The organism is Microvirga sp. VF16, from assembly GCF_016864375.1.
GTDB lineage: Bacteria > Pseudomonadota > Alphaproteobacteria > Rhizobiales > Beijerinckiaceae > Microvirga.
Genome location: NZ_CP069354.1, coordinates 4,204,989 through 4,429,628, shown reverse-complemented (window position 1 = coordinate 4,429,628; position 224,640 = coordinate 4,204,989). Strand labels below are relative to the sequence as shown.

Sequence of the window (224,640 nt, the reverse complement as noted above, 5' to 3'; positions counted from 1 at the left end):
CCTTCAGGCCGAGCGCCGGAACATAGCCCTTCGGGTTGATGGTGGCGAAGCTCGCACCGGTCTCGGTGGTGCGACTGGCGAGATCGACCTTCTCGAGGGTGAGCGGAATGCCGGCCTCGCGGGCCACGATGTGGGGCGCGAGCGAGCAGGCGCCGGGATAGTAGTAAAGCTTCATGATAATATCCTTGTTGGTGGATCAGGCTGCAGTCTTGAGTCTTTTTCCATGCAAGTGCATGGATATTTGACGCAGGTGCATGGGCCTGTCAACTTCAATGCAATTGCATTGAATCCAACAAGGGTTTGCCCGGATGCAAGAACCGTCTGCTGCCGTCATCAAGGCCTGGGGACGCCTGATCCGCGCCGAGCGCGTCGTGGTCGGGCGCATTGAGGCAGAGCTGAAAAATGCCGGCTTGCCATCGCTGCACTGGTACGACGTGCTGCTCGAGCTCAAACGCGGACCGGACGGGCGGCTCACGCCGAGGGAGATCGAGGAGGCGGGGCTGTTCGAGCAGTACAATCTCTCGCGGCTGCTCGATCGGATGGAGACCGAGGGCCTTGTCCACCGCATTCCCTTTCCCGGGGACAAGAGACGCCAGCTGATCGAGATCACCGATAAGGGCAGGGCGCTGCAGGAGCGCATGTGGCAGGTCTATGGAGCCGCCATCAACCGATTCATTGGGGCGAAGCTCGGGGAGAAGGAAGCAGGCCAGCTGTCTACCCTGCTGCTCAAGCTGGTTCAGGAGTGAGGACTGCAGTGGCGACATCGCCACATTTCGGAAAACGATCTGCCCCGATCCGCGTTCATGTGTATACGGCTAAGAATTGCGTAGCTGAGCGAGGGCTATACCGTGAGAGCAGGGCGATCAATCTTGTCGATATGGAGAAACCTGCCGCAGGCCCTCGTGATCGTACAGCTTGCTTTATCCGGCCTTTGGCTGACGACCATGGCTCCCGCCTATGCCGCATCCGAACCCAGGCCAAGCTCCGCGTCGATCCGCACGCCTGATTTCGACGAGAGCGTCCAATGGTACCAGGACAAGCTGGCCTTCCGGCTCCTCGGCAGCCAGAGTCTCGTTCCCGGGCGGCGGGCCGTGCTGGAGCGGAGCGGATTCCTGCTCGAGATCAACGAGACCGATCACATCCTGTCGTCGGAGCCCGACACCACGGCGGCGGTTCAGGTCACGAAGGTTCCTGTCGTCAGCGTGCTCGTGCCGGATGTGGATCAGGAAGTAGCCCGCCTGCGCCGCATGGGCGTCGATGTCCTCCAGCCTCCGGAGGACGATCTGGACGGAACCTACCGGACAGCTCAGATCAAGGACAATGGACGCCACAGGATCGAGCTGCGCGAGCCTCTCGACGATCCGGCGCGTTTCAATCCGATGGGGCGCTGAGACGGTCACGCTTTTTTCGCCCCGATGGGAATAAAGCTTCCTGACGCGTGTCTCTGAGATCATGGTCATCATCGACCTCAGGAGGATATCCATGAAGCTGTTTCTGCGTCCGGCCATCCTGGCAGGGACCCTCGTTGCCGCATCCGTCGCACTCGCGCAAACCGCAGCTCCCGCGAAGGTGGCGGATACGAGCAAGGGCAAGGCCCTCGTCGATGCCAAGGGCATGACCCTCTACACCTTCGACCGCGACACGACCGGCAAGTCCGCCTGCAACGGCCAATGCGCCCAGAACTGGCCGCCCCTCATGGCGGCGGCGGGCGCTGCAGCATCGGGCGACTGGAGCGTCGTGACCCGCGACGACGGCGCCAAGCAATGGGCCTACAAGGGAAAGCCGCTCTATCTCTGGGTCAAGGATACCAAGCCGGGCGAGGTCACCGGCGATGGCGTCAACAATGTCTGGCATATCGCCGCGCCTTGATACTTGCAGGACGAGCAGGTTCATCGTTGAATGATGCTGCCAACTGAGAATTGACCTTGGACGAGATCGCTTCCCTTCTCGAGCCGCAGATTCCAGGCTTGCGCCGCTATGCCTGGGCTCTCCTGCGCGACTGCGAGGCAGCGGACGATCTCGTCCAGGATACCCTGGAGCGTGCGATCAGCCGTTGGAACCAGCGGCGCGAGGGCGATCTGAGAGCTTGGCTCTTCACCATTCAGCGCAACCTGTTCATCAACGGCGTACGCCAGCGCAAGGCGCGCGGCACGCGCGTGGGAGAGGAGGTTCTCAACGATGTTCAGGCGCCCGAGATGAGCCCCGAGAGTCATGCCGGCCTGCACGATGTTCTGAAGGGACTCGATGCCTTGCCGGAGGAGCAACGCTCCATTCTGCTGCTGGTCGGCGTCGAGGACCTGTCCTACGAACAGGCCGCGCAGGTACTGGACATCCCGGTCGGTACGGTGATGTCGCGCCTAAGTCGGGCGCGGGCGCGTCTGAGAGAGTTCATGGAGACCGGACGCGGCGCCGTCTTGAGGAGAGTGAAGTGACGGGCGAGCGACCCATCGGAGAAGACGATCTGCAGGCCCTGGTCGATGGCCGGCTCTCATCCTCGCGGCGTGATGCGGTGAAGGCTTATCTCGCCGATCATCCGGAAACGGCCGAACAGGTGGAGCGCGAGATCGAGCACCGCGAGGCGCTGCGCACGCGGCTGGCCTTCAAGGCTCAGGAGCCCATTCCCTCACGCTTGCGCATTACCAATCTCGTTGCCGCACGACGCCGCTCTCCGCTGGTTCGCCCTGCCACTTTCGCCGCCGCATTGGCATGGCTTACGATCGGCGGAATCCTTGGCGCTTGGGGCGGGGTCTGGTGGACCTCCCGTGCGTATATGCAGGCGGCGGCTCTGACCGTTGCCGACAACGCCATTGCGGCGCATCGCATCTATGTCGGCGAGCGATTGCATCCGGTGGAAGTTCCCGCCGATCAGGAAGCGCATCTCGTACAATGGCTGTCGCGTCGTGTGGGCAAGCAGCTGATAGCGCCGAACCTGAATGCCCAAGGCTACCGCCTCATCGGCGGGCGACTGCTTCCCGACAGCGGCGAGGCGGCAGCGCAATTCATGTATGAGAATGTAGGCGGCAACCGCCTTACGCTCTATGCGCGCTCGGGAGGAAACGAGGCGCAGACATCCTTCCGCTTCGAGGAGCAGGATGGTGTGTCCGCATTCTCCTGGATCGACAAGGGATTGTCTTACGTGGTCTCGGCCAAGGCAGATCGTGCTCAGCTCCTGCCGATTGCCGAAGCGATCTACAAGCAGTTCGAAGCGACAAGCGACCCCGCGAAGGGCCGCTTGTAGCATCCATTGTGATGTTTAGGCGAAGATGGCGGGATCGGGCCCCACACGACCGGAGGCATCATCGAGGCCTTCAATCACGCGCATGTCGTCCGCATCGAGCTTGAAGTCGAACAGGTCGATGTTCTCGCGCATGCGGGAGGGCGTCGCGGATTTGGGAATGACGACGAGGCCGTTGTCGAGGTGCCACCGCAGAATGACCTGAGCCGGCGTCTTGCCGTATTTGCCGCCGATGGCGGCGAGGGTCTCGTCAGCCACGAGGGTGCCCTGTCCGAGCGGGCTCCAGGATTCCGTGACGATCCCGTTCTTGGCATGGAGCGCGCGCAGTTCCTTCTGCTGGAAGCGGGGGTGCAGCTCGATCTGGTTGACCGAAGGCGTCACGCCCGACTCGTCGATCAGCCGCTGCAGATGCTGCGTCATGAAGTTGGATACGCCGATGGACTTCGCGCGCCCATCTTGCTTCAGCTTGATCAGCGCGCGCCACGTATCGCGATAGGCCTCGCTGCCGGCAACGGGCCAGTGGATGAGATAGAGATCCACGGTATCGAGCGCGAGACGGGCCAGGCTCTCATCGAAGGCACGCAGGGTTTCGTCATAGCCATGTCGATCGTTCCAGACCTTCGTGGTGATGAAGAGTTCCTCACGCGAAACGGGCGCTGCCTTGATGGCCTCTCCCACGCCTTCTTCGTTGCCGTAGATGGCCGCTGTATCGATGGAGCGGTAGCCGGCCTTGATGGCCTCGCCGACCACAGTCTTGGCTTCCTCGTTCGAGACCCGCCAGACGCCATAGCCGACTTGCGGCATGGCGTTTCCATCGTTCAGGCGGACGGTAGGGATGGTCGACATGGACTGCTCCATTGATAGTGAGGCAGGAAGGTAGAGCTCATTCGAACTAAGCAAATAGTGATCGCCTCGGGCGAACGCCATGCCGGAACCGGCATGGCCACCCTGCGTTGCAATTCCGGCACACCATTCTCTTGGCGCAGGAGCTCTCCTTGTCCATTCCAGAAGCGCGGAAGGGCACGCCCGACCCGACCCTCGACCAGGCTGAGTTCCGAAAACGGTTTCTCCAACAATTCCAGGATCCTGCCTTCGAGCCGCTGACCGTCGAGCTTCAGCGGGTCGCCGATGCGGCCTGGGATGCCTATAACCATCACCGGAAAAGCCCCAGGACCCGCAAGGCGGGACCCGGCTTTGCCGACCCCGAGTATGATCTCGCCGTCGATTGGATCGCCGCGAAGGAAGCGGTCGATCTCGCGCAGAAGCGGCATGAGGATCCGAACGGTCCCGCTCGCTTTCTCGTGATCGCAGCCTCCTCCCGCAGCGAGCATACCTGCCCTGGCGAGATGTCCAAGAGCTACCGCCTCGTGGAGATCGCCCGTCAGGTTCTCGCGAGCGCCGGAAGCACCGAGGTCGACATCCTCGAGTTGAGCCGTCTCGCCGCCGAGTACGGCCGTCACATCCACCCCTGCAAGGCCTGCTTCTCGACGGCGGCGGCTTTGTGCCACTGGCCCTGCTCCTGCTATCCCAACTACTCTCTCGGCCAGACGCAGGACTGGATGAACGAGATCTATCCTCGCTGGGTCGAGGCCCATGGGGTAATGATCGTCACGCCCGTCAATTGGTATCAGGTCTCATCTCCTTTGAAGCTGATGATGGATCGGCTCGTCTGCGCCGATGGCGGCAATCCGGATCCGACCTCGACGCAAGGCAAGAAAACGGATCTTGCGAAGGAGCTTGAACTGAAGGGCTGGGACTATCCCAAGCACCTGGAAGGCAGGCTCTTTTCTGTCATCGTGCACGGCGACACCGAAGGCGCTGGCGGCGTTCGCCGGAGTCTGTCGGATTGGCTGCGCGCCATGGATCTTGTGGCCGCCGGAGGAGCCGCGGAGCTCGACCGCTATATCGGCTACTGGAAGCCCTATGCGACCAGCCATGAGGAGCTCGATCAGGATCAGGCCGTGCAGGAGGAGGTGCGCAACGCCGCCTGGACGTTGATGGAGGCGGTGAAGGCGAAGCGCGCCGGAAAGCTTGTCACCGCCGGACAGGATCTGAAGGAGCCGCGACAGAAATAGTGCATGGTGCGAGCACTATCGCATCGTGCGGACCCGGGGGGCCGCGCCAGCGAAAAGTGGACCCGGTTTTCCGCGCCCAACGATGCTCTAACGCGCGCGTGAGGTGCACTTCAGACGATGTAGAAATCCGCCGCCGTCAGTTTCAGGTTCTTGCTCATCGCGGCGAACTTGATTGGCGCAGTGCTCCCGGTGCCGTCGGAATCGTAGAACAGGCTGCCGGTCTTCTTGTCGTAGACGATCCGGTCCTTCGAATCCTTGGCGGCACTTCCCGTCGTGAAGACGGATTGGCTCATCTTGCCCTTTCGGATCCCTTTGAAGACGGCATCCTCGAGATAGATCAGGTCACTCACAACGTTGAAATCGGTGATCCAATCGATGTCGCCGGCGGATGGATCGTCGGACAGAGGAGCGTTGAAGTAGAAGGAGTCCTGGCCCGAACCACCCGAAAGCCTGTCATTGCCAGCGCCGCCATAGAGCTTATCGTCGCCCGCGCTGCCTCGGAGCGTGTCATTTCCGAAGTCGCCCTTGAGAGTGTTTCTCGCATTGTTGCCGATCAGCGTATCGGAGCCGGTACCGCCGGTGGCATTCTCGATCGTGACATTGGGGCCGATATAGACGGTGCTTCGAGACGACGTTCCATCGCCGAAATTGATCGCATCGCTGACGGAACTGTACCATCCCTCCCGTAGATCGATCATGCTGTCGACCGAGCCTCTATAGACCACCGTATCGGTTCCGCTCGCATCGTAGATGGTCTGCCAGTATTTCTGGCCTTCCCAGAACGTATAGGTCGAATTGCCCGCATTCGTCTTCGTGTCGCGGCCATAGAGATGCTGGATCGCCAGGAGGTCGAGATACATCGGTGTGGTCGGATAGAAATCCGCCGATGCGGAGCGCGACCATGGCGTGGCTGAATAGCTCATGATCGTCATGAAATAATTGTCGTATTGCGCCGGCAGCACATTGCCGTTGTAGCCCGAGGTCTCGAAGGGATGCTTCAGGCCGAGAGCATGGCCGATCTCATGGAGAAGCGTCAGATAAGCAAAGGTGCCCGGCCTGTGAGCATCATTGCCGGACCGGTTCCAACTGTTGACCTGCAGCCAGATATCGCCGGCATTGGGTGCATCGGAGGGCAGATAGGCATGACCGTCGCTGTTCGCAGAGCCTCGGGAGGACTTGGCTAAGCGGATTTCGCCCACGGTCGTCTGATTGTCGGCAATACGAGAAGCCGTCAGCCCCGATACTGACATCCAAGCGTTCATCGCCCTGGTGGCACCTTGGATCTCGGTCTCGCTGAGGACGTACCAGTCATACTGCTCGCCCCAGGATGAATAGGAATTGGCAAACCAGGCGGTTCCCTGCGGCACGCTCCAGGTGATATGCGTGCCCACCCCTTTCGAAGGCGATCCCCATTTGTAGCCGTAGATCAGTCCAGTGGCGAGGCCCGCAGAGATCGACGAGACGCGACTGGCATCGAGATGGTTATCGCTTGGACTTGCCATGATCGCCCCCAGCTTCGGCAATGATAAGCGTTGTTTGCGGCACTATACCCTCAAGCTTTATCGACGCAACTTGGGCTCTGTTCTTAAGGAATGCGGTGCGGTGAGGAGAGCGGTCTCCTCCATTGACAGGGAAGCGGTGATGCCAGGAGCCCTGTTCCGGTCGTGGTCGGCTCCGCATATTACGGCAGAATTGCTGTCGTAAATCCGGGATTCCAGCACGAAATGACCAATATATCTCTGCATCAACTACCCGAACTAGTAGTATAATGATGATGAATGCCGGGATAAGATCGCTACACACAATGTAAAGAATGATCTGTTGTTTACGTTGCGTCAGGAGAAGGGGATCGTCTTTGTAGGGGAGTCTCATGCAGAATGCTTTGCTCTCTGAGCAGCAGCACATCGGCAGCGGTTTCGCAGGTTTGAACGATCAGAACTACCGCACGCTGATGGAGCTTTGCCCCGATGCCCTGATTGTTCATGACGGTCACATGATCGTCTTCGCCAATCTCGCGATGGCTCATCTCGTCAGAGCAGATTCTGTCAACGACATCATCGGCTGCCCCGTTCTGGAATTCGTGGCCGAGCCATCCCAAGATCTCGTGAAAGAGCGCATTCGCCAGGTGCAGCAGACCGGCTATGCGCCCCTGGTCGATGAGACATGGCGGCGTCTCGATGGGACCGAGGTTCAGGTGGAGGTCGCGGCACGGCATATGTCATGGGTTGCTCCGAAGGCCGCGATGGTCATCGTGCGCGACGTGACCGAGCGCCGCCGTCTGGAAGCGGAGCGCGAGACGCTTCTGGCGGAAAAAGAACTGCTGATGCGCGAGGTGCATCACCGGGTAGCCAACAGTCTGCAGCTCGTGCGCAGCATGCTGAACCTGCAGGCTCGCGGGTCCTGCAATGAGGCCGTGAAAATTCAGCTCAGCGAAGCCTCGGCGCGGATCGGAACGATCGGCATTCTTCATTCGCGCCTGCAACAGGACAGTTCCGTTGTGGAAGGGGAGGTGCAGCCTTACATCGAAGGGGTCATGACCGACCTGCGCACTTCGCTCGGTGAGACCTACCAGCGGCCGATCATCCTGGACCCGGGAGAAATGCCTCCTCTGACGTTGAAGGCGGATCTGCTGGTTGCCCTCGGTCTCATCACCACGGAGGCCGTCACGAACTCGATCAAATACGGCTCGGGGCGCATCCGGGTTCGGCTCGCGAAGAGCGATGCCCATGTGGAAATCAGCATCGAGGATGAGGGCACAGGATTCCCGAAGGATTTCGATCTCGCGCAGGATAGACGCGGCCTCGGCATGCGCATGATTGCAACACTCGCCAAGTCACGGGGTGGAAACGTGACATTCGGACAATGCGGGGGAGGGAACGGCGCCGCATCGAGCCGTATTGCGGCGACGCTCCCTTTGTAGCGACCGACGTACAGCTTTCGCGTTGTCCGGATAATAAAAAGCCGGCCCGAGGGACCGGCTTTCTTCATGACGGTTGGCAGGGAACTTACCAGCTCGTCAGAACGGAGCCTTTGAACTTCTCCTCGATGAACTGCTTCACCTCTGGAGTGTGGTAGGACTCGACGAGGGCCTTCACCCACGGCTTGTTCTTGTCCTCGCTGCGCACGGCGATGAGGTTCACGTATGGACCCTTCGGGTTCTCGCGGGCAATCGGATCCTTCACCGGATCGAGGCCGCCCGATGTCGCGTAGTTGGTGTTGATGATGGCGGCATCCACGTCGGCGAGCACGCGCGGACCCTGGGCGGCTTCGATCTCGACGAATTTCAGCTTCTTGGGATTGTCCGTCACGTCGAGGGGAGTCGGCTTGTAGCCCACGCCGTCCTTCAGCTTGATCAGGCCCTTGTCCTGCAGAAGGATGAGGGCGCGACCGCCATTCGTTGGATCGTTCGGGATCGAAATCGTGGCGCCGTTCGGTAGCGCGTCGAGGCTCTTGTGCTTCTTGGAATAGATGCCGATCGGGAAGTTCACGGTGAGCGCCACGCTCTCGATCTTGAAGCCGCGGTCGGCCACCTGATTGTCGAGATAGGGCTGATTCTGGAACGAGTTCGCCTCGATGTCGCCGCCGGCCAGAGCGGTGTTCGGCACGACGTAATCGGAGAACTCGACGATCTTGATGTCGAGGCCCTTCTTGGCGGCAATCGGCTTCACGGCTTCGAGGATCTGCGCATGCGGGCCGGGCGTGGCGCCGATGCGGACGGTCTGCGTCTGCTGTGCGAGAGCGGGAAGGGCGGCGAAAGAGAGGAAGGCGGCGAGGCCCAGTTTCTTCAGCGACATTTTTGTACTCCTTGTGCGATACTTTTATGCGTGATCAGGCGTGGCGGATGCGTTTGTTGAGATGCCGGGCGAGACGGTCGCCGATGCTCTGCACCGCCTGGACGAGGACGATGAGCACGACCACCACGGCGAGCATCATTTCGGGCATGAAGCGCTGGTAGCCGTAGCGGATGCCGAGATCGCCGAGGCCGCCGCCGCCGACCGCGCCCACCATGGCCGAGAAGCCGAGAAGCGACACGACCGCGAGCGTGAGGCCGAGCACGATGCCGGGAAGCGCTTCCGGGATCAGCACCTTGCGCACGATTTGGAGCGGCGTTGCACCGAAGGCGCGCGCGGCTTCGATCAGACCCTGGTCCACTTCACGGATCGCGCCTTCAATGAGACGCGCGATGAAGGGCGTCGCGGCAATGGTCAGCGGCACCATCGCGGCATTCGTGCCGATGGAGGTGCCGGCGATCAGGCGCGTGAAGGGGATGATCGCAACGACGAGGATAATGAAGGGTGTCGAGCGCGTCGCATTGACGACAACGCCAAGCATGCGGTTGATCCACGGAGCGGCAAACAGCTCACCCTTGCCGGAGGTGGCGAGAAATACGCCGAGCGGCAGGCCGAAGATTGTGGCGAGCAGGGCCGAGACGGCGACCATGTAGAGCGTTTCGCCGGTGGAATTGGCGATGAGGTTAATCATCTCAGGCGACATGGCCGAGAACCTCCGTATCGAGACCGTGCTTGTTCAGGAAATCGAGGGTGGTAGCGAGCGAGGCTTCCGGGACGCCGACCACGAGAGTGCCGAAGGGGCGACCTGCGATTTCATCCACCGAGCCGGACAGGATGTTCGTCTCGATGTTGAGATCGCGGGCAAGCCGCGCGAGAACCGGGTCCGTCGCATGCGGGCCGCGGAAGCCGATGCGGATCACCGCCTGGCTTCCGGGCGTCGCCTCGGCTTTAAGCCTGCTCTGCACATAGGGCGGCAACGCGCGGCCCGACTCGTCGGCGAGGAAGGAGCGGGTCACCTCGTGCTGCGGCCGGGTGAAGACCTCGAACACGTCGCCCTGCTCGACAATGCGTCCGCCTTCGATCACCGCGACCTCTCGGGCGATGTTGCGGATCACCGCCATCTCGTGGGTGATGAGCAGGATGGTAAGGCCAAGCTCGTCGTTGATGCGGCCGAGCAGGTCAAGGATCGAGCGGGTGGTTTCCGGATCGAGGGCCGAGGTCGCCTCGTCCGACAGGAGAACCTTGGGCTTGGTGGCGAGCGCGCGGGCAATGCCAACGCGCTGCTTCTGGCCGCCGGAGAGCTCGGATGGATAGCGGTTGCGCTTGTCGGTCAAACCGACGAGAGCCAGCAACTCCTCGACGCGGGTTTTGATTTCGGCCTTGTCATAGCCTGCCACCTCGAGCGGCAGGGCGATGTTCTGAGCCGCCGTGCGCGAGGAGAGCAGGTTGAAGTGCTGGAAGATCATGCCGATGGAGCGGCGGGCGTGGCGAAGGGCTGCTTCGGGAAGGGCCGCGATATCGGCACCGTCCACGATCACCTTGCCGGAGGAAGGCTTTTCCAGGCCGTTCACGAGGCGGATCAGGGTGGACTTGCCCGCACCCGAGCGACCGATCACGCCGAGGATCGAGCCCTGAGGAACGGCGAGGTTGATCTCCTGCAGCGCCGTGACAGGCTGGCCGTCACGGCCGGGGAAGGTCTTCGACACCTTCTCCAGGCGCACGATGGACTCCGCCGGCACAAGGCGCTGGGCGTGCTGGTCGCCGAGATATCCAAGATGGGCGTTCATGAGGTCGCCTTTTCAGTGACGTCGGGGATGTCGATATGACACATGAAACATCCCGTTCTCTAAGTCAACCTTTTCGTTCGTTAAACAAAACAATCTGTTTTGACGAACGTTCCGAGGCTTCTAGCGAGCTGTCGCTATTCTCACAAGACTGCTATCGCTTCTAACTGGAGGAAGTTCCTCCTTTCTTTCGCCACAAGCGCCATTGATCCGGCTGCTTCGAGTTTCAAAGAGCCGGGCCGGGACCTCGGCAGGAGATGTGTATGATCAAGGCGAGCATCGCGCTGGCACTCGTAGGTCTGGGTGTTCTGGCAGCCTCCCTGGGGGGAGCGGTTGCGGTTCCCTTCTACCTGCCTCTTTCAACCCTGGCCTTGGCCGGGATCGTGTTCGTCGGAAGGGACATCCCCAAGTTCCTGCGCATTTTCGTCGTGATGCTGTCGGCGACGCATCTTGTGCTTGTGGCTCTGATCCTCGGCGCTGTCGCGGGCGCAATCACGGGCGATTACACGGGATACGTCCCGCCGCCCTCCGCCGCGCTCGGTGCCACGGCCTTCGGGGCGATCATCTACGGCCTGTCCTACGTCCCCGTCGTCCGCACCATCTGCCGGATCACGGACCGCTATCTCGACTCCCAGGCCGACAGCGTCATCCGCGTCCCCTTCATCGGTCTCGTGCGGGCGCGTGAAGGTGTCATTGGCACCTGGATGATCGGCATCCTCATCGCGATCAATCTTGCCCAGGTCGCCCTCAACGTGCGCCTCAGCTTCTTTTCGCGCGATATGTTCAACGCGCTTGAAGCCAAGGATGCTGCGGCATTCTGGTATCAGCTCTTCGTCATCTTCACGCCTCTGGCCGCCGTGTTCGTGTCCATCGCCCTGACCGAGGTGCTGCTGCAGAACGTGCTCACCATCCGCTGGCGCGCCTTTCTCAACACCTATTACGTGCGCGAGTGGCTCGGCGACGGGACACATTACCGGATGCAGATCATGGGCCGGGGCGCGGACAACCCGGACCAGCGTATCTCGGAAGACCTGCGCAAGTTCGTCGAAAGCACCTATTCCCTGTCCGTCGGCCTGATGAACCAGGCCGCGACGCTTGTGTCCTTCGTGGCCATTCTCTGGACCATTTCGGCCGGCTTCACTTTTCCGGGGACGAGCTGGGAGGTGCCTGGCCTGCTGGTCTGGGTCTGCGCGGGTTATGCCATTCTCGGCACATGGGTCACGCACCTGATCGGTCGTCCCCTGATCGCCCTGAACTTCGAGCAGGAGCGGGTCGAGGCGAATTACCGCTTCTCGCTAGCGCGCCTGCGTGAATACACGGAGCAGGTCGCGCTTCTCGGCGGCGAGAGGGCCGAGCGGGAGAGCCTCGGGCGGCGGTTCGGACAGGTCGTCGACAACTACATGCGGATCGTCTTCCGCCTCATCAAGCTCAACACCTTCACCTCGGCCTATTTCCAGGCCAACGTGGTGGTGCCCTATATCCTGACCGCGCCTTACTACTTCATCGGCAAGATCACCCTTGGACAGATGCAGCAGGTGGTCGGTGCGTTTTCCCGGGTGGAGTCGGCGCTCACCTATTTCATCACGATCTATACGACGCTTGCCGACTATAAGGCAGTGCTCGACCGTCTCACCACGTTCGAGGGTGCGATTGCCTCCGCTCAGCGCGTCGGCGGCGAGAGCAAGTTGGCAATCGCCCCGAAGGCGAGCCAAGAGCTGCGCCTGGAAGATCTGGACGTGCGCCTGCCTGACGGCAGCGCTCTCTTGCACACGGACGAGCTTGCCTTTCGTCCGGGCGAACGCACCCTGATGACCGGGCCGTCGGGCTCGGGCAAATCGACCCTCTTCCGTGCCATCGCGGGCATCTGGCCCTTCGGTGAGGGACAGATCTTCGTGCCGGAGGGGCAGAGCATGATGCTCCTGCCGCAGCGTCCCTACATCCCCATCGGAACCCTGCGAGATGCCGTGACCTATCCAGGCAAGGTCGATGCCTACACGGATGCCGAGATGGCGGAGGCGCTTCGCATCGCCAAGCTCCCGCAGATCGCGGATCGGCTCGACGAGGAGCGGGCCTGGGGGCAGACCCTGTCACTCGGCGAGCAGCAGCGCCTCGCGGTTGCCCGCGCGCTCCTCGCCAAGCCCGACTGGCTGTTCCTGGACGAGGCGACGGCCGCGCTCGATGAGCCGACGGAAGAGGAGATCTACCGCATCATCAAGGAGAAGCTGCCGAACACGACGGTCGTCTCCATCGGTCACCGCTCGACGCTCGCCGCCTATCACGACCGGCGCATCGACATGAAGAAGATCGAAGGCGGCCTGTCGACGCCCGTCGACATGCGTGAGGCCGAGCCTGCGGAATAGTCCAACGCGTCATCCCGGACGGCGAAGCCGATCCGGGATCGCATGCAGAATGAGGCATCCAAACCTCGACATTGTCATTCCCGCGAAGGCGGGAATCCATAAACACGACGTCTCAGGAGAGGGCGAACAAGCGTCTTACCTCAATCTGAATTGTCAGCGGTTATGGATCCCGGGCTCCGCTGCGCGGCCCCGGGATGACAGTGCTTTACTCGTCGAACGATCCCGGATCTCCGCTCCGCGTCGTCCGGGATGACGCTTTCCCTTCATGCGTAACGAAAAAGGCCGGCTTTCGCCGGCCTTTTCATTCGATCTCAGAGAAAACTTAAAGCGAGCGCTCCAGGATCAGCTGGCCGCCGTTCTGGGTCTGGATGATCAGGTTGCGGCCCTGGATGTCCCACTTGCCCGAGGAGCGGAGCGCCACGAGGAAGGCCTGCTCGAGGGCCATGGTGTTCTTGTCGCAGCTCTTCTTCGTCAAGGCGAAGGGGCCAACGGCCAGGCCTTGCTCGCGCAGGGGATAGGCTGCGGTGGCATAGGTGTTGCAGCCGCTGAAACCCGTGGCCCGGAGCTGGTCGTTGAGCTTGAAGCTTGGACGCTCGCCGGTGAAAGGCTTGCCGTTCAGGCTGACAGCCACCCAAGAGGAGTTCAGCGGGAAGATCTTGCCTCCCTCGCCCGGCTGCGGGACCTTGGTATCCGCCTGGCGGGTCGGGCCGGCGGGCCGGCCGAGCGTCGCGGCCGTCTGGGCATGAGCCACGGAGACGGTGGCAAGAGCCGCCAGGAGTGTCGCAAGTCGAAGGGCGTTCATCGGAACCTCTTCATCGGAAAAACGCAGGGACCATAAGGGGCCTTGAGCCTTCAGGCAACGCCCAAGGTGATGTTGTCTTATGTCTCAGGTAACAGATCACACAAAACCTGAAGCCTCGGTGAAAGAGGCGTAAGGATCTAGCTAGCCGATCCGCCGCAGGAGCCGCTCTGTGAGCGCGTTGGTGGGTCGGAACAGGTAGTCGAAAGCCCGGACCGAAATGTCCTGCGCGCCGATGCCCTGCAGGGCCGCCACGATCTCGAACACCTTTGTCCCGCGACAATGCAGGACGACCTCACGGCCGAGGGCATTGCCGTAGGGGAGAGCGGCCCCGTGGTCCTTCGCCAGGGACACGAGCGCTGAGGCTCGGGCCGGATCGAGCGCCGCGCGGACCTCGCGGCTGGTGCGTGCCTCTTCCTCGGCGGCGATGCGGGTGAGCACGGCAGTCGCGGCATTGCGGGCCCGGTCCGACCAGGGAGCGCGGGCGGAGGCGACGAGATTGGCCTCTGAGCGCAGCATCACGCCGTCATCGAGGATTTTTAAGGCATTTGCAGCCAGCGTCGCGCCGGTTGTGGTGATATCAACGATCAGTTCGGCCGAGCCCGCGCCCGGCGCGCCCTCGGTGGCGCCCAGGCTCTCGACGATCCGGTAATCCGCCACGCCCTTCTCGGCAAAGAAACGGCGGGTCAGATTCACATATTTCGTGGCGACCCGCATCTTGGTGCCGTGGCGCGCGCGAAGATCGGCCGCGACCTCGTCGAGATCGGCCATGTTACGCACGTCGATCCAGGCTTGCGGCACGGCGACGACCACATTGGCATGGCCGAAGCCGAGCGGGGTGAGCATTTCCACCGCCTCGTCGGCATCGGCGATCTGCTCGCGGATCAGGTCCTCGCCGGTAATGCCGAGATGGGCCGTACCTGAGGCAAGCTGGCTCACGATCTCGGAGGCCGAGAGGAACGCAACCTCCACATCCGGAACGCCGGCAAGCGTGCCGCGATAATCGCGTGCCCCGCGGGATTGGGTGAAGACAAGGCCGGCGCGGGCGAAGAACGCGGCCGCGTTCTCCTGCAGGCGTCCCTTGGAGGGAACGGCCAGGATGAGAGGGGAATCGGTCATCAGAGCCTCCCCACGATGCGGTCGAGCCAGAAGGAGCAGCCGACCGCCGGGATCGGGGCTTCGGCACCGAGATGCTCGAGCAGGCGGTCGTAGCGGCCGCCGCCCACGACCGGCTTGCCGTCGCCCCGGCGCGGGTCCTGCACCTCGAAGATGAAACCCGTGTAGTAGTCGAGATTGCGGGCGAAGGTGGCGGAGAAGGAGAAGCTGCCCACGTCGAGCCCGCGCGCGGCCATGAAGCCCGTGCGCTCCTCGAAGGCGGCCAGCGCCCCATTGAGATCGAGCCCTGCATCCTTGGCCAGGGTCCGGATCGCATGGCCTGCCTGGTCAGGGTCGCCGGCGATGGTGAGATAGCGCTCCAGCACCTGCCGCGCCTCGTCGGGCAGGCCGGTGCGGTTTGCGGCGCGGGCCAGGAAACGTTCGGCGATCTCGCCGGCGCTGCGTCCGCCGACGCGGGCGATGCCCGCGATCGAGAGGATGTCTTCAACGAAAGCCTTGGCCGCCTGAGGCGCCTGGCCTTCGATGGCGCCGAGCAGGCCGGCATGCTCCTGGGCACCCGGTCCGTCCTGCTCGGCGAGGCTTGCTAGCCCCTGTCCCGAGACGATGGCGCGGATCACGCGCCGTTTGGCCGCGGGCGCGATCCCGAGGGCGTCGATCAGGGCATGGAGAAGCCCCATGTCGCCGAGCCGCACGATGGGGGCCGGGCCACCGAACTGCTTCAAGCCGTCCAGGGCGAGGGCGAGAATCTCGGCGTCCACCGCCGAGACGTCGAGGCGCCCGATGGATTCCAGGCCGGCCTGGAGAAACTCGCCGCTTTCGCCGGCCCGCATGCGGAAGACCGGCCCGCCATAGGAATAGCCGGAGGGCTGCGCGCCATGGCGGGCGAGGTGCCGGAGGCAGACGGGGATCGTGTATTCGGGCCGCAGGCATAGCTCCGTGCCCGCGGCATCCTGCGTCACGAACATGCGCCGCCGGATATCCTCGCCCGAGAGGTCGATGAACACGTCCGCGGGCTGCAGCACCGGCGGCTCGATCCGCGCATAGCCCTCGCGCTCGAACAGCGCGATCAGCGCAACAATGGCATCCGTCTCCGTCACTGGCCTTGCCCAATCCTTGTGTCGGCATGCTCTCTAGCAATGCTGAGGCACGAAGGCGATTGTTTTTGACGGGAAGGGTGAATGGGCCTGAGGTAAGGTGGTCATCCCGGACGAAGCGCAGCGAAGATCCGGGATCGGGTGACGAGAGAGGCGCTTCATACCTCCCCCGGGCGGGAGAGGTCGTGCCGGGGGCGCGGGGGGCTACGCTCCGTGGTCGGCTCCGTAACCCCTCATCCTGCCCTCTCCCTCAGGGAGAGGGGATTCGAGCCTAATCCTATGCCCGATCCCGGATCGCCTGCGGCGTCCGGGATGACGATGGTCGGCCGGAGAATTACGCCTTCTCGGCGGTGTCGCTCTTCGCGCTCTTGGCCTTGGTCGTCTTGCGCTTGCTGTGATCGCTTGAACGGTTGACGTATTTGACCTTCTTGGGCTCCGACTTGGCGCTCTTCTCGGCTCCGCTATCCTCGCCGACAAGGCTGGCGGGCAGGAAGTGGCGGGCGGCTTCGGTCACGACATTGGCGACGGCGCCAGCGGCGGTCTGGGTCAGTTCAACGCTCTGCGCACCTGCATTGGCTGCCGCAGAGCCGGCCTTCTTCGCCGTGCGGGTCTTGGTGAGGGCGGCTGCGGCGGCGATCAGGGCGTCTGCGAGAATCTCGCGGCCGAGATCAGAATTGATCAGATCCATCAGGCCGGATTTCTTCACGGACTTCGCCAGCTTCCCGCCGGCACCCTTGCCAGAGCTCTTCTTCGATTTCGCAGTACTCTTCTTATCCTTGTCCTTCGCCATATTCATCTCCTGATGGTCAAGCTTGATGGACAACCCCTATGAAACCATAGGGGTTCCCAAAAGGCCAAGGTTATCCGAAATGGCGGGCCAGAACCTCGCGCACGGCCTTGACGAGATCCGCTTCTGACACGGAGAACTGCGCCGGGCGGGCCGCCTTCCACTCCTCGTTGGAGGCGATGGCCCCTGCTGCCTTGGCGCCTTCAATCAGGTCCTTGATCTCGACTTCGCCGCGCTCGCGCTCGTTCGAGCCCTGGATGACCACGCAGGGGCTCTGGCGCCGGTCGGCATATTTCATCTGCGCCTTCATGCCAGACGAGCCGAGATAGAGCTCGGCGCGGATGCCGGCCTGGCGCAGGGTCGAGACCATGCGCTGGTAGGCGGCGATCTGGTCCTTGTCCATCACCAGCACGACCACCGGTCCGGGCTTCTCGGCACCGGACACGATGGGGCTCTTGACCATCTGCAGGGCCGAGAGAAGGCGCGACACGCCGATGGAGAAGCCGGTCGCCGGAACGGGCTCAGAGCGGAAACGGCCCACGAGGCCGTCATACCGCCCGCCGCCGCCGACCGAGCCGAAGCGGACGGGGCGGCCGTCCTCGTCCTGGACCTGGAAGGTCAGCTCGGCCTCATAGACGGGGCCGGTATAGTATTCGAGGCCGCGCACCACGGAGGGGTCGATGATCACACGGTCGCTGTAGCCTGCAGCCTCAACTAATTCAGCAATTGTCCTAAGCTCTTGCACCCCTTTCAAGCCAATCTGGGATGATGAAACTGCGTCCTCGAAATTCGCGAGCGTCACGGTATTAGCATTTTGGGTGCTCTTAGAGCCTGAACCCTGTTCACCCCAGCCCGTAAAATTGATCACTCTGTTGATGGCATCTGGAGGTAGGCCTGCCCCCTTTGTGAAGTCACCACTCTCATCCCTGCGACCTTCTCCTAAGAGCTGCATCACGGCATCAGCCCCGAGGCGATCGAGCTTGTCGATGGCGCGTAGTACCGAGAGTCGCTGTCCAGCCTTGTCCTCGCCGCCGAGGCCGATGGCCTCCATTAGTCCGTCGAGAACCTTGCGGTTGTTGATCTTGATGATGAAGTCGCCGCGCTTGAGGCCGAGCCTCTCCATCGTATCGGCGGCCATCATGCACATCTCTGCATCCGCCGCGACTGAGGCCGCGCCCACCGTGTCGGCGTCGAACTGCATGAACTGGCGGAAGCGGCCAGGGCCCGGCTTCTCGTTACGGAACACCCAGCCGACTCGGTAGCTGCGATAGGGCTTGGGCAGGGCATCGAAGTTCTCGGCCACGTAGCGGGCAAGCGGCGCCGTCAGGTCGTAGCGGAGCGACAGCCATTGCTCGTCGTCGTCCTGGAACGAGAACACGCCCTCGTTGGGACGGTCCTGGTCGGGCAGGAACTTGCCCAGCGAGTCGGTGTACTCGACGAAGGGCGTCTCGACGCCCTCGAAGCCGTAGAGCTCATAAGAATCGCGGATCGCCGCGAGCATGCGCTCGGTGGCGGCGAGATCGGCAGGGGTGCGGTCGGCAAAGCCGCGCGGGGCGCGGGCCTTGATCTTGTCGGCCTTGGACATGGTTTTTACAGCAGCCGTTGGATTGGAAAACGTGCTGCGGTCCTACTCCCTGCCGCCAGGAGGGGCAAGGTGGTGTAGCGATTTCCGCAACATCAACCGTCATCCCGGACGAAGCGTAGCGGAGATCCGGGATCGCGGGACGCGTACGGCGCTTGAACCCTCCTCCCCCTTGTGGGGAGGAGGTGGAGGTGGGAGTGTGAGCGACAGCCTATCAAGGGCAGGCGCTACACCCCCACCCTGGCCCTCCCCATAAGGGGGAGGAAAACATGAGTTTCATTCTACGCACGATCCCGGATCGGCTTGCGCCGTCCGGGATGACAGTGCTGGAAATGAGCCTTACGCCACCGCCTTGATCACCTTGGTCAGCTTGTCGACGATTTCGCCGATCTGCTCTTCGGTGACAATCAGCGGCGGGGAGAGGGCGATGGTGTCGCCGGTGATGCGCATCATCAGGCCGTATTCCTGGAAGGCGCGATCCATGGCCTCGAAGGCGCGCTTGCCGACGGCGTCGGGGCGCGAGGCGAGGTCGATGGCGCCGACAAGGCCGATGGTGCGGATGTCGAGCACGTTCGGCAGGCCCTTCAGCGAATGGATCGCATCGGCCCAGATCGGCTCCAGGGTCTTGGCCCGCTCGAACAGCTTCTCGTCCCGGTAGATGTCCTGGGTCGCGAGTGCCGCCGCGCAGGCGAGCGGATGGGCGGAATAGGTGTAGCCGTGGAACAGCTCGATCACGTGCTCCGGACCCCTCATGAAGGCATCGTAGATCCCCTGACGCACCATCACGCCGCCCATCGGCACGGTGCCGGAACTCACGCCCTTGGCAAAGGTGATCATGTCCGGAACGACGCCATAGCGCTCGGCGGCGAAGGCCGTGCCGAGACGGCCGAAGCCCGTGATGACCTCGTCGAAGATGAGCAGCAGGCCATGCTTGTCGCAGATCTCGCGCAGACGCTTGAGATAACCCTTCGGCGGCGGCAGCACGCCGGTCGAGCCCGCCATCGGCTCGACGATCACGGCCGCGATGGTCGAGGCGTCATGGAGTGCCACGATACGCTCCAGATCGTCGGCGAGATGAGCGCCCCATTCCGGTTCGCCGCGGGAGAAGGCCTGTTCGTCGCGGTTATAGGTGTGGGGCAGGTGGTCGACGCCCGCCAGCAGCGTGCCGAAGAACTGGCGATTCTTGACGATGCCGCCGACCGAGATGCCGCCGAAGCCGACGCCGTGATAGCCGCGCTCGCGGCCGATGAGGCGCGTCTTGCTGCCCTGGCCCTTCGCGTTCCAATAGGCGAGGGCGATCTTGAGCGCCGTATCCACCGCCTCGGAGCCCGAGTTGCAGAAGAAGACGTGGTTGAGGTCGCCCGGCGCGAGTTGAGCGAGACGCGAGGCGAGGGCGAAGCCGCCCGCATGGCCGTACTGGAAGGCCGGCGAGTAGTCGAGTTCCTGCGCCTGGGCCTGGATGGCGGCGGTGATCTCGTCGCGGTTATGGCCGGCATTGCAGCACCAGAGGCCGGCGGCACCGTCGATCACCTCGCGACCATCCGGAGTGTAGTAGTACATGCCCTTGGCGCGGGCGATCATCCGGGGGCGCTGCTTGAAGGAACGGTTGGCCGTGAACGGAAGCCACCAGGCCTCCAGGTCGTTGGGCGCAATGAGGTCGTTGGCGGCTCTGGATGTCTGGGCAGTCATCATGTTCCCCGAAAGTGGCTGGCGATAGGGAACCTAAAGCATCGGACCCAAAAGTGGAAACCACTTTTGGGATCAATCCGATGCGTAGTCGCTTAAGTAGCGCATCGTTGGAGGCGGAAAACCGGGACCACTTTTCGCACGATGCGCCCCGTTTTCCGGTGTCGCAAAAGGAACTTTGGGGAAAGCCATGAGCCGGGCGCAACCCACGCCCTTAGCCGGTCATGGCGCGGGCCTCATAGCCGGCCGCATCGAGGGCACGCGCTACTTCGACGCTCTGGGCGCATGTCGTAACGTGAACGCGACCATGTTCCAGATCCACCTCGACCTTGGCACCAGGGTCGAGGCGCTGAATGGCCTTGGTGACCGAAGTGACACAACCCTGGCAGGTCATGCCATCGACCTGCATCAGCAGATCCTTGCGGGTCTCTTCCATCAATAACCTCTTTGAAATCTTGCCTTTATTCTGCGCAGGCAACGCAGAACTGCGAAAAAATGTCCATTACGGGAATGCGAAACTTGCCCGGCGAATCGCCCTGATTCATTGTCTGTTAACACACTGATTCGCGCAGATGCGCCGAGCCAGGGGAGCGGGGGCACCCATGGTCACCAACAAGAACAAAATTCCGGCCCTGCGGGACCGGAAGGCGGCTTTGCTCGCCTTCATGCCGGCCTTTCTCATGGCCGCGGCTTCGGCCTATGTACCGATGGAGGCGGGTCTCGTCCTGCCGGTTCTCGGCTTCACGATCATGGCTGTCTTCTTCGGTCTCGTCGTCCTGTGGTGGCAGACCGAGACGGAGCGGCAGACCCTGGCCATGCAGCTTGCGGGTCTTGAGCAGGAAGAGCGGGTTCCGACGGCTCCGCTAGTTCTCCGTCCGCCCGTCATTGTTGGCAGCCCGTTGAGTGTTCTGCGCGAGCTGGCAGTTTCCGCCAGTGCGCAGGAGGTTGGCGCGGAGATCGTCCTGGCCCCGACCGAGCGGGTCCAGCCGGCTCGCTTTCCCGAACCTTCGCTGTTGCCCTCCATGCGCCGGTCGTCGGCCGAAGAGGTCAGCCGCATGAGGCTGGTCACCCAGGCCTTTGAGGCTGATCGGATCGAGTTGCACCTGCAGCCCGTGGTTTCGCTGCCGCAAGGAAAGATTCGTTTCTACGAGGCACTGGCCCGGTTGCGCCTTGCGGACGAAACGCTGCTCAGCCCGTCCGAATTCCTGCCCATCCTCGAATGTTCGGGCCGCGCGTCGGATTTCGATCGCCGGGTGCTGATCCGCTCCATGGCTATCGCCCGCCATCTCGTCGCCCGCGGCAGCGAGGCCATCGTGAGCGTGAATCTCACGGCCCATTCCATTGCCGAGCCCGGCTTCCTATGGTCGCTGGCCGGCCTGTTCGACACCAGCCCCGATCTTCTCGGTAAGATCGTCCTGGAAATGACCCAGCACAGCTGGCGCCACCTCGATGCGGATCACAGGGCGGCGCTCGCAACATTGCGTGAGCGGGGCGTGCCGTTCTCCCTCGACCGCGCCGCGGATCTCCGGTTCGATCCCGAGGCGTTGGCCGATCTCGGTGTCCGGTTCATGAAGTTACCGGCCGATCTCTTGATCTCAGTGGCCGAGCAGTCGGATGGTAGGTATGCCGGGCCGGAGCTCGACGTGCGCGATTTCGCCTCGGCCCTGCGCCGCCAGGGCATCCGGCTCATCGCCGAGCGGGTGGAGGAAGATGAAATGGTGCCCAAGCTCTGCGATCTCGGCGTGCCGCTGGCGCAAGGCTTTGTCTTTGCGGCCCCACGCCCGATCAAGCCGGAGATTGCCGGTGAACAGACGGCTTCGCGGCCTTTCGGCCTGGAGGACGCTCCGACCCTTCTGCGGCGCGCCGGTTGACTTGAGCGGCGCAAGGGCCTACCCGCCCGGGTTCATTAAAAGTGAGAACCCATGACCGTTTTGTCCCGCCCTGCTCACGTCGAGGGCCTGCAATCTCTCGCCGAACGCTATGATCTTGTCCTCTGCGACGTCTGGGGCGTGCTGCACAACGGTGTCAAGGCCTACGAGGCGGCAAGCGACGCGCTCAAGCGCTTCCGCGCGAAAGGCGGGCGGGTGGTCCTCGTCTCCAACGCGCCGCGCCCCGGCGCTTCCGTGGGAACGCAGCTCGACGGCTTCGGCGTGCCTCGCACGGCCTATGATGCCATCGTCACATCCGGCGATCTGACGCGACTCTCTATCGAGGAACGCATTGCCAAGATCGTCCACCATATCGGGCCGCCTCGCGACATGCCGATCTATAACGGTCTCGATGTCCGTTTCGGCTCCATCGACGAGGCCGACTACGTGGTCTGCTCCGGTTTCGACAACGATGAAGAGGAGACGGTCGGGGATTATCGGGCTCGGCTCGAAGCCATGCGCCGGCGCGATCTGCTGATGGTCTGTGCCAATCCCGATCTCATCGTCGAGCGCGGCCACATGATCCTCCCCTGCGCGGGAACGATTGCGCTCGCCTATGAGGAGATGGGCGGTAATGTCTTTTACGCCGGAAAGCCCCATGGTCCCGTCTATGATCGGGCTCTCGCGGTCGCAGCCGGGTTGAGTGGCAGGACCATCGCGAAGGAGCGCGTACTCGCAATCGGCGATGCGATCCGCACCGATATCGCCGGCGCTGTCGGCTTCGGCATCGACTCCCTGATGATCGCGCGCGGCATCCATGCGGAGGAGCTGGGTCTTCACGAAGGGGACTTGGTGTCGGATCACGTGCAGGATTGGGTGGACCGGCAGCCGGCGCAGCCGACCGCCTTCACGGAAGTGCTGTCCTGGTAAGGCCCTCCTGGGATTCGGTGTGTCATCCCCGGCGAACGAAGTGAGGGAAGGGGATCCACCCCCACGCTCAGCGCCATGGATTCCCTTCCCCTCCGATGGCTTCGCCATTTTCGGCCGGGAACGACGGGGGTGGCCTCGCGCTCTCTCTTGACCCAGGGGCCGGATTTCGACAGGGTCGCGCCCGCACCGATATCTGCCAGATGAGTTCCGAGATTCCTCCCCTGACGCCCCCCACGTTCGCGATCTGCCGCGATGGCGAGCCCGTACCCAAGCGCCTCAAGGGAGCCATGGCGGCCATCGGCAATTTCGATGGTGTGCATCGCGGACACCAGCACCTTCTGAACATGGTTCGGACTTCCGGGAAGCCGGCAGCAGTCGTCACCTTCGAGCCGCATCCGCGCACCTTCTTCCAGCCTGATCGTCCGCTGTTTCGCCTGACGCCCGAACCCGTGAAGCTCAAGATCTTCGCGCGTCTCGGTCTCGATGGCGTCTTCCAACGGCGCTTCAACGGGAGTCTTGCGGCCCTGACGGCAGCGGATTTCGTCAATCTGCTGGCGCAGGAGATGCAGCTCTCAGGCGTGGTGATCGGTCACGATTTCCATTTCGGCCGTGCCCGTGAGGGTAATCCCGCGCGCATGGTGGAGCTCTGCCGGACGAAGGGGCTCGAATGCGTCATTGCACCAGCCATCGTCGAGGGAACGGAGCCCGTTTCCTCCAGCGCTATTCGCGCCGCTCTGGAGGCAGGCGATATCGCCACGGCCAACCGGCTCCTCGGCTATCGCTGGTTCGTCCAGGCGGAGGTGCGTCACGGCGACAAGCGCGGCCGGGTGCTCGGCTATCCCACAGCCAATATGCGCCTGCCGGACGATTGCCGTCTTCAGCATGGCATTTACGCGGTCAGGGCTTCGGTGGCCGGCAGTCCGGTTGACGGCGTCGCGAGCTTCGGCCGCAGACCGACCTTCGACAACGGCGCTCCGCTGCTCGAGGTGCATCTTTTCGACTTTGCCGGGGATCTCTACGGGCAGGTTCTGGATGTAGAATTCGTCGGCTGGATCCGTGGCGAGGAGCGCTTCGATGGCATCGAGGCGCTGATCGCCCAGATGGACCGGGACTCGGTCGAGGCGAAGCGGATGCTTCGCGAGGACAAGACGATTTCGATGATTGCGTAGCTGTTGTCATCCCGGACGGCGAAGCCATCCGGGATCGTGTGACGACAATGGCGCTTGAACCTCAACACTGTCATTCCCGCGAAGGCGGGAATCCATAAACGTTGACGGCGCCGAACTGGTTGAAGGTTGTGGTTATGGATCCCGGGCTCCGCTGCGCGGCCCCGGGATGACAGTGTCAAGCTGGTTTAGGCGATCCCGGATCGCCTCTGGCGTCCAGGTTGGCGATGTCTCACACCGCCGCCTTCAGCGCCTGTGCCGCCACGGCGTAGCCACCCATGGCGCCGTCGACGAAATGGATATGGTCGGGTCGGGTAGCAGAGGGCACGAAGCAGGTCATAAGGGCGGCGTCTTGCCGGTGCAGCCCGGAACGGGCGATCCCTTTCTTCTCTGCGTCCTGTAGCAACGCCTCAAGGCGATCGGCGAGGGTGGGCGTACAATCCAGCGTCATGCGCAGGCCGTCGTCGAATTTGCGGAAATCCGTGTTCTCGACGAGCTGGTGCCGGTAGCGAGCCGGATCGAACCGGCCGACCGTCAGGCCGAACCGGAAGATCAGGAAGGCGACCAGACGCATGAACACCATCTCCGCGAGCTTCCTGAAACCCGGTCCGTCTTTTCCGTAGGTTTTGGCCTCGATGGCGAAGCCCTTGAACGGTGTGGGCACGGGCGGCCCGTCATCAGGGAAGGGGCGCCCGGCTTCCGGACCTTCAGCCAAGTCCAGCACCTGCCCGACGAGGGCATTGAAAGTTTCTGCGCTCGCTCTCGGATCCGGCAGGATGATCAGGGACAGGACGACTCCCCGCTGCGGTATGATTTCATCGAAGCGGCAGGTGAGGCCTGTCAGGTCGGGCAGGGTGCCCGGCGCGGCCGGCGGGATGGCGAAGGCTCCCTCCTTCATCCGTCTCTCGGCATAGGCAAGGCCGCCGCCGGAGAACATGGCGTAGGATACGTCCGGCGAGGCCGCGAAGCGGGCGATGCGCACGTCATGGCCCTTGGCGCGGATTTCTGAAACCGGGACGATGGCGATGCGCAGCTCGAAATCGAATGAATCCCTGACCCAGGCCGCCACAGCAGCAAGGACCTCCTGAGCGAGGCCGGATTGCGAGGCGGGCAGGGCGAAGCTCGCCCCGTCCCCACCGAACACGAAGGGAAACTCGCTCGTGCCGAGCTTGTTGGAGACCGCCGCGATGACGGAGGCGGCGGCCGTGTTGACCTCCTTGTAGCGTCCGGCCGCGATGGCTGCGGTCGAGCGCACGATGTCGCTGAGGCCCAGCACCCAATCGTCCGGAACAGGCATGTAGAGCCCGGGATCGGTCAGCTGGGAGAAATGGTCGAAGACGGGCAGGCGCGCATAGAAATCCGCACCTTCCCTGTTGCTTATCCCCTGTAGGCCGGCCTCCATGGTCCGGCTCAGCCTGCGACTTCGCCTTCCGGTGCTCCTCGGCCCAGTTCGTCCGGCAGCGGATCGCCTTCGGCGACGAAACGCATGGAGACGGAGTTCATGCAATAACGCTCGCCTGTGGGAGGCGGACCATCGTTGAACACGTGGCCGAGATGGCCCTCGCAGCGGGCGCAGCGGATCTCGGTGCGGATCATGCCGTAGCTGGTATCGCGCACGAAGGCGATATGATCGCGATCGATCGGATCGAAGAAGCTCGGCCAGCCGGTGCCGGATTCGAACTTGGTGCCCGCGTTGAACAGGGGCAGCCCGCAGAGGCGGCAGCAATAGGTGCCCTTCTCCTTGGCTTCGTTGAAGATGCCGCAGAAGGGCCGCTCCGTGCCGTGCTCCAGAAGAACCCGGCGCTCCTCGTCGTCGAGATTGGCCACGAGGGCGTGCAATTGCTCGGAGGTGGGCGGGGCGAGGTCGAAACCGGCTTTCGAGCGCCGCTCGGCTGTGGTGGTCGAGTCTGCCATAGGTCAATCCTTCCTGCCCGTCGCATTGCTTGGGAGACTATAAGGCTGCTTTCTGCCCTTAAATAGGGAGCCGCCCCGGCAATCACCACGCTTTATTATCCGGCCCGGCGCTGCTAAAAGGCTCACCATGCCCATGGTTTCTCAGGATCTGCTGGCGGCCCGCATAGGCGCTGCGCGAATTATCGGCCCGGCTTTCGCATGATCTGCGAAGGTCCGGGATCTTTGCCGTTCGCCCTGAGAGCAGCCTGATGCGCCCGCCGGATCGCGGGCCACACAAGACCGATTGACCGTTATGACCGATAAGCCTGAAAGCGCCGCCCGCGACTATTCCGAAACCCTGTTCCTGCCCCAGACCGAGTTCCCCATGCGGGCCGGCCTGCCGCAGCGGGAGCCGCTTCTCCTGCAGCGCTGGAACGAGCACAAGCTCTACGAGCGCCTGCGCGAAGTCCAGAAGGGCCGTCCGCGCTTCGTGCTGCACGACGGCCCTCCCTATGCCAACGGCAACATCCATATCGGGCACGCCCTCAACAAGATCTTGAAGGACATGGTGGTCCGCTCGCAGGGCATGCTCGGCTTCGATTCCAACTACGTGCCGGGCTGGGACTGCCACGGCCTGCCAATCGAGTGGAAGATCGAGGAAGAGTATCGCGCCAAGGGCAAGAACAAGGACGATGTGAACACCGTCGAGTTCCGCCGCGAGTGCCGCGCCTTCGCCGAGAAGTGGATCGACGTGCAGCGCGAGGAGTTCAAGCGCCTCGGCGTCGAGGGCGACTGGACGAACCCGTATCAGACCATGTCCTATGACGCGGAAGCACAGATCGCCCGCGAGATCATGAAGTTCGCGGTGAGCGACCAGCTCTATCGCGGCTCGAAGCCGGTGATGTGGTCCTCCGTCGAAAAGACCGCGCTCGCCGAGGCCGAGGTCGAGTATCACGAGAAGACCTCCACCACGATCTGGGTGAAGTTCAAGATCACCAACACGCTGGATGGCGATCTCGATGGCGCGTCCGTGGTCATCTGGACGACGACTCCCTGGACGATCCCGGCCAACCGCGCCATCGCCTATGGCGAGCATGTCGCCTACGGCCTCTACAAGGTCACGGAAGCAGCCGAGGACAACTGGGCCAAGGTCGGCGACCGCTTCGTCCTTGCCGACAAGCTCGCAGCCGAGGTGTTCGCGGCCGCGCGTGTCGCCGAATACGAGCGCGTGAAGGACGTGCTGCCGGTGATGCTCGAGCGCTGCGCGCATCCATTCCGCGGACTCGAAGGTGCGAACGGATACTGGGATTTCGGCGTGCCAGTGCTACCGGCCGATTACGTGACCGACGATGCGGGCACGGGCTTTGTGCACACGGCTCCCGGCCACGGCGCGGACGACTACAACACCTACGTGAAGCATCGCGACGTGTTCGCCGCCTGCGGCACGAAGGAAGTGCCGCACACGGTCTCGCCGGATTCGTCCTACTTCCCGGACGTGCCGTTCTTCGCGGGCGAGCGCATCTATGACGACAAGGGTAAGGATGCGGGCGCCAACGAGGCGGTGATCAAGAAGCTCGTCGAGGTCGGTGCGCTGATCGCGCGCGGGCGTCTGAAGCACCAGTATCCGCATTCCTGGCGCTCGAAAGGTCCGCTGATCTTCCGCAACACGCCGCAATGGTTCATCTCGATGGACAAGCCGCTCGATGACAAGGGCGACACCCTGCGTCAGCGCGCGCTTCATGGCATCAAGACCGTCGAGTGGGTGCCGGAGACGGGCGAGAACCGCATCACCGGCATGATCGAGAACCGGCCCGACTGGGTCGTCTCGCGTCAGCGCGCCTGGGGCGTACCGATCGCCGTCTTCGTGAAGAAGGGCTCTAACGAAATCCTCAAGGACGAACGCGTCAACGACGCCATCGCGGAGGCCTTCGAGAAGGAGGGCGCCGACGCGTGGTATGCGGATGACGGATCGCGCTTCCTCAAAGCGGGTGGCTACGACCTTAACGATTTCGACAAGGTCAACGACATCCTCGACGTGTGGTTCGATTCCGGCTGCACACATGCCTTCGCGCTCGAAAAGCGCGAGGACCTGAAGGTCACGCGCAAGGTGGATGGCGGGCCCGATCAGGTCATGTATCTCGAAGGCTCGGACCAGCATCGCGGCTGGTTCCACTCCTCGCTGCTCGAAAGCTGCGGCACGCGCGGCCGCGCTCCTTACGACATCGTTCTGACCCACGGCTTCGTCCTCGACGAGAAGGGGCAGAAGATGTCGAAGTCGCTCGGCAACGTGGTCGCGCCGCAGAAGGTGATCCAGGATTCCGGCGCCGACATCCTGCGCCTCTGGGTGGCGGCCTCCGATTACTCGGACGATTTGCGCATCGGCCCGGAGATCCTCAAAACCTTCGTCGAAACTTATCGCAAGCTGCGCAACACGATCCGCTGGATGCTGGGTTCGCTGGCGCATTTCCGCGATGCCGACAAGGTCGCCGTGAGCGAGATGCCGGAGCTGGAACGCTTCGTGCTGCATCGCCTCGCCGAGCTCGACGGCGAGATGCGCGAAGCCTACAGCACCTTCGACTACAAGCGGGTGATCGCGCTCCTGAACTCGTTCATGACCACGGATCTGTCGGCCTTCTATTTCGACATCCGCAAGGACTCGCTCTATTGCGATCCGATCTCGGGCAAGGTGCGCAAGAGCGCGCTCACCGTGATCGACGAGACCTTCCGCTGCGTGGCGACCTGGATCGCGCCGATCCTGGCCTTCACGGCGGAAGAGGCATGGCTTGCACGCTATCCGGAAGCCGAGTCTGTGCATCTCGAAACCTTCCCGCAGATGCCGGCTGAATGGCGCGATGATGCGCTTGCCGAACGGTGGGCGAAGATCCGCCGCGTGCGCCGTGTCGTTACCGGCGCGCTGGAGATCGAGCGCGCGCAGAAGCGCATCGGTGCCAGCCTCGAGGCAGCACCTGTGGTGCACATCGCCGATGAGAACCTGTTCAAGGCCGTGCAGGGTCTCGACCTCGCCGAGATCTGCATCACGTCCGGCATCCAGGTCCTGCAGGGCGAAGGCCCGGCCGAGGCCTTCCGTCTCGAAGATGTGAAGGGCGTTGCCGTCGTGCCGGCTCTGGCTCAAGGCCGCAAATGCGCCCGCTCCTGGAGGGTCACGCCCGAGGTTGGCACCGATTCCGACTATCCGGACGTGACGCCGCGCGATGCAGCGGCCCTGCGTGAATGGGACCAGCTGAGGGCGGCGGCGGAATGAGCAAGTCCGAGGATACCGGCGCTCCGCTTGCCGATGCAGGCTTGACGTCTCAACCCGGCTCGCCGCGTCCGCGCGCAGCGAGCCGTCCGCGAGCCTCGAAAGGTTCGGGCAGGGCACGCGGGGCCCAAAAGGGCCTGTCCGTTGCTGCGATCCTGGGCTTCTCGACTGCCCTGGTTACCTTGATCCTCGATCAGGTCACGAAGATCTATACCCTGTTCGTCTTCGACCTGCCGGTGAAGGAGCCTGTGGAGTTCGCCCCGTTCGTCAATCTGATTGTGGTCTGGAACCGGGGCATTTCGTACGGCCTGTTCCAGCAGAATTCGGAGATCGGCCGCTGGGGGCTGATTATTCTCTCGATCCTGGCCGCGATCGGCCTGTCCGTCTGGATCCGCCGCACCACGGCCAAGCTTCTCGCCGTCTCCCTCGGCCTCATCGTGGGCGGGGCAATCGGCAATGTCATCGACCGGCTGGCCTATGGGGCCGTGTTCGATTTCATTCAGATCCATTTCGGGTCCTGGTCCTGGTACGTCTTCAACGTGGCGGACGCAGCCATCGTTGCGGGGGTGGTCGGTTTGCTTTATGACTCCTTCGTCCTTGAAGGGCGGCGGGCAAAATAACGATATTTTATGGCGCCTGCTGCCATATGTTCGCCAGAATGAGCGATCAGGCCTTCCGGCCACAACGAGAAACAATGGTGGGTTGCCATGAAGGGATTGCAGATCATAGCCCGTGCGGGGGCCCTGGCGCTTCTGATCGCCGCCACCGGAGCTTCGGCCCAAGAAGGTGAGGCCGTGAAGAGTATCCTCGGCGCCATCGGCATCATTCCCAAGGAAAAGGCGCCCATCACCTACAACGAGCGCGCTCCGCTCGTGCTTCCGCCCAAGATGGATCTGCCGGCTCCGGCTCCGGGTGGTGGCGCCGAGGCGCGCAACGGCAACTGGCCCAAGGATCCGGACGTGGCCGCCCGCCGCAAGGCCGCTGCCGAGGCCCGCACGCCCTATACCAGCTCCGAGTATTACAAGAACACGGAAGGCAAGCGCCTCTCCATTGAGGAGATGCGTGCCGGACGTAATCCCAACGCTTCAACCAGTCCGAACTACCCCGTCGGCCGGCAGGCCGATATCAGCCGCATGACTCCTGACGAACTGCGCGCCTTTGCCAAGGACGACAAGCCGGAACTGCAGGGTAACGGCATCGATCGCCGTTATCTCAGCGATCCTCCGGGCGATCTGCTCAAGGCCCAGGGTGGCGGCAAGCTCAAGGCCTCGGCCGATCCGATCCCGCAAGGCGATCCCGACAGCCCGTCGGCCTATCTCCGCCAGCAGCAGAGCAGGCAGTAAGCTTTGTCTCTCCATTCTTTCTTCAGGCGAACGGGTCCCCCCGCTTCGCCTGAAAACGTTATGGGGGTATCGAAATGCCAAGCCTGTTTCCATCTACTTCGCAATGGAACGCCGCACAGAAAAGATCCGCGGCCTCGCTTGCATAGCCTCCTAATTTGACTATCCCGTAGGAAACATCCTGCGAAACGATTTGATGTCGGCAAGGTTGAAACATCATGGACACCGCCTCAAAGCCTCTTCTTCGTGCCGATGCCGCCTCCTTCGGGCGGACGGAAGGCAGTGGTCCGAACCTGTCTTCGTTCACGCTCGATAACGGCCTCGATGTCGTCGTTATTCCGGATCGCCGCGTTCCCGTTGTCACGCATATGATCTGGTATCGCAACGGGTCGGCGGATGATCCGCTCGGGCAGTCAGGCATCGCGCATTTCCTCGAGCATTTGATGTTCAAGGGCACGGAAAAGCATCCGGCGGGCGAATTCTCAAAGGTCGTCTCCGGGCTCGGCGGCCAGGAGAATGCCTTCACCTCCTTCGACTACACGGCCTATTTCCAGCGTGTCGCCCGCGAACACCTCAAGACCATGATGGAGTTCGAGGCGGATCGGATGACGAACCTCCTCCTGGAAGAATCCGTCATCGGCCCAGAGCGCGACGTGGTGCTGGAAGAGCGTCGCATGCGCGTCGAAACCGATCCGTCGGCACAGCTCTCGGAAGCGATGGCGGCCTCGCTTTTCGTGCATCACCCTTACGGCATTCCGATCATCGGCTGGATGCACGAGATCGAGACACTCAATCGCGACAACGCACTCGACTACTATCGTCGCTTCTATACGCCCGAGAACGGCATTCTGGTTGTCGCCGGCGATGTCGGCGAGGATGAGGTACGCCGTCTCGCCGATGCCACCTATGGCCGCATCGCGCCGCAGGGCAAGCGTCCGGTGCGCTTACGTCCCCGTGAGCCGGAGCCCGTCGCGGCTCGCCACATCACCGTGGCCGATCCGAAGGTCGAGCAGCCGACCATGCAGCGGCTTTATCTCGTGCCGTCCTGCCGCACGGCGTCCCAGCGCGATTGCTATTCGCTGGAGCTGCTCGCCGAGGTGATCGGCGGCGGTCCTACGTCTTACCTCTATCGCAAGCTCGTGATGGAGCGCGGCATCGCCGTGAATGCTGGAGCCTGGTACATGTCCTCCGCCATGGAGGACACGCGCTTCTGCGTTTATGCGGTTCCGGCCGAGGGCGTATCGCTGCAGGCGCTCGAAGAGGCCGTCGATCAGGTGCTCAAGACGATTCCCGCCGAGGCGCTGGACGCGGATTCCATCGAGCGCGCCAAGACGCGCCTCGTCGCCGAGACGATCTATTCCACCGACAGCCAGTCCTCGCTCGCCCGCATCTACGGCTCGGCGCTCGCCATCGGCGAGACCATCGAGGAGGTCGGTCGCTGGCCGGTCGAGATCGAGGCCGTCATGAAGGACGATCTCGCCTCTGCCGCCGAGCGCTATCTCATCCCCCGCCGTTCCGTGACGGGCTATCTGCAGAAATCCGCTTCTTAAGCGCCTGCATAAGAACCGAGGTAACAATGACAGCTTCTGTCGAAACCATGTCCTCGTCTCCGACCACGGTGAAGGCGCTAACCTCAGCCAGTGGCGTCGAGGCCTGGCATGTCGAATCCGATGTGGTCCCGCTGATCGCCGTCTCCTTCATTTTCGAAGGCGGTTCGGCCCACGATCCGGTGCACAAGCCTGGCGTGGCGCAGATGCTTGCACGCCTGCTCGACGAAGGTGCGGGCGAATACGATTCCGATGCATTCCAGGAGCGCCTGGCGGCGCGCGCCATCGAGTTGTCCTTCAACGCGGGCAACGATGCTCTCGGCGGCTCCCTGAAGACGCTGGTCAAGCATGCGGACGAAGCCTTCGAGCTCCTGCGCCTCGCGCTGGCCGAGCCGCGCTTCGATCAGGATTCCATCGAGCGCGTGCGCGCCCAGACCATCGCGGGCCTGAAGTACCAGCAGAACGATCCCGGCGTGATGGCGACGCGCCGCTTCTTCGAGGAAGGCTTTGCCGGCCACCCCTATGGCCGCCCGACCTCCGGTACCCCTGAGAGCGTCGCGGCGATCACGCGGGACGATCTCGTCGCCATGCATAAAGCGATCATTTCTCGCGGCCGCGTGAAGATCGCCGTCGTCGGCGCGATCAGCAGCGACAATCTTTCAGCTCTGCTCGACAAGGTGTTCGGCTCTCTGCCGGAAGCCAAGCCGCTCAGCATCATCGAGCCCGCGACGCTGCAAAAGCTTGGTTCACGCATCGTGGTCGATCTCGATGTACCGCAATCCGTGATCCGCTTCGGCATGAACGGCATCGCGTGGCGCGATCCGGGCTTCATTCCGGCTTACGTGCTCAATCACATCCTCGGCGGAGGCGCCTTCACCTCGCGCCTGTTCCAGGAAGTGCGCGAGAAGCGCGGCCTTGCCTACAGCGTCGGCACTTCGCTGGTAAGCTATCGCTCGGCGAGCATGACCTGGGGCTACACCGCTACCAAGAACGAGCGTGTGGTCGAGGCCCTCGATGTCATCGCCGACGAGATGGCGAAGCTGACGAGCGAAGGCCCATCCGACGACGAGTTGCAGAAGGCGAAGGACTACCTCATCGGCTCTTATGCGCTCGGCTTTGATACCTCGACCAAGATCGCCCACACGTTGGCGCAGATCGCCTTCGAGGGGCTGGGCATCGACTACATCGCCCGTCGCAACGCCTTGGTCTCTGCCGTGACGCAGGCTGACATCCGCAATGCCGCCGAGCGTATCTTCGGTAATGGCAAGATGCTGACCGTGATTGCGGGACGCCCGACGGGGCTTTGATCCGGCTTTCAATCCGGATGGCCAACATATCCTGAGGGCGGAGATTCAGGTTCGAAGCCGCGACCCTAGCCGCGCGTCCCTCTCTGCCCTAATCTTCCGCTCCCACTTTGAACGAGTCGGAGTAAGCTTATGGCCCTGCAGCAATCGATCGATCTTGCCCTTGAAGCCAATATCGGGGGAGGCGGTCTGCCGCAGGCGGCGCTCGACGAGGCGCTGAAGTCCGTCGGCGATGCCATGAAGCGCTTGGCCGAGGACGATGCCTCGGGCCGGCTGCCGCTACTCCACATGCCTCGCACCACCGACGACCTTGCGATCATCCACAAGGCAGCTGCCTTTCTGCGCGACGATGCGACGGATGTGGTTATTCTTGGTGTGGGCGGATCGAGCCTCGGCGGGCAGACTCTGGCGCAGCTGAAGGATTATGCGGTGCCGGGCACCGGCCGTTTCACCGAGAGCCCGCGCATCCACTTCCTCGACAATCTCGACCCGATCACCTTCGACCGCGTCCTGCACAAGCTGCCGCTCTCCTCGACCAAGTTCGTGGCAATCTCGAAATCCGGCGGCACGGGCGAGACCCTGATGCAGACCATTGCCGTGCTCACAGCCCTGGAGAAGGCGGGCCTGCGCTCCCATCCCAACGATCTGTTCCTCGGTCTGTCCGAGCCGCGCAAGGACGGCAGCAAGAATGCCCTGCGCGATCTCCTGGAGCCCGAAGGCGTGCGCTTCCTGGAGCATCACACCGGCATTGGCGGGCGCTATTCGGTGCTGACTAATGTGGGTCTTTTGCCGGCCGCCGTGCTCGGTCTCGACATCGAGGCCATCCGGCAAGGTGCGGCGGACGCCTACGAGCCCTTCCGCAAGGGTGCTGCAGCCAAGGACGCACCAGCCGCCCTGGGTGCTGCGCTCAATGTCGCGGCGGCAAAGGCCGGCAAGGGCATCGCAGTCGCCATGGCCTATGCGGATCGGTTGGAGCGCTTCACCCGCTGGTGGGTGCAGCTCTGGGCCGAGAGCGTGGGCAAGGACGGTAAGGGCACGCAGCCCGTCGCCGCCATCGGCCCCGTAGACCAGCACAGCCAGCAGCAGCTTTATCTCGCGGGCCCCAACGACAAGCTCTTCACCGTGCTGACCACCGGCGTTGCCGGAAAGGGCCCTGTCATGAATGAGGCGCTGGCCAAGCGCGCCGGCCAGCCGGGCTTTGCGGGCAAGACCATCGGTGACCTCGTGGCTGCTCAGGGCCGGGCCATGGCTGATACCTTCGCCAAGAACAGCCGCCCGACCCGTCAGATCCATATCGAGACCCTGAACGAGCGGGCTCTGGGCGAGCTTCTCATGCATTTCATGCTGGAGACGATCCTGGCCGGCTACGCCACGGGCGTCGACCCGTTCGATCAGCCCGCCGTGGAAGAAGCCAAGATCCTGGCGAAGGAATATCTGGCGCAGGGGTGAAGTCTCTAGACGTCATCTCGGAAACCGCAAGACGATCCGGGATCGCGAAATCCGGTCCGTCACTGTCATCCCGGGACCGCGCAGCGGAGCCCGGGATCCATAAACGCTGACGCTCCGGAGCAAGCGAAGGGGAGGCCGCTGCACCTTTCTCCCACCGTCGTGGTTATGGATCCCCGCCTGCGCGGGGATGACGGTGTCGAGGTTCCAGTGCTTTATTCTGCCGACGATCCCGGATCGCCCGAGGCGTCCGGGACGGCATCCCAACTGAGCAGGGGAATAACGTCGCGCGTTCTGGTTTCCGCCGCCTTCAGCCCCTATCTTCTTCTCTCCGAATCTGAAGGTCCGACACCCTCATGCATGTTCGCCGCCTCGATCCTATCCTCGTCGACCGCATCGCTGCGGGCGAGGTCGTCGAGCGCCCGGCGGCGGCGGTGAAGGAACTGGTCGAGAATGCTGTCGATGCGGGTGCCTCCTCCATCGAGATCGCGGTCGAGGCCGGTGGGCGGCGCCTGATCCGCATCGTCGACGACGGTCGCGGCATGACGCCGGAGGATCTGGAACTCGCGGTCGAGCGACACGCCACCTCGAAGCTTCCCGACGGCGATCTGTTCTCGATCAACACGCTGGGTTTTCGCGGTGAGGCCCTGCCATCCATCGGCGCGGTCGCGCGCCTGTCCATCGTCACCCGCACGGCAGAGGCCGCGACCGGCTCGTGCATCGTCGTCGAAGCCGGCGTCAAAGGCCCGGTGCGTCCGGCGCCTGCACCGAAGGGCACCCGTGTCGAGGTGACGGATCTCTTTGCCGCCACGCCCGCGCGTCTGAAATTTTTGAAGAGCGACCGCTCGGAAGCACAGGCCGTGACTGAGATCGTCAAGCGGCTGGCCATTGCACATCCGACTATTCGTTTCACTTTGTCAGGCGAGCACATCACCGCCTTCACCTATCCGCCGGAGGAGCCCGGCGAGCATGGTTTCCTGCGCCGCCTTTCGCGGGTGCTGGGGGCGGAATTCCATGAGAACGCCATGTCCATCGGCGTCGAGCGGGAGGGCGTGCGGCTCACCGGTTTCGCGAGCCTGCCGACTTATCATCGCGGCACCGGAACCTCGATCCATTTTGTAGTCAATGGACGGCCCGTGCGCGACAAGCTGCTGCTCGGCGCCGTGCGCGGCGCCTATGCCGATGTGATGGCGTCCGACCGGCATCCGGTGCTTGCCATCATGATCGATCTCGATCCGCGCGCGGTGGATGTGAACGTGCACCCCGCCAAAACGGAAGTGCGCTTTCGCGATCCCGCTTTCGTGCGCGGCTTCGTGGTGGGTGCGCTGAAGGAAGCGATCACCCGCTATGCCTTCCGCGCCTCGTCGACCGGCGGTACGCGCACGCTGGAAAGCCTGCGTCCGCAAGGAGCGTTGCTGTCGCGCCCGGCCTATCCGCACCGCACGCATGCGATCCGCCCGACCAGCGCCTTCGCCAACTGGCAGGCACCGCTCGATGCGCCGGAGCGATCCTACGCGCCGGCCTCCGGCCTTGCCGAGCGACAGGCGCCTCTTCCCGATCTCGCGGCGCCCTCGGCCGACAGCCGCGCGACGCTGCATGAGATCGAGCCGGAAACGGAAGAGGCGCCTCTCGGTGCCGCGCGCGCGCAGCTGCATGGCACCTATATCGTCGCACAGACGCAGGACGGCATCGTTATCGTCGATCAGCATGCGGCCCATGAGCGCCTCGTCTATGAGCGCCTGAAGCGCGAGCGGGCATCATCCGGCATTGCGCGGCAATTGCTGCTGATCCCCGAGGTAGTCGATCTCGATCCCGTCGACGCGGACCGCGTGCTGGCGGAAGCTTCTTCGCTGGAAAGCCTTGGCCTCGTCGTCGAGCCCTTCGGCCACGGTGCGCTGCTCGTGCGCGAGGTGCCATCGGCGCTTGCTGGCGGTGGTATCAAGGCGCTAGTGCAAGATGTGGCCGATGCTCTGGCCGAGTGGGGGCAGGGGGCCGCAAGTCCTCTGGAAGAGCGTCTCGACTCCGTGCTCTCGCGCATGTCCTGCCACGGCTCCATCCGCGCCGGACGGCGCATGCGGCCCGAAGAGATGAACGCTCTGTTGCGCGAGATGGAAGCGACACCGCTTTCCGGCCAGTGCAATCATGGTCGGCCCACTTACGTGGAGCTTAAGCTGACAGATATCGAGCGCCTGTTCGGGCGGCGGTGAAAGGCGAACTGGATCCATGCTCATGCGGATCTCTGGTTCCGTACTATGCTCTAGCAAACTAGACCCAGGTCGATATCACCAACAGAAGGCGTCTTCATCCATATCGCAGGCAGTGCACTTCTTCTCCGCGATATCGTAGTAGGCCAGAGGGTCTTTCAGCTGCCGTTGGCACCTTCGGTCGTATGTATCGGAATAGGTGCAGACAAAGGGAAGATTGTCGCTGGGTTTGAAACCGCTCGGCCTTAGCTTCCCACCGACCCGCGTGCAATCGGATTGCTTCCTGATCGCCTGCTCGGCTCCGGATGACGCGGTTACGGGGGCAAGCTGCAAGACTCCAAGGGCGGCGAAGAGAAGCAAAATCTTTCGAAGACAAGACATTTTATTTTCCCCCTTGGCCTTAAGCAAAAAGCAATCATGGTAATGTAATTTCGTCAACTATCTTTGCTTTTCAGGTCCATTGGGCCGCCGCTGCGTGAGGTCGCGGCGCGTCGTTCGGAACAGGAAGAACGGGTCCACTTCTCAGTACGGTGCGCTAATTGACTTTCACTGGGCGTTGCTCCCGGGCCGTGCTGTCTGTCTTTTTCTCGGGGCCTGTGCCGATGCGCTTCGGCTATTGCAGACAGCGGGGCCGGAACTCAGACCAACCCCTGAAAGCAGGAGAATGGCGATGAAGATCTCGACGATGGTTGGTGTATCTCTCCTCGGCGCCGCGCTGGCGGTTGGCGGCGCAGCAGCCCAAGGCAAGAAGTGGGAAACCGTCAAGATTGCCACGGAAGGTGCTTATGAGCCGTGGAACTTCACGGGCGCGGGCGGCAAGCTCGAAGGCTTCGAGATCGATCTCGCCAACGATCTGTGCGCCCGCATGAAGGTGAAGTGCGAGATCGTGGCTCAGGACTGGGATGGCATCATCCCGGCGCTCACTGCCAAGAAATATGATGCCATCATGGCCGGCATGAGCATCACCGACGAGCGCAAGAAGACCATCGACTTCGCCGGTCCATACGCCGCCGGTCCCAACGGCTTCCTCGTCCCCAAGGATTCGCCCCTCGCCAAGATGCCGGGCACGGGCCAAGCCTTCAATCTGTCGACCCAGCAGGCCGCCGCCGAGAAGGCGATCGCCGACCTGAAGCCACTCCTGAAGGGCAAGACCATCGGCGTGCAGACCTCGACGATCCATTCGAACTTTGCGGACAAGTACCTCAAGGATGTCGCCGAAATTCGCGAATACAAGACGACGGAGCAGCATGATCTCGATCTCGCGGCTGGGCGCATCGATGCGGTTCTTGCGGATGCGACGGCGTTGAGCGGAACCCTGCGCAAGCCCGAGTTCAAGGACTTCGTGCTTGTCGGTCCTTCGATCACTGGCGGCCTGCTCGGCCCCGGCGTCGGCACCGGTCTGCGCAAGGAAGACACCGACCTGAAGGCCATGTTCAACGACGCGATTGCGGCCGCCATCGCGGATGGGACCGTCAAGAAGCTGTCCGAGAAGTGGTTCAAGATCGACATCACGCCGGTCACTTGAACGGCATCGCAAGCAACTGATCGTCAGCGGACGGTCAGTTGCTGTCGTGAATCGCCGGCTCGATACGAGAGCGCAGCAAACTCACCCGCCGGGACGATGCGAACGGCGATCGATCAGACGGTGGTGCGATAGAGCTTGAGGTTCTTGCGCGCCGGAGTTGCCGCAAGATGGGCCGGCATGGCGGCCTGGGCGAGGCAATCCTCGAACTGCAGTAATTCGGGCACAGGCATGGCCGGGGCCGAGTCTGTCTCCTCGGCGCTGAACGCCACGCCTGCGAAATCGCCATGGCGCCAGCATACCCGTGCGCGGCGAACCTGCAGGTCGTGGGCTGCAATATACAGCTCGAAGCTTTCCGGCAGGTCCATGTGCCGCTTGACCGCGATCTTGGCCCCGCCGGTCGAGATATCCTTCACCGTGCAAGAGATCATCGCCTCAGGACCCAGCATGATCTGTGCCGGGTGATGCGTGGGAAAACGCCTGGCTTGCCGACGATTGTCGCTGGTGGTGACGGAAACCATGGGGATGACCTTAGGTCAGATGGCACTCAAGCTTGGCATTAACCACTTGTTAACCGACTTCTCAAGTCCCTCCGAAGGAGTATTCGCCTAAAAGCTAAGGCTTTTCCCGTGATTTACCGGGAAGGGCCCTTCCGCTCCGCCGAGGCGGCCCAGATGTTCAGGTTGCCCTCGCCGGCGAAGTGGTCGATCTCGGCGAGTTCCTCGGCCGTGAAAGACAGGTTCTTGAGCGCGCCGACGCAGTCGACGACCTGCTCGGGGCGGCTCGCGCCGATGAGCGCCGAAGTAACGCCTCCGCCGCGCAGAACCCAGGCCAGGGCCATTTGGGCCAGGGTCTGGCCGCGCCGCTCGGCGATGCCGTTGAGGCTGCGGATGCGGGTGATATTCTCCTCGCTGAGGAAGCTCGTGCGCAGGGACTTGCCCTGGGCCGCACGGCTCTCGCCAGGAATGCCGTCGAGATACTTCGTCGTCAGCATGCCCTGCGCCAGGGGTGAGAACACGATGGAGCCGAGGCCGAGATCCTCAAGGGTATCGAGCAGCCCGTCCTCCTCGACCCAGCGGTTGAGCATGGAATAGCTCGGCTGGTGGATGATGCAGGGCGTCTTCAGCTCGCGCAGGATGGCCAGCGCCTCGCGGGTGCGCTGGCTGTTATAGGAGGAGAGGCCGACATAGAGCGCCTTGCCCTGCCGCACGGCGGAGTCCAGCGCCATCATGGTCTCTTCCAGCGGCGTGTTCGGATCGAAGCGGTGGGAATAGAAGATGTCGACATAATTGAGCCCCATCCGCTTGAGGCTCTGGTCGAGGCTGGAGAGGAGGTATTTGCGGCTGCCCCATTCGCCATATGGGCCCGGCCACATGCGGTAGCCGGCCTTGGTGGAGATCACCAGCTCGTCGCGCAGGCCGTGGAAATCGTTGCGCAGGATCTCCCCAAACAATGTTTCAGCCGAGCCGGGAGGAGGGCCGTAATTGTTGGCGAGATCGAAATGGGTGATGCCAAGATCGAAGGCCGTCCGGCAGATGTCTCGCGCGGTCGCCGCCGACTTGTCCTCGCCGAAATTGTGCCAGAGCCCGAGCGAGATCGCCGGCAGCAGCAATCCGCTGTGGCCGCATCGGTTGTAGATCATCTCGTCATAGCGGTTCTCAGCGGGCAGGTAGGCCATCTTTTCCTCCGGAGATTATTGTCGGCGCTGGATGCGCGGCCAAATCCAGTCCATCAAGCAAAGCGCGTAATGACGCTGATGCCAAGACCCTCGAACCGGTCCATGGCCATGAGAGCGACGGGCGCCTCGTCAAGGCTGATATGCTTACCGACGAGCCTTTGCGGCGCGAGCTTTCCGGTGCGGATCATCGCCATCATGTCCTGGTAGCGGAAGGCCTGCATGCCGTGGCTGCCGTAGATTTCCAGCTCATGCGCGATGATCTGTGCCATCGGCACCTGTGCGCGGGCATGCTCGCCCACCATCAGGCCGACCTGTATATGACGCCCGCGGCGGCGCAAATTCGCGATGGAGTTGAAGCAGGTCGCAGGATGGCCGAGCGCATCGATGGAGACATGCGCGCCGCCTTTGGTGATCTCCTTCACCGCACCGACCACATCGGCAGCGTCGCGTGCATTGACCGTCGCCACGGCGCCCATCGCTTTCGCGAATGCGAGCTTCTCGTCGGTGAGATCGATGGCGATCACATTCGCGCCCATGGCGCTTGCGATCATGATCGCGGACAATCCCACACCGCCGCAGCCATGCACAGCCACCCATTCGCCGGGCTTCACACGGCCCTGGTCGACGATGGCGCGGAACGAGGTGACAAAGCGGCAGCCGAGGCTCGCGGCGGTGGCGAAGTCGAGTTCGTCGGGAAGCGCAACGAGATTGGTGTCCGCGTAATCGACCGCCACATATTCCGCGAAAGATCCCCAGGCTGTGAATCCAGGTTGGAACTGCTGCTCGCAGACCTGATGGTTGCCGGAATGGCATTCATGGCAATGCCCGCAGCCGCCGACGAACGGCACCGTGACGCGATCGCCCTTCTTCCAGCGCGTCACCTGTTTTCCGGTTGCGAGAACCGTGCCCGCGAGCTCATGCCCCGGTACATGCGGCAGGACCACATCGGGGTCATGTCCCATCCAGCCATGCCAATCGCTCCGGCACAGGCCCGTCGCCTCGACCTTGATCACGACACCTTCCGCGGAAGGCGAGGGATCGGGCACGTTCTGCACCCGCGGCGGCTGACCGAACTGTTCGAAGAGAACCGCTTTCATGGGAGTCTACCTTCAGGACCGACAGGGAAGGGGCGGTATAGCGGGCGGGTGAGGTTGGGGCAAATTCCGAAGTCATCCATCTGCGATGACTGACTGATATTTTATTGCTATGCTTTCTTCATGAAGCAGATCTACGCTTTCTTTTTGATGCTCGCTATCACCGTCATAGGCGCCTCTCCGGCTTTCGCGCATCGTCCCTACTTCACACAAGTCGAGAAAATTCGTCTTCCCGGCGGTGAAATGGGAGAAGCGCGACTTCTGAACGGAGATGGAATTTTAGGTCCTGATCCAGTCCGCGTCGTTCTTGTCGATGGTCAGGGTCGATTACTGGCGCGAAGTCATAAGTCCCGTTCGATGGCCCTCGCGTGTCGGGAAGAGGGACAATGTCTCATCTTCGATTTCTCGACCGGGAAGATACTTGATCCTGATCCCTCGTCTTTTCAGCGAGGACCGATTGTACCAAGCCTTTCAGATGACGAACGCGAAGGTTTGTGGGGATTGGAGGATGGATCCGAGGACTGGGGATTCACGGATCGGGATCCAAGTTTCGGAGAAATGGTTCTGGGTTATAGAATAATCGTATCGAGCAAACTGCCAGAAATAATAGTTAATGCGATCACTGGTGCTTTGTGCGCACTACTAGCAGCGGCCGCCTTTATCATCGCACGACAGATAAGAACGCGCTACTTTGAGACCTTTATGGCTGCATTCGCAATCCTGCTGATCTTTGGGATGGGGCTGTTCCTTACTCTCATATCAGGCTTCTTCAGCCTGATGGGAGGACTAACTCTTGGCCCGTGGCTTGCTTCGCTTTGCCTAGGAGGAGGTTTGTTCGGCGTTGGTGTCCTGATCCGGAAGCGAAGCCAAACACAAGCTGCGCCAGAGTAAGTGGCCCTACCCCGCGAACCGCCCGAACACCACCTTGGTTTCCCCATAGTCCCGCCGCTCGATCTCGTCGAAACCCTCCGGCAATGTGACCTCGACGTCTTGCGCCTCTTCCACGATCACGAGGGCATCGGGCGTGAGCCAGCCGCCTTCGACGCATGAGCGTAGGGCTTTGGGGGCGAGGTCCTTGCCATAGGGAGGATCGCAGAACACGACGGAGAAGGGGGCGTTCGGCGCGGCGTCTCCCATGCGAGTGGCGTCGCGGCGGAAGAGGCGGGTGGCGCCGCCGGCGCCGAGGGCTTCCACGTTCTCGCGGATGATGCCGCGGGATTGCGCGCCGTCGTCGACGAAGAGCGCGAAGGCGGCGCCGCGCGAAAGAGCTTCCAATCCCAAGGCGCCGGTGCCGGCGAAGAGATCGAGCACGCGCGCTCCCTCGATGGGATCGTCATAGCCATGCTGGAGGATATTGAAGAGCGTCTCGCGCAGGCGATCCGAGGTCGGACGGATCGCGTCCGAGCTTGGCCCCTTGAGCGAGCGGCCGCGCCAGCGCCCGCCCACGATTCTCATGGATTAGCTCCTATCAACGGCGGCCGCGCGGGCCGCCCTTGGAACCGCCTTTGAAGCCTCCCTTCGAGGCTCCGCCCTTGGAGGCACCCCTGGGACCACCCTTGAAACCGCTGCCCTTCGGGCCACCGCGGGACGGACCATCGCCGCGTGGGGGGCCGCGACGGGGACGCTCATCGCCGCCACGGGCCCGGAAGGGGCGATCCCCTTGTGACTTGCGTGGGCGGTCGTCGCCTCCTTCGCGGGAGCGGAAAGGACGGTCTCCCTGGGGCTTGCGCGGGCGATCCTCGCCTTCTCCGCTACGAGCGCGGAACGGCCTGTCACCGGTCGCGCGACGCGGGCGCTCGTCATCACGGCGCGGACGTTCTCCGCCCTCGCGGCCATGGCGGGCCGGAGCCGTATCGCGATCATCACGACGGCGCGGACGATCCTCGCCACTAGCAGCGCCACGGCGCCCGCGTGGTGCAGGCGCTTCTTCTTCCTGGGGCTGGCGCACAAGGCGCTCCACCACGACCTTGCGACCCTCGCTCGACGAGATCGCGCCGACGCGCTCGCGCTGGCGTTCCCCGCTCGCCACACGCGCTTCCTTCGGATCGGTACCGCGGCGGGGAGACCTGCGGCGCGGCGCATCCTCATCGGTCTCTCCGGCGCGCCACACGCTCGTCTTCACATCGAGACGCGAGGGACGCTTCTTGGGCTCTTCCTCATCGCGCTCGAAGCGGTCGCCGCCACGGCTGCGGAACGGCTTATCGTCATCGCCACGGCGGTGGCGCGGGCGGTCCCCATCACGGTCGCGGCCGAAGCGCGAGGGGCGCTCTTCGCGCTCGTCGCGATCCTGCTTCTTCGATGAGCCGAAGGGCGCGATGGGCTCGCGCACCGGACTCTCGAAATCGACGCCGGCTTCGAGCGCGAGCGCTTCGCCGAGCTGATCCTTCAGCACCTTGGTGCGCACTTCTTCCACGAGGCCGACTTCGAGGTCGCCGAGCTGGAACGGGCCGAATGACATGCGGATCAGGCGGTTCACCTGCAGGCCCATGTGCTCGAGGATGCGCTTGATCTCGCGGTTCTTGCCTTCGCGCAGACCCATGGTGATCCAGGCATTGTCGCCCTGCAGCCGGTCGAGGCGCGCCTCGATGGGACCGTAATCGATGCCGTCGATGCTGATGCCGTCGCGTAGCTTGTCGAGATCGGCCTGGTTCACCTCGCCATGGGCGCGGACTTTATAGCGGCGCAGCCAGCCGGTATCCGGATGAGCGATGACGCGGGCAAGCCCGCCGTCGTTGGTGAGCAGCAGCAGACCTTCCGTATTGATGTCGAGCCGGCCCACGGCCACCACGCGCGGCAGGTCCTCGGGCAGGCTCTCGAACACGGTGGGGCGTCCCTCCGGGTCCTTGGCGGTGGTTACGAGGCCGCGTGGCTTGTGGAAGAGCCACAGGCGCGTGCGTTCCTTGGCGGGCAGAGGCTCGCCATCCACGGTGATCGTGTCGGCCGCCGTCACATTGACAGCGGGGCTCTCCAGCACCTTGCCGTTGAGGGTCACGCGGCCTTCCGCGATCAGCACCTCCGCATCGCGGCGGGAAGCAATCCCCGCACGGGCGATGACCTTGGCGATCCGGTCCTCGGCGGGCTCCTGCAGCTCGGCCTGGACTTCGGGGCGCTCCTCGCGGGCGCGGCGCGGACGGTCCTCGGTCGTGCGGTCGAAGCGGCGCGGGCGCTCGTCGCCCGGGCGGCCACGGAACGGCTTGTCGCCTGTGCTGCGGGCGCGGAATGGCTTATCGCCACCCTCGCCGCGGGGGCGGAAGGATTTCTTTTCACTACCCTCGAAGCGGCGAGGGCGCTCATCCTTGTCCCGGCTGCGGAAGGGGCGCTCGCCACCTTCTCCGCGCGGGCGGAACGGCTTATCACCATCGCGGCTACGGAAAGGCCGGTCGCCTGCCTCACGCGGCTTGCGCGGGCGGTCGTCGTCGCCCCGGGCGCGGAAGGGGCGCTCGCTGCCCTCGCGGGATTTGCGGATGGGCCTGTCACCAGAGGTGCGGCCACGGTCGGAGCGTCCGGAGGAACGGCCCCTACGATTATCGTCGTTGCTGTCGGTCATGGGAGCCTGATAGCAGAGGAGTGTCAGAGAAGCGAGGATTAAGGAACGAACCGATTGACGGATAACGCCGATTACGAGCCGCTTGATCCGGGCGGGCTGGATCCCATGAGCGTGGCCTTCGACGAGGCCCGCGCCGCCGCCGCGCGCGGGGAGGTGCCGGTCGGCGCCGCCATTGTCAAGGACGGGCAAGTCGTCGCTTCTGCGGGCAATTGCCCGCGCGAGCTGCGTGATCCCTCCGCCCATGCCGAGATGCTCGCCATCCGCCTTGCCTGCGAGGCTTTGGACGACGAACGTCTCTCCGGCTGCGATCTCTACGTGACGCTGGAGCCCTGCACCATGTGCGCGGCGGCGATTTCCTTCGCCCGCATCCGGCGGGTCTATTACGCAGCCTATGACCCGAAAGGCGGTGCGGTCGACAACGGTGTGCGCTTCTTCGACCAGCCCACCTGCCACCACGCTCCCGAGGTTTATGGCGGCATTCGCGAGAGCGAGGCGGCAGCGCTGCTGAAGGAGTTTTTCGGAGAGCGGCGGTAAGGAATTCCGTCATCTCGGACAGGGCGCAGCCCGGGGATGACGCTTATGATTGCAAAAACGCCTGCAGCGCCTCCAGTGTCGCGCTCGGGTTTTCTTCCGCTACGAAGTGCCCCGACGTGACGCCGATTCCGGTTGCCTTGGGGGCGAAGCTCTGGTGCCAGACCTCGAGCGGCTGCTTGCGGTCGCCGACCGGTCCGCTGACGAGATAATAATCGCTCCAGATCACATAGGTCGGGCACAGGATCGTCTTGCCGGCAGCAAGATCCGCCTCATCGGCCTCGATGTCGCGGGTGGCCCCGGCCCGATAATCCTCGCAGAAGGCATGGATACGGCTCGGTTCGTTGCAGCTCTGCCAGTAGGAGTGGAGCGCGCGGTAATCGAAGGCGCTGAGATCGCCGGCTGCCGACCATTGCCGCATCAGGCCTTCGAAATAGGGGATAGGATCGCGCCCGATCTCTTCTTCCGGTTTCGGATAGGGCTGCGAAAGATAGCCCCAGTGAACCTCCGGGATCTTTCCCGATTTCATCTGCTCCCACACGTGGTAGGTCGGCAGGATGTCGAGAAGGGCGAGGCGCTCCACCCGACCGGGATGGTCGAGGGCGAGCCGGTAACCGACCCGCGCGCCGCGATCATGTCCGGCGACGGCAAATTGCACATGGCCGAGCGCTTCCATGACCTGGATCACGTCACGGCCCATGGCGCGTTTGGAATAAGTCTCGTGCTTTGGATCGCCCTCGAGCGCCGTGGACCAGCCATAGCCGCGCAGATCCATGCACACGACCTTGTGGGTTTCTGCGAGCGTCGGTGCAAGGTGGTGCCACATGGCGTGGGTTTGCGGAAAACCATGCAGCAGGACCAATGGCGGTCCATCGCCTTTCGAACGGGCAAAGATGCGTCCGACCTCGGTGTCGATCCAGTGGCTTTCGAAATCGGGAAAGAGATCGTCGCTCATGGACGGCCGCTCGCTGGTTGTAGAAAGGACACCTCAAGAAGGTAGAGCATTTCTTCCCAAAGTGGATCAGGCCCTTTAGGAAAATGCGGTGCAACTCAAACGAGAAATTTCTTCCGTTACGTCATCACTCGATGGAAGTATGCGATGCTCAACTCCGCTCGCGCTCCACCGCACGCCAGCCGATATCCTTCCGGCAGAAGCCCTCCGGCCAGTCGATCCTGGCAACAGCCTCATAGGCCTTCCTTTGCGCCTCGGAGATCGTGCGTCCCAAGGCCGTGACATTGAGCACGCGTCCGCCATTGGCAACGATCCTGTCGCCGTCCTGTTTCGTGCCGGCGTGGAAGACGATGACATCGTCCAGCGCTTCGGCCCTGTCGATGCCTTTGATCTCGGATCCCTTCTCGACTGATCCCGGATAACCCTTCGCGGCCATGACGACGGTGAGGGCCGCCTGTTCCGACCATTGCAAGGAGATGCTGTTCAGAACACCGTCGCAGGCGGCAAGCAGCGCCGTCACGAGGTCGGATTTCAGACGCGGCAGAAGAACTTGCGTTTCCGGATCGCCGAGGCGGGCATTGTATTCGATGAGCTGCGGCCCGTCCTTGGTGAGCATCAGTCCTGCATAGAGGATGCCCGTATAAGGCGTGTTGCGCGCCCTCATGCCGGCGAGCGTCGGCTCGATGATCTCCCGCATGGCGCGGGCCTGGAGGTCGGGCGTCATCACGGCGGCGGGGGAATAGGCGCCCATGCCGCCTGTGTTCGGGCCCTTGTCGCCGTCGAACACGCGCTTGTGGTCCTGCGCCGTGCCGAAGGGGATCGCATGCGTACCGTCGCAGAGGGCAAAGAAGCTCGCCTCTTCGCCCTCAAGAAAGGCCTCGATCACCACCTCGGCCCCGGCCGTGCCGAGACCGCCGCCGATCATCATGTCGATGGCAGCCTCCGCTTCCTCGAAGGAGGTGGCGACCACCACGCCCTTGCCGGCGGCAAGACCATCCGCCTTGACGACGATCGGCACGCCGTAATTGCGCACGTAGGTTTTGGCCGCTTCCGCGTCGGTGAAGCGGCGGTAGGCGGCGGTCGGAATGCTGAACTCGGCGCAGAGATCCTTGGTGAAGGCTTTGGAGCCTTCGAGCTGGGCGGCTGCCTTGCTCGGCCCAAAGGCCTTGATCCCCGCAGCCGTGAGATCGTCCACGAGGCCTGCGACCAGCGGTGCCTCCGGCCCGACCACGACGAAATCGACCTTCATCACCCGGCACAGATCGATCACCGCCCGATGATCAGCAACATCGAGCGCCACATTGGTGCCGTGCTGCGCCGTGCCCGGATTACCGGGAGCGATGAGAAGCTGATCGCACAGGGCACTCGCCGAGAGGCTGCGCGCCAGAGCATGTTCCCGTCCGCCGGATCCGATGAGAAGAATGTTCATGGCAAAGCCTCCCTGTGCTGCCTGGGCTCTTAGCGGCTATGAGCTTTTGCGCCTACCGGAAAATTGAGCGGAACGCGTTCCCCGGGAGCCGCGGCGAAATGCACAGGGGATAGCTTGCCGAACTTGCCGCCTGTTGCGCCGCCGCCCTTGGCAGGCTGTGGCTGAGCGGATTAGGTTCACCTCATGTTCGCAGAAAAAGCCCCCTCGAATGCTCCCGAATGGTCGGTGTCCGATCTCGCGGGCGCTCTCAAGCGTACCCTGGAGGATGCGTTCGGTCATGTGCGCCTGCGCGGCGAGGTGTCGGGCTATCGCGGGCCTCATTCGTCGGGGCACGCCTATTTTTCCCTGAAGGACCAGAATGCCCGCATCGATGCGGTGATCTGGAAAGGGGCCTTCGCCAAGCTCAAGATCCGCCCCGAGGAGGGGATGGAGGTCATCGCCACCGGGCGCATCACCACCTTCCCGGGCTCGTCCAAATACCAGATCGTCATCGATACGCTCGAGCCTGCCGGCATCGGGGCGCTCATGGCGCTGCTCGAGGAGCGCCGCCGCAAGCTCAATGCGGAGGGGCTGTTCGCCCAGGAGCGCAAGCGGCCTCTGCCCTTCCTGCCCCAGGTCATCGGCGTCGTCACCTCGCCGACCGGAGCCGTGATCCGCGACATTCTCCACCGGCTGGAGGATCGTTTCCCGCGCCGGGTGCTGGTGTGGCCCGTGCGCGTGCAGGGCGAGACCTGTGCGGCGGAGGTCGCTGCCGCCATCCGGGGCTTCAATGCGCTGGAGCCCAGCGGGAGGATCCCGCGTCCGGATGTGCTCATCGTCGCCCGCGGTGGCGGCTCCATCGAGGATCTGTGGGGCTTCAACGAGGAGATCGTGGTGCGGGCTGCCGCCGAGAGCGTGATCCCGCTCGTCTCGGCGGTCGGGCATGAGACCGACACGACGCTCATCGATTATGCTTCCGACCGGCGGGCCCCCACGCCCACGGGCGCCGCCGAGATGGTGGTGCCGGTGCGAGTCGAGCTCATGGCGGCCGTCAACGATCTCTCTCGCCGCCATATGGAAGCCACCCTTCGCCTCGTGGAGCGCCGCCGGTCTGACCTGCGCGCCACGGCCCGCGCCCTGCCGAGCCCGGAGGCCTTGTTCTCGCCTAAGCGACAGCGCCTCGATCTTGCCGCCACCAAGCTTTATCCGGCGCTCGCCCGCAATGCCCGTGGCCATGAGGAGCGGTTGCTCAAGGTGGCGCGCCAACTCGCCCACGTGTCGCCGGTGGCGAATGTCGCCCGCATGCGCGCAAGGCTCGATGCGGTGGGGCCGCGGCCCTACAATGCGGTCTGCCGTTCTGTCCTGCTGCGCGAGGAGAGCCTGAAGCAGATCGGTCGCCGGCTGGTGGTGTCACGCGAGACGCTGCTGCGTGCCGAGCGGACGCGCATTGCTCAAGGACATGAACTCACGAAGCGCGTGGCCGAGCGTCTTGTGCCGGCGCTGCAGGGTCAGCTCGCCCGCAAGGCCGACAGGCTGGATGCGGTAGCCAAGCTCTTCGACAGCCTGAACTACAAATCCGTCCTCAAGCGTGGCTTCGCTCTCGTCCGCGATGCGGATGGGCAACCGCTCAACTCGGCCGAGGCGGTGCTCGATGGCCAAGCCCTCGTGCTCGAGTTCGCCGATGGCAAGGCGGATGCGACCGGTGGACGGATCGGGACGCGGCCCAGGGTGGCCAAGCCGAAGCTTGTGGCGGCGGAAGAGCAGGGTGCCTTGTTTTGATTGAGGATTGGAAATCCTCATCTAGCCGGCTTATGTGAAGGGCAGGGCAACGCATTCATTGATGTCATCTATGTTGAACAAGATCGATCGCAGCGGCGGCGAAGCCGTCGTGCAATATCTCGACAGCAATCTCCGGGTCGTGAAGCCCGGGGCTTATGTGCGCTGCGCCGTCACCGGCGTCGAGATTCCGCTTGACGAGTTGAAATACTGGAGCGTCGAAAGGCAGGAGGCCTATGCCTCGCCCGAGGCGGTGATGATGCGCATTACGGGACAGAGCGTACCCGGAAAGTAAGGTCCTTGTTCAGGCGACGCGCAGTCGCCTTTCGTTGATGCGGCGCAGGAGCAGGTTGCGTAAGCCCGCCTCGTTCTCGATCCGAAGTCGCACGGGCAACACCGTCAGGTCCGGCCAGGGCTGCGCATCCTCCACCGCTGCGACCCGTGCAAGATCCTTTTCCGTCGTCACAGCCAGAAGCCCGTGTGTCTCGGCTTCCTGTCGCAAGGTCGTGAGCTCGGCGGTCTTGTAGCGATGGTGGTCGGGGAAAGCGTGTGTCGCTTCGATGACGGCGCCACAGGCGCGCAGGCTGTCGAAGAATTTTTCCGGCCGTCCGATGCCGGCGAAGGCCAGGACCTTCTTGCCATCGAGGGCTTTCGCGGCCTCCACGGGCGGTTCCAGCCTGGCCTCGAACACACGCTTGCCGTGCCGTGCTGCTTCCTCGGCCATCTGCCGTCCCGGTTCGCCGTTACCGATGACGATCACCGCATCGACGGTCGGCCATTGTGCCTCCATGGGGGCTCGCAAGGGACCTGCCGGCAAGGACAGCCTATTGCCGATCCCGGTTATCCCATCCACGACAGCAATGGCGCAATCCTTGATCAACGAAGGATTCTGAAGGCCGTCATCCATGATGACGATGGTGGATCCCATCTCGTAGGCCAGTCGCGCTCCGGCCGGACGGTCGCGGGAGACGATGGTCCGAGCCGTTTTCGAGAGGAGGATGGGCTCGTCGCCCACATCGAAGGCCGTGTGCTTCGACCGCACCTGCACCGGGCCGCGCAGGCGGCCGCCATAGCCTCGCGACAGGAAGGCCGGGCTCTCACCCGCCGCCTCGAGCATTTTGGCGACGGCCAGAGCGGTCGGCGTCTTGCCGGCGCCGCCCACGGTGAAATTGCCGATGCAGATGATGGGAAGGTCTGCCTTCTCGCCCTGCCGCCGCATCCGTTGCGCGGCGATGGAGGTGTAGAGGATGCCGGCCGGACGCAGCAGGCTCGCCTGCAGCGACGGCGAAGGCTCCCACCAGAAGCGCGGCGCGCGCATCAGCGGCGCGCTCCCAGTTTCGCCTGCACGATGAAGGGCTCGACCGATTGCATGGTGCGGTCTACGGCGCCTCCCAGCGCCTGCACCGCCTCTCCCGCCTTGCGGGCCATGTCGCGGGTGAGAGCTGCGTTGTTCAGCAATTCATTGACCGCGCGCGCCAGGGTAGCGCTGTCCTTCACCATCACGGCACCGCGCGACCGGTCGAGAGCATCGTAGATCTCGGTCGCGGTATGGACGTGCGGTCCATGCAGGATGGCGGCTCCGAGCTTGGCCGGCTCGATGGGGTTATGACCTCCGATCGCGACGAGCGTGCCGCCCATCAGGACGATGGGGGAAAGGCGGTAGAACAGGCCCATCTCGCCCACGGTGTCGACCACATAGATGTCAGTCGCCCGGTCCGGATGGATGCCCTCGGAGCGGCGGCTGGCACGCAGGCCGGCCTGCCCGGCAAGGGCAGCGACCTCCGGCCCGCGGTGCGGATGCCGGGGGGCTATGATGGTGAGCAGATGAGGGTAACGCTTTATCAGGGCGCGATGCACGGCGATGATCGCGCTCTCCTCGCCGGGATGGGTGCTGGCGGCAAGCCAGACCGGGCGCCCCGCGATCAGTCCCGAGAGATGCGCCACCACCCGTGGATCGGCCGGTGGGGGAGCCGCGTCGAACTTGATGTTGCCTGTCACAATCACCCGAGGGGCACCAAGCCGCGCCAGCCGCTCGGCATCCTCCGAGGTTTGCGCGAGGCAGAGGGCGAAACGTTCGAGAAGGCCCCTGATGATCCCCGGCATCTTCTGCCAGCGCTGATACGAGCGATCTGACATGCGGCCATTGACCATGACCAGCGGGATGTCGCGTTCGGCCAATGCCATGATGGTGTTCGGCCAGATCTCCGATTCCGCGATGAGGGCCAAATCAGGCTGCCAGTGCTCAAGGAAGCGCTTTATATAACGTGGCACATCGAGTGGGACAAACTGATGGACTGCGCCGGGAGGCAGCCGGCGGGCGATCAGAGAGGCGGACGTCTTCGTGCCCGACGTCACCAGGACCGCGAGGCCGCGCTGAGTCATGCGCTCCACCACCGGCAGCAGGGACAGGGTCTCGCCGATGCTGGCGCCATGGACCCAGATCAGGTGGCCCTTGGGCCGCTGCCGGCTCGGATAGCCCTGCCGCTCGCCGAGACGGGTTTTGTCCTCGCGCCCCTTGTGCTGGCGCCAGTAGAGAAGGCCGAGCACGGCCGGCTCCAGCACGGACACAACCGTGCGATAAGTCTTGAAGATGATTGGGAAGCTCATGCCCGGGAGCCTCCCATGAGCACGGGACTGGGCTTGGCGCCGGGATCCCTCGATCCGACCAGAGCATAGGCCCGCTCGTGCACCCGGTCGAGTTCCCGCTCGACGGTCTTCCTCAAGGATTCCAGGATCGAGTCGTCCGCTTCGCGAGGCACATGGATCGGCACGCCGAGGACCATCGCCCCACGGCCGAAAGGCAGCCCGATGCTGGCCTTGTCCCAGCTGTCGAAGTCGATTCGGCGGTTCGTGACCACGGCAACGGGCACGATGGGCCGGCCGGACAGCTGAGCCAGGGTGACGATGCCCTGGCCGCAGATCCGCGAAATCTTCGGGATGTCGGCGGTCATCACCACCATCTCGCCATCGCTCAAGGCCCGCAGCATGGCCCGCATGGCCTGGGCGCCGCCCTTCTTGCGGATGTCGCGGCCGCGCGCACCGGAGCCGCGAATGGCCCGCACCCCCAGATGGCGTAGCGCGATGGCATTGAACTCTCCGTCGCCCGAGCGCGAGACAAGGCTTGCGGCCCGATCCTGCGGTCTCTTGGCGAAATGGATCATGAAATGCTGCCCGTGCCACATGGCGGCAATCACCGGCATCTCGATCCGCTCATAGGCATCCGCCGGTTCCACGATGAACCGGTTCGTGCGCTGCACGAATTTGAGATAGCCCGCGACAAGAAAGCCCAGGGTTTCCTGGACCGCTCGCGATCGGGTGATGCGCTTGATGAGACCCATCGTGACTTAAAGAATCAGCCGTTCTGCGGATCCAGCAGGCGGTGAAGGTGGACGATGAAATAGCGCATCTGCGCATTGTCCACGGTGGCCTGAGCCTTGCCCTTCCAGGCCGCATGGGCGCTGGCATAGTTCGGGAAGATTCCGACGATATCGAGCTTGGAAAGATCCTTGAAATCGACGGATTCGAGGCTGCTAAGCTCGCCGCCGAAAACCAGATGAAGGAGTTGCTTGCCAGGCGTATCGGTCATGATGATAGGGCTCTTCTGAAGAGGGTTGGAAAGGTCGGTGCTGATGCGAGCCAACTGTGTTCAGGCTCTCATGGCTCCAATAGCACGAGGATGCAACCGTGACGCAACGGCAATCATCTCATCATGGGACGGTTGTGGTTTGTTGTAAGCCGGGGTCGAACCGTCGAGCCCGGTCAGGCGGCCGCCCGCCTCGTGCAGAATGAGGTCGGCAGCGGCGATGTCCCAATCCTGGGAATGGGCAGAGACGAGGCCGATATCGATGGAGCCTTCCGCCACTCGCGCTAGTCTGAGCGCCAGGGATGGCACCTTGGGCAGGCGCTCGACCGGACCCATGTGGCGCTCGAGCCGGTCGATGAGAGGCTTGGGACCCGCAACCCGGGCGTGAGGGACATCTTCGGCCTCGGATACCTGCAGTCTTTCGCCGTTGCACCAGGCGCCTTCACCGATTCTTGCTTCATAAAGTCGCTCGTGGATCGGGGCATGAAGGATGCCGAGAACAGGCCTTCCGCCCTTCACCAGTGCAATGGAAATCGCCCAGTCCGGATGGCCCGAGGCAAAGGCTCGGGTGCCGTCGATGGGGTCGACGATCCAGACATAGCTCTGTTCAAGCCGTGATGGATCGTCCGCCGTCTCCTCGGAGAGCCAGCCGGCTTGCGGAAACAAGGCGGAGAGATGGCTTTTCAGGAAGATGTCGAGGGCGATATCCGCCTCCGTCACAGGGGAGCTATGCCCTTTGTACCAGAGCTTGGCTGCCGTCTGCGCTCCGGCGCGGAAATAGGGCAGGGCCAATTCTCCTGCTCGGCGAGCGGCATCACGCACGGCAGGGGCGAGGGCGGCGACTGGGGCGGATGAAGGTGACAGCATTGAATGTGAGATGGGGGCCATTGGGAGGAGATACCATATCCCTCAGGCCTAAACCTCGTTTTATGAAAGGCCGGCCTTTCTAGATGAAGCAATCGAGCGCCATGGCCGCAAACAGGATCAGGCCCGCATCCCGATTCGAGCGGAAAAGACGCAGCGCTCCGGCGCCGTCTGCCCGGTCGATGCGTGCCACCTGCCAGCCCAGGTGAAGGGCAAAGAGGCCCAAGCCCACAAAGGATGGCAAGTCTGCCCCTGCCAGAACCAGAGATGCCGTAATGAAGACGATGGTAAGGGCGTAGCAGATGCCGACTCCGACCCTCACGTTCTCGCCGAAGAAACGGGCCGAGGATTTGATCCCGGCGATCTCGTCATCCTCGATATCCTGCAGGGCATAGATCGTGTCGTAGCCCACCACCCAGGCGATGCTGCCGAGATAGAGAAGGATGGCGGCCCAGCTCAAAGACCCGAAGGCGGCTGCCCAGCCCATCAGGGCCCCCCAGGCGAAGGCGAGGCCGAGCACGATCTGCGGCATCCAGAAGAAGCGCTTCATGAAGGGATAGAGCGCAACGACGCCCAGCGAGGCGAAGCCAGTTGCGATCGCGAAGGCGTTGAACTGGAGCAGGACCAGAAGACCGACCACACCCTGGAGCGTGAGAAAGGCCAGAGCTCCTTTCAGCGTGACCTGGCCTGAGGGCAGGGGGCGCTGCCGGGTGCGCTCGACGCGGGTGTCGAGGTCCCGATCGACGATGTCGTTATAGGTGCATCCGGCCCCGCGCATGGCCACGGCGCCGACCAGGAAGAGAAGGCAATGAACAGGGTTCGGCCAGGGCTGTCCCGCTGCAATGGCGGCGAGCGCCGCCGACCACCAACAGGGCAGCAGGAGCAGCCACCAGCCGATGGGTCGCTCAATACGGGCGAGGCGCAGGTAAGGATTGAGACCGGCCGGCGCCCATCGCTCAGCCCAATGGCCCTTGACGGCATCGGGCAGAGACGGCGCTGCAGGACGCTCCATCGCTCAAATGGCCTGGCTTAGAGGGCGCCCTTCGGAACGCTCAGGGTGCCGGTCAAACCTCCGCCCATCTTGCCGGCTGGGCCGCCCTGCTGAGCCTGCTGCTTAGCGCGCTTCTCCATTTCGGCCATCTTCGCGGCCGCGCCGCAGGCCTGGCCCTTGAACTGCTGGGAACGCTTGTGGTCTTCAGCAAAGCTCTCGACCAGCTGATCGGGAACCTGGCACCAATCCTTGTTGTCGGTCATCCACTTCTGACCGGCCGAGCCGTTCGTCACGAGCTTGGTGAAGATGGCGCAGGCCGCACGTGGGTCGATCTGCTTGTTCTTGCCGCCATTGGTGAGCTTGTTGACCTGCTGGATCAGGCCTTGCCGCTCCTGCAGAATCTTCTGTCCTTCCTGGCAGGCGCTCGACTGCGCAAAGGCAGGAGCCGTCACGAAAATGCCCGCGATGGCAAACGCAGCCAGGATGTGCGAACGGATATGCGTCATGCCCAAATTCCCTCATAAAGCACGCGACGTCTCGCGCGCCTGCGTTCTGTTAACAGGTTCAGAGCCTTGAGGCCAAGAGGCGAATAGTCGCCTTAAGCATAAGCTGTGCCTTATCGCACCTGAATTTCACGTGACCAAGATGGCCGACCCTCTCCCTCGGAGCGGAGGAACTTGTTACAGGGGAGGCCATTCAGAAGGTTGCCATGGCCGAATACGACTTCAACGCTCCCCGCCTCTTCGTCGATGCGCCCCTCCAGGCTGGAACCAGGATCGTCCTCGACCGAGGACAGGCCAATTACCTGCTGAATGTCCTGCGCCTGAAGGCAGGGGAGTCCGTGCTGATCTTCAACGGGCGGGACGGCGAGTGGCGGGCCGAGATCTCGGTCGAAGGGCGCAAGGCCGCCGATCTCGTCTGCGTGGAGCGGACCCGCGAGCAGACAGCCGCGCCCGACATCGTCTATGCTTTTGCGCCGCTCAAGCATGCCCGCCTCGACTATATGGTTCAGAAGGCAGTGGAGATGGGGGCGGGCGTTCTCCAGCCCATCCTGACGCGCCGGACCCAGGCCTCCCGGGTCAACCTCGAGCGCATGCGCAGCAACGCCATAGAGGCCGCCGAGCAATGCGGGATCCTGTCGATCCCGGAGGTGCGCGAAGAAGAGAATTTGGAGCGTTTTCTCAAGGGCTTGGAGAAAGATCGCTTGGTCGTTTTCTGCGACGAGAATGCGCCCGTTTCTAACCCGGTGAAGGCTCTGGCCGAGCTTGGGAACAAACAAGCTGGTCTGGCCGTTATCGTGGGCCCCGAAGGGGGGTTCACCGATCAGGAGAGAGCGCTTGTCGCTGCCCGCGAAGGATGTGTTTGCGTATCGTTGGGTCCGCGAATCCTGCGAGCTGACACAGCCGCTGTGGCCGCGCTGGCGGTCGTTCAGTCCGTGCTCGGCGATTGGAACTGACCTCAGCGCCCGACAGCGACTTAAGCCGATCCACCATTAGCTTCAAAAGCTTAGCAGTTTCGCGTCGATTCGCCCCATTCTGGCCCCATTGAGCCGGAGTTTGGGCCCGGTCGCTGCAGGCCGGTCCGCATGTGCGAAGGGTCATTTCTGAATAAGAAAAGGACAGGGAAATGAGCTGGGACTTCAAGTTCGGCATCGAGGAAGAGTACTTCGTCAACGATGCGCTGAAACGGGATATCGCCAAGGGGAAAATCAAGGAATTCTTTGCCGCCTGCCGGGACAAGGTTTCAGGCGATATCCAGCCCGAAATGCTCGAGCCGCAGATCGAGATCGCGAGCAAGCCGGCAGTTGAATTCTCCGACGCCCGTGCGCAGCTCGCCGAGCTGCGCTCTTCGGTGGGAGCCGTCGCGCGCGACTACGACCTGTCGATCATGGCCTCGGGCACCCATCCGCTCGCCGTTTGGTCGCGCGTGCGTCCCACGGCGCAGCCGCGCTACGGCAAGGTCATGCACGATCTGCAGATGCTGGGCAGCCGCAATGTGCTGTGCGGCATGCATGTCCATGTGGAGGTGCCGGATCTCGACATGCGTGTCGACATCATGAACCGGATCCAGCCCTATCTGCCGCTGCTGCTCGCACTCTCGACCTCCTCACCCTTCTGGCAGGCGCAGCGCACGGGTCTTCTCGGTTATCGCCTTGCGGCTTATCGCGAGCTGCCGCGTACCGGCTTCCCCGATCTGTTTGAGAGCGCGCAGGATTATCAGCGCTACATCGACACCCTCGTGGCCGCCCGCGCCATCGAGAATTCGAGCTATGTCTGGTGGGTGATCAGGCCATCGCTGAAGCATCCGACCCTTGAGCTGCGCGTGGCCGATAGCTGCACCCGGCTCGACGACACCATCGCAATCGCAGCCCTTTATCGCTGCCTCGTCCGCCGCCTCAGCCTGGACACCACGCTCAATGCCGGGCAGACCGGCGCATCGCGTGCCATCAACGATGAGAATGGCTGGCGAGCGCAGCGTTACGGCATCCATGGCAGCTTCGTCGACGAGAAGACGCGCACCGCCAAGCCGGTGCGGGAACTCCTCGCCGAGACCCTGGATCTCGTCGCAGACGACGCCAAGGTCCTCGGCTGCCAGCGGGAGCTGGATCTGGCCCGTTGGATCGTGGCCCGCGGCACCAGTGCCGATCAGCAGCTGACGCTCTATACTGAAGCGGTCGGCCGCGGCCTGCCGAACCGGGATGCCCTGGCCGGCGTGGTCGACTGGCTCAGTGCGGAGACGATGGGAGAAACGGCGATCCGGCACTGAAGGAAGGTGGCAACGCCCCACCGTTTTGTAGCTTCGTCCTCATTGCGCCTTGGCCTTAAGCCCCTTATTGAGTCCCGACCCTGAGTCAGCGCGCCTTGAACGCGCTTTTTGATGAGGTGATGCATGGCGCGGGACGTATCCGATACGACCCCCATCGGTGCACGGTCGGAGCTCGTGGATTGGATCGCCTCCGGCGAGAAGCCGCGCGAGACTTGGCGGCTCGGCACCGAACACGAGAAGATTCCGTTCTACAAGGCTGATGCCTCGCCCGTTCCCTACGACGGGGGCAGGGGCATTCGTGCGCTCCTGGAGGGATTACAGGAGCGCACCGGCTGGGCGCCGATCATGGAGGGCGACCATCCCATCGGTCTTGCCGACGAGACCGGTGGCGCGGCGATTTCGCTCGAACCAGGCGGACAGTTCGAGCTCTCGGGCGCACCGCTCAAGACGCTGCACGAGACCGCTCGCGAGACGGCGCAGCACCTCGCTGATGCAAAGGCGGTTGGCGAAAAGCTCGGGCTCGGCTTCCTCACGCTCGGCATGAGCCCGCTCTGGACGCGGGCCGAGACGCCCGTGATGCCGAAGGCGCGGTATCGCATCATGACGAACTACATGCCGAAGGTCGGCTCGCTCGGTCTCGACATGATGTACCGCACGTCGACCGTGCAGGTGAACATGGATTACGGGTCCGAGGCCGACATGGTGAAGAAACTGCGCGTGTCTCTCGCGTTGCAGCCGGTCGCCACTGCGATCTTCGCCAACTCGCCCTTCACCGAAGGCAGGCCCAACGGCTATCTCTCCATGCGCTCGGAGATCTGGCGCGACACGGATCGCGACCGCACGGGCATGATGGCTTTCGCCTTCGAGGATGGTTTCGGCTACGAGCGTTATGTGGACTGGGTGCTCGACGTACCGATGTATTTCGTCAAGCGCGACGCGACCTATCATGACGTGGCAGGCTCCTCCTTCCGCGACCTCTTTGCCGGCAGGCATCCTCGATTGCCGGGTGAGCGCGCCACGCGCTCGGATTGGGCGAACCACGTTTCCACCGTCTTTCCGGAAGTGCGCCTGAAGCGCTATCTCGAAATGCGCGGCGCGGATGTGGGCAATCTCGAACACATCGTCGCCCTCTCCGCGTTCTGGACCGGATTGCTCTATGACGAGACAGCGCTCGATGGAGCCTGGGAGCTCGTCAAGAACTGGAGCGCCGAACAGCGCGAGCAGCTGCGCGCCGACGTGCCGAAGCAGGCGCTCAAGGCCGGCATCGCAGGCCGTTCCGTGCAGGATATCGCTCGCGATGTGCTGGCCCTCTCGCGGGCCGGTCTCGCGCGCCGTGCGTATCGCGACGAGACAGGCCGCGATGAGACGGTGCATCTCGCCTATGCGGAGGAGATCGTCGCCTCAGGCCGGACACCTGCAGAGCGTTTGCTGGAACTCTATCACGGGCGATGGAACGGCTCGGTGATGCCCGCTTTCGAGGAGTACGCGTTCTGAATCCCGGCCGCCTGGGCGGGATCTGTTCCGGCTCAGGCAGCTTTCGCGGCCGCAACCCGGTTGCGGCCGCCCTGTTTCGCCCGATAAAGGGCTGCATCGGCGAGCGTGATCAGGCTCTCCGGGCCGTTGCGGGATCGGTCCAAGCTGGGAACGCAGGTTGCGCTGCCGATGCTGACGGTCAGGGTGCGCGAGGGAATGTTGGCTTCGTGCTGCACGCAGAGCGCTTCAACTTTCGCGCGGATGTTCTCGGCTACGGCCGCCGCGCCGACCTCGTCGAGATCCGGCAGAAGAATTACAAGCTCCTCGCCGCCATAGCGCGCCACCAGATCGCCCGGTCTGCGGGCCGCGCTCGCAATCGTCTTGGCGATGGTACGCAGGCATTCGTCGCCGGCCTGATGCCCATAGATGTCGTTGTAAGCCTTGAACTGATCCACGTCGACGAGGAGCAGGGAAACCGGTGATTTCTCCCGAGAAGCCCGGAGCCATTCCGTCTCGAGCTGCTTGTCGAACAGGCGCCGGTTGGCGAGACCCGTCAGGCCATCGGTGACGGCGAGCACCGAGAGTTCGGCCTCCGCTTCCTCACGACGGCGCAACTCCGCCGACAGGATCCAGCCCAGAGCGGCGATCGTGGCGACGAGCAGGCTCATGACCACTGTGCGGAAGACAAATTCCCTATTCCAATCCGCCAGTGTTTCGTCTCGGCCTACGGATGCAAGAACACCGATGGGAAATATGTGATTGCGATGGTAGCCGCCCATACGTGCAACCTGGTCGACGGGGGAGAGGTATTCGTAGGAACCCGAGCCTCTTCCGCTCTGGTAGCTTGGTTCATTCGAGATATCGGCCCCGATAGCGCGCTCGATGTAAGGGTAGCGTGACAGGAGTGTCCCATTCTTGTGAATGAGCGTGATGCTGCCCTGGGTTCCAACATCGAAGCGGCCAAAGAAATTGGCGAAATAGCGAGGCGGGATGCTGGCCTGAGCGACACCGCCGAAACTTCCGTCCGGCTTGTCGATGCGGCGGGAGAGGGTGAGAACCCAATCGCCGCCCAGCGGATCTCGGATCAGGGGGCCGAAAAACCAGTCGCCGCTGGGGGATGTTCTATGGTGTTGGAAGAAAGCCAGGTCCTTGGCGTTCACCTTGCCTCGGTGGCCGGGCAGGGAACTCGTCAGGAGAAATCCATCCTCTTCATAGACCGAGATGGACTTTATGCGCTGCAGGGATTGCACCCGCTCGACGAGGAAGGCGTCGAGTCGTCTCGCAGCGTCGGGGACAATGCCGCCCATCTCGACCCTGTCCACCACATCCACCAGAAGAGCGTCCGCCACCTCGAAGGTATCTTCCGCATGCTGGACGAGCGATTTCGCCAGGTTCAGCGTTTCGGCGTTGATCCTGGCGATTTCCTGCTTCCGCTCGCTCCAGTCACGCCAGCCCCCCAGGCCGAGGATGACGAGGCAGACCACGACGACGAAGGCCTTGAGCCCTCGGGCCGCGGATTTCGGCCTGATGTGAGCGAATGCAGTCATGACCCCCCAACCATAACTGCCGGGGCTAGCCTGAGGCTAACTTCAGGCCAAGGATTCCGGATACGATCAACCCGATGCAGGTGAGGCGCATCGCGGTTGCCGGTTCGCTGAAGAGATAAATTCCCAAGAGAGCCGTACCGACCGTGCCGATCCCGGTCCAGACCGCATATCCCGTTCCCACGGGCAAGGTTTTCAGAGCCAGGCCAAGCAGCACGACGCTGACGATCATGCTCACGGCGGTCAGAAGCGAAGGAATGGGGCGGGTGAAACCGTCGGTGTATTTCAGGCCTATTGCCCAGCCGATCTCGAACAAGCCGGCAAGACCGAGCCAAGTCCATGCCATGACAGGACCTCCGTCATTGGCAGGGCCGTCCCTACCGGTTGTCATGAAGGCGCGAGGTCGTCCTCACCCCTCTGAATATAGAGGGGGCGGAAAAGCTTCTCAATATGCGGCAGGCGCGGCCAAAAGTCTGTTTGTCGGCTTAGTTACCGGCTTCTTCCGAGGGCTGGCCGGAGCGCCCCAGCGACGCGAGGGGATTGAAGGGGGCGTAGATCTGGTGCTTCCACCCGTCGCCGCAATTGATGCAGATCGACCGCATCATGTGATTGCTCTGCTCAAGCCGCTTGAGCAGCTTCTGCTGCCGCTCCGTGGCTTCGTTGGCCTGTGCCTCGTAGCCGGACGGCCGGACGGTCAGCTGGAGAGCCTTACCCTCCGGGGTTCCTTGAGCGAAACCCGGGCTGGCAAGGAGAAGGAAGCTGACGGTCAAGGCGAAGCGGGGCATCAAGGATCCTGTGGCTGATTTGGGCTTTCCCCGACTGGACTCCAGGAGACAGTGTTTCGTCAAGGCTTGACAGCCCGGCTGGGACCTTTGGCAGCGGCAGATTTTTTGCCTGCCGCTGCGGCGCTGGCACATCGTGCGAAAAATGGACCCGGTTTTCCATCCGATCCATTCAGAACCGAATGCTCAGGCTGCCGCGCAGGGTGTGTTCCTGGTCCCGTTGCCCGATGGCCCCGTCATACATGAGGCCGATGGTCACCTTTTCGCTGACCTGCCAGTTCACGCCTGCTTCCACCACGAGGCTGTCGCGGTCGATGGGGGCACCAACCACGAGGAATGGGGCTGGGAAGCCGTTGACCGTGAAGCGCGCCTCGGGCGCCACGTCCCCGAAGGCATGGCGCCAGCCGAGCATGCCCTTGAAGGTGATGAGACCGGCCTCGGTCGGCATCGATGCGACGAGGCGGGCGCCGAGGGTGGAGTAGGTGGTGTCGAACGAGGCGACCTCGCCGGTCGCCTGGAACGGCGAGGCGTTCTCCACTACGTCGTGGCCGCTCACATGCACATGAGCCAGCCCGACGAAAGGCTCCAGGGTGACACGCTCCGAGAGCAGGAACGTGTAGCCGATTTCTCCGAAGACCTGGAGTGAATCGGCCGACGTGTTCGTATCGCCGCCGCGGAAGCGTCCGGAGACGAAGCCGCGGGAGAGGTCGATCTCGTGATGGCCATAGGCCACGCCACCGCGAAGATTCCAGGCTCCGAAGGCGGCCGAGCCATAGGCGCCGATGTGGAAGCTGTCGATGTCGCCGGATGCGGCCACCGCATCGATGTCGAAGGAGGTCGCCAGATAGCCGGCCGCGATGCCGAGGCGATAGGGCGTGCCGAGGCCGCCATCGACGCCGACCACGATGCCGCCCGTGTTCCGCTCCATGGCCGCTGAGGTCGGCGTGGCATCGGTGCGCCCGATGGAGCCGAGGACCTTGCCCCAGATCCCCCAACCGGTTCCTTGAGTGGAGGGAGCCGCCTCGACGGGGGCCGCCGCTGTGCGACGTGCCGGATGATCCGCCGCGGATGACACAGGCACTGAATCGATTGCCACGAAGGAGGGCATGGCGCCCATGGCATCGGAGGACGAGCAGCGCAGACGGCAGAGGATCGCGGCCCGGAACAGATTCTCGTGATGCAGGATCGTGACCGGTGGCGTGGTCTCGGGTTGCAGGGGAGGCACAGGTCTCGGCCTCGGATCCGTTCCAGGATCTATCGGATCCTGATCCGGATCTGTTCCCGGAAAGATAGGCAGCAATTCGAGATAGACGTTGTTGCTGTCCTTGGTCAGGATCGGCTGGAAGAAGATCAGATCGTCCACATCACTGAACTGGCCGGTCACGCCCCGCTGAGCGGTCAGGATGGTCCAGCGGCCTGGCGCATAGGTGGCCTGCTCTGGGTGGACCTCGACCGTACCGCCACGAATGGTCGCTTGCCCCCCGGCGACGATCCGGTCGCTCTCGAACCTGTTGTTGAGATCGACCCGATACGTGGTGCCGGCGGCGATGTTCACATCGCCCCTGACGTTGAGGGTCCGTATGTCTCCGACACCTGCGCGGTTCGAGGCTCCGTCGATGCCGGGAGAGAGAATGCTGCCCGAGAGCGCATCGATGCTGCCGACGGTGCCTGTGCCGCCGAGAGTGGCGCCGCGATACACCGTCATGTCCGAGCCGCCCATGCTTCCGGTTACCAGGAGCATGCCCTCGCGCACAGCCCAGGGCATGGTGCCGTTGTTGTCGTTCTCCGTGGTCCAGATGGAGGTTCCGACCTTTTCGAACTGCTCGAACGAGCGGTATTTGGCGCTCGTGCCGATCTCGCGAACGTCAAACGTGGCGCTTGTCGAGCCCCCGAGCTTGAACGTATCCGTGCCGGCCCCGGCATTGACGAAGCCCTGGATGTTCGAGCTTGCTCCGATGAGGAAGGAATCGTTGCCGCTTCCAAGATCGACGGCGGCACCGCCAGCCATATGGGTTTGGATCAGTCCGAAATTCTCGATCGCTTCCGAACCGAAGCGACCGCGGATCGCCACCTCGTCGCGGCCGATGATGCTGCCGCCTTCCCGGTTGATGACGCTGTTGGTCTGGCCCGCATTGCTGATGATGTAGAGCCCTTCGCCTTCGCTCCCTGTGCCTTGCACGGTGCCGCGATTCTCCACCCGATTCCCGTTGCCTTCCACCTTGATGCCGCGCCCTTCGAGGCCTGAGGCGGTGATCGTTCCGTCATTCGTAATCGTGCCGTCGTTCCCGATCAGACGGATGCCGTCAGCGGTATAGCCGCTCGTGGTGATCGTGCCGCTGTTGGTGATTGTGGCGTTCAAGGCGGGGTTCGTCGTGCCGCCCCCATCGGCGCGGATGCCTTCACCGCCGGCACCCGTGGTACGGATCGCGCCTGTGTTCACGAAGCTGTTGTTGTTGCCTTCCGCGATTAGGCCGCGGGCGGAGGAGCCCGATGTTTCGATGGTGCCGCTGTTGCGGAGAATGTTGTTGTGGCCGCGCGCGATCAGCGCTTCCGACGAAGTCCCCTGTGTCGAGACATTTCCGTTGTTGACGAGCGTGTTCCTGCTGCCGGTTGCCTCCAGCCCATCGACGGAGTTCTGCCGCGTCGAGACCGAGCCGTTATTGGTGAGGGTGCTTCCGTCATCTTCGGCATAGATCGCGTTATAGGCTTGATCCGCATTGCCGCCGGTCACGGTGATTGTGGCGCCGTTTGCGATTGTGACGCTGCTGTTGCCCTCCACACGGATCGCCGCACCGCTCGTCTGCATGGTGGTGCCCGCTTGGACGTCGACCGAGGATGGCGTGTTTTCCCACGCCCAGTAGTGATTGGTCGTCGATCCTGAGCAGACCACTCGCGTCTGACCGCCGGAGACGCTCGACGTGCAATCCGCATGGGCGGTGCCGAGAAGAGAGATAGTGGCGGCAATCGCGAGAGCCGGGATGGCGAAGGTCGATGGGAACCGAAACGATAGGATCCGCAGATGACCCGTGCGACTGCCGGGGCTGTCCGGCTGAACCGCAATAAAACCGTTCTTGAAATGATTGCTATGCATGGCGCTTCCTCCCTGTTTGAAACAGGATAACGTTTCGAATTAGGAAGGACGGGCGGGCAGGCTACTCTACGTTTGGAGGGGAAATGGCAAAGCAAAGAAGAAATATTTTGCTCGACATGCCCTTGATAACGAAAGGACGAGTCTTATTCACGCGTCAGCCTATACTTGCCTTAGTCAAGTATAGGCTGCTTCTTCTTGCTGAAGAGAGGTGCGAATAGGCCGGGCTGGAATGAAAACAGCGCCAGGAAGGCTCATGCCTTCCCGGCCCTGCTTGTGTTTCAATAAACTTAAGGTCAGATCTGCCGGACGGCGCCTTTGGCGGCGCTGGTCGCCAGCATGGCGTATGCCTTGAGGGCTGCCGAGATCTTGCGCTTGCGCGGTGCGGCGGGCTGCCAGCCCTTGGCCTGCTGCTCGGCGCGGCGGCACTCCAACTCGGCCTCGGCCACGGCGAGGTGGATGCGGCGGTTCGGGATGTCGATCTCGATCCGGTCGCCGTCCTGGACGAGGCCGATGGTGCCTCCCTCGGCCGCTTCCGGCGAGACGTGGCCGATGGAGAGACCCGAGGTGCCGCCGGAGAAGCGTCCGTCGGTGATGAGGGCGCAGGCCTTTCCGAGACCCTTCGACTTCAGGTAGCTGGTCGGATAGAGCATCTCCTGCATGCCAGGCCCACCGCGCGGTCCCTCGTAGCGGATGACGACCACGTCGCCGGCCTTGACCTTGCCGTTGAGGATGCCGCTGACGGCGTCGTCCTGGCTCTCGAAGACGATGGCCGGGCCGGAGAAGACCAGGATGCTTTCGTCCACACCGGCGGTCTTCACGATGCAGCCGTCGAGCGCGAGATTGCCGGAGAGCACGGCGAGGCCGCCATCCTTCGAGAAGGCATGCTCCGCGTCGCGGATCGTGCCGGCGGCGCGGTCCATGTCGACGCTGTCGTAGCGGCTCGCCTGGCTGAAGGCTTCTTGCGTCGGCACGCCGCCGGGGGCCGCGCTGAAGAACTCATGCACGGCATGGGAGTTGGTGCGCCGCACGTCCCAGCGGTCGAGCGCCGTCTTCATGGTCTCGGCATGGACAGTCGGCACCGAGGTGTCGAGAAGGCCCGCACGGTCGAGCTCACCGAGGATGCCCATGATGCCGCCGGCGCGGTGCACGTCTTCCATGTGCACGTTGGCGACGGCCGGCGCGACCTTGCAGAGCACAGGCACGCGGCGCGACAGGCGGTCGATATCGGCCATGGTGAAGTTGACTCCCGCCTCATGTGCCGCGGCCAAGAGATGCAGCACCGTGTTGCTCGAGCCGCCCATGGCGATGTCGAGGGTCATGGCGTTCTCGAAGGCCGCGAAGGAGGCGATGGAACGCGGCAGAACGGTCTCGTCGTCCTGCTCGTAATAGCGGCGGGCGAGATCGACGATGAGGTGGCCGGCTTCCACGAAGAGGCGGCGGCGGTCGGCATGGGTGGCGAGCGTCGAGCCATTGCCGGGGAGCGACAGGCCCAACGCCTCGGTGAGGCAGTTCATGGAATTGGCCGTGAACATGCCCGAGCATGAGCCGCAGGTCGGGCAGGCGGAACGCTCGATGACCTTGATGTCCTCGTCCGCAATCTTGTCGTCGGCGGCGGCCACCATGGCGTCCACGAGGTCGAGCTTCTTGGTCACGCCGTTGAGCACGACCTTGCCCGCTTCCATCGGCCCGCCCGAGACGAAGACCACGGGGATGTTGAGGCGCATGGCGGCCATCAGCATGCCGGGGGTGATCTTGTCGCAGTTGGAGATGCACACCATCGCATCCGCGCAATGGGCGTTGACCATGTACTCGACGGAATCCGCAATCAGCTCCCGCGAGGGCAGGGAATAGAGCATGCCGTCATGGCCCATGGCGATGCCATCATCCACCGCGATGGTGTTGAACTCCTTGGCGACGCCGCCCGCCTTCTCGATCTCCCGCGCCACCAATTGGCCCAGATCCTTGAGGTGGACATGGCCCGGCACGAACTGGGTGAAAGAGTTCACGACGGCGATGATCGGCTTGCCGAAATCGGAATCCTTCATGCCCGTGGCGCGCCAGAGGCCGCGAGCGCCGGCCATGTTGCGGCCGTGGGTGGTGGTGCGAGAACGATAGGCTGGCATGGTTTCCCCTTGAACTTTGGGGCTTTGTTCAACTGAAATTGCGCGAGTTGCAAGAAAATTTGCCATTCCTTGTGGTCGCGCCTGCTTTGCCGCAATGGAATTGCTGATAAACGGGCTCGACGCGACCAGCCCTGAAGACAGGAATGCCATGGACCATCCGCCTCATGACCAAGCCCTCCGGCGAACCGTTGCCATCGTGGCGGTCCTGAACCTGGGCTATTTCGGGATCGAGTTCGCGGTCGCGCTCGCCATCGGTTCGGTGTCGCTCTTCGCCGACAGCGTCGATTTCCTGGAGGATGCCTCGATCAACCTCCTCATTCTCGCGGCTCTCGGCTGGGGACCGAGGATGCGGGCGCGGGTCGGGATGGTACTGGCGGGGATCATCCTCGTACCGGGCCTTGCCACCCTCTGGACAGCCTGGGAGAAGTTCTGGGAACCGGTCGCGCCCGATCCGGTGCCGCTGACGCTCGCCGGGGCAGGGGCCTTGATCGTCAACCTCACCTGCGCCTTTCTTCTCGCCCGTTACCGCCACCACAGCGGCAGCTTGACGAAGGCGGCCTTCCTGTCCGCCCGCAACGATGCCATCGCCAATGTCGCCATCGTTGGAGCGGGACTGGTCACGGCCGCCACGCTCTCGGCCTGGCCGGACCTGATCGTCGGCCTTGCCATAGCGGCGATGAATGCCGATGCCGCGCGCGAGGTCTGGGAGGCAGCGCGCGAGGAGCACAGGGCTGAAACGTCTGAAGCCTGAAGAACGTTGTCCTGCTCAAGACATCCCGAACGAGGCAGGACCGCGACATGCTCACCAAAGCCGAATTGGATGCCCCGGCCCATCTGCAATACGAACTGATCGGCACGGCCGGCCAGGGCCAACCGAGTGACGTAAGGGAATTTACCACCCTCCGCGAGGCCGTTCACTGGGCCATGAACAATGAGCCGCCCGCCGGCATGGAGACGGTCATCCGGGCCGCCTCCGGCGCCGTGCTGGGCCCGCGCCATCTGGAAGAGATCTGGTCGAGTCTGCAGGGACCGTAGGGTCCGTCTTCGACGATCACGGCGGGAGGCCGGCATCCTCCAGTCGCCGCCGCAATTGCTGGCGCAGTGCCGGGTCGCGATAACGCTCCTGGAACAGAAATCGGGACACGGTCAGGCTCGGCTTGCTCGCAATGGCCTCCTTCACGAGTGGGGCCGCATCGTCCGGCCTGCCGAGCGCCATCAGAGCGGCTGCGCGGTAGAGGCGGGAGCGGAAGGTCTGGAAGACGAGCCTGCCTAGGGCGGCGAGCGCCTCGTCGTAGCTCCCCAGCGAGTAATGGGCGATGCCGCGCTCTTCAATGCACCACACGGGAAGGAGCGGATCGAGGGCCTCAGCTTCGTCGAGCAGCTTTAAAGATACCTCGGCCTCGCCGATGAAGGTCGAGACGGCAGCGCAGCGCGCCTTGATATAGGCGTCCGACGGGTTCAACTCCATGGCGCGTCGCATCAGCGTCCCCGCATGATCGAAATCGCCCTTGAGGAGTTCGAAGAAGGAGGCGATCCGGTTTGCTTCGGCGTCGCAGGGATCCAGTTCGAGAGCGTGACGGATATCGGGCTCGCTTTCGGGAAAGCTGAACTCCGGAAGATCCGATGCGGCGCAGACCCGCCAAGCATAGGCAGCCGCGTAATTCGGATCGAGTTCGATGGCCCGGGTGAACCATTTCACCGCCTCGCGGGAATACTCCTCGAGCACACCGCCGAGCCGATGACAGTCGATCCCACGCAGCAGACACTCGAAGGCCGTCATGTTCTCGGGCAGCTTGCGCCGGGCCGTGATCATGCTCGCATCTTCCATGCGCCCGAACACCGTTGCCGCAATCGTCGCCACCGTCTTGTCGACCCAATCCAGAAGCTCGGAAAAAGGTCGGGCGATCTTGTCGCTCCACACCACCGAGCCGCCTTCGGTCTCCGTGAGCGTGAGATTGATCCGGATCTGGTCGGCGATCTTCCTGACCTGACCTTCCAGAACATAGCGGACACCGAGAAGTTCGCCGACCCTGACAGGGTCCAATCCGTTCCCGCTGATGGCAAAACTCGCACTGCGCGAGCTGACGAACAGACGCCGGAAGCGTGCGAGTTCGACGATCAGCTCATCCGTCAGGCCCTCGGCGAGAAAGAGCTGGTCCTCGTCCCCGCCCATGACGCGGAAGGGCATGACTGCGATGGAGCAGGGTCGTTTCTCACTGGCCGCCTGTACGCGGGTCGGCGCCGATTGCAGGCGGAACCGGTTGACCTCGTCCCGCAGCCGGTAGATACGGATCGGTTCGGACAGATTCTTGAGATGTCGCTCGCCCAGATCGTCGAAGGCGAAGGGGGAGTTCCGGCGGATGTTGTCGAAGAACACGCCGCTGACACAGATGGTGTCCGATTCCGCGTCCTGCTGAATGCGCGCCGCGACATTCACTCCGTCGCCGATCAGATCCTCGCCATGGATGACCACATCGGCGAGGTGGAGACCGAACCTCAGGTGCAGCGGGTCGCCCTCGGAGACGGAGCTGCCGGCGAGCGAGTTCCGGATCTCGGACGCGCAGCGCAGGGCGTTGATCGGGCTGGAGAACTCGGCAAGCCATGAATCGCCGGAGGAGTTGAATACCCTGCCGTCGAGGCAGGACACCTTCTCCCGGACGAGCTCATGGCAGCCAGATAGACGGTCGGCCATCTGCTCTTCGGCGGCCTCCATCAGGGAGGAATATCCGACGATATCTGCCACCATGATCGCGGTCAGTCGGCGCTGCATGCCAGGTTTCCCGTGTGAGGCAGTGCGAGACTAAAGCGTGCTGCTAGCAGACCAGTTTACGCTGCGATGGCCGGAAGTGCGAGCTTAGATCCATCCCAGGCTCAACGCGGCCACGGCCAGATACCGGCCTGTCTTGGCGAGTGTCACGAGCGGAACGAAGACCCGCAGGGGCTCGCGCATCACGCCCGCCACGATGGTGAACGGATCGCCGATGATCGGCAGCCAGCTCAACAGCAGCGTCCAGCGGCCATATCGATGATACCAAGCCTCGGCCTTTACCATCTGCTTGCGCTTGACCGGAAACCAGCGTCGATCCTCGAAGTGGGCTAAGAAGCGGCCCAGGAACCAGTTCACGATGGAGCCGAGGATGTTGCCGACGCTCGCCACAAGAATGAGGACCCACCACGTGTAATGCTCGGCCACCAGCATGGCGAAGAGCACGGCTTCAGACTGAAAGGGGAAGACGGTGGCCGAGAGAAAGGCAGCGGCGAACAGGGCTCCGTATTCGGCAAGATGCGGCATGAGGCGAGGATCACGCGAGACAGAAGGCAGGTGGAGTTGAGGCTTCGCACGAAGCCTGAATGAAGTGGTCCTTATCACGGTTTTGGGATATTGCCGAGTTGACCTGCCTCGCAGCAGGTCAACCATCGACTCTCATGCGCCTTCGCGGGCATGCCTCATCGATTTAGGATGTCACATGCGTTCGCTGAACGTGCCGTGCTGAGCCCGCGGATTGAGGCGTGCGAAGTCATCGCCTTTCACATGAACCAGCGTGGCGTGATCGCCGCCTTCGAAGTAAATGTCCGGCTGCCGTTCCATGCTGTTCTCGACGATGACATCGAGGCCATAGCACGTACCGACGGGCGGAATGGCGCCGCGATCGCAGTCGCGGAACACCTCGACGATTTCCTCCTCGGAGGCGAGGCGCAGTTCCTGGCCCAGCTCCATCTTGAGATCGGACAGACGTAAGTGGTGCGATGCCGGCAGGACAGCGAGCATATAGTTCTGTCCGTCGCTGAGCATGATGCCCTTTGCCAGCCGGTCGCCCGGCACATGCCCTGCATGAGCCGTGCCCAGCGATGTCATCGCCGGTTCGTGCGGGATCAGATCGTAGCTGATGCCCTGATCCGACATGTAGCGTTGAAGGGTGGGTGCAATCGTCATGACAACCTCCTATGAGACGAGGACTCTCGCATGCCTGGAGGGCGGCTTAACTGACACACCGTCGCTTCGGGATGCGCAGTTGCTTGGTAACCCTCCGATCGTACACCCCGGACGGATTGGCTTCAATCGAGGGGTTGAGCCGAAATCATACTTTAGACCGGCCCCGCTTGAGCGCTACGTAGTTTGGTCCAGCTATGTCTGTACATAAATAAAATGTTATGTCATTAATAAACGATCCTCACGAATGGCCAAGTTTCGGCCACGCAAACTGTATTGGTTGTTCGATCCATGAGCTTCGGGTTTTCAGGTCCTACCACTCTCAATATTGTCGGCACTGCCGCCAACGATGTTCTGACACTGACAGCTTCCGTGGGCGTCTCCCAATGGATCGGGACCATTGACGGAGGCGCGGGAAACGATACGCTTCATCTGCGGTCCGACTCCTATTCAGGATATTTTGATCTGTCGGATCTTACTATCCTGTCCGATGTCGAGATCATTCGCGCTACGTCGAACTACGATACGATCTGGCTTCGTGACGATCATCTGCGGGATGTCGTTACGATTGACGGAGGCGCCGGTTCGTCCGACGATTCCCTTCTGCTGGAAGGAACCAATTTCGATCTCCGCGCGAAGACGATCCTGAATTTCGCCCGTATCAATCTGCTGTCGGACAACTCCGTCGTGATGCTTGCCGACAAGGCCACAGCTTTCAAGATCAAGGGCTTCGGGCAGAACGACCACCTCATTATGAACGGTGTGTCATTGAGTTCGGAAGAGCGCCAAGCTCTCCATGCCAGTGGCATCGACAAGATTACCTATGCCGACGGCGCGGTGAGCATCAACGAAGCTCCCGTCATTGCCAACCTGAACAGATCGTCCGTGCGTACCGTTCCGGGCCAATCCGTATTGCTTGATCCGGGCGCGGATGCCGTGATCACCGATGACGACGGAGTGATCAGCTCCCTGTCGGCTCGGATTGAGGGGTCGAAGCTCCCGACCGAGAGCATCGGAATCGACACGACAGGTGCGGTACGCCTGTCGGACGGCCTTTTTGCCGGAAGCAAGATCAGCGTCGACGGAACCGAGATTGGAGAGATCTACAGCGCTCTCGGCGAGGATTTGTCGGTGGCGCTGACGAGCGGGGCGACGCCGGAATTGGTCAACAAGCTCGTCCGGGCCATCACCTATGTGAACATCAACGCCGATCCGACACTCGCAGTGCATCGCAAGGTCATCGTCACCGCATCCGACGACGGCATGCGGAAGGGCGTCGCTACGATCGACGTCACCGTTGCTACGGCGAACGTGATGGTCCTGACCTCGGGCCTCGATGCATTGAGCGGAACGGCCGCCGATGAGATTTTCGTTGCGGACTTGAACGGTCTCGGGCCCGGCGACGTTCTCGATGGTGCCGCCGGATTCGATACGCTCAGGTTCTCCGTACCGAATGCACAGCCCTAGGATCGTGCCAAATACGATTTTACCAAGCTCGGCGCCTTTATCGGCATCGAGAAGGTGCAGGGGAGCGATGCCGAGGAAATCTTCGAGTTCAATGCGCAGACGCTCTCCACGGTCACAACCTTGGATGGCGGCAAGCCTGGCTTCTCTATCATAGGCGACACTTTGCGCCTTCACGGGCCAAGTCTCGACCTGCGGGGAAAGGCGATCTCCAATATCGAGACGATTTCTTTCGCCGATGATGCCGCCACTCTTCTGATCAGCGACGCGAAGCTCGCGACCTTTATCAGTGGTCAGGACGGAAAGAACATATGGGTCATCATCGAGGGAAAGACTTTCACAGACCTGCAAAGGCATGAACTCCAATCGAATGGTGTCAAGAAGATCACCGACGCCAGCGGCACTTACACTTCATCGGGATACCGTCCGCCGGAAGTCCCTGGAACGACTATCGACGGTTCAGGAAGCTCGGAACTCATGGTTGGTGAGTCAGGAGCGGATACGATCAAGGGCGCCGGCGGCCACGACAAGATCTATGGCGGCAACGGCCACGACATGCTGTCCGGCGACAGCGGCAACGACAGAATCCGAGGGGAGCTTGGCAAGGATGTCCTGAAAGGCGGCGCAGGCCGCGATGCCTTCATATTCGACACCAAGCCGAACAAGAAATCGAACCTCGACAAGATCCTTGACTTCAAGGTCAAGGACGACAGCATCTGGCTCGACAATGCCGTGTTCACCAAGCTCGGTACAAAGGGAATCGAGGTGAAGCCCGTACAGCTGTTGAAGGATGTCTTCGTCGTGGGCTCGAAGGCCAAGGACAAGAACGACTACATCATCTACGACAAGAGGAAGGGCGTGCTCTATTACGACGCCGACGGCTCAGGAAAAGGCAAGGCGGCGGAGATCGCCACGCTGTCCAAGAATCTGAAGATGACCGAGAAGGACTTCTTCGTCATCTGACCGGGGGTGGGTTCCCGGCGGAGACGCCTTGCAAGTTTCTTGGCGATCCCTTAGCCACGGCTATGACAAGCCTGCCTGGTCAGGCCCACTCTGGCAGGAACGCGTCCCTTGAGTCCATTCGATGTTGTAGTGATCGGCGCTGGGGCCGCCGGGATGATGTGTGCGGTGGAGGCCGGCAAGCGCGGGCGTTCCGTGCTCGTCCTCGACCATGCCGCCAAGCCCGGCGAAAAGATCCGCATCTCCGGTGGCGGGCGCTGCAACTTCACCAATCTCAACGCTGCGCCGGCCAACTTCATCTCGCAGAATCCAAGCTTCGCCATTTCGGCCCTGCGCCGCTACACGCAACGCGACTTCGTCGCGCTCGTGGAGCGCTACGGCATCGCCTATCATGAGAAGACCCTGGGCCAGCTCTTCTGCGACGGCTCGTCGAGGCAAATCATCGATCTATTGCTGAACGAGATGCGGCAAGCCGATGTGGAGCTTCGCCTGTCCACCTCCGTCGCGAGCGTGGAGAGGGCGCCGGAAGGATTTTCGCTGCGGCTCTCGCAGGGCGCGGTGCAGTGCCGATCCGTCGTGGTGGCGACAGGCGGAAAATCCATTCCGAAGATGGGTGCCACCGGCTTCGGTTACGATCTCGCGCAGCAATTCGGCTTGAAGATCGTCGAGACAAGGCCGGCACTTGTTCCGCTCACGCTGGAACCGACCATGCTGGAACGCCTCACGCCTCTGGCGGGCGTGTCGGTCGATGCGGTGGCGAGCTGCCGGAAGACGAGTTTTGCGGAGGCGATGCTCTTCACCCATCGCGGCTTGAGCGGTCCCTCGATCCTGCAGATCTCCTCCTATTGGCGCGAAGGCGACGAGATCGTGCTCTCCATGTTGCCGGGCGTGAATCTCTTCGAGGAGCTACGCGCCGCCCGCGCGCAGAACGGGCGGCAGGCACTCCAAACGGCTCTGTCCGCCTTCCTGCCCAAGCGTCTGGCGCAACTGATCGCCGAGACGGAGAGGGGGCCAGCCAATCTCGCCGATTATTCCGACAAGAGGCTTCATGCCATCGACGAAGCCGTGAACCGCTGGCGCTTCAAGCCAGCCGGATCAGAGGGCTATCGCACGGCAGAAGTAACGCTCGGCGGCGTCGACACCCGCGAACTCGACTCCCGGACGATGGAGGCCAAGGCGGTACCCGGCCTCTACTTCATCGGCGAGGTGGTGGATGTCACGGGCTGGCTCGGCGGATACAACTTTCAGTGGGCTTGGTCATCCGGCTGGTGTGCCGGGCAGGCGGTCTGACAGTGCCAGCAACAGCGCGATTTTACCGCTTCATAAGGACCGCGCTTCCAGGGAGGCCGGTGCGCCAGGACACTGGAACGAGCCGTCGCGGAGAGATTCAATCTTAAGGCTATTGAATTCTCCAATTATTGTAACAATATTTAGTTTCAATAATAAGATCCGTTAAGGACACGCTCCACCAAAGGGGCCTAGAGAGGGACTTAACATGAAGATTCTCTATGTCCTGCCACTCCTGCTGGCATCGGGACTTTACGCAGCTGCAGAAGCGAATGCCGCCACACTCGATAACGGTCGCGGCCTGAATGGCCGAGGCCTCAACGGACTCGTTCTCAACGGTACGGTCCATGAGAGTGCGGCCGCAGGCCAGGCGATCACCGTCATCCTGAAGGATGGCGGGCGCGTGACCCTTCAGTAAGCTTCAGTGGCGGACCCTTGCCTTTCAGGCAAGGGTCCAAGGCCGGTTCGCCATGTCGACATTTGCGAATGCCCTTGCTCTCGGGGGGCTGCTTTCCCTGGTCTTGCCTATCCCTGTTCAGGCCCTGAATGGCCGCCTGGAGGCGGATCGGGGCGAATTCCGGCTGCGGCTCGATGACGGGCGCGTGCTCGAGCGGCAAGCCCTGATTGGCACCCGTGTTGTCATTCGGAGCGGCACACAGGACGTGACGCTGCTGATTGACGCGGTCGAGGAAGAGAACTCAACGTCTGGCAAGCCGATCGTGCTCTACCGGCTTCTCATCGACAGCCCAGAGGGGCAGAGATGGCATGACGCATGCGAACCCGATACGCGTGGAAGACGGTTGGGCCTGCCTCTGCTGAAGGAAACCGGAATCGCCATCACCTGTACGAGTGGAGCGGAGGGCAAATGCATCCTCATGGGCTATCGGCCTTGGGAGGCTAGTGCCAATGCACCGATGCGCGATCTTCATGCCGCCTGCATTCATCTGGTGCGCGCCGATTATGGCGGCGACGATCATGCGACGACCCGTGATGGCACGGTGATCGATGTCTATGACCGGTTCGGCATCCAGAAACCTGAGACCACCGATTCCATGCCTTTCGAGGCGGCCTGGGGAAAGCACGGCGCGGTCTGCGTTGCCCATCCGCGTATCGCGCAGAATGTGACGCTGGACGACTTGGCGAAAGCCTATCCGCGGCTTCGCGACACGCTCGGGTCTGAAGCCTGTACAGAGGAAGCCATGCGTGGGCATCCCGAGGTCCTTCTGTTCAACCGTTCGGCTCCGACTGCGCCCTGAAGGGGCCACTCCTGTGCCTCCCGCCACGGGTGTGATATGTTTTCAAGCCCAAGGTCTCATCATGGGGAGGGATTCATGCAATCGGGCATGGTCCTCATCTGGATCGGCGCACTGCTTATCGTGGCAGGGATCGTGCTCGCGGCTGGTCAGGTCCTCTGGAAGGGACGCCTGAGCGAGCCGCATCGCATGGGCCCGACGGGTTCTGGCACAACGCTGGAACCACGGGAGAGAGTGCGCGCCCTGCATCCCAAACACCATTGGCCCAGCATCCTCCTGGTCGCACTGGGCATCATCCTCATGCTGGCTGAAACGGCGATCTGACAGGCGCGAGGATTGTTTCCAAACCGCCTCGCAGCAGCCCGAAAGTGGTAGAGCGGGGAGATTTTCGCCCTCGGGCGCTTGCGTATGGCCGCGGTTCGGGCAACGATCCGCGCATGAAGCCGCTCTCGATCCTCTTGGCTGCCGGCCTTCTCCTGATGCCTGCTTCGGTCGGCGCCTCTCCCATGCTGCTTGTGGATGCGTCCTCCGGCGACATTCTCGCCGCTCAAGAAGCGACCCGCTCCTGGCATCCGGCATCGCTCACCAAGATGATGACGACGCATCTGGCGCTTATGGCTGTCAGGTCGGGCCGCGTCAGCATGGACACGTCCATTGTCCTGAGCCCGAAGGCGGCCGCTCAGGCTCCGACGAAGCTCGGGGTGCCACCGGGCGCGTCTCTCCGGCTGGAGGATGCGCTCACCGTTATCATGGTCAAGAGCGCCAACGACGTATCAGTCGCGATTGCGGAAGCCATCGGAGGCAGCGAGGAGGCCTTCGTCGCGGCGATGAACGCTGAGGCGAAACGCCTCGGAATGACCGGGACCCGGTTCGTCAATCCGACCGGCCTGCATGATGACCGGCAGGTGACCAATGCACGGGACATGGCCGTGCTCATGCTGGTGCTCCTGAGCTACCATGCCGATTACATGGATCTTCTCAGGACGCCGTCCATAACGGTCAACGGTCGGTTGCTCAAGAACACCAACAAGCTGGTCGAGGATTACGCCGGCCTCGAGGCTTCGAAGACTGGCTATGTCTGCGCCTCTGGCTTCAATGTGGCCGTCTCGGCCCTTCGCGGGAGCCGACGGGTCATCGGCGTGGTCCTCGGGTCGCCCAGTGCGGCGACACGGACACTGGTCATGCGCGAGCTTCTCAACACCGGTCTGGCCGAGGGGAAAAGCCCCGTTGGCAATCTGCGCACGACGAAGGCCGCAGCACCTGCGCCTGCTGCGGACCTGCGTCGTCTCAAATGCGGCCGACAGGATCCGGCACGATTGGAAGCCAAGGCCGCTGGAAGCGTTGCGAAGCGGACGGAGGTTCAGCCGCTTCAGCGATGACGAAAGGCAAGACTCGAACTTCCAGCCACGCTTCGGCACATGCATGCGCAAGACAAATAATCCGGTCGCTACAATCGTAGCCGGAATTCACGGATGCCGCGCGATCGCCAGATCCTGAACAGGCAAGTCACATGTTCAAGCGAATGCTGAACCTGTCAGCAAGCAACGGCTCCCTGTTGGCGTCAGGCCGTCAACGGCAATACAGGTTGCCGTAAGCATCCCGATAGGTGCCATAGGGGCATTGGGTGCGCGGGGCGGTTGCCGCGCCGACGATCGCGCCGCCGGCCGCACCGACGGCCGCTCCGGCCAAGGCTCCGCTCGCCCGTCCCGTTGCCGCGCCGCCGACGGCAGCACCGGCGAGACCGCCAACAGCGGCGCCGCCAACTGCGCGTTCTCCTGGCGTGGTGCAGGCGGTGGCGGAAAGCATGAGCGCACCCGCCGCGATGGCTGTCATGATTGTCCTCATTGCACTTTCCCTCCTGAGTTCCGGCTCTCGATCCGGTGACGGAATAAGCTCGGATATAGCCTCACCCGACATTCCGAATTTGGCTATTCGGGAAATCCCTGGATTCTCGTGGTGCAAAGCCTGACCTAAGGCTGCAACGTCGCCCTCCCAGGAGGTCTCCCCCACAATGGCCAAGAATTCATGGCTGCCACGAATGATGCTACGAAGCATATCAAGGTGGAATTTTCAGCCTTACCTCATGATAATCCTGATCCCGCCTCGGGGTTGCACCTGATGGACGTGTCAGGAACTCGCACTACTCTCCGGAGGCTGGCGCTACGGAGGAGGCATCTCATGGCCGAACTGGTGGTCGTTGGATTCGACAACCCAAACGATGCAGACCGCGTTCTGACCGAGCTGACGCGTATGCAAAAGGAATATCTTATCGATCTGGAAGATGCTGTCGTTGCGATCCGGGGATCAGACGGCGCCGTGCGCATCAAGCAGAGCACGAATCTCGTGAAACTCGGAGCAACCTCCGGCGGCCTGTCCGGTGCGCTGTGGGGCAGCCTCATCGGATTGCTGTTCCTCAATCCGCTCGCCGGTCTTGCCATCGGCGGCGCAGTCGGCGCAGGCTCGGGAGCCTTGTCGGGCAGCATGATCGACTACGGCATCAACGACGACTTCATCAAATCCATCGGTGACACTCTCCAGCCCGATACATCCGCCCTGTTCCTGCTGATCCGTAAATCGCAGCCCGAGAAGGTGCTGGCCGAGCTTTCGGGGTTCAAGGGGCGCATCATCCGTTCCTCTCTGTCGCCGGAACAGGAAGCCAAGCTTCAGGCTGCGCTGTCGAAGGCGCACGCGCCGAGTCCGAGTGAAGGTGTGGCGGCTGCGGGCTCGATAGCGGCAGGGGCGCCGTAGACAGATCCGGAAGTTTAAAGCGATACGAACATGCTCTTTCCGTACCCCTGCCAGGGCATCGGAAAGATGGAGATGGGCTGTCTTAGGCCTCTCTCCATGTCACTTGCATGAACGTGCTCGGGCCCTTCTTGTTTGCGCTCCTCTGTGCTTGGAGTAGCATGACTTACGGTCCTTATTGCCCGCAGACATCGAATGTCGTCCGGGCAATCAGGAACCGATGCGAAGGTTGAGGTGGAGGGAGGGCGCGATGGCCATATCGTTGGACGCAGCGGCGGAAGTGTTCCGCGAAGCGATGCGGGACGCCGTGAAGCGTTATTCGCTGTGGTATCTCGTTGAGGGGTTGCTTCTCGTTGCCGCCGGCTTCCTTGCGATTATCTATCCGATTTTCTCGTCGACAGCGGTTGTCGTTCTGCTCGGCTGGCTGCTGGTGATCAGCGGCCTGCTGCAGGGACTCAGTCTCATCAGTGCACGGCATGTGCCGCATTTCTGGCTGCAGCTGATCTCCATCTGCCTTGCTATGCTGATCGGCTTCCTGTTCCTACGCGACCCGGCACAGGGAATGGTGACGATCACGCTCCTCCTCATCGTCTTCTTCATGATGGAGGGTATTTCCAAGGTCGTGTTCGCATTGACGATCCGGCCGTTCCCCCATTGGGGATGGGTGCTGGCAAGCGGCTTGGTCGGTATCGTGCTTTCCCTTATCCTGTGGGTCAATCTGCCGGTGACGTCAGTCTGGCTTTTAGGATTTCTGCTTGGGTTAAATCTGATCAGCGTCGGCTCGGCGATTGGCTATCTCGCTTGGCAGGTGCGGACGAGCTGAAGGAGCGGATCAGAACCGCCAGATCAATGGCACCAGGAAGACCGATACGACGAAGAACCAGATGAGCAGGGGCAGTCCCAGCTTCCAGTAATCGCCGAACGCATAGCCTCCCGGCCCCATGACCATCAGGTTCGTCGGGGTTGCGATGGGAGTCAGGAAGGCACCGGCCGCGGCAACTGCGGTGCTCATCAGAACGGGACGAGGCGAGATGCCCATGCTTGTCGCGGCTGCAACTCCGATGGGAATGACGATCAGCGCGGTCGCCGTATTGCTGATGAGCTGTCCCATGATGGCGGTCAGCACGAAAAGGCCAGCGAGCAGGGCCAAGGGGCCAGCATTGCCGATCATGGAGACGAGGCCCTCGGCCATGAACTGGGCTGCTCCCGTCTCCACCATCGCGATCGACAACGGCATCAGCGCGCCAACCAGGATCACCGTCGTCCAGTCGATGGCGCGATAGGATTGCTCGACAGTCAGGATCCGCGAAAGGATGATGGCGCCGGCAGCGAGAAGGCCCGCGACGGCGGGCGGTATGAAGCCGGTTGCGAGCAGTATGACCATGCCGAACAGGATGGCGATGGCTTGGTAGGCCCCAGGTCCAAGGGGCACGGCCTGGCGCCGCACCAGTTCGGGCGAGTTCACCACCAGCACGTCCGGATCGCTGAGATGGACGTCGAGAGCCTTCCAGGTGCCCTGAAGCAGCATCGTGTCACCGGCATGGAGGGTGATGCCGCCACGACCGGGATTTGGCTTTCCAGTGTCGATTTCGGCTCCCGCGCGCTGCACGGCGAGAACGATGAGGTCGCCACTGTCGGTGACCATGCCCGGAAACACGGTGTGACCGATGAGGCCCGAGCGTGGCGGGATCACCACTTCCGCGAGGCCGGACTGGCGGTTGAACAAGGTCTCTTCACCCTGACCCACGGTCAACTCATCGCGAAACGAGAGATGCATCTGCGCAGCGAGGGCCGCGGCGGCTTCGGCATTCCCACGCACGAGCATATGGTCTCCTTCCCTCACGGGTCGGCGAAGCGGAGCGGCGCTCTCCCCGTCCTGGACAGCGACGAGTTGCATACCGGAAAAGGCCGAGAGATCGATGTCCGACTGAGAGAGGCCGACAAAAGGCGAGGTTGCGCGCACGCGCATTCGGAGGATGCCGTCAGCGAGACCATATTGCTCGACCAGTGTCTTGGCATGACGGCTGAGATCGGCCGGCATCTTGGCGCCGTTGCGCTGGGGCAGAAGCCGTTCGCCGAAGAGGATGATGATGGCCATCGTGCCGGCGAGCAGGGGAACGCCGACGAGGGCGAATTCGAAAAAACCGAATTCACCGACGCCAGCCTCGAGCGCCGCCTCCGAGACGAGAACGTTCACCGGCGTGCCGGTCAGCGCAAGCATCGATCCCGCATGGGCGGAGAAGACGAGCGGCATCAGGAGCTGCGACGATTTCCGCTTGAGGCGCACCGCCATGACGACCACGACCGGCAGCAGAGCGGCGACTGCGCCGTTGACGCTGATCAAGGCGGTCAGCACGGCGACGAGGCTCATGGTAAGAAGGAGGAGGCGCGTCCGGCTCTCGCTGCCGGCGCCGCGGATCAGAAGCTGGCCCGCCCAGGCCGTGACCCCCGTCGTCTCGAGGCCCGCGCTGACAATGAAGAGACAGGCGATGAAGATGACGGCGGGATCGCCGAAACCGCCCAGTGCCTGTCCCAGAGTGAGAACCTGCGTCATCCATAGCGCCAATGCTGTCGCCATGGCGACGATGACGACCGGCAGCTTGTTCCAGATGAACAGGGCGACGGCGGCGGCGATGATGACGGCGATATACGCTAAGGGACTCAATCGCTCATCTCCTCATTAGGCCGTCCGGAGGTACCGCTGGAAAACACGAAACGGATATGGCGCCGAAGCATGGGCCGACGATTCATGTCTGGAGCGATTGGAGCGATGTCGACACTCACCTAGTCCTCGATCGTGGCTAACAGCAGCGCGAGGCGGCATCCCGTCGCGAATTCCGGCAGGTTCACGTATTCCTTGATAGTGTGAATCTCTGCCTGGCCGGCGCCGATGGTGACGGTGGGGACGCCGTGCTTGTCGAGCCAATTGGCATCGAGGCCGCCATTCGAGAACAGGTAGTTGGGCTTGAGACCGAGCATGGTCATCGCCTTGGTGGCGCGCCGCACCACAGGGGCGCTCTCATCCAGATTGAACGGCGGATAGGACGGCTTGTGCGTGAAAGCCACCCCGGCCATGTCGCCCTCATGGTCCTTCACCGCTTCCCGGGCCTTCTGGAAGGCCCCTTCGAATCCTTTCGCGATGGCCGTGGCAAAGGCGGATGTCGGGCTTCTGGCTTCTCCTTTGATGTAAACGTAGTCGGTCACGACATTCGTCGCATCGCCTGCGGCCTTGCCATCCTTGCCGCCGAAGATTCCGACATTGCTCGTCCCCTTGCCGTCGGTCTTCACCACCTTGCCGAACCACCCTTCGCGCTTCGCCTCGGTCAGGGCGACGGCGCCGACCAGCGTCGCGGAGATGCCCTTTTCGGGCGCCACACCCGCATGCGAGGCCTTGCCTTTGATCTCGACCTCCCAGTTCTCCTGGCCGACCGCACCGACAATCAGATCGGACGGGTCCTGGCCATCGACGTTGATGCACATCACCGCGGCGCCGAGATCGGCAGGATCGAGCTCGCGCGCACCGTGCAGGCCGCTTTCCTCACGCACCGTGAAGAGCAGCGTAATCGGCGGGTGCGGTAGGTTGTGCTTCAGGAGCGTCTCAGCAAGGACGACGAGGATCGCACATCCGGTGCGGTTGTCGCCACCGAGAGCGGTGGTGCCGTCTGAGACGATGCGGTCGCCTTCACGCCGTGGCTTGGCACCGGCGCAGAGAGGAACCGTGTCGAGATGGGTCGAAAACAGCAGATGCGGGCCGGGCCGGGTTCCAGGCAGATCGACGATCAGGTTTCCCGTTTCCGTCGGGACGGGAATGCGCTTGTTGACTTCATCGAAGCGGATCGCAGAAGCCGGCACGCCTGCCTTCTTGAGCGCATCGGAGACGGCCGCAGCGATCTTGGCTTCCTGCCCGGTCACGCCTTCAACGGACAGAAACCGCATCAGGTGATCTTCCGCGGCGGCGATATCGAGGGGAATTGCAGAGCTGCTCATCGTCTCATTCCGTTGCTTGCGGTTGCCTCATCCCGGCATGGGCGGACGACCTTTGGCATCAGCTCACAGCCCCCAGGGGAGCCCGAGCATCTGCCAGATGGCGAAGAGGGCGGTCCAGAGAATGAAGATCCACACGACGTAGGGGAGCATCAGCGACACGACGGTGCCGACGCCCGCGGACCGGTCGTATTTCTGCGCGAACCCGACAACGAGCGCGAAATAGGCGTTCAGAGGCGTGATCGCATTCATCGGCGAGTCACCGACGCGATAGGCCGCGAGCACAGCCTCTGGCTCAACTCCGAGCTTCATGAGCAACGGCACGAAGACCGGGGCGAAAATCGCCCATTTGGCAATTGCGCCGGTCAGCAGCAGGTCGATGATCGCGACGACGACGATGAAGCCGAGCAGCAGCGGCAGTGCGCCGATATTGGCTGCCTGCAAAGCGCCCGACAGGCTGAGCGCCATCACTGTGCCCATGTTGGTATAGGTGAAATAGGCGACGAACTGGCTCAGGACGAAAAACAGGAAGATCGTACCGCCCAGACTCGTGACCGACTTCTCGATCGCGGCGATCACCTCGGTCAGTGTCCTGAGAGTGCCGGCGCCGATGCCGTAGGCCCAGCCCGTGACGAGGAACATCAGCATGATCAGTGCAATCAGCCCATTCATGAAGGGCGAGTTGCCGATGAGCTCACTGGTCTCGGGATTCCGCAGCGGTGCACCCGAGGGAATGGTGAGGAGGCAGAAGACCGCGATCAGCCCGAGCATCCCAATGCCGGCGAAACGCAGGCCGCGCGACTCTTGCTCTGAAAGTTCGGCGCTCTGCTCCGTCGTGGTTCCATCCGCTGCCAGATTCGGATCGTATGTCCCCAGGCGCGGTGCGATCATGCGGTCGGTAATGAAGGCGATGATAACGGTGAGGAACAGCACTGAGGCGATTGAGAACCATAGATTCGAGGCGAGGCCGATGGAGCGGTTGGGATCGACAAGATGGGCCGCGTCATTGGTGAATTCGACGAGAACAGCGTCGAGAGGCTTGATCAGCATGTTGACGGTAAAAGCGGCTGCCACGGCCGCGAAACCAAGCGCGAGGCCGGCTAGAGGATGCCGTCCGACGGCCAGATAGGCTATGCCTGCGAGCGGAATCAGGACCAGATAGCCAGCGTCGGCCGCGATGCTGGAGAGGATTCCGACGAAGGATAGAATATAAGTCAGCGCCCAGTCCGGCGATACGATGACGAGCTTGCGGATCAGCGCGGTAACCAGACCGGACTCTTCTGCCACTCCGGCGCCGATCATGGCGACAATCATGAGTCCGACCGCCGTGAAGCTCATGAAGTTCGGGATCAGCGACGAATACATGAAGCGGATGCCGTCCGTGGTCAGCAGACTGCGTATGCCCGTGGTAGCGGTCTCGACCTGATGCGTGTCCGGGTTGATGCGTTCGAAGGAGATGGTCGCTCCGAACAGGCTGAGCACTGCCGAGAGCACGATGACGATGCCGATGAGGATCAGAAAAATGACCACAGGATGGGGAACCATGTTCCCCACGCGTTCGACACCGTCGAGAAACCGCTGCATGACGGTTTTCGACGCCACTTCCGTGCTGCTCGTCATATCCAGCCCTTGAGCCGACAGAGCTCCACTACAGGAGAAAGACACACAGCTACTTTAACTGGCCGGTTGCCAGCAATAATCGGCACCGGTGAACCTACTTCAGTTGTCTTTCGCAAACGGCTTGGAATTCTAAAATGGGAACAAGGATCATATAAGGAGAAAACATAGTCTCCCAGGGGAAAAACCCTCATGCGGATCGTTAAGTGTGCGGATTATGGTCTCTTTTCTATGTCTTGACAAGGAATTAATCTTGAGTTGCTGATGGGATCAGATCGTCTTCCGACCTGCGATCGGGAGCCAGGACCTGTCATTCTTTGACGTCGACGCAGGGCCGATGGCGACAGGTGGCAACCGATCGAGCCGCTGTTCTCAGATGCCAAAGCAATCGGGAGAGACGACGTGGATCGGCCTCAAGCTCCCTTGGAAGAAGCGCATCGCGTACCCTCTGACTTTGGCCTGACGCATTGGGCTTTGATCACGCTCGTGATCCTGGCTTTTCTTGGCGCGATCTATGTCGCCGAGGGGGTGATCGCTCCGGTTGCCTTCGCGCTGTTCCTGATCGCCGTCGTCTGGCCGCTGCAATTCCGTCTCCAGACCTACGTTCCTCGCCTCATCGCCTTGGCGATCAGTGTTCTGGTGCTCGTGATGGCGTTCAGCGGCTTTGCCTGGCTCACCGTCTGGGCCTTCGGTCGCGTCGGGCGTTGGATCCTCATCAACATGAGCCGGTTCCAAGCGCTATACAATCAATTGGCGCTCTGGCTCGAGGAGCAGGGGATTGCTGTGGCGAGCCTCTGGGCTGATCACTTCAACATCAGCTGGATCGTAGGCCTTATGCAGAAGCTCACCGGCCAGGTGAACACGACCTTGAGCTTCTGGCTCGTCGTTCTCGTTTACGTCATCCTCGGATTGCTCGAGGTGGAGGGAACAGCCAGGAAGATCGAAACTCTGCCGAACCATCGTATCGCGCGGGTCTTGCTCGCTGGAAGCAAGGAGACGGCGGTGAAGATCAGGCACTACATGGTGGTGCGAACTCTGATGAGCATTCTCACCGGCGCACTCGTCTGGGCCTTCGCCGTGGTCTTCGGCCTGCCGCTGGCGCAGGAATGGGGCGTCATTGCCTTCACGTTGAACTACATTCCGTTCATCGGCCCTTTCATCGCGACTCTGTTTCCGACTCTGCTCGCGATGGTCGAATTCGACACGTGGCAGGCGGTCATCGTGGTTTTCGCCTGCCTGAATGTGATTCAGTTCGTGGTTGGAAGCTATATCGAGCCGCGACTGTCCGGCAGTGTGCTCGCCATGTCGCCCTTTGTCGTGCTGTTCTCGATCTTTCTCTGGACGTTCCTATGGGGCTTGCCGGGAACCTTTATCGGTCTCCCGATCACGATTGCCGTTCTCACCTTCTGTGCTCAGGATCCATCGACGCGATGGGTGGCGATCCAGCTCGGTCCACCGGAGGAGGAGGACCAGCCGATTCCTGACCATTCTCATCCGGAAGGTTGACCTTCACGCGCTCGGGTGCCGCGAGCTTCAACTCGCCGCCACCGACCGCGAGGGTATGAACGAAGAAGGAAACGCTGCCACTCTGTACCGGGTTCATCACGGGAGAGGAGGCGGAGACGATCCGAACGCCTCCGCATTGCCCGATCCATTCGGTATGCCGGTGGCCGTGGAACACCACCAGCCTTTCGGCGAAGGGACGGAGCTGCCTGACGAACCAGGAGCCGTTGATGAGAGCCGTCCCAACGCGCTCTGAGAATGCCTTCGCCGGCGTCGGATATTCCACGAGATGGTGGTGGAGTGCGACGATCCAGCCGGCATGCGGATATCGCTCCATAGCCGAGATAAGGTCCTGCGCCTGAAGCACAGATATGATGCCAAGGGCATTCGTGAAGGAAAAATGCGCCTCGGCGTTCGAGTTGAGAAGCACCGCGCCGATCCCGTCATCTGTCTTCGGTGGAAGGATCAGGGGGAACACATCGTCCCAGATCTGAGCCAGCCGTAGAGATTGGCGGATTCCTCCTGTATCGGCAAAGGCCTCGATGTCGTCTCTGTAGGGCGCCAGCCTTTCCGTGAGCGTGGGGCCGAGGCGTCCGGCCTCGGAATCGAAGCAGAAGATTCTGTCTCCATGCAGAGCCTCGATGGCGGAGAGAGTGCGCAATTGGCGAAGGCGTTTCCCGGGACTTGTCGGCAGCTCGAGTCGGGCGGGATTGGCGCGGTCGACGACATTCACGTCATGGTTTCCGGGAAGGATCAGTGTGCGCTCGGCAAGTCCAGGATAGACCGCGACGATGTCCATGAACTCCGCCCATTCCGCCGACCGGCCGGCATCCGTCATGTCGCCGGTGATCAAGACAAGGTCCAGAGGATGTTCTGTGTGCAATGCCTCCAGCCGATCGAAGACACGGCGCATTCTCTCGTTGCCCTGAGGTCCTATCCGGCCGCTTTCGATCCGGAAGCCGTATTGCTCTCCAACTGCATGGAGATCGGACAGATGTGCGACGCGCCAGGATCGAGCCTCCGATGGCATATCGGAAAAGACCATGAGATCGGCTGGCCGTCCCAGCGCAGCATCGGCAATCGCCCACACCAGGGCAGCTCCCATGACATAGCATCCGACGATGACCACGGCATTGGCGAGGGCAGGGACGATCAGCTGGTGCGGTGTCAGGACGTCTCCCGCTTCACCGACCCAGCGCGACGCGGGCCATGCAAGGGTGACGAACCAAAAGGACAAGGCGCTCACCAGGATGCCGCCCCCGACTGCCGCGATGGCATAAAGATGTGTGTGCCGACGGGGCCTGAGATCCGGACCGAGCTTGCCGATGATGTGCCGCAACCCTTCCCGAAACAGCGCGTAGATGGGCTGAACGGCCAGTGCATTGAGGGACCAGAAGCTCTGTTCGGCCGCGCGCAACACAGGCTTGCCGCCGATCCACGCCAGAATGAGGAGGCCACCGAGGATCAGCAGGGACCAGAAGCCCGCCAACGCAGTCGCGACCTGCGCAGATATTGTGGTCGCCCAGCCCAGAATGACCAACGGCGCAAGCCCGAGGAGGATGGCAGGAAGACCGATCAGCATGATCCAGGCGAGAAAGAGCTTCGGAAGGCTGATTTCCGCGAGAAGCCGTCCGCCGATGGCAACAAGGGATCGGCTGTTGGTGCTCGCGATGTCATCCTCAGCATCGCCAAGGCGCGGATCGATCAGCATGGGCTTCCACAGATGCGTTCGTGGCACTGAAGTCGGCTCCTGCATGTTCTCCCACCTGCCAAGCGCTGCCGCGGCGGTCCGAGCTGCCGCGAGATCAAGTGTGCATTCCCGTTCCCTTAAGAGTTGAAACGGCATAGAGCGGCATGCGCTCACTCAATCCCTTGAGTGCAAAATCGCCTCTTTCCTCCAGCGGCAGATCGGATCCGGCGACAAGATCACGTACCGTCCGCGAGACCAGAACGTTGCCGCCATCTGCCTGGGAGGCGATCCGGGCCGCGATGTGAACCGCAATGCCGCCGATGTCGTCGCCCTTCATCTCGATCTCGCCGGTATGGACGCCACATCGGACATTTAGGCTCAAGGGATACAGCGCATCGATGATCGCGCTCGCACATCGCACGGCGCGAGCGGGACCGTCGAAGGTCGCCAGAAACCCATCGCCGAGCGTCTTGATCTCCCGTCCTCGATAACGGTCGATGGCGTTGCGGACGATCCGGTCGTGTTCGCTAAGGAGCGCGCGCCAGTCGCGGTCGCCCATTGCTTCTGCTTTCCCGGTGGAATCCACGATGTCCGTAAACAAAACGGTAGCCAGCACGCGGTCCGGTTCGCTCGCGCTATGCATGCCGGTGAGGAACTCCTCGATTTCGTCGGCTAGCGGATTCACGTTTCCAGCCCACATCACATGATCGATGCCGGGAAACTCGACATATTGCGCTCCTGCGATGTTGGCTGCGAGATAGCGGCCTCCCTCCACATTGACCCGTGTATCGCCCGCGCGATGCAGGACGAGCGTTGGCACGCGGATCACCGGCAGGATATGACGCACGTCAATCTGGCTGTTCATCCGCATGAGCGTGATGACGGCCGAGGGGCTGGCGCCCAACCGCTCGAAGCGGGCCCACCATTGCTTGAAGCGCTCGTCCGTCATCTTCGTCGGTGCGAAGGTGCTGAGACTTTCACCCTGCCCCCAGGACTGGTCGATCTTCGCCAGCAACTGCTCGAAACGTTCGGGCGGCAGCACCCATGTATGGAAATCAGCATAGGTGCCATAGAGGATCAGGGCCTGTGTCCGTTCAGGATAGGTTGCCGCAAAAAGCATGCTCATTGCACCTCCCTCGGAGATGCCGAAGAGAGCGGCTCTCTTGCTGCCCACGGCGTCCATGACAGCGCGCACGTCGTCCATGCGCTCTTCGAGCGTCGGCAGGTTCCCGAGACGGTCCGAGAGCCCGGTGCCACGCTTGTCAAAGAGGATGAGACGGCTGAAGGCACTCAGGCGGGAGAGGAAGTGAGCCATGTTCGGCTCCTCCCAGTAAAGATCGAGATTGGAGATGAAGCCTGGGACGAAGACCAGATCGAGCGGCCCCTGGCCGACCACCTGATAGGCGATCCGAAGGTCGCCGCTTCTGGCGTAGTGCGTGTCGACCGGCATGTCCTGGCTCCGAAACTGGCTGTCCAACGCGATCGTCGGAAGCAGGGGCATTCAGGTGGAGTCCGATGCTCCAGAGCAGAGACAAATGCTCTGCTCCGTGCCGCGTCATGTCAAATCGAAAAGCCTGAGAAACAAGATCATCCAGGATAAGCAATAATGTTCCATCGTCCCCCGGCGCGCTTGATGGGGTGGCGAATGGGGATGGCTGTCTTCTTCAAGCCGCCGACGATCTGCTGGGTGGGAGGGATTCCAGCGCGCCCGCCTCGTCGATACGCCGCACGAGATCGTCCACTTCCTCTTCCGTCTGATAGATGCCGAAGCCGAGGCGCAGGCGTTGGCCACGCACGTCGGTCACGGCGCGCAATTCCGCGAGGTCGCGATAGATCGCCTGCGCCTCCGGCGTCTGGAAGGTGAGGAAATTACCGCGCCGCATCTCGTCGGCCGGCACCACGAGCGAGGCGTGGTCGAACAGGGCTGAATCGCCGACGCGACGCAGGAAGTGCTGCTGCAGCGCCTTGGCGTGTGCATGAATGATGCCGGGCGTGATGCCCTCGTCCGCGAGCCAGCGCATCACTGCGTTGAAGCGATAGAGACCCGAGGGATCGAAAGTCGCGCCCATGAAACGCCAAGCATCGTCGCTGTAGCCGACCTGTCCGTTCTGCGCATTGGTGAGGTTGCCGAAGGCCGCGTACCAGCCGGTGTCTCGCGGGCGCAGGCCCCATCCAGGCGGGCAGTGCATGAAGCATGCTCCTTCGCCTGCCATCGCATATTTGTAGCCGCCGGCGATGTAGAATACGCGTTCCGCAATGCTGCCGAGATCCGTCGGCCGCGCCATGAAACCATGATAACCGTCGATCACGATCATCGCGCCATCGCAGGCGCATTCCGCTAGCCGGCGCCCATCCGGTGCGAACCCTGAATTGAAGAAGACCTGGCTGACGAAAACGAGATCGTAGCCTTCCTGCGCAGCCGTGAAGAAGCGGTCCTCGAAAGTTGTGAAGGGTTCGGAGGGCACGCGCGTGACGTCAACGATCCGTTCTTCCTCCAAACGCGCGATCTGGCGCGTGAAGGAATGAAATTCTCCGTCCGAAGTGAGAATGCGGATTGGGCGATCCGCGGGGAAGCATGAGAGAATGCGCTTCAGGAATTCATGGGTGTTCGGCGCAACCGCGATAGTCGAGGGGGCGGGCAGATTGAGGTGCCCGGCCACATGGCCGCGAAACTCTTCCAAAACAGGACCTAGAACATGCTCCCATTTGTCGTCGATGAGACGGGCGGCATCGTCCCAGGCCTGGAGCTGCGCGTCTCGCGTCACATCCGGCCAGGGATGATGGCTGTGGGCTGCAAAGTGCAGGCGGTCCGGCTCGGTGTTGAGGAAGCGGAAGAAATGCGAGCGAAGATCAAGCATAGCGCATCTGCTCCATCAAAGCTTGCCGCGCACGGACCAGAGTTCGGGAAAGAAGTAGCGCTCGAGCGCCTTGCGCAGATAGGTCACACCGGAACTGCCGCCCGTGCCGCTGCGCATGCCGATGATGCGCTCCACCGTCTTCATGTGCCGAAAGCGCCATTGCTGGAAAGCATCCTCGAGATCGACGAGTTCCTCGGCGAGTTCGTAGAGATCGAAATGCTCACCCGCATGGCGGTAGATTTCTTCCCAGATGGCTTCGACGCCTGGATGGGCTGTGTAAGGCTGCGTCACGTCGCGGTCGAGGACCTCCGCAGGAATCGCATAGCCGCGCCGTGCTAGGAGGCGTAAGGACTCGTCATAGAGGCTCGGCGAGCGATAGGCCGCATCGAGCTGCTCCGCAAGGTCGCTCCGGTGGCGGTGCGGCGCCATCTTGATCGGATCTTTGGCACCGAGCTTGAACTCCACGAGGCGGTATTGCCAGGACTGGAAGCCGGAGGATTTGCCGAGCGCCGGCCGGAAGCTCAGGTAATCGGAGGGTGTCATGGTCGAGAGCACTGTCCAGGCCTGAATCAGCTGCTCCTGAATCCGGTTGATGCGCGCGGTGCATTTGAAGGCGGGCTGCAGTTCATCGGCCCGGATATGGGCCAGCGCCGTATCGAGCTCCCGGTTCAGGAGCTTCAGCCAGAGCTCCATCACCTGATGGATGGTGATGAAGAGGAGTTCGTCGTGCTCGGCCGTCAGGGGGATCTGCGCGGAGAGGAGTGTGTCGAGCTGGAGATAGTCCCCATAGCTCATGCCTTCTGAAAAATCGGTGTGAATCCCGTCTGTCGCTGCGGACAAATCCATCTCCCTGATCTGCCTCCGCTTCCTCGCGGATTGTCGTGTTATTACCTTGGTTACCCTAGAAGGGTTCAACGAAAGTAGGACATCCCGAGAGGCTTGTCACGTCAGGTAAGCCGGATTTGGCTTTCGCATTCTGAGAGGGTAGGTTGCCGCCCCATATGACCCGTCCTGGAGACACTTTCGCATGACCGACGCGCTTCCCGACCGCCTGTCCTCAAACCCGAACAGCCCCTATTACAACGAGGAGTTGCTCGCAAAAGGGGTGGGTATCCGTTTCAACGGGGCCGAGAAGACCAACGTGGACGAGTATTGTGTCAGCGAGGGATGGATCCGCGTGACCGCGGGCAATGCCAAGGATCGCTTCGGCAATCCCATGACCATCAAGCTCAAGGGCAAGGTCGAGCCATTTCTGCAGGTCGGGGAATAATATCTTATGGTCTGATAGAGGACTGGACGCGCAGACGAGCGCAGGCCAAGATCCAAGATGAGCTTGTCAATCGGGGAGGGGTCCTCGGGAAAGGCTTGTCCTGGATGGCCGGTGGCTGGCGGCGAACGATACTGGTGGTGGCAGGCTGGCTCCTCACTGCGCCGGCCTCGGCCCATAGCTGGTATCCGACCTGGTGCTGCGACGATCATGATTGCCGCGAGCTGATCGAGGCCATGGGCGAAACCGTGACCGAGACGGCGGAAGGCTGGAGGCTCTGGGACGGGCGCCTCATCGGGCGAGACTACGCCAAGATGTCTCCGGATACGAAATTCCACATCTGCGAGGAGCCGACGACGAGGGCGATCATCTGCTTCTTCGCTCCACAGGGATCGTCGTGACGTCTTTGGCCGGAGAGACCGAATCTTCCAAAAAGAAAGCGCCCGCTTTTCAGGGGCGCTTAAGGTCCGACCCGTAGGGGCAAATATGAAGGTCGGTGGCCCTATCTATTTGTGGAGTAATTTGGCCAAATTGTGACGGTTCGTGACGCCAATGAGGCGTGTCAATAGAATAGCCGCGATATTCTGACGCCACTGAAGAGTTAATTGCAAACTATTGGGGCTTGATACGGCGTAATATATGATTTATGTCGAGCCAGCCGTAGGGGCAAATACGGTTTTAAGGGTCGCGAACACGGTCGTTTAATGACTGGGCGCGGCCCTTTTCTCTATATGGCTATCTTTTCTCTTTATTGCTAGTGTCGACTACCTCTGAGAATAAGATCCGTTACTTGGCCTTGCTGCGCACGGCTTGCAGCCGCTCCATCGTCGCCTTGATCTCTTCCGCTGCTTTCAGCCCACGGATGCCGATCACCCCGCGATCGATGCTCCGCCCGTTCTCGTCCTTCCGTCCGTTGAAGAAGATGTCACGTTGCTCTTTGGACATCTTGAGAACGGTGCGCGCCTCTGTCTCGATCCGCCATTCCTCGGACCAGGTGCTGACGGATTGGCCGGTGAATTCGGAGGTGGCTTTGGTGTCGCGGGAATAGGTCATGTCGATGGTTATGACACGCAGCCATGAACAAAGGCTTTCGTCCCGGCCACTGATCATCGCGTCAATGCACGAACCTTTGCGACCGGCTCATTCCGTCAGACGCGAAAGCACCTGGTGCGCCGCCTTTACCCGCGCCTCGTTGGGATAGCCCTTGTTCGCCAGCATGACGATGCCGATTTTCTTCTCGGGAATGAAGGCGACATAGGCTCCGAAGCCGCTGGTCGATCCGGTCTTGTTGATGATCACGTCTCGCCGCGGCGCCATGGGCGGATCGATCACGGTTGCCGGATGCACTTTCTGGTTCATCGTGTTGCCAGCGATGATCTGAGGCAGCGCGACCGGATAGGGATATTGCTCCCAGATGAGGCCCTGGATCAGTTCTCCTGAGCGGAAATATCCGATATGCGTCGCGTCGACGGCGCGGGCAATCTTCGTCGGCATGGAGCCGATGCCCATATTCACCTCGAGAAAGCGGATCATGTCGACGGCGTTCGACTTCACGCCATAGGCTTCATTCGCGAGCAGGGCTTGAGAGACGCGGATGGACTTGCCGTCGCGGTTGTAACCCCAGGCATATGACTTCATCTCTGCTGCTGGAATGTCGATATAGGTTCGCCGCAAGCCGAGTTCGTGAAACAGGCGCTCCGCCAGAGTTTCGAAGCTTACGCCCATCGCTCCTGCCGTGACGATGCCAAGAAGACCGATGCTCGGGTTGGCATAGCTGCGATAGGTGCCAGGAGCGTGTTGGGGCTTCCACGCGCGATAATAGGCGATGAGCTGCTTTTGGTCCTTCACGTTCCCGGGCAATTGGAGCGGGAAGCCGCCAGTGGTATGCGTCGCGAGATCGCGCAGCCGCACCTTGTCGAGAGCGCTTCCTTTCAACTCGGGCATGTGTCGGCTGACAGCATCGTTCAGCGACAGCTTGCCTTCGGTCTCGGCATAGGTCGCCAAAGTCGCGGTAAAGGTCTTGCTGATCGACCCCAGCTCGAAGAGCGTATCGCGCGTGACCGGAACCTGTGGATTCTTCGACGCCACGCCATATTCGATGAAATGACGTTGTCCGTCGATTGTCACGGCGACTGCCAGTCCGGGAATTCCATATTGGTCGATCACCGGCTTCATCGCTTCATCGACAGCCTGCCGCACCTTTGCGGCCTGGTCGGAACCTGCGGCGGATGCATGGGACATGCCGAAGGTGAAAGCGAGAAGAGCGGCTGCAAGCCTGTGATGAAGTCGCGACAGCAAAAACATCTCCTTATCGGTTCAGGGACAGCCGATGATGGCAGTGGCCTCGCGAAACTAGGTTATGCCCAGGGTATGGCATCAAGGGATGAAGAGATGCTTACATTTGCACGGGCGCGACAGTGAGGTCGATTGAGTGTTGCGATAGGCCCAGTTGTGAGTACATGCATCCAGTGGTGTAGTGGCCAATGAAGGCGCCCGTTGGACTTGGAGTTCAACTCTTTCAACAAAGACCTGCCCATCCCGCCACAAAGTCTTTACTTTGCGACCAACATCTTGAGACTTCTATCGAAACCCTCCTGGAGCCTGACCATGCGCTATGTGACAATCGCTTCGCTTCTGATCCTCGGCTCAACGACCCAAGCCGTGGGCCAAACTGGTCCTGCGCCGTCGAATGACGCCGTGGTCGCGAGCCGAACTGAGATGCGCGAACTGATCGAGGCAATGCAGGCGACGGCAAAAGCATCCCGCGAGAATGTCGATTATGCCCGCGTCGTCCCGGACCTGCTTTATCAGATCCTGACGAAGCTCGATAAGATCGAGGACAAGCTCGACAAGGTCGAAACGACCCTCAAAGCGACCCAGGCCTCCGCATCCAAGAAGCGATAGACCGTCTCTGCATCATTCCACTAGGGGCGCAGTCTGACTGGCTGCTCCTGCCCCTTGCACGCTCACGCCCGCCCGAGCGGCCCATCGATGATCACGTGGGGGCACAGGCGCGAGCATTGCTCGATCCGGCCTTCCACCTTGTAGATGTTCTGGAGCAGGGTAGGGGTGATGACCGTCTCCACTGGGCCGCAGGTCACCATGGTGCCGGCGTCGATCACCATCACCCGGTCGGCCACGCGCAGAACCTGGTTGAGGTCGTGGATGGCGAGGATGACGCAGATTCCGCGATTCTTTGCGAGGGAGCGGATCAGGGCCAGCACCTCGACCTGCCGGTGCAGGTCGAGCGCGCTTGTCGGCTCGTCGAGCAGCAGGATTTTGGGATCGCGCACCAGCACCTGGGCGAGCGAGACCAGTTGCCGTTGTCCGCCGCTGAGTTCGTGCAGGCCCTTGAAGGCGATGGGCTCGATCTGCAGGCTGTGGAGGGCGCGATCGACCTCTTCGAGATCTTCGTCGGTGACCTTGCGTGCCGTGCCCTGCTTGCGGGCGAGCAGAATCGACTCGTAGACGGTCAGCACCGTATTTACGGAAGTGTCCTGCGGCATGTAGCAGACATGGCTCGGGCCGGGCCGAAGCGCCGCGTCGTCGATGCGGATGTTGCCAGGGCCGTCGAGCAGGCCGGCGATGCGCCGGAACAGGCTCGACTTGCCGGCAGCGTTCGGCCCGATGACTGCGGTGACCTCGCCGCCCTTCAGCACCGGCGTGGTGACGCCGGAGAGAACCTCCTGCTTGCCATAGCGAACGCCGACATCGGTGAGTTGCAGGGTCGCTACCATGAGCGCCTCCGGCTGGACATGATCAGGCTGAACAGGAAAGGCACACCGACCAGCGCCGTGATGATGCCGATGGGAAAGATCGTTCCCGGCACGATGGATTTGCTGACGACCGATGTGAGCGACAGGGTCGCAGCACCCGACAGAACGGAGGCCGGCAGGAAATAGCGCTGATCCTCGCCTACCAGCATGCGCGCGATATGCGGACCGACCAGGCCGATAAAGCCAATGGTGCCCACAAAAGCGACAGGCACAGCGGCAAGCAGGCTGATGATCATCATTGTCTCGAGCCGCAGCCAGCGCACGTTGATGCCAAAGCTCGCCGCCTTGTCCTCGCCGAGGCGAAGGGCGGTGAGCGCCCAGGCGCGACGGATGAAAAGGGGAAGGGAAACAGCAAGCACGATCATGGTGATCGCAAGCTTCGGCCATGTGGCGCGGGTCAGGCTGCCCATGGTCCAGAACACCACGGCAGCGAGCGCCTGCTCGGAGGCGAGATACTGTACCAGCGCAAGGAGTGCGTTGAAGGTGAAGACGAGGGTGATGCCGAGGAGCACGATGGTCTCGACGGTGACGCCGCGCTTCTGGCTCATGAAATGGATGAAGAGGGCGGCCGCCAGGGCCATGAGCAGGGCATTGATCGACACGATGTAATCGATGGCCCACGGAAGAAAGCCGACGCCGAAGACGAGGGCGACCGATGCGCCGAAGCTCGCTGCCGCCGAGATGCCGAGCGTGAAGGGGCTGGCGAGCGGATTGTTGAGGATAGTCTGCATCTGCGCGCCCGCTGCGGAGAGCGCAGCACCCACCACGACCGCCATGAGCGCCACGGGCATGCGGATGTCCCAGATCACCACGCTGATCTGCAGCGAGACATCGGGCGAACCCATCAGCGCCAGCACGACTTCGCGCATGGAGTAGCGGGCCGGCCCCAATCCGAGATCCGCGATCACGGAGAGGACCAGAACGAGACTCAGCGCAAGAAGCACGAGCTTCTTGCGCTGGACGAGGACGCGGTAAGCTCCGCGTCCCTTAGGCATGGCGATGGCGGGCGAGTGGGCCAAGGACCTATTCCTTGTCGGTGAGGGAGACCCAGTAGCCGGTCTTGTACGGAACCGGCAGGAAGCGATCATAGAGTGTCTTCATGGTCTGCTCAGGGTCCACGTCCTTGAACAGATCCGGGTGCAGCCACTTGGCCATCTCCTGGATGGCGACGAACTGGTAGGGGCTGTTGTAGAACTGGTGCCAGATCGCGTGGACCTTGTTGTCCTTCACGGCCTTCACACCAGTGTAGGCGGGACGCTTCATCAGCGCGGCGAGCTTCTCTCGCGCCTTCGCCTTGTCCGCGCCGGAGCCGACGCCGACCCAGGCGCCGCCGGGAACATAGAGTTCCCAGTTCGAGCCCGTGACGATCACCTGATCCGGATTGGACGCTATGATCTGCTCGGGATTCACGACACCGAAGGTGCCGGGAATGATCTTGGCGGCGAGGTTCTGGCCACCTGCGACTTCCACAAACTTGCCGAAATTCTCATTGCCGAAGGACATGCAGCAATCGTCGGAATAACCGCCTGCACGCTCCACCATCACCACCGGCTTCGCCGGGTTGGCCTTGGCGAGGCGTTCGGTCACGAGATCAATCTGCTGCTTGCGGAAGGCGATGAACTCCTCTGCGCGCGCCTCCTTGCCGAACAGCTTGCCGATCAGGCGCATGCTCGCATCGGTGTTCTCGAATGGCTTCTCGCGGAAATCCACGAACACGACCGGGATGTTGATCTTGGCGAGCTTCTCGATGAGCTTGGCGTCGTCGGTCGCCGTCTTCGCTTCGATGTTGAGGAGAATCACGTCGGGCTTGAGCGAGACGGCCTGCTCGACGTCGAAGGTGCCCTCCTTGAAACCGCCGAAGGTCGGGATCTTGTCGATCTGCGGATACTTGGCGAGATAATCCTTGTAGCCGTCGAGATCGGCCTTCTGCAGATCGTCGCGCCAGCCGACCACGCGCTTGAAGGGCTGATCCGTGTCGAGGGTGGCGACAAAATACATCTGCCGCCCCTCTCCGAGGATTACTTTCTCAACAGGCGCTTTCACCTCGACTTGGCGACCAGTAATGTCGGTCACCGTGATCTTGTCGGCCGCATGGGAGGGAACGGGCAGGAGCCCGACGAGCGCCATTGCGGCGCCGAAAGCCAGTTTGGAGAGTTGCATAACGCGCCTCGCATCTAGGGAAAGCGTGCCTTCCCTATGTCTCCAATAGTTGCCACGCAAGGAATATCTTTTAGAATTACTATAATGAGGATCAGTATTGGCATAGTTTATAATAATTCTATTCTATAGTTTATAAGAATTATAATTTGACGGCTCGCCGATTTGTGCCTAGAGCAACGCCGAAAATCACCTGCATTCACGGTCCTTCGATGAACTCGAACTACACTCTCCGGGATGAGATCCGCGACTACTGGTCTTTGCGTGCGCCGACCTTCGACGAGCAGGTCGGGCACGAGATATTCACGGAGGCGGAGCGGCAGGCGTGGCGGGATCTTTTTCTGCGCCATCTCGGGACGGGTGAGGGCCGCAGAGCGCTCGACCTCGCCAGCGGCACGGGTGTCATTTCCCATCTGCTGCACGGTCTCGGCTTCGACGTCACGGGAATCGACTGGTCGGAGGCGATGCTGAACCAGGCGCGAACCAAGGCGGCCAAGCGCGGTGCCGATATCCGCTTCGTCATGGGTGATGCGGAGCGCACCCTGGAAAAGCCGGATAGCTACGACGTGCTCGTCACGCGCCATCTGGTGTGGACGCTGGTCGATCCGAAGGCGGCCTTCCGCGAATGGCATTCGTTGCTCAAGCCGGGCGGGCGGCTTCTCATCGTCGATGGCGACTTCGTATCGGACACGCTGGTCAAGCGCATGATCCGGTTCGTCGAGAAGCTGGTGCCGGGCCTCGCCGGAAATCCACATGCGCCCAATGCCATGCGCGAAACCCATGAGCGGATCCTGAGTCGTGTCTACTTTTCCAAGGGAGCGCGGGCGCAGGAGGTGGCGGGGCTGCTGCGCGAAGCAGGCTTTGCGCAAATCGTCATCGACCGTGACCTCAAACCAATCCATCGTGCGCAGGCGAAGAACCTGCCGCTGCTCAAGGGGCTCGAGCGTGCAACGCAACACCGCTACGCGGTTCTGGCGGTAAAAGCCTCCACCTGAAAAGCCATGGTCTCGCGGGCCGGATCGTGCTCTCCTGATGCTCCCGCTATGAAGAGCGCATCGGGAGAAGGCATATGGAACAGGGCCTGATCAAGCTTTTCGTCATCTATGCTGCGCTGACAGGCGGGATTGCGTTCGGCGCGCGTGCGCAGCAGAGCCCCGATGGTGATGTCGCCACGCCGGAAGGCCTGCCGGCCATCGGTAAATGGATGCTGACCGCGAAAGGAGTGCCCTCCGACTGGCTCGGCGAGATCTATGAGGGCAAGAACCTGCGCGAGCCGATCAACGTCATCATCATCGATCAGGGTGCCTCATCCGCCGATGACGCGAAGACGAGGCTGCTGACCGCCGCCGCCCGTGCCGGATACCCCATCCGATTCGGTCATTCGACAGGTTACCAGGGCTCGATAGCCGGGCGGCTTTATCCGCAGCTGCCGCAGGGCAGGGATGATGCCTTCTCGAACGATCTCTTCGAGGTCAGCAACAATCACGGCCGCATCTTCGGCCCACATGAATTCGAGCAGGGCTATCTCTTCACCGCAGCCTTCAGCCGCGAGGAGATCGATCCGTTCCGCGATCCGCCACATAGCTATGGTTCGTTCAACAGGGCACGGGACGACTTCACGCAGCGTCTCGATCGGCATACCGACTACGAGGTGAGCCGCTTCGTCGATCTCGGCAACGCGCTGATCGGCAATCCCAAGCTCACGACCGGCGATCACGATGGGATTGCCGTCGTCGTGCGTGTCGGGCCTTGATGTGCAATGTTCCAACGCGAGCATCCAACATCCTCCCCGTCATCACCGGCCCTGTACCGGTGATCTCGATGGGGCGAGGCGCGGCGTTTCACATGATCGGGATGGCCGGGGCTGATCCCCGGATCAAGTCCGCGGACTGCCATGACGTGGAGGGTGTCATCCCCGGCGAGCCGCAGGCGAGGGAAGGGGATCTACGCACACGTTGAGCGCCATGGATTCCCTTCCCTTCCGATGGCTGCGCCATTTCCGGCCGGGAATGACATCGATGCAGAAGCTCACAAGGAAGGCTAACCCGCCAGGAATCCCGCGAGCGCCCTTGGATCCACGTTGCCGCCGCTGATGATGATGCCGACGCGTTTGCCCTTGCAGGGCACGACGCCGTGGACAGCGGCTGCAGCCGCGAGGCAACCGGTGGGCTCGACCACGATCTTCATGCGCTCGACGAAGAAACGCATAGCGTCCACCAATTGCGCATCCGACACAGTGAGGATGTCGTCCACGAGGGCGCGCATGATGGGAAAGGTCTTGTTGCCCACATAGGTCGTCTGCGCGCCGTCGGCGATGGTGGCGGGCACGGGAATCTTGACGATGGAGCCCGTGCGGAAGGATTGCTGCGCATCGTTGCCGGCCTCCGGCTCGACGCCGTATATCCGGCAATCGGGTGCGAGCGCCTTGGAGGCGAGGGCCGAACCGGCGAGCAATCCGCCGCCGCCGACGCAGACGAGCAGCATGTCGAGCGGGCCGACCTCCTCGATCAGCTCTTTCGTCGCAGTGCCCTGGCCGGCGATTACGTCTTCGTGGTCGTAGGGCGGGATGAGCGTCAGGCCGCGTTCCTGCGAAAGCTTGCGCCCGATGGCCTCGCGATCTTCCTTGTAGCGGTCGTAGAGCACCACCTCGCCGCCATAGCCCTTGGTGGCGGCGACCTTCATGGCCGGCGCGTCCTGGGGCATGATGATGACGGTCGGCACCTTCTGCAACTGCCCGGCATAGGCGATGGCTTGGGCATGGTTGCCAGAGGAGAACGCGACAACCCCGCGCTCCCTCGCGTCGGGAGACAGCCGTGCGATGGCGTTGTACGCGCCGCGGAACTTGAACGCGCCGCCACGCTGGAAATTCTCAGCCTTGAAGAACAGCCTGCCGCCGGTGCGCTCATCGGCGGTGCGGGACGTGAGAACCGGTGTTCGATGGGCCACCCCGTTGATGCGCCACGCCGCTGTGACGACGTCGTCATAGGTCGGCAGGTTCACCGAGGCCGGGGCCACGGGCTCGAAGTTTTGCGGGGTCTGCACGTTCATCGGTCACTCACGCTCTTTTTCGAAGCTTCGGGTAACCCTCGCACCCCCAACCGCGCAAGGCACTGCTTCATTTTTGTCCATACCAAGTGTGCACAATCCTTGTCACCTTTGGGGCTTTTTTTAGAGCCGGGAGGTCTTTTGGATTAGGTTGGGCCAAAGACCATCGCCAACGGAACAGCCCATCCGCTCCGGCCGTTCATGCATATCAAGGCATGACAGGAGGCCTCCGATGGAATTGTGGCAGATGGTGGTAGCGGATCACGCGAATATCGAAGAGCTCTGCCGCGAGGTTTTGCGCGCTACGGGCAGCGGACCGAACAGCCGTGCCGAACTCTTCACCGACCTCCAGGACGAACTGGAGCGCCATATTGCAGCGCAGCAGAACGTGCTCTATCCGGCCCTGTCCGGGCACGAACGCACGGCGGCCTATCTGGCCGATCTTCAGGGCAAGCAGGATGAGATCCTGCGCGAGCTCGATCGGCTCGCCGCCCGCCCCGACAAGAACAGCGCCGATTGGGCGGCGGATTTCAAGGATCTCACCGGCTCGATCCGGCATGCCTTCACGCTCGAGGAAAACGGCGTGATGATCGTCGCCCGCAGCGCTTTCTCGCCGGAAGAGCTCAAACATTTGTGGCGCCGCTACGAGCGCGAGCGCATTGCGTCCTATGAGGCGGAGCGCTGGCATATGCCGCAAGCCATGATGCCGAGCCGCTATGGCTTGCCCACGGGGACTGTGTTTGGTGTTCTCGCAGGCCTCGCTGCCATCGGGGCCGGCGCACTCCTGTGGAACGCAACCCGCTCTCACCGCCCGCGCCCGCGGCAGACCCGGCCGATGCGCGGGGAGCCCTGGTATCCCGAACCGCGTCCCTTGTCCGAGAGGGGCAGGTTCGAAAGCGACCCGGATCGATTCCGCCGTAGCGCGATGAGACGGTCATCCCCCGAGGCTCGGACATACCGGACGGGTGGCCAACAGGAATCGACCTCGGGCGATGATGCGCTGCTTCACGGTGCCGGCGCGATGCCTCCAGCGGCGGGCGGGAGCCCTTCGGACGACACCTGGTTCTCCTCGGTCCATCCGCCACGCGCGCCATCCGGGATCTCGACCCCACTGCAGCCGGGTGGAACGATTCCCGCGGGCAGCACCGCATCCTCGGGCGCCCCTCAGACAGGCGGTGTCGATTCATCAGGATCGCCGAAACAGGACGCGCGGTAAGAAACGAATGGCCGGGTCAAGCCCGGACATAACGGCACAGGTTGTCATCCTCAGGCCAAGCGTAGCGGGGGAAGGGGATCCACTCACGGGCTCGGTCGCTATGGATTCCCTTCCCCTTCGCTGCGCTCCGGCCGGGAATGACAGCGTTTGCCCAGCTATATCTTGGAGGAAGAGAGACTCCATCTGCTCTCGGTTCTTCTTCGGCCGAGCTATGCTTCCTTTACATTCGTTCCCCAGCGCCGATGCAGGAAGCGTTCCCAGGGGGAGAACAGCAGGCGATCCACCAGAAGCCCGATCACCACGATCACGATCATGATGCCGATCACCTGCTCCATGGCGTTCAGTTCGCGCCCGTAATGCAGCAGGTGGCCGAGGCCGAAGCCGGTGAGGATCGTCACGTAGATCTCCGCCGCCATCAGCGAACGCCAGGCGAAGGCCCAGCCTTGCTTCATGCCGCTGACGAGGAAGGGAAGCGAAGCGGGGAGGATCACCCGTGTCCATTTATGGAAGCCCTCCGACCCCATGGTGCGCGCCGCGCGGGCATAGATCGGCGGAATGTTGCGTGCGCCGTGATCGGTGGCGATGATCACGGACCATACGGTGCCCATGATGACGACGAAGAGCATCGCACCTTCTGTCTGCCCGAACCAGACAAGGGCGAGCGGCACCCAGCACACGCTCGGCAAGGTCTGGAAGCCGAGAGCCAACGCTCCGATGGTGTCCTCGAAAACCTGTGACGTGCTGGTCAGAAGCCCCAGCGGCAGGCCGATGAGGACGCCGGCGGCATAGCCGACGAGCAGGCGCTTGAGCGTCACCCACGTCGACTCTGCGAGAGTGCCGTCGAGCAGCGCACCCCAGATGTATTCGCCGACGAAGATGGGTGAGGGAAGAAGAACGATGGACCAGCGGCCGCTGCGCACGGCGAGCTCCCATAGGCCGATGAGCACGGCGAAGAAGAGGAGGGCGACCGCCGTGCGTTTCATTCGGAGACCGCTCCTTTCAAGGTGCCTTTGAGAGCGGCAGCAATCGTCGACGTGTAGCCGGCAAGGTCGGGACTGTTGATGTCGCGCGGATGCGGCAGATCGATCTCGAACACTTGCGAGATGCGGCCCGGCGACGGCGACATGAGCACGACACGGTTTCCGAGGCAAACTGCCTCGCGCACGTTATGCGTGACGAACACGATGGTTTTGCGGCTCTCCATCCAGATGCGCTGGATGTCGTCGTAGAGCTGGTCGCGGGTGAGCGCATCGAGCGCGGCGAAGGGCTCGTCCATGAGCAGCACCTGCGGATCGGGCGCGAGCGCGCGGGCCAATGCAACGCGCTGCTTCATGCCGCCCGAGAGTTCATGCACATGCGCGCGCTTGAATTTCTCGAGGCCGACCAGATGCAGGAAATGATTGGCGATGTCCTTGCGCTCCGCATGAGTCAGATCCGGCCGCAATTTCAGCCCGAACATCACATTGCCGAACGCATCGAGCCAGGGAAACAGGGCTGATTCCTGGAACATCACGAGACGCTGCCGGCCAGGGCCTTCCACGAGCTTTCCGTCAGCAAGCACGCGGCCTGAATCCGGCATGGTGAGCCCCGCCATGATATCGAGGAGGGTAGACTTGCCGCACCCGCTGGGCCCGATCAGGCACACAAATTCACCTTCCGTAACGGTGAGGGACACGTTGTCCAGCGCCTGCACGGTTGCACGCGATGACGTGAAGCGCTTCGAGACGTTCTCCACGAGGAGCTTGGCAGGCGCGGCCGTGATCGAATCCAGCAGAGACACCTCCATCAAGGTGCCTCGATCAGACGGGACAGATCGGGTGTGCCGCGTAAGAAACCGACCTGCTGCGCGCTGGTCACGAAGGATTGGAAGGCTTCCCGTGACGTATCTGGTGTAATCACCATACGGCTCCAGGCACGTGCGACGAGTTCCGGCGACATGTCGAAGCGGAAGGACGCCTGCAATTCCTCGCGGGCGAGACGCTGCGCTTCATCCGGGTTCTTCTGGATCCAGCCGGTGAGTTCGCGATGGGCGACGACGAAGCGCTTGGCGAGATCTCGGTTCCTGGCGAGAAAAGCCGAGCTTGAGACCAGGATCGTGGTGATGGCATCCTTCTCCTCCACCAGCACCTTGCCGCCGGCCTCGGATTCGAGCCGCGAAACCCAGGGCTCCACGGTCCAGACCGCATCGAGCTGCTTGCCCTGGAACAGGGAGAGCTGATCGGGATTGCTGGTGGGCAGAACCTGCGCATCGCCGCCGGTCTGCGTGATGCGCAGTCCGCCAGCCACCAGCCATGCCCGGGCCGCTACGTCCTGTGTGTTGCCGAATTGGGGAGTAGCGATGCGCTTGCCCTTGAAATCGGCGGGCTTCGATAGAGTGGAATCCCCTTGAACCACGAGCGCGGAGCCACCGTTCACGGCACCCGCGATGACACGGATCTCATCCCCCCGGGAGCGGGCATAGGCATTGAGCGCCGGGTTGGGGCCCACATAGGTCAGGTCCAGTGAGTTGGCGAAAATCGCCTCCATGGCGCTAGGGCCGGCATTATAGGCGTACCACTCGATCTTCACCCCAGGCCCGAGCCGCTCGCCGAACCAGCCGCGGCCCTGTCGCTCGAAGGCGCGGGCCACCAGGGCCTGCACATGGGTGATGTTGGGAAAATGCCCAACACGAACCGTCGTGGCTTGCTGTGCGCGAGTTGGCGCGTGCGCCACAACCAGCGATAACGCTGACAAGAGAAGAATCCGCCATCCGTGCCGCATCGGGAGCCCTCCAGTGACAACGAAACAAGGCTAGGGGCGCAGGTTCGAAGGTCAATGGAAGGGGCCGGTACCGGTTCCGAGAACTGTCCTTTCTCAATTCTGAGGAAATATTTCCTTGATGTGGCTCGCGACTGCTCAAAGCCTTGGTTTTCCGCCAAAAAACTTGCTTTCTCTGGGAAATCTTAACCGGGCGGTAACCATAAGAGGCGCCGAATAAGATGCATCACGTGGCGTAAGAAATCCGCGACAGCCTGATCCGCCTCCGCTCTCCGAACATGTTCTGCGGTCCTCCGGGGAACCTGCTGGTGATGCCGTCGCAGGAGCAGCTTTGTAGGGTGAGGAGAACCAAGGATGGCGAAAGTACTTGTCGTGACATCGGGCAAGGGCGGTGTCGGAAAGACGACCTCGACGGCGGCGCTGGGCGCGGCGCTGGCGCAGAGCGGTAAGAAAGTGGCCGTGGTCGATTTTGACGTCGGCCTGCGCAATCTCGATCTGATCATGGGCGCCGAGCGGCGCGTGGTGTTCGATCTCATCAACGTGGTCAAGGGCGATGCGAAGCTCGAGCAGGCGCTCATTCGCGACAAGCGTATCGAGACCCTTCATCTGCTTCCCGCATCCCAGACCCGCGACAAGGACAACCTCACCGAGGAAGGCGTCGAGCGCGTCATCAACGGCCTGCGCGAGAAGTTCGACTGGGTCATCTGCGACAGTCCAGCAGGTATCGAGCGCGGTGCGACGCTTGCCATGCGTCATGCGGATGTCGCTGTCGTCGTGACGAACCCGGAAGTCTCATCGATCCGGGATTCCGACCGCATCATCGGCCTGCTCGATTCCAAGACGGAAAAGGCGGAGAAGGGCGAGCAGGTGGAAAAGCATCTCCTGCTCACGCGCTACGATAATGCTCGCGCTCAACGCGGCGAGATCCTTAAGGTCGAGGATGTGCTCGAGATCCTCTCCATCCCGCTTCTCGCCATCATTCCCGAGAGCACGGAAGTGCTGCGCTCGTCGAATCTCGGTGCACCAGTGACGCTCGGCAGCCCGAATTCCGCACCGGCCCGGGCATATCTCGACGCCGTGCGCAAGCTACAGGGCGAGACCATCGTCGAGGTGCAGAAGCAGCGCGGTCTCTTCAGCAAACTCTTCTCCCGGAGGGCCGCATGAACCTCTTCAGCTTCTTCAAGCGCAACACATCCGCGCCTGTCGCCCGCGAGCGGCTTCAGGTTCTGCTCGCCCATGAGCGCACCATCGTGGGTGGTGGCGAATCCGATCTCGTGGCCATCCTGCGTGAGGAGATCATGGCGGTGATCGCCAAGCACATGTCGGTTCCGCAGGACAACGTGCAGATCAAGATGGATCGCGGCGCATCCGTATCGACGCTCGAGGTCGATATCGAGATTCCGACAGCCATCGCGGCTGGCATGCGTCCGGCGGCATGATCGCCAAAGCCATCTGGAGCGGTCGGCATTTCTCTTGAAATGCCGACCGCTCCAGTCACCTGCTGCATTGATGCGCCTATTGACTGATCATCGGCCTTAAGTCGCTCCAGTTGTCCGCTCCGAACGATGCTCTAGTTTTGCTGGAGTTCCGTTTCTCAGAGGAGCGCCTGATGGGTGACGCTTCCTGGCCTGAACTGCCTTATCCCGCTTGGCGGGATACGGCGGCCACGCTGCAGCTCTGGACGCAGATCGTCGGTAAGATCCGGCTGTCGCTCACGCCCTGGCTCAATCACGGCTGGCAGGTGCCGCTCTATGTCACCGCGCGGGGACTGAGCACCTCGACCATTCCCGCCGGCCACGAGATTCTGGAAATCCATTTCGACTTCATCTCCCATCTCCTGCGCGTGCGTACCAGTCGCGGGGACGAACGAGAGCTGCCACTGCAGCCGCAAAGCGTCGCGGATTTCTATTCACGACTTCTCGCCATCCTGAGCGACCTCGGCATCAAGGTCACCATCAACGAGATGCCGAACGAGCTGCCCGATCCCATCCGCTTTTCCGAGGATCGGGTTCACGCTGCTTACAATCGCGATGCCGCGCAGCGCTTCTGGCGAGCTCTCATGCAGGTGGACCGGGTGTTCAACCTCTTCCGCAGCGGCTTTCTGGGAAAATCTTCGCCGGTGCATTTCTTCTGGGGCAGCTTCGATCTCGCGGTGACGCGCTTTTCCGGGCGTCCCGCGCCTCTGCATCCCGGGGGCGTGCCCGGTTTGCCGGACGATGTCACCCGCGAGGCCTATTCGCACGAGGTCTCGAGCGCAGGCTTCTGGCCCGGCAGCGATGCCTTTCCCCAACCGGCCTTCTATTCCTACGCCTATCCGGAGGCGCCGGGCTTCCGCGACGCCAAAGTCACGCCCGGCGCATCCTTCGACACCACGCTCGGTGAGTTCATCCTGCCCTATGATACAGTACGCCAGGCGGATGATCCGGATGCAGTGCTGCTCGACTTTCTCGTCACGACCTACAACGCCGCAGCCGATGCGGGCAGCTGGGATCGCGCCGCGCTCGAATGCGCCATCGGCGCGCCTGCGCAGGTACGGGCGATCTGAAAGCAAACTTTCGAAAGGTGATGACGTTGCCCGCCCAGGCCCCGGCTGCGTGCAAAAAATCCACACCTATTCAAAATCGCGGTTGAAGCTGCTTTTCAGGTCCTGATTGCCACGCCTGCGCCACATCCCCCGTCTAGCCCTGACCGACATCACGGTTCCGTCGTCGATGAGATGTGCGAGGATCCCATGCAGGTTGGCGATTTGTCCCGAACCCAAACGCCCCGCGAACCGCACGACAACGCGGCCCTCCAGGCCATGCGCGTTCTGCTGGTGATCGGTCTCATGAGCGCCGGGCTGCTGGCCCTGTGGCGATTCCAGGACTTCGGCGCGACCACGGACGGCATGGTGGCCGTCGCCCCACCGCAGACGATCACCGTGGAGCCGAGACCCGCGCCCCCGCCCGATCGAACCGACCGCGTCCAAGTCGCCGATGCGGATCCATCCGCCCCGATTGCGCTGCCCAGGAACCGGCCGGCCGTTGCCCCTCCACTGGCGGCCGACGAGGAGGATTTTGACGAGACTCTGGTCGAACCCGCTATCGATCGCGCTTCAATCGAGATCTCTCGCGATCAGTCCCTGGCCGTCCTCAAACAATTCGAGGCCGCCGTCGGACAAACCTCCCACAACAGACCCTCCAAGCCGTCTCCTGCACCTCGCACCGACATGAACCTAACGGGGACCGTGACCCAGCAGGCGAGCTTGGCGCAACCCTCCGTTCCATCCCCAGCTCCGATCTCTGCCCTCGTCGATCTCAACAAAGGCTCTATCGAGCAGTTGAACACGCTCAGAGGTGCTGGCTCGCTCGGCCGCGCCATCATGAGAGGGCGTCCGTACAAATCCGTGGAAGATCTCGTGAAGAAGCGGGTGGTGCGCCGCACTGCTTATGAGAGGATCAAGGATCAGGTCACCGTTCAGTAGGAAACTTGACCTCGCGTGGCGACCGAGGGCGGCCGCTTGCCATGCTGTGAGAAAAGGTGCTAAGCAGGTCGCATCTGACAGGGGTGCTCCGTATTGCCGGGGCTGAGATGACGGCGCGAGGCCGTTGGACCCTCAAGCTGATCTGGGTAATGCCAGCGGAGCGAGGTGACGATGTTTTCCGGCGCACAGATTTCCCTCTACCCGATGACCGACGATTTCGTCGATGTCATCCTCGGCGCCATCGGGGCACTTGAGCCGTACCGTCCCAACTTCAGAATCGAGACCGACGATATCTCGACGCTGATCGTCGGTCCGCCCGAGCAACTCTTTCCGGCCACGCGCGATCTGTTTCTCGCGGCCTCGCACCGCGGCGTTCACTGCGTCCTGGCAGCTACCGTCTCGCGCGGTTGCCCAGGCGAGCCCGACGATCCGATCTGTACGCCGATTGAAGGCTCGAACCACGATCAGCCGCTCGAAGCACGCATCGCAGCGGCCGTGAGGCATGTGGAGTCTGCTCCCAAGGCCGGGCAGATCGTGGCCGCACAATTCTCGCTCTATCCGCTCGGCAGCGGACACCACATGGACGAGATCTATGGCTGCATCGAGTTTCTCAAGAAATCCGGTGTCTTCGATCGTTCGAAGAATTTCTGCACCAAGCTGCGCGGCGACGCAGGTCCGGTCTTCGCGACATTGAGCGAAGCCTTCCTGCGCTTCGGTGCACCGCAGGGCCATGTGGCGCTCGATCTCAAGGTCTCGGCGAACAGCCCGAGCAAAGCGTGATTTTTCGCAAGACTTTCGTCTCACAAAGGAGGTTGCCATGTCCCTGACTCGTGGCTGGACATTGAGGGAGACCCTCATCATCACCGTGATTGGCGCGGTCTTCGCCGTGCTCTATCTCGGCTGGGTGCAGGTTTGGCTGATCGCGCAAGCGGCCTTCGGCCCCCTGACGATGGATGTGGTGATGGGCTTCTGGTTCATCGCTTCGATGGTGGCTGCCGCCATCATCCGCAAGCCGGGCGCTGCCTTCGCGGCCGAAGTGCTGGCCGCCGCCGTGCAGGTGCTGCTGGGAAGTCCTGCCGGGTTGCTGCTCATCGTCAGCGGCATCGTCCAGGGTGCAGGCGCGGAAGCGGTCTTCGCGGCAACGCGCTGGCGCAATTATTCGCTGCCGGTGCTGATGGCCGCAGGCGTGGGTGCGGCGATCTTCTCCTTCATCTACACCTGGATCCGTTTCGATTATGGCGCGCTGCAGCCGACGCTGCTCATCACCATGTTCGTGCTGCGTACCTTAAGTGGCGCTTTGCTCGGCGGTTGGCTTGCGCACATCATCGTGCAGGCACTCTACAAGACGGGCGCTCTCGCGGGCCTTGCGATCGATGTCGAGAAGCGCTCCGCTGCCGCCTGAACCCGCTGCCGAGTGGCGAGGGGTCGAAGTCCTCTATCCCTTCGCCAAGCACCTTGCGGTCGGGCCTGTAGATCTATCGATCCGGCAGGGCGAGCGGGTTCTCCTGCTTGGCCCGTCGGGCTCCGGCAAGTCCACGCTGCTGCTGACGCTGACGGGACTCATTCCCGACAGCATTCCGGCGGAGGTGAGGGGACAGATCCGCCTCTTCGGTCAGGATATCGGTACGCAGAAGCCGTGGGGCTGGGCTGCACAAGTAGCACAGTACTTCCAGGATGCGGATCAGACGCTCTGCGGCATGCGGGTCGAGGACGAGATCGCCTTCGCGCTCGAGAACCGAGCCCTGCTGCCGGAGCGCATCGCGCAGGCGGTCACAGAGGCCATGCGAAAGGTCGGCGTGCCGGAGGAATGGCGCCAGCGTCGTTCCGCACAGCTCTCGGGCGGCGAGCGTCAGCTCGTGGCACTGGCGGCGACCCTCGTGCAGGGGGCACCGCTCTTCGTCGCCGATGAGCCGACCGCGCATCTGGCTCCTGAGGCTGCGTGTCGTCTGCATGCACTGCTGACGAGCGGGGAGGGCGGGCAGACCATCCTCATCGTCGATCACAGGCTCGACGGCCTGATCGAATCCATCGACCGCATGATTGTGCTCGGCCGCGACGGAACAATCATTGCCGAGGGCGAGCCGCGCGCAATCTTTCGCGACAAGCGCGCGCTGCTGCAATCGCACGGCATCTGGTGCCCCGCCGCAAGCGCGCTCGATGCGGAGCTGATGAGGGCAGGCATTGCAGCCCCGATTGCGCCTCTCTCCATCGAAGAGTCGCTTATGCATCTCGATCCTGTGCGCGCTCCAAATGATCATCTCGATCAGGCCCGCCCGGCCGTCGAGGCCTTCGTCGCCTCTGCCATGCCGTCTATCGTCCTGCGCGACACGCCTACGCTCGTGCAACTGACTCAGGCCGATTGCGCGCCGTTCCTCGGCCCCACGGTGCTGCGCGGCATCGATCTTGCCATCCGCGAAGGCGAGATTTTGGGTGTGCTGGGCCGGAACGGTGCCGGCAAGTCGACGCTGGGCCTTTGCCTCGCTGGCCTCTTGCCGCTGAAGGCTGGCAAGCGCCAAGGCCCGTCGGGCGGCTATGCGTTCCAGCGTTCCGAGAATCAGTTTACCGCCGGAACCGTGCGCGAGGAATTACTTACCGCGTTGCCGACGCGCATGAGCACGGAGGAGAAGGCGGCACGCGCTGACGCTGCACTCGAATCCTGGGGCCTTGTGCATCTGGCCAAGAACCATCCGTTCGAGCTGTCGCAGGGCCAGAAGCGCAAGCTCGCGCTGGCCTCGCTCACCCTGTCGGATCGTTGGCCACTCCTCGTGCTCGACGAGCCGATGGCTGGGCTCGATGCGCATGGTGCAGCGCTTCTCACGCAGGAGATCTTGGCGCTACACGAGAAGGGGCGCACCATTGCGCTGATCACGCACGACATGGATCTCGCGTTAAAACTCTGCCCGCGCTCCATCGTGGTCGGAGAGGGCGGCATCCTGGCGGAAGGTCCCACGGAGAAGCTGACGCACGATGCAGCGCTTCTTGCCCGCGCTGGGCTCACCGAGCCTGCATCGCTTGCGGCCATGCGCTGGCTGAAAGCCGTTGCGCCACGGATGGAGGCCGTCGAGATATGATGAAGGCGCTCAATCCGCTGTCGAAACTTGTGGTCTGCTGTATCTGGCTCATCGCCGCCGTGCTCGTCTTCGATCCGCGGTTCCAGCTTGCTGCGATCCTGACGCCAGCGCTCGTGCTCGTCGTCTTCAATCGCACCTCGCCTTTGGTACTGCTCGCCCTTATGGTGCCCTTCGCCCTGTTTGGCTTCGGCTTTCTCACCACCAGCCTGCTGTTTCGCCAGGAGAGCGACTTCGCGCTGCGCATGGCGAACGAGTCCGTTCTTTCGTCGCCCGAGTTCTCGGCCGGCGTTACCCTGTTCCTACGTGCGCTCGCCTGCGGTATGATCTCCGTATTCTTCGCGCTCACCACCGATCCCGGCCTCTTCGTGCGTGCGCTCATGCAGCACGCCGGATTGCCGCCGCGCATCGGTTATTCGCTGTTTGCAGCCATGCAGCTCGTGCCCGATCTGGCCGGCGAGGCGCAGCAGATGCGGCTTGCTCGCGCCATGAAATCCGGGCGCCGCCTGCGCCGCATCCCGAGCCCGTTCGAGCTCATCGGCCTCGTGATCCCGCTCCTCGCCTTCGCTATCCGCCGCGCTGGCCGCGCGGCGATTGCCATGGAGGCGAGGGGTCTCAGTCCCGATGCACCGCGCACGATCATGAACGCGCCTGCGTTTCATGGGCGCGACGGGGTTTTTGTCGTCGCCGCGTTAGCGGTGTTAGGACTATGCGGTGCTGGGACGGTCATCGGCATCTGAGCAGCCATGCCCGCAGACGTATATTGAACAGAAATCTAGTTCAGGTTTCGAAGTAAATTCAAAGATTATGATGATGGATCGTTCGTTGTTATTGTCGGTCATGACAGCATTTTCATGCATCTGACAACGGTACTGTTATGACCTCGCGATCGACGGCAATTTCCTCTCTCGATAGTCAGGCCGCTGCGGCTAATCGGCTTCAGAGCAAGATCATCATGGATGCGCCTTTCGGCGACCACAACCCGGATGGCGACAATCTGCTCTCCGGCGGCGCGGGTGCCGACCGACTCACGAGTGGCGCAGGAGACGATTGGCTCATCGGCCGAGATGGAAACGACCGACTTGATGCCGGCATGGGTAATGATGGCCTCGATGGAGGTGCAGGCAACGACTGGCTCTACGGTGGTGACGGGGACGACATCCTCGTAGGCGGGGACGGCGATGACATTCTGTCGCCTGGTGCCGGAAGCAACGTCATCTTGGGCGGATACGGAAATGACAGGATCGATCTGCAGGGACAGAACATCATCGTCGGCGGCGATGGTGCCGATCGATATAGCCTGAATGATTTTGTCGAGGCAGTGACTACTCCAGATGTCATCCGTGACTTCGAAGTCGGCTACGGCGGAGATATTCTCGATCTCGCCTCTGCCATCGAGCGCGTGGATCCGCGCAACAACACCGAGTATCCTTGGCTCTTAGACCCCGTCCAACCCTTCACCAGCGGTCTGGTCCGCGTCGTTGCATCCGGCAATGATACTCTTGTGCAGGTCAATCTCGAGTGGATCGGCAAGGGGCTGGGATATGCTACAATCGTGTGGCTGGAGAACCTCGCGCCGGAGCAACTGAGCGCGTACAACTTCAATCCCCCATATCATCCGCTCGGTCAGGTCTCGAGCGCCATCGGCACGGATGAAAGCGACATGCTGACCGGATCACTCGGTGATGACGTGCTCTCGGGCCTTGGCGGACATGACAGCATCCAGGGCAGCGACGGTACGGATCGGATCGATGGTGGCGAGGGCAACGACACGCTGTTCGGGGGTCTTGGCGTCGACACCATCCTGGGCGGTGCTGGCGACGATGAAATCCACGGTGACCCTTTCTTCTGGGGCGGCGATCACTGGTCTCCGGCGCCGAAGCCGGGCGGCGCGGACTCCATCGACGGCGGTGACGGCAACGACACGTTCTACGAGTGGCGAGGTGGATCGAACACGATCGACGGCGGAGCGGGAGACGACGTCTTCCATTATGTTTCGAGCCAAGCGGATTGGGGCGGCTACGAATTCTACCCTGACCAGTCCCTCGATCGCCTGACAGGTGGTGAAGGCCGCGATACCTATCTGATCGGGTATCCGCAAAACTCGCCTGCCGATGTAGTCACCGACTTCGCGACCGGTTCCGGAGGCGACATCCTGGACGTCTCGGGCTTGCTTTCCGGGCTGCCGGGCTACATCGGGGGCACCAGTCCGTTCGTCACCGGGCATCTCGTCCTGGAGCAGTCCGGCACGGACACGGTGCTCAAGGCGCTGATCGCGCCCTACTACGGCGCGGAGGCAAGCCTGCAGCTCATCCTCACCTTGGAGAACACCCGCGTCGACGACCTCGCGCCGAACAACTTCGTGCCGCCTTACGATCCGACCGGTAACCATGGCGCCGTCACAGGAGCGACGGGGGCGGATAGTCTCGATGGGACAATGGACCCCGAGTTCGTCGAAGGTCTCGACGGTGACGGCATCCTCCGTGGTCACGACGGGAACGATCTGATCGAGGGCGGTGACGGCAACAATCGTCTGGAGGGTGGGGCAGGGGGCGACGTGATCGACCTCTCGAACGTGACGCGATACCTGCCGGACTATGTGAATGGCAGCGATCCATTCGAGGCGGGCCTCCTGCGCCTGACCGAGAGCGATGGCGACACGATGCTCCAGGCCAAGGTCTCGACAGCGGGATTTTCGACGGTCCTCGTGATGGCGGATATCTCGCTGGATCCCTTCTCGCCCGAGAATTTCGATTGGATGCCGTGAGGGACCGCAAGGCCGGTTCAAGGGATGCGGCCATGGCGGTGAGGGATCCGGGCGCTTGAAAGGAAGAATTTGTCAGCGGCCCATTCACGAGACGGCTTTACCCCGCTACAAGATTGCTCCCTTTCGCGATTGGATCATACCTCATGGCCGCCAGCGTTACCGACCGTTTCCTCCGCTACGTCGTCATCGACACCCAGTCCGACGCCAAGTCCCAGAGCCAGCCTTCCACCGAGAAGCAGAAGAACCTCGGGCGCCTGCTGGTCGAGGAGCTTCTCGAGATCGGCATTTCCGATGCGCATCTCGACGAGCACGGGTATGTCTACGCGACCATTCCGTCGAACACGCCGAAGAACAACGTCCCGGTCATCTGCATCTGCGCCCATATGGATACGGCGCCGGATTTCTCCGGCACGAACGTCAAGCCGCAGATCGTCAAAAACTATCAGGGCGGCGATATCAGGCTGCCGGGCGACACCAATCAGGTCATCCGGGTTTCCGACCATCCTGTGCTGAAGGACCTGATCGGCCACGACATCGTCACCTCGGACGGCACCACGTTGCTCGGCGCCGACGACAAGGCGGGCATTGCCGAGATCATGGCGGCCGCCGAGTTCCTGATCAACAACCCGGATATCAAGCACGGCACGATCCGCATCCTCTTCACCACCGACGAGGAGATCGGCCGCGGCGTCGACAAGGTCGATCTCAAAAAGCTTGGCGCCGATTTCGGCTATACATTGGACGGCGAGACGGCCGGCACGATCGAGGACGAGACGTTTTCGGCCGATGCGGTGGAGATCGCCATCAAGGGCGTCGCGATCCATCCGGGCTTCGCCTACGGCAAGATGGAAAACGCCATCCGGATCGCCGGCGACATCATCGCGCGCCTGCCGAGGGATAAGGCGCCCGAGACGACGAAGGGCCGCGACGGCTTCATCCATCCGACCGGCGTCACCGGCGTAATGGAAAAGGCGAACTGGAGCTTCATCATCCGCGACTTCACGGAAGAGGGGCTGAAGACCAAGGAAGCGCTTTTGGAAAACATCACCAAGGAGGTGATGAAGGCCTATCCGGGCTCCAGCTACACCTTCACGGTCAAGGAGCAATATCGCAACATGAAGGTCGTGCTCGATAAGAATCCCGAGATCGTCGAGAATGCCGTGGAAGCGGTCAGGCGCGCCGGCATGGAGCCCGTGCGCGGCAGCATCCGCGGCGGCACGGACGGTTCGCGCCTCTCCTTCATGGGGCTGCCGTGCCCCAACATCTTCGCCGGTGGCCATGCCTTCCATTCGCCGCTGGAATTCGTCAGCAGCCAGGACATGGAGAAGGCCGTGAAGACCGTCGTCGAGCTCGCCAAGGTCTGGGAGGAGCGCGCCTAAAGCGGCTCTTTGCCTATATCGGATGCATCTATCGGGTTGACCGCCGGTGATTCCATGCGCCGGCGGGACCGCCGTTCGTTGGTGAGAGCCAACTTCGACCAGGATTATACCTACTCCTGGAACGCCATCTCTCTTCTGACCTGGATGGTCATGGCATTTCCGCGCCACACCACGTTCTTGCCCACCCAGGCGTAAATCCAGATCGCGGGAATGAGACAATCCCGGACGAGGCAGACCAGAGGGTAGCGCCAGGACACGTGCCAGCCCTTGCTTCGTGCCAGCATGAACTCTCCACCATACCAGAGCGCAGCGACACCGATGAGAGTCGCGAGAAGGCTGAATTCATCGCCTCCTGCCGCATAGGCGCCGGCCAGCAGCGGGAGCACGCCGCTGATCAGGATCTCAGGTGCGAAAAACAGCGGGAATGTGACCCGCCGCAGCCTTGCCCAGCGAGCCTGGCGAATCCAGACCTGACGGGCTGTTCGGATTCCTAACGGTTGCTCGAAGGGGGTCGGCACCAGGTGAACCTGCAGACCCGCCTCACGAACGAGTTTTGTCGCAGCCGCGTCTTCCGCGATTTCGGCCGCAAGCATCCGGATGCCGCCTTGAGCCTCGAGAAAGCTGCGTCGCCAGAGCATGCTCTTGCCTTGAGCAAATCCAAGACCGAGACTCTCGCCGGCATATTGCCAGCGGGCTTGCAGGCTGTTCAGGAAGGCACACTCGACCTCGGCCCAGAAGCCTCTGGGTTGGGACCCGATGGGAGTCGAGCAGACAAGTCCGGTATCGGACTTCCACTTCATCAGCATCTGCTGGATGTAGTCCCGCGGCATGAGGACGTTGGAATCGGCGAGGATGACCCATTCCGACCGGGTCGCGTCCCATCCTTTGACGCAATTATTGAGCTTGGGATTGGGGCTGATCCTGTCATCGCCGACGAGAAGACGAGAGGCGATCCCAGGGTGATTGGCCATCAGCTTGCGAATGAGCGGCACGACCGGGTCATCTGAGCGCGCGACGCAGAAGATCAGCTCGTAGCGCGGATAATCCAGGACGAAGCCTGATGCCAATGTTTGCTCGATGCAGGGCTCCAGACCGCAGACGGGCCGGATGATGGTCACAGGCTCGACCGGTTCGTCGGGCGGAGCTTGCCTTGATGGAGCTCGGATCCGTAGCGCCGCGAGGATGATGCTGATCAGATTGATGAGGGTCAGGAGAAGGCACAAGAGCGCTGCTGCTTCGGTCACTAAGCCTCTCCTGTAGGGCATGCCGACGGGCATCGCTGGATCGGTGGAGTTAGACAGCCGTCGCGTTTGCATCCACCAGCATCGGCTGCACATAAAGATCTGTGCTGGATAGATAGACACCCCGACAGTTGTGTGACCGCTTTCTGTCAGTTTTGCTTCAACTCGATCCGCAAAGTACCGTCGGGAGCGGCCCCCGGATGAACCGGGGGCCAACTTTCGTTAGAGCACGAAGTCGGCGCTCGCGAAGGTGTGGTTGCCCAGCACCTTGATGGCGAAGTCGGCAGCTCCGTCCCCGTTCGCGTCGCCAGAAACATAGGTGTTTCCATCGGCGAGACGATAAGTGTGAAGTTCGCCCGCCACCTTGTGGAAGCGATCGGAGCCGATGAACTTGAACGCCTGGTTCCCGGACGAACGGGTGCTGGCGTCGATGCCCGACAGGTTGATCTTGTCGGTGCCATGGACAAAATCGCTGATCGTATCGCCGTTGGCTTCCGATGCCGTGTCGAACAGGAAGGTATCGCCGCCGGCTTTACCCCAGAGCACGTCCCGGCCGCCATTGCCGTTCAGGATGTCGTTGCCGTCCGTGCCATACAGCGTGTTGTTGTAGCTGTTGCCGACGATGGTCTGCCCGGTGGGTGTGGTCGGAACGGTTGGCGTCATGGTGCCGACATCGTTCGCCTCGGTCCGCTCCGCCGCATTCGGCGTGCCGAAGTTCTGCGTCACGAACACGACCTTGTAGCCGTTGATCGTGCCTTCCTTCAGCCCGATTCCGATCTCCTCGAACGAGCCGTTGACGATGTTGGCGTAATGGCCTGGCGAGTTCATCAGATTCGTGTGCAGCTGACGGACGGTCGCTTCCGTCATCGCGCCGCTCACATAGGCGATGTTCTCGCCCCAGCCCTGCCATCCATAGCCGGCCGACGTCATGCGGGCACCTGCGCTGGAGCCGTTCACGCCGGTGTGGGAGAACGTGTCGGTCTGGTCCATCCAGGCGCTGTGAGCGTCAGATGAATCCAGAAGTTCTCCGTCGAATGTCAGCGGCTTCACGCCGGCATTGGCGCGAGCTTCGTTGATGAGCTGCAAAAAGAGCGTTTCTAAATTGGTTGGTGTCGTCATTCTTGAAAATGCCCCTTGGACAAAGGTTTTAGGCTTACATTCCGTCGCAATGGATCGGTCTTGTTAGAGTTCGGAATGCGCGACCGCGCATGGCCCGCCAATGTGTTGACAATGTGATTTATGGGCTGCCGATGCCCCACGAGCCGCATCTCCGGCGGCGCGTTAAGATATTGCTAACCATAGGAGCGAGAACCGGGACTTGCCGCATGCGATGATGGGGATCCTGCGCTAGGGTGTGGGAGTTCCCAGGACAAGCCGTTCATTTCGCACGATACCGCGCGGACACGATTCATTATGCTGCGTTTCCTCATCCTCCTCACCCTTGTTGCCGTCTTTGTCCATTTGTATGGACCCGTGCTCTTCAGCCGGGCGCCGCTTCTGAGCAAGCTGAAACGCATCCCGATCCAAACCGGTGTCTTTGCCGTTCTGGCGCTCGCGACCGTCAACGGGTTCCGCGGCGATCCGCAGGTCTCCGAACCGCAGGTGCCCACGACGAAGCAAACGCCCGATGTCGACACGACGGCGGCCATTACCCCGCCCATCGTGCTGGAGCCTCTGCTGCCGAAGGATGCCGCAGCAGCTTGTGTCGAGAATGCCCTGAGCGAAGCCCGCGCGACGGAAGACGTGGTCGCCCAGACATGGCTGTCCTCCGTCGAAGGCTTTCTGGAGACGGCGCCCGGCGAAGTGACGGTTCAATTCGCCGTCGGCCCGCGAGCCGGTCCGCCCAAGGGCCCGCAATGCCGGTCCGAGGCACGCCTCACCTGCACCGTTGCCGGTCGGGACGTCAGACCCATCACGCCCGTTCACATGACAGGAGCGCAGATCGCCTGCTGAGCGGGACATCCGGGCCAATCTGGCCCCGATCCCAGGCAGCTGTCCCAAAATGTCTTGCAGATGTCCGAGACGATCAAGCAGACCGGCTTCAAAGGGTTACCCTGATAAACCACACTGCCGGCCACTTGTGTGCGAGGAGCATATGCCATGATCGAATCAAGTCGCCTCCGGATTGCCAGAATCGCCCCGATGGCGTGTCCTTTCTCCTTCCTGATGCTCATGACAATGACGGTTCTTGCGCCGACCCCGGTCAATGCCGGACCTTGCAGCGCCGAAATCGACAGCCTTCAGGCCGCCGTCGATGCGCGGATCGACACGACCGCCGGGGTTGGGCGAACGGGGCGTGAAAGCACCGCGGCCACAGCCCATCGTCAGCCGACTCCGGGCTCCATCGCCCGGGCTGAGGAAAATCTTGGCGAAGGGGTGTCCTATGAGCAGGTTCTCGCGGCTCTGACTCAGGCCCGTGCGGCGGATCAGGCCGGCGATGCGACCTCATGCGAACGGGCTCTCGGGGTGGCCCGCAGCGCGATGGAGCGCTAAGCATCGATCCCAAAAGCGACTTCCACTTTTGGGATCGAGCCGAATAGATTGAGACACGCCGTGCGATCCGGTGATCCTGACTCCTATGCTGTCCGAAAAGATCGGGGCGGCGTCAGTGCAGTCCCGACATGATGCGCCGGATGGTCGCCTGGAGCAGCTCGATTGCGGATTCCGGCTGATCGTCGCCGGCAAGCATCGCGAGAGACGCATCGCCACGCCCCATCATCGCCGTCTCAAGCACAGTGTAATAGGCGAGATCCCGTGTCCGGCCGCTGGTCTGATCTCGGAGAGAGCTGATCGCTTCGATGATCCCGAGCGACTGCCCGCTGCAGACGAGATCGCAGGCCTTTCTCAAGACGCCGAGGACAGTTGGTTCCATGGGTGCCCCTGTTGAGCCAAGTTCTGCCTGGCCTCATTCCGTTTGTGATGGTCGGCTCAGATGAGCCCGAGCGCTTTTAACCAGGTTACCATAACGGATTGGTATCGACCGATGCGTATTGTCGCGCCCGCCTTCGTTCGCTTGCCAGCGGTACCCGTCCGGGCCTAGGGAACGGCCCTATAACCAAAACAACGACTGCTCCGGGGCATCTCAGTGGAAAAAGGCTTGTCAACTCTCGTCCGGCGAATGGTCTCGTTCTCCGGAAACAATCGCTTCATTGCCGCCATTCTCCCGTTGACCGTTCTGACAGTCACGGTGGCTGTCCTCCTCGGCGAGCAAGGCGCGATTGATGCACTGGCCCAGCGCTCGGCTTCCTTGCAGGTGGATCTCAACACGCCACTCGACTACCGGGATTTGGACGCGCCTCAAATTAAGGTTCTCATCTTGCTGGCGTCGGCGGCAGCCGTGCTTCCCGCCTGTCGGTTTTACGAGTTCCTCAAAGGGACGTTGAAGAGCCGTGCGGACAAAGCCTGAGGGCGACCGCGTACGGTCACCTTGTGCTGGGGCGGGAGCCGTATAGGTTCAGTCTGGCACGGCACGCGAACGAAAACGCTCCGGCTCATGTGAGGCCGGAGCGTTTTCGTGAATGCCGTTTTTAGTGTTAGCGCGCCTTCACGGCGTGATCGGTGAAGTCGCTGAAGAGGCCATCGACGCCGAGAGCATAGAAGGCTTTGTATTCCGCAGCCGGGTCGCCCTTGAAGTCGGAGGTCAGGCGCTTCGGCTCGCTGCGGAAGGTCCAGGTGAACACCTGGAGACCGGCGGCATGGGCGTCCCTGACCACGCTCGACGGCTCCACGAGCACGCGGTCGCGCTCGTCGATCCTCCCATCGCCGTTGAGATCGTCCGGCTTGCCGTCGTTGTTCTTGTCGACCTGCTTGCTCGCCAGGATGTACGGCTTCCATGGGGCAACGATGTCGGCATAGGTCTTCATCTCGGCCAGACCTTCCTTCGTCAGGAGGTCCTTGTTGGTGCGTTTGTCGCCGACCACCGCGAAGTCGTAAGGCTGCGCATAAGGAGCCTCCATCACCATGTTGCCGTCCTTGTCGACATCGGCTCCGTCGACAAGCTGTGCCAGGTGCACGTCGATCCTGGTGTTGAGATACTTGAGGTTCGCGGTCTCGAAGCTCTGGATCACCACGGGAGCGTCCTTGCCGGACCAGCCGGCCTCCTTGAGGATACCTACGAGGCGGTCTTCGATCGGAAGGCCAAGCGCGCCGTGGAAGGTGGGATGCTTGGTCTCGGGCGCGATGCCGATGGTGCGCCCGCGCGCCGCCGATTCCGTCTTCACCAGATCGATCACCTCCTGAAGCGTCGGAACCTGGAACTGGCCGTTCTTGGACTGGTCGCGGTCCGCCATGGCCTGCTTGGCGCGCAGTTGCTTGATCTCGGCAAGCGTGAAGTCGCTGGCGAACCAATCCGTTGTGTCGACGCCGTCGACCTTCTTGGTGGTCTTGCGCGACGCGAATTCCGGACGGTTGGCGACATCGGTCGTGCCGCTCAGCATCGGTTCGTGACGGGCGATCAGTACGCCGTCCTTGGTCACCACGAGGTCGGGCTCGACGAAGTCGGCTCCCATCTCGATGGCAAGCTTATAGGCCTCAAGGGTGTGTTCCGGGAGATAGCCGCTGGCGCCTCGATGGGCAACCACGATCGTTCGTTCGCCGGTCAGCGTCTTCTCCTGGGCCATGGCTGGACCGAGCAGCGCGGGCATCGATACGGCGAGTGCGCTCAAAATCACAATATGCTTCATGGAATCCTGTTCCTCCTGGACCGGTCACCTGCCATTGAAGCCATGACATCTCAATGACGATGTCGGCGCAATCCCTTCGACCGGCTCGCGGGAGTTATAGAGTTATATTTGTTGATCTCTTCGCTGGACGAAGTGGCCGCAAAGACGCACCATCAGGTCCTCCACTGGAGGCCCCGGATATGGGCGGCTCTGGCAAGTCAATGGTCCAGCGACGTCTGGCAGCGATTCTTGCCGCTGACGTGGTAGGCTTCTCGGCGCTCATGGGCGAGGATGAGGAAGGCACTCTCGCTCAGATTAAGAGCCTGCGCCGGGAGATCATCGAGCCCAGAGCAACAGACCATCACGGGCGAATTGTGAAGACGACCGGCGATGGCTTCCTGGTTGAATTCAGCAGCCCAACCGAGTCTGTCCAATGTGCTGTCGAGATGCAGGAAGCCCTTACATCAGGATGCACGGAGAATGCCGCTCGCCCGCTCCAGCTGAGGATCGGGATCAATCTTGGCGAGGTTATCTTCGAAGAGGATGGGGATATCTATGGCGACGGGGTTAATATTGCGGCCCGCCTTGAGCAGATGGCCCAACCGGGCAGCATCTGTATTTCGGCCAAGGTTTATGAGGAGGTGAGGGACAAGTTGCCTTACACCTTCCGGGACCGAGGCGAGCAGGCCGTCAAGAACATCGCCAAGCCGGTTCGGATCTACAGCCTCTTTGATGACAGCGTGACAGCAAGTCCGGCAAGCTTGGCGTTACCAGACCGGCCCTCGATAGCCGTTCTGCCGTTCGATTACATGAGCGACAACCGGGATGGCGAATTTCTGGCCGAAGGTCTTTCGGAGGACATTATTGCAGCCCTCTCGCGCATACGGTCGTTCTTCGTCATCGCACGCAACTCGACCTTCACGTACAAAGGACGGGCTGTGAACGTGCAGCAGGTCAGTCAGGAACTCGGCGTCCGTTATGTTCTTGAAGGCAGCGTCAGGCGCAGTCGTGACAAGGTGCGCATCACGGCGCAGTTGATCGACGCAACAACCGGGGTTCACCTTTGGGCGGACCGTTACGATGGCGCAGTCGACGATATTTTCGACCTTCAGGACCGCATCACGGCATGTGTGATCGGGGCGATCCAGCCCTCGATCCGAGCAGCTGAGATCGAACGCTCGCGTCGCAAGCGGCCGGATAGCCTGAATGCTTATGATCTGGTCATGCAGGCTCTGCCCCATGTCTGGTCTCTGGACGCGGCGTCTAACGAGGTTGCGAGCAGGTTGCTCAACGAAGCGCTGAAGCTCGATCCCGCCTATGCTCTCGCTCTGTCCCTTGCCTCCTGGTGCAGCGGGCAGCGGGCCATCTATAACTGGTCAACCCACCCGGAGAATGACAGACGTGATGCATTGGAGAAAGCCCGGGCAGCCGCAGACTTGGATTCAGACGATCCGTTCGTGCTGACTGTGCTGGGAGCCGCCCACGCGATCACCCGCGAGTTTGAGACCGCAGTGCTGCTGCTGGACAAGGCCCTGGCACTTGATCCGAACTCGGCTTGGGCCTGGAACCGCAGCGGATGGCTACGCACATTCCGCGATGATCCTGAAACCGGGATCGATCACTTCCAGAGAGCAATCCGACTAAGCCCCTTCGATCCTATGGTCTTCAACTCCTATGCTGGGATTGGGGATGCGCATTTCGTGGCCGGACGCTACGCGGAGGCAGTTCAATGGCTGGAGAGAGCCTATCTTGCTCATCCCAAAGCGTCCTGGATCAACAGGTTCCTCGCTGCATCATATGCACTGGATGGCAGACAGGATGAGGCCAAAGCGTGCGTCCAAAGGCTTCTCACGACGTATCCCGGCCTGACGGTGACAGCAGTGAGAGCTGCTCCTCCATTCAGTCCGGAGGCAATCAATCGCCTGTGTGAGGGTCTACGACGGGCTGGACTACCGGAATGAGCTTGATGATGCAGGCACCAAGCCGATGGGTGCGCGACGAGCACCTCAACGGCCTAGAGCAGCGGACCCAAAAAAGCTCCGGCCGATTGGGCCTGAAGCCGCCACCAGGATTCCTGGTGGCGGCTTTGCCTTCCGAGAAGTGTGAACCTCGCACGAACGTCAGAGAACGAACGTCACGTCATTGATATTGGTGATGCCTTGAATCACCACAATGTCGTTGTCGCCGCCGGCAAGGGTCAGCTGTAGATCGCTCCCGACAACCTGGCTATTGACTACGGCTCCAACGGCACTCAGGTCGACCACGTCGCCCTCGGTTTCGCTGTAGTCGACGATCAGATCGGTCTCAACCACACCGTTGGCGGTCTCGGTCCCGAAGACGAATGCGTCGGCGCCGGCGCCACTGGTCAGGGTGTCGTTCCCGGCTCCGCCTGTGATCTCCAACGCAACAGCGGGGTCCGTCTGAGCCGAGCCGTCGATGGAGTCGTTACCGCCCAGCCCGTCCACGTCGACCCGCTCGACATTGGTGGTATCGACAGTGATGCCGCCGACATCACGGGAGAACTGGAAGCCGCCGGACATCTGTGTGGTGACCGTCATGACCTCGTCGGCGTTCGAGCCGTTGAAGATCAGGCTGTCCGTGCCGGCCCCGCCGTCGAAAGTGTCGTCCCCGTCGCCCGGATTCCAGGTGAAACTGTCATCGCCAGCTCCGCCTGACGCGGTGTCATTGTCAGTATTGCCGATTATGGAATCATTACCCGCGCCACCCGTGAGGCTATCGTTTCCGGCGCCACCGCTGATTTCCAGAACAACACTGGCATTCGTCTGGGCGGAGCCATCAATGGTGTCGTCGCCGCCCAATCCGTCCACATCAACGCGCTCAACATTGGTGGTATCGACCGTGATGCTGCCGACATCACGGAAGAATTGGAAGCCGCCATTGCCCTGCGTCGTGATCGTCATAAGCTCAGCAGCGTCTGAGCCATTGAAGATCAGCGTGTCCGTGCCGGCCCCGCCATCGAAAGTGTCGTCGCCGTCACCAGGATCCCATTGGAAACTGTCGTCACCAAGGCCGCCGGATGCAACGTCATTGCCAGTATTGCCGAGCATCGTGTCGTTGCCGTCGCCGCCGTCCAGAATGTCATTGCCGGCACCACCTTCCAGAGAATCGTTGCCGGCGCCGCCGCTGATGTCGAGCACGACGGCGGCATTGGTCTGAGCGGAACCGTCGATGGTGTCGTTGCCGCCGAGGGCATTGACGTCGACCCGCTCCACATTGGTTGTGTCGACGGTGATATCGCCGACATTGCGGAAGAACTGGAAGCCGCCATTGGCAAGGGTCGTGATCGTCATCCGCTCGTCGGCATCCGAACCGTTGAAGATCAGAGTGTCCGTGCCGGCCCCGCCGTCGAAGGTGTCGTCCCCGTCGCCGGGGTCCCATTGGAAACTGTCGTCGCCGTCTCCGCCAAACGCGACGTCATTGCCGGTACCGCCCCGAAGCACGTCGTTGCCGCTGCCGCCGTCCAGCGTGTCATTGCCGCTGCCCCCCAGCAGAGTGTCGTTGCCTTGCCCGCCGGACAGGCGGTCATTGCCGCTGCCGCCATCGAGAGAGTCGTTGCCTCGGCCTCCCGACAGGCGGTCGCGGCCGCTGCCTCCGAACAGACGGTCGTTACCGTTGCCGCCGTCGAGGGTGTCGTTGCCGTTGTTGCCGAACAGACGGTCATTGCCGTTGTCGCCGAACAGTCGATCGTTGCCGTTTCCGCCCTCGAGGGTGTCGTTGCCGCTGCGGCCGAACAATCGATCATTGCCGTTGCCGCCGAACAGGCGATCATTGCCGCTGCCGCCATCCAAGGAGTCATTGCCGCCCAGTCCGACCAGGCGGTCGTTGCCACCTCTCCCAAAGATTCGATCAGCTCCAATGGTGCCAATCAGAGTATCGCGACGTCCACTGCCAAATATGAGTGCCATTCGATCCTCCCAGTTACGGAGAACTTTCGCTTATGGGATATAGGGCTTCACTACACCTTCTGTGGTACACCTTTTGCAGTACGCAGGTTGCAGTAGCTGGCTGTCATTCCTTTCAATGAGTATATATTGAATGAATATGGCTTTGTTTAAGTTTTCCTGTGAGATGATTCCTGTTTTCTCTTGAAGATCATGTAATTCTTTGTAGTTATCATGCCTCATAAACAAGAGCGATCTTCTCGGTATTGTATGTGAGTACAAATCGCTGACTTCATGAACACATAACGAGAGAAAAAGTTCATTAAGTGCCAAAGCGAGCACATTTCATGAGCGCACCGCCTCGGCGACACGGTTCCAGCCGCGATTAATCGAACCAGAGGATGCAGGCTACCGCATCCTCCCGAAGCGCTCTGTGAGAGCGAACGAGCCGTCGCATCCTTACAAGCTTTGCTGACACGTTGCGGTGCTTAGGATTGCCCATACCTCTCGTGGGGGCGTTCAGGGCAGCGACATCTGTCCATTCGATGATCGGTATCGAAGCGGATAACGAGAGGAGGGGTTGCTGAGGCTCGCTGTCGGCGTTGGAGTCCGATCCGAGGAGGGGATTCGGTACGGGGGAAGATTATTCGAAAGAAATGTCCCGCCCGCCCGATGGTGCTCTTATTCGACGACCTTACGGGCGGGCGGGTTCCAGCAACGGTACGCAACATGCCCCTACGTGCCGGACGCCGATCGGTAGCCGGGAGAGAGTACGCTAGACTTGCTCTCGTGAGCCATTGGCTTGCTCGATTGCGCCTGTTTCGTTGAGGGGGCGGCACTGGATGGAAATGATTACGTCATTGAAATATCCCGCTTCCTCGTTTGCTCGCTCACGAACCCACTCATCCGGCAATAACTCGGAGGAAGCGGATCGAAGTCGACGGTTCCTCAGACAGACCGCCGCTGCGAATGCCGATGCGCCGCAGGTAACGAAAATTGTCATGCTGACGAAGAAGGAGGTGAAGTCGGTAACGTCCGAGGTATCGGCGGTGATCATGTAGGTGTCGTGCAGGGCGAACAGCACCATGCCGACCAAGGCGCCGCAACAGGCGAACTCGATCGGATCCTCTCTCCTGCGCGATGCAGGTTTCATCGTGCCATTCCCAAGAGATTGATCACGGGTTGCCGAGAGTCCCGGCTAACCCCGAAAGTGTCGCGACCGGTTCGGTCAATGCAGCGTCTGCAGGCGATGAGCGACTTCCCAGACGAACGCGACGGCGGCAGCCAGTTCGTCTTCGTCGAACTCATGCCAGCCGATGCTGTCGATCTCCGCGTCGTTCGTCCGCGACCGCAGTTTTAGCCAGAACCGCGGCAGGCCAGCCATCGCAGCCTCGATGTCTTCTGTCAGGTTGATCTCGAAGCTGCCGAGGCGGGCAACCGTTACTGTCCGGGTGGTCTCCAGGTAATCCGGTCCGGCGGCGAGTTGAACATAGGCGCGGATGATCTTCTGTTCGATCCAGTCGGGATTGAACTCAGGACAAACGGCATCGGTCGCGCATATCGCGCGTAGATGGGACATTCCACTCTCCATCGGATTTGCGACAACCGGCGGCAAACAGCCGAACACATCAGGACTGCACAATTCAGCAGCCGTCCCTGCCCATGATGTCGATGGCAGCGTTGATAGCCGAGACATCCTGCGAATGAATTGCTATCGTGGGACAAAGGCTTGTTGGATGGGGTCACCAGCATGCCGCCGACGCGGATCTTCGTGGGCGAATGATGCGGTCATCCGGGCGAACACACCGTAACGTGCCTCCCAGTGCGGGCGGACTCATGACCAGACTTGCCATCGCTCGCCTCGTCGCGGCCGGCATCGATCCTGCTCCTCTTCTCGACCAGACCGGAATCACATCTGCAAAGATCGACGATCCCGATGCCTGGCTGGCGGCGGACGGGCAAGTCATGCTCCTGAATCTGGCCGCGGATGCGCTGCAGGATGATCTTCTCGGATTTCATCTGGCCCAGGAATTCGATCTCCGACAGGCCGAACTGCTCTATTACGTTCTCGCCTCGTCCGAGGCTCTTGGCGACGCTCTGACCCGGGCCGAACGGTATTGCTCTATCGCCAACGAAAGCATTGTGCTGCGTTACATATCCGGGACCATGGCTGGGATCCGCTTCAACTATGCCGGCATTCCACGGCACGTGGACCGGCACCAGATGGAATTCTGGATGACGGCCATGGTGCGGATCTGCCGCCGCCTGACGGGCCGCGACATCAGCCCCATCCGCATGTCCGTGACCCACCCTCGCTGCGCGAGATCGACAGCCATCGAGGAATTCGTCAGCTGTTCCATTGCCTTTGGTGCCGGTGCGGACGAGGTCGCCTTCGCACGCGGCGTAGCCCAGCTTCGGCTGCCAAACGCCGATCCCTACCTGAACAAGGTCCTCGTCAGGCAATGTGAGGACGCCCTGGCCCAGCACGAGCGGCTCGAAGGATCGTTCCAGGCCCGCGTGGAGAACGCCATCGCGCCATTGTTGCCGCATGGCAGGGCACGGGTGGACGACGTCGCGCGAGCCCTCGGCATGAGCCGGCGGACATTGGCGCGGCGTTTGGCGGAGGAGCACCTGAGTTTCACCGCCATTCTGGAGAGGGTCCGGCTCAACCTGGCGCATCACTACCTCAAGGATCCAGGCCTCTCGGTTTCGCGGATTGCCTGGCTGCTGGGCTTTCAGGAGACCAGTGCCTTCACGAATTCCTTCAGACGGTGGACCGGCCTCACGCCGACGCAAATGCGCACTCAGTCGAACGGTCATATGGAGGCTGATCCGTATTGAGCGCCAGGGCCGTGAGTGCCCATGAGTGCCCTGGCTTCGCACAAGGCGGCGCCTCGATTGGGCATCTCGGGGTTGTCATGGGGCTGCTGGGATTGACAGAGAGACGGTCCGGCAGGCTATCGGTGATCGTATCGGCTTGGTGAAACGTTGAATCGCTTCGCAAAAGCCGAAGGAGTTCATCGGCCCGGTCGGCTCACGCATTGCCGTGGCGAATCGATCCGGGCCGCGCCGGATGGGCGGTGCAGTGGGAGGAACCGGGTTTTGGTCAAGCGGATTGGTTCAAAGGCGTGGCGGGTCCAGGTGTCGGATGACGGCGCGATCATCGCTCTGGGCATTCGTGCCGATACGGGCAAGGAATACGAGGTTCTCCTCGGCGCGGTGGATTCCACCCCCATCGTGACGGATCTGCTCAACGAGATGGTGCGAACCCACCGGGACAAGCCGCCCCGGACCTTTGCCGCAGATGCCGGGCCGAACCATGCCAAAAGCGTGCCGGTGCAGCCTTTGAGCACACGGGTCGAGCAGAGCGGCGAAAGACCCGTCCTCGTCCTGGACTTCGGCGGAACCGTTCTGAAGGTGGCAATCGACCCTGCCCAGCTGCAGCAGGCTCTGTCCGCCTCCTAATCTGTTTCGATAGGTCTCGATGCTCCGGGCGCTTTCGAACCTTTGCCCAGGGTTGGCCGTTGCACGTCTAGAGCCTCGGATCGAAAAGTGGATTTGCACTTTTGGGATCGATCCGATGCTCTTTTCTTTGATGTGCGCGTCGTTTCCGCGGCCCTTCGGGTCTGCACGATGCGCTAGTCTCATGCGGAGGGATGCGCCATGGCCTACGATACAGACGACAAGCCCGTCCTGCTGATCAAGAAGCTCGGAGGCGTTCTCCTCCTCATCTGCGGCCTCGCGCTCATGACGCTGGGCTACAGCGGGGACTCGACCGGACTGATCGTCCTCGGACTCCTCGCAGCCGCAGCAGGCGCGGTCCTGCTCGTGCTCAAGATCGTTCGACGCAATCAAGGCCATGAAGTCTGATCGGCGCCGCAGAGCCCCTTGATCGCTGGAGTGGATCCGATGCTCCCTCCTATAAGTGGCGTATCGTTCGGCGCGGCCCTCTGGGGCCGCACGATGCGCTAGATCAAGCGGGCCTATCCAAGGCTCCTTCGCTATAGCCAGCTTCCCGGAGGCGGCCACTTCGCGACCCGGGAAGGGTTGGACTCTTTTCAGAAGAGGTTCGCGCGGGCTTCAGACCGCTACGCACATAGACCTGATGATTGTGGCGTAGGATGTGCGCCGTCTCTCACCCGTATGCGGCACCATTTGCGGGAGCCGAAAACAGCATGCAGGGCTTCTCGCTCCAGTGTCCGCGTTGGTCCGATGCGGCCTTCAAGGAAGGTTCGCTGTGTTATCCTGCGGAAAGTCCGCATGCCGCTCACAAGCCGACCAATGCGTGATGTCTCAGATGTGCCACAAGCCGACATTGAAGCTACTCGATGTACCGCTAAGCGACCCAGCTCGTCATCTGCTCCCTGTGACAAGGCCCAGCCGCAAAAGGCCGGCTTGAAGATCATGCTCAGGCCATTCTGTGTCGGAGCTCATCGATCCGCTCGGCGACCAAATGGCCGAGCACCGCGATCATAACGATTCCGCCGCCGACCAGCGCAAGTCGGCCGGGCACTTCACCGACTGCCAGCCATACCCAGATCGGCGCCAGGACAGTTTCCAGGACGGACGCAAGGCCCGCTTCCGCTGCGGGAATCCGCTGCACGCCGGCCGAAAACATGACGAGCCCGAGACCCATCTGACAGATCCCAAAGATGGCAAACAGCATGAGATCGTTCAGCGACACCTGTAGGGGACTTGCAAGCGGTGCGGTGACGAGAGCGGTGATCAGGCATGCGGCGCACAGCGCGTCTGTCATCTGCAAGTCCGGATAAAGCCGGGCGACGACAATGGTGGCCGCCAAACAGACAGCGACCACCACCGACAGAAGATCCCCGAGCAAGCGGCCGCTCTGAGCTGAATCCGAGATCATGATGCCGACGCCGAAAAGCGCCAGCGAGATCGCCATCAGGGTGCGAATAAGTACCCGCTCGCGCATGAGGAGCCAGGCGCCAAGAGCCGCGAAGAAGGGTGCCGTTGCCTGGATGAACAGGACGTTGGCGACTGTCGTTTCATACAGCGCGGTAATGAAAGAGATCATTGCCGCCGCAAAAGTCACCGCAATGCCGAGGCTCGGCCAGCCGAAACGCTTGACCACAACCCGCCAATCGCCCTGCTCCTTGAACGCGATATAGCAGCACAGAAAGGCAGCGGCAAAGATGGACCGCCAGAAAAGCGTGGTCCAGACGTCCGTCGCGGTGAGCCGCGTAATTATCCCGGCGATGCTCCAGACAGCAGCTGCACCCGCCACCAGTGCAACGCCGCGCCAGCGGCGGCTGACAGCACCCGGCTCAATGGCGATCTCTTGCATGACGATCGACCCGCAACGGCTGCCGCCCCGCCCCGGGCGTGAGCAACTTCCTGCGGGAGAGGCGCGTCATATTCGCCCCCGCAAACCCAGAATGTCAATCAGCGCAGCCTTGCCGGAACCCTGCGCGGGCACAGGGTCAAAGCGTAACGTTAAGCGGACCAAATGAAAGTCCGCTCACGATGCCAATCCAGAAATCTTGATAAGGTCAGCCCGATGCCAGGAGCCGACCTAGATCCTGACTCGCCGCCCCACAAATTGCAGGACGGCGATGCTGGCCAGGATCATAACAAGACAACCAAGAAGGTTTATCGTGTCGCCGACCAGAAGGACGCCAATCGCCGACGCCACGACCAATCATTCACTAACATTGATCCCGGGCCACCTCGTGGGGCCGGCCAGCGACGCCTGACCTCTGCACGGTCAGGCCGGGAGGTCGCTCGCCAAGTCGGGAAGGACCAAAGGAAACCCTTTCCTCTGAGCCGCTTCACCACAGGAATGACTGCGATCGCTTTCGCACAAGCCATGTGTGGCCCCGGTCACGGAAGGACGGGCTGTTTCGAGCGATCCTGGTGACATCGCAGGAGGTCACCATGACACGATCCTCAAAACGCCAGGCCAGACGCTGGATCATCCAAGAGCTGACTCGCTGCATGGAGCAGCGCAGCCAACCTCTCCCCTCATCCAAGCCGATTGGGGAGTGATCATGTTGTACGCGCGGGCCCAGGAAACCTCCGACATCATGGACAGCCAGATCAGGGCCAGGGCGAAGGCTCTCTGCGTCGACGATGGCTTCGATCCGGACCTGAGTGTGACGCACGCGTACGGCGACGACTTCACCGCCGAGGAGTGGGATTCCTGGTGGACATCCAACCCGGAAGTCCCCTTCCAAGAGGTGGTCAGCCCGATGTGGCGGCTGTACCGCGCCCACGCGTTCATGGAGCTGTCGCAACTCCAGAAGGTGCTTGAGACCAGCGCCAACGTCGTCTTCTTCAGGCGAAGGAACGTTTAGCGCATCGTGCGGACCCGGAGGGCCACGCCAGTGAAAAGTGGATCCGGTTTTCGCTGACGCGGACCTCCGGTTCCGCATCAACGATGCGCCGCTTAAGGGATTGAGCATCGGACCCAAAAGTGGGTCCACTTTTGGGTCCGATGCTCTAGCGTGGGGAAACACCCGACGTCGTGCTGACAGTCCCCACCCGCGAATTGCCGGAACGGCCGTTACTTGGCTGCGGTCGCGGTAGGTGCGATCCGATCCCCGAACCAGACCCAGGCCTTGCCCTCCGCTCCCTCACCCTTGACGTAGACGTAACCTGTTTGCTGCCAGGGCAGAACGGCATCCCTCTTGTTGTCCAGGATGAGATCGCCGAGATCCGTGCGCACCCTCAACACGGCATGCCCGGCGCCCAGTTCATCGATGACGACAGTCATGCGCATCGCCCGTTGCGGCAGTCCCCGTTCAACCAGGAGCTTGCGCTTGAGCAGTTGCATGTCCTCGCAGTCTCCAAGCCCGTCGTCCGGATAATCCCAGCGATCCACCACACCCCAGTGATCCTGGTCCGGCACCGCCGCTATCGTTCGGTTGACGTGCTTGTTGACCTCCTGAAGAGAGGACCAGGTGCCGTCGGTCAGCGGGATGGTGTCCGGCTCGGAGGAATCGATCGAGCACTCCCGTGGATGCTGATCGCAGAACTGCATCCAAGCCAAGGTCGGTCCGGCTTCTCCGGAAGAGCGAAGATCCTCGCTGACGATTGGCGGCGCCACAGGAGCGGGTTCGGGCGTCCCGGCGAGGACAGGGTGGGCGCCCCAGAGACACAGAACAGCGGCTGCCTGGCTGGCCCGCCTCAGGACACGATAGACACACGTCTCCTCTTGGGCGCGACGCCGCCTCGATGCATTCCGGTGCATATCTTGCTCGCTTGGCTTATTGCTTGGGCATTGGTCCACGCCCAGTAGACCTGCACAGTGACTAGGCAGGAACCACTTGAATGCCCTTTCTTGGTTCGCCAACCGCTGATAATGTGTGCTTTTGCCTATTGGTTAGGCAACACATTTGCTTTCTGAGACGTCATGTCGTTCGAGGCAAGACTAGCGCCTGAAAATCAGGCTCTCGCCGAGTGGTCTGGCAGTAAGCCTCACCGGACGGCATACCCGAAAAACCGGTCTCATTTTGCGCTGCACAAATTTGTCGCGGCGCCCTGAGCTACACTTCCGGACCATATGCGATACTCTCGCTTCCTGACGGCCCTCGCTATGGAGAGAAAGGACCATATGGTCCAGACATCGTGCCCAAAGTGTTCATGTGACGCGGCATCAGTCCTGAGCGTTGCCACGAAAGACGGGTACTTCACCGCCTCTGTACAGTGCCACGTCTGCGGGTTCGAGAAGAGCACGGATCAGGGTTTCCAGGACGAACGGACCGCCCGCGAGGCCGCTACCCAATCCTGGGTGGATGGAACGGAACCCATCGCTTCAAGCCAACAAGGGTGATCCGGAGTTGCGGGGTCAAGCGTCCTTCGCAACCGGATCTGCTACAGCGACGCGTCGCTTGGACCGCTGCGGGGCGCCCGCATGGGCTTCCGGGTCCCGTCATCTGGCGAAGGTCAGGAAGGGGTCAACGCCGGAAGGCAGGTGAGCCTGTGCAAAGGTCCGTTGATGTTCACGTCTCGGACCTCGCATCATTCCCTCAAATCCCCTCACCAACCTTGAACCACCATTCCCGCACGTCCCAGCCATAGCCTTCCTCGCGCTGGATGCGGTCGAGATGGGCGAAGAGTTCGTCACGCAGCTCTTGGAGGCTGTGACCTTTTCTCGATGTCGGGGTAATCGGGTGACGGGGCAGGGGGACGTGCTCGTCCATCTCGCCCAGCATGCGGTAGCGTAGATCCCCGGTGTGGTTTGTTCGCGGGGAACCGGGCCTGCCTGGGTGGCAGGCCCGGCCGATCCCGGTCAGAGCAGATTGGTCTCGACGTTGATGTTGCCGTGCGTCGCCTTGGAGTACGGGCAGATCGCGTGGGCCGCATCGATCAGCGTCTGCGCGACCTCGCGCTCGATCCCCGGTACGCTGACGTTGAGGCGGGCCTGCAGGAAATAGGCGCCGCCGTCGCGGACCAAGTCGATCTCGGTATCGACCGTCGGCAGGGTCGGGAAGGTGATCTTCCGTTGGGCGGCGGCCAGCTCGAGCGCACCAATGTAGCAGGCCGACCAGGCGGCGCCGAACAGGTTCTCGGCGGCCGGGTGCGGCTGGGACAGCTTGAGGTCGAGGAACCCGTCACTGCTGCGCGTGCCGCCGTTGCGGCCGCCGGCGTTGTGGGTCTTTCCGGTGAAGAGGACGTTCGCCGCCATGATGAAACCCTTTCTGTGCCGTTTGCATCGTATCCGATTAATTCGGATGCGATGCAAATACGCTCCGAGCAAAGGCATGTCAAGCACTTTCGATTTAATCGGATACGATTTATATTCGGGCAACAGCGACACCCGCGGAGAGGCCCATGCCCCAGACCCCAAGACCGAAGACGCCCACCAGGCCCCGGCCTGAGGCCCCGCAGGCCAGCGGCGACGGTCCGAAGCTGTCGAATTTTCTGTGCTTCGCGATCTACTCGGCCAACCTCGCCTTCGGCCGCGCCTACAAGCCGCTCCTGGACAAGCTTGGCCTGACCTACACCCAATACATCGCCCTGGTGGCGCTGTCCGAGGCGGACGACCAGACCGTCGGGGCCCTCGGCGAGAGGCTGTATTTGGAATCCAACACGCTGACGCCGATCCTCAAGAAGCTCGAGGCGACCGGCTATATCCGGCGGCACCGCGATCCCGCCGACGAGCGGCAGGTGCGGGTCAGCCTGACGCCGGCCGGCCGCCAACTGCTCGAGACGGATCCGGGCGCGGCGCTGGTCGACGCCATCGGGCTCGGAGCGGACTTTCCCGCCACGCAGAAGACCGTGGCACGAATCCGTGACAATCTCCTGCGCGCCACCCAGGCTGAATCCTGAGGCGCGGAGACACAGCCAGGGCGTCGAATGGTGGAGACTGCGAGAGGCAAGGGACGAGGCGCCTCCAAGCGCGCCGCTTGCTCGCCACGCCGCCGAGGTATAGCCTGCTAGGGCGTGTATTTATAAAGGCGCTGATGCCGGCTTGGGGAGCTCAGCAGAATCTTCTGCTTGATTAAGCGCGTTGCCGGTTTTGACCTAAACGCGGTCATCATGTTGCGTTTCGCGTGCGAGCAAATTTTTTGACAAGAGATGGGAGTGACCCGTGCCGCGTCGGCGCGTTTGAACGAACGCTCCTGAAGTCGAGCTGCAAATCGAAGCGGAGGAATGACCATGACGAAAATTCCATCCTCGCTGATGATTGTTGCGTTGATACCGGCCGCCTTGGGCGGTATCGCCATAGCCGCACAAGACAAGTACACGGTGCAGGTGCCCGATGGGCTCGCATTCTCCGACTTCAGGGGATACGAAAGCTGGGAGGTCGTCTCCGTCGCGATGACCGACGCGACCGGCCCGGCGATGTCGGGCGAGGGCGATGCGGTGCTCAACGTGATCATGGCCAATCCGGCGATGATCGAAGCCTATCGAAACGGCGTTCCCGGCAACGGCACGAAATTCCCCGACGGCTCGAAGATTGCGAAGATCCAGTGGATACCGAAAAAGAGTGCCGAGTCACCCTTTTCCGTAAATGTGCCGGACACTCTGAGGAATGTTGCTTTCATTGAAAAGGACAGCAAGCGATTTCCCGACAGTGGCGGATGGGGATATGCCAACTTCAACTATGACGCTGCATCCAAGACGTTCACGCCCGATGGGCAAGGCTCCAATTGCGGACACGCGTGCCACACGATCGTGGAGGCAAAAGATTACATTTTTCACTCGTACCAGACGCGGTGAGCACCTTTTCGAGCGGGCTTCCGGCCCCTCCGCGAGACGCTCGGAAGATTGTGGCGCGCACGTTGCGCAAGGCGACATCAGAATCCAGAAGGGCATTCATCGATGGAGCCAAACAAGCTCTTGGCATCCTGACGCTCTGGCCGGGAGCAGAAAGGAGATCGCCATACTGACGGGCGATCCCCATCCACGCGATTTCCGAGTTAGCGCATCGTGCGGAAAAGTGGATCCGGTTTTCCGCCCCGAACGATGCGCTACTTAAGGGATTGAGCATCGGACCCAAAAGTGGAGTCCACTTTTGGGTCCGATGCTCTAGACAATGGCGTCGGAGTTGAACTCACCCGGCTGACCGGCGCCCACGACCGTAATGCCAGTCTCGAAATTGCCGGTCCCGTTCAGGTCCGCCAACAGATAGCCGGTATCGTCGGTTTCGTTGGCGAGGTAGACATAGGTCAGGCCCTCGTTGCTGTGGTTCTGGTTCGCCTCGGCGTGCGCCTCGTCCATCGAGGTCGCTTCGGTGGTTTCCCACACGAAATTGTCGGACGTCCCGGCGATCGGAAGATCAATCTTGTCGTTATCGCCGTTGTAGTGAAAATCGAGGATCCGGTCCGAGTGCGTAGAAGTGGACGGGCTCTCGTTGATCGCGTCATTGTAGTAGAACGTATCCTGACCCGTGCCGCCGATCATTTGGTCTGCGCCCAGACCGCCCATCAGAAGGTCACTGCCGTCCTCACCGCCCAGGGTATCGTCTTCATCTCCACCGAAGAGCTCGTCGTTTTCGGTGTTGCCCCAGAGATAGTCCGGGCCCTCGTCGCCATAGAGACGGTCGGCTCCCGGTCCCCCGTCCAGATGGTCGGAACCTTCCTTGCCGAACAGAGTGTCGTTTCCGCCGCCGCCGTTGACCGTGTCATCGCTTGAACGGCCCGACAGCGTTTCATCGGCCTCGGTACCGTCGATGGTATGTGGGGTGAGTTCGCTGATCTCGGGACGAGTGCTCAGATCACTGGAGTAGGGCTTAAAAAAGGACATGCTGCTCTCCTCTGGTTGCGAGCGCGTTTCTGCTCAGCGAGCCCTATGCCAGAGGGGAGAAGAACATGCTGTGATGCAGTTCACAGCCGTTGAGGGGCGACGCCCGGCGCCTCGTAAAGCCATCATGCCGATAAACGCATTTACGGAGCCGGATAGAGATGCATTTTCAGGCGGCTTCGACGTCCGTCTCCCACGCGGTGGGTATGGGCGCATTCACGTCGCATACAACTCCGGCAGGATCATAGGTGATGGCGACCTCACCCGCGAGTTCCAGCGCCAGGCTGCGCTCGATCAGGCGCGATCCGAAACCCTTTTGGGCTGGCGGCAACACCGGAGGGCCTCCACGCTCCTGCCAGCGTAAGGCGAGGTGTGGCGGATCGCCGGGCGTAACGGTCCACGTAATCGCCACTCGCCCCGTCGGGACGGAGAGCGCGCCGTACTTGGCCGCGTTGGTCGCCAACTCATGCAACGCCAAGCTCAATGCCAGCGCTACCCTTGGTGTCAACCGTAGTTCCGGCCCGCCGATTTCGAAGCGTTGGCGCTGGTAGGGAGCAAGAACCTGGGCGACAACTGCCGCCATTTCGGCCCCGTCCCAGTTCTCGCGTGTGAGCAGGTCGTGAGCGCGGGACAGAGCTTGCAGCCGCGCTTCAAAAATCTCGCGCGCTCCAATGTCCAACGGGCCCGTGCGGAAGCTCTGCCGCGCGATGGCCTGCACGGTCGCCAGTGTATTCTTCACGCGGTGATTCAGTTCATGCACCAGGGTCTGTTGCAGACGCTCGGCCCGCTTGCGCTCGGTGATGTCGCGCGCGATCTTCGAGGCACCGACGACCTCGCCCTGTGCGTTCCTAACCGGCGAGATCGTCAGCGAGATCTCGACCGGACTGCCGTCCTTGCGCTGGCGAACGGTTTCGAAGTGATGGACGCGCTCGCCCCGGCGGAGACGTTCGAGAATCTTCGGCTCTTCCTCCAGCCGATCCTCTGGAATCAGGATGGTGATCGGCCGTCCGATCACCTCCTCGGCCTGATAGCCGAAGAGCAGTTCCGCCCCTCTGTTCCAGCTTGTGATGATGCCGTTGAGATTCTTGCTGATGATGGCATCGTCCGACGACTCGATGATCGCAGCCAGCCACCGCTCGACCTCCTCGGCCTGCTTGCGCTCGGTGATGTCAACCACGGCACCGGGAAATCGTATTGGCTTCCCGGCTTTGTCGTAGAGGCACTCACCGCGCGCCTCGATCCAGTGGATCGAACCGTCCCGGTGCAGGAGGCGGTAGTCTTGAATGTATTTCTCGCCTGTTGCGATGGCCTGATTGACCGCATCGGCGATCCGGCTTCTGTCGTCGGGATGGATGCCGGCGAGATAGTCGGCAAGCGGCGCGCCCTTCTCGCCCTTCTTAGGATCGACGGAGAACATCGTCGCGAACCTCGCATCCGAGTAGAACCTGTCGGACGGGATGTGCCAGTCGAAGGTCCCGATCATCCCCGACGCGCTGAGGGCATGGGACAGACGCTCCTGGGTTTTCGCCAGCGCCCGTTGCGCCAGGACACGCTCAGTCGTCTCACTGACGATGCACAGGACGCCCGCCACCGCGCCTGCCTCATCGTGAACCGCGGAGTAGGAGATGTCGAAGTACACGTCTTCGGGAGCACCGTGTCGTTCGATGTAGAAGGGCCGATCCTTGGCGAAGACCGTCTCGCCCGTGCGAAGCACGCTCTGGAGTAGCGGCTCAAGATCGTCCCAGAGTTCGCTCCAGTTTTCCCGCGCCGGACGTCCGAGGGCTCGCGGATGCTTGTCGCCGATGGTCGGCGCGTAGGCGTCGTTGTAGAGCGCGATGAAGTCCGGTCCCCAGAACAACACGATCTGCGCCTTCGCGGGGAGCAGGAGGCTGACAGCGGATTTGAGACTTGGCGACCAGTCGGAAATCGGCCCCAGGCTGGTCTTCGACCAGTCGTACGCGCCGATGAGCGCGCCCATTTCGCCGCCACGGACGAAGGCGGGGTCAAACGGAGGTGACTTCTTGTCCATCGCGGTTGTTCTTGTTCTGCTGATGATGGCTGGGCTCCACGCGGCGATCCTGTTCAGCCAACAGGCGCAGAGCGGCCCGAACGACCTCGCTGGCACTGCGGTAATGGCCGGTGCCGATCTTCTCGTCGATGAATGCGGTCAGTTCCCGCGTGAGCGACACGCTGCGAACGAACTTGGCGGGCACGGGAGGGCGATCCTGTCGAGGTCGTAAAAGTTAATACCCTTATAGGGCCTTTCCCAAGCGGAACAAGTATAAACCCGTTTATCCCTGTTCCTGCGCCGGTTCATGCTCATCGTCCTGTGAAGGGTTTTGGAGCCTCCAAAGCCGTCAGTTTAAGCGGCGGCCGCTATGCGATTGGTCTTGCCCAACAAAAGTACGATTTGCCAGTAGGCTGCTTTCCTTGGAAATTTTCTCCACCCAACAAGAAGAAAAGGTAGGTAGATGGAGCTGTCAGTCGGCGCTAAGGTGCGTGTGTATTTTTATCCTCCCAAGACGACGCGTAGTTTTGTTGAAGGGGTCATTGACCGTAACGACATCAATACTTTCCGGGGTCTGAGTTTCTCGCTCAAAACTACCCGAGAGGTTGTTCTGGGGCACGAGATCTCAACCCCTCGGAGCCTGCCTTACATCATCGCCTACGTGAAGGAAGACGATTTCGAGGGGCGGATCGAAGTCCTGGAGCCTGCCGTCCGGCCCGCGGCGGAGCCGGTGGTCGAGGGTGTGTCCGAAGCCGAAGCAGATCATGTGCCCCAGACGGAGCCCAGCGAAAGCGTCGAAAAGCTTAGTCCCCAGGTTGAGACGCAAGTTGAGGCGGAAGTCGAACCGGAGTCCCAGACGCGGGGCTGGAGACGGCTGTTCAATCGGGCCGCCTGACGAGGGCCGATCCGCAGCCCGGTACCAGGCGCTGACTTTTCAGCGGCTATGATGCGAGCTGCGACGGCTCATGCTTTTCGGAAGGTTCGGCGCTATCATGTCGGACATGACCGACAAGCTGAAACGGCGGCTGACCACCGTGCTGTGTGCCGATGTAGAGGGCTATTCACGCCTGATGGAGACGGACGAGGCCGGCACATTGGAGACGCTGCGCCGCTATCGCACCGCCATGGCGGCACTGATCGAGCGCCATGACGGACGGATCGTCAACACCTGGGGTGACGCCGTCATCGCCGAGTTCGCCAGCGTCGTCGAGGCGGTGCAATGTGCCATTGAAACCCAGCAGGAGCTTGCCGCCCAAGATCCTCATCTGCCTGAGGCGCAGCGCATGCGGTTCCGCATTGGCATCAATCTCGGCGACGTGATGGTCGACGGCTCGGACATTTACGGCGACGGCGTCAACATCGCGGCGCGACTCCAGGAACTGGCCGATCCCGGTGGGATCCTGATCTCCGGTCCGGTCTACGATCAGGTCCACAACAAGCTGTCCGTGGGCTTCGATTATCTCGGCCGGCAGCAGATGAAGAACGTGGCAGCTCCCGTGACGAGCTACCGGGTGACCGTCAATGGCACGATGGAAGAACGCCCTGGCATCGTCAACGAGGTTGCCACGCAACCGGCCTCGGATGAGCACCCCCTGAAAAGGGGCGTGCGGTCATCCTCCGATTGGTTCGCCAATCTTCCACGCCCTGTCGCGGCGGTCCTTGTCATCAGCGGGTTTCTATTTCTGATCAACGCCTTCAGTGGCCTGCACGAAATCTGGTTCCATTGGCCCACGACCGCAATGCTGTTGATCGTTGGCTTGTGGATGGTGTTCCGGCGCAAGCCAACTCAAGAGCGACAGGAACAGCACCGAACAGGCCGCCGCGAGTGAGGGAGTAGCTCGCGCGTTCTGACAAGGCATGCTTTAGAACGTTTTTCGGCGAAGCGGATTCGGTTCGCCGAAAAATGCGGCAAAGAAAAGAGAGGATTCCACGCAAGTGGAATCCTCTTTAACGCCTTCCTCCGCCTTCGCCTCCGCCTCTGCCGTTGCCGCCGCCGTTCCCACCGCCATTGCCGCCACTATTTCCGTTGTCTCCACCGCCGCGGCCGTTGCCGCCGCCATTTCCATTGCCGCTACCGCCGCCACCGCTGTCTGCGCCTCCTTTGCCGCCACCACCGCCACCGCCGTGATCGCCACCCCGACCGCCGCCGTGATTGCCTCCGCCATTGGCGCTATTGCCGTTGCCGCCTGCACTGGAGCGGTTGCCGGAGGAGCCGCTCTGATCGTCACGCCCGCGTGCCATGCCAGGCGAGGAGTCGTTGCGGAGGGAGCGACCAGATCCAGGTTGCAGATCGCGTTGCGGCGAGGCTCCACGTCCCTGCGCATCGGCTGGCGTGTTGCGGGAATTGCCGGTATCCAGCCCTTGGCGCGGTCCGCTCGAGGGTGTCGGCTTTCCTTCGAGCGAGACACCCTCGATGCCGAGGCGCCCGCGCTGATCGGACACGACGGTTACCACCGCAGGAGCGTATGATCCGACGGGCAGAGCCGAGGAGGCGCTTCCAGCCACTTCTAGCCCCGAACCGAGACGCAGCCCGCTGCGCGTCCGCTCGACATAGGCCTCGATGGAGAGCCGTCGCGCATTCCCACCGAGGAGGTCCCGTTCCCGTGCCGCGTCGGTGACCTTGAGAGCGCCGTTGTCAATCGATCCCTCGAGCACAGCCCTGGCGCCGACGAGCGCAGGATCGACACCGGTCAGTCTCAATTGCTCGATCCTGAAGCTGCCGTCGCGCGATTTGGTCAAACGGCCGGCGACCCTGTCAGGACCCCAATCCCGGCGCTCGATCAAGCTCGCAACGACAGTTCCATCCGGTCGCCGCAGGCCGAACACCGCCACGCGCTCGCCGCGCTGCCACTGACTCGCGGCGCCGAGTGCTTCGAGAGAGACGGTCTGGCCGAGCACTTTCAGCGTCGTTTTGCCGGTGGTCTCGATCGGGCCGACAACTTCACTGGCGACATCGATCTGCCGTGTTGCCAGCACGCCGTTGCGGGTCTCGGCAACCACCCGCACCACCTGACCGATCTTGAGGTCGGCAACTGCCCGAGGCTGTCCGTCGATCCGCACCGGCACGTCCGGCGCATAGTTCACGTGCAAGCCATTGACGATGATGCTGCCGAAGCCGCGGATCCGGCCCATCATGCCCGTGCCGCCGATGCCTCGGTCGCCATCCTGATCATCTGAGATCACCCCGGTGCCGCCAATGCCGCGGTCCTGCGCACTCTGGCTCCGCGCCGTCTCCAGCGGAACGGCGAGCAGCGACAGCGCGGCCAGCCAGCAGGCCGCTTTTCGTGCGATCGAAACGGCGTGATCCGTCACGTCCTAGCTTCCTTTATCGTTGCTCTTGGTGGACGTCTCTGCCGCCGCAGGGGGCGCAACTTCTTCGGAATAGACATAAACGCCGAAGTTCCATCGCCACTGACCGGGCGGTGCCTTGTCGCTGGCGGCGTGGGCTTCACGATTGAGCTGCTGAAGAGCTTCCATAGCAACCTCGCGCGAGCGTTGCTGAAGCTGCTCCGCCAGCTCCTTCGTCAGCCCGTCATAGTGGACGGCCCGTTCGAGGAATTGCGGCGATGAGGCTTCCACGTTCGCGACCGCAGCGGCGATGTGATCGTGCAGATTGCGTCCGAGATAGTAGAGCTGCTGATCGTCCCCGCCGCGCGGCACGTAGGCCGCCTCGACCAGAACGGCGCGGTCCTCGGCATCGAGTACGATCAGCTTGCGATCGAGCCACTCGTCCAGCACCGCGCGAGGCCGCACGTCGCGGGTCACAGAGGCAACGAGGCGCTCGAAGGATGGCTGCGGCGGCTCGGCGATGCGCGGGAGGGGCAAGGGGCGGCCATTGCTGTCGGTGAATTCCGGATCCGCCAGCCAGCGGGCCAGAATCCGGCTCGTCTGAGAGACGGTCGCCGGCACCGTGTTGACGGGCGCTCCCGCCCCCCGCAGCCGGCGAACCTCCTTGCGATGGATGCCGGTGAGGAGGCTGACGCGGCTGTCCGTCTGTTCCTTGCCCTGGAGGGCGAAATCGTACTCGGCGACGTTCACGTAGAGCTCACGCAGCAGTTCCGCCAGCATGGGAAACGTGATCCCGCTCCGGATCAGGAGGCGCACGAGCGGGCGCAGCAGCCTCGCCAGGGGGGCGTGCAGCTTGGCTGGTTCGAGAGAGCGGAGGGCGTCGCCGGACATACCGACTAGGTAAGCGGATTGCATGTGGGAAGCAATCCCACACCAAAGTTGACGTGGGAAATTTTCTCACGTAACTCTCGGGTAATGGGCTCAAAGGCCCAATAATCTCTCGGAAGGAAACTTCATGACACGGTGTCTTGCTCTCACGGCTTCGGCTCTCGCCCTGGGGCTCGCCGTCAGCCTGCAGCCTCTGTCGCTCGATATGACTTCGCTCAAGCTTGAGAAGTCACAGGCCCAGGCCAAGGGTGGCGATGGCGGCGGCAACGGTGGTGGAAATGGCGGTGGAAACGGCGGCGGTGGCGGCAACGGAGGAGGGAACGGCGGCGGCAATGGCGGTGGCAACTCCGGCGGCGGAAATTCCGGCGGCGGGGGCAATGGCGGCGGCCATGGAGGCGGTTCCGACGGCGGTTCGCGCGGTGGCGGCGGTGAGAGCTCCCGCGGAGGCGGCAGCGAGCGCAGCGGCCGTAGCTCCGGCCCCGGCGATGCATCCGCAAAGGGCCAGGAAAAGGGTCAGGCGCGGGCCGAGCAGGCGCGCAGCTCCACGCGCGAGGCCAAGGACACGAAAGTCTCCACCGAAGCGAAGCAGGCAGCCTCGAACGCCAGGACCATCGGTCTCGATACCGCCAAGCTCGGCCGCATGAATGCGGTCAATGCCTCGGCGACAGCCCGGCAGCACGCGGCGGCTCATTCGACGGTCGGCCTCATCGCGACCTACGAGAAGGCCCTGGCGCTGGGCAAGGGCACCGAGGATGAGATCACCGATGCCGAGATCACCGAGGCCGCCAAGGCTCTGGCCGCATTGTCGAAGGCCGGTGTGCCGGAGGAGCCCGTCGAGATCCTCAACGAGAAGCTCGGACTCGAGATCGATCCTGACGTGTTCGATCAGGTCATCGATGAGGCCCGGGACATCCAGGCCGCACAGCGGCGGTAAGCGAGCTGAACGTCCTGCCGCTCACGAGCGGCAGGACCCTTGTTGAAACCGACGACCCTGACCCGCATGGACGATTCCTCGGGTCAAGCGAGGCACACGTCGTCCATTCGAAACAGCGAGGCTCACATGCAGGGATCCATTCACCCGGTCGGGACCATCGCGAGGATTCCGATGCCTGATCAGCGGCAGCCCCGCGTGCTCATCGTCGAAGACGAAACTATGGTATCGATACTGATCGAAGACATGGTGTGCGATCTCGGAGGACACGTCGTCGGCCCGGCCGCCAATTTCGAACAGGCCATGACATTGGCGCTCGAGGCGGATATCGATCTCGCCATCCTCGACATCAATGTGGATGGCCACGTGGTCTATCCCATTGCGGATGTCCTGCGTTATCGCAACATCCCCTTCATCTTCATGACAGGCTACGATTCCAGCGTCATTCCTCAGCGTTATCAGCACAATTGCGTGCTGTTGAAGCCGTTCTCGCATCAGGCCTTCAGTGACACCTTGTCCGAATTTCTCCCTGGATCGTTGGCCGATTTGTCGTCCTGACCTGTCCGGGCCGAGGAATTGACGCGAGGATCAAATGCGGTTGTCGGACGATGCACAAAGGTCCGCTTAGCTTTGCACCACGGAAATCTCGCTAAAGGCGCAGACGTGCCAGAAGCAGTCCTTCCCGGGTTCCGGCTTGATGTCGCGGAGGGACGCTCCTTGCGCACTCGGTTCTCTAAAGCAGCGCCTCGCCCCGGAACATCGGGGTGCAACTGCCGCCGACGCGCGAGTGATAGCCATCTTCGGCGCGCCACGACGTCACCTTGAGCAAGCTCGGCCGGCCCATCTCGACGCCCTGAGTGATGGTGAAGGCGGCCTTGTCGCCGCCGTCGAGCGAGAGCAGCAGTGCGCCCAGCGTGGCGCCGGCGCTGCCTGTGGCCGGGTCTTCCCAAGTGCCCGCGAGCGGTGCGAACATCCGCGCTCGGATCGTATCGCCGTCACGCGCATAGAGGAACAGTGACAAGCGTCCGGCCAATTCGCCATGCAGCCGCACGAGCTTGCGAAAAACGGTGAGATCGGGCGTCGCTCCGGCAAGAGCTTCCGGCTCGACCTGCGTCAGCACGAACTTGACGCCGACCGAGGCGTGCACCGGCTTGTGGGCTGCTGTAACGATATCGGGGACGGAAAGCCCGGCGCAGGCGGCGATCTCGTCGACCGGCAACTCCATACCGAGGGACAAGGCCTGCGGCGCCGCGATAACCGCCCCTGTCACGGCTCCTCCTGCATCGCGCTCCACTGCGATCTCGACGAGGCCAGCCTTCTGCTCGAAGCGCAGCACGCCGTCGCGGTCGCGGCCCTGGCGCGCCAGCACACACGCCGTGCCGACATTGGGATGGCCGGCAAAGGGCATCTCGGCCGTGCGATGGAAGATGCGCACACGGGCATCATTAGCTGGATCGTCGGCGGGCAGGACGAACGTTGTCTCGCTGTAGTTCATCTCCGCCGCCAGCGCCTGCATCTGCGCGTCGGAAAGCCCGCGCGCATCGGTGAAGACAGCCAGCGGATTGCCACCGAAGGGGCGGTCGGTGAAGACGTCGACAGTCTCGTACGGAAAGCGAGGCATGGCAGGCTCCGAAGGCGGATTGGGCTCAGCCGTTCCCTAGCAGCGAAACCGGCTGAAAACCAATGCAGCGATGGAATGCGACCTATCACCTTTGCTGATTGTAGTCAGAGGCATGACCGCAGAAAATGCGCCGGCCGTATCCCTCCGTTTGCCAACGGCACCAAAGGCAGACGGCCCCCTCAATTGCAGAACGTATCTTCTCTCAATTAGGGCATGGTGCATCTACGCTATACCTTTGAGGTGCGTGCAAATTCCTGAGGACGTTTCAGCGGCTACATTAATGTCTTAAGGTCCGGAATGGGTCGAGGCTGTGTCAAAACGCCGGTTGTGACCTGCGGGGCAGGCGCGGATGGTCTTCTGGCGAGCGCTGGCCATCTGATCGTGATGAGGGCTACTGCTGCGTATCCTGTATGACTAAGGGGTTAGCTTGCCTGCCCACGATAGTCGCCAACTCGGATGAGTGCCGGCGAGGGTCCTCATACCCGCATCACCGCCATCAGTGGTCCAGGGCCGAGGATCGCCAGAACCCGCTTCAGGTTGTAGGCGAGCACATGCAGGCTCATCTCGGTGCGCACCCGCTCCAAGGTTCGGGTCAGGAAGTGCGTGGCGCCCATCCACGCCTTGATCGTCCCGAACGGATGCTCGACCGTCTGCCGGCGCAGGCGCGTCGTCTCCGGCGCCCGGTCGAGCCGCTCCTGCATCGCATCGAGCACGTCTTCATGCTCCCAGCGCTTGATGCGTCGCTGCTTGCCGGTCGTGCATTGCTCCTTCAGCGCACATCTTTCGCAGCAGGTGGTCCAGTAGAGGTGCAGCAGCATCCCATGCTCGACGGTGGAGCACCGTCGCGTCAGGCGCTCTCCCGCGGGACAGCGATAGGTGTCATCCTCAGGATGATAGACAAAGTCCTGCTTGCCAAAGCGGCCTTCGGCTTTAGCGCCGGAACTGAGGGTCTTGGGCACAGAGGGCGTGATGCCGGCTCGCTCGCAGGCCAGGATGTCCTCGCCCTTGTAGTAGCCGCGGTCGGCCAGAGCCTCCAGGCTCGGCGTGCCCATGGCCGTCCGCGCCTGCTGAGCCATCCCCGACAACTGGCCCCGATCCGAGCCACTGTTGGTCACCTCATGCGCGACGATCAGATGATGCTGGACATCCACCGCGGCTTGGACGTTGTAGCCCACGACTCCTGTGCCGATGCCGCGGGTGGCCATCGCGCGAGCATCCGGATCGGTCAGCGAGATCTGCTGGTCGGGCGCGGCCAGCACTTGCTGCTCCAACTCCCGGAATTGCTGCATCTGCTCTCTGAGCGCCGCGATCTTGTCCTTGAGCCGGCCTGCCTTCTCCTGCGCCAGTTCGCGCTCCTGTCGATCCGCCGTGTCGAGGGCGGAGAGGTAATGCGCGATGCTGGCCTCCACCTGCTCGATCCGCTTGGCGATCTTGGCTGGCGTGAAATTCTTGTCGCGGGCATTGACCACCTTGAACTTGGAACCGTCGATGGCCACCACCGCCTGTGAGAACAGGTTGAGCTTGCGGCACAGCCCGACAAACTGGCGGCATACCGCCCGGATGGCCGGTCCGTTGTCCTTGCGGAAGCGGGCGATGGTTTTGTGATCCGGCTGGAGCTGGCCGGTCAACCAGATCAGCTCGAGGTTGCGGCTGGTCTCCTGCTCAAGACGACGGCTCGAGGGAATGCGGTTGAGATAGCCGTAGATGTAGATCTTGAGCAGGGCGGCCGGATGATAGGCCGGGCGGCCTGTCGTTTGCGGGACAACGCCGTCGAACCCCAGCGCGCGCAGGTTGAGTTCGTCCACGAAGACGTCGATCACCCGCACCGGATTATCGTCGCTGATGTACTCGTCGAGGCAAACGGGGAATAGCGTGCCTTGGCTGCGCTCCTGGCCTTGGACAAACCGCTTCATCGCGATCCCTCCAGTCCATGCTACTGCACTACGCTACCAGATCCTGCGTTTTGACACACTCTCGGTCAAACAGAGAATTTCGCCAACCTGTCGGAATGTCTGGTTAAAGTGTCTGGTGGCGGAACGTTGTTGGGACCAAGTGCGTTGCGCGATTGAGGAGTATGCTTGGCGCTTTGACGGCCTGCGGCGCCGAGCTCCTCATCGCAGGAGGACATGATGCACTCCCTTCATCCGCAAGCCCGCACCACTCCAGCCGTCCGCCAGGAGATTGCCCGCTCATCCGAGCCGACGGGCGTGCTGGCCCAGCGCTTCAGTGTGAGCACCGAGACGGTCCGCAAATGGCGCAAGCGCGGCCCCAAAGACTGTCAGGACCACAGCAGCCGGCCGCACAAGCTGCCCTGGAGGGCCACCGAGGAGGAACGCGCCATCGTCTGCGCCCTGAGGCAGGCCACCGGCTTTCCGCTCGACGATCTGACCTTCGTGGTCACGCATTTCCTGCCGCATCTCAACCGTGATGCGGTCTACCGCATCCTCAAGGCTGAAGGCTTAGGCCGCCTGCCACCGGCGCAGCAGCGCCAGCGCCGGAGCGGCACCTTCAAGGACTACGATCTCGGCTTCGTGCACATGGACATCAAACACCTGCCCAAGCTGAGAACCGCCAATGGCGAGAGCCGCAAACGCTTCCTCTATGTCGCCATCGACCGCTGCTCGCGCTGGGTGCACCTGGCCGTCAAAGACGACGAGCTGGCCATAAGCGCGATTGCCTTCCTCAAAGAAGCGATCCGCGCGTTTCCCTTCAAGGTCACCCACGTGCTCACCGACCGTGGCTCGTGCTTTACCGCTGATGGCTTCGAGGACGCCTGCCACCAGTTGAAGGTGGAGCATCGCAGGACCAAGCCGTATACGCCGCAGACGAATGGTCTCGCCGAGCGCTTCAATGGACGGGTGCAGCGTGAAGTGCTCGGCATCACGATCTACAGCCATGGGGATCTGGAGACGCTGCTCAAGGGCTTCAACCAAGCCTACAACAGAAGACGCCAGCGCGTGCTCAAGGGGCGATCACCGGACGAGGTCGTGCGAAGCCGCTTGGTCGCTGAGCCGAAGCTGGCCAATCGGCGCGCGAAGCCACCCGATCCACACGCTTTGCCTCAAGCCCTCCAGGTCGTCGCTCACGCCAAGGAGGTCTCGCATCCAGACAGTTAAGTGAGGATTTCTGCCTTCGGGGCTTTGGTCTCAGATGTGCCAGAGCCGAACGTTTATTCCGAGGACACTTATTCCATGAACGTGATGCGCCCGGTGGCGACGTCATGCATTGCCGCGACGATCTTGAGTTCACCCTGAGCGACCAAGTCACGAAGGACTTGGCTGTCCTCCTGAAGCCCTTGGGCGGCCAATTTGGCGTTGGTTGTCGCGACCTGCTGCACGAACTCCTTGTTCTTCGAGGTGTGCTCCCCCGGGGCGTTCCCGTTCGCCGCGATTGCCGGCTTGATGCGCTGGAGCAGATGGGTGAGCTTTCCGAGTTCCGCGCCATCGATGGCGCCCTTGACCGCGCCGCACTCGCTGTGCCCCAGCACGACGATCAGCTTCGCCCCGGCCAGCTTGGTCGCGAACTCTGCGCTGCCGACGACGTCATCCTCGGTGACATTGCCGGCGATGCGGGCACTGAAGATGTCACCGATGCGCTGGTCGAACACCAGCTCGGGCGGCACGCGGGAGTCGATGCAGCCGATGACCACCGCGAAGGGATACTGCCCGCCGGCCGTCGCCCTGACTTGATCCAGGAGGTCGCAATTGCGCATGTTCCGCGACAGAAAGCGCTCGTTGCCGGCCTTGAGTTCCGCCAGCGCGTCATCGGGGTTCAGGGCCGCTTGCCGTTCGCGCGTCTGCACCGCGCATGCATCGGCGGCAAGAGACCCGTCGAAGGCCGCGGTCGTGCCGACCAGGACACCCGCGCAGCAAAAGTGTCGTCGTGACAACATCTCAACCTCCCTCTGCCAATCCCTGCCGTTGCATTGCCACCGGCAGCCCTTCCCATGACGTCCTCCCCGGCACGTCACCGGCAACGCCGGGGTGCCGTCCTGATCGGGATCCGATCCCCGGGATGTCTTGGATGGTCTTATGGCGGGAGGGGCGCCCAAGGCTGCGTTGCCTCCCTGCCTCGGATCTTGCGCAGCCACGCGGTACGCAGCGACGTCGACAGGGATGTCGATCAAAAATGGCCCGTCGCGAGCCGAAGTCGAACGCGGGATCCTTGCTTGTGGCGTCAGCATAATCCTTTGGGCTTCGCCTGTCAGCGGAACGATTGGACGGGATCGCCCCGCCGGAGGTCCGCCACCCACCCAAGCGTTGTTACGGCACGACGGCGAGGAACAGGAATGCCGCGAAGATGACCAGGTGGACGGCGCCCTGGAGCACCGTGGTCCGGCCGGTCCCCAGCGTGATCACGCCAATGAAGAGCGTCAACGCCAGCAGGAGGCTGTCCTTTTCGTCCAATCCAAGCTCCAGAGGCTGGTCCAGCATGATCGAGACGGCGGCGACCGCGGGGATCGTCAGGCCGATGGCCGCCAGAGCCGACCCGAGCGCCAGGTTGAGACTGGTCTGCAAGCGGTTGGCCCGGGCCGCCCTGAGCGCTGCCAGGCATTCGGGCAGCAACACCACGGCCGCGATGATGATCCCCATCACGGCCTCGGGCACGCCGAGCCAGGCGATTCCCACCTCCAGCGTCGGCGTCAGGGACTTGGCGAGCGCCACGACGGCCACCAGGGAAACGATCAGCAGGCCGGTGCTGATCGCGGCCGTCCGGTTCGAGGGCGGTGCGGCGTGCGCCTCCTCGTCGCCGGCCTCGGGCGGGAGGAAGTAGTCGCGGTGCCGCACGGTCTGGATGAAGACGAACGCGCCGTACAGCACCAGGGACACTACCCCTTCGAACACGAGCTGCGGGGTGCTGAACGCCGGACCGGGCATGCTCGACACGAGGTTCGGCAAAACCAACGAGAGGGTGGTGAGCGCCGCCAGGACGGCCAACGCGGCGCTGGCGCCGTGGACCTGAAAGCCCTGTTCGTGATGGCGGGCACCGCCCCAGAGCAGGCACAGGCCGACGATGCCGTTCATCACGATCATGACGCCGGAGAAGACCGTGTCCCGGGCCAGCCCCGCCTTTTCGCCGGGCGCCGCAACCATGACGGACACGATGAGGGCCACCTCGATCACCGTCACGGCGACGGCCAGAACCAGCGTGCCGAACGGCTCGCCCGTCCGGTGGGCGACGACCTCGGCGTGGTACACGGCCGCGAACACGGTGGCGATGAGGACGGCTCCTGCCACTGCTGCCATCGGGCCGCCCGACCCCACGAAGAGCGCCGTCAGGAGGACGGCCCAGGCCACGACAGGCCATGTCCACGCCCACCACGGCATCCGTTCCGCTGCCATGCCGAAACCAGCCTCGCTCATCCTGCCAAGGAGGCCATCATGTGGGCCGCAGCAGTCGGAAGTGAGGCAAGGATACCGATCGATATCGAACGTCCCCTTGGGGTTTGGGCGGGTCGATCTCGTATTCGTGCGCGGGCCTGCACATGGCAGGTCCGATCCGCCCAAGACTCCGTTGATGTCGAGTGGAGAGGCTCGATTCTGCCGGACACGTCAAGATGGCAGCTCAGCGCCGGCCCACCCGATTGACCGGACCGCCACGGTTCATCGGTGTTCCGGGCCGCACCCCTACACCCGGGGCGCCGACGCCCGGCGTCGCCACGGCCCGTGCGACCGGTCGCGGCCGCAACACGACGCCGGGCCGTGCGACGCAGCCGACCGGATAATTGACGTATTGGCAGTAAACCACGGCACGGGCCTCTTCGGTGCTTGCGACCAGGAACCCGCCCATGAGTGTCGATAATGCGATCGGAAGAAGCTTCATCTCTGCCACCTTTCACCCAGTCTTCGTTCTCTCACTATGAGAGTGCGGATCTTGTCCTCGACGGCGTCAGGCTGACCTCCATCCTGGCAAGCGTCGGTCCACATCCGCCTGCGATGCACCGTCAATGCGATTGCCGCCCGCGTCCGCGCCGGCCGCAATCGGCAAGTCTTGCGATCTGCAGCGCGTTACCGGATGGTGCGCCGCTCGCGCGCATGATCGAAGTGAAATTTAGCCTTCCCATTCCATGATGCTTGATCGATCAGGACATGACGTTGACAGTTCGGGTCAGCGGAAGGTCCCTACGGTTCGTGGACTTCGGTTCCGTGCCAGCTCCAGACCTTCGCTCTGCGATCAAGATGCTGCTTCCTGTCGTGGCGTTCGATCGCATCTGGACGAAGTGCAGAGTATTCCAATCTTGGCAGTTGTGATAAGCTCGGGCCAAGGTGCCATGGCAGCATCGGGAGAAGTCGATGACCTCCGAGAACGCCTCCAACACGCCTTCTGACCGGGGCGTTCCTCCCTTCAATCATCAGCAGCTTGATACGTTGATGGAGGCGGAAGGCCTTGACGTGCTGATCGTCACGTCCAAGCACAACGTTCAATACATGCTGGGCGGCTACCGCTTCTTCATGTTCGACTACATGGATGCGATCGGATTGAGCCGCTATCTTCCCATCTTCATCTACTGGCGCGGACGCCCCGAGGCGAGTGCCTACATCGCCAACTCGCACGAAACCTTCGAGCAGGAGCTGGGGCGTTTCTGGCTTCCCAACGTTCAGGCAGCGGCGCGGACAACAACCGATGCCATGCAGCTTTGCGTCGACCATCTTCGCCAGCTCGGATATCCCTTGAAGCGGATTGGGATCGAGGCAGGCTTTCTGCCTGCCGATGCCTATCTCGTCCTGAAGGACGCGACGCCAGGAAGCGAGATCGTAGATGCGGTCTTCACGCTCGAGCGCCTGCGGGCCGTGAAGACGGAGGCGGAATTGCAGTTGCTGCGGCAGGCATCCGAAGGCGTCGTCGACGCCATGCTCGCAGTCTTTTCGACCGTGCGTCCAGGCCAGACCAAACGCGAAGTCGTTGAAGCCCTTCGGCGCGAGGAGACCGTCCGAGGACTGCTCTTCGAATACTGCCTGATCACGGCTGGGAAGAGCCTCAACCGTGCCCCGTCGGATCAGGTTCTCGAAGAGGGCGATATCATGTCGCTGGACTCTGGCGGCAACTACCGGGGCTATATCGGCGATCTCTGCCGCATGGGCATCTTGGGTGAGCCTGATGCCGAGCTCCGTGAACTGCTGGAGCAGATCGATGAGGTCCAGCACGCAGCGCGCAAACCTCTTCGGGATGGGGTGCTCGGTGGGGAGATCTATGCAGCGGTCGAGCCGTTGATGCCGCGGCTGACTGCCGGAAAGGCGAGCTTTGTCGCGCACGGCATGGGCCTGATCAGCCATGAGGCGCCTCGGCTGACTGCAAATAGCCCGTGGCCTTATTCTGCCTTCGACCGGGACCGTCCTCTCCCAGCGGGCATGGTCATCTCGATCGAGACAACGCTTCAGCACCCGCAGCGAGGTTTCATCAAGCTGGAGGACACGGTCGCCGTCACGGTCAACGGACATGAGGCTTATGGAGACGGTGGCCGCGGCTGGAACCGTGCGGCGTCGGGCCAGCCGACGTAAGAGCCCGTCCGTCGAACGCGAGGATGGGGCGGGGCCGTTCCGTCCCACCGCCGATGCCGCTCACTCTCGCTCACGATGTAGAACAGAAAAGCCGGAATGCGAATGCACACCTTAGCTGTTCACCTGTTCAGTCTCGATCGTTTACCCAATCTGCTCGAGAATGATCGCTCGAATTTCTTCGCGCGTGAGACTGGTCTGTTGGGGTTGCCAGGGCGAGCGCGCCTTGCTTGGCTGTTTCTTCGGTGTGGGCTGGGGGAGGGCCTTTGCCGGTTTCGTATGAGGGGTTGTGTACATGGTATCCTTGAGCGGCTTTGGCTTTGGACCGTGCCGCTGTCATTGATTGTTGATGAAGTCGCATGCAGTGCAAAGCGACGGATCCGCTGCCGAATTTCACGCAGCGACCAAACTTCAAAGGTGCGGAAAGCAGGCTCGGCGCTCGATCATGAGCTTCAGAGAGCAGGCCGAACATGTCGGTTGGATCGATATAATATGAATGACTTATCCGCGGATTGCAAGTTAAGCGATCGAAAATTCTGGAAAAGCCGAAACTCAAACATGATCGAGATGCCCCGATAATCAGAGTTTCACATGCTGAAGAGCCCATATCGATCGTGGGATCTTCATTTGCGGCCCTGATTGATCTGCCAAATTACTGCCCGAAGCCGCCTTGTATTCGCCGCAAGTGAGCACTACATGGGTAGTTATCGACATTTGGCCGGACAATCGGGCCGTTACGCCTTGGCCTACCAGGCGCACGTTCAGACACTCTTCCCAAACATCGACGAACCCGAGTGTGAGGTCGTGCGACAGCACGCCCTTTGCTCACGTGCACACCAAGCCTCACCAAGGATACTCTCATGATTACGGGTACCGTTAAGTTCTACAACGATCAAAAAGGCTTCGGCTTCATCCAGCCGGACGATGGCAGCAAGGACGTGTTCGTTCACGCCACCGCTCTCGAGCGCGCCGGCATCCGCGGTCTGCGTGAAGGCCAGAAGGTTTCCTTCGACACCGCCGAGGATCGCCGCTCCGGCAAGGTTGCCGTCAACAACATCCAGGCGGACTAAGAATGCCAGGGCACTTCAATTAAGTGCCACTGCGAGCCGCTCCCGGGTGGAGCGGCTTTTTTCTTTTCGACAGGCCAATGTCCCACTGGCCAGACTGGTGAGAGAACCATGTATACGTTTCGGAAGAACCCCGCCAAATCGGTGATGTTCGTGGTCGATTACGACGACGCTCGCCGCGCCTATCTCTGGATCGACAATCCGGAAAAGGCCTCCGATGCGCGCGCTGTCGAAATGACGGCCCGGGCACAGCAGGAGCAGGGCACTCTTCCTGAAGGCAATATCACCAGCATCCGGCGTGTCCGATAACCGGCATTCCAAGTTCCATAAGATTGACAGGTGACATGAAGCAAAAAGATTTCGGCGAGCGAATTCAGGCGTCTCAGAGTGCGAAGCAGGCCATGTTGGCGAAGTTCCGTCAGCGGCCCGACGCAGACGATCCGGCTGTGGCCGAACGGCGTCTGGCCCGAGCCGCTTTGAGCGCAGCGCGCGATGTTCGTCTCGCTGAACGCGCAGCAAAGCGCGTTGAAGAAGAAGCGCGCCTCGCCGCCATGCGGGAAGCCCACGCGGCGGATCAAGCGGTGCAGGAGCAGCGCGCAAAGGCGGAGCAGGAGGCAAACGATGCCAGACTCGAAGCGGAGCGCAAGGCTGCCCGCGATGCTCGCTATGCTGCCCGCAAGGCACGAAAGTAAGCTGCGCCTCTTCAGCAGCAGGGAGAGTGACTGATGTCTCATAAATTCAAACTCCGGCAGATGGTCCGCCTGGCGCATCCGGGATTCTCCGACGCCCGACTGAGCGCTGCCGGCATCTACGAGGTCGTGCGGCTCATGCCGGCCGATCCGAGCGGAGAGGTCTCGTACCGGATCAAGTCCGGAGCGGTCGAGCGGGCCGTGCGCGAGAGCGAAATTCGAAGCACGTAGTCTCTTAGGCACTTCCTTTGCCGATCCACTGCCGATGGCGTGGTGGAATGGCGCCACCGAATTAGAGAAAGGACATCCCTTGCAGGTTCTCGTACGCGACAACAATGTCGATCAGGCTCTCAGAGTTCTCAAGAAGAAGATGCAGCGCGAAGGAATCTTTCGCGAAATGAAGGCGCGGAAGGCTTACGAGAAGCCGTCCGAGCGCAAGACGCGCGAGAAGGCGGAAGCCGTGCGCCGCAATCGCAAGCTCGCCCGCAAGCAGGCCATTCGGGAAGGGCTGATTGCAGCTCCCAAGCCCAAGCCGCGCTTTGCCGGAGCGCGCAGGCCGGCGGCGGTTCCGAGTGCTGCCCCGCGCACCGAGACGACGGACGCGAAGGTCTAACGAGGCCAAAGTAGCAAAGCCGACGATTCTTTTTCCAACTTGGCAAGCGCCGCCGCTTTCCTGTGGCGGCGCTGCATGGTCCTTGCCCGCGCTCATCGATGTCCGGCAGCGGCCTAGAGCATCGGACCCAAAAGTGGACCCACTTTTGGGATCACTTCCGATGCCCCTGCTCTTGACTTGCGCATCGTTGGGTGCGGAAAACCGGATCCACTTTTCGCTGACGCGGCCCTCTGGGTCCGCACGATGCGCTAAGAGCACCGAGCCTTTTCATTTCTCGATTACACCACACGCAATTTTAAAGAAGCCATTTGCCGTGCAGCGCGCCCGCTCAATTCTGTTCGATATTCTTCTGACCGTCTGGACCGGGCTTTTCGCCCCCGCTTTGGCGGTCCTGTGGCTGCTCGGCTCCCCTGAACGCGGGGTCCGGATGACGTCTCGGTTATGGGCGCGCGGCATTCTCGTCAGCCTGAAATGGCTTGTCGGCCTGACCTATGCCGAACGCGGGCGGAGCAATATTCCCGACGAGCCATGCCTGATCATCGCCAATCACCAGTCCACATGGGAGACGCTGGCGTTCCTGATCCTGGTTCCGAACGTGGCCATCGTCGCGAAGCAGGAGCTGCTGACGATCCCCGTCGTGTCGTGGTTCCTGCGCAAGTCGCCGATGATCCTGATCGACCGGGAAGGCGGTTCGAAAGCGATCCGGAAGATGATCGACGAAAGCCGGGCCGCTCTCGCCGAGGGCCGCTCCGTGCTGATCTTTCCGGAGGGAACCCGAAAGTCGGTGAGCCAGCCGGTCGAGTTCAAGCGCGGCGTGGAGTTGCTTTACACGAGGCTCGACCGAAAGGTCCTTCCGGTGGCTTTGAACTCAGGCCTGTTCTGGGGGCCTGACCGTGACTACAAGCGCGCTGGTACGATCTCGATCTCTTATCTCGATCCAATCGAGCCAGGGCTTTCCGGACGCGAGTTCATCCGCAAGGCGGAACACCTCCTCGAGATCGAGAGGAAGCAGTCGTGGTCACTGGCAGCCTGAGTAAACAGCGGTGAATTGATGCCTCGAAAAGGTGCGCTGGGGCTCTCGCTTAAAACCGTTGATCTACTCTACTTCTAAATCCCTCCGCCATCGCTGAACCACCATTCCCGCACCTCCCAGCCATAGCCTTCCTCGCGGTTGATGCGTTCGAGATGGGCAAAGAGTTCGTCGCGCAGCTCGTGGAGGGAGCGGCGGGGTTTGGGGGCGTCGATCTCGTATTCGTGCGCGGGCAAGGGCGTGCGGACATGCTTGTCCATCTCGCCGAGTGTGCGGGTGAGGCGGGCCAGCGGCTGGATGGAGCGCTGGGCGCGCTCGATGGGCTGGGTCTCCAGGATCGCGGCGTGGCGCTCCGCGAGGGTCCAGAGCCTCTCGACGATCTGCTCGCGCCGCACTCCCGGCGGCGGGGGAGGAGGCGGGGAGGTCCGCTGGTGCGCCGGTTCCGGGTTTGGCCGCAGAATCTGCGGCGTCGGGGCCGCGTTCTCGGGGCGCTTCCAGCCGCCTTCCTTGGCATAGCGGGAGATGGTGGAGGCCGAGACCCCGAGCTCCTTCCCGATGCTCTTGAACGGCCAGGGGGTGCCTTCGACCCAGTCGCGCATGACGGCGATCTGCTCCGGCGACAGCTTCTCCCGAAACCGCGCGGCGGCGCTTCCGGGACCGGACTGGGTGGGAGAGGAGGGCGGGAACGTCATGGCAATCGGCTCTTTGAAATGACTAGAACAAAATAGGAACAATATGGTGGGCCGGTGGGAATGGTCAAGGTTGGGCTCCAGCGCATGGGAGTGCGCGTCCGTCATTCCGGGGCGGCTCGTATGAGCCGAACCCGGAACCCATAAACACGACGCTTCGAAAATGATGCGACTGGCCGTGCGTTTCGTTCTGAACCCTTGGTGGTTATGGGTTCCGGGTTCCGCTGCGCGGCCCCGGAATGACGGAGGGGGCAGATGATCCTTTTACCGGTTCAGGCTGAGACCCAGATCCGACCAGTCCGGGTTCATCTCCTCGATCAGCGCGATTTTCCAATCGCGGCGCCATTTCTTGAGGCTTTTCTCCCGGGCAATGGCTTCGTCGATCCGCTCGTGTACCTCGTACCAGACGAGCCGGGAGACATCGTAGCGGGCGGAGAAGCCGGGAATGAGCTTGCGCTGGTGCTCATCAAGTCGGCGCGCGAGATTGTTCGTCACGCCCAGGTAGAGCGTGCCATAGCGACGGCTCGCAAGGAGATAGACATAATAGGGCATGAACTCATCGCGCCGCGATCGTCATATGGTACAGAGTTGCGATGATGCGACAAGACCGGAGGGCGCCTCAGGCGGGGTGCTGCTTCCGCTCACTGTAGCGACTCGCTCCCTGGAACGCCTGAAACGGCGCGTTCCAAGGCGTTCCAGGGGCGTTCCAGGGGCGTTCCAGGGGCGGGCCGCCTTGGAACGTTTCATCACCGTTCCAACGGAAATCGATCAGTTTTCATCATTTGTGCTGATGCCTCGGCGGGCGTATCCCGGTTGCTTCAACAGGACTACGAAACACCATGAGTCACGCCAGCGCCGCCATGCCCGCGCCGAACCTGAAGGGAATCGACGGGACGACCCTTGGCCTCTATGTGGCTACCGTGTTCCTGTGGGGCGTGAGCTGGATCGGGATCAGGGCGCAGCTCGGGGTGGTGGCGCCGGAGATGTCGGTGCTGTGGCGCTTCCTGCTCGCGGCCGCGCTCATGTGGGCCTGGGTGCTTGCCACCGGGCACCAGGTGCGCTTTCCGCTGGCCGATCACCTGCGCTTCATGGCGGTGGGCTGCTGCCTGTTCTCGTTCAACTTCCTGTCGTTCTATTACGGCGGTTTGAGCGTGCCGTCGGGACTGCTCTCGGTGGTGTTCTCGCTCGCCTCCGTGTTCAATCTCGCTTTAAGCTTCCTGATCTTCCGCCAGACGGTCGAGCCGCGGGTGGCGCTCGGCGGCGCGATCGGCGTGGTGGGCATCGGCCTGCTGTTCTGGCCGGAGATCGCGGGCGCGGGCTTCAACGCGGCGGCGCTGAAAGGCTTAGGACTCTGCGTGCTCGGCACTTTGTTCTTCTGCTCGGGCAACATGATCTCGACGGTGGTGCAGCGCCGGGGCGTGCCGCTTCTCTCCGCCACCGCATGGGGCATGACCTATGGCTGCGCGGTGCTGCTGGCGCTGAACCTGTTGCGCGGCAACGCATTCATCATCGAGCCGACGCTGAAATATATCGGCTCGCTTCTGTATCTCGCCGTCGGCGCGTCGGTGCTGGCCTTCATGTCGTATCTCACCCTGCTGCGGCGTCTTGGGGCCGCGCGGGCGGGCTATGCCACGGTGCTGTTTCCCATTGTGGCGCTCACCGTCTCGACCCTGATCGAGGGCTATGTGTGGACGCCGCTTGCCGTCATCGGCGTCGTGTTGGCGCTTCTCGGCAACGTGCTCGTGCTGCGCAGGCCTGCTGCGAAGTAAGGTTTACTCCGCGGCCAGCGGCGCCATCGTGCGGGTCGAGCCCAGGTTGTCGAGCGACTGCTTGATGTGAAAGCCTAAAGCGTCGGCGAGCGGATTCTCCTCGCCGCGGGCGCGGATCAGGCCGATCTTGCACGACGGCAGGGCCGGGAAGCCGTCCGAGGGGCCGAGGATCCGCATGCCGGGGCGCACCGCGCTCTCGGGCAGCACGGAGACGGCGAGGCCCGCCATGACCGCCGCGCCCACCGCGGTGGAATGCCAGCTCACATAGGCGATGCGGAAGGGCCGGTCGGCGCTCTCCAGCGCCTCCGTGGCCGAGTGGCGCCAGTCGCAGCTCGGGCGGCCGAGCGCCAGCGGAATCGGGCTCTCCTCGTGCACCCCGTGGCGCGCGGAGGTGACCCACAGCAGCTGCTCGATGCGCACGATCTCGGAGGGGCCGCGCCGGTCCACATGGGTGATGATCGCGAGATCGAGATCCCCGTGCTGGATGCGCTCGATCAGGTTCGTCGTCGGCTCGCACATCACCGTCACCTCGGCCTTCGGGTTGGAGCGCGAGAAGCGGGCCAGGATCTCGGGCAGATAGCGGTCGGCATAATCGTCGGGGAGGCCGAGGCGCACGCGGCCGGTGAGCTCGTGCTCGTTGAAGGACGCCATGCATTCGGCGTTCAGGCGCACGATCCGGCGGGCATAGTCGAGCAGGCGCTCGCCCTCGTCGGTGAGCTTCGACAGGCGTCCGTCGCGCTCGAAGATCGCCTTGCCGACGCGATCCTCCAGCCGCTTCATCTGCATGGAGACCGCGCTCTGCGTCTTGTGCACGATCTCCGCCGCGCGGGTGAACGACCCGGTATCCGCAATCGCCACGAAGGTCCGAAGCTGGTCAATGTCGAGCAGGTGCATGGCGTTTAGCCTCATCATCAATAATCATGATGATACATATCTCAAACAATCGTTTCAAGTGATGGAATAAGCTGTGGTACAAGATTTTCGGGATATAAAATGTGTAACAAATTCAATTAGTTGCAGATTCTATATCCGATAGAACGTTCCATGGAACACCGTTGGAACGCCCGCTGGAACGGCGTTGAAACGTCCCTGAAACGGTCGTTCCAACGGCGATAGATCGAATGTGAGAGCCAAGGAGGCCCCCGATGAACCGGTCTGCATTATCGACGATGACCTTCTCAGGAATGGCTACTCTGGGTGTGTTCACCCGTGCGCTCTCGAATCTCGTCAAAGCCCTGCAGCACCGCCGAGAGGTCAAAAATCTCGCCGAGTTCGATGATCGGATGCTCGCGGATATCGGGTTGACGCGCAGCGATGTGACGAGCGCGCTCGACGAGCCGCTTACGCGCAATCCGTCATGGGTGTTGGTTCGAAATGCGGAGCGACATTCCCGTGCCGAAAGGCCGGATCAATCCGCCCAGCCAGTCCGGCCCGTGGTTCCAATGGTGACGCCGCTCAAACGCTGCGCCTAAACCTTCTTACCCTGGCCCTGCCAGGCATCGCTGAAGATCGATTGAAGGGACGCGAGATATTGCAGCTGCATATCGCGTCCCTTTTCCATCATTTCATCGAAAGACGGCGAAGGGAGGGGTTCTTCTTCCGGCGCCTGCGGAGGCGCCACTTTCAGAACGCTTGCCATCATGTCCTCGAATGGATTGGCATGCTTCTTCTCGGGAGCCGTCGCGGTCATCCATCCAGCCCAGAGATCCGCCCATGGATTGGCGCTTCCCGGTTTGCCTTTCGCATCATCCTTCGAGGCAGCAAAGGACTGGATGGCCTGTGCGTGCGCAGTCATCCAATGCGCCATGCCTCCGGCCATGATGCCGGCGAGGATCGGCAGCAATTGCTGCATGGTCTCGGTACTGATGCCGGCATAGTCGGCAGCCTGATGGGCGACGCGACGGCTGATCTCATCGGAGCCGAAGAGCTGGTCCAGCAACCGCCGGCCTTCCTGCTGTGCTTGCTGTGAGAAAGAGTTGCCGGCCGATTGCCAGAAATTCTGATAGGCGCCGGTCATCATGGATTGGAAAAGGCGGGCTGGGTCGCTTGAGGCGGTGGCGTGCTGGAGCCCCATGGCGAAGGCCGGCATGAAGGCCGCCATGGTCTTCTGCGTCTGATCGCCCGAAAGGTTAAATTGCTGCGCGACAGAGGCCAGGGCTGCACTGGTCTGGGCTTGGTGCATCAGATCGAACCAGTTGAACATGGCAGCCTCCTCGAATGCGATACGCTACGGCTGAATCCTTACACGGCTGAAACAGCTTGCCTCTCCAAACGCCGAATTGTCCAGAACGCAGTGATGACTGCGGCGATCCCGAACACCACCGATCCGGCGCCGATCCCCACAAGCGCTCCCTTGGGGCCACCGATCTGTGCACCGAAATAGGCGAAGGGGATCATGCCGAGCGTCGCCCGGCCCCAGTTGAAGAAGGTGGAGAGCAGGGGATAGCCAAGGTTGTTGAACGAGGCATTTGCCACGAAGACGAGACTGATGAAAAACCAGATGAAGCCGCTGAGCTGGCAAAAGACCTGGACGATCTCGGCCGTTTCCGGTGGCGCGTTGAAAGCCCGCGTGAGCGGAACCTGCACGAGGAACAGGATGAGCCACACGGTGCCGACATAGACGATTGTGAAGGTCAGTGCGTCCTTGAGCGTCTGCTTCATGCGGTCATAACGCTGTGCTCCCCAGTTCTGTCCAAGCACGGGACCGATGGCGCCCGCGAGCGCAAAGACACCGGCAAAGGCGACGGGTGTAACCCTGTCGATGATGGCAGAAGCCGCAATCGCCTGGTCGCCGAACTGCGCCATCACGCCCGTGAAGAAGGCGTTGGCAACGGGAGCGGCTATATTGGTGAGGATGGCCGGAACCGCGATGGCGAAGAACGACCGCGCATCGACGGCCATCGCTTTCCAATCCGGTCGAGCCAAAAGGTTGTGAGCACGGGTGAGATACAGGAAGCTCACATAGACATAGGCGACGCGCGCGATGTTGATGGTGAGCGCCGCACCGTTGGCCTTCAGGCCCAGACCGAAGATGAGGATGGGATCGAGGACAACAGTGACGGCCGCCACCGACAGGGTGGCATACATGCTGCGCTTGGCATCGCCTGCGGCACGCAAGACCGTGGAGAATGCCATGCCGATGGCCATGAAGATGTTCGTCGGCAATGCGATCCAGAGAAAGGCTTTCGCGACTTCATAGGCATCGTCACGTGCGCCGATCGTGCTCAGGATCAGCGGGAGCAGAGGCAGAATGATCAGGCTGACCACGGCCGCAACCGCCGCCATGAGAAGGCTGCAGGAGGTTGCCAATCGGCGCGCATCGTCGGGTCGTCGCGCGCCAAGAGCGCGCGAGACGAGCGCTCCGATGGGAATCATTAGGCCCACATTGATCGATACCGTGAAGAACATCACGACCGTGGCGAGGCCGACGCCGGCCGTCAGGCTCGGATCGTTGAGCCAGGAGATGTAGAGGAGCGATACGAGATCGACGATGAAGATCGCAACGAGACCGGCTGCTCCCGTCCCTGTCATGACGAGAACGTGGCGCATGGTGGAGCCGACCACGAAACGTGGGGGCGCGCTCACCGCATCGGTCTTTTGCCCCGAAGGTTGAGCATCCATCACGACACGCCTTCGCCGAGGATGTCCCGCGTCTCCGGGCTGAGGGCTCTCGCTCTGCTCGTGGGAACAGTGAGCGGCTCCGGAGTGATCTTGGCGCCGACCACGAGCTCGGCACCGCCCATGGTGCCGACTTCCTTTTGCAGAATGAGGCGTGCGATATCGCGTTTGCGCACGTCGTTGGCCGCCGCTGCGGCCGCCTCCGGCTCGGTCCCGAGTTCCTCGAGCGCCGCACGCCCGAACACGATGGCGGATTCGAACACCTCGCGGATCTGGTAGTCGACATCGTGATTCATCAGTTCGATCGCATGGATGCGATCGAAGGCGCGCACGAAGCTGCGGGCGTTCTTGAAATTCTCATGGATGATTTCGATGATCTTCATCATCGCTTCCTGATCGTCGATGCAGATGCAGATCATCTCGGCCTTCTCTGCGCCGGCCGCGCGCAGCACGTCGAGGCGGGTTCCGTCGCCGTAATAGACCTGGAGCCCGAAGCGCCCCGCATCGCGGATACGCTCGACATCCTTGTCGATCACGGTCGCTTCGATGCCCCGTGCCAGCAGAACCTGGTTCACGATCTGCCCGAACCGGCCAAAGCCGATCACGAGAACGCGGCTTTCGAGTTCGCCTTCATGACCTGCAAGTCCCTGCAAGTCCGCTTGCTCCTCGCTCTCGCCCCGATTGGCGACCATCGTCTCGACAAAGGTCGACAGGAGCGGGCCGAGCAGCATGGTGATGGCGGCGAGCGCCGTGACCGGCTGCGCCTCGGCAGGAGACATGAGGCCGAGCGCCGTTGCGACAGGGAGAAGGACGAAGGCGAATTCACCTGCCGTGCACAACAGCGTTCCCGAGCGCAGGCCGTCGCGCCAGCTCGCGCCGAACAGCTTCGACAGAACGGTGATGAGGAGGGTTTTGCCGAGAACGACGGCAGGCGCTGCAATGAGCAGCAGTAGCCATTGCTCGCGAACGAGGGCAAGATCGATCGACATGCCCACGCTCATGAAGAACAGGCCGAGCAGCATGCCGCGGAAGGGCTCGATATCAGCTTCGAGCTGGTGGCGGAAATTCGATTCGGCGAGCAGCAGCCCGGCCAGGAAGGCGCCCATGGCCATGGAAAGCCCGACCTCCTGCATCAGCAGAGCGGCGCCGAGAACCACGAGGAGCGCAGAGGCCGTCATCACCTCACGGGCGCCGCTGCGGGCGAGGATGCGGAAGAAGGGATTGAGCCCATAGCGGCCGATCAGCACGACGACCGCGATGCCGAGGATCGCTTCGCCAACCGACAGGAGGCGGTCCATGAGGGAGCCTTGCTCCGTTGCCGCGCCAGAGGCCAGAAGCGGCAGGATGGCAAGAAGCGGGACGACAGACAGATCCTGGAACAGCAGGATCGCGAAGGAGCGCTGGCCGTAAGGCGTCTGCAGATCGTTCCTCTCGCCCAGCATCTGCAAGGCAATGGCCGTGGCCGAAAGCGCGACGGCGACACCTGTGACGAAGGAGGCATTAGGGGAGAAGCCGATGGCATAGGCCGCTGCGCCGAGACAGAGGGTCGTCACGGCCATCTGGGCGAACCCCAGGCCGAAGATGTCCCCTTTCATCTCCAGAAGATGAGACAGCTTGAGCTCAAGGCCGATGATGAACAGGAGCAGCACCACACCCAGTTCCGCGACCGTCGCGATAGTCTGCGGGTCCTCCACCAAGCTCAGGCCCGACGGGCCGATGGCGACACCGGCGGCAAGATAGCCCAGGACGGCACTCAGACCCAGAAGGCGGAAAATAGGCACGGCGACAACGGCCGCTCCGCAGAAGGTCAGGATGGGTGGAAGGAAGCTGACGTGGGAAGCGGTGGAGGCCATGAGCGATCAGGGGAAATGAAGGGCTGTTTCACCTTTCTAGGGATTCTTAAGGGCAAGAGCGAGCATTTCTTGACCAGAATAGCTCCGCTTCGTGCCTCATCGCACAAGGTTGGGAATGGCAAGCGCATTCCCTCCCCCTTTGCGGGGAGGGGTAGGGGTGGGGGTGGTCCGACTGGGTGAAACCCTTCCCGTCATGGCCGGGCCCGTCCCGGCCATGACGATGCTGAAAAGCGCTTTGCTTCACACAATCGGGATCACCGGCACAAGGCCGGATGACGTGGTATGGGAGAGCATCGCCAGCGATTATCCAGCTCAATGCTCTGACTTTACGACCCCCACGCTCGATCCCTCCCCGCAAGGGGAGGGAAAAGGGCGTTTCTCGAGGCCATTCCCGCCGCGAAACTGCGTCGCTCCCGCTTGACAGGAGGGGCCTCGTCTCGCCACATCGCCAGATCATGACGAAGCCTTCTCTCGACATTCTGCTCTGTGCCCCGCGCGGCTTCTGCGCCGGGGTGGTGCGTGCCATCGATGCGGTCGAGAAGGCGCTCGCGATCCATGGGGCGCCGGTCTATGTGCGCCATGAGATCGTGCACAACAAATATGTCGTGGAAAACCTGAAGCGGAAGGGTGCGGTCTTCGTCCGGGAACTCGACGAGGTGCCCGACACCAAGGCTCCGGTGATCTTCTCGGCCCACGGGGTTCCCAAGTCCGTGCCGGAGGCCGCGCAGGCGCGCAACCTCTTCGGGATCGACGCCACCTGTCCGCTGGTGACCAAGGTCCATCGGGAGGCGCAGGTCCACCACAAGCGCGGCCGTCACATCATCCTGATCGGTCATGCGGGCCACCCGGAGGTCATCGGCACCATGGGCCAGTTGCCCGAGGGAGCGGCGACCCTGGTCGAGACCGTGGACGACATCGCCCGGCTGGAGCCCACCGATCCCGACAATCTCGCCTTCGTCACCCAGACGACCCTTTCAGTCGACGACACCCAGGACATGGTGGACGCGCTGAAGGCGCGGTTCCCCTCCATCGTCGGCCCGCACAAGGAAGACATCTGCTACGCCACCACGAACCGCCAGGGGGCGGTCAAGCGCGTGGCGCCGCAGGTGGACGCCATGATCGTGGTAGGCTCGCCCAACTCGTCCAACTCGCAGCGCCTGCGCGAGGTCGCCGAGCGGGAGGGCTGTCCCCTGGTGCGGCTGATCCTGCGCGCCGAGGACATCGACTGGTCTCTCTTCGGCAATATCCGCAGCCTCGGCATCACCGCCGGCGCTTCCGCGCCCGAGATCCTGGTCGAGGAAATCATCGACGCCTTCGCCGAGCGCTACGAGGTCTCGGTCGAGAGCGTGTCGACGGCGGATGAGAGCGTGTTCTTTCCTTTGCCTCGCGAGCTTCGTGAGCAGGCGGCGGAGTAAGCGGTGGCAGTCTATACGGAAGTCAGCGACGAGGAGCTCTCGGCCTTCCTCGAAACCTACGATATCGGCACGGTGCTGTCCTACAAGGGCATCGCCGAGGGCGTGGAGAACACCAATTATTTCCTCCACACCACGAAGGGCTCCTACATCCTCACCCTCTACGAGAGGCGGGTGCGGGAGGACGATCTGCCCTTCTTCCTCGGCCTGATGCAGCATCTGGCGCTGAAGGGACTCAACTGTCCGCTGCCGGTCAACAACCGCCGGGGCGAGCCTCTCGGTCGCGTCTCTGGGCGGCCTGCCGTGATCATCACGTTTCTCGAAGGCATCGCGGTCCGCCGTCCCACGGCGCAGCATTGCGGGGCGCTTGGCGCAGCGCTCGCGAAACTGCACCTCGCCGGACAGGATTTCGCCATGCAGCGGCCGAACGCGCTCTCGCTCGAAGCCTGGGCGCCGCTCTTCGCGCAGGCCGAGGCACAGGCCGACACGGTGTCGCCCGGTCTCGCGGAGCGGACGCGGCGGGAGCTCGCGAGCCTGCACGAGTCCTGGCCCCGCAACCTGCCGTCCGGCGTCATCCACGCGGACCTTTTTACCGACAACGTGTTCTTCATCGGCGCCGAAGTGTCGGGGCTGATCGATTTCTATTTCGCCTGCACGGATGCCTTCGCCTACGACGTCGCCATCTGTCTCAACGCCTGGTGCTTCGAGATCGATGCCTCGTTCAACCTCACCAAGGGCAGGGCAATGCTGGCGGGCTATCAATCCGTTCGCCGGCTCGAGCCGCAGGAGGTCGAGGCCCTACCGACCCTCTGCCGCGGTTCGGCCATGCGCTTCATGCTGACGCGCCTCGTGGACTGGCTCAACGTGCCGCCGGGTGCGCTGGTGAAGCCGAAGGATCCGTTGGAATACGACCGCAAGCTCAACTTCCACCGTCATGTGAAACACGCCCGCGAATACGGACTCGAAGCATGAGCGGCCCGGAGCGCGTGATGATCTACACGGACGGCGCCTGCTCGGGAAATCCCGGGCCGGGCGGCTGGGGCGCGATCCTGTTCTTCAAGGGCAGCGAGAAGGAGATCTCCGGCGGGGAGGCGCATACCACCAACAACCGCATGGAGATCCGCGCTGCGATCGAGGGGCTCAAGGCCCTCAAGCGATCCTGCGCCGTCGATCTGTTCACGGATTCGCAATATGTGCGCCAGGGCATCACTCAATGGATGCACAACTGGAAGCGGCGCGGATGGCGCACGGCCGACAACAAGCCGGTGAAGAACGAGGATCTGTGGCGGGAACTCGACGAAGCCGCGTCCCGGCACGATGTCGCCTGGCATTGGGTGAAGGGTCACGCGGACGATCCGACCAATATCCGCGTCGATGAACTCGCCGTTGCGGCGATGAAGCCCTTCAAGAAGCAGGGCCAGAGGGCAAGCGCTTAGCCCTCTGGTTTCTTAACGCGAAGGATCAAAGATCCTTCATGATGTTCTCGGCGCCGGAATGCTGCGCCTTGGAGGGTGCATCCTCCACATTGACCGCCTTCACGACTCCGTCGTCGACGACCATGGAATAGCGCTGCGAGCGCGTGCCGAGGCCGAAGCCCGAGCCGTCCATGGACAGGCCGATGGCCTTGGCGAAATCGGCATTGCCATCGGACAGAAACTCGATGCCCTCGGCGCTGGAGGCCTTGCCCCAGGCTTCCAGAACGAACACGTCGTTGACCGAGGTCACCAGGATGGAATCCACGCCCTTGGCCTTGATCTCGTCCTTCTTCTGCACGTAGCCCGGCAGGTGATTGCGATGGCAGGTCGGGGTGAAGGCGCCGGGCACGGCGACGAGAACCACCTTGCGGCCCTTGAACAGATCGTCGGTGGTTTTGGCCACGGGTCCGTCCGGCGTCATGATGCGGAAGGTGACCTGGGGAAGGCGTTCTCCAACCTGGATGGGCATGGGCTTAGTACTCCGAAGGGATGCCGTAATGCCTCTTCCCTAGCGCGGCTGGCCGTTGCCGTCGAGGCTGATCTCCGTTTCGACGGACTTGTCACCGGCTACCAGAGTCAGGCGCAGGGGAACCGGGCCTGAAGCATCCTTGGGCTTTTCCTCCACGGTCACGGTAAAGCGGTTCGCATCATCGGGCAGGGAAGTCGAGAGATACCAGCTCTCCGGACCCTCGGCGAAGAGGGAAGGTTTCACGCCCGCCGGAGCGCGCACCGTGACGGAATAGGCGGGCTTGTCCTGGGTCACGGGCTCGACGGAGAGGACGGACAAATCGGCCTGCGCGCCGAGTGCCTGCGGGCGCGGCACCTTCGCCAGAGCGGCTTCGATGGCGCTGCGTTCCGGGCCGTCCTTGGTCAGGTCCAGGGTCAGATCGGCGCGGGCCGGGATGCAGATGTCCTTGCAGACCCCGTATTCGGCGGAAAGGACAAGCTTGACCGGTTTGTCCTTCTCCTTGGCCTTCACGAGAACCGGCAGCACGACTTTCTTACCGTAGACATAGGCGACACCCGCGGCATCCATATGCCGGTAGGGGGCAGGATAGCGGACCTCGGTGCTGGCCACGTTCTCGGACCCCGACCAGTCGAATCGGGGTGGCAGGCCGGAATCGCCCGGGTTGCGCCAATAGGTCTTGAACCCCTTGTCGAGGGTGATCTCGATGCCGGCGAGCCATACCTCGCCTTGCTCACCGCCCGAGATCAGGCGGGCGCGGGAATTGAAGCCCTGGGACGCAGCGGACGGGTTGAGGGGTTGCGCGGCAATCGCGGTAAAGGACAAAATCAAAAAAATCGCAGCCGAAATGGCGCGGAGCATGAATGCCATGGAACTGACACCTCCCTGACGCGCTTCCCTTATGCATTTATCTTCGGGCCCGCCATCCACGATCCTGTGATTGGGCGGTGCGTCCGGCAAGGCAGAATTTAGGATATGGGCTCGCAGCTTCCTCCCTACGATACCGAATCCCCTTATCTGGACGGGCAGGTCCTCGTCGCCATGCCGGGCATGATGGACGAGCGCTTCGCGCGATCGGTCATCTATGTCTGCGCTCATTCGGCGGAAGGGGCGATGGGGATCGTCCTCAACCGGCCTGCCGCCAATCTGAACATGCCGGATCTGCTGGTGCAGCTCGAGATCCTTCCCGAACCGGAACGGATCCGGCTGCCACAGAAGGTGGGCAACATGCAGGTGCTGATGGGCGGGCCCGTGGAGACGAGCCGGGGCTTCGTCCTCCATTCCCCGGATTTTCACCTTGCCCAGTCGACCCTGCCTATCGATGACAGCATCTGCCTGACCGCGACCATCGACATCCTGCGCGCCATCGCCCGCGGTGACGGGCCGGAGAAGGCAGTGCTGGCGCTGGGCTACGCCGGCTGGGGCGCCGGGCAGCTCGAGATGGAGCTTCAGGCCAATGGCTGGCTCAACTGCCCGGCCGATGCGGAGCTGATCTTCAACACTGCCGCCGATCTGCGTTACGAGATGGCCCTGCGCGGGATCGGGATCGAGCCGGCCATGCTGTCCATGGAAACCGGCCACGCCTGAATATTGATGACTTAGGCTGCCGCTGGAGCCGCGCCGACGAGCTGGCGGGCCTGCAGCGTCGACATCGGCTCTCCGAAGACGGGACCCTGCGCATATTCGCAGCCGAGCTGGTAGAGCTCGATGGCTTCCGATTCGCTCTCCGCTCCTTCAGCCACAATCGCCATGCCGAGTTCATGCGCCATCTTGACGATGGAGCGCAGGATGACCGGTTTCCCGGAGGCCATCAGGCGCACGAAGGATTCATCCACCTTGATCGTGTCGAAGGGGAAGCGCTGCAGGTAGGAGAGGGCGGAATAGCCCGTTCCGAAATCGTCGAGCGAGAGGCCTGCTCCGAGATCGCGCAGACGTGTGAGCATCTGGGCCGAGTATTCCGGATTCTCCATCACGAGGCTCTCGGTCATCTCGATCTTGAGCGTGCCCGGGATGACACCGGTGCGGGCGATGACCGTCTTCACGTCCTGGAGCAGATCGTGGCGCAGCAGATGCTGGCTCGACATGTTGACGCTGGCGAAGATCGGCGGTTCGACCTCGAGCGCGTTCTGCCACGCGGCGAGCTCGCGGCCCGTCTGCTCCAGCAGGAAGACGCTGAGCTTGATGATGAGGCCGGTCTCTTCGGCGATCGACATGAAGTCTTCGGGCCCGATGCGGCCGAGACGTGGGTGATCCCAGCGTAGCATGGATTCGAAGCCGGCGATGGTCCGGTCTTCCAGGCGCACGATGGGTTTGAACAGCACCTTCATCTCGTTGCGGTCGAGAGCGTGGCGCAGATCGGTCTCCATCGTGAAATGATCGCTGCGATCCGAGCGCATGGTGGGTCGGAAGACCTCGATCCGGTCGCCGCCGTGACGCCGTGCGTGAGCCATGGCGATCTCGGCATTGCGCAACACCTCCTCGCGCCGCGCGGCGATCTGCGGATCGTAGAGGGCAATGCCGATGGAGGCGGTGAGGAAGATCTCGCGCTCGGCATAGGTGAAGGGCGTCGTCACGACGCGCCGGACCATGTCGGCAAAGGAGATGATGCGATCCGGTTCGCGCTCGGAGAGCAGGATGATCGCGAATTCGTCGCCCGAAATGCGCGCCAGGGTGTCCTGGGGCTTCAGCAGGCGGCTCAGGCGGCGGGACAGCGTGAGCAGCACCGAGTCGCCGGCCGCATAGCCGGCCGAAGCATTCGCGTCCTTCAGCTTGTCGATGTCGATGACGAGAACGGTAGGACGCAGGGAATCATCCTGGCTGGCGAAGGTCAGGGCCGCTTCCAGCCGGTCGTAGAAAAGCTGTCGGTTCGGCAGGCTCGTCAGGTTGTCGTGTACGGCATCGTGCAGCAGACGTTCTTCGGCGGTCTTGCTGTCCATCACGTCCGAAAGCGTGCCGACAATGCGCAGCACCTCGCCGTCCGACCCGATCACCGGGCGCGCCCTGAGGCGGAACCAGTGATGCGCGCCGGAGGCCGAGCGCAGGCGGAAATCCTGAGTCAGGCGGCCGCGACGCTGCTCGATCACCGCGTCGAGGGCGAGCCGGTAGCGGTCCTTGTCGAAGGGATGGATCAGATCGAGCCAAGCGGAAGCCGGGCCTTCGAGCGAGCCGCGCTTGAGCCCGAGCTGGTGCTCGACCTCCGGGCTGACGAAGATGTTGTCGGAAACCACATCCCAATCGAACACGATATCGCCGGCACCGGTCAGGGCAAGTGCCCGGCGTTCCGTGTCGTTCATGAAGCCGCGCGTAAACGCGCCGCCGGCAAAGGCGTGCTGCAGGACCGTGAAGCCGATCAGCATGACCACCAGAACGAGCCCGCCGACGAGGGCTGGGGGGACGAGATCCGACGAGAGCTGACCCACGACCGTGAAGCTCGCCGCCGTCACCCAGGTCACCAGGAGAAGCCAGGTCGGAACGAGCATGACCGCGCGGTCATAGCCATGCGTTGCCAGATAGATCACGAGCACGAAGCCGATACCGGCCACGGCCGCAATCGATATGCGCGCCACACCCGAGGCGACCGGCGGATCGACGATGGCGAGCGCCACCATGGCGCCGAGGAACACCAGCCAGAAGGCCGTCACGTGGCTGTAGCGCACGTGCCAGCGGTTGAGATTGAGATAGGCGAAGAGGAAGACGAGAAGCGTCGCCGCGAGCACCGCCTCGGCACCGGCGCGATAGATCTGTTCCGTCGCTTCGGTGATGGGGAAGATGCGCTGGAAGAAGCCGAAATCGATGCAGGCATAGGCCAGCACTGCCCAGGCCAGAGCCGCGGCTGCTGGGAAGATCAGCGCACCCTTCACCACGAAGACAATGGTGAGGAAGAGGGCGAGCAGGCCCGCGATGCCGATGATGATGCCTTTGTAGAGGGTCAGCCCGTTGACGCGATCCTTGTAGGCGTCAGCATCCCAGAGATGGAGCTGGGGCAGGTTGTTGGAGCGCAGCTCCGCCACGAAGGTGACGGTCGTTCCCGGATCGAGGGTGATGAGGAAGATATCCGCATCCTCGCTGTCGTCGCGGTCGGGTCTGATGCCCTGGCTGGCCGTGATCGCCGCGATACGGGTCGCGCCGAGGTCCGGCCAGAGAACGCCGGAGTCGGTAAGCCGGAAATGCGGAGCGACCAGGAGGCGGTCCACCTGCTCGTCGGTGTCGTTGGTGAGCGCGAAGACGATCCAGTCCGGCCGGGTGCCGGCCTCACGGGCCTTCACGGCAATGCGGCGGACGATGCCGTCGCGCCCCGGGGCGGTCGAGATCCGGATCTCGTCCCCGTCCGAGTTGTAGCGCTCGATGGCCGGGGTGAGGTCGATGGCCTTCATCTTAGGGTCGACGCGAACGGATTCCACCGCCCAGCCCGACGACGGTAAAGCCAGCCCCAGGAAGATCGCCAAAAGAAGGGTTATGGCGAAAGATACGATCCGCAATGCTTCGGTCTTTCGTCCGGTACTAAAACAATGGAACAGGATTGGTACCGGTCAGGAGGCTTGAGGGCAAGGCGGAGCCGGAGAGGCTCCCCACTTGTCCGCAGGACTCATTGATTATTGTTACCAGAGCATCGGACCCAAAAGTGGATTGCACTTTTGGGTTGTATCCGATGCCCCATCTCTAATGCGCATCGTTTGGCGCGGAAAACCGGGGGCACTTTTCCGCACGATGCGCAAGGTGGCCATGAGGCCGGTTTGCGGCGGGATTAGGGAGAATCAGCCGTGATCATAGGGAAGGGGTGGCGGAAAAATTCAGCCACGTAGCCCCGAGGCGATGGCATCCAGAGGCGGCAGGTCCTTGATGGGGCCGATGGCCGCCAAGGTCGGAGCACCCTGCAGAAGCCGGCGTCCCGCTTCGCGGACATGGCCCACCTCGAGGGCATCGACCTTCCTGACGATCTCCTCGCTAGCTACCACGCGTCCCCAGGACAGAAGCTGGCGGGCCACGCGCTCGATCCGGCCGCCTGGGGTCTCAAGGGCCGTGAGGAGGGCCACCTTCATCTGCGCCTTGGCGCGCACGAGTTCGATCTCACTGATGTCGCGGGTTGCCTGCTCCATGCAGGCGAGCGTCACGTCCATCAGCTCGCGCACGTCCGAGCCCGCCGTTCCCGCGCCGATGCCGAAAAGGCCGCAATCGGAGAAGGGCCAGTGGAAGGAATCGATGGAATAGGCGAGGCCGCGAGTTTCGCGCACCTCGTGCCAGAGACGCGAGGTCAGCCCGCCGCCAAGCATGTGGGCGAAGAGGTGAACGGCGTAATAGCCGGGATCCTTGAACGAAAGGCCCGGCAGGCCCAGCACGATATTGGCCTGTTCGAGTTTCCGCGAAATTCGCCGCTCGCCGCCCGTGTACCGCCCTGGTTCCGGCTGCTGCGGGGTGACGGCCGGCATTCCGCCGAAGAGGCGTTCCGCCATGTCGACGATCTGGGCATGCTCCACGTCGCCTGCTGCGGCCAGAACCATCTTGCCGGGCGTGTATTCACGGGCGAGGAAGGCGCGGATCGTCGCCTCGTCGAAGCTCTTGATCGTGTCAGGCGTGCCGAGGATCGGACGTCCGACCGCCTGGCCCGAGAACGCCGTTTCCATGAAGGCGTCGTAGATCAGGTCATCCGGCGTATCCTCGACGGCGGCGTATTCCTGCAGGATCACGCCCTTTTCGCGCGCGAGCTCGCCGGCGTCGAAGGCGGAATTGATCAGGATGTCGCCCAAAACATCGAGCGCGACGTCCACGTTCTCGCCAAGAACGCGGGCCGTGTAGCTCGTATATTCGACGCTGGTCGCGGCGTTGATGTCGCCGCCCACATTTTCGATATCTTCGGCGATCTGGCGCGCGGAGCGGCGCGCCGTACCCTTGAAGGCCATATGCTCGATGAGGTGGGACAGGCCATGCTCATGGGCCTGCTCATGCCGCGAGCCGGTGCCGACCCAGACGCCGAGCGTCGCAGTGGCGATCTCGGGCATGCGTTCGGTCGCCACCATCAGGCCGTTGGACAGGGTGGAGATGTCGACCCGCTTCTCGCGGACGAAATGCTGATTCATGCGGCAGCGCCTTTGACCGCCCGCGCGCGCTCGCGGATGAAGCGCTCGACCGCAGTCTGGTCGTTGGGGAGAACCGTGAAGCTCTCCTTGCGCTCCATCAGATCAGCCATGTGCGGCGGAAGTGCGGGGCGAATGCCCGTCGCGCGCTCGACTGCATCTGGAAATTTCGCGGGATGAGCCGTGGACAGGGCGACGACAGGGACTTCAGGATTCTCTTTAAGCAGAGCGCGTCCGGCGCGCGTGCCGACGGCGCTGTGCGGATCGAGCACGTAGCCGGTGGCGCGATAGGTCTCGGCCATCTCCGCGACGACGTTGTCTTCGTTCACGGCGGCGGCCGAGAATTCCTTGCGGATGCGTGCGAGCGGCTCCGCATCGATGGCGAAGGCGCGCGATTGGTTGAGGCTCGCCATGAGGCGGCGGATCGCCTCCCCGTTGCGGCCGTAAGCCTCGAACAGCAGCCGCTCGAAATTGGACGAGATCTGGATGTCCATGGACGGTGAGGTCGTAGGCTGCACGCCCTTGATCTCATAGGAACCGGAGCCGAGCGTGCGGGCCAAAATATCGTTGGCATTGGTGCCGATCATCAGCCGTTCGATGGGCAGGCCCATGCGCTTGGCGACCCAGCCGGCGAGGATGTCGCCGAAATTGCCGGTGGGCACGGAGAAGGACACCGGCCGGTGAGGGGAGCCCAGCGCAACGGCGGCGGTGAAGTAATAGACGGCTTGAGCGGCGACGCGGGCCCAGTTGATCGAGTTCACGCCCGAGAGCTGCAGTTCGTCGCGGAAGCGGGCATGGTTGAACATGGCCTTCACCATGTTCTGGCAATCGTCGAAGGTGCCTTCGACCGCGAGTGCATGCACGTTCGGCGAAGCCAATGTCGTCATCTGCCGGCGCTGCACGTCCGAGACGCGGCCATGCGGGTAGAGGATGAAGATATCGACCTGATCGAGACCCTTGAAGGCCTCGACCGCGGCGCTGCCGGTATCGCCGGATGTTGCGCCGACGATGGTGGCGCGGGCTCCACGGGCTTTGAGCACATGGTCCATGAGGCGGCCCAGAAGCTGCATCGCCACGTCCTTGAAGGCGAGCGTGGGGCCGTGGAAGAGTTCGAGCACGAACAGGTTGTCGCTAAGCTGCGTCAGCGGGCAGACGGCGGCGTGCCGGAACGAGGCATAGGACTCATCGATCATCCGGCCGAGCGCGGTCTCGGGAATATCGCCGTCGACCAGCGGACCGAGCACGGCTTTCGCAACCTCGGCATAGGGCTTGCCGGCAAAGTCCCGGATCGTGTCAGCGGAGAGGGCTGGCCAGCTTTCCGGCAGGTAGAGGCCTCCGTCGCGGGCGAGACCGGTCAGCAGAGCATCGGCGAAACCGAGCGCCGGGGCTTCCCCCCGGGTCGAGACATGGAGCACGGTGGATCTCCTGGGAAATTCGGCCGGACATTAGGAGGCATGGCCGGACACGGCAAGCCGCATCCGGTCGCAGATTTCAAGCTTTTATCCGCGCCATGGCATAGGCATCGACGAAGGCGCCCGCCCGGAAGGCGAATTCCCGGTGCGTGCCCTCGGTCTCGAACCCGTGACGCTTGTAGAGCGCGATGGCCGGTGCGTTGTCCACATAGACCGTGAGTTCGATCCGGCGCAGGTTCAGCCAGTCGTCGGCGATCATGATCAGTTCGCGCAGCAGCCTTGAGCCGATGCCTTGCCCGTGGAAATCATCGTGCAGGCCCATGCCGAGATAGGCGATGTGAGAGCGCCGGCCCTGGAGGCGCTCGAAACCCCCGTTGCCGATGATCCGGCCGTCCTTCTCGACCACGAGGCTGACATTGCCCGGGGCCATATTCTCCAGCCATTTCCGGGTCGCCTCCGGTGTCTGATGAGGCAGGCGCAGGGTGCCCCAGCGATAACCGGGCATATTTCCCAACGCCGCAATTCCCTCGCAATCGGCGGGACGTGCTGCACGGATGACGATGCCGTCGGCGGGACTGGGTGGATGAATGGCTTCCTGGGTGTTCATGTCGCTCTCCTCTGGATGGGACGGAGGCGAATCGAACTCTTGGAAAAGCCCTGCTCGTCTCCGCAGAGCTTTCGGAAAATGCTTACGCTTGTCAGACGCGCAAAGCCTCTCCCGTACGCCCTGCAAGGCGCATCGTGAGATGGGTTACGGTCGTCATGAGCGTGAACATGGTAGTATGGTACAGTGGCTAGGACGATAAGCCAAGCTCGCCTCGTTCGGAGATGCTTTCGCCCATGCGTATGACCCGGACCGATTGGATCCTGCTGCCTTTTCTGGTCGGCGTGCTGGCGGGCGTGGTCGTGGGGGTGTTCTTGCTCGCGGGCTTCCTGGGCTTAGGCGTTCTCGGCCTTATCGTCGGCGTCATGGCCCAGCGTATCGAGATGGAGAAGGATGGCGCTGTCGGCCATTCCCAGGCGACCTCGCTCTATGCTCAGCAGATCAAGGCCCAGGAGAGCATGACCCGCGCCGAGCGGGCGGAGCGGAAGGCGGAGAATGAGGCGCTATTGAAGGTGCTCTTCATCGCCAAGGTCGTCAGCGCCGGACTGATCATCCTCGGCTTCGGCTTCTTCGTCCTATTCCAGCTCGACTGATTCCGGCCCCTTCAGCCGGCGCCAAGCGAAGGCGGCGAAGACGCCGATCAGGGTGAGCGCGATGCCGAACCAGGTGACCGCATATTGCAGATGGTTGTTCGGCACGGTGAGCGGGGTCTGCCCGCCGCGCGGCCAGCTGCCCGGATTGGGGCTCGCATCCGCATCGATCAGGAAGGGCGCGACACGCTCGAGCTTGTGGGCCGCGGCGATGGCCTGCGGATCGCGGGCGAACCACTGATTCTTGGCGGGGTCGTCGTTCGGCGTGAAGGGATTGCGGGGCTCGGGCGCACGCACGAGGCCGGTGATCGTCACCTCGCCCTGGGGCTGGCTTTCAGGCCGGCGGACCGGATCGCGCAGATCCGTGGGCACGAATCCCCGGTTGATCATCACGATGGCGCCGGTTGCGGGCTTCAGGGGCGTGATCAGGTAATAGCCTTGGATCGGCGCGCCCTGGCGCTCGCCGGGAGCGAGGCCGTAAACGGGGGCTTCGAACTCGTGCAGGAACGTGCCGGTTATGCGCACCTTCCGGAACTCGTCCTGGTCCGCACGCCAGGTGGCCCAGTCCGACTCTGGGACGATGGCGCCGGGATCGCCGTAGGCCCGGGCCTCGATCTGCGCGATCAGGTCTTCCTTCCAGGCCTTGCGCTGGAGCTGCCAGGTGCCGAGACCGATCAGGATGGCGAGTGCGACGAGCGCCGCCAGACCGGGAAGGATCAGCGAGCGGCCATTGTGGGTCGAGGCCGTCACTTCTGGAAGCGCCCTTCCTCGGCCTTGTGGTGGTACTGCAGGTTCACGAGAACGCCCTTGAGCGGCCGGACGAGGAGGAGGCTCAGGATGATGCTCAAGGCCGTCCACATGACGAGGTGGAGCCAGATCGGCGGGGAATAGGCGAACTCGGCCCAGAGAGCGAGGGCCACCACCACGATGCCGACGAAGGACATGACGAAGAAGGCCGGGCCGTCGCCCGTATCGGCAAAGGCGAGGTCGAGGCCGCAGACCTCGCATTTCGGCTGAACCTTCAGATAGCCCTGGAACAGATGTCCCTTGCCGCAGCGGGGGCATAGGCCCTTGAGGCCGGTGGTGATCGGCGAGGGGGCGGAAGGATCGCGGGCCACGGCTTTTCTCCAGAAGCTTACCGGTCAACGAACTCCATGGTCGATGGTGCCGTGGAGTCCAAATGCAAAGGGCGGCTTTTGAAGCCGCCCCTGCTCAATCGTATTGCGGTGAGCGGGGTCAGTGACCGCCGCCGGCCACGGGGCCGCCGTAGCCCCACACATAGATGGCGGCGAAGAGGAACAGCCACACCACGTCGACGAAGTGCCAGTACCAGGCGGCGAATTCGAAGCCGAGGTGCTGCTTGGGCGTGAAGTCGCCGCGATAGGTGCGCAGCAGGCAGACGGCCAGGAAGATCGTGCCGATGATCACATGCGCGCCGTGGAAGCCCGTCGCCATGAAGAAGGTGGCGCCGTAGATGTTGCCTTTGAAGCCGAAGGCCGCATGGCTGTACTCGTAGGCCTGAACGAAACTGAACAAGAGGCCCAGGATCACCGTGAGCCACAGGCCCGCCTTGAGGCCCTGGCGGTCGTTCTCCAGAAGCGCATGGTGCGCCCAGGTGACCGTGGTGCCGGAGGTGAGCAGGATCAGGGTGTTGAGAAGCGGCAGGTGCCAGGGATCGAAGGTCTCGATGCCCTTCGGGGGCCACACGCCGCCGAGAGCCTCGACGCGCGCGTAGAGCTGCGGATCGCCGGCATAGAGAGCGGCATCAAAATAGGCCCAGAACCAGGCGGCGAAGAACATCACCTCGGAGGCGATGAACATGATCATGCCGTAGCGGTGGTGAAGCTGGACCACGCGGGTATGGAAGCCGGTATTGGCCTCCTTCACGACGTCGGTCCACCAGCTCAGCATGGTGTAAAGCACGCCGATGATGCCTGCGCCGAAGATGAAGGGGCCGAGATGCATCCCGGCGATGGTCAGGGCTTTCCACCAGGTCACGAACCCTGCCGCCATCAGGAAGGCACTGACCGCGCCGATGAGCGGCCACGGGCTCGGTTCAAGAATGTGGTAGTCGTGGTTCTTGGCGTGGGCCTCGGCCATTTCGTGTCGTCTCCGTGCCTCGAATGTGAACTCGCTTTAAGACGTTTCCGCCCAGCTTGTCACGTCCCTTATTGAGCAATGGGTTTGGTGGATGATGTCGCCTCCGCCACCGGCTGGCCCCCCTTGGAGGGGAAGTAGGTGTAGGAGAGGGTGAGGGAGGTCAGGTCCTTCACGTCGGCGTCCTGCACGAGGCGGGGGTCGACGTAGAACACGACCGCTGATTCCAGGGTCTCGCCCGGCTGCAGGGTCTGCTCGGTGAAGCAGAAGCATTCGAGCTTGGAGAAATAGGTGCCGGCCAGATCCGGCTGCACGTTGTAGGTGGCTATGCCGGTGCTGGGCTTATCACCCGCATTGGTGACCTTGTAGTAGACCGTCGTGGTCTCGCCGAGCTTGACCTTGACCTCTGGCTTTTCCGGCGAAAAGCGCCAGTTCAGACCGGGCGCGACATTGGAGTCGAAGCGAACGGCAATCGTCCGGTCCATGACCTCCGAGCCGTTCTCGTCGCGGACGATCGGAGTGCCGCCGAAGCCGGTGACCTTGCAGAAGAGATCGTAGAGCGGCACGGAAGCATAGGCGAGGCCGACCATTCCCACGACGACGCCGGCGCAGGCGAAGGCCGTACGGTGCATCTTGCGCTGGAGATTGGATGTTTCAGCCATCGGTTCTATCTCAGGTTCATCTCACATGGGGCGCTGCATGACGCCCGGTCCGAGCTTCGCGATCGTAACCACGTAGAAAATCAGCACGAGAGCACCGAGAACGAGCGCCAGAGCGAGCGAACGCTTGCGACGCCGCTTCTGTTCCTCGGTCGTCAGGCTGTGAGGGGCTTTGTTATCCGCCATTCGATCACCCAAAGACCGGCCGGAAGAAGCCGAAGCCATGCTCCGCGAGAAGCGTTGCGAAGAGCAGGAAGAGATAAAGGATCGAGAAGCCGAAGAGCTGCTGAGCCACCCGCATGGCAGGCTCGCCTTGGCGCAGGCGATAGACCTGCACGGCGAGCGCCAGCATGCCGAGGCCGCCGATCGTCGCGATGATGGCATAGGCCAGTCCGCCGAAGCCAAGAGCCACCGGAGCGAGACCGAGCGGGACGAGCAGAACGGTATAGGCGAGAATCTGGAAGCGCGTGGAATCGGGGCCGGCGACGTTCGGCATCATAGGAATGCCGGCGCGCTCGTAGTCGCCCGACTTCACCAGGGCGAGCGCCCAGAAGTGCGGTGGCGTCCACATGAAGATGATCGCGAACAGCACGATGCTGTCCCAAGCGACGTGGCCGGTGACGGCAGCCTGCGCGACGATCGGGGGGAGGGCGCCGGCCGCACCGCCGATGACGATATTCTGCGGCGTCGAACGCTTCAGCCACATAGAATAGATGACCACGTAGAAGAAGATTGTGAAGGCGAGCAGCCCGGCCGCGAGCCAGTTGCTGACGAGACCGAGAATGATCACCGAGCCGACGGAGAGCGTCACGCCGAAGGCCAGAGCCTCTCCCGGTTGGATCTTGCCGGCCGGAATCGGACGCTTGCGGGTGCGGGTCATCACGGCGTCGATATCCGCATCCCACCACATGTTCAGGCAGCCGGAGGCTCCGCCGCCGACGGCGATCATCAGAAGCGATACGAAAGCCACGACCGGGTGAACATTCGGATGACTCACGACCATGCCGACCAGCGCCGTGAACACGACAAGAAACATCACGCGCGGCTTGAGAAGAGCGAAGAAGTCGGACACGTCACCCTGCGACAGGCCTGCCGTGGCAAGGTGCTCTGCTTGGGTTTCGGTCAAACTGTTCGACATGGTGCTCATAACTGATTGATCTTCCGAAATGCCGGGACGAGGCCAAAAAGGCCTGTGGATTGTCGGCTCCTCGCCGGAAGGCTTGAAATCGCAAGCCCTCTGGGGAGGAGCGGGCGGCGCGGTGCCGCCCACTCGTTTCATTTAGTGCCCGGTGTCGACGACGCGGGGCAGCGTCTCGAACTGGTGGTACGGAGGCGGAGAGGACAGGGTCCATTCCAGCGTCGTCGCACCCTCACCCCACGGATTGTCGGCAGCCTTTTCCTTGCGAATGAAGGAATAGACGACGCCAAACATGAAGATGAAGAGGCCGGCGAAGAAGATGTAGGAACCGATCGAAGAGACGAGGTTCCAGCCCGCGAAGGCATCCGGATAATCCGCATAGCGACGGGGCATGCCGGAGAGGCCGAGGAAGTGCATCGGGAAGAACAGCACGTTGGCGCCGATGAACGCGACCCAGAAGTGCAACTTGCCGATCCAGTCGGGCATCATGTAGCCGGTGATCTTCGGGAACCAGTAGTAGATGCCAGCAAAGATCACGAAGACAGCGCCGAGCGACAATACGTAGTGGAAGTGAGCCACCACATAGTAGGTGTCGTGCATGTAGCGGTCGATGGGAGCATTCGCCAGCACGACGCCGGTGACGCCACCGACCGTGAACAGGAACACGAAGCCCATGGCCCACTGCATCGCTGCCGTGAAGCGGATGGAGCCTCCCCACATGGTGGCGATCCACGAGAAGATCTTCACGCCGGTGGGAACCGCGATCACCATCGTGGCGAACACGAAGTAGGCCTGGGTCTGGAGCGAGAGGCCGACGGTGTACATGTGGTGCGCCCACACGACGAAGCCGACCACGCCGATCGCCACCATGGCATAGGCCATGCCGAGATAACCGAAGATCGGCTTCTTGGAGAAGGTGGAGATGATGTGGGACACGATGCCGAAGGCCGGCAGGATCATGATGTACACTTCGGGGTGGCCGAAGAACCAGAACAGGTGCTGGTAGAGCACCGGATCACCACCGCCGGACGGCTCGAAGAAGGTCGTGCCGAAGTTGCGGTCGGTGAGCAGCATCGTGATCGCGCCCGCGAGAACCGGCAGCGACAGGAGCAGCAGGAACGCCGTCACCAGCATGGCCCAGGCGAAGAGCGGCATCTTGTGCAGCGTCATGCCCGGAGCGCGCATGTTGAGGATCGTCGTGATGAAGTTGATCGCGCCGAGGATCGAGGCCGCACCGGCGAGGTGCAGGGCCAGGATGCCGAAGTCGAGTGCGGGACCCGGATGGCCCGTGGTCGAGAGCGGCGGATAAACCGTCCAGCCGCCGCCGAAGCCGAGCGAGCCCGGAGCGCCTTCGACGAAGAGCGAGCAGAGCATCAGGCCAAAGGCCGAAACGGTGAGCCAGAACGAGATGTTGTTCATCCGCGGGAAGGCCATGTCGGGCGCGCCGATCATGATCGGGATGAACCAGTTGCCGAAGCCGCCGATCAGCGTGGGCATCACCATGAAGAACACCATGATGAGGCCGTGGCCGGTGACGAAGACGTTGAAGGCTTGCGGATTCGCGAAATACTGAAGGCCGGGATCCTGCAGCTCCAGGCGCATGGCGATGGAGAGAAGGCCGCCGACGATGCCTGCCGTGAAGCCGAAGATGAGGTAGAGCGTGCCGATATCCTTGTGGTTCGTGGAATAGAACCACCGGCGCCAGAAGGTCGGAAGGTGATCGTGGTGATCCGCGTGAGCGGCATCAGCTGCATGTGCCATGATGAGACCTCTGTGGTCCTTCTTACAATTACTGAGCGGTCGCGAACTTGAGCGGGGCAGGGCTCTCGGTCGAAGCATACTTCTGCTTCGCCTCGGTCAGCCATGCGGCATAATCCTGCTCGCTCACGACACGGATTTCGATCGGCATGTAGGGGTGGCCGTTGCCGCAGAGCTCCGAGCACTGGCCGTAATAGACGCCCACCTTATCGGCCTTGAACCAGGTCTCGTTCAGGCGGCCGGGAACCGCGTCGACCTTGATGTAGAAGGATGGCATGGCGAAGGCGTGGATCACGTCGGCGGAGGTCACCTGGACCCGCACGACCTTGCCCACCGGCACGACCATGGCGTTGTCGGCGCCGAGCAGTCGCGGCTGGTCGGACTTCAGATCCTTGGCTTCGGTGATCATGTTCGAATCGAACTTGAAGCCGCCGCCCTGGTCGGCCGGGTATTCATAGCCCCAGTACCAGGAAAAGCCGGTGGCCTTCACCACGAGATCGGCCTGCGGCGGCACGAGCTGCTGGCGCAGAAGACGGAAGGACGGGATGGCGATCGCCACGAGGATCAGCACAGGAACGATGGTCCAGGCCACCTCGAGCAGGGTGTGATGGGTGGTCCTTGAAGGAACCGGATTCTTGTTCTCGTTGAAGCGGGCAACGACCGCAAGGAGCAGGGCCAGCACGAAAAGGCAGATCACGGTGATCAGCCAGAGAAGGTAGGTGTGGAAGTTGGACACGCTCTGTCCCAACTCGGTCACCATCTCCTGCATGCCCATTTCCCAGGGGGAGGGCCTGCCGGCGGCAGCGCACGCCTCACTTATGCCCAACACAAGTGCGACCGCTGCCGTGGAGAGGGCGGTCACCGATCGACGTCCAGTCTCGATCCGCATCGGCGTTCCAAAGCTCCTAAAGATGTGATGGCCAAGGGCCATGAAAGCATCGGGGAAGGCGCGGGCGTGCGGAAAGCGGTGCCCGGCTTGCGCCATCACCTTTGATCTGCGTCAAAGATCACAGGACGCGCTTAAGCGCAACGGTAGAAGCGTTCCAAACTGTGCGTCATAACCGCCAAAAATCATTTCGACCCTCCAAACGGTCCCTCTCGCTTGACATCGCGCCCTCTGCCATGGTCCCAACGGGCCAAAGATGGATTTAAAGCGGCGGCCGGCCGCGACCCTCGAACAGGGTTAATGAATGGAGAATCCGATGGGCGCATCGCGATGGGCTCGCCATTGTGCGACGGCAATCCTGGGGCTGACCGCCCTGTTCGGGGCCAGCGGCGCCGGCGCTCAGGGCATGGTCAAGAACACCTATGGTGAGTGGCAGATGCGCTGCGAGACCCCGGCTGGTGCAACAGCCGAGCAATGCGCGCTCGTGCAGAACGTTGTCGCCGAGGACCGCCCCAACGTCACCCTCGTCATTATCGTGTTGAAAACCGCCGACGGCAAAAGCCGGCTCCTGCGCGTCGTCGCGCCGCTTGGTATCCTGTTGCCGTCAGGCCTGGGTCTCAAGATCGACCAGACGGATATCGGGCGCGCCGGATTCGTGCGCTGCCTCGCCACCGGTTGCGTGGCCGAGGTCGTGATGGAGGATAGCCTGATCAACCAGATGAAGACGGGTCAGACGGCCACCTTCATCGTCTTCCAGACACCCGAGGAAGGGATCGGGATTCCCGTGTCCCTGAACGGATTTGCGGCCGGGTTCGATGCCCTTCCGTAACAGATGAACGAGAGCGTGGGGGCAATCATGAGAGATGGATTGAGCCGAAAGGCCGGATGGATGCTCGCTGTGCTCGGCCTGTCGGCCCTGACGGGTTGCGGCGCGCCGGGCGAGGGTGGCTTCGGCGTCGGCGACATGCTGCTGACGGCGGGCACGACCCAGGCGTCGGCCCAGGCGGCCGAGACCCGGGACGTCTATTGCCCGACCATCGAAGTCGTCGACGGCGGTGCTGCCATACAGGCCCGCGGGGGCGGAGAGGGCGGCTCCGTGCGCAGCCAGATCGCCCTGGGAGAGCTGGCCCGCGAATGCATCGGCCAGCCTGACGGGACGACCCTGGTTAGGGTCGGGGTCGAGGCGCAGGCGCTGGTCGGCGTCGGTGGATCAGCCGGCCGCTACGACGTGCCGATCCAGATCGTCGTGAAGGACGGCTCGACCGTCTTCGCCAATCGGACCCGCCGCGTGGCGGCCGCGATCCCGGCCGGCCAGAGCCGGACGACCGTCTCCGTGATCGAAGACGGCATCGTGGTTCCCGCCGCCAATGCCAATAGCTTCGAGATCGAAGTCGGCCTCGGCGGCCGCGCGGCAGGCCGGCGCGGCTAAGCCACCCAATCTACTTAATGGAGAGCGGCAGCGCCCGCTCTCTGGTTGAGGGGAGCGGCCAGGACTTTGTCGATCCGGCGTTCGTCCAGGTCGATGACCTCGAAGCGCCAGCCGAAGGCATCGACGTGCTCGCCCGTGCTGGGCAGATGCTGGAGCTCGCTGATCACCAGTCCGCCCACGGTATGATAGCTACGGGTCTCGGGCAGCGTGACGCCCAGGGCCTCGGCCATTTCATCGACCGGCATGGAGCCGGCGAGCAGCCAGGAGCCGTCCTCGCGCCGGATGGCATCGGGCTCGGGCGCCTCGCCGTCCGAGCGGAAGGCGCCGACGATGGCCTCGAGGGCATCGGCCGGAGTCACGACCCCTTCGAAATGCCCGTATTCGTCATGGACGATCGCCATCGGCACCTCCGCGTCGCGTAAGGTGGCGAGCGCGTCGAGGGCATAAAGCGTATCCGGAATGACGGGGGCCTGCTGAACGTGGCCGCGGATGTCCAGGGGCTGGCCCGACAGAAGGGCCGCGAGAAGCTCCCGCGACTGGACGACACCGATCACGTTGTCGGGCGAACCCTCGCTGACGGGCAGGCGGGAATGCGGGGTCTCGATCAGCAATTCGCGGATCGCTTCGTCGTCATCGTCGAGGTCGATCCAGTCCACATCCGTGCGAGGGGTCATGAGTCCGCGCACCGTGCGGTCACCGAGGCGGAGCACGCCGGAAATCATGCGGCGCTCCTCCTCCTCGATCACGCCGGCGCTCTCGGCCTCGCCGACGAGCATCTTGATCTCCTCTTCGGTGACCGTCGACGAGTCGTCGGACTTGGTCCCCAGGAGGCGGAAGATCAGGCTGGTGGAGGCGTTGAGCAGCCAGACGGCAGGGGCGGCGACCTTCGAGAGTACCAGCATCATGGGAGCCATGGTGCAGGCAATGGTTTCCGAGTTGCGGAGCGCCAGCTGCTTCGGCACCAGTTCGCCGATGACGATGGAGAGATAGGTGATCGCGCCGATCACGAGGCCGTAGCCGAGGGGCTCGGCCGCACCCTCGGGCATGCCCTGGGCGAGGAAGAACTGGGTCAGCCGGTCGCCGAGTGCGGCGCCGGAAAAGGCGCCGGCCAAAATGCCGACGAGCGTGATGCCGATCTGGACCGTGGACAGGAACCGGCCCGAATCCTCCATGAGAATCAAGGCTGTGCTGGCGCCCGAGCGGCCCTGCTCGGCCATGGCCTTAAGGCGGGGGCGGCGGGCGGACACGATCGCGAGTTCGGAAAGAGCGAAGACGCCGTTGAGGGCGACGAGAGCGAGAGCGATGATCAGTTCAAGCAACGATGCATGGAGCTGCTGACCGGATCAGGCCGCGCTTCTCCCCTTCTGTGAATGATGGCGCCTAAGATGGAGCGTCGAAGCCCCGCCGTCAATTAAAGGGTGAGCAGAAAGCCCTTGCTTTGTTGACAGGCGTCCAATTCCTCTTCAGAGCTAAACCCAGCCGATGATCCCCGCGGAAGAGACCGGGCCTTGAGCCCGGCGCCGAAGGCGCAACCGCCCCGGAAACGCTCAGGCCAAAGGACCGCGTGGGAGCTGGCACTCTGGAAAGCGGCGACGTTTCGATAAGCGTCGCCCACCGACGGGCGTAACCTGCCGCAAAAGCGCCAGGGAAATCTCTCAGGTCTCGGGACAGAGGGGGCGCACAGCAACGGGCCACAAGGCTCGATGGAACGCGCACCTTTTGAGGGAACCCGATGGCCGAGCATGCGCATAGCGACGAGCCGCTCCTGCAAACTCCGCTCCATGCCGAGCATGTGGCGCTTGGCGCCCGCATGGTGCCTTTCGCCGGCTACGACATGCCGGTGCAGTACCCCGCCGGCATCCTGACCGAGCACAACTGGACCCGCGAGCATGCGGGCCTGTTCGATGTCTCCCATATGGGCCAGGCCTTTCTCGTCGCCGAGGACAAGAGCCACGAGACCGTGGCCAAGGCGCTCGAGGCGCTGATTCCCGCCGATGTGCTGAACCTGAAGCCGAACCAGCAGCGCTATTCGCAGCTTCTGGCCGATGATGGCGGCATCCTCGACGACCTCATGGTCACCCGCGTCGGCGCCCCCGGCCACGAGGGCTGGCTTTATCTGGTGGTGAACGCCTCCATGAAGGAGGCCGATTACGCCCATATCCAGGCTCGCCTGCCCAAGGGTGTCTCCTTGAATCCTAAAGACGGCCTGGCGCTGATGGCCCTGCAGGGGCCCTCGGCAGAGGCCGTTCTGGCGAAGCTTGCGCCCGAGACGGCGCCCCTTCCGTTCATGATGTCTGCGGATGTGCAGATCGATGGCGTCTGGTGCCACGTCTCCCGCTCCGGCTACACCGGTGAGGACGGTTTCGAGATTTCCTGCAAGGCTGGGGATGCGGCCAAGCTCTGGAACACGCTGCTTGCCGATCCGGAGGTGAAGGCCATCGGTCTCGGTGCCCGTGATTCGCTGCGCCTCGAAGCGGGCCTGTGCCTTTATGGCCACGATATCGACACCACCACTTCGCCTATCGAAGCCGGCCTGATCTGGTCGATCCAGAAGCGTCGCCGTGAGGAGGGGGGCTTTCCCGGAGCCGAGCGCGTTCAGCGCGAGATCAGGGACGGTGCTGCGCGTGTTCGCGTCGGCATCAAGCCGGAAGGCCGCGCTCCGGCCCGTGAGGGAACCGTCATCACCACGCCCGACGGGCGCGAGGTCGGCATCGTGACCTCCGGCGGCTTCGGCCCCACGGTCAACGGCCCGGTCGCCATGGGCTATGTCGCGAAGGACGTGTCCGCTGTCGGAACGGATCTTCATCTCATCGTTCGCGGCAAGCCGCTGCCGGCCAAGGTCGCGACCATGCCGTTTGCTCCTCATCGCTACAAGCGCTGACAACTCACAAGAGGGAATTCATCATGACCACACGCTACACCAAGGACCACGAATACATCCGCGTCGAGGGCGATGCCGGCATCGTCGGCATTTCCGACTATGCGCAGAGCCAGCTCGGCGACGTCGTTTTCGTGGAGCTGCCGAGCGTCGGCAAGACTCTGTCGAAGGGCGATGAAGCCGCGGTCGTCGAGAGCGTGAAGGCTGCGAGCGAAGTCTATGCGCCGGTCTCCGGCGAGGTGGTCGACGTCAATCGCGATCTCGAAGCCTCCCCCGGCACGGTCAATGAGGATCCGGCCGGCCGCGGCTGGTTCATGAAGATCCGCCTGACGAATCCGAGCGAGCTCGACGGTCTTCTGACCGAAGAGCAGTATCAGGAATTCGTGAAGTCGATCTCTTAAAAAGAGAAGACGGCAATGGCGCACGAATACAAGGCGACGATTCGCTGGACACGCGGAGCGGACGAGATCTTCTCCGACAACCGCTACAGCCGCGACCATATTTGGAGCTTCGATGGCGGCATCGAAGTGCCGGGCTCCGCATCGCCCTCCGTCGTGCCGTTACCCCTCTCGCGGGAGGATGCCATCGATCCGGAGGAGGCTTTCGTGGCGGCGATCTCCAGCTGTCACATGCTCACCTTCCTGTCGATTGCCGCCAAGAAGCGCTTCGTCGTCGATCTTTATGAAGACGAGGCGCTCGGCATCATGACCAAGAACGAACACGGCAAGCTCTTCGTCTCCAAGGTCACCCTGGACCCGAAAATCGAATTCTCGGGCGACAAGATTCCGACGCCGGAGCAGATCGCCGACATGCATCACCTCGCCCACAAGGAATGCTTCATCGCCAATTCCGTTCTCACGGACATTGTCGTGGCCGGCATTCCCTCGCACTAACTCACCCAAGGTTTTTTGCCGATGCGCTATTTGCCTTTGTCCGATACCGACCGCGGCGAGATGCTCGCGCGGATCGGCGTCAAACATGTCGACGAACTCTTTGACGATGTGCCGACGAACCTGCTTCTGAAAGAGCCGGTGGATCTGCCGCGCCGCAAAGGCGAACTGGAGGTGGAGCGCATCCTCTCCCGCATGTCCGCGAAGAATATCTCGGCTTCCTCCGTGCCGTTCTTCGTCGGCGCCGGCGCCTACAAACACCATGTGCCGGCGACCGTCGATCATCTGATCCAGCGCTCGGAGTTCCTAACGAGCTACACGCCGTATCAGCCGGAGATCGCGCAGGGCACGCTGCAATATCTCTTCGAGTTCCAGACTCAGGTTGCAGCGCTCACCGGCATGGATGTGGCGAATGCCTCCATGTATGACGGCTCCACCGGCACGGGCGAAGCGGTGCTCATGGCGCATCGCGTCACCAAGCGCCGCAAGGCCATTCTCTCGGGCGGTCTGCATCCGCACTACACCGATGTGGTGAAGACGCTCTCCGACATGGCGAGCGATGAAACCGTCATCATGGCGCCGGATGTGAGCGGCACCGAGGACATCCTCTCGCAGATCGACGACACGACATCTTGCGTCGTCGTGCAGTCGCCGGACGTATTCGGCAATGTGCGTGACCTGAAGCCTATCGCCGACAAGGCGCACCAGCATGGCGCGTTGCTGATCGCCGTGTTCACGGAAGTGGTGTCGCTCGGCCTGCTCAAGTCGCCCGGGAGCCAGGGCGCTGACATCGTGGTGGGTGAGGGGCAGTCGATCGGCAATGCGCTGAACTTCGGCGGCCCCTATGTCGGCCTCTTCGCCACCCAGTCGAAATATATCCGCCAGATGCCGGGCCGCCTCTGCGGCGAGACTGTGGATGCGGACGGCAACCGCGGCTTCGTGCTGACGCTTTCGACCCGCGAGCAGCATATCCGCCGCGACAAGGCGACCTCGAACATCTGCACCAATTCGGGCCTCTGCTCTCTGGCCTTCACCATCCACATGACGCTGCTCGGCGAGAAGGGCCTCTCACGCCTCGCCCGCATCAATCATGCCCATGCGGTGAAGCTGGCCGATCAGCTCGCGGCCGTGAAGGGCGTCGATGTGCTCAACAAGACGTTCTTCAACGAGTTTACCGTGAAGCTGGCGAAGCCTGCGGCAGACGTCGTCGAGCGTCTCGCCGAGAAGGGCGTGCTCGCAGGCGTGCCCGTGTCGCGCCTCCTGCCGAATGCGGGCCTCGACAACCTGTTGCTCGTCGCTTCGACCGAAGTGAACACCGATGATGATCGCGCGGCCCTCTGCGCCGCCTTGAAGGAGGTTCTGTGATGTTGAACCGCCAGGGACGCCCCTCTTCCGCCGGCGAAGCCGGCACCACAACGCATCCGACTTTCACCGGCAACAAGGCGCTGGCGCAGATCGAGCCGCTGCTCTTCGAGATCGGCCGCTATGACACGACCGGCGTCGATTTCGACGAGCCGGAGGATTTCGAGCCGCGTCTTGGCGGTTTGGAGCGCAAGGAGCCCATCGGTCTGCCGGGTCTCTCCGAGCCCGAGACCATGCGCCACTACGTGCGCCTCAGCCAACAGAACTACGGCATCGACACGGGCCTCTTTCCGCTCGGTTCCTGCACCATGAAGCACAACGCGCGCCTGAACGAGCGCATGGCGCGCCTGCCGGGCTTCTCGGATGTGCATCCGCTGCAGCCGGTCTCCACCGTGCAGGGCGCGCTTGAGCTCATGAACGAACTTGGGCGCTATCTGGTCACGCTCACCAACATGACGGCCGTCGCTCTCTCGCCGAAGGCCGGCGCCCATGGCGAGCTCTGCGGCATGATGGCGATCAAGGCCGCCATCGAGGCGAAGGGCGAGGGCAAGACCCGCAACGTGGTGCTCGTGCCTGATTCGGCACACGGCACGAACCCGGCTACCGCCGCTCTCATCGGCTTCGTCGTGAAGCCCGTGCCGGCGCGTGAGGACGGCTTCGTGCATGTGGAGGACGTGAAGAAGCTGCTCGGCCCCGATGTGGCGGCGATCATGCTCACGAATCCCAACACCTGCGGTCTCTTCGAGCCGCAGGTCGCGGAGATCGCGAAGGCGATCCACGATGCGGGCGCGTACTTCTACTGCGACGGTGCGAACTTCAACGCCATCGTCGGCAAGGCCAAGCCCGGGGATCTCGGCGTCGATGCCATGCACATCAATCTGCACAAGACCTTCTCGACGCCTCACGGCGGCGGTGGTCCAGGCTCGGGACCCGTCGTGCTCTCCGCGCGTCTTGCGCCCTTCGCGCCGGTGCCGTTCGTGCGGGCCGGCAAGGAGGGCTTCGAGCTGGTGGAGCAGGAATCGGATGCAGCTGAAAAGCCTTTCGGCCGCATGACCGCCTTCCACGGCCAGATGGGCATGTATGTGCGCGCACTGTCCTACATGCTCTCGCATGGCGCGGACGGCATGAAGCAGGCGTCAGAGGATGCAGTGCTCAACGCCAACTACATCCGCGCCGGCCTGTCCGATCTCCTCTCGCTGCCCTTCGGCAACAAGCCGTGCATGCACGAGGTGCTGTTCGACGATGCGTGGCTGAAGGACACGGGCGTGACCACGCTCGATGTGGCCAAGGCCATGATCGACGAGGGCTATCACCCGATGACCATGTACTTCCCGCTGGTGGTGCATGGCGCGATGCTGATCGAGCCGACGGAATCCGAATCGAAATCCTCCCTCGACCTCTTCATCGCAACCCTGCGCGACCTCGCCATGGCAGCGAAGAAGGGTGACACGGAGCGCTTCACCGGTGCCCCCTACCACGCCCCACGCCGCCGCCTGGACGAGACCCGCGCCGCCCGCAACCCGGTCCTCAAGTGGACGCCACCGGCGCCCATGGCGGAAGCGGCGGAGTAAATCCTGCCTTCCATATCGATCAAGAGAATGCCGCCCATTTGGGCGGCATTTTCATTTGCGAACCGCCAAGCTTCTCGACCCGAGCAATCAGGTTCGGACCCTACATGTTCGGAGAGGAGGCAAATCGCCCTGTCTGGTCTATGCGTGTTGTAACGTAACGGCAATGTGCACGATTCCAGGGAGACGTGTGCGGCATGGGTTCTCACCGTAGTCAATACTCTGCGGGCAGGGTTTCTCAGTTGAGCGCCTGAATTCGTGAGGCACGCCGCGCCCCGACATCGTGACTGATGCAGACAGACGCGATGACGGATTCCAAGAAGGCTTCTTCCAACTATCGTCCCGAAATCCAGGGAATTCGAACGATCGGTGCCCTGCTCGTCGCCGCCTTCCACATCTGGGGTGGACGTGTTTCTGGAGGCGTCGATGTCTTCTTCGTCATCTCGGGCTTTCTCATCACGGGTTCGCTTTACCGGGAGATCAAGCGGACACAGACAATCAATGTCATTGCCTTCTGGGGGCGGATCGCCAAGCGTATCACTCCGATGGCCTGTGTCATTCTTGCACTGACGCTGGTTGCGGCTCTGTTATGGATGCCGCAGTCTCGTCAGCAAGGACTTTTGTCCGAGGTCATCTATAGCGCCGTTCATCTCGAGAACATCAAGCTCATGATGAGCTCGGTCGACTATCTCGCCCGCGATGAGGCTCCAAGCCCTGTCCAACAATTCTGGGCCCTGTCGGTGCAGGTGCAATTCTATGCCGTGTGGCCGTTTTTGTTGCTCGGCATTGCAATTGCTGCAAAGAGACTTCGCGTTTTCACCTCTGCTTACATCGTTGGCTTGGCTGCGTTACTCATAGTCTCCTTGGGCTATTCGATCACTCAGACCAATCTCAATCCTTCGCCAACTTACTTCAACACCCTCGCACGCGTATGGGAATTCGCCCTTGGCGGAATGCTGGCAATTGCACTTCCTTACCTGAATCTCCCAGCGGCTCTGCGCTTGGTTGCCGGGTGGGTTGGCTTGGCCATGGTGGTGAGTTGCGGCTTTCTTGTGCCTGCCTCTGCACACTACCCCGGCTATGTCGCGCTGTGGCCGACGCTCGGGGCTGTGCTGATCATTGTCTCCGGTGGCGGTGGTGTCCGGTTCGGGGCCGACCACATCCTTGCCTCGAAGCCGCTCGTGGCTTTGGGAGAGATCTCATTCTCCTTCTACCTCTGGCACTGGCCGATTCTGGTATTCTTCCTGATCGTTGATGGGCAGACACAATTGGGCCTCGTGGCCGGGCTCTCCGTGATCGCGATTGCCCTATGCGGAGCTTATGCAACGCACCGCTGGTTCGAACAGCCTGTTCAGCAATCGTCTATCGGCAGAAGCAACCCATGGCATGTTCATGCCATGGCCGTGGGACTGGCCCTGCCAATCGTTGCCGCATCCGCGGTGTGGTACAAGTGGAACGATGTACAAGAGCGTCGGCAGAGTGCTGCGCTAGAGCAGATGATGAGGAGATATCCAGGAGGTAGCCAGCCGATCTCGCTGGCGAAAGCGATCAAGCCTGGTGTTCCCCTTCACCCAACGGTCTCTGAAGCAAGAAACGCTCCCGCCGACTTCTGCTCGCAGGAAAAGGGGGAACAGGGAATTGTTACTTGTATTCATGGTGTGATTGAAGGTTATCAGAAGACGATTGCGCTTGTCGGCGGCTCCCAGGTCGAACAGTGGTTGCCTGCTCTGGAAGCGCTTGCATCCGCTCAAAAGTGGAAAATCGTCGTGCTTGCCGAAAGCGATTGCTCGTCCTGTGATGTATGGAGCGAGGCGATGCATGACGCCGTGCTGAAGCTTCATCCGAACGTCGTGTTCACGGTAGCGACCTCTCAGAGGATGCAGCAGAGTGAGGCGAGGGAAGCCATTCCAGGGAGCTATCTCACGCAATGGAAGAAGTTGGCTGATAACAGCATCACTGCGATAGCTCTGCGTCATACTCCCAGCATGGGAGAAGATGTTCTCGACTGTGTAGAAGTCAATCTGCACGATATTGCGAAATGCGCAATTCCTCGCTGGCGACTGTTCGACGAGATCGATCCAGTATCCAAGCTCAGCCCGAAGCCGAGGAACGTCAGATTTATCGACCTCACCGACAGGTTCTGTGACGAACAGCTTTGCCTGCCCGTGGGGGGCAATGTGCTGGTGTATCGCGACGCCCGTCACATGACCCCCGAATATGCCCGCACTCTCGCTCGCCGTCTCGGACAGCGGATGCAGCAGGTTCGTCCAGATTTGTTCCTGTCGAATGCGTTGGAGGAGCTGGGAAGCGACTATCCTGGTGGCTCCATGCCTATGGCCGTTGAGCGCGCTGTGAAACCGAACGTTCCGGTCTATCCGAGAGCTGCGGCCGTCAAGTACAAGCATCCCAACTTCTGTCAGCAGAATGAGACAGAGGCGGAGGTTCTCACCTGCGTATATGGAGAGGTGAAGAATCCCTTCAAGACGATCGCGCTTGTGGGTGGTTCTCATGCCGAGCACTGGTTGCCGGCGCTGGAACGGCTCGCTCACGAGTACAAGTGGAAGATTGTCGCCGTCACCAAGAGCGCCTGCCAATACAGCACCGAGGTCGAAAGCGTTCCATCCTGTACTCAATGGAACCGGGACGTTCACGATGTGGTGCGGAGGATTAATCCTGATGTGGTGTTCACGACGTCAACCCGACGTCGATCGCGCGTCGGAGGCTTGATCGAGTACATTCCGAACGGATACCTCGCGCATTGGAAGCGTTTGGAAGGCGACAACATTTCTGTGATTGCGGTGCGGGACAGTGCGCGCACGAGGCCCGATGCTCCAGATTGCATGGAGGCCAATCTACGCGATATTTCGAAATGCGCGGTTCCCCGGAGTGAGCTATTCGACGAGGTCGACCCGACCTCCATGCTCAGCCCGAAGCCTGCGAATGTGAATTTCATCGATCTCACCGACAGGTTTTGTGACGAGAAACTCTGCCTGCCCGTAGGCGGCAATGTGCTGGTGTTCCGAGATACCCATCATATCACGATCGAGTATTCTCGTACGCTTGCAATGCCTTTAGGAGAACGGATGAAGCAGGTTCGCCCCGACCTGTTTCCCGCGAAAGCGCAACCGAGTTCAGGTCAGCAGAAAGATCCGAGCGCAAGTCAGTAGTTGCAAATAGGTCTTCAGGAGAGAGCGACGAGCTCAGACGCCGTTCCCCATTGATCGACTATGCAATTGCTCGAATTGCCTCCGAAAGTTCAGTCATCCGCTCGATGATGCGCAGTGCCCCTGCCTGCCGCAGCTTTTCTGCGTGCTCCGGCCCGCAATGACTGCCGCCGGTGAAGCCGATGACGTGCATGTCTGCAGCACGGGCTGCCTGAACGCCTGCGCTGGAATCCTCGATGACGATACATTCCGTTGGGCTCGCCTTCATCTGGGCCGCAGCATGGAGGAACAGGTCTGGGGCCGGCTTTCCGCGTGCGACTTGAGACGAGCTGAAGATGTTGTCGAACAGGTCTGCCAGACCCGTGACCCGCAGGGACAAAGCGATTCGCTCCGGTATGGAGGATGAGGCGACGCAGCGGGGGAAGTGGAGGGATAGGATGGCATCCCGCACCCCCTCGATCGGTTTCAGATCCGTTTCGAAGCGCGCAAACAGGGTGCGGTTGAGGCGCTCGCTGAAGTCGCCAGGGAGCTTGCAGTTCCGCTCGGTCTCGATTCGCGAAATCATGGTTTTCAGGCTCACCCCGAGAAATTGCCGCGCAATCTCCTCTGCCGTGTAGGGGATGCCGATTTGCGTGAGAAACTCGGCATCGATCCGGCAGCTCAACACTTCCGAATCGACCAGCACGCCGTCGCAATCGAAGATCAGCAGCATCATGTCCTCACTAGCGCGTCGTGCGGACTCAGAGGGTCGCGCAGAACGATGCGCTCTTCAAAGAGTGGAGCATCGGATCAATCCCAAAAGTGCATTCCACTTTTGGGTCCGATCTCCAAGCAAAAAGGCCGCCTCAAGGGCGGCCTTTGAGATCTTTTATCCGGAACGAAGCTCTTATTGCAGCTTCGTGCGCACGTCGTTGAGGCTCTGCGTCACGAACGAGGCGGCGGTGGCACCGGTGATCTCGTCGCGCAGGACGCGTTCGGAAGCCTTGATGGCGGCGTCGACGGCAGCGGCGCGGACCTCGGCGGAAGCCTGAGCCTCGGCCTGGGCAATCTTCGCCTCGGCAGTGGCCGTACGGCGCTTCACGAAATCGGTGATCTTCTCCTGCGCCTCGGCGGCAAGGCGCTCGGCCTCGGCGCGGGCGTTGGAGACGATGTCGGCGGCCTCCTGCTCGGCGGCCGTGCGCTTGGCCTCGTATTCCTTCAAGAGCCGCTCGGCGTCCTGGCGCAGGCGCTTGGCCTCGGCCAGTTCACCGGCAATGCGCTTGCCGCGGGAGTCGAGCTGACCCAGCACCTTCCCGGGAACGCCGTAATAGAACAGGATGCCCCAGAAGATGACGAAGGCGACCGCAACCCAGAATTCAGCGCTAGCAAACATGCGGACCTCCCGATCAGGCCTTGATCTGGTTGAGAGCGGCTTCGACCTTCTGTGCGGCCGGAGCCTTGCCGGTGAGGCGCTCGATGATGGCGGAAGCCGTGTCGCGGGCGATGGCATCCACGTGGCTCATGGCCTCCGCCTTCTTGGATGTGATCGTCGCTTCCGCATCGGCGAGGCGCTGGTTCAGGTCGGCCTCGAGCGCCTTGCGCTTAGCGTCGCTCTCAGCCGCGAGCTTGGCGCGGGTTTCTTGCGCGAGAGCCTGTGCACGGCCCTTGGCCTCAGCGAGAGCCTTCTCGTAGGCGGCGCCGGCTTCTTCTGCGCGGAATTTCATGGCAGCCGCGTCGTCGAGATCGTTGGCGATCATCGCGCGGCGGTTCTCGATGATTCCGCCCAGACGGGGAAGGACCAGCCGAGAGAGCAGGGTGTAGAGCACCACGAAGGTGATCGCCAGCCAGAGGAGCTGACCGGCATAGGTTTCCGTCTCGAAGGGCGGAAAGCCGACATCCGCATGAGCGCCGCCAGGGGCCTCTGTTGTGGCATGGGTCGTCTGAGCCTGAGCCATGGAGCAGATCCTATAAAGGACGAGTAATCCTAGCATCGGACCCAAAAGTGGTTTCCACTTTTGGGATTGATCCGATGCTCAATCCCTAAACTGGCGTATCGTTCAGTACGGAAAACCGGTTCCCACTTTTCCGCAAGATACGCCTGAAACATGAATGACGGCGGTTCAATCCGCCGTCACCCCTGTTGAGGCGAAGCGCCTTAGCGCGCCTCAGCCTCCCGATCACCGTCTTGAGATTAGGTGAAGAGCAGAACGAGAGCGACGACGAGACAGAAGATGCCGAGACCTTCTGCGAGCGCCGCACCGATGAAGGCGCGGGCGAACTGGCCGTCGGCAGCCGACGGATTGCGCAGAGCGCCGGAGAGGAAGTTACCGAAGATGTTGCCGACGCCCATAGCGGCGAGACCCATGCCAATGCAGGCGAGGCCCGCGCCGAGGTACTTGAAAGCAATCGGATCCATTGTGATCTCCTTGGGAATACTGTGATCGGGAGGGAGGGAAGTAACTCGGCGCAGACCTAGTGGCCCGGGTGCAACGCGTCGTTGAGGTAGATGCAGGTCAACACCGTGAAGACGTAGGCCTGCAAAGCGGCGACGAGGAACTCGAGCGCCATGAGAGCAACCGCCATGAGAAGCGGCAGCGGAGCGAGGATCGTCAGCGCTCCGCCGGCGCCCAGCAGCGCCACAACGAAGCCAGCGAAAACTTTCAGCGCGATGTGTCCCGCGAGCATGTTCGCGAAAAGACGCAGACTGAGCGAAATCGGGCGGGAGAGGAACGAGACGAGTTCAATCACCACGATGAAGGGCAAAAGCCATGCCGGCACGCCCGACGGCACGAAGAGACCGAGAAAGTGGGTGCCGTGCTTCATGAAGCCGTAGACCACCACCGTGCCGATGACGAGCATGGCGAGGGCAAAGGTGACGATGACGTGGCTGGTGACGGTGAAGAAGCCCGGGATCATGCCGAGCAGGTTTGCCGTCAGCACGAACATGAAGAGGGAGAAGACGAGAGGGAAGAACTTCATCCCCTCCTTGCCTGTCGCATCGACCAGCGTGTTCGCGACGAAATCGTGCAGGACCTCGGCCACCGACTGGGCACGGCCCGGGACCACGGCGCGCTTACGCGTGGCATACAGCAGGCCGCCCACGATCACGGCGGCGGCGCCGACCATGAACAGGGACGAATTGGTGAAATTGATGACCGGAATGATGGGCTTGATCTGGAATTGTTCGATCGGGCTCGCCATGATCCGCTCTCAAAGTTCGATGTTATCAAATGCCGTTCGGCGTTCGAAAGCCTAAGTCCTTCACCGCTTATCGTGATACCGGGCGGGTTTCACCATCCCAGCTGCTCGCATCAAGTTGAGCATCCCGGCGCAGAAGCCGAGTATCAGACAAACGATCAGACCCCAAGGGGAAGTCCCGAACAGGCGATCGACAAGCCAACCCAGAATTCCACCGGCCGCAACTCCTGCAACGAATTCGGCCGAGAGCCTGAAGGCTTGGCCGATGGCGTTGGAATCTGACGTCGGGCGGGCGCGAGGCTCTGACTCGGCTCGATGTGCGGATGCTTGGGAGATCCGTTCGTCGAGAGATTTCAGTCTCGCTGACAGGTCGGCATCGTCGGCGCTGCCCGGTTTCCGCTCACTTTCACCGTTCCGCTCATGAGGGCCCGCCATTGCGATCTCCTTTGAAGCGTTGCGGGAAAATGCTTGGAAGCCCAGCCCCGAAAGCCGGGCGCACCATATGAGCGGGGGTCCCCCCTGTCAAGGACCGTCTGCAAAGATCTAAGTCTTTGAAATATTTTAGATAAGTGTGTTTTCGAGCGGTCTCGGGCTCAAAGCGCACATGTTTTTGAGGCCGAAGCAAGGCGGGCCTGAAAGCCTTAGGCTACCTCAAGAATGCGCTCGGCGCTCTGCAGGTCAACGGAGACGAGCTGCGAGACACCCCTTTCGGCCATGGTGACGCCGAAGAGACGGTCCATCCGCGCCATGGTGATCGGGTTGTGGGTGATGACCACGAACCGGGTGTCGGTCTGGCGAGCCATGTCTTCCAGAAGGGCGCAGTAGCGCTCCACGTTGGCGTCGTCGAGCGGTGCGTCCACTTCGTCGAGCACGCAGATCGGCGAGGGATTCGTGAGGAAGACCGCGAAGATCAGCGCGGTGGCCGTCAGGGCCTGCTCGCCGCCGGAGAGCAGGGTCATGCTCTGGGGCTTCTTGCCAGGCGGCCGGGCCAGGATCTCGAGGCCGGCCTCCAGCGGATCGTCCGAATCGACCAGGGTCAGCTCAGCCGTGCCGCCGCCGAAGAGGGTGGTGAAAAGACGCTGGAAGTGGGCATTCACCACATCGAAGGCAGCAAGCAGCCGCTCGCGGCCCTCGCGGTTGAGGCTGCCGATGGCCTGGCGCAGACGCTTGATGGCCTCGACGAGGTCGTCCCGCTCGCCGGTGATGCCGTTGTACTTGGTCTCGAGTTCGGTCAGCTCCTCGTCGGCACGCAGGTTCACGGCGCCGAGGCGCTCCCGATCGGACTTCAGTGAATGAAGCTTGGATTCGATCTCCCCGTGCGAGGGCAGCTGGACCCCCTCTTTCAGGCCAGCAAGCTCGATGAGGCCAGCCGGGGTGGTCTCAAGGTTTTCCGCGATGTTGCGGGTGATTTCGGCGAGGCGCGCGATGGCGGCTTCGTGGCGGGCTTGGGAGCCGGCGCGGGATTCGCGGGCGGCGGAGAGCGCCTCCAGGGCGGCGCGGGCGGCGCGGTCCGTCTCGGCGAGGCCTGTCTCGGCATCGGCGAGGTGATCGGCGGCATCCTTGCGCTTCGCTTCGGCCTCTTCGACCTCACTGATGAGGGCGCGGCGGCGCTGCAGATAAGTGTCGGGCGCTTCCAGCAGCCGCTGGTGCTCGTCCTGCGCGCGCTCCAGGCGCTCGCCGAGATCCTCGAAGGCCTTGGCGGCGCGGGCAGTGCGCTCGGTCCAGAGGCGGATATCGGCGGCAATCGATTCCTGTCGGCGGCGGCGCAGTTCCGCCTCGTGCATCAGGGATTGCAGGGCAGCGCGGGCCTCAGAGGCGGCGGCCCGACGCTCGGCCACGCGGGTACGCTCTTCGAGCAGGCGGCTTTCGAGATCGGGTGCCGGGGCGAGATCCTGCAGGGCGCTCTCGGCATCCTGCACGCGTTCCAGCGCTTCTGCCTCGCTCTCGGAGAGGCGGGCAAGGCCTTCCTGCAGGGCCGAGCGGCGCTGGCCGAGCTCGGCCTCCTTGCGCTCGGCGGCCGCCAAGCGGGTGCGGGAGGCATCAAGCGCCTGCCGGGTCTGGCGGGCGGCCTCGATGGCCTGCATTTCGTGAGAGGCCGCCCTGCGCACGGCTTCGAGCGCCCCTTCGGCCTCGTGGCGCAGGTGCTCGGCCTGTTCGCGGGCTTCAGCGGCCTCGCGTTCCAGGTCGCCGAGGCGATTCTTTTCCGCCAGACGGCGCGCGGCCGGGGAGGGCGTCTCGGCGGCGGTGGTGAAGCCGTCCCAGCGCCACAAATCGCCTTCCTGCGAGACAAGCCGCTGGCCGGGTTTCAGGAGGCCGCGCAGACGAAGCCCGTCGGCCTTGCTCACCACGCCGATCTGGCGCAGGCGGCGCTGCAGCTCTGCCGGGGCGCGAGCCAGCTCGGCCAATGAGCGGACGCCATCCGGCAGGGATGGATCGTTCTCGCCGATTCCGGTCATTTCCCAATGGTGAGGAGCCGACGGATTGGTCGAGGCTTCGAGATCGTCGCCGAGAGCGGCGCCCAGCGCCGTCTCGTAACCCTTGTCGACTGTGATCTGGTCGAGGGCCGGAGGCCAGAGGTCGCCGATGGCGGAGGTCACGAGCTTCGCGAGCGTCAACGCCTCGGTTTCAAGGCGCTGCGCCTTGCGCTCTGCCTCGTTGAGGGGCTGGCGCAGGCGGTTCTCGGCCTCCCGGGCGGCGGACAGGGTCTCGCGCGCCTCGATCACCGCCTCTTCGGCGCTCTGAGCCGTCTCCTCAGCAACCGCCGCTTCCTCGCGCAAGTCGTCGAGGGAGGGCCCGTCCTCGGGCGAAGCGGAGAGCGCCGCGATCTCGCGCTCGAGCCGCTCCTTCTCGGATCGGAAACGGGAGGCGCGCTCCATCTCCTCGCGCACGGCGCGCTCCAGGGCGGCGCGGCGGGCATTGAGGTCGGAGGTCTGGGCCTGCAGGGCGCTCAGGGCCGCTTCGGCCTCGGCCAGCTCAGCCTCGGCATTCTGCAGGCGCTCCTCGGCCTCGGCGCGAACGTCGTCCGCCCCGTCGGTGGTGAGCGAAATCTCGGCGGCTTCGGACTGGAGACGCTCGATGGTGGCCTCGGCATCCGTGCGCTGCGCCGCCTCGCGGGCGATGTCGCGGTTGAGATCGCCGATATGGCGCTCCAACTCGACCACGCGCTCCTTGGAGCGGCGCTCTTCCGATTCGAGCTCGTTGCGGGCATGGGTCAGGCGCTGCAGGGCAGCGGCGGCGGCGGCCTCGGCCTGCCGCAGGGCCGGGATGCCATGGGCGGAGACGGCCTGAGCCGTGGCGGCCCGGGTCTGTTCCTCGGTGGCGTCGGCGACCGCCTTGAGGTCTTCGGCGACCTGACGCTCGGCGGTGGCGGCCTGTTCCCGCGCCTCCGAGAAGCTGATGGCGTACATCAGGGCTTCGAGCCGGCGGATTTCGGCCGAAAGGTTCTTGTAGCGGGAGGCCTGGCGGCCCTGGCGCTTCAGGCTCTCGATCTGGCTTTCCAGTTCGCGGATTACGTCCTCGACGCGAACGAGGTTGTCCTCGGCGGCCTTGAGGCGCAGCTCCGCCTCGTGCCGCCGGGCATGGAGACCGGCGATGCCGGCGGCATCTTCCAGGATGCGACGGCGGGCCTGGGGCTTGGCGGAGATGATCTCGCTGATCTGGCCCTGGCGCACGAGGGCAGGCGAGCGGGCGCCGGTGGCCGCATCCGCGAACAGGATCTGCACGTCGCGGGCGCGGACTTCCTTGCCGTTGACCCGGTAGGTCGAGCCTTCCTCTCGCTCGATCTTGCGCGAGATTTCCAGGAGATCCGTGTCGTTGAAGGCAGCCGGGGCCGTGCGCTCGCCGTTGTCGATGGTGAGCATCACCTCGGCCCAGTTGCGGGCCGGGCGGCCTCCTGAGCCGGACGAGCCGGAGAAGATGACGTCGTCCATCCCCGTGGCGCGCATGTTCTTGTGGGAGTTCTCTCCCATGACCCAGCGCAGAGCCTCGACGAGGTTGGACTTGCCGCAGCCGTTCGGCCCGACGACGCCGGTCAGACCCGGTTCGATCAGGAAGTCGGTCGGCTCGACGAAGGTCTTGAAGCCTGCAATGCGAAGGCGCGTCAGCTTCATGGACGCGCCTTCCTGTCCCGCCCTTGAGGGGCAGGGTGATGGAGCTTATTCGCCCAGGATAGGCTTGATGACCTTTTCAATCTCATCGATCGACAGGCTTCCAGGATGACGCTGACCATTGATGAAGAAAGTCGGCGTGGAGTCCACACGGAACTGCTCCATACCCCGGTTCTTCACCGCGTTGACTGCGTCATATAGTTTCTGGTCCTTGAGGCAAGCGTCAAATTTTTCCTGTGAAAAACCTGCCTGGCGCATGAGCCCGCGCAGCGCGTCCAGCGGCTTGTCGGTGAAAGCCCAGTTCCGCTGCTGCTCGAAGAGAAGGTCCGTGATCGGGTAATACTTGTCGTTGCCGTCGCAGCGGGCGAGCATGAAGCCGGCCGTGGCGAGCGGGTCTAGGGGGAACTCGCGTAGGACGAAGCGGATCTTGCCCGTGTCGATGTAGCGCTTCTTCAGCTCGGGCCAGGTGGTCTTGTGGAAATTGGCGCAGTGCGAGCAGGTCAGCGAGGCGTACTCGATGATCGTCACCTTGGCGTTTTCCGGGCCGAGGGCCACGTCCCCGAGGGGGCCCTGGACCGCGAGGTCCGATACAGCCACGTTCTGGGCGAAGGCCGGCAGGCTCGTGGCGAGATAGGCCGTCGCGGCTGCGGTCCCGAGAAGCTGAAGCGTCTGACGCCGGGTGATCATTTTAGGGAGGCTCCTGAAGAGATTTCGTCCTGCGGTAGAATGCCTTGCCGTTCCTGGCAAGCGCCAGCCATCTCACGCTTTCGTGCGTGAACCGGAGCTGACGATCGCCTGACCCAGCCGGTCGAGCGCTGCCTTCAAGGATTCCTCCTCGATGGGCTCAACGGCCCTGTCGACCTTCTCCCGATCCGCGGGAGTGAGGACGGGAGGAGCCGGGCGCTTCTTCTCAACCCGCCGCACAGGCCCTTGTTTCAAAACGAGCCTCCCGATGCAGCGCCAGCCGTAATAGGTGTTCACCCGGTCGATGACGGTGGGCGCGAGGTGCTGGAGTTCGAGGGCGAAGGCGCTCTCGACCCGGATCACGAGCGTTGCAGGGTCTGGACGCGCCTCCGGATCGGCATGAGGGCTCTTGCGCTTCCACTCGATCTTGAGCGGCTGGGTGAAGGCGGCAAGCCGCTCGCCGACGATATCGGGCCAGGTCATGATGATGTCAGAGGTCGCAAAGCCTTGCGCCGCCAGGCTGGGAGACAGGCAGACGTCGAGAAACTCGGCAAGGGGGCGGGCCAGAGGCCTTGGGCGTCTCAATGTCGCCTCGGTCGTCTCATGTTGAATGTCCAAAAGCCGCGTTGGAATATGCGGTGTAGAACGCTATTCCGAATTCCATGTTAACGCCCGCCCCGAGCGCGACCAAGCCCGATCCTCAAGACCTTCTCGCCTGGTACGATCGTCACCGGCGCGAATTGCCGTGGCGCGCCCTGCCGAGCGTGATTGCGGATCCTTACCGCGTCTGGCTGTCCGAGATCATGCTGCAGCAGACGACGGTGGCGGCGGTCAAACCCTATTATCTGAATTTTCTGGATCGCTTTCCGACCGTCGAGGCCCTGGCCGAGGCGCCCTCAGAGTCGGTCATGCAGGCCTGGGCCGGCCTCGGCTATTACTCCCGCGCCCGCAACCTCCATGCCTGCGCCAAGGCGGTTGTGGACAAGCATGGCGGGCGCTTTCCGGGGACGGAGGCAGAGCTCCTGAAGCTTCCCGGCATCGGCGCCTACACGGCAGCGGCGGTCGCGGCCATCGCCTTCAACGAGAAGGCGGCGGCGGTCGATGGCAATGTGGAGCGGGTGATGTCCCGCCTCTTCATGGTCGAGGAGCCGCTGCCGAAGGCCAAGTCCCTGATCCGCGCCTTGACCGAGGAACTGGTGCCCGACGACCGGCCCGGCGACTTCGCGCAAGCGGTGATGGATCTCGGCGCCACCATTTGCACGCCCAAGCGGCCGGCCTGCGCGCTCTGCCCCTGGATGGTGCCATGCAAGGCTCGGGCCGAAGGCCTGCAGGAGACCTTCCCGAAAAAGCAGAAGAAGGAGAGCGGGCAATTGCGGAAAGGCGCGGCCTTTGTGGTCTTGCGCGCCGATGACACGATCCTGCTCCGCACCCGTCCGCCGCAGGGACTTCTCGGCGGCATGGCCGAGCCACCGACGAGCGAATGGATGCCCGATTACGAGCCCTCGCGCGCCGTGCTCGACGCCCCCATCGAGGCCCGCTGGCAGAGGCTGCCGGGCACGGTGAAGCACGTCTTCACCCATTTTCCGCTCGAACTCACGGTGCTCTTCGCCAAGGTCGCCAAGGGCACGCCCGCGCCTGACGAGATGCGCTGGACGCCGCGCCTTTCTCTCCACGAGGAGGCACTGCCCGGCGCCATGAAGAAGGTGCTGGTGCATGCGCTGGGAGACATCCCGGGCGGGAAGGCGAAGGCTTCCGCGAAAGCCTGATCAGGCGCCCACCAGTGCCTTCTGGTTCTTCTTGAACAAGGCGGCCAGCGCATTGGCCACACGTGTCACGTTGGGGCGGTTGCGGCTGCGGCGGTGCATGACGAGGAAGACGTCCTCGATCAGGTCGCCCTCAGGCTTCGTCACCTGAATGAGATCCGGGTCCGAATCGCCGAGCCAGCAGGGGAGGAAGGCGGCCCCTAAGCCTGCTTTGGCTGCCTGGTAGCGGATCGGCATGTCACCGATGCGGGCGGCGATGGTGCGGCCTTGCGCGAACTCGGCCACATAGGCCGCCTGACGGGAGAGGGTCGGATCCTCGGGCGGCGCGATGACAGCGGTCGGATTGTCCGTGCGGGCATAAATGGCAAAGGCGATCTGCCCGATCTTGCGCGCAATGAGATCGTCCGTCCCTTCCGGCAGGTTGCGCATCCGCAGGCCGATATCGGCCTCGCCGGAGGCGAGATCGAGCCTGCGGCGGGTCGGGATATAGGCGATCTCCACGGGCGCTGCAGCTTCGTGCAGCTCCGCCGCGTAAAGGGACAGGAAAAGCGTCACCGAAGCAGTCGCCGTGACCCTCACCGGAGCGTCGGGATCCGGCCGGTAGGCTGCCGCTGTTCGCGACACGATTCCGGCCGCTTCGCCCATGGGGCTTGCTGCTTCGAGGATGGCCTGGCCTGCTTCCGTGAGTTCGAGATTGTTGGGTCCGCGCTGAAACAGCGAAAGCCCGAGCGTCTCCTCCAGCACCTTGATGCGCCGCGCGATGGTCGGCTGGCTCTGTCCGAGCGCCTTGGCGGCGCTGTTCATCGATCCATGAGCCACCACGGCGAGAAAGATCCGCAGGTCGTCCCAGGACGGTTCGGTGAAGGCGAGACGGAAGGGATCGAGAGACGAAGAAGCCATGAGAGGATGCTAAAGCGTTGAACCGGGTTCGGCATAGGGGGATGTTCCGGCTTGGGGACAACCGGACCATCGCGCAAAGGCCGTTCGCCCGCAGCCCGCCAGGAGCATGGGAGACCTGTTCAGTTTTGATGAGGCTTCAAGCGCCGAGCGCCGGTTTTGGCTCAAGCTGGTTGATCGTTCGAGCGCGAGCCGGTGCATGAAACGGCTTTGTGCTCATGCGCAGCTCATTGTCCGTCTCGCATTGCCAGGGCAGGGCACCTGCCGGCAGGTATCTGCCCAGAGCATCGAGGATGAGCATGGTGATGGTCACGACGCCGATGATAACGATGGCGACGGCAGAGGCCTGGCTTGCGAGCCCGGCTTCTTCGAGGTTGTAGAGCACCACGCCGATGGTCTCCGTTCCGGCCGACCAGAGCAGGGCCGAGACGGTGAGCTCGCTGAAGGCGAGCAGGAACGCCATCAAGCCGCCCGCGACGGCGGCGGGGAGCAGGGAAGGAAGCACGATGCCGAAAAGGCGCTGCGTCAGGCGGGCACCGTCGATGGCTGCGGCTTCCTCCTGCGCGACATCGATCTGCACCATTCCCGCAAGCACGGGTTTCAGCGCCACCGAGAGGAAGCGGGCAAGATAGGCGAAGACGATGATCCAGGGTGTTGCATAGAGTGAGAAGCCAAGGAGCGGCAGCGGCTTCAGGAACAGGAGAATGCATGCGATGGCGAGCACGATACCTGGCAGCACGTAAGAAATTTCGAGGAGAGATATCGCAAGAATTCTCCATCGTCCCATCAAGCGGATCAATCCGTAGGCAATGGGCACGACGATCAGCGCCAGCAGAAACGCCGCGCCGCCGGCATAGAGCAGCGAGTTCGTGAAAGCGCGGATCGTGACATCCTGGCGCGCCAGCACTTCGATGAAGTTGTCGAGGGTAATCGTCGTGAATGACAGAGCCATGCCGTAGGATGGAACGAGAGCGGAGGCCAGCAGCGACAGGATCGGCAGGACGAGGGTCACAGCCAGGACGAGACCGACGAGGATCTCGACGCCGATGCGCGCAGACCCAAGAAACCAGAACGGCTTCACCGGCGCGTCATCCTCCAGATGCACGCCATCCTTGCGCGTGAGAAACTGGCTTGCTCCAACACAGACGAGCGCGATGGCCGCGACGAGAAGGCCGAGGGCCGAGACATCGCCGATCATGCCAGTGCCGAAACTCGACAGGCGTCGATAGATGAGCACGGGCAGCGTCAGATAATTCACCGGTGCGCCGAGGAGCGCGGGAATGCCGAAATTGCCGATGCCCGCCACGAAGGCGAGCAGGGCCGCGCTGACGAGATGCGGACGCAAGAGCGGCAGAACGTGATCCGTGAGGATTCGCCACGGCTGTGCGCCGTCGATGCGCGCTGCCTCGGTGACGGCGAGAGGAATGCGCTTCAAGCCGGCGCTCATCACCACATAGACGAGCGGCGCATGGTGCAGGCCGAGCACCAGGATGATGCCGCCGCGCCCGAGCATCGGATTGGCGCTGCCCGCTTCAGGTGCGAGGCCAAGCGTGTTCAGGATCGGCGAAGCCGGGCCGACGAGATGGAGAAAAGCAAGCGCGATCACCTGGGGTGAGATCATCACCGACAGGACGAAGAGAAACGATGCGATGCGGCGTCCGCGGATATCCGTGATGCCCAGCACGAGCACCATGGCCGTGCCGAGCGGCAATGCCAGGAGCGTCGACCATAGCGCCGTTTCCAGTGAGGCCTGTGCTGCCCGTAAAGCCGAGCGGCTGGAGAGCGCCGAGAGCATCGCATCGGGATTGAAGACGCCGCCGGGAAAGAGCGCAGCCAGCAGCAACCGTAAGGCGGGCAGAACGTCGAAGACGAAGATGATCAAAGCGACAAGAGCGAGGAGGCCGAAACCTCCCCGCTCCAGGAATGACTTGGTTTGGATGTGATGTCTCACTGTCCGAAGATATCGGCGAAGGCCGCCTTGTTCTTGGTTTCATCGGCAAGCGCTTTGGCCGCGTCGAAGCTCATGACCTTGATCTGATCGCGCGCCGGATAGCCGGCCGGCAGCGCGACAGCGGGATGAGCCGCGATGTAGCCCTGCTTCAGCGCGAGTTCCTGGCCATCCTTCGAGAGCACGAAATCGACGAAGGCGCGGGCCGCATCCGGATTCTTCGTGGTCTTGAGAATGGCGACGGGCTCGGACACGGCCGAGACGCCTTCCTTCGGGAACACGAACTCGACGGGCGCGCCCTTGGCCTTCTCGCGGATCGGCATGTAGTCGACGATGACGCCATAAAGCTTCTGGCCGCCGGCCACCTGCTTGAGCACGTCGCCGTTGCCGCCGCCGGCGATGGCATCGTTGTCCTTGAGCGCCTCATAATATTTCCAGCCGCCGTCCATGGTGCCGGTCAGCGTCGCGGCGTGGATGAGGGCTGCGCCCGAGGTGAGCGGGCTCGGCATGACGAGCTGGCCCTTGACCTCAGGCTTGGTGAGATCCTGCCAGGAGGTCGGCTTGAATGAGGCCTTGGTGTTGTAGGCGATGCCGGTGGTGATCAGCTTGGTGGCGAACCAGAATTTTTGGGCATCGTGAATGCCTGCGGGATAAGCCGAGACATCTGCCGTCTCATGCGCCAGCAGGCGGCCCTCCTTCTTCAGGCCCTCCATGGTGACGCTGTCGGCAATCAGCAGTACGTCGGCCTGGGGTTGACCGGCCTCGAACTCGGCACTCAGCTTGGCAAGAATCTTCGGGGTGCCGTCGCGGACGAAGGTGACGTTGACGCCGGGATGCTTCGCTTTGAAGGCATCGATGGTCTGCTGGGCGTCGGTATTGGGTTGGCTCGTATAGAGAACGAGGTTGCCGGAGAGCCCTTGTGCCTGCGCGAAAGCGGGCACGAGAACGGCGAGCAAGGGCAGGAGGCGCTTGAAGGACACGGGACAATCCTCTCTTTGGGTAAGGCTTTCCCCGCGCTAGCGGTGTTGGATGACGCCTCTGTGACGAAAAGCCTAGTGCGGCAAACGAAAAGGGCCAGCGCACGGCCAGCCCTTTAGCAGATTTACGATGTCGCAGTGAAGTCTCAGGCCGCCAGCTCGGCCCGCACCTTCGCACGGAACTCATCGATGGAGACGAGCTTGCCCTGCCGCTCCACATTCCAGAAGGTCCAGCCGTTGCAGGACGGAAATCCTTGCGTGAGCGCGCCGATCTTGTGGATCGAGCCAACGATGGCGCCGAGCGCGAGCGTGCCGTCGGCACGCACCACCGCCTTGTGGCGTCGGCGCTCATCCACCAGAACCTCGCCCGCCTTCACATGGCCGCTCTCGATGAGCGACAGGAAGGGCACGCGCACTTCCGTGCGCTTCTCGGGTGCTGCGGCGATCGACACGTCTGAGAGCGGCTCGACCGCATCGATGCGCTTGCGCGCCGCCTTGGCATAGGTCGAGTCGCGCTCGAGGCCGATGAAGTTGCGCCCGAGCATCTTCGCCACCGCACCCGTCGTGCCGGAGCCGAAGAAGGGGTCGAGCACCACGTCGCCGGGATTGGAGGAGGAGAGCAGGATGCGTGCGAGCAGAGCCTCCGGCTTCTGCGTCGGGTGCACCTTGCGGCCTTCGGCGTCCTTCAAACGCTCGTCGCCGGTGCAGATGGGGATGAACCAATCCGAGCGCATCTGCACGTCTTCATTGCCGGCTTTGAGCGCATCGTAATGGAAGGTGTAGCCCTTCGAATCCGCGCCTTTCGAAGCCCAGATCATGGTCTCGTGCGCGTTCGTGAAGCGGCGGCCCTTGAAGTTCGGCATCGGGTTGGCCTTGCGCCACACGATGTCGTTCAGGATCCAGAAGTTCAGATCCTGCAGGGCCGCGCCCACGCGGAAGATGTTGTGGTAGGAGCCGATGACCCAGAGCGTCGCGTTCTTCTTCATCACGCGGCGCACGGCCAGAAGCCAGGCGCGGGTGAACGCGTCGTAATCGGCAAAGCTCGCGAACTTGTCCCAGTCGTCGTCGACCGCATCGACGAGGCTCTGGTCCGGACGCGTCAGCGCCTGTTCGAGCTGGAGATTGTAAGGCGGATCCGCGAAGACCACGTCCACGCTCTCAGGGGGAAGCTTCTCGAGATTGGCGATGCAATCGCCGAGAAGGATCTCATTGAGAGGAAGAGAATGCGGCAGGACGGAGAGGGGCGGTTTACGCCCCGTCCGAGGAGCCGGCGCAGACCGCCCGGTACGCGAGACACTGATCCGGGAGGCGGCGCCGGCAGCCCCGGTACGCAAGGTACCCATGGGTGATCACCGGTTACGCAACTGACACTCCGGATCATGATGGGATAGGGTAAAGAGGAGGTTTCCAAACGCGCAGAATTCCAAATATTTTGGATCGGCAAATCTTGCCTACGCATTGAAAAGATTGAGTTTTTTCGTTAATTAGCGTTAAGGGAGGTTACAGGTCCAGTAACCCTTGGCGTAAGGGTGAAAAACTCAAGCGATGGAACGGGCAGGGACCCTCGCTCGCGATCACCGTGAGATGTGCCTTCGTGCTGTAACCTGCGTTGCTGGCAAAACCGTAAGCGGGATAAGTGTTCCCAAGCCGCGTCATCATGCGGTCGCGGACCACTTTCGCCACGATGGACGCGGCAGCGATCGAAGCGATGTGCGAATCACCCTTGATGACCGCTTGCGTCACGCAGGGTAGGGCGGGTGGATCGTTGCCATCGACAAAGGCCATATCCGGCTTGCAGGGAAGGGCAGCGAGCGCCCGGCACATGGCGAGCAGCGAGGCCTGCCGGATGTTGATGGTGTCGATCTCCTGATGCGACACCGAGGCGATGCCAACATGAGAGGTCGCGAGGATTTCCGCAAACAGCGCCTCGCGCCTGGCGGCCGTCAGCGCCTTCGAATCGGCCAAGCCCTGAGGCACGTTGTCGAGATCGAGCACCACCGCCGCCGACACCACCGGTCCCGCCAGCGGCCCACGCCCGACCTCGTCGAGCCCGGCGATGCAGGTATAGCCCTGCTTACGGGCGGAAAGCTCGCTGTCGAGGCCGAGGCCGGATTTGGGAGGACGAATCAGGATGGTCATTGTGTGGAAGCTTATAGGCGATCTGCTTCCTCTCGTGGACCGGGCCATTCCGCGCGGGCCATCGGGTCGACGACCGTCATGCCGATGCCTTCCGTGGCTCGGGTCGGGATCGTTGAAGGATCGAAGTCGTCGAGGCAGAAGATGTTCACACCGTAATGGTCGGGCGCGGCCCGCTTGCGGTGAAAGGTGTAGATGCCGCAGCGCGAGCAGAAGTAGTGCTTCGCCCGTCTCGTGTTCCACTGATAGAGCGACAGTGCCTCTTCGCCTGACAGGATGGTCAGGGCGCTCTCGTGGACCTTCGCCATCAGCGCGTTCTTCTTCATGCAGAGCGAGCAGTCACAGGTCGTCAGTTCAACGATCTCCGCGTCGATGCAGAAACGGACGGTGCCGCAATGGCATGACCCTGTGTGGCGCAGCACGATGGACTCCGGTGCTTGATGAGGACGGGGCACTATAGCGATCGGTTGCCGCGTGGCCAGAGCGGGGCTGGGTGAGGGAGTGGATTCGTCATCCCGGACGGCGAAGCCGATCCGGGATCGCCAGACCAGTAGAACCCTGTCATCCCGGGGCCGCGCAGCGGAGCCCGGGATCCATAACCGCTGACGATGCAGAAAGATGCACGACGCTGTTCGCTCTCCTGGGAGGTCGTGGTTCTGGATCCCCGCCTGCGCGGGGATGACAGTGTCGAGGTTCGTGCGCCACATTCTGCACACGATCCCGGATCGCCTCCGGCGTCCGGGATGAAACTCACGGCAAGCCGTTCGCTCAAAACAAGCTCAACTGCCCTGCCTCCTTCGGCGGCACCTGGAACAGGTCCTTGCGCAGGCGCAGGTTGCGCTTGTTCAGGCCGAGACGCTCGGCGGCGGTTTCGAATCTCCGGCCGAGCATCCAGGCATAAGGGCCGATGCCGGATTGGCGGGTGCTCCACTCGGCATCGTAATCCTTGCCGCCGCGCGCCTCCTGCAGCAGCGTGAAGACGTGCTTGAGCTTGTCCGGGTAATGCTCGGCCAGCCAGTCGCGCATCAGATCCTTGAGATCGTGGGGCAGGCGCAGGAGCACGTAGCCCGCTTCCTCAGCGCCTGCGGCGGCGCAGGCCTTCAGGATCGCCTCGATCTCGTGGTCGTTGATTGCCGGGATGATGGGCGCGACCAGGACCGAGACAGGAATCCCGGCCTCCGTCAGCCTCCTGATCGTCTCCAGGCGTTTCGCTGGCGTGGCGGCGCGGGGCTCCATCCTGCGGGCGAGCTTCGGGTCGAGCGTCGTCACCGAAATAGCGACCTTGGCGAGCTGCCTCGCAGCCATCTGGCTCAGGATGTCGATGTCGCGGGTGACGAGGGCCGATTTCGTCACGATGCCGACGGGATGATTCATCCGGTTCAGCACTTCGAGGATGGATCGCGTGATGCGGAAGCGCCGCTCGACCGGCTGGTACGGGTCGGTGTTGGAGCCGAGCGCGATCGTCGTCGGCTGATAGTTCGCAGCCCGCAGCTCCTTTTCCAGAAGCTCCGCTGCATTGGGCTTGGCAAAGATCTTGGTCTCGAAATCGAGCCCCGAGGACAGTCCCTGGTAGGCGTGGGTGGGCCTCGCGAAGCAATAGGAGCAGCCGTGCTCGCAGCCGCGATAGGGATTGATCGATTTGTCGAAGAGAATGTCCGGCGAGTCGTTCTTCGTGATGATCGTGCGTGGCTTCTCGACGATCACTTCGGTCGGCAGGGTCGGAAGGTCCTCCTCGATATCCCAGCCGTCGTCGAAGCTTTCGCGCTGCGCCGGCTCGTAGCGCCCGGACGGGTTCGCGGAAGCACCCCGGCCGCGCCGACGGTCCACCTCGACGCGATAGGCCGGATCGTCCATGCGCCGCCGCGCTGCCTCCGCCGCCTCCAGAGGCGTGCGCTTTACAGGCCGGGTAAGGAAGGGATCGCGGGCAGGATCTTTAGCGCGAACACTCATGGCGGCCTCAAACGAATCTGTCGATTAAGGCTCCAAGCTTAAGAACAAACAGGGAACAAAATCAAGAGATCATCGGCAAGAATGTCCTAGCGACGACATGGCGCCGAGGGGCTATAGTGTTCACATGATTACGGTTCTTGTTCGCGTCACGCACGGGCCCGAGGCCTTGGCTGCCACCTTGAGCGCCCTTGTTCCGGCCGTCGCCGCCGGGCTGATCGGCGATGCCGTCATCCTGACGGACAAGCTGGATGAAACCCTGGCGAAAGTGGCGGATGCCGCCGGCGCAACTTTGGTCATCGCGAAGCCCGGCTCATGGATCGAAGGAGCCAATGCTGCACGGCGCGATTGGCTGTTGTGTCTTGACGATGGCGACATCCCGCAGGAGGGCTGGATCCGGGTGCTCGACCGGTTCGTGGCGCTCTCCAAGCCCGAGCAGGGGCTGGCGCGGATGCGGCGTCAGCGGGCGGGTGTCATCAATGCGCTGGTCAACCTGTTCGCTCGCACATCGGTGCGGGGAGGCGATCTGGTCCAACGCCGCGTGCTGATGAACGAGATCAGGGCCCGCATACCCGTACGGCTTTCCGCCACCATCGAGCGCGATCCGGTATTCGGCTGAGTCGATTCAGCCCTTCAGCTTTCCGCGCTTCAGGTGCTCGTCGAGCCTCGGCATGATCTCGACGAAATTGCACGGCCGGTGCCGGTAATCGAGCTGATGGGCGAGAATACCGTCCCATGCATCCTTGCAGGCGCCGGGTGAGCCCGGCAGCACGAAGATGAAGGTCGTGCCGGCCACGCCCGCTGTCGCCCGCGACTGGATCGTCGAGGTGCCGACCTTCTCGTAGGAAATGCGGTGGAAGACGGCGGAAAAGCCCTCCATCCGCTTGTCGAACAGAGGCTCGATGGCCTCGGGCGTCACATCGCGACCGGTGAAGCCCGTGCCGCCGGTGGTGATGATCACGTCGACGGTGGGATCGGCGATCCAGGCCTGTATCCTGTCGCGAATCGCTTCCACATCATCCGGCACGATGGCCCGGTCCGCGAGTCGATGCCCAGCCTTTGTCAGCCGTTCGGCCAGCGTCGTACCCGATGTGTCATCCTCCAGCGAGCGCGTGTCGGAGATCGTCAGCACCGCGATGCTGAGGGAGATGAAGGGGAGGGATTCGTCGATGCCGGGCATGGAAAGCTCTCGTGTGATCGGCATCGTTCTAGCGCAGAGACGCTCAGGCTTCCACAAATGCCATCCCCGGACGAAGCGCCGCGAAGGTCCAGGATCGCTGAACGAGAAGGGCTCCTTATCCTGATGACGATCCCGGATCGCCTCTGGCGTCCGGGATGACGCTCAGCCTTTTCTTAAAGCCTGCTCGCCCTGAACGTATCGCAGGCCTGGATCTGCCCGGTCTTCAGTCCCGTCGTGAGCCAGCGCATGCGCTGCTCGGAAGAGCCGTGAGTGAAGCTGTCGGGCACCACGCGGCCTTGGCTTTGCTTTTGCAGCCGGTCATCGCCGATGGCTTCTGCTGCGCGGATCGCCTCCTCGATGTCGCCCGGTTCGAGCGATTGCCAGCGCTGATTGGAATGGTGCGCCCAGACGCCGGCGAGGCAATCCGCCATCAGCTCGACGCGCACGGAGAGCTGGTTGCCTTCCGCCTGCCCGACCTGACGCTGACGCTCCTGCACGCGCGGCAGGATGCCAAGCTCGTTCTCCACGTGGTGACCGACCTCGTGCGCGAGCACATAGGCATAGGCGAAGTCGCCGCCGGCGCGGAAGCGGCGTTGCATCTCCTCGAAGAAGGAGAGATCGATGTAAACGGTCTGGTCGAGCGGGCAGTAGAACGGACCCATGGCCGATTGCGCGCCGCCGCAGGCGGAGCGGGTGGCGTCCGAGAACAGCACAAGCTTCGGCGGATCGTATTTGATATTGACCTGCTGCGGTAGGACTGTGTTCCATACGTCCTCCGTGTTGCCGAGAACGGCCGAGGCGAAGCGGCCCATCTCGTCCTGCGGCGTGCCCTGGCGGCCCTGCTGTTGCTGCTGATAGCCGGAGCCGCCGCTCATCATCTCGGCGCCGCCGATGAGGATGCGCGGGTCGATGCCGAGCGCCCATCCGATAAGGCCCAGGATCACGATCGTTCCGATGCCGAGCCCGCCCGCGCCACCGGGCAGACCCATGCCACGACGATCTTCCACATTCGACGAGGTTCGAAAGTCTTCCCAGCGCATGATCCACCTTCCAGCCGCGGTATAAAGCTCCGCAGGGGCTTAAGGCTTAAGCATATGAACCGGTTCCGAAACTGGCTCGGACGAGAGCCTTACTCCCTGCCGTCGAGTGCGCGCCTCAGAGCCTGGAAGTCCCGCCAGCCGAGCCGCTTCTGCAGGGGCTGGCGCAGGAGATAGGCCGGGTGAAGGGTCGGCAGCGCCCTGATCTCGCGTCCGTCTTCGGTCTTGTAACTATACCAGCGTCCGCGCGAGCGGAGAATGCCATCCTTGATGCCCAAAAGATTTTGGGCGGCAGGACCGCCGAGGCAGAGCACGAATTCCGGGCTCGCCAGCTCGATCTGCCGCGCGATGAACGGCTTGCAGATCGCCACCTCCTGGGGAGTCGGCGTGCGGTTGCCCGGCGGGCGCCAGGGTACGATGTTGGCGACGTAGACCTGGGTGCGGTCGAGCCCGATGGTCGCGAGCATGCGGTCGAGCAATTGGCCGGAGCGGCCCATGAAGGGCTTCCCGATCCGGTCCTCGTCCGCGCCGGGCGCTTCGCCCACCAGCATGACACGGCCTTCCGGATTGCCGTCCGCGAAGGCGAGGTTCTTGGCCGAGAACTTCAGGGCGCAGCCGTCGAAGCCCGCGAGAATGGCCTCGAGCTCCTCCAGCGACTGTGCATGGCGTGCCTGTTCGCGAGCCATGCTCGCCACTTCCTCCGGCGCGCTCGCCGCCGCTTTCGGCAGGGCGCGGGGAGGGGGAGCAGAGGGGGAAGCCTTGGGTGAGGCCTGAGCCGCGGCCTTGGGTGAGGCCTGAGCCGCGGCCTTGGCAGGCGGGCGCTCGGCCTTCGGCTCGGCAAAGCGATTGTGCGGGGTCTCGTCGAGCGCGAGATCGACTCCCGCCTCGACATGGAAGTCGAGCAGCGCCTGGAGAGCGTCGCGGTCGGAAGGGAGATCCTGCATAGGGCCTATGTAAGCATTCCAAGGGCTGTGGACAACTCAGGACCCACAAAGGATCCCGACAGATCTTGCTCTCACGAGATCAGGTCGAAGAGGGTCGGGCTCTCATCTCGTCGGGCGCCTTCGATGGCGAGGAGGCGACGCTTGGTCGTGGCGCCGCCATTGGCCGAGAAGCCTCCGAGTTTGCCGTCCGCCGCGACGACCCGGTGGCAGGGGACGATGATGGCGAACGGATTGCGCCCGAGCGACTGCCCGATCGCCCGGGCGTTGTCGATGCCGAGCCGGGATGCGACCTCGCCGTAGGTCAGCACGCGGCCCGGCGGAATGCTGCGGGCGACCTCGTAAACGCGGCGGTCGAAGTCGGACACGCCGTCCATGTCCAATTGCACGTCGGACAGATCGCGTGCTTCACCGTGCAGCAGAGCCGTTACATCGGCGATGATGCCCTGAATGGTCGGTGAAGCCACGGCTTCGCAGATCCCGGGGAAGCGCTTGGCGATGCGGCCACGTGTTCTCGATACATCGTCCTCGGGAAGCTGAAAGCCGATGACGCCGCGCTCGTTCCAAGCAAGCCCGCAGAAGCCGATGGGCGTCTCGAAAAGCGTATAGAAAGCCGCGTGGTTGGACGGATGATCCTGCATGCCTTTTTGTAAACCTCCCATCGGTGTCGAACAACTCAGGATGACCTTTTCCACTGCATGATCGAGCCCGTCCATTTCCCTCGGAACAGACGGCATAATCGGGTTTCGGCATAACCTTATGCGGAAAGGGAACTTTCAGACGGGCCGCAATGAAGCTAGGACAGTTCCAAAGAAGGCTGCACTTGAGAAGTCGGCGAGATTGTTCATATGTAAACGATCTGGTCCTTGATGCTTCGAAGTCGCGTACAGGAGAACACTCATGTCCGATCTGCCCGCCCGTGAATCGATGGAGTTCGACGTTGTCATCGTCGGCGCCGGCCCTGCCGGTCTCGCGACGGCGATCCGGCTCAAACAGCAGGCGGCGCAAGCCGGGGCGGACCTCTCCGTGGTGGTGGTCGAGAAAGGCTCCGAGGTCGGAGCCCACATCCTCTCCGGCGCGGTGATCGACCCGATCGGCCTCGACGGCCTCCTGCCGGAGTGGCGCGAAGATCCCGACCGACCTCTGAAGACGCAGGTCACCGCCGACGAGTTCATGTATCTCGGCCATGCCGGCGGCGTGAAGTTCCCCAACGTGTTCATGCCCAAGCTCATGAGCAACCACGGCAATTTCGTCGGCTCGCTCGGCAATGTCGCCCGCTATCTCGGCCGCAAGGCGGAAGAACTCGGCGTCGAGATCTATCCCGGCTTCCCGGCCTCCGAAGTGCTGGTCGAGGACGGCAAGGTGGTCGGCATCGCCACCGGCGATATGGGCATCAGCCGCAATGGCGAGCCGAACGCCAACTTCACCCGCGGCATGGAGCTGCGCGCCAAGTACACGATTTTCGGCGAAGGCGCCCGCGGCTCGCTGACCAAGCAGATGGTCGAGCGCTTTGGTCTGAATGCGGGCCGTGACCACCAGAAATACGGGATCGGCATCAAGGAACTCTGGCAGGTGAAGCCCGAAAAATTCCGGCCGGGCCTGGTGCGCCATTCCATGGGCTGGCCGCTGCCCAACAATGCCGGCGGCGGCTCCTGGCTCTACCATTTCGACGACAATCTCGTCTCGGTCGGCTTCGTGGTGCATCTCAACTACAAGAACCCGACCCTGTCACCCTTCGACGAGTTCCAGCGCTTCAAGACGCACCCGATGGTGCGCGACGTGTTCGAGGGCGGCAAGCGCATCGGCTACGGGGCACGGGCGATCATGGAGGGTGGCTGGCAATCGGTGCCGCGCCTGAGCTTCCCGGGCGGCTGCCTGGTCGGCGACTCGGCCGGCTTCGTCAATGTGCCGCGCATCAAGGGCAGCCACAACGCGATCCTGTCGGGCATGCTCTGCGCCGATCACGTCTTCGCGGCGCTGCAGGCGGGCCGGGCCCATGACGAGATCGCATCCTACGAGGAAGCCTGGCGCTCCTCGCCGATCGGCTACGATTTGAAGCGGGTGCGCAACGTGAAGCCGCTCTGGTCGCGCTACGGCACCGCCATCGGGGTGGCGCTCGGCGGCCTCGACATGTGGCTGACCGAGATCTTCAACTGGTCGCCCTTCGGCACCATGAAGCACGGCAAGCCGGATCACGAGTGCTTGCTGCCGCTCTCTGAGGTGACGCCGATCAAGTACGACAAGCCGGACGGCGTGCTGACCTTCGACAAGCTGTCCTCGGTGTTTTTGTCGAACACCAACCACGAGGAGGACCAGCCGGTCCATCTCAAGGTCAAGGATCCCGCCCTGCAGAAGGCCTCCGAGCACGATGTCTATGGCGGCCCCTCGCAGCGCTACTGCCCGGCGGGCGTGTATGAGTGGGTCGAGGGCGAGGGCGGCGTGCGCTATCAGATCAATGCCCAGAACTGCGTCCACTGCAAGACCTGTGACATCAAGGACCCGAACCAGAACATCAACTGGGTCACGCCCGAAGGTGGCGGCGGGCCAAACTACGTCAATATGTGACATTATTCGCCGGTTGGCGGTCATCCCGGACGCCGCAGGCGATCCGGGATCGCAAAAGAACATAGCGCCATTCTCGTCCTGTGATCCCGGGTTCTGCTCCGCAGCCCGGGATGACGCTTTGTTGTTTCTGGCCTTACCCACTCCCTCACGCGGCTTTTACGTCCCCAGCGGCAATTGTCCCCTTGCGGCCACTGGAGGGAGACGCCATTCTCCGGCCTGATTTGACGCACATCTCCACCATCAAGAGATGTTGCGATGATTGGAGCCGCGCTTCGTGCCCACTTTGAAACTGCCTTTGGCCCGTAAGGGCCTGCCTGCACTGATGCTTATGGCTGCCGGCCTGCTGGCCGCGCCGGCCGTAGCCGCGAATACGGAAGACGAGATCGTGAGGCCCGCCCAGAGCCTGGAGGGCAACTATCTTTCGGCCTATGTGGCAGGCTCCGCGCGGGATACCGAGGCTGCGACCATCTTCTTCCGCGAGGCGATCCAGGAGGATCCTCGCAACCAGGAGCTTCTGGAGCGTGCCTTCGTGGCTTTCCTGGCCAACGGCTCCATGACCGAGGCTGTCCGCGCGGCTGAGCGCCTGTCCGCCCAGGACCCGTCGAACAACCTGGCGCAGTTCGCCCTCGCGGTCCGCTCCCTCAAGAGCCAGAAATATGCCGATGCCCGGTCGCGCCTCACGAAGGGCGCCCGCGGCCGTCAGGCGGATCTGACGGCGACGCTTCTGACCGCCTGGACCTATGCCGGCTCCAAGGACGGCAAGCAGGCGCTGGCCACCGTCGACAAGCTTAAGAACGAGCGCGCCTTCGACCAGTTCAGGGAATACCACGCCGCCCTGATCGCGGACGTGGTCGGCAACCCGACCGAGGCCGAGAAGCGCTTCAAGGCAGCCTATGAGGGCGAGCGCAACACCCTCCAGGTGGTCGATGCCTATGGCCGCTTCCTGGCCAAGCGCGGCCGCAAGGATGAGGCTCTGAAGATCTACCAGGCCTTCGACGAGGTGGCGCCTCGCCACCCGATCGTCCGCGCGGCCGTGAAGGCCCTGGAGGAGGGCAAGCCCCTCACACCGCTTGTCACCAATGCGCAGGACGGCGCGGCGGAACTGCTCTACGGCCTCGGCGTCGTCGGCAATACGCAGGGCGACGAGCTCACCGCCATCATCTATCTGCGACTTGGTCTCGATCTGAAGGGCGATCATCCGCTCGCCCTCGTGACACTCGGCGACGTCTACGAGCGCCTGAAGCAATACGACAAGGCCAACGCGATCTTCGAGAAAATCCCGAAGGATTCGCCCGTGCGGCCGAGCGCCGACATCTCCATCGGGCACAATTTCGAGCTGATGGGTCGGGGCGAGGACGCGATTTCTCATCTCGAGAAGCTCATGAAGGAGCGTCCGGACGATGTGGAAGTCGTCATGGCGCTCGGCAACGTGCAGCGCTCGCGCAAGAAATTCGCCGAGGCCGCCGAAACCTATTCCAAGGCGATCAACCTCATTGGCCAGCCCGAGCGCGGCCACTGGATCCTCTACTTCTATCGCGGCACATCCTACGAGCGCGCGAAGCAGTGGGACAAGGCGGAGACCGATCTGAAAAAGGCCCTGGAACTCGTTCCCGAGGGGCTTCCGGCCGGCCGGGCGCAGGTGATGAATTACCTGGCCTATTCCTGGGTCGACCAGAACATGAATATCGACGAGGCCTTCAAGATGCTCACGAAGGCCGTGGAGCTCGCGCCCCGCGACGGAATGATCATCGACTCGCTCGGCTGGGCCTATTACCGCATGGGCCGCTACGACGACGCCGCGCGCGAACTGGAAAAGGCCGTGGAGTTGAAGCCGGGCGATCCGACCATCAACGATCATCTGGGCGACGCCTATTGGAAGGTCGGGCGCAAGGTCGAGGCGAAATTCCAGTGGGACCACGCCAAGTCTTCCGATCCCGAGCAGGAGGAATTGGTGAAGATCCTCAAGAAGATCGATAACGGTCTCGAAGAGGAGCCGAAGCCGGCCGCCGCCGAGAACGTGCCTGCGCCCCAGCCGGAAGCGCCGAAGAAGAACGGCGGGTAATCTCCACGTTTATTATATTGATCTCATGGCCGGGCTCGTACCGGCCATTTTCTTTTCTGAGACGCTTTACACTGTCATTCCGCGGGGCCTGCGGAATGACAGTGTAGCGTTAGAGGCAATCCTTCCCAACGGCCCCGCTCTCGGGCATTGAGACGCCATGCTTCAGCCGCTTGCAACCCGCGCGCCCGCCAAAATCAACCTGACGCTCCACGTGCTTGGGCGCCGGGCGGATGGCTATCATGAGCTGGAGAGCCTCGTGGCCTTCGCCGGCACGGGCGACGATCTGCGGCTCGAGCCTGGAGCAGGGCTGGCGCTTGAGGTCAGCGGCCCGACCGCCTCTCTCGCCGGAAGCGATGCCGACAATCTCGTCCTGAAGGCAGCGCGTCTTCTGGCGGATCGTGTGAGAGGCCTGCGGCTCGGCACCTTCCACCTGACGAAGCGCCTGCCGGTGACGGCCGGGATTGGCGGCGGATCATCCGACGCGGCGGCCGCCCTGCGGCTGCTGGCACGTCTTAATGACCTGCCGCTGTCTCACCCTGCCGTGCGCGAAGCAGCGCGCCTGACGGGTGCGGATGTGCCCGTTTGCCTGGAGCCGAGGGCGCGCATGATGCGCGGTGCAGGTGAGGAACTCGGCGCACCTCTGAACCTGCCGCGCCTGTTCGCCGTGCTAGTCAATCCACGCGCGCCGGTCGAGACGCCGGCGGTGTTCAAAGCGCTTGGGTTGCAGCTCGGTCAGAATCTGGCGGGAGCGAGTCATCCGAGCGTTGAGCGAAGTGCGCTGATCGATGCTTTGAAAAGCGCGCGCAACGATCTCGAACCGCCTGCACTGCAAATTCAGCCCCTGATCGGCGAAGCGCTCGCTCTGTTGCAGGAAACGGCAGGCTGTCGCTTGGCGCGCATGTCGGGCTCGGGTGCGACCGTGTTTGGGATCTATGACAATTGCGAGGTCGCTGCCGAAGCCGCGAAGGCCATCAGGCGCGTGCGGCCGGATTGGTGGGTGAAGGCGACGAGCCTTCGGTAAATGCCATTCTCGCCGTCATCCCCGGGCTTGTCCCGGGGATGACGTCTTTGCTGTGCTGAGGTTCTTAAAACGTGAATGGCCGGGACTGATCCCCGGATCAAGTCCGGGGACGGCCATGACGTAGAGATATCAGAGTTGCATTGAAGCGTTTCTTACCACGCCGGGATGATGGCGCCCTTGAAGCGCTCTTCCAGGAACTTCGCGACTTCCGGCGACTGATAGGATTCCACGAAGGTCTTGATCTCCGAGCGGTTGTCGCCCTGACGGGCGGCGATGAAGTTGGCGTAGGGATTGCCCTCGCGCTTCTCCACCGCGATCGTGTCCTTGCGGATGTCGAGACCGGCATTGAGCGCGTGGTCGGTGTTGATCACGGCCGCATCGAGATCGGGCAGGGCGCGCGGCAGTTGCGCCGCATCGAGCTCGGAGAATTTCACATTCTTCGGGTTCTCAGCAATGTCGAGCAGGCTCGGCGACAGACCCTTGCCGTCCTTGATCTTGATCACGCCTTGAGCGGCAAGCAGGTTGAGCGCGCGGCCGCCATTGCTCGGATCGTTCGGAATTCCGATCTTGGCGCCGCTCAGTAGATCGGCGACGCCCTTCACCTTGGACGAATACAGTCCGATGGGCTGCACGAAGGTGAAGCCGACGGGGACGATCTTGTAGCCGCGGGCCGCGATCTGCGCGTCGAGATAGGGCTTGTGCTGGAAGGCGTTGGCGTCGAGGTCCTTGCGCTCCAGCGCCTCGTTGACGAGAGCGTAATCGGAGAAGGGCACGAGTTCGACATTCAGACCTTTCGTGGCCGCGACCTTCTTGACGACCTGCGCCACTTCTTCCTCGGCGCCGGACATGACGCCGACCTTGATGCTCTTCTGCTGGGCGGTGGCCGGCAGTGCGGCGGCAACGACGGCACTGATGGCGAACGAAGCGGACAACAGGGTGCGACGGGAGAAAACGGACATGGGAGGTCTCTTTCAGACAGAGTTCGTCGCGGCTTCAACACGAAGCCGGACAGGTTGTTCGAGCGTTTGGGAGATTTCAGGCCGCGATGCGACGACAGCGTTCAGCCGGGAAAGGCTGACAAGAAGGCGTGAATTGAAGATGCGTCATGGCCATCGATCCTCGTGAACCACGAGGCGGAGATACGCCCGTGGCGCTTTAGCCTTTGGTCACGCGGGGCAAGCTGCTCGTCTCAAATCGCCGCGGCCGTGAGGTGGCGAATGCCGCCTCACAACAAGATTGTTTTTACCGCTTCAGGACTTTATGTCAACCGTTTTGTTCTGTAAAAAGAACAGAGCTGCTATGCTCAATAGGCTCGGGCGATGCAGAACTCGACAGCATCGAGCAGGGCCTGCTTCATCGGGCTCGACGGGAAGAGAGCAAGCGCATCGCGGGCCATGGCGCCGTAATGGCGGGCACGTTCGACGGTGTCCTCCAGCGCGCGGTGACGGCGCATGATGGCAATGGCCTGTTCGAGATCCGCATCCTCGATGTCGCCCTGTTCGAGCACGCGCTTCCAGAAGGCGCGTTCCTCGTCCGTGCCGCGACGGAAGGAGAGGACCACGGGGAGGGTGATTTTTCCTTCGCGGAAATCGTCGCCCACGTTCTTGCCGAGCGTCGCGGCCTTGCCACCGTAATCGAGTGCGTCGTCCACGAGTTGGAAGGCGATGCCGAGATTCATGCCGTAGGAACGGCAGGCAGCCTGTTCGGCCTTAGGGCGACTGGCGATGACGGGCCCGACCTCGCAGGCGGCGGCGAAGAGTTCCGCTGTCTTGCCGCGAATGACTGCGAGATATTCGTCTTCGGTCGTTTCGGTGTTCTTGGCGGCGGCGAGCTGCATCACCTCGCCCTCGGCGATCACGGTCGCGGCGGCGGAGAGGATGTCGAGGGCGCGCAAGGAACCCACTTCCACCATCATGCGGAAGGCCTGGCCGAGCAGGAAATCGCCGACGAGCACGCTCGCCTCATTGCCCCATTTGATTCGGGCCGCAATCTTGCCGCGGCGCATGTCGCTCTCGTCCACCACGTCGTCGTGGAGGAGGGTGGCCGTGTGCATGAACTCGACGGAGGCCGCGAGCTTCACATGCCCGTCACCCTGGTAGCCGGAGAGGCCGGCGGTCGCGAGCGTCAGCATGGGCCGCAGGCGCTTACCGCCGGAGGAGATCAGGTGGTTCGCCACTTCCGGGATCATCGTGACCTCGGAGCCCGTGCGCGACAGGATCATCGCATTGACCCGTTCCATGTCGGAGGCCACAAGGGACACGAGCTTCTCGATGCTCGCATTCTTCTCGGGATGCTTGTCTTCGAACGGAACGACGACGCCCACGTCTCACTACCCGGGTTGCCGGCCAGTTTGGCCGGTAGGAATATCAGTCACCGGCATGGCACTTTCCATGCTGCAATGCAAACGCTTACCGCAGGGGAAGGATCTCAAGCCGATGGTCGAAATCGTCCGCACCAACGATCTCGTTCTGATCGGCTTCCTACAATCCCTCTTGGAAAACGCCAATATCCCGGTTCTCGTCGCCGACATGCATATGAGCGCTCTGGAGGGCATGATCGGCGCCTTCCCCCGCCGCATCCTCGTGCCCGAGGATCATCTGGCGCAGGCGCGCCGCCTGATCAGCGATGCCGGGTTAGAGGCTGAGCTGCGGCATGGTTGAGATCACGGAAGATTTATTGCTGGGCGAGCGCGTTCACCTCGTCCAGCCGGCCAAGGGACACCGCGCCGGCACCGATGCGGTGTTGCTCGCGGCCTCCGCCCCGGCAATGCCGGGCGATGTGGTCGTAGATGTAGGCGCGGCGACCGGCGCCGTCGGTCTCATGGTGGCGGCAAGAGAAAAGAAGGGGCGCTTCGTCTTCGTGGAGCGGGATCCGGCTCTCGCGGAATTCTGCCGCCGGAACTGCCAGGACAACGGTGTTGAGGGCCAAGTGGCGGTCGCGGATGTGCTGGACAAGGCTTCGCGCCTGGCTGCGGGACTCAATCCGGAAGGAGCCGATCTCGTCCTCACCAATCCGCCCTTCTTGGAGGAGGGACAGGCCCGGATCTCGCCCGACCGGGGCCGGGCGGCGGCTCATGCCCTCCCTGCGGGTGGTCTTGAGGCCTGGCTCAAGGCTTGCACGGGGCTTCTCAAGCCCAAGGGCCGGTTCGTGATGATCCACAGGGCGGATCGGGTGGCTGAATGCCTTCATATTCTGGAAAAATGGCTCGGGGGCTTGGAACTCCGCTTCGTCCATCCGAGCGCCGAGAAGCCTGCGATTCGCTTCCTGATCTCCGGCATCAAAGGCAGCCGGGCTCCCTTGAGCATCCTGCCGCCGCTGATCCTGAATGGTCCCGACGGGCAGTTCACCCTGCAGGCCGAGGCCCTGCATCGGGGCGAGGCCAATCTCTTATGAAGAAGGGCGCCTTTCGGCGCCCTCAGTCGATTTACCAGCGATAGCCGGGTCTGCCGACCGTACGGCAGACCTCGACCGGACGACGCACCCAGCGATAGCCATTCCAGGCCCGCCGCGACTCGACCCAGCAGCGGCGCGCGGTGCGGACGGGACGGTAAGCTCCATACGGACGCCCATAATAGGGACGTCCATAATAGCGACGTCCGTAATAGGGTCGCCCGTACTGAACAGTCACAACCGGCGCAGGTCCCCCGTAGCCATACCCCCGATAGTAGGGCTGCGCCTCAGCCGGCTGTACTGACAGTGCACCGAATCCCAGGGCCGCAAAACCAAGAAGGCCGAACATCAGCTTACGCATTCATTCTCTCCTCAACTCCGCCCAGACACCGACTGAAACGATGTCGCGACCGGGCTGTTGTCCATGATGAAGATTTAAACGGTCTTAACTGAACGCAGACCGACAATTTCCCTAACGGTATGTTCATCTTGGGAAGCCGGGCCGTGCACCCTACATAGAGGCTATGGCACAAACAGCGTTCTCCTCCATGCTTCCGGCACGTCTGCAATTCCTTCTTCCGAGCAAGTACCGCACCTATCCTAATCCCATCGTGTCCGTCGTGCGCCTGTCGGGTCCCATCGGCGCCATCATGCCCCTGCGGACGGGCCTCGCCATGTCGAGCGTGGCGCCACTTCTGGAGCGTGCCTTCTCGGTGCCGGGCGCGAAGGCGGTGGCGCTCGTCATCAACTCGCCGGGCGGATCGGCGGCGCAATCGCACCTGATCTTCAAGCGCATTCGGGCCTTTGCGGAGGAGAAGAAACTTCCCGTCATCGCCTTCGTGGAGGATGCGGCGGCCTCCGGCGGCTACATGATCGCCTGCGCGGCGGATGAGATCTATGCCGATCCGGCCTCCATCGTCGGCTCCATCGGGGTCGTCTCTGCGAGCTTCGGCTTCCACGAGCTGATCGAGCGCATCGGCGTCGAGCGACGGGTGCACACGGCCGGCAAGAGCAAGGCGATGCTCGATCCGTTCCGGCCCGAGAACCCGGATGACGTGGTGCGCCTGAAAGGGCTCCAGCGCCAGATCCATCAAGTCTTTGAGAACCTCGTCCGTGACCGCCGGGGTGAAAAGCTCAACGATTCCTATGACGATCTGTTTTCCGGCGCCTTCTGGGTCGGAGCGGAGGCGGTCGATC

Annotated in this window: 218 protein-coding genes and 2 riboswitches (2 of these 220 running past the window's edge); of the genes, 99 read left to right on the top strand and 119 right to left on the bottom strand. The window is 62.6% G+C overall.

From position 1 onward, the window contains the following. Nucleotides 1–175, bottom strand: the start of a protein-coding gene (gstA, locus tag JO965_RS20740) for a glutathione transferase GstA (RefSeq protein WP_203440893.1). 440 nt of this gene lie to the left of the window's left edge; the window shows 175 of its 615 coding nt (coding positions 1–175); the start codon lies at nt 173–175; its stop codon lies beyond the left edge, outside the window. Nucleotides 176–308: 133 nt separating this feature from the next. On the opposite strand from gstA, the gene JO965_RS20735 reads away from it, so the two are divergent. The 5 genes from JO965_RS20735 to JO965_RS20715 all read left to right on the top strand — a co-directional run bounded on the left by JO965_RS20735 (nt 309) and on the right by JO965_RS20715 (nt 3,238). Continuing rightward, nucleotides 309–746, top strand: coding sequence for a MarR family winged helix-turn-helix transcriptional regulator (locus JO965_RS20735; RefSeq protein ID WP_203440892.1), 438 nt, complete (start codon nt 309–311; stop codon nt 744–746). Between the two features lie 123 nt (nt 747–869). Beyond that, nucleotides 870–1,391 carry a VOC family protein gene (locus JO965_RS20730; protein ID WP_203440891.1) on the top strand — a complete coding sequence of 174 codons (522 nt, stop codon included), beginning with the start codon at nt 870–872 and terminating at the stop codon, nt 1,389–1,391. Between the two features lie 91 nt (nt 1,392–1,482). After that, nucleotides 1,483–1,869 carry a hypothetical protein gene (locus JO965_RS20725; protein WP_203440890.1) on the top strand — a complete coding sequence of 129 codons (387 nt, stop codon included), beginning with the start codon at nt 1,483–1,485 and terminating at the stop codon, nt 1,867–1,869. A gap of 56 nt (nt 1,870–1,925) precedes the next feature. Then, the gene (locus JO965_RS20720) at nt 1,926–2,432 is read left to right on the top strand and encodes a sigma-70 family RNA polymerase sigma factor (protein ID WP_203440889.1); all 507 of its coding nucleotides are present in this window, start codon (nt 1,926–1,928) and stop codon (nt 2,430–2,432) included. Beyond that, nucleotides 2,429–3,238: an anti-sigma factor gene (locus tag JO965_RS20715; RefSeq protein WP_203440888.1), complete on the top strand. Its 810-nt coding sequence runs from the start codon at nt 2,429–2,431 to the stop codon at nt 3,236–3,238. Before JO965_RS20720 ends, JO965_RS20715 begins: the two co-directional genes overlap by 4 nt. Before the next feature lie 15 nt (nt 3,239–3,253). On the opposite strand, the gene JO965_RS20710 is transcribed toward JO965_RS20715, so the two are convergent. Beyond that, entirely contained in the window at nt 3,254–4,081 is an 828-nt protein-coding gene (locus JO965_RS20710; RefSeq protein ID WP_203440887.1) for an aldo/keto reductase, read from the bottom strand. 149 nt (nt 4,082–4,230) lie between these two features. Between JO965_RS20710 and JO965_RS20705 the strand changes: the two genes are divergently transcribed. After that, nucleotides 4,231–5,310 (top strand): flavodoxin family protein, encoded by a 1,080-nt coding sequence (locus JO965_RS20705; protein WP_203440886.1) that lies wholly within the window; start codon nt 4,231–4,233, stop codon nt 5,308–5,310. 110 nt (nt 5,311–5,420) lie between these two features. Here the strand turns inward: JO965_RS20705 and JO965_RS20700 are convergent, their stop codons facing one another. Next, entirely contained in the window at nt 5,421–6,812 is a 1,392-nt protein-coding gene (locus tag JO965_RS20700) for a M10 family metallopeptidase (protein ID WP_203440885.1), read from the bottom strand. 368 nt (nt 6,813–7,180) lie between these two features. On the opposite strand from JO965_RS20700, the gene JO965_RS20695 reads away from it, so the two are divergent. Beyond that, complete coding sequence (locus tag JO965_RS20695; protein WP_203440884.1) at nt 7,181–8,230, top strand: sensor histidine kinase; 1,050 nt, start codon at nt 7,181–7,183, stop codon at nt 8,228–8,230. 85 nt (nt 8,231–8,315) lie between these two features. Here JO965_RS20695 and JO965_RS20690 read toward each other — a convergent pair whose 3' ends face one another. Genes JO965_RS20690 through JO965_RS20680 form a run of 3 tightly spaced genes read right to left on the bottom strand, consistent with a single transcriptional unit; the run spans nt 8,316 to nt 10,888 of the window. Then, on the bottom strand, nt 8,316–9,104 hold the full coding sequence (locus tag JO965_RS20690) for a MetQ/NlpA family ABC transporter substrate-binding protein (RefSeq protein ID WP_203440883.1): 789 nt from the start codon (nt 9,102–9,104) through the stop codon (nt 8,316–8,318). Nucleotides 9,105–9,138: 34 nt separating this feature from the next. Continuing rightward, nucleotides 9,139–9,804 (bottom strand): methionine ABC transporter permease, encoded by a 666-nt coding sequence (locus JO965_RS20685; RefSeq protein WP_203440882.1) that lies wholly within the window; start codon nt 9,802–9,804, stop codon nt 9,139–9,141. After that, a complete protein-coding gene (locus tag JO965_RS20680; protein ID WP_203440881.1) occupies nt 9,794–10,888 on the bottom strand; it encodes a methionine ABC transporter ATP-binding protein in 1,095 nt (364 codons plus the stop codon). Before JO965_RS20680 ends, JO965_RS20685 begins: the two co-directional genes overlap by 11 nt. A gap of 260 nt (nt 10,889–11,148) precedes the next feature. Here JO965_RS20680 and JO965_RS20675 point away from each other — a divergent pair, with 260 nt between their 5' ends. After that, complete coding sequence (locus JO965_RS20675) at nt 11,149–13,245, top strand: ABC transporter ATP-binding protein/permease (RefSeq protein WP_203440880.1); 2,097 nt, start codon at nt 11,149–11,151, stop codon at nt 13,243–13,245. A 322-nt stretch (nt 13,246–13,567) separates the two neighbouring features. Here JO965_RS20675 and JO965_RS20670 read toward each other — a convergent pair whose 3' ends face one another. From JO965_RS20670 to JO965_RS20640, 7 genes are all read right to left on the bottom strand, one after another. Then, the gene (locus tag JO965_RS20670; RefSeq protein ID WP_203440879.1) at nt 13,568–14,047 is read right to left on the bottom strand and encodes an META domain-containing protein; all 480 of its coding nucleotides are present in this window, start codon (nt 14,045–14,047) and stop codon (nt 13,568–13,570) included. A 141-nt stretch (nt 14,048–14,188) separates the two neighbouring features. Continuing rightward, nucleotides 14,189–15,163 (bottom strand): ATP phosphoribosyltransferase, encoded by a 975-nt coding sequence (hisG, locus tag JO965_RS20665; RefSeq protein WP_203440878.1) that lies wholly within the window; start codon nt 15,161–15,163, stop codon nt 14,189–14,191. Further along, the gene (locus JO965_RS20660; protein ID WP_203440877.1) at nt 15,163–16,257 is read right to left on the bottom strand and encodes an ATP phosphoribosyltransferase regulatory subunit; all 1,095 of its coding nucleotides are present in this window, start codon (nt 16,255–16,257) and stop codon (nt 15,163–15,165) included. Before JO965_RS20660 ends, hisG begins: the two co-directional genes overlap by 1 nt. 331 nt (nt 16,258–16,588) lie before the next feature. Beyond that, the gene (locus tag JO965_RS20655) at nt 16,589–17,044 is read right to left on the bottom strand and encodes a hypothetical protein (RefSeq protein ID WP_203440876.1); all 456 of its coding nucleotides are present in this window, start codon (nt 17,042–17,044) and stop codon (nt 16,589–16,591) included. A gap of 70 nt (nt 17,045–17,114) precedes the next feature. Then, nucleotides 17,115–18,626, bottom strand: coding sequence for a histidine--tRNA ligase (gene hisS, locus JO965_RS20650; protein WP_203440875.1), 1,512 nt, complete (start codon nt 18,624–18,626; stop codon nt 17,115–17,117). Between the two features lie 336 nt (nt 18,627–18,962). Next, nucleotides 18,963–20,312 carry an aspartate aminotransferase family protein gene (locus tag JO965_RS20645; protein WP_371826893.1) on the bottom strand — a complete coding sequence of 450 codons (1,350 nt, stop codon included), beginning with the start codon at nt 20,310–20,312 and terminating at the stop codon, nt 18,963–18,965. Nucleotides 20,313–20,523: 211 nt separating this feature from the next. Next, on the bottom strand, nt 20,524–20,745 hold the full coding sequence (locus JO965_RS20640) for a heavy-metal-associated domain-containing protein (RefSeq protein ID WP_203440873.1): 222 nt from the start codon (nt 20,743–20,745) through the stop codon (nt 20,524–20,526). Nucleotides 20,746–20,911: 166 nt separating this feature from the next. Between JO965_RS20640 and JO965_RS20635 the strand changes: the two genes are divergently transcribed. The 3 genes from JO965_RS20635 to JO965_RS20625 all read left to right on the top strand — a co-directional run bounded on the left by JO965_RS20635 (nt 20,912) and on the right by JO965_RS20625 (nt 24,276). Further along, nucleotides 20,912–22,180: an EAL domain-containing protein gene (locus tag JO965_RS20635; protein WP_203440872.1), complete on the top strand. Its 1,269-nt coding sequence runs from the start codon at nt 20,912–20,914 to the stop codon at nt 22,178–22,180. 51 nt (nt 22,181–22,231) lie between these two features. After that, on the top strand, nt 22,232–23,107 hold the full coding sequence (locus JO965_RS20630) for a TIGR01459 family HAD-type hydrolase (protein WP_203440871.1): 876 nt from the start codon (nt 22,232–22,234) through the stop codon (nt 23,105–23,107). A 200-nt stretch (nt 23,108–23,307) separates the two neighbouring features. Continuing rightward, nucleotides 23,308–24,276, top strand: coding sequence for a bifunctional riboflavin kinase/FAD synthetase (locus tag JO965_RS20625; RefSeq protein WP_203444284.1), 969 nt, complete (start codon nt 23,308–23,310; stop codon nt 24,274–24,276). 229 nt (nt 24,277–24,505) lie between these two features. On the opposite strand, the gene JO965_RS20620 is transcribed toward JO965_RS20625, so the two are convergent. Together JO965_RS20620 and msrB are read right to left on the bottom strand one after the other, a co-directional pair. After that, nucleotides 24,506–25,675, bottom strand: coding sequence for a DUF3095 domain-containing protein (locus tag JO965_RS20620; protein ID WP_203440870.1), 1,170 nt, complete (start codon nt 25,673–25,675; stop codon nt 24,506–24,508). An 8-nt stretch (nt 25,676–25,683) separates the two neighbouring features. Further along, nucleotides 25,684–26,187 carry a peptide-methionine (R)-S-oxide reductase MsrB gene (gene msrB / locus JO965_RS20615; RefSeq protein ID WP_203440869.1) on the bottom strand — a complete coding sequence of 168 codons (504 nt, stop codon included), beginning with the start codon at nt 26,185–26,187 and terminating at the stop codon, nt 25,684–25,686. A 292-nt stretch (nt 26,188–26,479) separates the two neighbouring features. Here msrB and ileS point away from each other — a divergent pair, with 292 nt between their 5' ends. The 8 genes from ileS (at nt 26,480) to JO965_RS20575 (ending at nt 38,791) form a co-directional block, all read left to right on the top strand. Continuing rightward, nucleotides 26,480–29,428, top strand: coding sequence for an isoleucine--tRNA ligase (gene ileS / locus JO965_RS20610; RefSeq protein WP_203440868.1), 2,949 nt, complete (start codon nt 26,480–26,482; stop codon nt 29,426–29,428). A gap of 149 nt (nt 29,429–29,577) precedes the next feature. Then, complete coding sequence (gene lspA, locus JO965_RS20605; RefSeq protein ID WP_246776914.1) at nt 29,578–30,045, top strand: signal peptidase II; 468 nt, start codon at nt 29,578–29,580, stop codon at nt 30,043–30,045. A gap of 87 nt (nt 30,046–30,132) precedes the next feature. Further along, on the top strand, nt 30,133–30,768 hold the full coding sequence (locus tag JO965_RS20600; RefSeq protein WP_203440866.1) for a hypothetical protein: 636 nt from the start codon (nt 30,133–30,135) through the stop codon (nt 30,766–30,768). Between the two features lie 215 nt (nt 30,769–30,983). Continuing rightward, the gene (locus JO965_RS20595; protein ID WP_203440865.1) at nt 30,984–32,315 is read left to right on the top strand and encodes a pitrilysin family protein; all 1,332 of its coding nucleotides are present in this window, start codon (nt 30,984–30,986) and stop codon (nt 32,313–32,315) included. Between the two features lie 26 nt (nt 32,316–32,341). Further along, nucleotides 32,342–33,619, top strand: coding sequence for a pitrilysin family protein (locus tag JO965_RS20590; protein WP_203440864.1), 1,278 nt, complete (start codon nt 32,342–32,344; stop codon nt 33,617–33,619). Between the two features lie 129 nt (nt 33,620–33,748). Continuing rightward, nucleotides 33,749–35,065, top strand: a complete 1,317-nt coding sequence (locus JO965_RS20585) for a glucose-6-phosphate isomerase (protein ID WP_203440863.1) — start codon at nt 33,749–33,751, stop codon at nt 35,063–35,065. Between the two features lie 353 nt (nt 35,066–35,418). After that, nucleotides 35,419–37,269 carry a DNA mismatch repair endonuclease MutL gene (gene mutL, locus JO965_RS20580; protein ID WP_203440862.1) on the top strand — a complete coding sequence of 617 codons (1,851 nt, stop codon included), beginning with the start codon at nt 35,419–35,421 and terminating at the stop codon, nt 37,267–37,269. 667 nt (nt 37,270–37,936) lie between these two features. Continuing rightward, entirely contained in the window at nt 37,937–38,791 is an 855-nt protein-coding gene (locus tag JO965_RS20575; RefSeq protein WP_203440861.1) for a transporter substrate-binding domain-containing protein, read from the top strand. A 113-nt stretch (nt 38,792–38,904) separates the two neighbouring features. On the opposite strand, the gene JO965_RS20570 is transcribed toward JO965_RS20575, so the two are convergent. From JO965_RS20570 to JO965_RS20560, 3 genes are all read right to left on the bottom strand, one after another. Further along, entirely contained in the window at nt 38,905–39,309 is a 405-nt protein-coding gene (locus tag JO965_RS20570; protein WP_203440860.1) for a PilZ domain-containing protein, read from the bottom strand. A gap of 113 nt (nt 39,310–39,422) precedes the next feature. Then, entirely contained in the window at nt 39,423–40,466 is a 1,044-nt protein-coding gene (gene mgrA, locus JO965_RS20565; protein ID WP_203440859.1) for an L-glyceraldehyde 3-phosphate reductase, read from the bottom strand. Nucleotides 40,467–40,519: 53 nt separating this feature from the next. Beyond that, nucleotides 40,520–41,563, bottom strand: coding sequence for a zinc-dependent alcohol dehydrogenase family protein (locus JO965_RS20560; RefSeq protein ID WP_203440858.1), 1,044 nt, complete (start codon nt 41,561–41,563; stop codon nt 40,520–40,522). A gap of 120 nt (nt 41,564–41,683) precedes the next feature. Here JO965_RS20560 and JO965_RS20555 point away from each other — a divergent pair, with 120 nt between their 5' ends. Further along, a complete protein-coding gene (locus tag JO965_RS20555) occupies nt 41,684–42,451 on the top strand; it encodes a hypothetical protein (protein WP_203440857.1) in 768 nt (255 codons plus the stop codon). A gap of 6 nt (nt 42,452–42,457) precedes the next feature. On the opposite strand, the gene rsmD is transcribed toward JO965_RS20555, so the two are convergent. Continuing rightward, nucleotides 42,458–43,015, bottom strand: a complete 558-nt coding sequence (rsmD, locus tag JO965_RS20550) for a 16S rRNA (guanine(966)-N(2))-methyltransferase RsmD (protein ID WP_203440856.1) — start codon at nt 43,013–43,015, stop codon at nt 42,458–42,460. Nucleotides 43,016–43,028: 13 nt separating this feature from the next. Next, on the bottom strand, nt 43,029–45,107 hold the full coding sequence (locus tag JO965_RS20545) for a pseudouridine synthase (RefSeq protein WP_203440855.1): 2,079 nt from the start codon (nt 45,105–45,107) through the stop codon (nt 43,029–43,031). A gap of 105 nt (nt 45,108–45,212) precedes the next feature. Here JO965_RS20545 and JO965_RS20540 point away from each other — a divergent pair, with 105 nt between their 5' ends. Next, on the top strand, nt 45,213–45,641 hold the full coding sequence (locus JO965_RS20540) for a nucleoside deaminase (protein ID WP_203444283.1): 429 nt from the start codon (nt 45,213–45,215) through the stop codon (nt 45,639–45,641). 43 nt (nt 45,642–45,684) lie between these two features. On the opposite strand, the gene JO965_RS20535 is transcribed toward JO965_RS20540, so the two are convergent. Beyond that, entirely contained in the window at nt 45,685–46,593 is a 909-nt protein-coding gene (locus JO965_RS20535) for an alpha/beta fold hydrolase (RefSeq protein WP_203440854.1), read from the bottom strand. Nucleotides 46,594–46,741: 148 nt separating this feature from the next. Next, a complete protein-coding gene (purD, locus tag JO965_RS20530; protein ID WP_203440853.1) occupies nt 46,742–48,019 on the bottom strand; it encodes a phosphoribosylamine--glycine ligase in 1,278 nt (425 codons plus the stop codon). 183 nt (nt 48,020–48,202) lie between these two features. On the opposite strand from purD, the gene xseA reads away from it, so the two are divergent. Together xseA and JO965_RS20520 are read left to right on the top strand one after the other, a co-directional pair. Continuing rightward, on the top strand, nt 48,203–49,777 hold the full coding sequence (gene xseA / locus JO965_RS20525; RefSeq protein ID WP_203440852.1) for an exodeoxyribonuclease VII large subunit: 1,575 nt from the start codon (nt 48,203–48,205) through the stop codon (nt 49,775–49,777). A gap of 70 nt (nt 49,778–49,847) precedes the next feature. Continuing rightward, on the top strand, nt 49,848–50,069 hold the full coding sequence (locus JO965_RS20520) for a DUF2093 domain-containing protein (protein WP_203440851.1): 222 nt from the start codon (nt 49,848–49,850) through the stop codon (nt 50,067–50,069). Between the two features lie 9 nt (nt 50,070–50,078). On the opposite strand, the gene lpxK is transcribed toward JO965_RS20520, so the two are convergent. From lpxK to JO965_RS20485, 7 genes are all read right to left on the bottom strand, one after another. Further along, nucleotides 50,079–51,092: a tetraacyldisaccharide 4'-kinase gene (gene lpxK, locus JO965_RS20515; RefSeq protein WP_203440850.1), complete on the bottom strand. Its 1,014-nt coding sequence runs from the start codon at nt 51,090–51,092 to the stop codon at nt 50,079–50,081. After that, nucleotides 51,092–52,381 (bottom strand): 3-deoxy-D-manno-octulosonic acid transferase, encoded by a 1,290-nt coding sequence (locus tag JO965_RS20510; protein WP_203440849.1) that lies wholly within the window; start codon nt 52,379–52,381, stop codon nt 51,092–51,094. The genes lpxK and JO965_RS20510 overlap by 1 nt, the downstream gene beginning before the upstream one ends. Further along, complete coding sequence (locus JO965_RS20505; protein ID WP_203440848.1) at nt 52,378–53,112, bottom strand: lysophospholipid acyltransferase family protein; 735 nt, start codon at nt 53,110–53,112, stop codon at nt 52,378–52,380. The genes JO965_RS20510 and JO965_RS20505 overlap by 4 nt, the downstream gene beginning before the upstream one ends. A gap of 14 nt (nt 53,113–53,126) precedes the next feature. After that, the gene (locus JO965_RS20500; protein WP_203440847.1) at nt 53,127–53,360 is read right to left on the bottom strand and encodes a DUF4170 domain-containing protein; all 234 of its coding nucleotides are present in this window, start codon (nt 53,358–53,360) and stop codon (nt 53,127–53,129) included. Between the two features lie 60 nt (nt 53,361–53,420). Next, nucleotides 53,421–54,224 carry a 3'(2'),5'-bisphosphate nucleotidase CysQ gene (locus JO965_RS20495; protein ID WP_203440846.1) on the bottom strand — a complete coding sequence of 268 codons (804 nt, stop codon included), beginning with the start codon at nt 54,222–54,224 and terminating at the stop codon, nt 53,421–53,423. Nucleotides 54,225–54,303: 79 nt separating this feature from the next. Then, on the bottom strand, nt 54,304–55,233 hold the full coding sequence (gene ubiA, locus JO965_RS20490) for a 4-hydroxybenzoate octaprenyltransferase (RefSeq protein ID WP_203440845.1): 930 nt from the start codon (nt 55,231–55,233) through the stop codon (nt 54,304–54,306). Nucleotides 55,234–55,250: 17 nt separating this feature from the next. Then, entirely contained in the window at nt 55,251–55,718 is a 468-nt protein-coding gene (locus tag JO965_RS20485; protein WP_203440844.1) for a hypothetical protein, read from the bottom strand. A 203-nt stretch (nt 55,719–55,921) separates the two neighbouring features. Here JO965_RS20485 and JO965_RS20480 point away from each other — a divergent pair, with 203 nt between their 5' ends. The 3 genes from JO965_RS20480 to JO965_RS20470 all read left to right on the top strand — a co-directional run bounded on the left by JO965_RS20480 (nt 55,922) and on the right by JO965_RS20470 (nt 59,472). Continuing rightward, entirely contained in the window at nt 55,922–56,668 is a 747-nt protein-coding gene (locus JO965_RS20480; RefSeq protein ID WP_203440843.1) for a 16S rRNA (uracil(1498)-N(3))-methyltransferase, read from the top strand. A 170-nt stretch (nt 56,669–56,838) separates the two neighbouring features. Further along, nucleotides 56,839–57,978 carry a carboxylate-amine ligase gene (locus JO965_RS20475; RefSeq protein WP_203440842.1) on the top strand — a complete coding sequence of 380 codons (1,140 nt, stop codon included), beginning with the start codon at nt 56,839–56,841 and terminating at the stop codon, nt 57,976–57,978. Nucleotides 57,979–58,101: 123 nt separating this feature from the next. After that, the gene (locus tag JO965_RS20470; RefSeq protein WP_203440841.1) at nt 58,102–59,472 is read left to right on the top strand and encodes a glutamate--cysteine ligase; all 1,371 of its coding nucleotides are present in this window, start codon (nt 58,102–58,104) and stop codon (nt 59,470–59,472) included. Nucleotides 59,473–59,504: 32 nt separating this feature from the next. Here JO965_RS20470 and JO965_RS20465 read toward each other — a convergent pair whose 3' ends face one another. From JO965_RS20465 to ilvD, 5 genes are all read right to left on the bottom strand, one after another. Continuing rightward, on the bottom strand, nt 59,505–60,998 hold the full coding sequence (locus JO965_RS20465; protein WP_203440840.1) for a sensor domain-containing diguanylate cyclase: 1,494 nt from the start codon (nt 60,996–60,998) through the stop codon (nt 59,505–59,507). Nucleotides 60,999–61,023: 25 nt separating this feature from the next. Then, entirely contained in the window at nt 61,024–61,341 is a 318-nt protein-coding gene (gene sugE, locus JO965_RS20460) for a quaternary ammonium compound efflux SMR transporter SugE (protein ID WP_203440839.1), read from the bottom strand. 139 nt (nt 61,342–61,480) lie between these two features. Then, complete coding sequence (locus JO965_RS20455) at nt 61,481–61,780, bottom strand: hypothetical protein (protein ID WP_203440838.1); 300 nt, start codon at nt 61,778–61,780, stop codon at nt 61,481–61,483. A gap of 169 nt (nt 61,781–61,949) precedes the next feature. Beyond that, the gene (locus JO965_RS20450) at nt 61,950–64,868 is read right to left on the bottom strand and encodes an autotransporter domain-containing protein (protein WP_203440837.1); all 2,919 of its coding nucleotides are present in this window, start codon (nt 64,866–64,868) and stop codon (nt 61,950–61,952) included. Nucleotides 64,869–65,161: 293 nt separating this feature from the next. Further along, on the bottom strand, nt 65,162–66,991 hold the full coding sequence (gene ilvD, locus JO965_RS20445; RefSeq protein ID WP_203440836.1) for a dihydroxy-acid dehydratase: 1,830 nt from the start codon (nt 66,989–66,991) through the stop codon (nt 65,162–65,164). Between the two features lie 148 nt (nt 66,992–67,139). On the opposite strand from ilvD, the gene JO965_RS20440 reads away from it, so the two are divergent. Further along, nucleotides 67,140–67,742 (top strand): cation transporter, encoded by a 603-nt coding sequence (locus tag JO965_RS20440; RefSeq protein ID WP_203440835.1) that lies wholly within the window; start codon nt 67,140–67,142, stop codon nt 67,740–67,742. A gap of 47 nt (nt 67,743–67,789) precedes the next feature. Further along, nucleotides 67,790–68,026, top strand: coding sequence for a hypothetical protein (locus JO965_RS20435; protein WP_203440834.1), 237 nt, complete (start codon nt 67,790–67,792; stop codon nt 68,024–68,026). Between the two features lie 16 nt (nt 68,027–68,042). Here JO965_RS20435 and JO965_RS20430 read toward each other — a convergent pair whose 3' ends face one another. The 3 genes from JO965_RS20430 to JO965_RS20420 all read right to left on the bottom strand — a co-directional run bounded on the left by JO965_RS20430 (nt 68,043) and on the right by JO965_RS20420 (nt 70,925). Next, entirely contained in the window at nt 68,043–69,761 is a 1,719-nt protein-coding gene (locus JO965_RS20430; protein ID WP_203440833.1) for an adenylate/guanylate cyclase domain-containing protein, read from the bottom strand. 84 nt (nt 69,762–69,845) lie between these two features. Then, nucleotides 69,846–70,283 (bottom strand): YqaA family protein, encoded by a 438-nt coding sequence (locus JO965_RS20425; protein WP_203440832.1) that lies wholly within the window; start codon nt 70,281–70,283, stop codon nt 69,846–69,848. Nucleotides 70,284–70,454: 171 nt separating this feature from the next. Then, nucleotides 70,455–70,925: an aminoacyl-tRNA deacylase gene (locus JO965_RS20420; RefSeq protein ID WP_203440831.1), complete on the bottom strand. Its 471-nt coding sequence runs from the start codon at nt 70,923–70,925 to the stop codon at nt 70,455–70,457. Nucleotides 70,926–71,213: 288 nt separating this feature from the next. Between JO965_RS20420 and JO965_RS20415 the strand changes: the two genes are divergently transcribed. The 7 genes from JO965_RS20415 to JO965_RS20385 all read left to right on the top strand — a co-directional run bounded on the left by JO965_RS20415 (nt 71,214) and on the right by JO965_RS20385 (nt 77,265). Then, on the top strand, nt 71,214–72,389 hold the full coding sequence (locus tag JO965_RS20415; protein WP_203440830.1) for a hypothetical protein: 1,176 nt from the start codon (nt 71,214–71,216) through the stop codon (nt 72,387–72,389). A gap of 54 nt (nt 72,390–72,443) precedes the next feature. Next, a complete protein-coding gene (locus JO965_RS20410; protein ID WP_203440829.1) occupies nt 72,444–73,349 on the top strand; it encodes a calcium-binding protein in 906 nt (301 codons plus the stop codon). 108 nt (nt 73,350–73,457) lie between these two features. After that, the gene (locus JO965_RS20405) at nt 73,458–74,636 is read left to right on the top strand and encodes an NAD(P)/FAD-dependent oxidoreductase (RefSeq protein ID WP_203440828.1); all 1,179 of its coding nucleotides are present in this window, start codon (nt 73,458–73,460) and stop codon (nt 74,634–74,636) included. Between the two features lie 205 nt (nt 74,637–74,841). Continuing rightward, complete coding sequence (locus JO965_RS20400) at nt 74,842–75,051, top strand: hypothetical protein (RefSeq protein WP_203440827.1); 210 nt, start codon at nt 74,842–74,844, stop codon at nt 75,049–75,051. Between the two features lie 52 nt (nt 75,052–75,103). After that, nucleotides 75,104–75,889 carry an ADYC domain-containing protein gene (locus JO965_RS20395; protein ID WP_203440826.1) on the top strand — a complete coding sequence of 262 codons (786 nt, stop codon included), beginning with the start codon at nt 75,104–75,106 and terminating at the stop codon, nt 75,887–75,889. Nucleotides 75,890–75,964: 75 nt separating this feature from the next. After that, on the top strand, nt 75,965–76,210 hold the full coding sequence (locus JO965_RS20390; protein ID WP_203440825.1) for a hypothetical protein: 246 nt from the start codon (nt 75,965–75,967) through the stop codon (nt 76,208–76,210). A gap of 113 nt (nt 76,211–76,323) precedes the next feature. Further along, nucleotides 76,324–77,265 carry a D-alanyl-D-alanine carboxypeptidase family protein gene (locus JO965_RS20385; RefSeq protein WP_203440824.1) on the top strand — a complete coding sequence of 314 codons (942 nt, stop codon included), beginning with the start codon at nt 76,324–76,326 and terminating at the stop codon, nt 77,263–77,265. Between the two features lie 190 nt (nt 77,266–77,455). Here JO965_RS20385 and JO965_RS20380 read toward each other — a convergent pair whose 3' ends face one another. After that, nucleotides 77,456–77,731, bottom strand: coding sequence for a hypothetical protein (locus JO965_RS20380; protein WP_203440823.1), 276 nt, complete (start codon nt 77,729–77,731; stop codon nt 77,456–77,458). 333 nt (nt 77,732–78,064) lie between these two features. Between JO965_RS20380 and JO965_RS20375 the strand changes: the two genes are divergently transcribed. After that, nucleotides 78,065–78,634 carry a DUF1269 domain-containing protein gene (locus JO965_RS20375; protein WP_203440822.1) on the top strand — a complete coding sequence of 190 codons (570 nt, stop codon included), beginning with the start codon at nt 78,065–78,067 and terminating at the stop codon, nt 78,632–78,634. A 247-nt stretch (nt 78,635–78,881) separates the two neighbouring features. Continuing rightward, nucleotides 78,882–79,454, top strand: a complete 573-nt coding sequence (locus tag JO965_RS20370; RefSeq protein ID WP_203440821.1) for an HdeD family acid-resistance protein — start codon at nt 78,882–78,884, stop codon at nt 79,452–79,454. 9 nt (nt 79,455–79,463) lie between these two features. Here the strand turns inward: JO965_RS20370 and JO965_RS20365 are convergent, their stop codons facing one another. The 3 genes from JO965_RS20365 to JO965_RS20355 form a co-directional block, all read right to left on the bottom strand. Beyond that, nucleotides 79,464–81,296: an SLC13 family permease gene (locus tag JO965_RS20365; protein WP_203440820.1), complete on the bottom strand. Its 1,833-nt coding sequence runs from the start codon at nt 81,294–81,296 to the stop codon at nt 79,464–79,466. A 119-nt stretch (nt 81,297–81,415) separates the two neighbouring features. Further along, the gene (locus JO965_RS20360) at nt 81,416–82,618 is read right to left on the bottom strand and encodes a M20/M25/M40 family metallo-hydrolase (protein WP_203440819.1); all 1,203 of its coding nucleotides are present in this window, start codon (nt 82,616–82,618) and stop codon (nt 81,416–81,418) included. Between the two features lie 63 nt (nt 82,619–82,681). Beyond that, on the bottom strand, nt 82,682–84,235 hold the full coding sequence (locus JO965_RS20355; RefSeq protein ID WP_203440818.1) for an AbgT family transporter: 1,554 nt from the start codon (nt 84,233–84,235) through the stop codon (nt 82,682–82,684). A 399-nt stretch (nt 84,236–84,634) separates the two neighbouring features. Between JO965_RS20355 and JO965_RS20350 the strand changes: the two genes are divergently transcribed. Next, the gene (locus JO965_RS20350) at nt 84,635–85,738 is read left to right on the top strand and encodes an AI-2E family transporter (RefSeq protein WP_203440817.1); all 1,104 of its coding nucleotides are present in this window, start codon (nt 84,635–84,637) and stop codon (nt 85,736–85,738) included. Here JO965_RS20350 and JO965_RS20345 read toward each other — a convergent pair. From JO965_RS20345 to kynA, 4 genes are all read right to left on the bottom strand, one after another. Next, complete coding sequence (locus tag JO965_RS20345) at nt 85,632–87,473, bottom strand: metallophosphoesterase (RefSeq protein ID WP_371826809.1); 1,842 nt, start codon at nt 87,471–87,473, stop codon at nt 85,632–85,634. The two genes, JO965_RS20350 and JO965_RS20345, sit on opposite strands and share 107 nt — an antisense overlap. Before the next feature lie 67 nt (nt 87,474–87,540). Continuing rightward, nucleotides 87,541–88,875: an adenylate/guanylate cyclase domain-containing protein gene (locus JO965_RS20340; protein ID WP_203440815.1), complete on the bottom strand. Its 1,335-nt coding sequence runs from the start codon at nt 88,873–88,875 to the stop codon at nt 87,541–87,543. A 214-nt stretch (nt 88,876–89,089) separates the two neighbouring features. Further along, a complete protein-coding gene (locus JO965_RS20335; RefSeq protein ID WP_203440814.1) occupies nt 89,090–90,283 on the bottom strand; it encodes an aminotransferase class V-fold PLP-dependent enzyme in 1,194 nt (397 codons plus the stop codon). A 15-nt stretch (nt 90,284–90,298) separates the two neighbouring features. Then, nucleotides 90,299–91,129 carry a tryptophan 2,3-dioxygenase gene (gene kynA / locus JO965_RS20330; protein ID WP_203440813.1) on the bottom strand — a complete coding sequence of 277 codons (831 nt, stop codon included), beginning with the start codon at nt 91,127–91,129 and terminating at the stop codon, nt 90,299–90,301. 181 nt (nt 91,130–91,310) lie between these two features. On the opposite strand from kynA, the gene JO965_RS20325 reads away from it, so the two are divergent. Next, complete coding sequence (locus tag JO965_RS20325; RefSeq protein ID WP_203440812.1) at nt 91,311–91,553, top strand: DUF3297 family protein; 243 nt, start codon at nt 91,311–91,313, stop codon at nt 91,551–91,553. A 95-nt stretch (nt 91,554–91,648) separates the two neighbouring features. Next, complete coding sequence (locus tag JO965_RS20320) at nt 91,649–91,951, top strand: hypothetical protein (RefSeq protein ID WP_203440811.1); 303 nt, start codon at nt 91,649–91,651, stop codon at nt 91,949–91,951. Between the two features lie 385 nt (nt 91,952–92,336). On the opposite strand, the gene JO965_RS20315 is transcribed toward JO965_RS20320, so the two are convergent. Together JO965_RS20315 and ampC are read right to left on the bottom strand one after the other, a co-directional pair. After that, nucleotides 92,337–92,603 carry a hypothetical protein gene (locus tag JO965_RS20315; protein ID WP_203440810.1) on the bottom strand — a complete coding sequence of 89 codons (267 nt, stop codon included), beginning with the start codon at nt 92,601–92,603 and terminating at the stop codon, nt 92,337–92,339. Between the two features lie 87 nt (nt 92,604–92,690). Next, complete coding sequence (gene ampC / locus JO965_RS20310) at nt 92,691–93,791, bottom strand: class C beta-lactamase (protein WP_371826892.1); 1,101 nt, start codon at nt 93,789–93,791, stop codon at nt 92,691–92,693. A gap of 366 nt (nt 93,792–94,157) precedes the next feature. Between ampC and JO965_RS20305 the strand changes: the two genes are divergently transcribed. Beyond that, nucleotides 94,158–94,454 (top strand): hypothetical protein, encoded by a 297-nt coding sequence (locus JO965_RS20305; protein WP_203440808.1) that lies wholly within the window; start codon nt 94,158–94,160, stop codon nt 94,452–94,454. A gap of 62 nt (nt 94,455–94,516) precedes the next feature. Here the strand turns inward: JO965_RS20305 and JO965_RS20300 are convergent, their stop codons facing one another. The 3 genes from JO965_RS20300 to JO965_RS20290 are packed head-to-tail and all read right to left on the bottom strand — an operon-like array spanning nt 94,517 to nt 97,453. Beyond that, nucleotides 94,517–95,287, bottom strand: a complete 771-nt coding sequence (locus JO965_RS20300; RefSeq protein WP_203440807.1) for an ABC transporter ATP-binding protein — start codon at nt 95,285–95,287, stop codon at nt 94,517–94,519. Beyond that, nucleotides 95,281–96,321, bottom strand: coding sequence for a FecCD family ABC transporter permease (locus tag JO965_RS20295; protein WP_371826891.1), 1,041 nt, complete (start codon nt 96,319–96,321; stop codon nt 95,281–95,283). Before JO965_RS20295 ends, JO965_RS20300 begins: the two co-directional genes overlap by 7 nt. Nucleotides 96,322–96,349: 28 nt before the next feature. Next, a complete protein-coding gene (locus tag JO965_RS20290; RefSeq protein ID WP_246776911.1) occupies nt 96,350–97,453 on the bottom strand; it encodes an ABC transporter substrate-binding protein in 1,104 nt (367 codons plus the stop codon). 242 nt (nt 97,454–97,695) lie between these two features. Between JO965_RS20290 and JO965_RS20285 the strand changes: the two genes are divergently transcribed. Then, nucleotides 97,696–98,478 (top strand): class I SAM-dependent methyltransferase, encoded by a 783-nt coding sequence (locus JO965_RS20285; protein ID WP_203440804.1) that lies wholly within the window; start codon nt 97,696–97,698, stop codon nt 98,476–98,478. A gap of 74 nt (nt 98,479–98,552) precedes the next feature. Then, nucleotides 98,553–99,236 (top strand): hypothetical protein, encoded by a 684-nt coding sequence (locus tag JO965_RS20280; RefSeq protein WP_203440803.1) that lies wholly within the window; start codon nt 98,553–98,555, stop codon nt 99,234–99,236. A gap of 287 nt (nt 99,237–99,523) precedes the next feature. On the opposite strand, the gene JO965_RS20275 is transcribed toward JO965_RS20280, so the two are convergent. Continuing rightward, the gene (locus JO965_RS20275) at nt 99,524–100,531 is read right to left on the bottom strand and encodes a threo-3-hydroxy-L-aspartate ammonia-lyase (RefSeq protein ID WP_203440802.1); all 1,008 of its coding nucleotides are present in this window, start codon (nt 100,529–100,531) and stop codon (nt 99,524–99,526) included. A 229-nt stretch (nt 100,532–100,760) separates the two neighbouring features. Here JO965_RS20275 and JO965_RS20270 point away from each other — a divergent pair, with 229 nt between their 5' ends. After that, nucleotides 100,761–101,744, top strand: coding sequence for a hemerythrin domain-containing protein (locus tag JO965_RS20270; RefSeq protein WP_203440801.1), 984 nt, complete (start codon nt 100,761–100,763; stop codon nt 101,742–101,744). A gap of 209 nt (nt 101,745–101,953) precedes the next feature. Here JO965_RS20270 and JO965_RS20265 read toward each other — a convergent pair whose 3' ends face one another. The 3 genes from JO965_RS20265 to JO965_RS20255 are packed head-to-tail and all read right to left on the bottom strand — an operon-like array spanning nt 101,954 to nt 104,477. After that, nucleotides 101,954–102,727 (bottom strand): ABC transporter permease, encoded by a 774-nt coding sequence (locus JO965_RS20265; protein ID WP_203440800.1) that lies wholly within the window; start codon nt 102,725–102,727, stop codon nt 101,954–101,956. After that, the gene (locus tag JO965_RS20260) at nt 102,724–103,530 is read right to left on the bottom strand and encodes an ABC transporter ATP-binding protein (protein ID WP_203440799.1); all 807 of its coding nucleotides are present in this window, start codon (nt 103,528–103,530) and stop codon (nt 102,724–102,726) included. The genes JO965_RS20265 and JO965_RS20260 overlap by 4 nt, the downstream gene beginning before the upstream one ends. Continuing rightward, nucleotides 103,530–104,477, bottom strand: a complete 948-nt coding sequence (locus JO965_RS20255) for an ABC transporter substrate-binding protein (protein ID WP_246776633.1) — start codon at nt 104,475–104,477, stop codon at nt 103,530–103,532. The genes JO965_RS20260 and JO965_RS20255 overlap by 1 nt, the downstream gene beginning before the upstream one ends. 378 nt (nt 104,478–104,855) lie before the next feature. Between JO965_RS20255 and minD the strand changes: the two genes are divergently transcribed. The 10 genes from minD (at nt 104,856) to pepT (ending at nt 115,178) form a co-directional block, all read left to right on the top strand. Further along, nucleotides 104,856–105,665 carry a septum site-determining protein MinD gene (minD, locus tag JO965_RS20250; protein WP_203440797.1) on the top strand — a complete coding sequence of 270 codons (810 nt, stop codon included), beginning with the start codon at nt 104,856–104,858 and terminating at the stop codon, nt 105,663–105,665. After that, the gene (gene minE / locus JO965_RS20245; RefSeq protein ID WP_203440796.1) at nt 105,662–105,940 is read left to right on the top strand and encodes a cell division topological specificity factor MinE; all 279 of its coding nucleotides are present in this window, start codon (nt 105,662–105,664) and stop codon (nt 105,938–105,940) included. The genes minD and minE overlap by 4 nt, the downstream gene beginning before the upstream one ends. Before the next feature lie 170 nt (nt 105,941–106,110). Then, on the top strand, nt 106,111–107,046 hold the full coding sequence (locus tag JO965_RS20240) for a DUF5996 family protein (RefSeq protein ID WP_203440795.1): 936 nt from the start codon (nt 106,111–106,113) through the stop codon (nt 107,044–107,046). Between the two features lie 186 nt (nt 107,047–107,232). After that, a complete protein-coding gene (locus JO965_RS20235; RefSeq protein WP_203440794.1) occupies nt 107,233–107,964 on the top strand; it encodes a helix-hairpin-helix domain-containing protein in 732 nt (243 codons plus the stop codon). A gap of 69 nt (nt 107,965–108,033) precedes the next feature. Next, a riboswitch (TPP riboswitch) is annotated at nt 108,034–108,145 on the top strand. After that, nucleotides 108,136–108,744 carry a YkoF family thiamine/hydroxymethylpyrimidine-binding protein gene (locus tag JO965_RS20230; protein WP_203444282.1) on the top strand — a complete coding sequence of 203 codons (609 nt, stop codon included), beginning with the start codon at nt 108,136–108,138 and terminating at the stop codon, nt 108,742–108,744. (Overlaps the previous riboswitch by 10 nt.) A gap of 37 nt (nt 108,745–108,781) precedes the next feature. Further along, nucleotides 108,782–109,366 carry an ECF transporter S component gene (locus JO965_RS20225; RefSeq protein ID WP_203440793.1) on the top strand — a complete coding sequence of 195 codons (585 nt, stop codon included), beginning with the start codon at nt 108,782–108,784 and terminating at the stop codon, nt 109,364–109,366. Continuing rightward, a complete protein-coding gene (locus tag JO965_RS20220) occupies nt 109,338–111,035 on the top strand; it encodes an ABC transporter ATP-binding protein (RefSeq protein ID WP_203440792.1) in 1,698 nt (565 codons plus the stop codon). Before JO965_RS20225 ends, JO965_RS20220 begins: the two co-directional genes overlap by 29 nt. Then, nucleotides 111,032–111,772 (top strand): energy-coupling factor transporter transmembrane protein EcfT, encoded by a 741-nt coding sequence (locus JO965_RS20215; protein WP_203440791.1) that lies wholly within the window; start codon nt 111,032–111,034, stop codon nt 111,770–111,772. Before JO965_RS20220 ends, JO965_RS20215 begins: the two co-directional genes overlap by 4 nt. 215 nt (nt 111,773–111,987) lie before the next feature. Further along, on the top strand, nt 111,988–113,799 hold the full coding sequence (locus JO965_RS20210) for a calcium-binding protein (RefSeq protein WP_203440790.1): 1,812 nt from the start codon (nt 111,988–111,990) through the stop codon (nt 113,797–113,799). 143 nt (nt 113,800–113,942) lie between these two features. After that, a complete protein-coding gene (gene pepT, locus JO965_RS20205; RefSeq protein WP_203440789.1) occupies nt 113,943–115,178 on the top strand; it encodes a peptidase T in 1,236 nt (411 codons plus the stop codon). Nucleotides 115,179–115,288: 110 nt separating this feature from the next. On the opposite strand, the gene JO965_RS20200 is transcribed toward pepT, so the two are convergent. Both JO965_RS20200 and JO965_RS20195 read right to left on the bottom strand, forming a co-directional pair. After that, complete coding sequence (locus tag JO965_RS20200) at nt 115,289–116,443, bottom strand: glycosyltransferase (protein WP_203444281.1); 1,155 nt, start codon at nt 116,441–116,443, stop codon at nt 115,289–115,291. 198 nt (nt 116,444–116,641) lie between these two features. Further along, entirely contained in the window at nt 116,642–117,538 is an 897-nt protein-coding gene (locus JO965_RS20195) for a CAP domain-containing protein (protein WP_203440788.1), read from the bottom strand. A 294-nt stretch (nt 117,539–117,832) separates the two neighbouring features. Between JO965_RS20195 and JO965_RS20190 the strand changes: the two genes are divergently transcribed. Further along, complete coding sequence (locus JO965_RS20190; protein WP_203440787.1) at nt 117,833–118,372, top strand: hypothetical protein; 540 nt, start codon at nt 117,833–117,835, stop codon at nt 118,370–118,372. Nucleotides 118,373–118,519: 147 nt separating this feature from the next. Beyond that, complete coding sequence (locus tag JO965_RS20185; RefSeq protein WP_246776631.1) at nt 118,520–118,912, top strand: hypothetical protein; 393 nt, start codon at nt 118,520–118,522, stop codon at nt 118,910–118,912. A gap of 112 nt (nt 118,913–119,024) precedes the next feature. Here the strand turns inward: JO965_RS20185 and JO965_RS20180 are convergent, their stop codons facing one another. Further along, nucleotides 119,025–119,291, bottom strand: coding sequence for a hypothetical protein (locus JO965_RS20180; protein WP_203440786.1), 267 nt, complete (start codon nt 119,289–119,291; stop codon nt 119,025–119,027). Nucleotides 119,292–119,516: 225 nt separating this feature from the next. On the opposite strand from JO965_RS20180, the gene JO965_RS20175 reads away from it, so the two are divergent. Further along, a complete protein-coding gene (locus JO965_RS20175; protein ID WP_203440785.1) occupies nt 119,517–119,825 on the top strand; it encodes a hypothetical protein in 309 nt (102 codons plus the stop codon). A gap of 127 nt (nt 119,826–119,952) precedes the next feature. Here JO965_RS20175 and JO965_RS20170 read toward each other — a convergent pair whose 3' ends face one another. Further along, the gene (locus JO965_RS20170; protein WP_203440784.1) at nt 119,953–121,101 is read right to left on the bottom strand and encodes a glycerophosphodiester phosphodiesterase; all 1,149 of its coding nucleotides are present in this window, start codon (nt 121,099–121,101) and stop codon (nt 119,953–119,955) included. Nucleotides 121,102–121,280: 179 nt separating this feature from the next. Between JO965_RS20170 and JO965_RS20165 the strand changes: the two genes are divergently transcribed. Continuing rightward, nucleotides 121,281–123,041: an adenylate/guanylate cyclase domain-containing protein gene (locus JO965_RS20165; protein ID WP_203440783.1), complete on the top strand. Its 1,761-nt coding sequence runs from the start codon at nt 121,281–121,283 to the stop codon at nt 123,039–123,041. Between the two features lie 159 nt (nt 123,042–123,200). Here JO965_RS20165 and JO965_RS49205 read toward each other — a convergent pair whose 3' ends face one another. The 3 genes from JO965_RS49205 to JO965_RS20150 all read right to left on the bottom strand — a co-directional run bounded on the left by JO965_RS49205 (nt 123,201) and on the right by JO965_RS20150 (nt 126,561). Beyond that, the gene (locus tag JO965_RS49205; protein WP_203440782.1) at nt 123,201–125,006 is read right to left on the bottom strand and encodes a calcium-binding protein; all 1,806 of its coding nucleotides are present in this window, start codon (nt 125,004–125,006) and stop codon (nt 123,201–123,203) included. A 751-nt stretch (nt 125,007–125,757) separates the two neighbouring features. After that, nucleotides 125,758–126,135: a hypothetical protein gene (locus JO965_RS20155; RefSeq protein WP_203440781.1), complete on the bottom strand. Its 378-nt coding sequence runs from the start codon at nt 126,133–126,135 to the stop codon at nt 125,758–125,760. Between the two features lie 75 nt (nt 126,136–126,210). Beyond that, nucleotides 126,211–126,561, bottom strand: a complete 351-nt coding sequence (locus JO965_RS20150) for a hypothetical protein (protein WP_203440780.1) — start codon at nt 126,559–126,561, stop codon at nt 126,211–126,213. A gap of 257 nt (nt 126,562–126,818) precedes the next feature. On the opposite strand from JO965_RS20150, the gene JO965_RS20145 reads away from it, so the two are divergent. From JO965_RS20145 to JO965_RS20135, 3 genes are all read left to right on the top strand, one after another. Continuing rightward, a complete protein-coding gene (locus tag JO965_RS20145) occupies nt 126,819–127,823 on the top strand; it encodes an AraC family transcriptional regulator (protein ID WP_203440779.1) in 1,005 nt (334 codons plus the stop codon). A 261-nt stretch (nt 127,824–128,084) separates the two neighbouring features. Continuing rightward, the gene (locus JO965_RS20140; protein ID WP_203440778.1) at nt 128,085–128,447 is read left to right on the top strand and encodes a hypothetical protein; all 363 of its coding nucleotides are present in this window, start codon (nt 128,085–128,087) and stop codon (nt 128,445–128,447) included. Nucleotides 128,448–128,645: 198 nt separating this feature from the next. Beyond that, nucleotides 128,646–128,852 carry a hypothetical protein gene (locus JO965_RS20135; protein ID WP_203440777.1) on the top strand — a complete coding sequence of 69 codons (207 nt, stop codon included), beginning with the start codon at nt 128,646–128,648 and terminating at the stop codon, nt 128,850–128,852. A gap of 538 nt (nt 128,853–129,390) precedes the next feature. Here the strand turns inward: JO965_RS20135 and JO965_RS20130 are convergent. Next, on the bottom strand, nt 129,391–130,290 hold the full coding sequence (locus JO965_RS20130) for a DMT family transporter (protein WP_203440776.1): 900 nt from the start codon (nt 130,288–130,290) through the stop codon (nt 129,391–129,393). Nucleotides 130,291–130,993: 703 nt separating this feature from the next. On the opposite strand from JO965_RS20130, the gene JO965_RS20125 reads away from it, so the two are divergent. Then, entirely contained in the window at nt 130,994–131,299 is a 306-nt protein-coding gene (locus JO965_RS20125; RefSeq protein ID WP_203440775.1) for a hypothetical protein, read from the top strand. A 209-nt stretch (nt 131,300–131,508) separates the two neighbouring features. Here the strand turns inward: JO965_RS20125 and JO965_RS20120 are convergent, their stop codons facing one another. From JO965_RS20120 to JO965_RS20110, 3 genes are all read right to left on the bottom strand, one after another. Then, on the bottom strand, nt 131,509–132,195 hold the full coding sequence (locus JO965_RS20120) for a transglutaminase-like cysteine peptidase (protein ID WP_203440774.1): 687 nt from the start codon (nt 132,193–132,195) through the stop codon (nt 131,509–131,511). 778 nt (nt 132,196–132,973) lie between these two features. Continuing rightward, nucleotides 132,974–133,147 (bottom strand): hypothetical protein, encoded by a 174-nt coding sequence (locus JO965_RS20115; protein ID WP_203440773.1) that lies wholly within the window; start codon nt 133,145–133,147, stop codon nt 132,974–132,976. Nucleotides 133,148–133,236: 89 nt separating this feature from the next. After that, a complete protein-coding gene (locus JO965_RS20110; RefSeq protein WP_203440772.1) occupies nt 133,237–133,632 on the bottom strand; it encodes an Ohr family peroxiredoxin in 396 nt (131 codons plus the stop codon). Nucleotides 133,633–133,778: 146 nt separating this feature from the next. On the opposite strand from JO965_RS20110, the gene JO965_RS20105 reads away from it, so the two are divergent. Both JO965_RS20105 and JO965_RS20100 read left to right on the top strand, forming a co-directional pair. Further along, on the top strand, nt 133,779–134,276 hold the full coding sequence (locus tag JO965_RS20105) for a MarR family winged helix-turn-helix transcriptional regulator (RefSeq protein WP_203440771.1): 498 nt from the start codon (nt 133,779–133,781) through the stop codon (nt 134,274–134,276). A 330-nt stretch (nt 134,277–134,606) separates the two neighbouring features. Continuing rightward, nucleotides 134,607–135,170 (top strand): cytochrome P460 family protein, encoded by a 564-nt coding sequence (locus tag JO965_RS20100; RefSeq protein ID WP_246776630.1) that lies wholly within the window; start codon nt 134,607–134,609, stop codon nt 135,168–135,170. Between the two features lie 309 nt (nt 135,171–135,479). Here JO965_RS20100 and JO965_RS20095 read toward each other — a convergent pair whose 3' ends face one another. From JO965_RS20095 to JO965_RS20085, 3 genes are all read right to left on the bottom strand, one after another. Beyond that, on the bottom strand, nt 135,480–136,196 hold the full coding sequence (locus JO965_RS20095) for a calcium-binding protein (RefSeq protein WP_203440769.1): 717 nt from the start codon (nt 136,194–136,196) through the stop codon (nt 135,480–135,482). 166 nt (nt 136,197–136,362) lie between these two features. Further along, on the bottom strand, nt 136,363–138,222 hold the full coding sequence (locus JO965_RS20090; protein WP_246776629.1) for a PAS domain S-box protein: 1,860 nt from the start codon (nt 138,220–138,222) through the stop codon (nt 136,363–136,365). Beyond that, nucleotides 138,197–138,406 carry a type II toxin-antitoxin system ParD family antitoxin gene (locus JO965_RS20085; RefSeq protein WP_203440768.1) on the bottom strand — a complete coding sequence of 70 codons (210 nt, stop codon included), beginning with the start codon at nt 138,404–138,406 and terminating at the stop codon, nt 138,197–138,199. Before JO965_RS20085 ends, JO965_RS20090 begins: the two co-directional genes overlap by 26 nt. A 258-nt stretch (nt 138,407–138,664) precedes the next feature. Between JO965_RS20085 and JO965_RS20080 the strand changes: the two genes are divergently transcribed. Both JO965_RS20080 and JO965_RS20075 read left to right on the top strand, forming a co-directional pair. Next, nucleotides 138,665–139,096 (top strand): hypothetical protein, encoded by a 432-nt coding sequence (locus tag JO965_RS20080; protein WP_203440767.1) that lies wholly within the window; start codon nt 138,665–138,667, stop codon nt 139,094–139,096. Nucleotides 139,097–139,193: 97 nt separating this feature from the next. Beyond that, nucleotides 139,194–140,030: an adenylate/guanylate cyclase domain-containing protein gene (locus tag JO965_RS20075; protein WP_203440766.1), complete on the top strand. Its 837-nt coding sequence runs from the start codon at nt 139,194–139,196 to the stop codon at nt 140,028–140,030. A 118-nt stretch (nt 140,031–140,148) separates the two neighbouring features. Here JO965_RS20075 and JO965_RS20070 read toward each other — a convergent pair whose 3' ends face one another. Next, nucleotides 140,149–141,513 (bottom strand): DUF5666 domain-containing protein, encoded by a 1,365-nt coding sequence (locus JO965_RS20070; RefSeq protein WP_203440765.1) that lies wholly within the window; start codon nt 141,511–141,513, stop codon nt 140,149–140,151. 3 nt (nt 141,514–141,516) lie between these two features. After that, entirely contained in the window at nt 141,517–142,380 is an 864-nt protein-coding gene (locus tag JO965_RS20065) for a DUF6502 family protein (RefSeq protein ID WP_203444278.1), read from the bottom strand. Nucleotides 142,381–142,504: 124 nt separating this feature from the next. Between JO965_RS20065 and JO965_RS20060 the strand changes: the two genes are divergently transcribed. Together JO965_RS20060 and JO965_RS20055 are read left to right on the top strand one after the other, a co-directional pair. Beyond that, nucleotides 142,505–143,311, top strand: coding sequence for a hypothetical protein (locus JO965_RS20060; protein ID WP_203440764.1), 807 nt, complete (start codon nt 142,505–142,507; stop codon nt 143,309–143,311). Between the two features lie 171 nt (nt 143,312–143,482). Next, a complete protein-coding gene (locus JO965_RS20055) occupies nt 143,483–143,866 on the top strand; it encodes a response regulator (protein ID WP_203440763.1) in 384 nt (127 codons plus the stop codon). Nucleotides 143,867–144,041: 175 nt separating this feature from the next. Here JO965_RS20055 and JO965_RS20050 read toward each other — a convergent pair whose 3' ends face one another. Beyond that, a complete protein-coding gene (locus JO965_RS20050; protein WP_203440762.1) occupies nt 144,042–144,929 on the bottom strand; it encodes a PhzF family phenazine biosynthesis protein in 888 nt (295 codons plus the stop codon). Nucleotides 144,930–145,405: 476 nt separating this feature from the next. Next, the gene (locus JO965_RS20045; RefSeq protein ID WP_203440761.1) at nt 145,406–146,842 is read right to left on the bottom strand and encodes an IS1182 family transposase; all 1,437 of its coding nucleotides are present in this window, start codon (nt 146,840–146,842) and stop codon (nt 145,406–145,408) included. 216 nt (nt 146,843–147,058) lie between these two features. On the opposite strand from JO965_RS20045, the gene JO965_RS20040 reads away from it, so the two are divergent. Beyond that, nucleotides 147,059–148,045 carry an IS481 family transposase gene (locus JO965_RS20040; protein ID WP_203444277.1) on the top strand — a complete coding sequence of 329 codons (987 nt, stop codon included), beginning with the start codon at nt 147,059–147,061 and terminating at the stop codon, nt 148,043–148,045. Nucleotides 148,046–148,113: 68 nt separating this feature from the next. Here JO965_RS20040 and JO965_RS20035 read toward each other — a convergent pair whose 3' ends face one another. The 3 genes from JO965_RS20035 to JO965_RS20025 all read right to left on the bottom strand — a co-directional run bounded on the left by JO965_RS20035 (nt 148,114) and on the right by JO965_RS20025 (nt 150,752). After that, entirely contained in the window at nt 148,114–148,821 is a 708-nt protein-coding gene (locus tag JO965_RS20035) for a carbonic anhydrase family protein (protein ID WP_203440760.1), read from the bottom strand. Between the two features lie 370 nt (nt 148,822–149,191). After that, on the bottom strand, nt 149,192–150,292 hold the full coding sequence (locus tag JO965_RS20030) for a calcium:proton antiporter (RefSeq protein ID WP_203440759.1): 1,101 nt from the start codon (nt 150,290–150,292) through the stop codon (nt 149,192–149,194). Nucleotides 150,293–150,494: 202 nt separating this feature from the next. After that, nucleotides 150,495–150,752 (bottom strand): hypothetical protein, encoded by a 258-nt coding sequence (locus JO965_RS20025; protein WP_203440758.1) that lies wholly within the window; start codon nt 150,750–150,752, stop codon nt 150,495–150,497. 470 nt (nt 150,753–151,222) lie between these two features. Here JO965_RS20025 and JO965_RS20020 point away from each other — a divergent pair, with 470 nt between their 5' ends. The 7 genes from JO965_RS20020 to JO965_RS19990 all read left to right on the top strand — a co-directional run bounded on the left by JO965_RS20020 (nt 151,223) and on the right by JO965_RS19990 (nt 155,827). Further along, the gene (locus tag JO965_RS20020; protein WP_203440757.1) at nt 151,223–152,428 is read left to right on the top strand and encodes a Xaa-Pro peptidase family protein; all 1,206 of its coding nucleotides are present in this window, start codon (nt 151,223–151,225) and stop codon (nt 152,426–152,428) included. Between the two features lie 857 nt (nt 152,429–153,285). After that, nucleotides 153,286–153,495, top strand: coding sequence for a cold-shock protein (locus JO965_RS20015; protein WP_152711391.1), 210 nt, complete (start codon nt 153,286–153,288; stop codon nt 153,493–153,495). A gap of 108 nt (nt 153,496–153,603) precedes the next feature. Beyond that, nucleotides 153,604–153,801 carry a hypothetical protein gene (locus JO965_RS20010; protein WP_203440756.1) on the top strand — a complete coding sequence of 66 codons (198 nt, stop codon included), beginning with the start codon at nt 153,604–153,606 and terminating at the stop codon, nt 153,799–153,801. Nucleotides 153,802–153,836: 35 nt separating this feature from the next. Continuing rightward, nucleotides 153,837–154,184, top strand: coding sequence for a DUF6481 family protein (locus JO965_RS20005; protein ID WP_203440755.1), 348 nt, complete (start codon nt 153,837–153,839; stop codon nt 154,182–154,184). Nucleotides 154,185–154,217: 33 nt separating this feature from the next. Further along, a complete protein-coding gene (locus tag JO965_RS20000; RefSeq protein ID WP_203440754.1) occupies nt 154,218–154,412 on the top strand; it encodes a hypothetical protein in 195 nt (64 codons plus the stop codon). A 79-nt stretch (nt 154,413–154,491) separates the two neighbouring features. Then, nucleotides 154,492–154,794, top strand: coding sequence for a 30S ribosomal protein S21 (gene rpsU / locus JO965_RS19995; RefSeq protein ID WP_203440753.1), 303 nt, complete (start codon nt 154,492–154,494; stop codon nt 154,792–154,794). Nucleotides 154,795–155,107: 313 nt separating this feature from the next. Next, nucleotides 155,108–155,827, top strand: coding sequence for a 1-acyl-sn-glycerol-3-phosphate acyltransferase (locus tag JO965_RS19990; protein ID WP_203440752.1), 720 nt, complete (start codon nt 155,108–155,110; stop codon nt 155,825–155,827). 74 nt (nt 155,828–155,901) lie between these two features. Here JO965_RS19990 and JO965_RS19985 read toward each other — a convergent pair whose 3' ends face one another. Continuing rightward, entirely contained in the window at nt 155,902–156,516 is a 615-nt protein-coding gene (locus tag JO965_RS19985) for a hypothetical protein (RefSeq protein ID WP_203440751.1), read from the bottom strand. Nucleotides 156,517–156,777: 261 nt separating this feature from the next. Beyond that, nucleotides 156,778–157,065 (bottom strand): GIY-YIG nuclease family protein, encoded by a 288-nt coding sequence (locus JO965_RS19980; RefSeq protein WP_203440750.1) that lies wholly within the window; start codon nt 157,063–157,065, stop codon nt 156,778–156,780. 287 nt (nt 157,066–157,352) lie between these two features. Here JO965_RS19980 and JO965_RS19975 point away from each other — a divergent pair, with 287 nt between their 5' ends. Continuing rightward, the gene (locus JO965_RS19975) at nt 157,353–158,282 is read left to right on the top strand and encodes a DMT family transporter (RefSeq protein ID WP_203440749.1); all 930 of its coding nucleotides are present in this window, start codon (nt 157,353–157,355) and stop codon (nt 158,280–158,282) included. Nucleotides 158,283–158,285: 3 nt separating this feature from the next. Here JO965_RS19975 and JO965_RS19970 read toward each other — a convergent pair whose 3' ends face one another. Continuing rightward, a complete protein-coding gene (locus tag JO965_RS19970; protein ID WP_203444276.1) occupies nt 158,286–159,176 on the bottom strand; it encodes a LysR substrate-binding domain-containing protein in 891 nt (296 codons plus the stop codon). A gap of 251 nt (nt 159,177–159,427) precedes the next feature. Between JO965_RS19970 and JO965_RS19965 the strand changes: the two genes are divergently transcribed. Beyond that, a complete protein-coding gene (locus JO965_RS19965; RefSeq protein ID WP_203440748.1) occupies nt 159,428–159,754 on the top strand; it encodes a DUF1127 domain-containing protein in 327 nt (108 codons plus the stop codon). Here the strand turns inward: JO965_RS19965 and JO965_RS19960 are convergent. From JO965_RS19960 to JO965_RS19950, 3 genes are read right to left on the bottom strand one after another with little or no spacing between them, the layout of a single operon-like run. After that, nucleotides 159,751–160,485, bottom strand: coding sequence for a DUF937 domain-containing protein (locus JO965_RS19960; protein WP_203440747.1), 735 nt, complete (start codon nt 160,483–160,485; stop codon nt 159,751–159,753). The two genes, JO965_RS19965 and JO965_RS19960, sit on opposite strands and share 4 nt — an antisense overlap. 38 nt (nt 160,486–160,523) lie before the next feature. Beyond that, the gene (locus tag JO965_RS19955) at nt 160,524–161,903 is read right to left on the bottom strand and encodes an MATE family efflux transporter (RefSeq protein ID WP_203440746.1); all 1,380 of its coding nucleotides are present in this window, start codon (nt 161,901–161,903) and stop codon (nt 160,524–160,526) included. Continuing rightward, entirely contained in the window at nt 161,903–163,753 is a 1,851-nt protein-coding gene (locus JO965_RS19950) for a monovalent cation:proton antiporter-2 (CPA2) family protein (RefSeq protein ID WP_203440745.1), read from the bottom strand. The genes JO965_RS19955 and JO965_RS19950 overlap by 1 nt, the downstream gene beginning before the upstream one ends. 455 nt (nt 163,754–164,208) lie before the next feature. Here JO965_RS19950 and ispH point away from each other — a divergent pair, with 455 nt between their 5' ends. Genes ispH through rnhA form a run of 3 tightly spaced genes read left to right on the top strand, consistent with a single transcriptional unit; the run spans nt 164,209 to nt 166,601 of the window. Next, nucleotides 164,209–165,168, top strand: a complete 960-nt coding sequence (gene ispH, locus JO965_RS19945; RefSeq protein WP_203440744.1) for a 4-hydroxy-3-methylbut-2-enyl diphosphate reductase — start codon at nt 164,209–164,211, stop codon at nt 165,166–165,168. Nucleotides 165,169–165,171: 3 nt separating this feature from the next. Next, nucleotides 165,172–166,137, top strand: a complete 966-nt coding sequence (locus JO965_RS19940; protein ID WP_203440743.1) for a homoserine kinase — start codon at nt 165,172–165,174, stop codon at nt 166,135–166,137. Further along, entirely contained in the window at nt 166,134–166,601 is a 468-nt protein-coding gene (gene rnhA, locus JO965_RS19935) for a ribonuclease HI (protein ID WP_203440742.1), read from the top strand. The genes JO965_RS19940 and rnhA overlap by 4 nt, the downstream gene beginning before the upstream one ends. Nucleotides 166,602–166,626: 25 nt before the next feature. Here rnhA and JO965_RS19930 read toward each other — a convergent pair whose 3' ends face one another. Together JO965_RS19930 and JO965_RS19925 are read right to left on the bottom strand one after the other, a co-directional pair. Further along, complete coding sequence (locus tag JO965_RS19930; protein ID WP_203440741.1) at nt 166,627–167,109, bottom strand: peroxiredoxin; 483 nt, start codon at nt 167,107–167,109, stop codon at nt 166,627–166,629. Nucleotides 167,110–167,148: 39 nt separating this feature from the next. Then, entirely contained in the window at nt 167,149–167,976 is an 828-nt protein-coding gene (locus JO965_RS19925; RefSeq protein WP_203440740.1) for a protein-disulfide reductase DsbD domain-containing protein, read from the bottom strand. A 105-nt stretch (nt 167,977–168,081) separates the two neighbouring features. Between JO965_RS19925 and JO965_RS19920 the strand changes: the two genes are divergently transcribed. Then, complete coding sequence (locus JO965_RS19920; RefSeq protein WP_203440739.1) at nt 168,082–168,693, top strand: YqgE/AlgH family protein; 612 nt, start codon at nt 168,082–168,084, stop codon at nt 168,691–168,693. 11 nt (nt 168,694–168,704) lie between these two features. Here JO965_RS19920 and JO965_RS19915 read toward each other — a convergent pair whose 3' ends face one another. The 4 genes from JO965_RS19915 to JO965_RS19900 all read right to left on the bottom strand — a co-directional run bounded on the left by JO965_RS19915 (nt 168,705) and on the right by JO965_RS19900 (nt 175,196). After that, nucleotides 168,705–171,584, bottom strand: coding sequence for an EAL domain-containing protein (locus JO965_RS19915; RefSeq protein WP_203440738.1), 2,880 nt, complete (start codon nt 171,582–171,584; stop codon nt 168,705–168,707). A 312-nt stretch (nt 171,585–171,896) separates the two neighbouring features. Further along, nucleotides 171,897–173,180, bottom strand: coding sequence for a pitrilysin family protein (locus JO965_RS19910; protein WP_203440737.1), 1,284 nt, complete (start codon nt 173,178–173,180; stop codon nt 171,897–171,899). Further along, nucleotides 173,177–174,592, bottom strand: a complete 1,416-nt coding sequence (thrC, locus tag JO965_RS19905; RefSeq protein ID WP_203440736.1) for a threonine synthase — start codon at nt 174,590–174,592, stop codon at nt 173,177–173,179. The genes JO965_RS19910 and thrC overlap by 4 nt, the downstream gene beginning before the upstream one ends. A gap of 76 nt (nt 174,593–174,668) precedes the next feature. After that, a complete protein-coding gene (locus tag JO965_RS19900) occupies nt 174,669–175,196 on the bottom strand; it encodes a GNAT family N-acetyltransferase (RefSeq protein ID WP_203440735.1) in 528 nt (175 codons plus the stop codon). Nucleotides 175,197–175,429: 233 nt separating this feature from the next. Here JO965_RS19900 and JO965_RS19895 point away from each other — a divergent pair, with 233 nt between their 5' ends. Next, nucleotides 175,430–175,786 (top strand): hypothetical protein, encoded by a 357-nt coding sequence (locus JO965_RS19895; RefSeq protein ID WP_203440734.1) that lies wholly within the window; start codon nt 175,430–175,432, stop codon nt 175,784–175,786. Here JO965_RS19895 and JO965_RS19890 read toward each other — a convergent pair. The 8 genes from JO965_RS19890 to coxB form a co-directional block, all read right to left on the bottom strand. After that, a complete protein-coding gene (locus JO965_RS19890) occupies nt 175,769–176,533 on the bottom strand; it encodes an SURF1 family protein (protein WP_203440733.1) in 765 nt (254 codons plus the stop codon). The genes JO965_RS19895 and JO965_RS19890 overlap by 18 nt on opposite strands. Beyond that, on the bottom strand, nt 176,530–176,901 hold the full coding sequence (locus JO965_RS19885; RefSeq protein WP_203440732.1) for a DUF983 domain-containing protein: 372 nt from the start codon (nt 176,899–176,901) through the stop codon (nt 176,530–176,532). The genes JO965_RS19890 and JO965_RS19885 overlap by 4 nt, the downstream gene beginning before the upstream one ends. 118 nt (nt 176,902–177,019) lie before the next feature. Beyond that, a complete protein-coding gene (locus JO965_RS19880) occupies nt 177,020–177,883 on the bottom strand; it encodes a cytochrome c oxidase subunit 3 (RefSeq protein ID WP_203440731.1) in 864 nt (287 codons plus the stop codon). Between the two features lie 68 nt (nt 177,884–177,951). Then, complete coding sequence (locus JO965_RS19875; RefSeq protein ID WP_203440730.1) at nt 177,952–178,542, bottom strand: cytochrome c oxidase assembly protein; 591 nt, start codon at nt 178,540–178,542, stop codon at nt 177,952–177,954. A gap of 21 nt (nt 178,543–178,563) precedes the next feature. Further along, on the bottom strand, nt 178,564–178,725 hold the full coding sequence (locus tag JO965_RS19870; RefSeq protein WP_203440729.1) for a hypothetical protein: 162 nt from the start codon (nt 178,723–178,725) through the stop codon (nt 178,564–178,566). A 4-nt stretch (nt 178,726–178,729) separates the two neighbouring features. Further along, nucleotides 178,730–179,686 carry a heme o synthase gene (locus tag JO965_RS19865; protein ID WP_203440728.1) on the bottom strand — a complete coding sequence of 319 codons (957 nt, stop codon included), beginning with the start codon at nt 179,684–179,686 and terminating at the stop codon, nt 178,730–178,732. Between the two features lie 132 nt (nt 179,687–179,818). Beyond that, a complete protein-coding gene (ctaD, locus tag JO965_RS19860) occupies nt 179,819–181,438 on the bottom strand; it encodes a cytochrome c oxidase subunit I (protein ID WP_203440727.1) in 1,620 nt (539 codons plus the stop codon). Between the two features lie 28 nt (nt 181,439–181,466). After that, nucleotides 181,467–182,324, bottom strand: coding sequence for a cytochrome c oxidase subunit II (gene coxB, locus JO965_RS19855; RefSeq protein WP_203444275.1), 858 nt, complete (start codon nt 182,322–182,324; stop codon nt 181,467–181,469). Nucleotides 182,325–182,637: 313 nt separating this feature from the next. Here coxB and JO965_RS19850 point away from each other — a divergent pair, with 313 nt between their 5' ends. Beyond that, a complete protein-coding gene (locus tag JO965_RS19850) occupies nt 182,638–183,150 on the top strand; it encodes an invasion associated locus B family protein (RefSeq protein WP_203440726.1) in 513 nt (170 codons plus the stop codon). A 27-nt stretch (nt 183,151–183,177) separates the two neighbouring features. After that, nucleotides 183,178–183,750, top strand: coding sequence for a hypothetical protein (locus tag JO965_RS19845; protein ID WP_203440725.1), 573 nt, complete (start codon nt 183,178–183,180; stop codon nt 183,748–183,750). Nucleotides 183,751–183,764: 14 nt separating this feature from the next. On the opposite strand, the gene JO965_RS19840 is transcribed toward JO965_RS19845, so the two are convergent. Continuing rightward, nucleotides 183,765–185,069 carry a hemolysin family protein gene (locus JO965_RS19840; protein WP_203440724.1) on the bottom strand — a complete coding sequence of 435 codons (1,305 nt, stop codon included), beginning with the start codon at nt 185,067–185,069 and terminating at the stop codon, nt 183,765–183,767. Nucleotides 185,070–185,232: 163 nt separating this feature from the next. Then, nucleotides 185,233–185,323: riboswitch (glycine riboswitch) on the top strand. 159 nt (nt 185,324–185,482) lie between these two features. On the opposite strand from JO965_RS19840, the gene gcvT reads away from it, so the two are divergent. From gcvT to JO965_RS19810, 6 genes are all read left to right on the top strand, one after another. Next, nucleotides 185,483–186,631 carry a glycine cleavage system aminomethyltransferase GcvT gene (gcvT, locus tag JO965_RS19835; RefSeq protein WP_203440723.1) on the top strand — a complete coding sequence of 383 codons (1,149 nt, stop codon included), beginning with the start codon at nt 185,483–185,485 and terminating at the stop codon, nt 186,629–186,631. Between the two features lie 23 nt (nt 186,632–186,654). Beyond that, nucleotides 186,655–187,029 carry a glycine cleavage system protein GcvH gene (gcvH, locus tag JO965_RS19830; RefSeq protein WP_203445272.1) on the top strand — a complete coding sequence of 125 codons (375 nt, stop codon included), beginning with the start codon at nt 186,655–186,657 and terminating at the stop codon, nt 187,027–187,029. Between the two features lie 15 nt (nt 187,030–187,044). After that, complete coding sequence (locus JO965_RS19825; protein WP_203440722.1) at nt 187,045–187,521, top strand: OsmC family protein; 477 nt, start codon at nt 187,045–187,047, stop codon at nt 187,519–187,521. Nucleotides 187,522–187,542: 21 nt separating this feature from the next. Next, a complete protein-coding gene (gcvPA, locus tag JO965_RS19820) occupies nt 187,543–188,883 on the top strand; it encodes an aminomethyl-transferring glycine dehydrogenase subunit GcvPA (protein WP_203440721.1) in 1,341 nt (446 codons plus the stop codon). Next, entirely contained in the window at nt 188,883–190,451 is a 1,569-nt protein-coding gene (gene gcvPB / locus JO965_RS19815; RefSeq protein ID WP_203440720.1) for an aminomethyl-transferring glycine dehydrogenase subunit GcvPB, read from the top strand. Before gcvPA ends, gcvPB begins: the two co-directional genes overlap by 1 nt. A gap of 302 nt (nt 190,452–190,753) precedes the next feature. Further along, a complete protein-coding gene (locus JO965_RS19810; RefSeq protein WP_203440719.1) occupies nt 190,754–193,615 on the top strand; it encodes an acyltransferase family protein in 2,862 nt (953 codons plus the stop codon). A 58-nt stretch (nt 193,616–193,673) separates the two neighbouring features. On the opposite strand, the gene JO965_RS19805 is transcribed toward JO965_RS19810, so the two are convergent. The 9 genes from JO965_RS19805 to JO965_RS19765 form a co-directional block, all read right to left on the bottom strand. Continuing rightward, the gene (locus JO965_RS19805; protein ID WP_371826808.1) at nt 193,674–194,327 is read right to left on the bottom strand and encodes an HAD family hydrolase; all 654 of its coding nucleotides are present in this window, start codon (nt 194,325–194,327) and stop codon (nt 193,674–193,676) included. A 171-nt stretch (nt 194,328–194,498) separates the two neighbouring features. Beyond that, on the bottom strand, nt 194,499–194,984 hold the full coding sequence (locus tag JO965_RS19800; protein WP_203440718.1) for an ATP F0F1 synthase subunit B: 486 nt from the start codon (nt 194,982–194,984) through the stop codon (nt 194,499–194,501). Nucleotides 194,985–194,997: 13 nt separating this feature from the next. After that, nucleotides 194,998–195,546 (bottom strand): F0F1 ATP synthase subunit B', encoded by a 549-nt coding sequence (locus JO965_RS19795; RefSeq protein WP_203440717.1) that lies wholly within the window; start codon nt 195,544–195,546, stop codon nt 194,998–195,000. Nucleotides 195,547–195,782: 236 nt separating this feature from the next. Continuing rightward, nucleotides 195,783–196,007, bottom strand: coding sequence for a F0F1 ATP synthase subunit C (locus JO965_RS19790; RefSeq protein ID WP_099508815.1), 225 nt, complete (start codon nt 196,005–196,007; stop codon nt 195,783–195,785). Nucleotides 196,008–196,063: 56 nt separating this feature from the next. After that, nucleotides 196,064–196,792, bottom strand: coding sequence for a F0F1 ATP synthase subunit A (locus tag JO965_RS19785; protein ID WP_203440716.1), 729 nt, complete (start codon nt 196,790–196,792; stop codon nt 196,064–196,066). Between the two features lie 60 nt (nt 196,793–196,852). Continuing rightward, nucleotides 196,853–197,224 (bottom strand): AtpZ/AtpI family protein, encoded by a 372-nt coding sequence (locus JO965_RS19780; protein ID WP_203440715.1) that lies wholly within the window; start codon nt 197,222–197,224, stop codon nt 196,853–196,855. A 206-nt stretch (nt 197,225–197,430) separates the two neighbouring features. Beyond that, nucleotides 197,431–200,898 (bottom strand): chromosome segregation protein SMC, encoded by a 3,468-nt coding sequence (smc, locus tag JO965_RS19775; RefSeq protein WP_203440714.1) that lies wholly within the window; start codon nt 200,896–200,898, stop codon nt 197,431–197,433. A gap of 45 nt (nt 200,899–200,943) precedes the next feature. Next, nucleotides 200,944–201,582, bottom strand: coding sequence for a DsbA family protein (locus JO965_RS19770; protein WP_203440713.1), 639 nt, complete (start codon nt 201,580–201,582; stop codon nt 200,944–200,946). A gap of 72 nt (nt 201,583–201,654) precedes the next feature. After that, nucleotides 201,655–202,164: a DUF721 domain-containing protein gene (locus tag JO965_RS19765; RefSeq protein ID WP_371826807.1), complete on the bottom strand. Its 510-nt coding sequence runs from the start codon at nt 202,162–202,164 to the stop codon at nt 201,655–201,657. A 77-nt stretch (nt 202,165–202,241) separates the two neighbouring features. Here JO965_RS19765 and mutY point away from each other — a divergent pair, with 77 nt between their 5' ends. After that, nucleotides 202,242–203,345 carry an A/G-specific adenine glycosylase gene (gene mutY / locus JO965_RS19760; protein WP_203440712.1) on the top strand — a complete coding sequence of 368 codons (1,104 nt, stop codon included), beginning with the start codon at nt 202,242–202,244 and terminating at the stop codon, nt 203,343–203,345. Here the strand turns inward: mutY and JO965_RS19755 are convergent, their stop codons facing one another. The 7 genes from JO965_RS19755 to JO965_RS19725 form a co-directional block, all read right to left on the bottom strand. Beyond that, entirely contained in the window at nt 203,346–204,242 is an 897-nt protein-coding gene (locus tag JO965_RS19755; protein ID WP_203440711.1) for a LysR family transcriptional regulator, read from the bottom strand. 136 nt (nt 204,243–204,378) lie between these two features. Next, nucleotides 204,379–206,190, bottom strand: coding sequence for an iron ABC transporter permease (locus tag JO965_RS19750; RefSeq protein WP_203440710.1), 1,812 nt, complete (start codon nt 206,188–206,190; stop codon nt 204,379–204,381). Beyond that, a complete protein-coding gene (locus JO965_RS19745; RefSeq protein WP_203440709.1) occupies nt 206,187–207,167 on the bottom strand; it encodes an ABC transporter substrate-binding protein in 981 nt (326 codons plus the stop codon). Before JO965_RS19745 ends, JO965_RS19750 begins: the two co-directional genes overlap by 4 nt. Before the next feature lie 143 nt (nt 207,168–207,310). Next, nucleotides 207,311–208,507: a site-specific DNA-methyltransferase gene (locus JO965_RS19740; RefSeq protein ID WP_246776628.1), complete on the bottom strand. Its 1,197-nt coding sequence runs from the start codon at nt 208,505–208,507 to the stop codon at nt 207,311–207,313. A 157-nt stretch (nt 208,508–208,664) separates the two neighbouring features. Beyond that, complete coding sequence (locus JO965_RS19735; protein ID WP_203440708.1) at nt 208,665–209,303, bottom strand: ribonuclease HII; 639 nt, start codon at nt 209,301–209,303, stop codon at nt 208,665–208,667. 11 nt (nt 209,304–209,314) lie between these two features. Beyond that, nucleotides 209,315–209,722, bottom strand: coding sequence for a GFA family protein (locus JO965_RS47985; RefSeq protein ID WP_246776627.1), 408 nt, complete (start codon nt 209,720–209,722; stop codon nt 209,315–209,317). 346 nt (nt 209,723–210,068) lie between these two features. Next, nucleotides 210,069–211,154, bottom strand: a complete 1,086-nt coding sequence (locus tag JO965_RS19725; protein ID WP_246776907.1) for a PA0069 family radical SAM protein — start codon at nt 211,152–211,154, stop codon at nt 210,069–210,071. A 220-nt stretch (nt 211,155–211,374) separates the two neighbouring features. Here JO965_RS19725 and JO965_RS19720 point away from each other — a divergent pair, with 220 nt between their 5' ends. After that, nucleotides 211,375–211,866 carry a hypothetical protein gene (locus JO965_RS19720; RefSeq protein WP_203440705.1) on the top strand — a complete coding sequence of 164 codons (492 nt, stop codon included), beginning with the start codon at nt 211,375–211,377 and terminating at the stop codon, nt 211,864–211,866. 6 nt (nt 211,867–211,872) lie between these two features. On the opposite strand, the gene moaB is transcribed toward JO965_RS19720, so the two are convergent. The 4 genes from moaB to JO965_RS19700 form a co-directional block, all read right to left on the bottom strand. Further along, nucleotides 211,873–212,427 carry a molybdenum cofactor biosynthesis protein B gene (moaB, locus tag JO965_RS19715; protein ID WP_203440704.1) on the bottom strand — a complete coding sequence of 185 codons (555 nt, stop codon included), beginning with the start codon at nt 212,425–212,427 and terminating at the stop codon, nt 211,873–211,875. 173 nt (nt 212,428–212,600) lie between these two features. Beyond that, nucleotides 212,601–213,467: a neutral zinc metallopeptidase gene (locus JO965_RS19710; RefSeq protein WP_203440703.1), complete on the bottom strand. Its 867-nt coding sequence runs from the start codon at nt 213,465–213,467 to the stop codon at nt 212,601–212,603. A gap of 89 nt (nt 213,468–213,556) precedes the next feature. Beyond that, entirely contained in the window at nt 213,557–214,408 is an 852-nt protein-coding gene (locus tag JO965_RS19705) for a uracil-DNA glycosylase family protein (protein WP_203440702.1), read from the bottom strand. 71 nt (nt 214,409–214,479) lie between these two features. Then, nucleotides 214,480–215,046: a methylated-DNA--[protein]-cysteine S-methyltransferase gene (locus tag JO965_RS19700; RefSeq protein WP_203440701.1), complete on the bottom strand. Its 567-nt coding sequence runs from the start codon at nt 215,044–215,046 to the stop codon at nt 214,480–214,482. A 259-nt stretch (nt 215,047–215,305) separates the two neighbouring features. Here JO965_RS19700 and JO965_RS19695 point away from each other — a divergent pair, with 259 nt between their 5' ends. The 3 genes from JO965_RS19695 (at nt 215,306) to JO965_RS19685 (ending at nt 220,053) form a co-directional block, all read left to right on the top strand. Continuing rightward, nucleotides 215,306–216,970, top strand: a complete 1,665-nt coding sequence (locus tag JO965_RS19695) for an electron transfer flavoprotein-ubiquinone oxidoreductase (RefSeq protein ID WP_203440700.1) — start codon at nt 215,306–215,308, stop codon at nt 216,968–216,970. A gap of 274 nt (nt 216,971–217,244) precedes the next feature. Beyond that, nucleotides 217,245–219,032, top strand: a complete 1,788-nt coding sequence (locus JO965_RS19690; RefSeq protein WP_203440699.1) for a tetratricopeptide repeat protein — start codon at nt 217,245–217,247, stop codon at nt 219,030–219,032. A gap of 157 nt (nt 219,033–219,189) precedes the next feature. Further along, complete coding sequence (locus JO965_RS19685) at nt 219,190–220,053, top strand: 4-(cytidine 5'-diphospho)-2-C-methyl-D-erythritol kinase (RefSeq protein WP_203440698.1); 864 nt, start codon at nt 219,190–219,192, stop codon at nt 220,051–220,053. A 152-nt stretch (nt 220,054–220,205) separates the two neighbouring features. Here the strand turns inward: JO965_RS19685 and JO965_RS19680 are convergent, their stop codons facing one another. Next, nucleotides 220,206–221,012 (bottom strand): MetQ/NlpA family ABC transporter substrate-binding protein, encoded by an 807-nt coding sequence (locus tag JO965_RS19680; protein ID WP_203440697.1) that lies wholly within the window; start codon nt 221,010–221,012, stop codon nt 220,206–220,208. Nucleotides 221,013–221,356: 344 nt separating this feature from the next. Beyond that, nucleotides 221,357–222,376 (bottom strand): polyprenyl synthetase family protein, encoded by a 1,020-nt coding sequence (locus tag JO965_RS19675; RefSeq protein ID WP_203440696.1) that lies wholly within the window; start codon nt 222,374–222,376, stop codon nt 221,357–221,359. A gap of 112 nt (nt 222,377–222,488) precedes the next feature. On the opposite strand from JO965_RS19675, the gene JO965_RS19670 reads away from it, so the two are divergent. Together JO965_RS19670 and JO965_RS19665 are read left to right on the top strand one after the other, a co-directional pair. After that, nucleotides 222,489–222,713 carry a DUF2007 domain-containing protein gene (locus JO965_RS19670; RefSeq protein ID WP_203440695.1) on the top strand — a complete coding sequence of 75 codons (225 nt, stop codon included), beginning with the start codon at nt 222,489–222,491 and terminating at the stop codon, nt 222,711–222,713. Then, nucleotides 222,706–223,446: a tRNA1(Val) (adenine(37)-N6)-methyltransferase gene (locus JO965_RS19665; RefSeq protein WP_203440694.1), complete on the top strand. Its 741-nt coding sequence runs from the start codon at nt 222,706–222,708 to the stop codon at nt 223,444–223,446. The genes JO965_RS19670 and JO965_RS19665 overlap by 8 nt, the downstream gene beginning before the upstream one ends. A gap of 31 nt (nt 223,447–223,477) precedes the next feature. On the opposite strand, the gene JO965_RS19660 is transcribed toward JO965_RS19665, so the two are convergent. Beyond that, nucleotides 223,478–223,804, bottom strand: coding sequence for a hypothetical protein (locus tag JO965_RS19660; RefSeq protein WP_203440693.1), 327 nt, complete (start codon nt 223,802–223,804; stop codon nt 223,478–223,480). Between the two features lie 163 nt (nt 223,805–223,967). Here JO965_RS19660 and JO965_RS19655 point away from each other — a divergent pair, with 163 nt between their 5' ends. Next, nucleotides 223,968–224,640 carry the 5' portion of a S49 family peptidase gene (locus JO965_RS19655; RefSeq protein ID WP_246776626.1) on the top strand. 212 nt of this gene lie beyond the right edge of the window, so 673 of the gene's 885 nt are visible here — the first part of the coding sequence; the start codon lies at nt 223,968–223,970; its stop codon lies off the right edge, out of view.

What these genes read in the sequence shown, in the direction of transcription:
- JO965_RS20735 (WP_203440892.1), top strand. Translation starts at nt 309, where the DNA reads ATGCAAGAACCGTCTGCTGCCGTCATCAAGGCCTGGGGACGCCTGATC.
- JO965_RS20725 (WP_203440890.1), top strand. Translation starts at nt 1,483, where the DNA reads ATGAAGCTGTTTCTGCGTCCGGCCATCCTGGCAGGGACCCTCGTTGCC.
- JO965_RS20710 (WP_203440887.1), bottom strand. Translation starts at nt 4,081, where the DNA reads ATGTCGACCATCCCTACCGTCCGCCTGAACGATGGAAACGCCATGCCG.
- JO965_RS20700 (WP_203440885.1), bottom strand. Translation starts at nt 6,812, where the DNA reads ATGGCAAGTCCAAGCGATAACCATCTCGATGCCAGTCGCGTCTCGTCG.
- JO965_RS20695 (WP_203440884.1), top strand. Translation starts at nt 7,181, where the DNA reads ATGCAGAATGCTTTGCTCTCTGAGCAGCAGCACATCGGCAGCGGTTTC.
- JO965_RS20690 (WP_203440883.1), bottom strand. Translation starts at nt 9,104, where the DNA reads ATGTCGCTGAAGAAACTGGGCCTCGCCGCCTTCCTCTCTTTCGCCGCC.
- JO965_RS20685 (WP_203440882.1), bottom strand. Translation starts at nt 9,804, where the DNA reads ATGTCGCCTGAGATGATTAACCTCATCGCCAATTCCACCGGCGAAACG.
- JO965_RS20680 (WP_203440881.1), bottom strand. Translation starts at nt 10,888, where the DNA reads ATGAACGCCCATCTTGGATATCTCGGCGACCAGCACGCCCAGCGCCTT.
- JO965_RS20675 (WP_203440880.1), top strand. Translation starts at nt 11,149, where the DNA reads ATGATCAAGGCGAGCATCGCGCTGGCACTCGTAGGTCTGGGTGTTCTG.
- JO965_RS20670 (WP_203440879.1), bottom strand. Translation starts at nt 14,047, where the DNA reads ATGAACGCCCTTCGACTTGCGACACTCCTGGCGGCTCTTGCCACCGTC.
- hisG (WP_203440878.1), bottom strand. Translation starts at nt 15,163, where the DNA reads ATGACCGATTCCCCTCTCATCCTGGCCGTTCCCTCCAAGGGACGCCTG.
- JO965_RS20655 (WP_203440876.1), bottom strand. Translation starts at nt 17,044, where the DNA reads ATGGCGAAGGACAAGGATAAGAAGAGTACTGCGAAATCGAAGAAGAGC.
- hisS (WP_203440875.1), bottom strand. Translation starts at nt 18,626, where the DNA reads ATGTCCAAGGCCGACAAGATCAAGGCCCGCGCCCCGCGCGGCTTTGCC.
- JO965_RS20645 (WP_371826893.1), bottom strand. Translation starts at nt 20,312, where the DNA reads ATGACTGCCCAGACATCCAGAGCCGCCAACGACCTCATTGCGCCCAAC.
- JO965_RS20640 (WP_203440873.1), bottom strand. Translation starts at nt 20,745, where the DNA reads ATGGAAGAGACCCGCAAGGATCTGCTGATGCAGGTCGATGGCATGACC.
- JO965_RS20635 (WP_203440872.1), top strand. Translation starts at nt 20,912, where the DNA reads ATGGTCACCAACAAGAACAAAATTCCGGCCCTGCGGGACCGGAAGGCG.
- JO965_RS20630 (WP_203440871.1), top strand. Translation starts at nt 22,232, where the DNA reads ATGACCGTTTTGTCCCGCCCTGCTCACGTCGAGGGCCTGCAATCTCTC.
- JO965_RS20625 (WP_203444284.1), top strand. Translation starts at nt 23,308, where the DNA reads ATGAGTTCCGAGATTCCTCCCCTGACGCCCCCCACGTTCGCGATCTGC.
- JO965_RS20620 (WP_203440870.1), bottom strand. Translation starts at nt 25,675, where the DNA reads ATGGAGGCCGGCCTACAGGGGATAAGCAACAGGGAAGGTGCGGATTTC.
- msrB (WP_203440869.1), bottom strand. Translation starts at nt 26,187, where the DNA reads ATGGCAGACTCGACCACCACAGCCGAGCGGCGCTCGAAAGCCGGTTTC.
- ileS (WP_203440868.1), top strand. Translation starts at nt 26,480, where the DNA reads ATGACCGATAAGCCTGAAAGCGCCGCCCGCGACTATTCCGAAACCCTG.
- JO965_RS20600 (WP_203440866.1), top strand. Translation starts at nt 30,133, where the DNA reads ATGAAGGGATTGCAGATCATAGCCCGTGCGGGGGCCCTGGCGCTTCTG.
- JO965_RS20595 (WP_203440865.1), top strand. Translation starts at nt 30,984, where the DNA reads ATGGACACCGCCTCAAAGCCTCTTCTTCGTGCCGATGCCGCCTCCTTC.
- JO965_RS20590 (WP_203440864.1), top strand. Translation starts at nt 32,342, where the DNA reads ATGACAGCTTCTGTCGAAACCATGTCCTCGTCTCCGACCACGGTGAAG.
- JO965_RS20585 (WP_203440863.1), top strand. Translation starts at nt 33,749, where the DNA reads ATGGCCCTGCAGCAATCGATCGATCTTGCCCTTGAAGCCAATATCGGG.
- mutL (WP_203440862.1), top strand. Translation starts at nt 35,419, where the DNA reads ATGCATGTTCGCCGCCTCGATCCTATCCTCGTCGACCGCATCGCTGCG.
- JO965_RS20575 (WP_203440861.1), top strand. Translation starts at nt 37,937, where the DNA reads ATGAAGATCTCGACGATGGTTGGTGTATCTCTCCTCGGCGCCGCGCTG.
- JO965_RS20570 (WP_203440860.1), bottom strand. Translation starts at nt 39,309, where the DNA reads ATGGTTTCCGTCACCACCAGCGACAATCGTCGGCAAGCCAGGCGTTTT.
- mgrA (WP_203440859.1), bottom strand. Translation starts at nt 40,466, where the DNA reads ATGGCCTACCTGCCCGCTGAGAACCGCTATGACGAGATGATCTACAAC.
- JO965_RS20560 (WP_203440858.1), bottom strand. Translation starts at nt 41,563, where the DNA reads ATGAAAGCGGTTCTCTTCGAACAGTTCGGTCAGCCGCCGCGGGTGCAG.
- JO965_RS20555 (WP_203440857.1), top strand. Translation starts at nt 41,684, where the DNA reads ATGAAGCAGATCTACGCTTTCTTTTTGATGCTCGCTATCACCGTCATA.
- rsmD (WP_203440856.1), bottom strand. Translation starts at nt 43,015, where the DNA reads ATGAGAATCGTGGGCGGGCGCTGGCGCGGCCGCTCGCTCAAGGGGCCA.
- JO965_RS20545 (WP_203440855.1), bottom strand. Translation starts at nt 45,107, where the DNA reads ATGACCGACAGCAACGACGATAATCGTAGGGGCCGTTCCTCCGGACGC.
- JO965_RS20540 (WP_203444283.1), top strand. Translation starts at nt 45,213, where the DNA reads ATGAGCGTGGCCTTCGACGAGGCCCGCGCCGCCGCCGCGCGCGGGGAG.
- JO965_RS20535 (WP_203440854.1), bottom strand. Translation starts at nt 46,593, where the DNA reads ATGAGCGACGATCTCTTTCCCGATTTCGAAAGCCACTGGATCGACACC.
- purD (WP_203440853.1), bottom strand. Translation starts at nt 48,019, where the DNA reads ATGAACATTCTTCTCATCGGATCCGGCGGACGGGAACATGCTCTGGCG.
- xseA (WP_203440852.1), top strand. Translation starts at nt 48,203, where the DNA reads ATGTTCGCAGAAAAAGCCCCCTCGAATGCTCCCGAATGGTCGGTGTCC.
- JO965_RS20520 (WP_203440851.1), top strand. Translation starts at nt 49,848, where the DNA reads ATGTTGAACAAGATCGATCGCAGCGGCGGCGAAGCCGTCGTGCAATAT.
- lpxK (WP_203440850.1), bottom strand. Translation starts at nt 51,092, where the DNA reads ATGCGCGCGCCGCGCTTCTGGTGGGAGCCTTCGCCGTCGCTGCAGGCG.
- JO965_RS20510 (WP_203440849.1), bottom strand. Translation starts at nt 52,381, where the DNA reads ATGAGCTTCCCAATCATCTTCAAGACTTATCGCACGGTTGTGTCCGTG.
- JO965_RS20505 (WP_203440848.1), bottom strand. Translation starts at nt 53,112, where the DNA reads ATGGGTCTCATCAAGCGCATCACCCGATCGCGAGCGGTCCAGGAAACC.
- JO965_RS20500 (WP_203440847.1), bottom strand. Translation starts at nt 53,360, where the DNA reads ATGACCGATACGCCTGGCAAGCAACTCCTTCATCTGGTTTTCGGCGGC.
- JO965_RS20495 (WP_203440846.1), bottom strand. Translation starts at nt 54,224, where the DNA reads ATGCTGTCACCTTCATCCGCCCCAGTCGCCGCCCTCGCCCCTGCCGTG.
- ubiA (WP_203440845.1), bottom strand. Translation starts at nt 55,233, where the DNA reads ATGGAGCGTCCTGCAGCGCCGTCTCTGCCCGATGCCGTCAAGGGCCAT.
- JO965_RS20485 (WP_203440844.1), bottom strand. Translation starts at nt 55,718, where the DNA reads ATGACGCATATCCGTTCGCACATCCTGGCTGCGTTTGCCATCGCGGGC.
- JO965_RS20480 (WP_203440843.1), top strand. Translation starts at nt 55,922, where the DNA reads ATGGCCGAATACGACTTCAACGCTCCCCGCCTCTTCGTCGATGCGCCC.
- JO965_RS20475 (WP_203440842.1), top strand. Translation starts at nt 56,839, where the DNA reads ATGAGCTGGGACTTCAAGTTCGGCATCGAGGAAGAGTACTTCGTCAAC.
- JO965_RS20470 (WP_203440841.1), top strand. Translation starts at nt 58,102, where the DNA reads ATGGCGCGGGACGTATCCGATACGACCCCCATCGGTGCACGGTCGGAG.
- JO965_RS20465 (WP_203440840.1), bottom strand. Translation starts at nt 60,998, where the DNA reads ATGACTGCATTCGCTCACATCAGGCCGAAATCCGCGGCCCGAGGGCTC.
- sugE (WP_203440839.1), bottom strand. Translation starts at nt 61,341, where the DNA reads ATGGCATGGACTTGGCTCGGTCTTGCCGGCTTGTTCGAGATCGGCTGG.
- JO965_RS20455 (WP_203440838.1), bottom strand. Translation starts at nt 61,780, where the DNA reads ATGCCCCGCTTCGCCTTGACCGTCAGCTTCCTTCTCCTTGCCAGCCCG.
- JO965_RS20450 (WP_203440837.1), bottom strand. Translation starts at nt 64,868, where the DNA reads ATGCATAGCAATCATTTCAAGAACGGTTTTATTGCGGTTCAGCCGGAC.
- ilvD (WP_203440836.1), bottom strand. Translation starts at nt 66,991, where the DNA reads ATGCCAGCCTATCGTTCTCGCACCACCACCCACGGCCGCAACATGGCC.
- JO965_RS20440 (WP_203440835.1), top strand. Translation starts at nt 67,140, where the DNA reads ATGGACCATCCGCCTCATGACCAAGCCCTCCGGCGAACCGTTGCCATC.
- JO965_RS20435 (WP_203440834.1), top strand. Translation starts at nt 67,790, where the DNA reads ATGCTCACCAAAGCCGAATTGGATGCCCCGGCCCATCTGCAATACGAA.
- JO965_RS20430 (WP_203440833.1), bottom strand. Translation starts at nt 69,761, where the DNA reads ATGCAGCGCCGACTGACCGCGATCATGGTGGCAGATATCGTCGGATAT.
- JO965_RS20425 (WP_203440832.1), bottom strand. Translation starts at nt 70,283, where the DNA reads ATGCCGCATCTTGCCGAATACGGAGCCCTGTTCGCCGCTGCCTTTCTC.
- JO965_RS20420 (WP_203440831.1), bottom strand. Translation starts at nt 70,925, where the DNA reads ATGACGATTGCACCCACCCTTCAACGCTACATGTCGGATCAGGGCATC.
- JO965_RS20415 (WP_203440830.1), top strand. Translation starts at nt 71,214, where the DNA reads ATGAGCTTCGGGTTTTCAGGTCCTACCACTCTCAATATTGTCGGCACT.
- JO965_RS20400 (WP_203440827.1), top strand. Translation starts at nt 74,842, where the DNA reads ATGAAGATTCTCTATGTCCTGCCACTCCTGCTGGCATCGGGACTTTAC.
- JO965_RS20395 (WP_203440826.1), top strand. Translation starts at nt 75,104, where the DNA reads ATGTCGACATTTGCGAATGCCCTTGCTCTCGGGGGGCTGCTTTCCCTG.
- JO965_RS20390 (WP_203440825.1), top strand. Translation starts at nt 75,965, where the DNA reads ATGCAATCGGGCATGGTCCTCATCTGGATCGGCGCACTGCTTATCGTG.
- JO965_RS20385 (WP_203440824.1), top strand. Translation starts at nt 76,324, where the DNA reads ATGAAGCCGCTCTCGATCCTCTTGGCTGCCGGCCTTCTCCTGATGCCT.
- JO965_RS20380 (WP_203440823.1), bottom strand. Translation starts at nt 77,731, where the DNA reads ATGAGGACAATCATGACAGCCATCGCGGCGGGTGCGCTCATGCTTTCC.
- JO965_RS20375 (WP_203440822.1), top strand. Translation starts at nt 78,065, where the DNA reads ATGGCCGAACTGGTGGTCGTTGGATTCGACAACCCAAACGATGCAGAC.
- JO965_RS20370 (WP_203440821.1), top strand. Translation starts at nt 78,882, where the DNA reads ATGGCCATATCGTTGGACGCAGCGGCGGAAGTGTTCCGCGAAGCGATG.
- JO965_RS20360 (WP_203440819.1), bottom strand. Translation starts at nt 82,618, where the DNA reads ATGAGCAGCTCTGCAATTCCCCTCGATATCGCCGCCGCGGAAGATCAC.
- JO965_RS20355 (WP_203440818.1), bottom strand. Translation starts at nt 84,235, where the DNA reads ATGACGAGCAGCACGGAAGTGGCGTCGAAAACCGTCATGCAGCGGTTT.
- JO965_RS20340 (WP_203440815.1), bottom strand. Translation starts at nt 88,875, where the DNA reads ATGCCGGTCGACACGCACTACGCCAGAAGCGGCGACCTTCGGATCGCC.
- JO965_RS20335 (WP_203440814.1), bottom strand. Translation starts at nt 90,283, where the DNA reads ATGCTTGATCTTCGCTCGCATTTCTTCCGCTTCCTCAACACCGAGCCG.
- kynA (WP_203440813.1), bottom strand. Translation starts at nt 91,129, where the DNA reads ATGGATTTGTCCGCAGCGACAGACGGGATTCACACCGATTTTTCAGAA.
- JO965_RS20325 (WP_203440812.1), top strand. Translation starts at nt 91,311, where the DNA reads ATGACCGACGCGCTTCCCGACCGCCTGTCCTCAAACCCGAACAGCCCC.
- JO965_RS20315 (WP_203440810.1), bottom strand. Translation starts at nt 92,603, where the DNA reads ATGACCTATTCCCGCGACACCAAAGCCACCTCCGAATTCACCGGCCAA.
- ampC (WP_371826892.1), bottom strand. Translation starts at nt 93,791, where the DNA reads ATGTCCCATGCATCCGCCGCAGGTTCCGACCAGGCCGCAAAGGTGCGG.
- JO965_RS20305 (WP_203440808.1), top strand. Translation starts at nt 94,158, where the DNA reads ATGCGCTATGTGACAATCGCTTCGCTTCTGATCCTCGGCTCAACGACC.
- JO965_RS20300 (WP_203440807.1), bottom strand. Translation starts at nt 95,287, where the DNA reads ATGGTAGCGACCCTGCAACTCACCGATGTCGGCGTTCGCTATGGCAAG.
- JO965_RS20295 (WP_371826891.1), bottom strand. Translation starts at nt 96,321, where the DNA reads ATGCCTAAGGGACGCGGAGCTTACCGCGTCCTCGTCCAGCGCAAGAAG.
- JO965_RS20290 (WP_246776911.1), bottom strand. Translation starts at nt 97,453, where the DNA reads ATGGCGCTCGTCGGGCTCCTGCCCGTTCCCTCCCATGCGGCCGACAAG.
- JO965_RS20285 (WP_203440804.1), top strand. Translation starts at nt 97,696, where the DNA reads ATGAACTCGAACTACACTCTCCGGGATGAGATCCGCGACTACTGGTCT.
- JO965_RS20280 (WP_203440803.1), top strand. Translation starts at nt 98,553, where the DNA reads ATGGAACAGGGCCTGATCAAGCTTTTCGTCATCTATGCTGCGCTGACA.
- JO965_RS20275 (WP_203440802.1), bottom strand. Translation starts at nt 100,531, where the DNA reads ATGAACGTGCAGACCCCGCAAAACTTCGAGCCCGTGGCCCCGGCCTCG.
- JO965_RS20270 (WP_203440801.1), top strand. Translation starts at nt 100,761, where the DNA reads ATGGAATTGTGGCAGATGGTGGTAGCGGATCACGCGAATATCGAAGAG.
- JO965_RS20265 (WP_203440800.1), bottom strand. Translation starts at nt 102,727, where the DNA reads ATGAAACGCACGGCGGTCGCCCTCCTCTTCTTCGCCGTGCTCATCGGC.
- JO965_RS20260 (WP_203440799.1), bottom strand. Translation starts at nt 103,530, where the DNA reads ATGGAGGTGTCTCTGCTGGATTCGATCACGGCCGCGCCTGCCAAGCTC.
- minD (WP_203440797.1), top strand. Translation starts at nt 104,856, where the DNA reads ATGGCGAAAGTACTTGTCGTGACATCGGGCAAGGGCGGTGTCGGAAAG.
- minE (WP_203440796.1), top strand. Translation starts at nt 105,662, where the DNA reads ATGAACCTCTTCAGCTTCTTCAAGCGCAACACATCCGCGCCTGTCGCC.
- JO965_RS20240 (WP_203440795.1), top strand. Translation starts at nt 106,111, where the DNA reads ATGGGTGACGCTTCCTGGCCTGAACTGCCTTATCCCGCTTGGCGGGAT.
- JO965_RS20235 (WP_203440794.1), top strand. Translation starts at nt 107,233, where the DNA reads ATGCAGGTTGGCGATTTGTCCCGAACCCAAACGCCCCGCGAACCGCAC.
- JO965_RS20230 (WP_203444282.1), top strand. Translation starts at nt 108,136, where the DNA reads ATGTTTTCCGGCGCACAGATTTCCCTCTACCCGATGACCGACGATTTC.
- JO965_RS20225 (WP_203440793.1), top strand. Translation starts at nt 108,782, where the DNA reads ATGTCCCTGACTCGTGGCTGGACATTGAGGGAGACCCTCATCATCACC.
- JO965_RS20220 (WP_203440792.1), top strand. Translation starts at nt 109,338, where the DNA reads ATGTCGAGAAGCGCTCCGCTGCCGCCTGAACCCGCTGCCGAGTGGCGA.
- JO965_RS20215 (WP_203440791.1), top strand. Translation starts at nt 111,032, where the DNA reads ATGATGAAGGCGCTCAATCCGCTGTCGAAACTTGTGGTCTGCTGTATC.
- JO965_RS20210 (WP_203440790.1), top strand. Translation starts at nt 111,988, where the DNA reads ATGGATGCGCCTTTCGGCGACCACAACCCGGATGGCGACAATCTGCTC.
- pepT (WP_203440789.1), top strand. Translation starts at nt 113,943, where the DNA reads ATGGCCGCCAGCGTTACCGACCGTTTCCTCCGCTACGTCGTCATCGAC.
- JO965_RS20200 (WP_203444281.1), bottom strand. Translation starts at nt 116,443, where the DNA reads ATGCCCTACAGGAGAGGCTTAGTGACCGAAGCAGCAGCGCTCTTGTGC.
- JO965_RS20195 (WP_203440788.1), bottom strand. Translation starts at nt 117,538, where the DNA reads ATGACGACACCAACCAATTTAGAAACGCTCTTTTTGCAGCTCATCAAC.
- JO965_RS20190 (WP_203440787.1), top strand. Translation starts at nt 117,833, where the DNA reads ATGCTGCGTTTCCTCATCCTCCTCACCCTTGTTGCCGTCTTTGTCCAT.
- JO965_RS20185 (WP_246776631.1), top strand. Translation starts at nt 118,520, where the DNA reads ATGATCGAATCAAGTCGCCTCCGGATTGCCAGAATCGCCCCGATGGCG.
- JO965_RS20180 (WP_203440786.1), bottom strand. Translation starts at nt 119,291, where the DNA reads ATGGAACCAACTGTCCTCGGCGTCTTGAGAAAGGCCTGCGATCTCGTC.
- JO965_RS20170 (WP_203440784.1), bottom strand. Translation starts at nt 121,101, where the DNA reads ATGAAGCATATTGTGATTTTGAGCGCACTCGCCGTATCGATGCCCGCG.
- JO965_RS20165 (WP_203440783.1), top strand. Translation starts at nt 121,281, where the DNA reads ATGGGCGGCTCTGGCAAGTCAATGGTCCAGCGACGTCTGGCAGCGATT.
- JO965_RS49205 (WP_203440782.1), bottom strand. Translation starts at nt 125,006, where the DNA reads ATGGCACTCATATTTGGCAGTGGACGTCGCGATACTCTGATTGGCACC.
- JO965_RS20155 (WP_203440781.1), bottom strand. Translation starts at nt 126,135, where the DNA reads ATGAAACCTGCATCGCGCAGGAGAGAGGATCCGATCGAGTTCGCCTGT.
- JO965_RS20150 (WP_203440780.1), bottom strand. Translation starts at nt 126,561, where the DNA reads ATGTCCCATCTACGCGCGATATGCGCGACCGATGCCGTTTGTCCTGAG.
- JO965_RS20145 (WP_203440779.1), top strand. Translation starts at nt 126,819, where the DNA reads ATGACCAGACTTGCCATCGCTCGCCTCGTCGCGGCCGGCATCGATCCT.
- JO965_RS20135 (WP_203440777.1), top strand. Translation starts at nt 128,646, where the DNA reads ATGGCCTACGATACAGACGACAAGCCCGTCCTGCTGATCAAGAAGCTC.
- JO965_RS20130 (WP_203440776.1), bottom strand. Translation starts at nt 130,290, where the DNA reads ATGCAAGAGATCGCCATTGAGCCGGGTGCTGTCAGCCGCCGCTGGCGC.
- JO965_RS20125 (WP_203440775.1), top strand. Translation starts at nt 130,994, where the DNA reads ATGTTGTACGCGCGGGCCCAGGAAACCTCCGACATCATGGACAGCCAG.
- JO965_RS20120 (WP_203440774.1), bottom strand. Translation starts at nt 132,195, where the DNA reads ATGCACCGGAATGCATCGAGGCGGCGTCGCGCCCAAGAGGAGACGTGT.
- JO965_RS20115 (WP_203440773.1), bottom strand. Translation starts at nt 133,147, where the DNA reads ATGGACGAGCACGTCCCCCTGCCCCGTCACCCGATTACCCCGACATCG.
- JO965_RS20110 (WP_203440772.1), bottom strand. Translation starts at nt 133,632, where the DNA reads ATGGCGGCGAACGTCCTCTTCACCGGAAAGACCCACAACGCCGGCGGC.
- JO965_RS20105 (WP_203440771.1), top strand. Translation starts at nt 133,779, where the DNA reads ATGCCCCAGACCCCAAGACCGAAGACGCCCACCAGGCCCCGGCCTGAG.
- JO965_RS20100 (WP_246776630.1), top strand. Translation starts at nt 134,607, where the DNA reads ATGACGAAAATTCCATCCTCGCTGATGATTGTTGCGTTGATACCGGCC.
- JO965_RS20095 (WP_203440769.1), bottom strand. Translation starts at nt 136,196, where the DNA reads ATGTCCTTTTTTAAGCCCTACTCCAGTGATCTGAGCACTCGTCCCGAG.
- JO965_RS20090 (WP_246776629.1), bottom strand. Translation starts at nt 138,222, where the DNA reads ATGGACAAGAAGTCACCTCCGTTTGACCCCGCCTTCGTCCGTGGCGGC.
- JO965_RS20080 (WP_203440767.1), top strand. Translation starts at nt 138,665, where the DNA reads ATGGAGCTGTCAGTCGGCGCTAAGGTGCGTGTGTATTTTTATCCTCCC.
- JO965_RS20075 (WP_203440766.1), top strand. Translation starts at nt 139,194, where the DNA reads ATGTCGGACATGACCGACAAGCTGAAACGGCGGCTGACCACCGTGCTG.
- JO965_RS20065 (WP_203444278.1), bottom strand. Translation starts at nt 142,380, where the DNA reads ATGTCCGGCGACGCCCTCCGCTCTCTCGAACCAGCCAAGCTGCACGCC.
- JO965_RS20060 (WP_203440764.1), top strand. Translation starts at nt 142,505, where the DNA reads ATGACACGGTGTCTTGCTCTCACGGCTTCGGCTCTCGCCCTGGGGCTC.
- JO965_RS20055 (WP_203440763.1), top strand. Translation starts at nt 143,483, where the DNA reads ATGCCTGATCAGCGGCAGCCCCGCGTGCTCATCGTCGAAGACGAAACT.
- JO965_RS20050 (WP_203440762.1), bottom strand. Translation starts at nt 144,929, where the DNA reads ATGCCTCGCTTTCCGTACGAGACTGTCGACGTCTTCACCGACCGCCCC.
- JO965_RS20045 (WP_203440761.1), bottom strand. Translation starts at nt 146,842, where the DNA reads ATGAAGCGGTTTGTCCAAGGCCAGGAGCGCAGCCAAGGCACGCTATTC.
- JO965_RS20040 (WP_203444277.1), top strand. Translation starts at nt 147,059, where the DNA reads ATGCACTCCCTTCATCCGCAAGCCCGCACCACTCCAGCCGTCCGCCAG.
- JO965_RS20035 (WP_203440760.1), bottom strand. Translation starts at nt 148,821, where the DNA reads ATGTTGTCACGACGACACTTTTGCTGCGCGGGTGTCCTGGTCGGCACG.
- JO965_RS20030 (WP_203440759.1), bottom strand. Translation starts at nt 150,292, where the DNA reads ATGAGCGAGGCTGGTTTCGGCATGGCAGCGGAACGGATGCCGTGGTGG.
- JO965_RS20025 (WP_203440758.1), bottom strand. Translation starts at nt 150,752, where the DNA reads ATGAAGCTTCTTCCGATCGCATTATCGACACTCATGGGCGGGTTCCTG.
- JO965_RS20020 (WP_203440757.1), top strand. Translation starts at nt 151,223, where the DNA reads ATGACCTCCGAGAACGCCTCCAACACGCCTTCTGACCGGGGCGTTCCT.
- JO965_RS20015 (WP_152711391.1), top strand. Translation starts at nt 153,286, where the DNA reads ATGATTACGGGTACCGTTAAGTTCTACAACGATCAAAAAGGCTTCGGC.
- JO965_RS20010 (WP_203440756.1), top strand. Translation starts at nt 153,604, where the DNA reads ATGTATACGTTTCGGAAGAACCCCGCCAAATCGGTGATGTTCGTGGTC.
- JO965_RS20005 (WP_203440755.1), top strand. Translation starts at nt 153,837, where the DNA reads ATGAAGCAAAAAGATTTCGGCGAGCGAATTCAGGCGTCTCAGAGTGCG.
- JO965_RS20000 (WP_203440754.1), top strand. Translation starts at nt 154,218, where the DNA reads ATGTCTCATAAATTCAAACTCCGGCAGATGGTCCGCCTGGCGCATCCG.
- JO965_RS19985 (WP_203440751.1), bottom strand. Translation starts at nt 156,516, where the DNA reads ATGACGTTCCCGCCCTCCTCTCCCACCCAGTCCGGTCCCGGAAGCGCC.
- JO965_RS19980 (WP_203440750.1), bottom strand. Translation starts at nt 157,065, where the DNA reads ATGCCCTATTATGTCTATCTCCTTGCGAGCCGTCGCTATGGCACGCTC.
- JO965_RS19975 (WP_203440749.1), top strand. Translation starts at nt 157,353, where the DNA reads ATGAGTCACGCCAGCGCCGCCATGCCCGCGCCGAACCTGAAGGGAATC.
- JO965_RS19970 (WP_203444276.1), bottom strand. Translation starts at nt 159,176, where the DNA reads ATGCACCTGCTCGACATTGACCAGCTTCGGACCTTCGTGGCGATTGCG.
- JO965_RS19965 (WP_203440748.1), top strand. Translation starts at nt 159,428, where the DNA reads ATGAACCGGTCTGCATTATCGACGATGACCTTCTCAGGAATGGCTACT.
- JO965_RS19960 (WP_203440747.1), bottom strand. Translation starts at nt 160,485, where the DNA reads ATGTTCAACTGGTTCGATCTGATGCACCAAGCCCAGACCAGTGCAGCC.
- JO965_RS19955 (WP_203440746.1), bottom strand. Translation starts at nt 161,903, where the DNA reads ATGGATGCTCAACCTTCGGGGCAAAAGACCGATGCGGTGAGCGCGCCC.
- JO965_RS19950 (WP_203440745.1), bottom strand. Translation starts at nt 163,753, where the DNA reads ATGGCCTCCACCGCTTCCCACGTCAGCTTCCTTCCACCCATCCTGACC.
- ispH (WP_203440744.1), top strand. Translation starts at nt 164,209, where the DNA reads ATGACGAAGCCTTCTCTCGACATTCTGCTCTGTGCCCCGCGCGGCTTC.
- rnhA (WP_203440742.1), top strand. Translation starts at nt 166,134, where the DNA reads ATGAGCGGCCCGGAGCGCGTGATGATCTACACGGACGGCGCCTGCTCG.
- JO965_RS19930 (WP_203440741.1), bottom strand. Translation starts at nt 167,109, where the DNA reads ATGCCCATCCAGGTTGGAGAACGCCTTCCCCAGGTCACCTTCCGCATC.
- JO965_RS19925 (WP_203440740.1), bottom strand. Translation starts at nt 167,976, where the DNA reads ATGGCATTCATGCTCCGCGCCATTTCGGCTGCGATTTTTTTGATTTTG.
- JO965_RS19920 (WP_203440739.1), top strand. Translation starts at nt 168,082, where the DNA reads ATGGGCTCGCAGCTTCCTCCCTACGATACCGAATCCCCTTATCTGGAC.
- JO965_RS19910 (WP_203440737.1), bottom strand. Translation starts at nt 173,180, where the DNA reads ATGAATCAGCATTTCGTCCGCGAGAAGCGGGTCGACATCTCCACCCTG.
- JO965_RS19900 (WP_203440735.1), bottom strand. Translation starts at nt 175,196, where the DNA reads ATGAACACCCAGGAAGCCATTCATCCACCCAGTCCCGCCGACGGCATC.
- JO965_RS19895 (WP_203440734.1), top strand. Translation starts at nt 175,430, where the DNA reads ATGCGTATGACCCGGACCGATTGGATCCTGCTGCCTTTTCTGGTCGGC.
- JO965_RS19880 (WP_203440731.1), bottom strand. Translation starts at nt 177,883, where the DNA reads ATGGCCGAGGCCCACGCCAAGAACCACGACTACCACATTCTTGAACCG.
- JO965_RS19875 (WP_203440730.1), bottom strand. Translation starts at nt 178,542, where the DNA reads ATGGCTGAAACATCCAATCTCCAGCGCAAGATGCACCGTACGGCCTTC.
- JO965_RS19870 (WP_203440729.1), bottom strand. Translation starts at nt 178,725, where the DNA reads ATGGCGGATAACAAAGCCCCTCACAGCCTGACGACCGAGGAACAGAAG.
- JO965_RS19865 (WP_203440728.1), bottom strand. Translation starts at nt 179,686, where the DNA reads ATGAGCACCATGTCGAACAGTTTGACCGAAACCCAAGCAGAGCACCTT.
- ctaD (WP_203440727.1), bottom strand. Translation starts at nt 181,438, where the DNA reads ATGGCACATGCAGCTGATGCCGCTCACGCGGATCACCACGATCACCTT.
- coxB (WP_203444275.1), bottom strand. Translation starts at nt 182,324, where the DNA reads ATGCGGATCGAGACTGGACGTCGATCGGTGACCGCCCTCTCCACGGCA.
- JO965_RS19850 (WP_203440726.1), top strand. Translation starts at nt 182,638, where the DNA reads ATGGGCGCATCGCGATGGGCTCGCCATTGTGCGACGGCAATCCTGGGG.
- JO965_RS19845 (WP_203440725.1), top strand. Translation starts at nt 183,178, where the DNA reads ATGAGAGATGGATTGAGCCGAAAGGCCGGATGGATGCTCGCTGTGCTC.
- gcvT (WP_203440723.1), top strand. Translation starts at nt 185,483, where the DNA reads ATGGCCGAGCATGCGCATAGCGACGAGCCGCTCCTGCAAACTCCGCTC.
- gcvH (WP_203445272.1), top strand. Translation starts at nt 186,655, where the DNA reads ATGACCACACGCTACACCAAGGACCACGAATACATCCGCGTCGAGGGC.
- JO965_RS19825 (WP_203440722.1), top strand. Translation starts at nt 187,045, where the DNA reads ATGGCGCACGAATACAAGGCGACGATTCGCTGGACACGCGGAGCGGAC.
- gcvPA (WP_203440721.1), top strand. Translation starts at nt 187,543, where the DNA reads ATGCGCTATTTGCCTTTGTCCGATACCGACCGCGGCGAGATGCTCGCG.
- gcvPB (WP_203440720.1), top strand. Translation starts at nt 188,883, where the DNA reads ATGTTGAACCGCCAGGGACGCCCCTCTTCCGCCGGCGAAGCCGGCACC.
- JO965_RS19810 (WP_203440719.1), top strand. Translation starts at nt 190,754, where the DNA reads ATGACGGATTCCAAGAAGGCTTCTTCCAACTATCGTCCCGAAATCCAG.
- JO965_RS19805 (WP_371826808.1), bottom strand. Translation starts at nt 194,327, where the DNA reads ATGATGCTGCTGATCTTCGATTGCGACGGCGTGCTGGTCGATTCGGAA.
- JO965_RS19800 (WP_203440718.1), bottom strand. Translation starts at nt 194,984, where the DNA reads ATGTTTGCTAGCGCTGAATTCTGGGTTGCGGTCGCCTTCGTCATCTTC.
- JO965_RS19795 (WP_203440717.1), bottom strand. Translation starts at nt 195,546, where the DNA reads ATGGCTCAGGCTCAGACGACCCATGCCACAACAGAGGCCCCTGGCGGC.
- JO965_RS19790 (WP_099508815.1), bottom strand. Translation starts at nt 196,007, where the DNA reads ATGGATCCGATTGCTTTCAAGTACCTCGGCGCGGGCCTCGCCTGCATT.
- JO965_RS19785 (WP_203440716.1), bottom strand. Translation starts at nt 196,792, where the DNA reads ATGGCGAGCCCGATCGAACAATTCCAGATCAAGCCCATCATTCCGGTC.
- JO965_RS19780 (WP_203440715.1), bottom strand. Translation starts at nt 197,224, where the DNA reads ATGGCGGGCCCTCATGAGCGGAACGGTGAAAGTGAGCGGAAACCGGGC.
- smc (WP_203440714.1), bottom strand. Translation starts at nt 200,898, where the DNA reads ATGAAGCTGACGCGCCTTCGCATTGCAGGCTTCAAGACCTTCGTCGAG.
- JO965_RS19770 (WP_203440713.1), bottom strand. Translation starts at nt 201,582, where the DNA reads ATGATCACCCGGCGTCAGACGCTTCAGCTTCTCGGGACCGCAGCCGCG.
- mutY (WP_203440712.1), top strand. Translation starts at nt 202,242, where the DNA reads ATGTTAACGCCCGCCCCGAGCGCGACCAAGCCCGATCCTCAAGACCTT.
- JO965_RS19755 (WP_203440711.1), bottom strand. Translation starts at nt 204,242, where the DNA reads ATGGCTTCTTCGTCTCTCGATCCCTTCCGTCTCGCCTTCACCGAACCG.
- JO965_RS19740 (WP_246776628.1), bottom strand. Translation starts at nt 208,507, where the DNA reads ATGGGTACCTTGCGTACCGGGGCTGCCGGCGCCGCCTCCCGGATCAGT.
- JO965_RS19735 (WP_203440708.1), bottom strand. Translation starts at nt 209,303, where the DNA reads ATGACCATCCTGATTCGTCCTCCCAAATCCGGCCTCGGCCTCGACAGC.
- JO965_RS19725 (WP_246776907.1), bottom strand. Translation starts at nt 211,154, where the DNA reads ATGGACGATCCGGCCTATCGCGTCGAGGTGGACCGTCGGCGCGGCCGG.
- JO965_RS19720 (WP_203440705.1), top strand. Translation starts at nt 211,375, where the DNA reads ATGATTACGGTTCTTGTTCGCGTCACGCACGGGCCCGAGGCCTTGGCT.
- moaB (WP_203440704.1), bottom strand. Translation starts at nt 212,427, where the DNA reads ATGCCCGGCATCGACGAATCCCTCCCCTTCATCTCCCTCAGCATCGCG.
- JO965_RS19710 (WP_203440703.1), bottom strand. Translation starts at nt 213,467, where the DNA reads ATGCGCTGGGAAGACTTTCGAACCTCGTCGAATGTGGAAGATCGTCGT.
- JO965_RS19705 (WP_203440702.1), bottom strand. Translation starts at nt 214,408, where the DNA reads ATGCAGGATCTCCCTTCCGACCGCGACGCTCTCCAGGCGCTGCTCGAC.
- JO965_RS19700 (WP_203440701.1), bottom strand. Translation starts at nt 215,046, where the DNA reads ATGCAGGATCATCCGTCCAACCACGCGGCTTTCTATACGCTTTTCGAG.
- JO965_RS19695 (WP_203440700.1), top strand. Translation starts at nt 215,306, where the DNA reads ATGTCCGATCTGCCCGCCCGTGAATCGATGGAGTTCGACGTTGTCATC.
- JO965_RS19685 (WP_203440698.1), top strand. Translation starts at nt 219,190, where the DNA reads ATGCTTCAGCCGCTTGCAACCCGCGCGCCCGCCAAAATCAACCTGACG.
- JO965_RS19680 (WP_203440697.1), bottom strand. Translation starts at nt 221,012, where the DNA reads ATGTCCGTTTTCTCCCGTCGCACCCTGTTGTCCGCTTCGTTCGCCATC.
- JO965_RS19670 (WP_203440695.1), top strand. Translation starts at nt 222,489, where the DNA reads ATGGTCGAAATCGTCCGCACCAACGATCTCGTTCTGATCGGCTTCCTA.
- JO965_RS19665 (WP_203440694.1), top strand. Translation starts at nt 222,706, where the DNA reads ATGGTTGAGATCACGGAAGATTTATTGCTGGGCGAGCGCGTTCACCTC.
- JO965_RS19660 (WP_203440693.1), bottom strand. Translation starts at nt 223,804, where the DNA reads ATGCGTAAGCTGATGTTCGGCCTTCTTGGTTTTGCGGCCCTGGGATTC.